Source organism: Virgibacillus sp. JSM 102003, assembly GCF_041949995.1.
Lineage (GTDB): Bacteria > Bacillota > Bacilli > Bacillales > Amphibacillaceae > Lentibacillus.
In genome coordinates, this window is sequence record NZ_JBHFQH010000010.1 from 1 (window position 1) to 176,027 (window position 176,027).

General features: G+C 38.1%; 171 protein-coding genes, 3 tRNA genes, 1 rRNA gene, 1 other RNA gene, 1 pseudogene and 1 other annotated feature. Of the genes and pseudogenes, 80 read left to right on the forward strand and 97 right to left on the reverse strand.

Annotated features, from left to right (window positions below):
• The 17 genes from ACE1TG_RS11925 to ACE1TG_RS12005 form a co-directional block, all read right to left on the reverse strand.
• Positions 1 to 227, reverse strand: a 16S ribosomal RNA gene (locus tag ACE1TG_RS11925); the annotation flags it as partial.
• Between the two features lie 794 nt (positions 228 to 1,021).
• Complete coding sequence (gene lysS, locus ACE1TG_RS11930; RefSeq protein ID WP_375052619.1) at positions 1,022 to 2,506, reverse strand: lysine--tRNA ligase; 1,485 nt, start codon at positions 2,504 to 2,506, stop codon at positions 1,022 to 1,024.
• 415 nt (positions 2,507 to 2,921) lie between these two features.
• Entirely contained in the window at positions 2,922 to 3,146 is a 225-nt protein-coding gene (locus ACE1TG_RS11935) for a helix-turn-helix domain-containing protein (RefSeq protein ID WP_375052620.1), read from the reverse strand.
• On the reverse strand, positions 3,116 to 3,628 hold the full coding sequence (gene folK, locus ACE1TG_RS11940) for a 2-amino-4-hydroxy-6-hydroxymethyldihydropteridine diphosphokinase (RefSeq protein WP_375052621.1): 513 nt from the start codon (positions 3,626 to 3,628) through the stop codon (positions 3,116 to 3,118). Before folK ends, ACE1TG_RS11935 begins: the two co-directional genes overlap by 31 nt.
• Positions 3,625 to 3,990, reverse strand: a complete 366-nt coding sequence (gene folB, locus ACE1TG_RS11945) for a dihydroneopterin aldolase (protein ID WP_375052622.1) — start codon at positions 3,988 to 3,990, stop codon at positions 3,625 to 3,627. The genes folK and folB overlap by 4 nt, the downstream gene beginning before the upstream one ends.
• The gene (folP, locus tag ACE1TG_RS11950) at positions 3,983 to 4,762 is read right to left on the reverse strand and encodes a dihydropteroate synthase (RefSeq protein ID WP_375052780.1); all 780 of its coding nucleotides are present in this window, start codon (positions 4,760 to 4,762) and stop codon (positions 3,983 to 3,985) included. The genes folB and folP overlap by 8 nt, the downstream gene beginning before the upstream one ends.
• Positions 4,763 to 5,029: 267 nt before the next feature.
• A complete protein-coding gene (gene cysK, locus ACE1TG_RS11955) occupies positions 5,030 to 5,962 on the reverse strand; it encodes a cysteine synthase A (protein ID WP_375052623.1) in 933 nt (310 codons plus the stop codon).
• Positions 5,963 to 6,077: 115 nt separating this feature from the next.
• Positions 6,078 to 6,977, reverse strand: coding sequence for a peptidylprolyl isomerase (locus ACE1TG_RS11960; RefSeq protein ID WP_375052624.1), 900 nt, complete (start codon positions 6,975 to 6,977; stop codon positions 6,078 to 6,080).
• 16 nt (positions 6,978 to 6,993) lie between these two features.
• Complete coding sequence (gene hslO, locus ACE1TG_RS11965) at positions 6,994 to 7,875, reverse strand: Hsp33 family molecular chaperone HslO (RefSeq protein ID WP_375052625.1); 882 nt, start codon at positions 7,873 to 7,875, stop codon at positions 6,994 to 6,996.
• Positions 7,876 to 7,893: 18 nt separating this feature from the next.
• Positions 7,894 to 8,676, reverse strand: coding sequence for a type III pantothenate kinase (locus tag ACE1TG_RS11970; protein ID WP_375052626.1), 783 nt, complete (start codon positions 8,674 to 8,676; stop codon positions 7,894 to 7,896).
• A gap of 679 nt (positions 8,677 to 9,355) precedes the next feature.
• Positions 9,356 to 11,416 carry an ATP-dependent zinc metalloprotease FtsH gene (gene ftsH / locus ACE1TG_RS11975; protein ID WP_375052627.1) on the reverse strand — a complete coding sequence of 687 codons (2,061 nt, stop codon included), beginning with the start codon at positions 11,414 to 11,416 and terminating at the stop codon, positions 9,356 to 9,358.
• Between the two features lie 189 nt (positions 11,417 to 11,605).
• Complete coding sequence (hpt, locus tag ACE1TG_RS11980; RefSeq protein WP_375052628.1) at positions 11,606 to 12,154, reverse strand: hypoxanthine phosphoribosyltransferase; 549 nt, start codon at positions 12,152 to 12,154, stop codon at positions 11,606 to 11,608.
• Positions 12,155 to 12,164: 10 nt separating this feature from the next.
• Entirely contained in the window at positions 12,165 to 13,565 is a 1,401-nt protein-coding gene (gene tilS, locus ACE1TG_RS11985) for a tRNA lysidine(34) synthetase TilS (protein WP_375052629.1), read from the reverse strand.
• A gap of 89 nt (positions 13,566 to 13,654) precedes the next feature.
• The gene (locus ACE1TG_RS11990) at positions 13,655 to 14,593 is read right to left on the reverse strand and encodes a protein kinase domain-containing protein (RefSeq protein WP_375052630.1); all 939 of its coding nucleotides are present in this window, start codon (positions 14,591 to 14,593) and stop codon (positions 13,655 to 13,657) included.
• Positions 14,562 to 15,296 (reverse strand): hypothetical protein, encoded by a 735-nt coding sequence (locus ACE1TG_RS11995; RefSeq protein WP_375052631.1) that lies wholly within the window; start codon positions 15,294 to 15,296, stop codon positions 14,562 to 14,564. Before ACE1TG_RS11995 ends, ACE1TG_RS11990 begins: the two co-directional genes overlap by 32 nt.
• A gap of 367 nt (positions 15,297 to 15,663) precedes the next feature.
• The gene (spoIIE, locus tag ACE1TG_RS12000) at positions 15,664 to 18,114 is read right to left on the reverse strand and encodes a stage II sporulation protein E (RefSeq protein WP_375052632.1); all 2,451 of its coding nucleotides are present in this window, start codon (positions 18,112 to 18,114) and stop codon (positions 15,664 to 15,666) included.
• 203 nt (positions 18,115 to 18,317) lie between these two features.
• Complete coding sequence (locus ACE1TG_RS12005; RefSeq protein WP_375052633.1) at positions 18,318 to 18,782, reverse strand: DinB family protein; 465 nt, start codon at positions 18,780 to 18,782, stop codon at positions 18,318 to 18,320.
• A 126-nt stretch (positions 18,783 to 18,908) separates the two neighbouring features.
• Between ACE1TG_RS12005 and ACE1TG_RS12010 the strand changes: the two genes are divergently transcribed.
• A tRNA-Met gene (locus tag ACE1TG_RS12010) sits at positions 18,909 to 18,982 on the forward strand.
• A 521-nt stretch (positions 18,983 to 19,503) separates the two neighbouring features.
• Here ACE1TG_RS12010 and ACE1TG_RS12015 read toward each other — a convergent pair.
• The 27 genes from ACE1TG_RS12015 to metG all read right to left on the reverse strand — a co-directional run bounded on the left by ACE1TG_RS12015 (position 19,504) and on the right by metG (position 45,731).
• Positions 19,504 to 19,887, reverse strand: coding sequence for a S1 domain-containing RNA-binding protein (locus ACE1TG_RS12015; protein WP_375052634.1), 384 nt, complete (start codon positions 19,885 to 19,887; stop codon positions 19,504 to 19,506).
• 73 nt (positions 19,888 to 19,960) lie between these two features.
• Positions 19,961 to 20,341, reverse strand: a complete 381-nt coding sequence (locus ACE1TG_RS12020; protein WP_375052635.1) for an FtsB family cell division protein — start codon at positions 20,339 to 20,341, stop codon at positions 19,961 to 19,963.
• A 6-nt stretch (positions 20,342 to 20,347) separates the two neighbouring features.
• Entirely contained in the window at positions 20,348 to 20,947 is a 600-nt protein-coding gene (yabQ, locus tag ACE1TG_RS12025; protein ID WP_375052636.1) for a spore cortex biosynthesis protein YabQ, read from the reverse strand.
• Positions 20,944 to 21,246 (reverse strand): sporulation protein YabP, encoded by a 303-nt coding sequence (gene yabP, locus ACE1TG_RS12030; RefSeq protein WP_375052637.1) that lies wholly within the window; start codon positions 21,244 to 21,246, stop codon positions 20,944 to 20,946. Before yabP ends, yabQ begins: the two co-directional genes overlap by 4 nt.
• Positions 21,247 to 21,305: 59 nt before the next feature.
• Positions 21,306 to 21,563, reverse strand: coding sequence for an RNA-binding S4 domain-containing protein (locus ACE1TG_RS12035; RefSeq protein WP_092490940.1), 258 nt, complete (start codon positions 21,561 to 21,563; stop codon positions 21,306 to 21,308).
• Positions 21,564 to 21,568: 5 nt separating this feature from the next.
• A complete protein-coding gene (gene yabN / locus ACE1TG_RS12040) occupies positions 21,569 to 23,017 on the reverse strand; it encodes a bifunctional methyltransferase/pyrophosphohydrolase YabN (protein WP_375052638.1) in 1,449 nt (482 codons plus the stop codon).
• Complete coding sequence (locus tag ACE1TG_RS12045; protein WP_375052639.1) at positions 23,017 to 24,597, reverse strand: putative polysaccharide biosynthesis protein; 1,581 nt, start codon at positions 24,595 to 24,597, stop codon at positions 23,017 to 23,019. The genes yabN and ACE1TG_RS12045 overlap by 1 nt, the downstream gene beginning before the upstream one ends.
• A gap of 512 nt (positions 24,598 to 25,109) precedes the next feature.
• On the reverse strand, positions 25,110 to 25,646 hold the full coding sequence (gene spoVT / locus ACE1TG_RS12050; RefSeq protein WP_375052640.1) for a stage V sporulation protein T: 537 nt from the start codon (positions 25,644 to 25,646) through the stop codon (positions 25,110 to 25,112).
• A 136-nt stretch (positions 25,647 to 25,782) separates the two neighbouring features.
• A complete protein-coding gene (gene mfd, locus ACE1TG_RS12055; RefSeq protein WP_375052641.1) occupies positions 25,783 to 29,307 on the reverse strand; it encodes a transcription-repair coupling factor in 3,525 nt (1,174 codons plus the stop codon).
• A gap of 133 nt (positions 29,308 to 29,440) precedes the next feature.
• Positions 29,441 to 29,671: an anti-sigma-F factor Fin gene (fin, locus tag ACE1TG_RS12060; protein WP_375052642.1), complete on the reverse strand. Its 231-nt coding sequence runs from the start codon at positions 29,669 to 29,671 to the stop codon at positions 29,441 to 29,443.
• Positions 29,672 to 29,747: 76 nt separating this feature from the next.
• Positions 29,748 to 30,308: an aminoacyl-tRNA hydrolase gene (gene pth, locus ACE1TG_RS12065; RefSeq protein ID WP_375052643.1), complete on the reverse strand. Its 561-nt coding sequence runs from the start codon at positions 30,306 to 30,308 to the stop codon at positions 29,748 to 29,750.
• A 126-nt stretch (positions 30,309 to 30,434) separates the two neighbouring features.
• Positions 30,435 to 31,067 (reverse strand): 50S ribosomal protein L25/general stress protein Ctc, encoded by a 633-nt coding sequence (locus tag ACE1TG_RS12070; RefSeq protein WP_375052644.1) that lies wholly within the window; start codon positions 31,065 to 31,067, stop codon positions 30,435 to 30,437.
• A 201-nt stretch (positions 31,068 to 31,268) separates the two neighbouring features.
• Positions 31,269 to 32,222 carry a ribose-phosphate diphosphokinase gene (locus ACE1TG_RS12075; RefSeq protein WP_375052645.1) on the reverse strand — a complete coding sequence of 318 codons (954 nt, stop codon included), beginning with the start codon at positions 32,220 to 32,222 and terminating at the stop codon, positions 31,269 to 31,271.
• 14 nt (positions 32,223 to 32,236) lie between these two features.
• Positions 32,237 to 33,616, reverse strand: a complete 1,380-nt coding sequence (glmU, locus tag ACE1TG_RS12080) for a bifunctional UDP-N-acetylglucosamine diphosphorylase/glucosamine-1-phosphate N-acetyltransferase GlmU (RefSeq protein WP_375052646.1) — start codon at positions 33,614 to 33,616, stop codon at positions 32,237 to 32,239.
• A gap of 155 nt (positions 33,617 to 33,771) precedes the next feature.
• Positions 33,772 to 34,128, reverse strand: a complete 357-nt coding sequence (locus ACE1TG_RS12085; protein WP_375052647.1) for a hypothetical protein — start codon at positions 34,126 to 34,128, stop codon at positions 33,772 to 33,774.
• A gap of 372 nt (positions 34,129 to 34,500) precedes the next feature.
• Positions 34,501 to 34,791, reverse strand: a complete 291-nt coding sequence (gene spoVG / locus ACE1TG_RS12090; RefSeq protein ID WP_092506310.1) for a septation regulator SpoVG — start codon at positions 34,789 to 34,791, stop codon at positions 34,501 to 34,503.
• Positions 34,792 to 34,942: 151 nt separating this feature from the next.
• Positions 34,943 to 35,755, reverse strand: a complete 813-nt coding sequence (gene purR, locus ACE1TG_RS12095) for a pur operon repressor (RefSeq protein ID WP_375052648.1) — start codon at positions 35,753 to 35,755, stop codon at positions 34,943 to 34,945.
• A 66-nt stretch (positions 35,756 to 35,821) separates the two neighbouring features.
• On the reverse strand, positions 35,822 to 36,679 hold the full coding sequence (ispE, locus tag ACE1TG_RS12100) for a 4-(cytidine 5'-diphospho)-2-C-methyl-D-erythritol kinase (protein ID WP_375052649.1): 858 nt from the start codon (positions 36,677 to 36,679) through the stop codon (positions 35,822 to 35,824).
• A gap of 696 nt (positions 36,680 to 37,375) precedes the next feature.
• Positions 37,376 to 37,558 (reverse strand): small, acid-soluble spore protein, alpha/beta type, encoded by a 183-nt coding sequence (locus tag ACE1TG_RS12105; protein WP_375052650.1) that lies wholly within the window; start codon positions 37,556 to 37,558, stop codon positions 37,376 to 37,378.
• Positions 37,559 to 37,663: 105 nt separating this feature from the next.
• Positions 37,664 to 38,023 carry an SCP2 sterol-binding domain-containing protein gene (locus ACE1TG_RS12110; protein WP_375052651.1) on the reverse strand — a complete coding sequence of 120 codons (360 nt, stop codon included), beginning with the start codon at positions 38,021 to 38,023 and terminating at the stop codon, positions 37,664 to 37,666.
• A gap of 262 nt (positions 38,024 to 38,285) precedes the next feature.
• On the reverse strand, positions 38,286 to 38,546 hold the full coding sequence (gene veg / locus ACE1TG_RS12115) for a biofilm formation stimulator Veg (protein ID WP_092490955.1): 261 nt from the start codon (positions 38,544 to 38,546) through the stop codon (positions 38,286 to 38,288).
• A 309-nt stretch (positions 38,547 to 38,855) separates the two neighbouring features.
• Entirely contained in the window at positions 38,856 to 39,728 is an 873-nt protein-coding gene (gene yabG, locus ACE1TG_RS12120) for a sporulation peptidase YabG (RefSeq protein ID WP_375052652.1), read from the reverse strand.
• Positions 39,729 to 39,916: 188 nt separating this feature from the next.
• On the reverse strand, positions 39,917 to 40,798 hold the full coding sequence (gene rsmA / locus ACE1TG_RS12125) for a 16S rRNA (adenine(1518)-N(6)/adenine(1519)-N(6))-dimethyltransferase RsmA (RefSeq protein ID WP_375052653.1): 882 nt from the start codon (positions 40,796 to 40,798) through the stop codon (positions 39,917 to 39,919).
• Complete coding sequence (gene rnmV, locus ACE1TG_RS12130) at positions 40,788 to 41,354, reverse strand: ribonuclease M5 (protein ID WP_375052654.1); 567 nt, start codon at positions 41,352 to 41,354, stop codon at positions 40,788 to 40,790. Before rnmV ends, rsmA begins: the two co-directional genes overlap by 11 nt.
• A 71-nt stretch (positions 41,355 to 41,425) precedes the next feature.
• Positions 41,426 to 42,631 carry a resuscitation-promoting factor gene (locus ACE1TG_RS12135; protein WP_375052655.1) on the reverse strand — a complete coding sequence of 402 codons (1,206 nt, stop codon included), beginning with the start codon at positions 42,629 to 42,631 and terminating at the stop codon, positions 41,426 to 41,428.
• Positions 42,632 to 42,869: 238 nt separating this feature from the next.
• Positions 42,870 to 43,646, reverse strand: a complete 777-nt coding sequence (locus tag ACE1TG_RS12140) for a TatD family hydrolase (RefSeq protein ID WP_375052656.1) — start codon at positions 43,644 to 43,646, stop codon at positions 42,870 to 42,872.
• A gap of 129 nt (positions 43,647 to 43,775) precedes the next feature.
• Positions 43,776 to 45,731, reverse strand: a complete 1,956-nt coding sequence (gene metG / locus ACE1TG_RS12145) for a methionine--tRNA ligase (protein WP_375052657.1) — start codon at positions 45,729 to 45,731, stop codon at positions 43,776 to 43,778.
• A 350-nt stretch (positions 45,732 to 46,081) separates the two neighbouring features.
• On the opposite strand from metG, the gene ACE1TG_RS12150 reads away from it, so the two are divergent.
• Positions 46,082 to 46,360 (forward strand): transition state genes transcriptional regulator AbrB, encoded by a 279-nt coding sequence (locus tag ACE1TG_RS12150; RefSeq protein ID WP_375052658.1) that lies wholly within the window; start codon positions 46,082 to 46,084, stop codon positions 46,358 to 46,360.
• A gap of 438 nt (positions 46,361 to 46,798) precedes the next feature.
• Here the strand turns inward: ACE1TG_RS12150 and rsmI are convergent, their stop codons facing one another.
• From rsmI to tadA, 18 genes and pseudogenes are all read right to left on the reverse strand, one after another.
• Positions 46,799 to 47,680, reverse strand: coding sequence for a 16S rRNA (cytidine(1402)-2'-O)-methyltransferase (rsmI, locus tag ACE1TG_RS12155; RefSeq protein ID WP_375052659.1), 882 nt, complete (start codon positions 47,678 to 47,680; stop codon positions 46,799 to 46,801).
• Positions 47,658 to 47,951 carry a GIY-YIG nuclease family protein gene (locus ACE1TG_RS12160; protein WP_375052660.1) on the reverse strand — a complete coding sequence of 98 codons (294 nt, stop codon included), beginning with the start codon at positions 47,949 to 47,951 and terminating at the stop codon, positions 47,658 to 47,660. Before ACE1TG_RS12160 ends, rsmI begins: the two co-directional genes overlap by 23 nt.
• Positions 47,941 to 48,684: a tRNA1(Val) (adenine(37)-N6)-methyltransferase gene (locus ACE1TG_RS12165; protein WP_375052661.1), complete on the reverse strand. Its 744-nt coding sequence runs from the start codon at positions 48,682 to 48,684 to the stop codon at positions 47,941 to 47,943. The genes ACE1TG_RS12160 and ACE1TG_RS12165 overlap by 11 nt, the downstream gene beginning before the upstream one ends.
• Positions 48,685 to 48,755: 71 nt before the next feature.
• On the reverse strand, positions 48,756 to 49,100 hold the full coding sequence (gene yabA, locus ACE1TG_RS12170) for a DNA replication initiation control protein YabA (protein WP_375052662.1): 345 nt from the start codon (positions 49,098 to 49,100) through the stop codon (positions 48,756 to 48,758).
• Between the two features lie 14 nt (positions 49,101 to 49,114).
• Positions 49,115 to 49,939 carry a PSP1 domain-containing protein gene (locus tag ACE1TG_RS12175; protein WP_375052663.1) on the reverse strand — a complete coding sequence of 275 codons (825 nt, stop codon included), beginning with the start codon at positions 49,937 to 49,939 and terminating at the stop codon, positions 49,115 to 49,117.
• Between the two features lie 4 nt (positions 49,940 to 49,943).
• Positions 49,944 to 50,933, reverse strand: coding sequence for a DNA polymerase III subunit delta' (gene holB, locus ACE1TG_RS12180; protein ID WP_375052664.1), 990 nt, complete (start codon positions 50,931 to 50,933; stop codon positions 49,944 to 49,946).
• A gap of 24 nt (positions 50,934 to 50,957) precedes the next feature.
• Positions 50,958 to 51,398, reverse strand: coding sequence for a YaaR family protein (locus ACE1TG_RS12185; RefSeq protein ID WP_375052665.1), 441 nt, complete (start codon positions 51,396 to 51,398; stop codon positions 50,958 to 50,960).
• A gap of 54 nt (positions 51,399 to 51,452) precedes the next feature.
• Positions 51,453 to 51,782 (reverse strand): cyclic-di-AMP receptor, encoded by a 330-nt coding sequence (locus tag ACE1TG_RS12190; protein ID WP_092490969.1) that lies wholly within the window; start codon positions 51,780 to 51,782, stop codon positions 51,453 to 51,455.
• Positions 51,751 to 52,433: pseudogene (gene tmk / locus ACE1TG_RS12195) on the reverse strand (dTMP kinase). The gene ACE1TG_RS12190 and the pseudogene tmk overlap by 32 nt, the downstream one beginning before the upstream one ends.
• A gap of 158 nt (positions 52,434 to 52,591) precedes the next feature.
• Positions 52,592 to 54,007 (reverse strand): aminotransferase class I/II-fold pyridoxal phosphate-dependent enzyme, encoded by a 1,416-nt coding sequence (locus tag ACE1TG_RS12200; RefSeq protein WP_375052666.1) that lies wholly within the window; start codon positions 54,005 to 54,007, stop codon positions 52,592 to 52,594.
• Positions 54,008 to 54,089: 82 nt separating this feature from the next.
• Positions 54,090 to 54,281 (reverse strand): sigma factor G inhibitor Gin, encoded by a 192-nt coding sequence (locus ACE1TG_RS12205; RefSeq protein WP_209481915.1) that lies wholly within the window; start codon positions 54,279 to 54,281, stop codon positions 54,090 to 54,092.
• 799 nt (positions 54,282 to 55,080) lie between these two features.
• The gene (locus ACE1TG_RS12210) at positions 55,081 to 55,344 is read right to left on the reverse strand and encodes a pro-sigmaK processing inhibitor BofA family protein (RefSeq protein ID WP_092490973.1); all 264 of its coding nucleotides are present in this window, start codon (positions 55,342 to 55,344) and stop codon (positions 55,081 to 55,083) included.
• Between the two features lie 70 nt (positions 55,345 to 55,414).
• Positions 55,415 to 55,639: a YaaL family protein gene (locus ACE1TG_RS12215; RefSeq protein WP_375052667.1), complete on the reverse strand. Its 225-nt coding sequence runs from the start codon at positions 55,637 to 55,639 to the stop codon at positions 55,415 to 55,417.
• Between the two features lie 87 nt (positions 55,640 to 55,726).
• On the reverse strand, positions 55,727 to 56,323 hold the full coding sequence (recR, locus tag ACE1TG_RS12220) for a recombination mediator RecR (RefSeq protein ID WP_375052668.1): 597 nt from the start codon (positions 56,321 to 56,323) through the stop codon (positions 55,727 to 55,729).
• 11 nt (positions 56,324 to 56,334) lie between these two features.
• The gene (locus ACE1TG_RS12225) at positions 56,335 to 56,652 is read right to left on the reverse strand and encodes a YbaB/EbfC family nucleoid-associated protein (protein ID WP_375052669.1); all 318 of its coding nucleotides are present in this window, start codon (positions 56,650 to 56,652) and stop codon (positions 56,335 to 56,337) included.
• Positions 56,653 to 56,691: 39 nt separating this feature from the next.
• Entirely contained in the window at positions 56,692 to 58,383 is a 1,692-nt protein-coding gene (dnaX, locus tag ACE1TG_RS12230; protein WP_375052670.1) for a DNA polymerase III subunit gamma/tau, read from the reverse strand.
• A gap of 194 nt (positions 58,384 to 58,577) precedes the next feature.
• An RNA gene (gene ffs, locus ACE1TG_RS12235) (signal recognition particle sRNA large type) lies at positions 58,578 to 58,843 on the reverse strand.
• A 37-nt stretch (positions 58,844 to 58,880) separates the two neighbouring features.
• Positions 58,881 to 59,375 carry a tRNA adenosine(34) deaminase TadA gene (tadA, locus tag ACE1TG_RS12240; protein ID WP_375052671.1) on the reverse strand — a complete coding sequence of 165 codons (495 nt, stop codon included), beginning with the start codon at positions 59,373 to 59,375 and terminating at the stop codon, positions 58,881 to 58,883.
• A gap of 38 nt (positions 59,376 to 59,413) precedes the next feature.
• Between tadA and ACE1TG_RS12245 the strand changes: the two genes are divergently transcribed.
• Together ACE1TG_RS12245 and ACE1TG_RS12250 are read left to right on the forward strand one after the other, a co-directional pair.
• Complete coding sequence (locus ACE1TG_RS12245) at positions 59,414 to 59,971, forward strand: cysteine hydrolase family protein (RefSeq protein ID WP_375052672.1); 558 nt, start codon at positions 59,414 to 59,416, stop codon at positions 59,969 to 59,971.
• 64 nt (positions 59,972 to 60,035) lie between these two features.
• Positions 60,036 to 61,325 carry a glycoside hydrolase family 18 protein gene (locus tag ACE1TG_RS12250; protein ID WP_375052673.1) on the forward strand — a complete coding sequence of 430 codons (1,290 nt, stop codon included), beginning with the start codon at positions 60,036 to 60,038 and terminating at the stop codon, positions 61,323 to 61,325.
• Between the two features lie 115 nt (positions 61,326 to 61,440).
• Here ACE1TG_RS12250 and ACE1TG_RS12255 read toward each other — a convergent pair whose 3' ends face one another.
• On the reverse strand, positions 61,441 to 61,959 hold the full coding sequence (locus ACE1TG_RS12255) for a type 1 glutamine amidotransferase domain-containing protein (protein WP_375052674.1): 519 nt from the start codon (positions 61,957 to 61,959) through the stop codon (positions 61,441 to 61,443).
• 477 nt (positions 61,960 to 62,436) lie between these two features.
• On the reverse strand, positions 62,437 to 62,874 hold the full coding sequence (locus ACE1TG_RS12260) for an RrF2 family transcriptional regulator (RefSeq protein WP_375052675.1): 438 nt from the start codon (positions 62,872 to 62,874) through the stop codon (positions 62,437 to 62,439).
• Positions 62,875 to 63,014: 140 nt separating this feature from the next.
• Here ACE1TG_RS12260 and hmpA point away from each other — a divergent pair, with 140 nt between their 5' ends.
• Positions 63,015 to 64,250: an NO-inducible flavohemoprotein gene (gene hmpA, locus ACE1TG_RS12265; protein WP_375052676.1), complete on the forward strand. Its 1,236-nt coding sequence runs from the start codon at positions 63,015 to 63,017 to the stop codon at positions 64,248 to 64,250.
• Between the two features lie 508 nt (positions 64,251 to 64,758).
• On the opposite strand, the gene ACE1TG_RS12270 is transcribed toward hmpA, so the two are convergent.
• Positions 64,759 to 65,673, reverse strand: coding sequence for a class I SAM-dependent methyltransferase (locus ACE1TG_RS12270; RefSeq protein WP_375052677.1), 915 nt, complete (start codon positions 65,671 to 65,673; stop codon positions 64,759 to 64,761).
• A 363-nt stretch (positions 65,674 to 66,036) separates the two neighbouring features.
• On the reverse strand, positions 66,037 to 67,752 hold the full coding sequence (gene acsA, locus ACE1TG_RS12275; RefSeq protein WP_375052678.1) for an acetate--CoA ligase: 1,716 nt from the start codon (positions 67,750 to 67,752) through the stop codon (positions 66,037 to 66,039).
• A gap of 437 nt (positions 67,753 to 68,189) precedes the next feature.
• On the opposite strand from acsA, the gene ACE1TG_RS12280 reads away from it, so the two are divergent.
• On the forward strand, positions 68,190 to 68,393 hold the full coding sequence (locus ACE1TG_RS12280; RefSeq protein ID WP_375052679.1) for a hypothetical protein: 204 nt from the start codon (positions 68,190 to 68,192) through the stop codon (positions 68,391 to 68,393).
• Between the two features lie 107 nt (positions 68,394 to 68,500).
• Here the strand turns inward: ACE1TG_RS12280 and ACE1TG_RS12285 are convergent.
• Positions 68,501 to 68,573: transfer RNA gene (locus ACE1TG_RS12285), tRNA-Arg, on the reverse strand.
• A gap of 284 nt (positions 68,574 to 68,857) precedes the next feature.
• On the opposite strand from ACE1TG_RS12285, the gene ACE1TG_RS12290 reads away from it, so the two are divergent.
• The 3 genes from ACE1TG_RS12290 (at position 68,858) to ACE1TG_RS12300 (ending at position 70,689) form a co-directional block, all read left to right on the forward strand.
• The gene (locus ACE1TG_RS12290; protein WP_375052680.1) at positions 68,858 to 69,505 is read left to right on the forward strand and encodes a deoxynucleoside kinase; all 648 of its coding nucleotides are present in this window, start codon (positions 68,858 to 68,860) and stop codon (positions 69,503 to 69,505) included.
• 14 nt (positions 69,506 to 69,519) lie between these two features.
• A complete protein-coding gene (locus ACE1TG_RS12295) occupies positions 69,520 to 70,203 on the forward strand; it encodes a deoxynucleoside kinase (protein ID WP_375052681.1) in 684 nt (227 codons plus the stop codon).
• Positions 70,204 to 70,350: 147 nt separating this feature from the next.
• Complete coding sequence (locus tag ACE1TG_RS12300; protein ID WP_375052682.1) at positions 70,351 to 70,689, forward strand: hypothetical protein; 339 nt, start codon at positions 70,351 to 70,353, stop codon at positions 70,687 to 70,689.
• A 16-nt stretch (positions 70,690 to 70,705) separates the two neighbouring features.
• Here ACE1TG_RS12300 and proC read toward each other — a convergent pair whose 3' ends face one another.
• The 9 genes from proC to guaB form a co-directional block, all read right to left on the reverse strand.
• The gene (gene proC, locus ACE1TG_RS12305) at positions 70,706 to 71,521 is read right to left on the reverse strand and encodes a pyrroline-5-carboxylate reductase (RefSeq protein WP_375052683.1); all 816 of its coding nucleotides are present in this window, start codon (positions 71,519 to 71,521) and stop codon (positions 70,706 to 70,708) included.
• A gap of 193 nt (positions 71,522 to 71,714) precedes the next feature.
• Positions 71,715 to 71,807: transfer RNA gene (locus ACE1TG_RS12310), tRNA-Ser, on the reverse strand.
• A gap of 562 nt (positions 71,808 to 72,369) precedes the next feature.
• On the reverse strand, positions 72,370 to 73,731 hold the full coding sequence (locus ACE1TG_RS12315) for an ammonium transporter (RefSeq protein ID WP_375052684.1): 1,362 nt from the start codon (positions 73,729 to 73,731) through the stop codon (positions 72,370 to 72,372).
• Positions 73,732 to 73,749: 18 nt separating this feature from the next.
• Complete coding sequence (locus ACE1TG_RS12320; RefSeq protein ID WP_375052685.1) at positions 73,750 to 74,091, reverse strand: P-II family nitrogen regulator; 342 nt, start codon at positions 74,089 to 74,091, stop codon at positions 73,750 to 73,752.
• Positions 74,092 to 74,286: 195 nt separating this feature from the next.
• A complete protein-coding gene (gene serS / locus ACE1TG_RS12325; protein WP_375052686.1) occupies positions 74,287 to 75,561 on the reverse strand; it encodes a serine--tRNA ligase in 1,275 nt (424 codons plus the stop codon).
• A 687-nt stretch (positions 75,562 to 76,248) separates the two neighbouring features.
• Positions 76,249 to 76,467: a binding site (T-box leader), on the reverse strand.
• Between the two features lie 31 nt (positions 76,468 to 76,498).
• Positions 76,499 to 77,089, reverse strand: coding sequence for a pyridoxal 5'-phosphate synthase glutaminase subunit PdxT (gene pdxT / locus ACE1TG_RS12330; protein ID WP_375052687.1), 591 nt, complete (start codon positions 77,087 to 77,089; stop codon positions 76,499 to 76,501).
• A 15-nt stretch (positions 77,090 to 77,104) separates the two neighbouring features.
• The gene (gene pdxS, locus ACE1TG_RS12335; protein WP_375052688.1) at positions 77,105 to 77,989 is read right to left on the reverse strand and encodes a pyridoxal 5'-phosphate synthase lyase subunit PdxS; all 885 of its coding nucleotides are present in this window, start codon (positions 77,987 to 77,989) and stop codon (positions 77,105 to 77,107) included.
• A gap of 58 nt (positions 77,990 to 78,047) precedes the next feature.
• Positions 78,048 to 79,391, reverse strand: a complete 1,344-nt coding sequence (locus ACE1TG_RS12340; protein ID WP_375052690.1) for a serine hydrolase — start codon at positions 79,389 to 79,391, stop codon at positions 78,048 to 78,050.
• A 297-nt stretch (positions 79,392 to 79,688) separates the two neighbouring features.
• Positions 79,689 to 81,161: an IMP dehydrogenase gene (guaB, locus tag ACE1TG_RS12345; RefSeq protein ID WP_375052691.1), complete on the reverse strand. Its 1,473-nt coding sequence runs from the start codon at positions 81,159 to 81,161 to the stop codon at positions 79,689 to 79,691.
• 192 nt (positions 81,162 to 81,353) lie between these two features.
• Here guaB and ACE1TG_RS12350 point away from each other — a divergent pair, with 192 nt between their 5' ends.
• Positions 81,354 to 82,316 (forward strand): YaaC family protein, encoded by a 963-nt coding sequence (locus ACE1TG_RS12350; protein WP_375052692.1) that lies wholly within the window; start codon positions 81,354 to 81,356, stop codon positions 82,314 to 82,316.
• Here ACE1TG_RS12350 and ACE1TG_RS12355 read toward each other — a convergent pair.
• The 8 genes from ACE1TG_RS12355 to dnaA form a co-directional block, all read right to left on the reverse strand.
• Entirely contained in the window at positions 82,313 to 83,410 is a 1,098-nt protein-coding gene (locus tag ACE1TG_RS12355; protein WP_375052693.1) for an HD-GYP domain-containing protein, read from the reverse strand. The genes ACE1TG_RS12350 and ACE1TG_RS12355 overlap by 4 nt on opposite strands.
• Before the next feature lie 102 nt (positions 83,411 to 83,512).
• A complete protein-coding gene (gyrA, locus tag ACE1TG_RS12360) occupies positions 83,513 to 86,017 on the reverse strand; it encodes a DNA gyrase subunit A (protein WP_375052694.1) in 2,505 nt (834 codons plus the stop codon).
• Positions 86,018 to 86,443: 426 nt separating this feature from the next.
• Positions 86,444 to 88,351 (reverse strand): DNA topoisomerase (ATP-hydrolyzing) subunit B, encoded by a 1,908-nt coding sequence (gene gyrB / locus ACE1TG_RS12365; RefSeq protein ID WP_375052781.1) that lies wholly within the window; start codon positions 88,349 to 88,351, stop codon positions 86,444 to 86,446.
• 71 nt (positions 88,352 to 88,422) lie between these two features.
• Complete coding sequence (gene remB, locus ACE1TG_RS12370; RefSeq protein ID WP_375052695.1) at positions 88,423 to 88,701, reverse strand: extracellular matrix regulator RemB; 279 nt, start codon at positions 88,699 to 88,701, stop codon at positions 88,423 to 88,425.
• 15 nt (positions 88,702 to 88,716) lie between these two features.
• Positions 88,717 to 89,829 (reverse strand): DNA replication/repair protein RecF, encoded by a 1,113-nt coding sequence (recF, locus tag ACE1TG_RS12375; protein ID WP_375052696.1) that lies wholly within the window; start codon positions 89,827 to 89,829, stop codon positions 88,717 to 88,719.
• A gap of 15 nt (positions 89,830 to 89,844) precedes the next feature.
• Positions 89,845 to 90,063: a S4 domain-containing protein YaaA gene (gene yaaA / locus ACE1TG_RS12380; protein ID WP_092491003.1), complete on the reverse strand. Its 219-nt coding sequence runs from the start codon at positions 90,061 to 90,063 to the stop codon at positions 89,845 to 89,847.
• Between the two features lie 776 nt (positions 90,064 to 90,839).
• Positions 90,840 to 91,976 carry a DNA polymerase III subunit beta gene (dnaN, locus tag ACE1TG_RS12385; RefSeq protein WP_375052697.1) on the reverse strand — a complete coding sequence of 379 codons (1,137 nt, stop codon included), beginning with the start codon at positions 91,974 to 91,976 and terminating at the stop codon, positions 90,840 to 90,842.
• A gap of 184 nt (positions 91,977 to 92,160) precedes the next feature.
• Positions 92,161 to 93,513, reverse strand: a complete 1,353-nt coding sequence (gene dnaA, locus ACE1TG_RS12390) for a chromosomal replication initiator protein DnaA (RefSeq protein ID WP_375052698.1) — start codon at positions 93,511 to 93,513, stop codon at positions 92,161 to 92,163.
• 587 nt (positions 93,514 to 94,100) lie between these two features.
• Between dnaA and rpmH the strand changes: the two genes are divergently transcribed.
• The 13 genes from rpmH (at position 94,101) to ACE1TG_RS12455 (ending at position 107,692) form a co-directional block, all read left to right on the forward strand.
• Positions 94,101 to 94,235, forward strand: coding sequence for a 50S ribosomal protein L34 (rpmH, locus tag ACE1TG_RS12395; protein WP_375052699.1), 135 nt, complete (start codon positions 94,101 to 94,103; stop codon positions 94,233 to 94,235).
• Between the two features lie 363 nt (positions 94,236 to 94,598).
• Positions 94,599 to 94,940, forward strand: a complete 342-nt coding sequence (rnpA, locus tag ACE1TG_RS12400; protein WP_375052700.1) for a ribonuclease P protein component — start codon at positions 94,599 to 94,601, stop codon at positions 94,938 to 94,940.
• Positions 94,941 to 95,082: 142 nt separating this feature from the next.
• On the forward strand, positions 95,083 to 95,853 hold the full coding sequence (gene spoIIIJ / locus ACE1TG_RS12405; protein ID WP_375052701.1) for a YidC family membrane integrase SpoIIIJ: 771 nt from the start codon (positions 95,083 to 95,085) through the stop codon (positions 95,851 to 95,853).
• Positions 95,850 to 96,464: an RNA-binding cell elongation regulator Jag/EloR gene (gene jag / locus ACE1TG_RS12410; RefSeq protein ID WP_375052702.1), complete on the forward strand. Its 615-nt coding sequence runs from the start codon at positions 95,850 to 95,852 to the stop codon at positions 96,462 to 96,464. Before spoIIIJ ends, jag begins: the two co-directional genes overlap by 4 nt.
• A gap of 801 nt (positions 96,465 to 97,265) precedes the next feature.
• Positions 97,266 to 98,285, forward strand: coding sequence for a M20/M25/M40 family metallo-hydrolase (locus tag ACE1TG_RS12415; protein ID WP_375052703.1), 1,020 nt, complete (start codon positions 97,266 to 97,268; stop codon positions 98,283 to 98,285).
• Between the two features lie 187 nt (positions 98,286 to 98,472).
• Positions 98,473 to 99,849 (forward strand): tRNA uridine-5-carboxymethylaminomethyl(34) synthesis GTPase MnmE, encoded by a 1,377-nt coding sequence (mnmE, locus tag ACE1TG_RS12420; protein WP_375052704.1) that lies wholly within the window; start codon positions 98,473 to 98,475, stop codon positions 99,847 to 99,849.
• A 118-nt stretch (positions 99,850 to 99,967) separates the two neighbouring features.
• The gene (mnmG, locus tag ACE1TG_RS12425) at positions 99,968 to 101,854 is read left to right on the forward strand and encodes a tRNA uridine-5-carboxymethylaminomethyl(34) synthesis enzyme MnmG (RefSeq protein WP_375052705.1); all 1,887 of its coding nucleotides are present in this window, start codon (positions 99,968 to 99,970) and stop codon (positions 101,852 to 101,854) included.
• Between the two features lie 23 nt (positions 101,855 to 101,877).
• Positions 101,878 to 102,594: a 16S rRNA (guanine(527)-N(7))-methyltransferase RsmG gene (gene rsmG, locus ACE1TG_RS12430; protein WP_375052706.1), complete on the forward strand. Its 717-nt coding sequence runs from the start codon at positions 101,878 to 101,880 to the stop codon at positions 102,592 to 102,594.
• 331 nt (positions 102,595 to 102,925) lie between these two features.
• Positions 102,926 to 103,786, forward strand: a complete 861-nt coding sequence (noc, locus tag ACE1TG_RS12435; RefSeq protein ID WP_375052707.1) for a nucleoid occlusion protein — start codon at positions 102,926 to 102,928, stop codon at positions 103,784 to 103,786.
• Between the two features lie 325 nt (positions 103,787 to 104,111).
• On the forward strand, positions 104,112 to 104,885 hold the full coding sequence (locus tag ACE1TG_RS12440) for a ParA family protein (protein ID WP_375052708.1): 774 nt from the start codon (positions 104,112 to 104,114) through the stop codon (positions 104,883 to 104,885).
• The gene (locus ACE1TG_RS12445) at positions 104,866 to 105,702 is read left to right on the forward strand and encodes a ParB/RepB/Spo0J family partition protein (protein ID WP_375052709.1); all 837 of its coding nucleotides are present in this window, start codon (positions 104,866 to 104,868) and stop codon (positions 105,700 to 105,702) included. Before ACE1TG_RS12440 ends, ACE1TG_RS12445 begins: the two co-directional genes overlap by 20 nt.
• 108 nt (positions 105,703 to 105,810) lie before the next feature.
• Positions 105,811 to 106,965, forward strand: a complete 1,155-nt coding sequence (locus ACE1TG_RS12450) for an aminotransferase class V-fold PLP-dependent enzyme (protein ID WP_375052710.1) — start codon at positions 105,811 to 105,813, stop codon at positions 106,963 to 106,965.
• A gap of 22 nt (positions 106,966 to 106,987) precedes the next feature.
• Entirely contained in the window at positions 106,988 to 107,692 is a 705-nt protein-coding gene (locus tag ACE1TG_RS12455; protein ID WP_375052711.1) for a DUF554 domain-containing protein, read from the forward strand.
• A 381-nt stretch (positions 107,693 to 108,073) separates the two neighbouring features.
• Here the strand turns inward: ACE1TG_RS12455 and yyaC are convergent, their stop codons facing one another.
• Complete coding sequence (gene yyaC, locus ACE1TG_RS12460) at positions 108,074 to 108,700, reverse strand: spore protease YyaC (protein WP_375052712.1); 627 nt, start codon at positions 108,698 to 108,700, stop codon at positions 108,074 to 108,076.
• A gap of 88 nt (positions 108,701 to 108,788) precedes the next feature.
• On the opposite strand from yyaC, the gene ACE1TG_RS12465 reads away from it, so the two are divergent.
• The 8 genes from ACE1TG_RS12465 to ACE1TG_RS12500 all read left to right on the forward strand — a co-directional run bounded on the left by ACE1TG_RS12465 (position 108,789) and on the right by ACE1TG_RS12500 (position 113,987).
• Positions 108,789 to 109,811, forward strand: coding sequence for a YkvI family membrane protein (locus ACE1TG_RS12465; protein ID WP_375052713.1), 1,023 nt, complete (start codon positions 108,789 to 108,791; stop codon positions 109,809 to 109,811).
• A 74-nt stretch (positions 109,812 to 109,885) separates the two neighbouring features.
• On the forward strand, positions 109,886 to 110,788 hold the full coding sequence (locus ACE1TG_RS12470) for a mechanosensitive ion channel family protein (RefSeq protein ID WP_375052714.1): 903 nt from the start codon (positions 109,886 to 109,888) through the stop codon (positions 110,786 to 110,788).
• Between the two features lie 15 nt (positions 110,789 to 110,803).
• Positions 110,804 to 111,001 carry a DUF951 domain-containing protein gene (locus ACE1TG_RS12475; protein WP_375052715.1) on the forward strand — a complete coding sequence of 66 codons (198 nt, stop codon included), beginning with the start codon at positions 110,804 to 110,806 and terminating at the stop codon, positions 110,999 to 111,001.
• A 212-nt stretch (positions 111,002 to 111,213) separates the two neighbouring features.
• Positions 111,214 to 112,314 (forward strand): redox-regulated ATPase YchF, encoded by a 1,101-nt coding sequence (gene ychF, locus ACE1TG_RS12480; protein ID WP_375052716.1) that lies wholly within the window; start codon positions 111,214 to 111,216, stop codon positions 112,312 to 112,314.
• Between the two features lie 141 nt (positions 112,315 to 112,455).
• Positions 112,456 to 112,746, forward strand: a complete 291-nt coding sequence (gene rpsF / locus ACE1TG_RS12485; protein ID WP_375052717.1) for a 30S ribosomal protein S6 — start codon at positions 112,456 to 112,458, stop codon at positions 112,744 to 112,746.
• Between the two features lie 15 nt (positions 112,747 to 112,761).
• Positions 112,762 to 113,232, forward strand: coding sequence for a single-stranded DNA-binding protein (ssb, locus tag ACE1TG_RS12490; protein ID WP_375052718.1), 471 nt, complete (start codon positions 112,762 to 112,764; stop codon positions 113,230 to 113,232).
• A gap of 33 nt (positions 113,233 to 113,265) precedes the next feature.
• Positions 113,266 to 113,496, forward strand: coding sequence for a 30S ribosomal protein S18 (rpsR, locus tag ACE1TG_RS12495; RefSeq protein ID WP_092491026.1), 231 nt, complete (start codon positions 113,266 to 113,268; stop codon positions 113,494 to 113,496).
• A 104-nt stretch (positions 113,497 to 113,600) separates the two neighbouring features.
• Positions 113,601 to 113,987 (forward strand): hypothetical protein, encoded by a 387-nt coding sequence (locus tag ACE1TG_RS12500; protein ID WP_375052719.1) that lies wholly within the window; start codon positions 113,601 to 113,603, stop codon positions 113,985 to 113,987.
• Positions 113,988 to 114,079: 92 nt separating this feature from the next.
• On the opposite strand, the gene ACE1TG_RS12505 is transcribed toward ACE1TG_RS12500, so the two are convergent.
• From ACE1TG_RS12505 to ACE1TG_RS12520, 4 genes are read right to left on the reverse strand one after another with little or no spacing between them, the layout of a single operon-like run.
• Positions 114,080 to 114,700: an ATP-binding cassette domain-containing protein gene (locus ACE1TG_RS12505; RefSeq protein ID WP_375052720.1), complete on the reverse strand. Its 621-nt coding sequence runs from the start codon at positions 114,698 to 114,700 to the stop codon at positions 114,080 to 114,082.
• 17 nt (positions 114,701 to 114,717) lie between these two features.
• Positions 114,718 to 115,395: a molybdate ABC transporter permease subunit gene (modB, locus tag ACE1TG_RS12510; RefSeq protein WP_375052721.1), complete on the reverse strand. Its 678-nt coding sequence runs from the start codon at positions 115,393 to 115,395 to the stop codon at positions 114,718 to 114,720.
• Positions 115,396 to 115,409: 14 nt separating this feature from the next.
• Positions 115,410 to 116,177: a molybdate ABC transporter substrate-binding protein gene (gene modA / locus ACE1TG_RS12515; protein WP_375052722.1), complete on the reverse strand. Its 768-nt coding sequence runs from the start codon at positions 116,175 to 116,177 to the stop codon at positions 115,410 to 115,412.
• A gap of 10 nt (positions 116,178 to 116,187) precedes the next feature.
• On the reverse strand, positions 116,188 to 116,676 hold the full coding sequence (locus tag ACE1TG_RS12520) for a hypothetical protein (RefSeq protein WP_375052723.1): 489 nt from the start codon (positions 116,674 to 116,676) through the stop codon (positions 116,188 to 116,190).
• 229 nt (positions 116,677 to 116,905) lie between these two features.
• Here ACE1TG_RS12520 and ACE1TG_RS12525 point away from each other — a divergent pair, with 229 nt between their 5' ends.
• The 17 genes from ACE1TG_RS12525 (at position 116,906) to ACE1TG_RS12605 (ending at position 136,885) form a co-directional block, all read left to right on the forward strand.
• Complete coding sequence (locus ACE1TG_RS12525; protein ID WP_375052724.1) at positions 116,906 to 117,841, forward strand: YybS family protein; 936 nt, start codon at positions 116,906 to 116,908, stop codon at positions 117,839 to 117,841.
• Positions 117,842 to 117,868: 27 nt separating this feature from the next.
• Positions 117,869 to 119,830, forward strand: a complete 1,962-nt coding sequence (locus ACE1TG_RS12530; RefSeq protein WP_375052725.1) for a DHH family phosphoesterase — start codon at positions 117,869 to 117,871, stop codon at positions 119,828 to 119,830.
• Between the two features lie 174 nt (positions 119,831 to 120,004).
• The gene (gene rplI / locus ACE1TG_RS12535) at positions 120,005 to 120,451 is read left to right on the forward strand and encodes a 50S ribosomal protein L9 (RefSeq protein WP_375052726.1); all 447 of its coding nucleotides are present in this window, start codon (positions 120,005 to 120,007) and stop codon (positions 120,449 to 120,451) included.
• A 48-nt stretch (positions 120,452 to 120,499) separates the two neighbouring features.
• On the forward strand, positions 120,500 to 121,873 hold the full coding sequence (dnaB, locus tag ACE1TG_RS12540) for a replicative DNA helicase (protein ID WP_375052727.1): 1,374 nt from the start codon (positions 120,500 to 120,502) through the stop codon (positions 121,871 to 121,873).
• Between the two features lie 355 nt (positions 121,874 to 122,228).
• On the forward strand, positions 122,229 to 122,630 hold the full coding sequence (locus tag ACE1TG_RS12545; RefSeq protein WP_375052728.1) for an SRPBCC family protein: 402 nt from the start codon (positions 122,229 to 122,231) through the stop codon (positions 122,628 to 122,630).
• A 1-nt stretch (position 122,631) separates the two neighbouring features.
• Positions 122,632 to 122,955, forward strand: a complete 324-nt coding sequence (locus tag ACE1TG_RS12550; RefSeq protein ID WP_375052729.1) for an ArsR/SmtB family transcription factor — start codon at positions 122,632 to 122,634, stop codon at positions 122,953 to 122,955.
• Between the two features lie 267 nt (positions 122,956 to 123,222).
• Positions 123,223 to 124,509 carry an adenylosuccinate synthase gene (locus ACE1TG_RS12555; protein ID WP_375052730.1) on the forward strand — a complete coding sequence of 429 codons (1,287 nt, stop codon included), beginning with the start codon at positions 123,223 to 123,225 and terminating at the stop codon, positions 124,507 to 124,509.
• 525 nt (positions 124,510 to 125,034) lie between these two features.
• On the forward strand, positions 125,035 to 126,513 hold the full coding sequence (locus ACE1TG_RS12560) for a peptidoglycan DD-metalloendopeptidase family protein (RefSeq protein ID WP_375052731.1): 1,479 nt from the start codon (positions 125,035 to 125,037) through the stop codon (positions 126,511 to 126,513).
• Between the two features lie 124 nt (positions 126,514 to 126,637).
• Positions 126,638 to 127,342 (forward strand): response regulator YycF, encoded by a 705-nt coding sequence (yycF, locus tag ACE1TG_RS12565; protein WP_375052732.1) that lies wholly within the window; start codon positions 126,638 to 126,640, stop codon positions 127,340 to 127,342.
• Positions 127,343 to 127,347: 5 nt separating this feature from the next.
• Positions 127,348 to 129,177, forward strand: coding sequence for a cell wall metabolism sensor histidine kinase WalK (gene walK / locus ACE1TG_RS12570; protein WP_375052733.1), 1,830 nt, complete (start codon positions 127,348 to 127,350; stop codon positions 129,175 to 129,177).
• Positions 129,174 to 130,475: a YycH family regulatory protein gene (locus ACE1TG_RS12575; protein WP_375052734.1), complete on the forward strand. Its 1,302-nt coding sequence runs from the start codon at positions 129,174 to 129,176 to the stop codon at positions 130,473 to 130,475. Before walK ends, ACE1TG_RS12575 begins: the two co-directional genes overlap by 4 nt.
• A 2-nt stretch (positions 130,476 to 130,477) precedes the next feature.
• Positions 130,478 to 131,407: a two-component system regulatory protein YycI gene (locus ACE1TG_RS12580; protein WP_375052735.1), complete on the forward strand. Its 930-nt coding sequence runs from the start codon at positions 130,478 to 130,480 to the stop codon at positions 131,405 to 131,407.
• Positions 131,404 to 132,189 (forward strand): MBL fold metallo-hydrolase, encoded by a 786-nt coding sequence (locus tag ACE1TG_RS12585; RefSeq protein WP_375052736.1) that lies wholly within the window; start codon positions 131,404 to 131,406, stop codon positions 132,187 to 132,189. The genes ACE1TG_RS12580 and ACE1TG_RS12585 overlap by 4 nt, the downstream gene beginning before the upstream one ends.
• Positions 132,190 to 132,573: 384 nt before the next feature.
• Positions 132,574 to 133,809: a S1C family serine protease gene (locus ACE1TG_RS12590; RefSeq protein ID WP_375052737.1), complete on the forward strand. Its 1,236-nt coding sequence runs from the start codon at positions 132,574 to 132,576 to the stop codon at positions 133,807 to 133,809.
• Between the two features lie 817 nt (positions 133,810 to 134,626).
• The gene (locus ACE1TG_RS12595) at positions 134,627 to 135,094 is read left to right on the forward strand and encodes a MarR family winged helix-turn-helix transcriptional regulator (protein WP_375052738.1); all 468 of its coding nucleotides are present in this window, start codon (positions 134,627 to 134,629) and stop codon (positions 135,092 to 135,094) included.
• Entirely contained in the window at positions 135,087 to 136,055 is a 969-nt protein-coding gene (locus tag ACE1TG_RS12600; protein ID WP_375052739.1) for an ATP-binding cassette domain-containing protein, read from the forward strand. Before ACE1TG_RS12595 ends, ACE1TG_RS12600 begins: the two co-directional genes overlap by 8 nt.
• Positions 136,055 to 136,885: an ABC transporter permease gene (locus ACE1TG_RS12605; RefSeq protein ID WP_375052740.1), complete on the forward strand. Its 831-nt coding sequence runs from the start codon at positions 136,055 to 136,057 to the stop codon at positions 136,883 to 136,885. Before ACE1TG_RS12600 ends, ACE1TG_RS12605 begins: the two co-directional genes overlap by 1 nt.
• A gap of 4 nt (positions 136,886 to 136,889) precedes the next feature.
• On the opposite strand, the gene ACE1TG_RS12610 is transcribed toward ACE1TG_RS12605, so the two are convergent.
• Entirely contained in the window at positions 136,890 to 137,270 is a 381-nt protein-coding gene (locus ACE1TG_RS12610) for a DoxX family protein (RefSeq protein WP_375052741.1), read from the reverse strand.
• Between the two features lie 153 nt (positions 137,271 to 137,423).
• Between ACE1TG_RS12610 and ACE1TG_RS12615 the strand changes: the two genes are divergently transcribed.
• Positions 137,424 to 139,139, forward strand: coding sequence for an ABC transporter ATP-binding protein (locus ACE1TG_RS12615; RefSeq protein WP_375052742.1), 1,716 nt, complete (start codon positions 137,424 to 137,426; stop codon positions 139,137 to 139,139).
• Between the two features lie 245 nt (positions 139,140 to 139,384).
• Here ACE1TG_RS12615 and ACE1TG_RS12620 read toward each other — a convergent pair whose 3' ends face one another.
• Together ACE1TG_RS12620 and ACE1TG_RS12625 are read right to left on the reverse strand one after the other, a co-directional pair.
• Positions 139,385 to 140,845: an aldehyde dehydrogenase family protein gene (locus ACE1TG_RS12620; protein WP_375052743.1), complete on the reverse strand. Its 1,461-nt coding sequence runs from the start codon at positions 140,843 to 140,845 to the stop codon at positions 139,385 to 139,387.
• A gap of 274 nt (positions 140,846 to 141,119) precedes the next feature.
• Positions 141,120 to 141,797 carry a type 1 glutamine amidotransferase domain-containing protein gene (locus ACE1TG_RS12625; protein ID WP_375052744.1) on the reverse strand — a complete coding sequence of 226 codons (678 nt, stop codon included), beginning with the start codon at positions 141,795 to 141,797 and terminating at the stop codon, positions 141,120 to 141,122.
• A gap of 508 nt (positions 141,798 to 142,305) precedes the next feature.
• Here ACE1TG_RS12625 and ACE1TG_RS12630 point away from each other — a divergent pair.
• The gene (locus ACE1TG_RS12630) at positions 142,306 to 142,602 is read left to right on the forward strand and encodes a 4a-hydroxytetrahydrobiopterin dehydratase (RefSeq protein ID WP_375052745.1); all 297 of its coding nucleotides are present in this window, start codon (positions 142,306 to 142,308) and stop codon (positions 142,600 to 142,602) included.
• A gap of 77 nt (positions 142,603 to 142,679) precedes the next feature.
• On the opposite strand, the gene ACE1TG_RS12635 is transcribed toward ACE1TG_RS12630, so the two are convergent.
• Both ACE1TG_RS12635 and ACE1TG_RS12640 read right to left on the reverse strand, forming a co-directional pair.
• A complete protein-coding gene (locus ACE1TG_RS12635) occupies positions 142,680 to 143,057 on the reverse strand; it encodes a nucleoside 2-deoxyribosyltransferase (protein WP_375052746.1) in 378 nt (125 codons plus the stop codon).
• Positions 143,057 to 143,605 (reverse strand): GNAT family N-acetyltransferase, encoded by a 549-nt coding sequence (locus ACE1TG_RS12640; RefSeq protein WP_375052747.1) that lies wholly within the window; start codon positions 143,603 to 143,605, stop codon positions 143,057 to 143,059. Before ACE1TG_RS12640 ends, ACE1TG_RS12635 begins: the two co-directional genes overlap by 1 nt.
• A 626-nt stretch (positions 143,606 to 144,231) precedes the next feature.
• Here ACE1TG_RS12640 and ACE1TG_RS12645 point away from each other — a divergent pair.
• The 3 genes from ACE1TG_RS12645 (at position 144,232) to ACE1TG_RS12655 (ending at position 145,891) form a co-directional block, all read left to right on the forward strand.
• Positions 144,232 to 144,900, forward strand: coding sequence for an HAD family hydrolase (locus ACE1TG_RS12645; protein ID WP_375052748.1), 669 nt, complete (start codon positions 144,232 to 144,234; stop codon positions 144,898 to 144,900).
• 138 nt (positions 144,901 to 145,038) lie between these two features.
• The gene (locus tag ACE1TG_RS12650) at positions 145,039 to 145,395 is read left to right on the forward strand and encodes a cupin (RefSeq protein ID WP_375052749.1); all 357 of its coding nucleotides are present in this window, start codon (positions 145,039 to 145,041) and stop codon (positions 145,393 to 145,395) included.
• Positions 145,396 to 145,549: 154 nt separating this feature from the next.
• The gene (locus tag ACE1TG_RS12655) at positions 145,550 to 145,891 is read left to right on the forward strand and encodes a VOC family protein (RefSeq protein WP_375052750.1); all 342 of its coding nucleotides are present in this window, start codon (positions 145,550 to 145,552) and stop codon (positions 145,889 to 145,891) included.
• Between the two features lie 290 nt (positions 145,892 to 146,181).
• Here ACE1TG_RS12655 and ACE1TG_RS12660 read toward each other — a convergent pair whose 3' ends face one another.
• Positions 146,182 to 147,150, reverse strand: coding sequence for a sugar phosphate isomerase/epimerase family protein (locus ACE1TG_RS12660; protein ID WP_375052751.1), 969 nt, complete (start codon positions 147,148 to 147,150; stop codon positions 146,182 to 146,184).
• A 208-nt stretch (positions 147,151 to 147,358) separates the two neighbouring features.
• Here ACE1TG_RS12660 and ACE1TG_RS12665 point away from each other — a divergent pair, with 208 nt between their 5' ends.
• The 6 genes from ACE1TG_RS12665 to dacB all read left to right on the forward strand — a co-directional run bounded on the left by ACE1TG_RS12665 (position 147,359) and on the right by dacB (position 155,375).
• On the forward strand, positions 147,359 to 148,348 hold the full coding sequence (locus tag ACE1TG_RS12665; RefSeq protein WP_375052782.1) for a LacI family DNA-binding transcriptional regulator: 990 nt from the start codon (positions 147,359 to 147,361) through the stop codon (positions 148,346 to 148,348).
• 126 nt (positions 148,349 to 148,474) lie between these two features.
• A complete protein-coding gene (locus ACE1TG_RS12670) occupies positions 148,475 to 149,434 on the forward strand; it encodes a substrate-binding domain-containing protein (RefSeq protein ID WP_375052752.1) in 960 nt (319 codons plus the stop codon).
• 78 nt (positions 149,435 to 149,512) lie between these two features.
• A complete protein-coding gene (locus ACE1TG_RS12675; protein ID WP_375052753.1) occupies positions 149,513 to 151,027 on the forward strand; it encodes a sugar ABC transporter ATP-binding protein in 1,515 nt (504 codons plus the stop codon).
• Positions 151,020 to 152,003, forward strand: coding sequence for an ABC transporter permease (locus ACE1TG_RS12680; protein WP_375052754.1), 984 nt, complete (start codon positions 151,020 to 151,022; stop codon positions 152,001 to 152,003). The genes ACE1TG_RS12675 and ACE1TG_RS12680 overlap by 8 nt, the downstream gene beginning before the upstream one ends.
• A gap of 11 nt (positions 152,004 to 152,014) precedes the next feature.
• The gene (locus tag ACE1TG_RS12685) at positions 152,015 to 153,049 is read left to right on the forward strand and encodes a Gfo/Idh/MocA family protein (RefSeq protein WP_375052755.1); all 1,035 of its coding nucleotides are present in this window, start codon (positions 152,015 to 152,017) and stop codon (positions 153,047 to 153,049) included.
• 823 nt (positions 153,050 to 153,872) lie between these two features.
• Positions 153,873 to 155,375 carry a D-alanyl-D-alanine carboxypeptidase/D-alanyl-D-alanine endopeptidase gene (dacB, locus tag ACE1TG_RS12690; protein ID WP_375052756.1) on the forward strand — a complete coding sequence of 501 codons (1,503 nt, stop codon included), beginning with the start codon at positions 153,873 to 153,875 and terminating at the stop codon, positions 155,373 to 155,375.
• Between the two features lie 592 nt (positions 155,376 to 155,967).
• Here the strand turns inward: dacB and ACE1TG_RS12695 are convergent.
• A complete protein-coding gene (locus tag ACE1TG_RS12695; protein WP_375052757.1) occupies positions 155,968 to 156,327 on the reverse strand; it encodes a Lin0512 family protein in 360 nt (119 codons plus the stop codon).
• Positions 156,328 to 156,551: 224 nt separating this feature from the next.
• Here ACE1TG_RS12695 and ACE1TG_RS12700 point away from each other — a divergent pair, with 224 nt between their 5' ends.
• From ACE1TG_RS12700 to ACE1TG_RS12800, 21 genes are all read left to right on the forward strand, one after another.
• The gene (locus tag ACE1TG_RS12700) at positions 156,552 to 157,022 is read left to right on the forward strand and encodes a DinB family protein (RefSeq protein WP_375052758.1); all 471 of its coding nucleotides are present in this window, start codon (positions 156,552 to 156,554) and stop codon (positions 157,020 to 157,022) included.
• Between the two features lie 300 nt (positions 157,023 to 157,322).
• Positions 157,323 to 157,865 carry a hypothetical protein gene (locus ACE1TG_RS12705; protein WP_375052759.1) on the forward strand — a complete coding sequence of 181 codons (543 nt, stop codon included), beginning with the start codon at positions 157,323 to 157,325 and terminating at the stop codon, positions 157,863 to 157,865.
• Positions 157,866 to 157,979: 114 nt separating this feature from the next.
• Complete coding sequence (gene cbpA, locus ACE1TG_RS12710; RefSeq protein WP_375052760.1) at positions 157,980 to 158,606, forward strand: cyclic di-AMP binding protein CbpA; 627 nt, start codon at positions 157,980 to 157,982, stop codon at positions 158,604 to 158,606.
• A gap of 119 nt (positions 158,607 to 158,725) precedes the next feature.
• Complete coding sequence (locus ACE1TG_RS12715) at positions 158,726 to 159,328, forward strand: YpjP family protein (RefSeq protein ID WP_375052761.1); 603 nt, start codon at positions 158,726 to 158,728, stop codon at positions 159,326 to 159,328.
• A 99-nt stretch (positions 159,329 to 159,427) separates the two neighbouring features.
• Complete coding sequence (locus tag ACE1TG_RS12720) at positions 159,428 to 160,594, forward strand: TraB/GumN family protein (protein ID WP_375052762.1); 1,167 nt, start codon at positions 159,428 to 159,430, stop codon at positions 160,592 to 160,594.
• 108 nt (positions 160,595 to 160,702) lie between these two features.
• A complete protein-coding gene (locus tag ACE1TG_RS12725) occupies positions 160,703 to 160,984 on the forward strand; it encodes a hypothetical protein (protein WP_375052763.1) in 282 nt (93 codons plus the stop codon).
• A 150-nt stretch (positions 160,985 to 161,134) separates the two neighbouring features.
• Positions 161,135 to 162,343: an acyl-CoA dehydrogenase gene (locus ACE1TG_RS12730; protein WP_375052764.1), complete on the forward strand. Its 1,209-nt coding sequence runs from the start codon at positions 161,135 to 161,137 to the stop codon at positions 162,341 to 162,343.
• An 18-nt stretch (positions 162,344 to 162,361) separates the two neighbouring features.
• Positions 162,362 to 163,135: an SDR family oxidoreductase gene (locus tag ACE1TG_RS12735; protein WP_375052765.1), complete on the forward strand. Its 774-nt coding sequence runs from the start codon at positions 162,362 to 162,364 to the stop codon at positions 163,133 to 163,135.
• A gap of 27 nt (positions 163,136 to 163,162) precedes the next feature.
• Positions 163,163 to 163,726, forward strand: a complete 564-nt coding sequence (locus tag ACE1TG_RS12740; protein WP_375052766.1) for a TetR/AcrR family transcriptional regulator — start codon at positions 163,163 to 163,165, stop codon at positions 163,724 to 163,726.
• Between the two features lie 22 nt (positions 163,727 to 163,748).
• Entirely contained in the window at positions 163,749 to 164,144 is a 396-nt protein-coding gene (locus ACE1TG_RS12745; protein ID WP_375052767.1) for an acyl-CoA thioesterase, read from the forward strand.
• Positions 164,137 to 165,213 (forward strand): phosphotransferase family protein, encoded by a 1,077-nt coding sequence (locus ACE1TG_RS12750; protein ID WP_375052768.1) that lies wholly within the window; start codon positions 164,137 to 164,139, stop codon positions 165,211 to 165,213. Before ACE1TG_RS12745 ends, ACE1TG_RS12750 begins: the two co-directional genes overlap by 8 nt.
• A 6-nt stretch (positions 165,214 to 165,219) precedes the next feature.
• On the forward strand, positions 165,220 to 165,954 hold the full coding sequence (locus tag ACE1TG_RS12755) for a 2-phosphosulfolactate phosphatase (protein WP_375052769.1): 735 nt from the start codon (positions 165,220 to 165,222) through the stop codon (positions 165,952 to 165,954).
• A 26-nt stretch (positions 165,955 to 165,980) separates the two neighbouring features.
• Positions 165,981 to 166,955 carry a quinone oxidoreductase family protein gene (locus ACE1TG_RS12760; protein ID WP_375052770.1) on the forward strand — a complete coding sequence of 325 codons (975 nt, stop codon included), beginning with the start codon at positions 165,981 to 165,983 and terminating at the stop codon, positions 166,953 to 166,955.
• A gap of 609 nt (positions 166,956 to 167,564) precedes the next feature.
• The gene (locus ACE1TG_RS12765; RefSeq protein WP_375052771.1) at positions 167,565 to 169,172 is read left to right on the forward strand and encodes a long-chain-fatty-acid--CoA ligase; all 1,608 of its coding nucleotides are present in this window, start codon (positions 167,565 to 167,567) and stop codon (positions 169,170 to 169,172) included.
• A gap of 69 nt (positions 169,173 to 169,241) precedes the next feature.
• On the forward strand, positions 169,242 to 170,120 hold the full coding sequence (locus tag ACE1TG_RS12770; protein WP_375052772.1) for a 3-hydroxyacyl-CoA dehydrogenase family protein: 879 nt from the start codon (positions 169,242 to 169,244) through the stop codon (positions 170,118 to 170,120).
• Between the two features lies 1 nt (position 170,121).
• Positions 170,122 to 170,901, forward strand: coding sequence for an enoyl-CoA hydratase (locus tag ACE1TG_RS12775; protein WP_375052773.1), 780 nt, complete (start codon positions 170,122 to 170,124; stop codon positions 170,899 to 170,901).
• Positions 170,902 to 170,915: 14 nt separating this feature from the next.
• Positions 170,916 to 172,664, forward strand: a complete 1,749-nt coding sequence (locus ACE1TG_RS12780) for an acyl-CoA dehydrogenase family protein (RefSeq protein ID WP_375052774.1) — start codon at positions 170,916 to 170,918, stop codon at positions 172,662 to 172,664.
• A 398-nt stretch (positions 172,665 to 173,062) separates the two neighbouring features.
• A complete protein-coding gene (locus ACE1TG_RS12785) occupies positions 173,063 to 173,599 on the forward strand; it encodes an RNA polymerase sigma factor (RefSeq protein WP_375052775.1) in 537 nt (178 codons plus the stop codon).
• A complete protein-coding gene (locus ACE1TG_RS12790; protein ID WP_375052776.1) occupies positions 173,575 to 174,897 on the forward strand; it encodes a DUF4179 domain-containing protein in 1,323 nt (440 codons plus the stop codon). Before ACE1TG_RS12785 ends, ACE1TG_RS12790 begins: the two co-directional genes overlap by 25 nt.
• 86 nt (positions 174,898 to 174,983) lie before the next feature.
• Positions 174,984 to 175,139 (forward strand): hypothetical protein, encoded by a 156-nt coding sequence (locus ACE1TG_RS12795; protein WP_375052777.1) that lies wholly within the window; start codon positions 174,984 to 174,986, stop codon positions 175,137 to 175,139.
• Positions 175,140 to 175,319: 180 nt separating this feature from the next.
• Entirely contained in the window at positions 175,320 to 175,634 is a 315-nt protein-coding gene (locus tag ACE1TG_RS12800; protein WP_375052778.1) for a hypothetical protein, read from the forward strand.
• A gap of 158 nt (positions 175,635 to 175,792) precedes the next feature.
• Here the strand turns inward: ACE1TG_RS12800 and ACE1TG_RS12805 are convergent.
• On the reverse strand, positions 175,793 to 176,027 hold a 235-nt coding region (locus ACE1TG_RS12805), incomplete at its 5' end, for a hypothetical protein (RefSeq protein WP_375052779.1).

Here is a 176,027-nt window from a genome sequence, read left to right on the forward strand (position 1 = left end):
CGCCTTTCAATTTCTCAACATGTGCTGAAAAATATTATCCGGTATTAGCCCCGGTTTCCCGGGGTTATCCCAGTCTTACAGGCAGGTTGCCCACGTGTTACTCACCCGTCCGCCGCTCGTTCCACAAGCTTCACCCCGGAGGGATCCGCCTGCTTCCCGCGCTCGACTTGCATGTATTAGGCACGCCGCCAGCGTTCGTCCTGAGCCAAGATCAAACTCTCCATAAAAGTTCGTTTGATTATGATTGACACCAATCAATCATCTGTTCTTAGCTTAAAAATTGAAATCAGGGTTTAAAAGTTTAACTTTTATCCTGTTTTCTTGACATACTGGTTGTTTTGTTCAGTTTTCAAGGAGCAAATTTCGTTGCCGCCTCTCAAAATGGCGACTTAATTAATATACCATCTTTCAATTACAAAGTCAATCATTTTTATCTCATTTTTTAAGAGAATGTGAGATTGTTTGCTGAAAAGAAGACTTGTTTTGGTTGGCAGATAAGAAAGTATAAATCCTTTCTTACTGCATAAGTGCAACTATATATAAAGGCTTGGCGACAAGCCAATTTTTCTAACTGTTATTTAAGCAACGTTTAATAATTTACCATGATTATTACCCTAAATCAATAGAAAATACATAAAAATTACTGGAGATTTTAACCAATTTTATCACAGCAGTTATTTTATAAGAACAAAAACGCAAGCGCCTGTTCAGCGCCGTATGGACTGCGCTCAGCGCTACGGGTGGGTCGACGTTGCCACAGGATGTGGTGGTTTTAGTCGAACATCCTTTATTTCTTATCGTAGACACGGGAAGGGAAGTCCACTAGGCTCTAGGCGCTGGCCGGTGATGCCACCTCCTGTGGCGTCACCGGCACTGGTACGTCCTGTACGTCGGAGCTGGACATCGCTGATTCTGATGTCCAGTTATCCTCAGCACTTAAATTTTATAATTTCCTATATAATAAAAGAAGAACAACTTGCACAGAAATGATGGCTGTGCCAAGTTGTCCAACTATATAAGCTTACTGTTTATTACGCATTTGCGGGAATAACAACACATCCCGAATTGATTGTGAATTGGTTAATAGCATAACAAGGCGATCGATACCAATACCCAGCCCGCCTGTAGGTGGCATACCATATTCCAATGCTTCCAGAAAATCTTCATCCATTAAGTGTGCTTCATCATTTCCTTCGTCTCTTTCTTTAACTTGTGATTCAAATCTTTCCCGTTGATCAATCGGGTCATTCAATTCACTAAAGGCATTTGCGTGCTCACGTCCGACGATAAATAATTCAAACCGATCAGTAAACCGTTCATCTTCCTCATTTCCTTTGGCAAGCGGGGAAATCTCAACCGGGTGCCCATAAATAAATGTCGGCTGGATTAACTCCTCTTCTACTTTTTGTTCAAAGAACTCATTAAGGATGTGTCCGAATGTCATGGTATCCTGAATTTGAATACCGTGTTCTTTAGCTAGCGCCCTTGCATCTTCATCGCTCATGTTTTTCCAGAAATCTACCCCTGTATGTTCTTTTACCGCATCCACCATATGGAGTCTTTTCCATTCAGGTTCAAGATTAATTTCATAATCCCCATACATTAGAGTTGTTTTACCTAGAACATCTTTTGTAATATGTGCGATTAAATTCTCTGTTAAGGACATGACATCATGAAAATCTGCATATGCTTCATAAAGTTCCATCATTGTAAATTCAGGGTTGTGACGTGTAGAAACTCCCTCGTTACGGAAAACTCGTCCAACTTCATATACCTTCTCCAACCCTCCAACGATCAACCGTTTTAAATGCAGTTCAATCGCAATACGCATGTATAGTGGGATGTCTAAAGCATTATGGTGTGTTTCAAAAGGGCGAGCAGAAGCACCACCTGGTATACCATGCATCATTGGCGTTTCCACTTCAAGAAACCCTTGTCCATCTAAATAATGACGCATAGATCGGATAATTTTACTGCGCAATACAAATGTTTCTTTGCTATCAGGATTTGTTATTAAATCAAGATAACGTTGACGATAACGTTGTTCAATATCTTTAAGTCCATGATATTTTTCAGGAAGCGGGCGTAGGGATTTCGTTAATAAGGTGAACTCAGATGCTTTTACTGAAATCTCCCCCACTTTTGTTTTGAACATAACGCCAGTTACTCCGACAATATCACCCATGTCGGTTGACTGAAACACGTCATATGCCTCTTCACCTATCATATCTTTTCGAACATAAATTTGGATTTGTCCACTCAAGTCCTGAAGGTGTGCGAAACCCGCTTTTCCTTTCCCGCGTTTTGTCATTATACGTCCCGCAATGGTAACGTTATCTGTCTTTTCTTCCAGCTCTTCTTTAGAAAATTGGTCGTACTTCGCGATTAAATCTTCTGCTGAATCAGTTCGTTCAAATTTTCCGCCAAAAGGATTAACACCTTGTTCTTTATAGGATTCTAATTTCTCACGGCGAACTTTCATATGATCATTTAATTCTTCTGACACAATTATCACTCCAATAGCTCTTTTTTTCGACTGAAAACCGACCTTAATATGACACATTATATACAAGTATATAGAAAAACTAAATTCGTTTCATCTATCCCGAGCTAAAATTAGAAAACTTGGCTTATCGCCAAGTTTTAATACAGCCTTAGTTGCACTTATGCAGTAAGAAGTACTTATACTGTATTAAATAACTCTCTAGCTTGATTACAAAGTAACTTCATCATAGAGCCCTTATTTTTCAAATATCATGGTTAATAGAGAGTATTTAAGGTCCCTTAACACCATCCTATTCCGCGCCAAATAAGGTCTCTAGTGCCCACAAAACACCAAAATGCTATATGAAAGCACCCTCTAATTTGTTGATAGGTGGTGGCTGCGCACTGCCAAGACAACGCAATTCGGAAGTGTTAAATCATTTCTCCTTTGATGCCTCGTCCGCTATAGTCAATTCTTTTTTCGTTATAGCTAATGTATTAGCTATTTGACCCAATAATTCCTCGGAAGGCTCTTGTTTACCTCGCTCGACACTGCCCAATGTAATGATAGGAAGACCTAACTTAGCAGCTAATTCTACTTGCGTATATCCCTTTAATTTACGAAATGCCTTTATTCTTCTGCCGAGTCTTTGTATGTCCATCGCGTTACATCCTTTATGTCGCTTTCCGAAAGTTCATTTAAATAATCCGACACTGTCTTATCACTCTTGTACAATAACAAATTAGGAGCTATCTCATGTAACGGGATAAGCACAAATGCACGTTCATGCATTCTTGGGTGCGGAATTGTTAAATTGTCTGTTTTTCTATTTTCTTGATTATAGACTAAAATGTCAAGGTCAATTGTTCGTGGCCCAAAACGAATCACCTTTTTTCTCCCCAATTGCAGTTCGATATTTTGACAAAAATCCAATAGATCGATTGGTAACAGGGATGTCTCTACTTCAATTACCATATTTAAAAAATCAGCTTGGTCTGTATAGCCAACTGGTGCCGTTTCATATATAGATGATTGTTGACTAATAAAAATTTTATTGTCTTCTTGCAGCATTTCTAGCGCTGATGTCAGATGTTCTTCTCTGGGTTCGATATTTGTCCCTAAAGCAAGGTATGCGGTTTTCATTCTGTTCGCTCCCGGGTGATTTCTACTGCTACCGAATGATAATGACCCGGGATAGGAGGGTCGGGCTTGATAACTTTTACAGTACATGCATTAAGTAAATCAAATGCTTGAAATAGCGCATCGGAAATATCTTCAGCAACAGCTTCAATCAAATTTTTAGGCTTACCTTCCACAATTCCTTTTATAAGTTCATATACGTCTCCATAATTGATGGAATCATTCATATCATCGGATTTACTTGAATTTTTCAAATCAAGCATTAGTTGTATATCCACATAAAAACGTTGACCGAGTTTGTTTTCCTCTGGAAAAAGGCCGTGATAGCCATAGAAAGCCATTTGATTTATTAGAATCTTATCCAAGAGTTTTCGCTCCTCTCTTTCCAAGCATTGCATCCATCATTTTAGCAAGTTCAACATGCAGTTTCACATTGTGAACCCGGATAATTTGAGTACCTTTGGTAATGCCAAGGCACGTTGTTGCTCCTGTACCATTATCACGTTCTTCTGGCGGTACATCCAAAATGTTTCCAATAAACGTCTTACGTGATGTTCCTAATAAAACCGGATATCCCAAATCAGCAAATTTCTCAAGATTGTTCATAACAACTAAATTATCTGCTGCAGTTTTAGCAAATCCGACTCCCGGATCAAGAATAATATTTTCTTTTGTAACGCCAGCTTCTAAAGCAGTATCAATGCTCTTTTGTAAATCCTTCTTCATATCATCAATAATTGATGTATAATCTTTGTTTGTTCTATTGTGCATCAGAATAATAGGAACATTGTACTCTGCTGCAACTTCAGCTATTTCAGGTTCTCGTTTAGCACCCCAGACATCGTTTATGATATCTGCACCTGCCTTAACAGCCTGTCTTGCTGTTTCTGCCTTATATGTGTCAATGGATAACGGAATACTTACCGCTTCCCTAACCTTGCGAATTATCGGCAGGACACGATCAAGTTCTTCATCGGCTGATACCGGTTCATGGTTCGGCCGTGTGGATTCACCGCCGATATCAATAATATCAGCACCTTGCTCCTCCATTGCAACTGCTTGTTTGACAGCCCGGTCAATGGATGTATAGCTCCCACCATCCGAGAAAGAATCCGGGGTTACATTTAGTATCCCCATAATATGTGTGCGATTAGTTAAATCATATGTTTTCAAGTTCGTTATTAAATTCAAAGTATAACCTTCTTTCACATGATTATTTCGGTTACTATCGTATCATAGCAGAACAAAAGCGCAAGTGTCCTTTTTTGCAGCTAAGTACTGGTTATGACTGAGCGAAATCTATCATTTCATACACTAAAAAAGGGTTAGCACCAGTTTACGGATGCTAGCCCTTTCTATTGGGATACTTAGCTTATCGCCAAGCCTTGTTATACTTATGCAGTATTATTCATCTTCAGTATCGTATTGATACAATGGTGTCGATAAGTAACGCTCACCGTTATCAGGGATTACCGCAAGTACTTTTTTGCCTTTGCCTAACTGTTTAGCAACTTTCTTCGCTGCTGCAACAGCAGCTCCTGCTGAAATTCCGCCTAAAATACCTTCACGTTTTGCGACTTCTCGTGATGTAGCAAACGCCTCATCGTTCGAAATGCGTATAACTTCATCATAAACTTCTGTGTTTAAAATCTTTGGTACAAAGCCAGCGCCAAGACCTTGAATTTTATGTGGTCCTGGAGATCCACCAGATAGTATCGCTGAATCTTCTGGTTCAACTGCATAAATCTTCACGTCATCAAAGTTCTCTTTCAATACTTTTCCGGCACCTGTTATCGTACCACCTGTGCCAATACCAGATACAAACGCATCCAGACCATCACTCATTTGGCTCACGATTTCTTTACCAGTTGTCCGTTCGTGGACCTCTGTATTTGCTTCATTGTTAAATTGTTGTGGCATGAAATAGCCATTTGCATCTTTTAATTCTTCAGCTTTTTTAATAGCACCTTTCATACCATCGGCTCCAGGTGTCAAAACGAGTTCAGCCCCATAAGCTCTTAAAAGATTACGACGCTCTTTACTCATTGTATCAGGCATTACAAGCACTGATTTATATCCTTTTGCAGCAGCAACCATCGCTAAACCAATTCCAGTGTTTCCACTTGTTGGTTCAATGATTGTGTCGCCTTCTTTTAAGACATTTTCTTTTTCTGCTGCTTCAATCATCGATAAGGCAATACGGTCTTTTACAGAGCTTCCAGGATTCATAAATTCCAATTTTAAATATACATCTGCACTATTATCATCTACGGTGCGATTTAATTTTACAATCGGGGTTTCCCCAATTAAACCAGTTATGTTGTTAGCCACTCTCATTACAATTCCTCCTAATTCCTAGTGTTTTTGTAGGATTTAATTATAATGTACGTTTAAATCATCAAAATGTCAACTGAAATACAATAAACTTGATAAATAAGGCATTTGTATTATCTTATTCCTCAAATACCCAATCAATGTCTAATTTATCCCAAAGCGGGTCTGCAGTAAGTGTTTGATTTGATTTACCTAAAGCAAGTTCGCGCTTTATGTATGGTTTTATTTCTTCATAACTAAATGTGATAGATGGCAACTTTTGATGCAAGTAAATAATAGCTACACCAGAATCACTCTGGAAAGGTTCACTATATGTCCGTTCATCCATTTGTGATGCAGTTTCTAAATAGCCCCCAGGCAAAAACTGGCTTTCATTTACAAAAAGACCTAAATAGCCCCCGCTTTTTTTGGTTTCTTCATCTGTTGAATACTCTTGGGCTAGCAAATCAAATGATGCCCCATTATCCAGTTCCTTTTTTACCTTTTCTGCTGTTTCAAAATCCGGCACTATAATGTGTGAAAGCTGCAGTGAAGCCTGAAAATTGTATTGATCGCCATATTCTTCAAAATGTGATCTTATTTTCTCTTCCGGTATAGATGTGTCAGCTGTTAAAAGTGCGCCTAGCCGATATCGATATAATATATCCTCACGCCACTCATCCACCTTCTTTTTTGTTTCTTTTTCAGACATTGGGCTTTGCATTGATGTTAGCATAGCTATTTCCCTGGCAATGACTTTATCATTTATTTCAATATTATTTTTATTCGCCAGCTGATTCACTACTGCTCGATCAATCATTCCCTTGAGCTGTTCTTTCCCATGGTTTTCCCGCAAGGATTTCATCCATTGCTTGTACGAAAATTCCTCCCCATCTACAGTAGCAACAGGTTTATTCAAGTCTATTTCTGTATCGTCATTGTCGAGAGCTACTTTCTCATCATCATTCCAAAGAAGCAATGTAGCAATATTTGTGATGAGCAGTACCACTATTACTCCCAGTAAAAATTTCTTCTTCATCGGTAACTCCTTTCAACTATATCTTAGTTGATTGTTTAAGTGTTTCTAACTCTTGCTCTGAAAAATGATAAATCTCATTACAGAAATGGCATGTCGCCTCTGCGCCTTTATCTTCTTCAATCATTTTTTGAATCTCTTCACTTCCTAAACCAATAATCGCCTGTTGTACACGATCCTTTGAACACTTACATTGAAAAGAAATTGGAAGCTGTTCGTAAATCTTAACTTTCTGATCACCAAATAGACGCTCCAAAATCTGCTCTGGAGAGTTTCCTTCCCGAATTAACTTTGATATTGCCGGAAATGACTGGATTTTTTCCTCAAGCCGTGTAATCATTTCTTCATCAGCTCCTGGCATAACCTGAATAATGAAACCACCAGAAGCCAATATGGTATGGTCCGGATTAACTAATACGCCTGCCCCCACAGCTGAAGGGACTTGCTCAGAGTTTGCAAAATAATAAGTGAAGTCTTCACTAATCTCACCAGAAGTAATCGGGACTTGACCGGTAAAGTTTTCCTTTAATCCTAAATCTTTTACGACACTCAAGTTTCCTTGTTTCCCAACAGCACGCGCAACATCCAGTTTACCTTGGGCATTTAGATCGAAGTCAACATGAGGATTTGTGACATATCCACGAACATCTCCATTCGCATTACCATCAGCAACCATTACCCCAAGCGGACCATCTCCTTCGACCTTTACTGTAATAGAATCTTCACCTTTGTGCATTGCTCCCATCATTGCAGTAACAGTAATAGTACGCCCTAGCGCCGCAGATGCAGTAGCCCATGTGTCTTGTCGTCTGCGCGCTTCTTCTACTGTGTTGGTTGAAATCGCTGCATACGCACGCACCATCCCATTATAAGTTGTTGCTTTCACCAAATAATCCTTCATGTTGTGTTCAATCTCCTTTTAGGAATTTTTCTTTTGAATATTTCGCTTATAAATTAAATACAATCCTTTTAATGTCAAATGCTTATCAACGTAGTCAATTGTCTCAGATGCATCCGAAATCAAGGCAGCCAACCCGCCGGTAGCAATCACCTTTGGATTTGTTCCATTCTCCTGCTTCATACGATTTACTATGCCATCAACCTGCGATACATATCCATAAAATACACCTGACTGCATAGCTTCAACAGTTGAGCTTCCGACCACATTATTCGGAGCCTGTATTTCGATCTTAGGCAGCTTCGACGCTTTGCTGTATAAAGCCTCCATGGATATATGTATACCTGGTGCAATCAGACCACCCTGATATGCTTTACTTTCATTGATATAACAATATGTTGTTGCTGTACCAAAATCAATAATTATTAATGGAGAACCATACTCTTCAATTGCGCCCACTGCATTAACAATTCGGTCTGCACCAATTTCTTTTGGATTTGGATAAGCCATATCTAAAAATGTGTGTACCGTTTCTTTTCCAATCACTAATGGCAAAAGCTCAAAATATTTTGTACACATTTTCTCCAGTGCGAACATAATTGGGGGTACGACAGAAGAAACGATAACGCCATCAATATCAGTTAATGAAATACTTTCGTGTTCCAGTAAAGATTTAATAAGCATACCAAACTCATCTTCCGTCTTATAACGATCTGTTTTGATACGCCATTCATGGATCAATTTATCATTCCGAAATACACCTAAAACAGTATTTGTGTTACCTACATCAAGCACAAAAAGCATCTCTGACCAAACCTTCCCGCCTTCAGTTATTTTCTATCTTCTTAATATACCATAATTCTGTAATGCATAAAAAAACGAGGCTGGGATATAACAGTAAACTTTTACTTTAAAGACAAATAATAAAAGGATAGGCTGTTTAGAACGTCCATTTTCAATGGCTTGATCTAATACGTAGTTATAGTAAATGCGAAGTAGACTTAAGGTTACGATTCGTAGTATTTAGTGTAGTTCTCTAACCACGCAGTTGGAATATACTCCCTTTCCGTGGGCTCACCACGAGCCTCCTCGCTCGCAAAGAACGCTCCCTGTGGGGTCTCTTAGGATCGCTGTCCCACAGGAGTCTCGCATATTCCAACTGCTAGTTTAGGGTATAAAATCTTTTTTTAAGTTCTAGTGAGCAAAATCCAGCGGAGGAAATACACGTAGACTCCTGTGGGAGCTGAGGCCTAGATGAGACTACGCAGCGACGTAGGAGCAAGGAGGCTCATCAGCCGCCCACGGAAAGCGAAGTGTATTTCCGGAGTGGGATCATAACACTCAGCAGTCAGTTCACAGTTTATATCTAATAAACAACAAAAAGAAATCCGAACTGATTCAAATTCTATTTCAAGAATTTGAACCATAGTTCGGATTTTACTTTGACTAAAACACTTTTGTCCCAGCCCTTATACTAGATAACTTATTCTTTTTTGTCTTCCGAAGAAGTATCTGCATCATTTACATCTTCTTGTTCGTCGCGCTCTTCTTCTCTTTTCTCTTCTGCTTTTTGTTTAGCTTCTTCATAGTTATCTGGTGATACATCGTCGTCTTTTTTGGATTGGATATTTACTTTCAGATCACTATCTTCTTCTGAAGCATTTGCTTGGTTAGCTTCTTTTACTTCCTCTGTCTTTGTTACTGTTTCATCATCTTCTGCAGGTTCAGGAAGTACACCATCTTCAAATAGTCCTTTGATTTGTTTTGCATCCAGGGTTTCTACATCAAGAAGTGTCTTAGCAACTAGCTCAAGCTTATCCTTGTTTTCAGTTAGAATTGTTTTTGCACGGTCATAGCAATAATTGATAAAGCTTTGCATTTCCTGGTCGATATCATGTGCGATAGCATCACTATAGTTCTGATCGTTCTGGATATCACGGCCAAGGAATACTTCACCACCGCCACTTGTAAATTGAAGTGGACCAATTTTATCACTCATACCATATTCAGTAATCATTTTACGAGCAATAGCTGTTGCACGCTGGAAGTCATTTGACGCACCAGTACTTACCTCACCAAAGATAATTTCTTCCGATACACGACCACCTAAGAGGCCGGTAATCTTATCAAATAACTCTGGCTTCGTCATAAAGTAACGATCTTCTTTTGGCAGCATTACGGCATATCCGCCAGCTTGCCCACGTGGTACAATCGTAACTTTGTGCACCAAGTCTGCATCATCTAACACCATACCGATAATTGTGTGTCCACTCTCATGGTATGCAACAATATTTCGTTCTTTAGGTGAAATAACTCTGCTTTTCTTAGCTGGACCGGCAATAACGCGGTCGATAGCTTCATCAACGGCTAACATGTCAATTTTAGTTTGATCATGACGTGCTGCTACCAATGCCGCCTCATTTAGTAGATTTTCCAAATCAGCACCAGAAAATCCTGGTGTGCGCATTGCGATTGTTTTAAGATCTACCGTGTTATCCAAAGGTTTATCTTTAGCGTGAACTTCTAATACTTGTTCACGGCCTTTAACATCTGGACGGTCTACCGTAATTTGACGGTCAAAACGTCCGGGACGAAGCAATGCCGGGTCAAGAATGTCTGGACGGTTTGTTGCAGCAATCATTATAATTCCTTCATTTGCTCCAAAACCATCCATTTCAACTAGTAACTGGTTCAAGGTTTGTTCACGTTCATCGTGTCCGCCACCAAGACCTGCACCACGTTGACGTCCAACTGCATCAATTTCATCAATAAATATAATACATGGCGCATTTTTCTTCGCATTTTCAAACAAGTCACGTACACGTGAAGCACCGACACCTACAAACATCTCAACGAAATCAGAACCACTTATTGAGAAGAATGGGGTCCCTGCTTCCCCTGCAACTGCACGAGCAAGTAATGTTTTACCTGTTCCTGGAGGCCCTACTAACAGTACCCCTTTAGGAATACGTGCACCGACTGCTGTAAATTTACGCGGATCCTTCAAAAAGTCAACAACTTCAACAAGTTCCTGCTTTTCTTCATCTGCACCGGCAACATCTTTAAAGCGAACTTTCTTCTTATCTTCTGTATACATTTTCGCTTTACTCTTACCAAAGTTCATGACACGGCCACCGCCGCCACCTTGAGCCTGGCTTAGAATAAAGAAGAAAAATAAACCTAATATAAGAAATGGAATCATCGTCGTCAGAAAGGTTACCCAACCACTTGGCTGTTCCTCTTCTTTTACATTAAGTACACTTTGTTCAGTGGCTTGCTTTGTAATAGTTGAGACAATTTCCGTATTATCTGGAATTTGTGCGACAAACTGTTCCCCTTCACTCAGTTCACCGGTAATACGCATTATTCCATTTGATGGCTGCATCGTCATTTCTTTGACTTCACCACTATTTAAAGCGTCTGTAAATTCTTGCACATTATATTCTTTTGCTTCATCGTTTTGTCCATTAAATACCCCTATTATACCTATAACAACCAGGAATATGAGTAAATAAAAGATTACATTACGAAATATCCGATTCATTACTTACCTCCTCCCAAGCGGGAAAAACTACAAACAATATTACCATAGGAAAAAGTGCTAATACAACTAATTCCACTTGCTATTTAATATTAAATTCAACCTGCTTGATCCTCATTCTATACAGTGTAGTCTATTCAAAATTTATTACTTTTTTGTGAAGAATATATCCCTATGTTTCCGGAAATATTTTTATGATTCTTCTCCTCCATATATTTTCGGTTTTAACACCCCTATATACGGTAAATTACGATATTTCTCTTCATAATCCAATCCATAGCCTACGACAAATTCATTGGGAACTTCAAATCCAATCATATCCGCCTTAATATGTGCAGTTCGACCAGAAGGTTTATCAAGTAAAGTGACAATCTTAATTGATTTAGCTTTACGATATTTAAATAAATCGACTAAATAACTTAGGGTGAGCCCGCTATCGATAATATCCTCTATAATTAATAAATCTCGGCCTTCAACCTTCGTATTCAGGTCTTTCTCAATTTTCACCTCACCGGATGAACGCATTTTGCCACCGTAACTTGATACATCCATAAAATCCATTTCCAGATGTGTTTCTGTCCGACGCAAAATATCAGACATAAATGGCATAGCACCTTTTAAAACACCAATAGCTAACGGAAACTTACCATCGTATTCTTCAGTAAGCTGTTTACCAAGTTCTGAACATTTCTCTGCAATCTCTTCTTCTGTAATCAATATTTTTTCAATATCGTTATGCATGTTGCCCCTCCTACACGTTACCTTCTTCGTATTTCAATTGAATATATGTGCATTCTTTTGTTTCGGTCTGTTGTCGTGGTTGTCCTTTTTTTAAGCCGATTAACCATAATATTTCCCCATTATCATCCGTTAACACTGGCCATGTATCTCTTTTACCCAGCGGGATTTTAGCATCAATAAAAACATCTTTAACCTTTTTACTTCCTTCTAACCCTCTCCAGCTCATTCGATCGCCATTTTGACGTGTCCTTATGTGTAAGGGCAACGCGACACTATCTTTATTACATATGTATTCTGTGTCACTATTCCAATCGGGGCAACCTGTATAATCAGCAGTAACCGTTATGCCATTTGGTAAAATCACCTCACCTGGAATAGTTACGGTTTTGTGATACGAAACAAGGTGGGATTGTTCAGCAGAGAAGCTAAAACAGACTTGTCGATAGGTTTTCCTAAGCTTTAAATTGCCAGGAAAATCAATCTGGACATTTCCACTATTACTTTCCAGCAATGTAAAAAACTGTTCTTCGTGCACATACGATAAACTTTTAGGCAATTCTTTATATAGATAGTTTAATATTAGATGAAAGGCTCGCCTTTGTAAAGAACGTGGGCTTGATTTGAATGAGTCAATCAGAAAGTATGCTTCTTTACCTGAATCTTTAAACACAACAATGTCATTGACCAGTTCTGTTGTTTTTTCTGTCAGAAATTGTTCATCCTCCTGAAGTGATTGACTTAGGTGCTGCGTTGTTTTATGTATATTACTATTTTTTTCTTTTAGTAGTGGTAGTAATTCTTTTCTGAAATAATTCCTGGTGTAGGTTGTTTGTTCGTTAGATGGATCTCTGCGTGGTTCAATTCCATTTTCAATACAGTAGTCTTCCACTTCATCTTTTGTCACACATAAGAAAGGACGAATAATCTTACCAGTCACAAACGACCGGTGCGATGGAATGCCTGCTAATGACTTTGCAGTGGCTGAACGTACTAAACCCATCAGCATCGTCTCAACCTGATCATCACCATGGTGCCCCAAAGCCAGGTAATCAGCATTGAATTCACTCATTTGTTTTGCAAAAAACGCATAGCGCATCTCTCGGGCGGCAACTTGAGTTCCAACCTGATACTCCTTTTTATACGAAGGAACATCCAATGAGGTTCCAATAAATTGTACGCCCCATTTTTCGCAAATATGTTTAACAAAATCAAGGTCATCCTTCGATTCATCGCCTCTTAACTGATGATCAACAGACAATACAATAAGCTTCAAATTCCATTTTTCCCGTATAGACCGAAAATAATGCAGAAGTGCCATCGAATCCGGGCCGCCAGAAACACCAAGCAGAACAGTTGAATTTTCTGTGAGCAATTGTTGCTTTCTAATAAATGCACTAACTTTACTAATCATTGCTTGCCCATCTCCATGTAAAAACTAATCTAACATCCCTTCTATCCTACCATAAAAATGCTTCCTGACAAAGAGCAAGAAAACGTATATCAGGGTAATAATAAGGATGAAAGGTAATAAAATAATGCTATTAGAAAAATGCCACCTGTTTCAACAAACGGCGCACCTTTGGGTACTGATTTACCCGTTCCTCTTCGTGACTTTCTGGATGCCCTGATAGCTTGCAGCGTTTTGGTTATTTCGCCCTTCATCTGTCCGCTAGTCTTGTATTTGCCAAGCAGCGCATCTTTTAGATTATTGCGATACATACGTAACTGCTTTACATCATCCAACCTTTTAAAAAGTGTTGCTTTTGGCTGTGAACCCCTATCAAACCTTTTGGGATAGTATATATTTAAAAATACCATAACAAAAGCAAATAAATCATAGCTTGGTTCCGCACGCCTTGAACCCAAACCCCAGTATCCCCGATCATAAAATTCAGTATATTCCTTAATCGCTCTGCCGATTTGTGTTGTGCCACCGACGTCAATCCAGCGAACCTTTGGAGGAGATGAAAGGACAATAAGATTCTCCGTTTTAAAATCACCAAACACCCACCCAGCCTGGTGCAGTCGCTCTAAATCATCCAGCAATTGCATCATAAACACACCGATCCATTCATCACCGTTACGACTAATAAAGCTTGACATGGTTTCTCCATGTAAGTATTCCATTACATAAAAAGAATACTTTGTATTTCGTGTGACTTCCCAATCATCCACATCCAATAAACAAGGCCCAAGATGGCTTCCTTGGACCTTCTTTAACGACTTTAACACATTTACTTCCATCGTCATTGATGTACTTTTATCACTTATTTTCAAAGCCACTTGCTTACCATTCAAATCACAAAGATATACAGATCCAACCGCACCGCGCCCAAGCCTCTTTTTAACTATATAACGGTACTTATGCCATTTTCCACTAATTATTGTTCCTGGTTTTATATCAACTTCATGCTTCTTCCATGCCTGGTTCATCTTCATTCCTCAAGCTCCTTAGCAAGCCTTTCTTTCCAAACTGATACATTGCTTCTCGTATAGCAGGGCCCGTTGGCGTAATCCCTCCGCTGCTTAGCTTTGGAAATACTGTTGATATAGAATCAAGCTTAGGCGACCAGTCGAATACCTTTTGAATATCTTTACGTTTGCCCGGAAAACTGAAAATACAGAATCGGTTTCTTCCAATTCGAGCATTTAAACTTATCGAAAGGTCTATAAGAGCCTCTTTTACAGTTGGAAGTTTATCATGCATACTTGCACTCGTATCAACTAAAACAAGAACCTCCAGATCACACGTTTCACCCATATCCTCCACAACTTCCATAATCTCCCCGCGTTTATCCGGTTCGATATCCTCTAGATTCTGATTAGGGCCTAAAATTTGCTTTAATTCCTGATTAACAAAGCCTTGAAGCGTTTGTGTCATTGCTTGCTTTGTAACCATTTGTACTGTCTGTGATAGCGACTGTTTATAAACAAGTTGACTGACACCGCCACCAGATAGTGCAATATCTTCCACTTCCTCTAGTCCTTCTGGCTGTTCTGTCTGATCATCATCTAAAATACCAATAACATTTACCGTCATACCTTGCTGATGTGCCAATGCTGCCGTTGCAGCAGGATCCTCACCCTTGTTGGAGCAACCATCCGTAATCAATAGAATTTGTTTTAATGTTCCTTTTTTCACTTAAGATACCTCCCAGCTTTTCCACTACCATCATCGCCAACATCATCTATAAATATACGTTTACTCCTTGAAATCGGGAAACTGCTGACAAGGCGGATCCTCGTTCCGTTATTCATTACAAAACTCCCATTTGGGGCATGTTATAGGATCCTCGTTCCGTTATTTGTCATTTTAACCTTATATTCCGTCGATTTTGTGCTATTAACGGAACGAGGATCCGTTTCATCCCTCTTGGAACACTAAATCTCCCGTTTAGCGGAATGAGGATTCATATTACTGATTCATCGAGTACATGCTGCAAACATGCTACCTTATTAACTGCTAAAAAAATGATACTCCTATAGAGTACCAGTTTTTTTAGCAACCGTTATTGCGCTTTTTCGCTGTACGTTGGTATTGAAGCCCACTGTGGTGTGTTTTTAACAATTTTGGCAGCAACCACTGTCATGTCATCTTCAATTGCTCCCGACCGTGTTCGAATAACCTCCTCCAGAAGTAAGTCTGCTATTTCCTGAGGATCATCTGTTTTCATTTCACGAATTTTCCGCTTCAGCCAAACATCCGTATTTTCAATATGTTTCGGCCCATCAAATATACCGTCGCTCATCATAATTAAAATATCTTCTGATTTCAATTGCTCGCCTACGATATCAACGTCAAATTCCTGTATAATTCCCATCGGCAAATTACTTGCTTCCACCTTGATCATTTCTTCCCCACGTTTGATAAAACTTGGAGTAGAACCTATTTTTAAAAAGCGAACAAATGCGTTATGCATATTAATAACAGCCAAATCTAATGTTGCAAACATCTCATCTGTCGTACGCAGTGCAAGTATAGAATTGATCGATTTGATCGCAACTCTTTCCGGAATTCCTGTTTGTAAAATCTGTTGAAGGAGCCGCAACGTTTCTTTACTTTCTTCACTTGCACGTTGACCATTACCCATACCATCGCTAATAGCCATTGCATATTTCCCTGCACCAAGTTCGATGGTTGTGTAGCTGTCTCCTGAAATAAGACCCCCACCTTTAGCTGCGTTGGCAATACCAGTATCAATTACGTATTCTTTGGCAGATCCAAATGCCAGATAACAATAGCCATTTGGAAATGGTGAAACCTCTTCCTGCTTAACAATAACCATTTCATTTAATATATCGGACAAAACGGGGGCAATTATTTTCGCGCCTTCACCATGATAATCATAAAAAGATAATGTCATTTCGATATCTATATTACCTTTATCCAATTGATATATATCCAGTTTCTCTAAATCAATACCCATATGTTTAAGTGTATGGATGATTTGCATTTCCTGTTTCTCATGGTGTTGGCGTTCTTTGAGGATCTCGTTTGCAAAATCCTCCATAACTTCCGAAACACCTTGTAGTTGGTCGGCAACAAAACGCTTGCTTTCAAATACTTGTTTTTTCAATTTTTTATTTGCTTCAAATGATGAAATCTCCTCTTTCATGACGTCAATAACTCTTTTTGACTTCACACAATGGTTCTCAAATTCACGAATTGATTTATTGCTCGGTTCTTTACCTTCTGCAAGATCATCCTTCAGATTTTCCATCAGGGAATACGTTTTATCAAACTGCTGCTCCCAGCAGCGATCTTTCATAAAGCAGGTCTGGCATGTTTTTTCGGTAACCTGGCTTAAAAAGTAATCTGTCTCACGTCTGTCCTGAATATCCTCTTCTTTAAATTCTTCAGATGAGATGAAACTTTTTGAAAGCGCTTCAAATACATCGGAAAATTGCTCTACTCTTTTGGCGGTAACATTTCGGACCTTTTGCAAGTATTGTTCCTGCTCATTGGTATGTTCTTCTGTACCCGGAATGTAACGTGATAATTTTTTAAACCAGCTTGCAGGTGTCAATATAAAGAATAAAATAGCAACTGATGTCTCAATAAGAGAAGGTACGATTGTTCCCACATCTACATAAATTCCAACCAGAAACGTTCCTACTAAGAGACCAATACTGACCCCTATCTTATTTCCTTCTTTTAATAAGCCCCCTAGCAACCCTGAAAAAGCAAGCAGACTCATTTGATAGAGGTTTGCAACATTTGCCAATGACAGGATAAGTCCAGCTACAACCCCTACTGTTGACCCAATTGCCGCACCACCAACAAATGCAAGTATCAATACAAAGTAGCGTGACAGTATTTGCTCAACGGATGCATCATAAAATTCCCAGCCGATTGTACCTGTCAGGATAGAGGCAAGCAAAATAATCATACAAACAATCTCTTCATTTTTTAATGTAGGTTTATATCTATTTGGTGATAATAATGGGATACTCTGCATAAAGATTAATACAAGGACAGTTCCAAGCACCCCCTCAACAACTAAAAGCATCCATTCATACGATGAAAGCTGACCTGTGACCGAGTAAATAAAAAGCCGCGGGGCTACTGTTGAGAAGAATACAAATAGCGGAATGTACAACTGCTGCTTTTTAGCATGTTTAAATATTCCAGCCAAAAAGACAAAAACAATCATGGCCAATGTTATAAAAACCCCATGAACAAGAGAAAAACTTAATGAGCCAGCCAGGACTGCAAGCATTACCTTCGCAGCCTTGTCCTTATGTATAAACCAAATGGTTGCCAAAAACGCAACAGCAAATGGTGAGACAACCGAAAGTATGATAGCTCGTCCCAATAAAAAGCCAACTATATAGAACAGCCAGCCTTTTTCGAACAATAATGATGTAGCCTGCGAAGACATCCACTTACGAAATCTTTGCAAAAGGTTTTTGTTTACGCCAATTGCTTCGGTTTCCAACCTTGGAATTGAATCCATCATAGAATACCACTCCCTCTTTCAAACATTAAATCACAGTATGCATTGTTTTTTTGTCAAAATAAGAGAGCTAGTTTAAAAAATCGTTCGACTGTATTCTATGTGGACAAGCGGTATTCTACATAACCTTCCGTATTCTGTTTACTATTGTCTAAAGATATATATGTCGTGCGATTAATCTTTGTACCGCACGACTAACTAAGCTGCTATTTTATAATGAATCTTTTCAGCAATTGTATATCCCTATAGTGAATTCCCTCATGAAAAATTATCCTCGGTAAAACCTGCTCCACTGTATGTATTCCCAAGTGTATTGCTGGAAATTCCACTTCCATTTTATCAGCATATAGTCTATGTATTGTATCCGGCTGATTCTCTAGCAATGTTTTCAATTCTGCTAAATTGGGTGGGGTTTCCTGCCAATCATATGGACTTGTACCATATCCAAACCACTCCCTGAAATTATCCGGAATATCCATTTTCTCTTTTGTAACCGCATGAATCCAATCATACTGATCCAAAAAAACATGACCAAGATTCCAGCGAATATTGTTATTAAAACCATTGGGAATTATGTCTGCCTGTTCTTCTGTGATATCCTCCATAAAATATAAGATCCCTTGTCTATATGTCTTCAGTTGGTTTAACAGTACCTCGTGTCGCTTCTCCATAAAATCACCTCATTACGTATTTACTTAATATTTTCTAGTAAATTACGACAAACTCCTCTATTTTTCCAAAATTACTCATTGACACATATAGCAGCCTGTTGTATGATATCACTTGTGATTATTTTTGGCGGCGTAGCTCAGCTGGCGAGAGCGTACGGTTCATACCCGTGAGGTCGTGGGTTCGATCCCCTCCGCCGCTATCCTTCATAAAAAAGACCTGCAGAAGTGTTAAAAACACTTAACTGCAGGTCTTTTTTTGTTAGCTCGTTTCGAAGTATTGTTGTATTTTCAGGCAACAGTATATTAGAAAACTTGGCTTATCGCCAAGCCTTAGTTGCACTTATGCAGTAAGAAAATATCTCTATAACTTGATTTTAGCGGACCCAGGAGACGCTATTTCTATATAAACGTAACTTTCTCGAAGTTATCCGGACACAGAAGCCCTTATTATACATATATCATGACTATTTGACTGTATTTGTGTGAAATAAGGTCCTTGGTGTCCTCAAACACCACCATTTTCGTGGATTTTTGCCAAATAAGGTCCCTGGTGTCCGCTAACCTCTAATTTATATGAAAAATAACTTTCATGATAGATGGTGGGGGGCTGCGCATTCAGCAACCATGGTGGTTATTATCTCCAAAAAAACAGGAACCGCTTCTACGAGCGATTCCTGTTCAGTTAATTTATATCATAGAGCATTATCATAGACAGCAGTTGCTATCCTCTTTTAGCACCTCGACCTCCACGTTTGGATTCTGTGTGCTTTTTCAAAGAGGCTAAACGGTCTTCTGAATCCTTAAGAAATTTATTCATTTTAGATTCAAAATTTTCACCGCGATCCCGATTATTTTTTGGGCGGGCTGGTTTATCCTTGGCTTTCTTAATGGATAAGCCAATCTTACCATCTTTTTCAACATTAATAACCTTTACTGTTACCTCATCACCAACAGTAAGGTGTTCATTAATGTCTTTAACATAGTTGTCGGCAACCTCACTAATGTGGACTAAGCCTGTTTTCCCTTCACCAAGTTCAACAAAGGCCCCAAAATTAGTAATACCAGTTACCTTTCCCTGCAGCTTGCTGCCTACTTCGATTGACATAAAAAAAATGCTCCTCCTTAAAAGTGTAGAAAATATAGTTCTTATATATTATAGCTAAGCTTGTAAAAGTGTGTCAATAAGAGGGCTCTTCATCAGGAATTTTAAATATTAATTCGCCTTCTTTTGATAGGAAATAGTTCGTCCGAGCTATCTCCAGTACATACTCTTCATTGTTCAGCAATTTAATTTCTTGTCGAAGATTTTCTTCCTCTTTTTTCAAAGTAGCTAATTTTTCTTCCATTTGATTATATTGTTCTTCTTTTTTCTCGTGAAGCGAAATTTGTTTAAAATGGTATGTCGCCATGCTTCCAATAACAACAACCACTACAGTAGCAAATAATACCAGACGGCGAATTAGACGCTGTTTCTTTCTTTTTTGTCTTTCTATGTAGGCATCATACTGATCAACATAGCTTGAATCTAACTTTGTTACTGTTTTTTTCTTTGCAGGCATAGGCAACTACCTCCTCTTTAACGTAATATACTTTATCCATTTTTTTAATATATTCTCCATTGTACTATAAAACCCTGCAATTTTGTGTAAATTATTTTGAATATTTTTTGGCAGCAATCGAAATAGATTCTGAAATACCCAGGATATTGGAACATAAATGAACCTGAAGGTATATCGAATAATGGTTAACAGAACATTTCCAATGAACAGCAGAAATACGATAAGTAAGTGAATAACAAACCTTATTGGTGTTATAAAAAGTACCTGTACCAATCTTACAATAAATTGATAAATCTTCAGCCCAATTCGAATTATATGCTCCAATAATTGCTTATACGCATTTGCAGTTGTCACCTGATAGACTGAAAAACCGAGTAAACAGGCGATAAACACATAAAAACGAAGCTCTCCACTATTTACTCGGAATAACAGGTAGTACAGTAACATTGTCTGTGTTAGCCAGAAACTAATTTCCATGAAATACGTGAAAATTTTATTTTGCTTCCAATGGATTGAGAACCTTCGATAGGTATCGTTTATTATACCCAAATAGAAGCCACCTAAAACCATGGAGGCCATTGTCAGGAATTGAACACTGAGTGTCATTTAAATAGCTTGCTAAAGAATCCTTTAGCTTTCTCCTGCTGGTGTTCATCCACATAGGAAAGCTCATATATTTTACCTTTGATTGTGACTAAACCTTCCCCAACATCCAGATTTTTCAATTGTAAATTCTGCCCTCGGACAATCAGGTATCCTAAAACTGTTTCTAATAAAAACTCTTCATTATCAAAACTATCAACTTCTTTAACACCAGTTATTTCCAGTTCTTTTCGGTTATTAATTTTTACAACATGATCCTGCTGTACACGTGTAATACTATCTTTTTCATAGTAATTATTCATACATTTCGCCCTCCTTATCATTACTACTGTATGATTAGAAGGACAAGTGTAGAACTATACTAGTTAACTTTCTCTTCCTTAATTACTTTATAAAGCATCTCTGCTTCGTCTTTTTTCACTGCTTCTTTTAAGGCGTTCACTTCAAGTGTTACCAACTTCTGTCCGAACTTAATGACCAGTTCATCTCCAACAGATACTATTGATGAAGCCTTTGCCTTGTTACCGTTAATGGTAATCCGCCCTTGATCAGCGACTTCTTTTGCCATTGTCCGACGTTTAATTAGTCTTGTAACCTTTAAAAATTTGTCTAAACGCAATTCTATCACTCTCTTCTTTTTGCTTGGTTCCAGTAATGATCCATTTCCTCCAAGGTTGTTTGATAAATGTCTTTTCCATGGCTCTCCAATTGTTCCTCAATATAGGAGAATCGGGAATGGAACTTCTGGTTCGTTTGGTTTAAAGCAATTTCCGGGTTTACCTTATAATACCTTGATATGTTTGCAAGTACAAATAGTACATCGCCAAGTTCTTTTTCTATTTCTGATTTTTCCTGCCTTAAAATAGCTTCATCAACCTCATCCAGCTCTTCCTGCAGCTTCTTCCATATATCCTTTATATCATCCCAATCAAACCCTGTTTTAGCTGCTTTTTTCTGAAGCTTGAATGCTTTTGCTAATGCTGGCAAACCAGCGGGAATACCATCTAGTACTGATTTACGATAATCTCCTTTTTCTTCCTGCTTTAGTGCATCCCATGTCTTGTAAACATCCTCAACAGATTCGACAGTCTTGTCAGCAAAAATATGTGGGTGTCGACGAATCATTTTATCCGTAATCGAACGAATAACGTCATCAACTGTAAAATACCCATCATCCTCGCCGATCTGACTATGAAGCAATACTTGCAATAGAAGATCACCTAGTTCTTCCACAATGCCCTCATCATCCAGATTATCAATTGCTTCAATTACTTCGTATACTTCCTCAATTGCATACTCCCGTAATGTTTCATGTGTTTGCTTTTTATCCCATGGACATCCATTAGGTCCACGCAATACAGCAATTACTTCCCTCAACCTCGAAAACGTATGGTTTAGCATATGCGCGGGCGCTGGAGGGATATAAACGGAAGTTAAATTATTAACTTCCAATGAATGATCAAGTTCTTCCAAAGGAATTGTTGTAATTTTCTCCTGGGAACTGCCAGCCGCTTCAACTATCGTTACTTGATAACTTGCAGGCAGATCCTCAAGCAATTCCAATTTTACATTTGAAGCGATAAACTGGTCATAAACCTGACAAAAAATGATATGCTGCCGATAATTTAAATGACTGCGGTTAAACCCTGTTCCATCAACAAACTGAAACCCGTCGATTGGATCAATTCGTAATGATGTAAACAAATCATCGAGATAACTCTGTCCTCCAATGACTTCCACCGGTACTGCATCCTGTTCCAGCAACAGTTGAACGGTTTTTTCAGCAAGCATCGGGTGACCGGGAACTGCGTAAATAACGGAATTACGGTATGACGCTTCCATTAGTGAATCCACAATACGACGGTATACTTCATCAAATTGCTCCGTTGTTTGATAGATTTCATCAAACGAGTAAAATTTTATCCCCTCATCCTGTAATGAGTCTATTACCGGGTGATTGATCGTTCGTGCATAAATGGAAGTGTTTGTGTTCGATAATTTTTTGTAAATCCCAAGCGAGAGCTGGTCAATATCTCCTGACCCAAGACCGATAATTTCAATTTTGTTCTCCACTACATTTCCCTCCCTCTATGGATTTTGGTCAATATCGGTGCTAATGGAAGCATCGATATTTCTTTTTTCGAAAAAGCCCTGAATCTTACTAGCAAAATAATATAGAGAAGCGCTCCAGTTATTACAACAAATAATACATATACTAGTAATCCAAAGCGAGTTGAACTGCCAGGTAAGAGGTAATCTATTAAAAATATATAGAATATCATTCCTGCTGCAGCTATGGTGAATGCACGCCAATTTATATGCTTCTCTACCTTCAGTTTTGGCAGCTTTCTTTTTAATGCAAGTAGCATGAGTACAGCAAGTATTGCCAGACTGAATACCGTAGCAATTGCACTGCCCATTATTCCAAACAATGGCACGAGAGCCTGATTGGTAATCCACTTTATAAAAAAGGCGACAAGTATAAATCCGGCTGTACGTTTAATATAGCCTAATCCTTGAAGAATAGACGCTGCCGTAATTGCAATCGAACTTAAGAAAATGGATATAACCAGAATCCGTAGACTTCCCGTACCATCCCCGTTCTGAAATAAAAGTGTATTTGCTTCTGGAAAAATTATTATTAACCCAAGCGTCGCACCAACAGCTAAGTAAAAACTAACAACTAGCGCACTTTCAATATATGTGTGAAATGCTTTAGGGTCATTTTTGAGCTTGTTCTGTGAAATTGTTGGGATCAACGCCAAAGCAAATGAAGAGCCTAAAACTGTTCCAAGCTGTATCAATGGCTGCCCTCGATCGAACACTCCTTTAGCCTTCCTTGCATCGATATCTGACAAACCATACTCCATGAGACCAGGAACAAGCGTAAACGTATCGGCAAATTGTATAATTATTAACAGCATGTGATTTAGTGCAGCAATCATGCCGAAGATTAATAATGTACTTATATAGTAATTCCATGGAATATCAAATTGAAGTTTTACTGTTGGTTTCATTTTCATAAAAAAGAAAATTAGTATCAGGATTGCGGCTAATGCACCAAACAACGAAGCTATTGCTGCAGCTTGTCCGATGCTATATATGTCACTTGAACTAGCATAAATAAATACTGCAGCCAGGATAATCAGGAGTACACGAATGAATTGTTCCCCTACTTGTGAAAGAGCAGTGGGCTTCATTTGTTTCATTCCCTGAAAAACACCTCGCAACAATGCTGAATAAGGAACAAGCAAGAACGTAAAAGCAGCTAATTCATAAGTTCTTTTTAAGTTGGCATCTCCTACCCACACTGCAATTTCCTGTGCATTAAAAAATAAGAATAAAAATATACCACTGCTAATGGAAAATAAAAGCAAAAATATGGGTACATAAAAACGGGTAAACGATGGCCCCATTCCCTGTGCTTTTAGATCCACGGTTAATTTTGATATGGCTGAAGGAAATCCGTATAATGACAGAACCAATGCAATACCAAGAAACGGATAAACTTGCTGATAGATGTAAAAACCCATATCCCCTGTCAGATTCTGCAATGGAATCCGGTAGCCGGCACTCAGCACCTTACTAATCAAACCCGCTAAAGTAAGAAGCAATGCACCTTTTACTAATTTATTGGTCTCATTCCCGTCCATGAAAAACGCCTTTCTATGGTAGTTAAGAAAGTATATATTTTTTCTTCCTGCATAAGTGCAACTTAGGCTTATCGATAAGCCCAGTTTTTCTAACCATTTTTTAACTATTATAGCATACCAGCTATACTACCATTCTTACTAGTACAATCGAAACTCGCTTGTGAAAAGTGGCACCTGCGAAAATATTTTTTCGCTAACAATGCCACTTTTGTTCATTCATAAACGATAGTAGGTGTAGTAGACCTAATATAGGATTGTTGTTTTCTCCAAGTAATAGTTCATAACCGAAGAAGACGGTTGAGCAAATGTCGCATTGGTATCCAGAACGAAAGTTAAATATCCCGCCGGAACAAAACAAAGCACTCAACCATCATTAGACAAAGGAAAGTAGCACAAAAGAAAATTTTCACTTTGATGCTGTTTTCGCAGTTATATCAATTGCAACAAAACAGACACGCAAAAAAGAACAAAAACCAGTAACGTTGCTAACTGGCTTTTGTTCTTAGCTACTACTATTCCATTTGCTTGGCCAAAAAGCTTGAAGCCGTTTCGGTACTTTTTTGTTCGATATTACTAAGTTTTTTGCCTTCCTTTGAAAACATCATGACACAGCCAATTGGGTCACCATTTGCAATAATAGGACTTATGCAATAAGAGTCAAGCTCTTCATCTTTTCCTTGGATGGTTTCCAGTTTAGCTGGTTCTGTCTCAAATACAGGCGAGCGATTTTCCATCGTCTTTTCCAGTTGTGTTCCAATACTCTTATTTAAATAATCTTTTTTTGATTCTCCAGCTATTGCTATTACTTCATCGCGGTCACAGATTAGTACAGGATAGTGCAATGAATCAAATAATGCTTCTGCGTATTCTTTTGCAAAACTCCCCAGTTCATTAATAGGTGAATACTTTTTTAAAATAACTTCGCCTTCACGATCGACAAATATTTCTAATGGATCCCCTTCTCGTATACGCAATGTGCGTCTGATTTCTTTTGGAATAACTACTCTACCTAAATCATCAATTCGACGTACGATTCCTGTTGCCTTCATTATGATGCCTCACTTTCCTAATGATGATTGTCTCTGGTGTTATGTAATTTCAATGTTTACCTCAATGTGAAAAAAACACCAGTTGTGTCTATAGTATAAAACATCTTTGAAGAACTATACATCCTGAAGGAATTTTCTAATCATCACGATTCACTTCAGACAAATGGGTAATAAAATTCTCGACTATATCATAACGTTTGTGTTGTGTGTCTTTTGTCCATTTGAATATCACCTTTAATTTATTCCCTTCTGTTCCAAGCTGGACTTCACGACCAAAATTATTGGCAAGTTCGAATAACTTTGACCCATCAACCTGTTGACTGCGGTCTCCATCTACAAGCAACTCGATTTTTTTATTCTTTTCACTTATTGTTTCAACCCGCTGTTGTTTTGCAGCCCTTTTTAACGATGACACAACGAACAAATGCCCTACTTCTTCAGGGTAATCGCCAAATCGGTCAATTAATTCCTCTCGTAAATCTTCAATGTCATCCGTTGATTCGATTGTTTGAAACTGTTTGTACTTTTCAATCTTTTGTTTTTCGTCCTTGATGTATGTGTCAGGAATATATGCATCAATATTTAGTGTTAACTCTGGTTCAAATACCTTAATGTCGTCGAGTTCTTTTCCGTATTTACGTGCATCAATTGCATCTTTCAGCATTTGGGAATACATATCAAATCCAACCGAATCAATAAATCCATGTTGTTGAGACCCTAATAGATTCCCTGCTCCACGAATGGACAAATCACGCATGGCGATTTTAAATCCAGAACCAAGCTCCGTAAATTCTTTAATCGCTTGTAAACGCTTTTCAGCAATTTCAGTAAGTACCTTGTCCTTCTGATATGTGAAATATGCATAAGCAACGCGGTTCGACCTGCCTACACGTCCTCTAAGCTGATACAACTGGCTCAGACCCATTCGATCAGCATCATTCACAATTAATGTATTAACATTTGGAATATCAACACCAGTCTCAATTATTGTAGTACTTACCAGAACATCGTATTCACCTTCCAAAAAGGCAAATATAATATTTTCAAGCTCTGTCTCATTCATTTGGCCATGAGCTACAGCTATTTTCGCATCATCAACAAGCATACCTAGCTCACGCGCTACACTATCAATATTTTCAACACGATTATAGAGGAAAAATACTTGTCCACCTCGGGACATTTCCCGCTCAATCGCCTCTCGTATAAAAATCGGGTTGTACTCCATTACATATGTCTGGATCGGAAAGCGATTTTCTGGAGGTGTTTCAATTACTGATAGGTCACGAACACCAAGCATTGACATGTGAAGCGTTCTTGGAATTGGTGTTGCTGTTAATGTAAGGACATCGACATTTGTTTTAAGCTCCTTAATTTTTTCTTTATGTTTTACACCAAAACGTTGCTCTTCATCAACAACGAGTAGTCCTAAATCACGAAATTGCACATCTTTTGATAATAGACGATGGGTTCCGATTACAATGTCAACTAACCCTTTTCGAAGCCCATCCATTGTTTCCTTTTGTTGTTTTTTCGTTCGAAATCTGCTTAAAATACCAATATTTACTGCATGGTCTAAGAACCGCTCACTAATTGTTTCAAAATGCTGTTGGGCTAATATTGTCGTTGGAACTAAAATAGCCACTTGTTTTCCATCAGCAATCGCTTTGAAGGCAGCACGTATGGCAACTTCTGTCTTCCCATAACCGACATCACCACAAAGCAGCCGATCCATTGGACGCTCTCTTTCCATATCATGTTTGATTTCTTCAATACACCGCAGCTGATCTTCCGTTTCCTGGTATGCAAACGATGCTTCGAATTCCCGCTGCATTTCTGTATCTTCACTGAATGAATAACCTTTTCGTGCCTCGCGTTCTGCGTATAGCTTAATTAGGTCATCAGCAATATCTTCAACGGACGATTGTACTTTACGCTTTACTTTCGTCCATTCACTTCCACCCAGTTTATATAGCTTTGGCTCCTTGCCTTCTGAGCCAACAAATTTCTGTACTAAATCTATCTGATCAATCGGGACGAAAAGTTTATCATCACCTGAGTATTTAATTAGCATATAATCCTTGTGCATGTCACTAACTTCAAGTGTTTCAATGCCTATATATTTGCCAATACCATGGTTAGCATGAACAACATAGTCGCCAACTTTTAACTCCTGATAGTCTTTAATACGTTCTGCGTTTGAGATCTTCTGCTTCTTACGTGTGCGCTTCATTTTCTTTTTAAAAAGCTCATTTTCCGTTATTAAGACCAATTTATGCATCGGCATTTCAATACCACTGCTAATATTGCCTACAGCTATTGTTGGCTTAGCTACAGGAAGCACAAGCTTATTTGTAACGACTGAATCAATATCATAGTCTAGAAAAATGGAATGGATTTTTTCTGCCCGTTTTTTGTTTGGTGCTAAAACGACAACTGAAAAATCGCCTTTTTCCCAGCGTTTTAATTCATTTTGAAATAAATTCATCTGGCCATGAAACTCCTGCATGGCTCTTGACGACAGATTAATAATATTTTGAGGTTGTGTATTCGGTATATGCCGTAAGAAAACGGACATATAGAGCCGTTGTTGGGTCATTTTTTCCCATACCGAATGCCAGTCAAACGAAAATTTACTGCCACGAACCATTTTATTCGACTCTAACAGGCTGCTGTACCACTCTGCTTCCTCTGAGTCCAAATGCGTTGCCGTTTCTTGGATTCTGCTCATTTCATCCATTATAACCATACCATTTGAAGGTAAATAATCTAACAAACTAGCAGGATTATTATAGAGAAAACCAATATATTTATACATTTCCTGAAAACGTTCCAGATTCTTTAGCCGTTCAATATCATGTTCCATTACCTCAATCAGTGTTTCTTTCGCTTCCGGTTTTTTTAATTTTGTCAGTGAATCAGATAAGGCGTTTTCCACACGCTGCGCTCCTGTTACCATGTCTTCCTCACTTAACAAAAGTTCAGTAGCGGGACCAATTATAATTTCCTTCTTTTTATCCAATGACCGTTGAGATTCCGCATCAAAAAAGCGTATAGAGTCTATTTCTTCGTCAAATAGCTCAATACGGACAGGGTTTAATTCTGTTACAGGATATATATCGATAATGCCGCCTCGTCGACTGAACTCTCCTGGTGCTGTTACCATTGCTGTCCGTTCATAACCCATATCTACTAAGGATGATAGGTAATCCTCGACGTCAATTTCCTCACCAAAGGTAAAACGTAACTGATAATCACGCCAATAACTTGCTGGTGGTAAAATACGCTTCAAAGCAGCGACTGGGGCAATTAAGATTCCTGACTCGCTTTGTGACCACTCAGTCAATGCATCTATGCGCTGGCTTCTTAATTCAGGACTTGCAACAGCAATCTCTGAAGCAATCAATTCGTTTACAGGATACAAGTGGATTTGTTTATCACCCATAAACTCTGCAAGGTCATCATACAATTGTTGCGCTTGTACAAGTTGATGTGTGATTAGTAAGACTGGTTTATGTAATGATTCATTAATAACAGACACAAGTAAACTTCTTGCGGAGCCTGACAGCCCCGCAACAAGCTGTTCCTTCATGCCGCCGGAAATTCCATTAATTATTGATTCAACATCTTCTTTTGATCGTAAATATTCATTAATCCCTTTCATTTTTCCCCACCTGCTTAAGTGCAAAAATGCCTTGGTTAGCGTTGAGCTCCATCGCTCAGCAATAAGTGTTTTTTTACTTACGTTGCTAACCGACATGCACGCTTTTGAAATAACCAAAGCTTCTTTACGTATGTTATTGTATAAAATAATCTAACTCATGATACTGTGGATGATTGCCAAGTGATTCTTCACAGTTTTCACAAATGGTTTTAATATGGACATCACCATTATTTTGATATTGAATCATTTCCTGTTTATCTTCAGCTGACAATTTGTTCCACCCCAGCATCGATGTATCTACTACTTGCTGATCTAATTTACCAATTTCTTGTCCACAATGTCTGCATTTGTAGACAATAGACATACAAAAACCTCCTCGAATAAACATGGGGTATAATAAAGTTTATCCGAAAAGCATCTTTTTATACTATATGTGATTTCTAATTATTAAATTCATTCATTACTTCGGGAAATGACTTTTCTAACCACGCTTCACATGCATCTGCTGCCTTTTGAATACCGGAATCAACTGCTTCCTGTTTTTCTTTTGGAAATGATCCAAGTACATAGTCAACTACTTGTATTGGCCCTGAAGGACGTCCTATCCCAATTCTAAGCCGTTTAAATTCTTTGGTGCCTAAATGTTCAATAGTGGAACGAATTCCATTATGACCGCCGTGACTGCCTTTTTGACGCAACCGAATTTTTCCCGTTGGCAGATCGAGATCATCATAAATTACAAGAATATCATCAACATCAATATTATAAAAATCCATTAACGGACGAATAGATCCACCAGAGAGGTTCATATATGTTTGAGGCTGCAGGAGAATAACTTTTTCATCTCCAAGAAACTCAACCGTTGATTTTCCATTAAACTTGTCCTTCTTTAGTTTCCAATTGTGGCGATCCACTAATTCATCAATTACCATAAACCCAATATTATGGCGTGTTTTTTTAAATTTTCTTCCTGGATTACCTAACCCAACGATACATTTCATTCTGCTACTTCCTTTATGGACGAGTTTATCTAACTTTTTATATTGTACTGTCTTTATGTCAGAAAATAAAGCAAAACCCTCCTATAAAGATATAGGAGGGTTCATATGCTTAAGTCCAAAACTTATTTACTCTTCTTCATCGTCGTCTTTCGCACCAACCAGTTCAGGTTCAGCATTTTCATCTACTTCCTCGTCGGTCTCATCCAATGTATCTGGTGGTACTACCGTTGCAACAGTGGTATCTGCATCTTCTAGAAATTCATATTTACTTGCTTTTGGTAAATCGGAAATTGCAATCGTATCACCGATTCCAAGTTCTGAAACATCAACAGAGATTTGCTCAGGAATATCTGCAGGTTTCGCTCTTACCTGTAATTCAAATAATGGCTGCTGCAGGACACCGCCTTCTTTAGCACCAATTGCCTCACCCTCGAGATTCAATGGTACTTCTACGTCCATTTCCTCAGCCATATTTACGATATAGAAATCAGCGTGAATTAATTCATCTTTAAGTGAATCCATTTGATATTCGTGCAACATTACATCTTCCGCTTTATCACCCTCAATTTCAAGTGATATTATCGCGTTTCTGCCTTCGTCACGAACCGTTTTCACTAAGTCAATGCTATTTACAGCAATCGCTTTAGAATCCTTATCTTTTCCATATACAACTGATGGTACATGTCCACTTTCACGGATTTGTTTTGTTGCAGATTTTGAATGATCTTCCCGTTTTGTTGCTTTTAGTTTTACTGCCATGTTTATCACCCTCCATTATTTAAAAACCTGGAACTTCACCAAGTTTATATGGCAAAAATCTTTCCTAGTAACTAAAGCTTTCGCCATCAAGTAGCGATAAGCAAAAGTTTGCTGATCATCTCTTACTATTAAAACATAATTTTAGTAATAGACAAAATTTCTACGCATTTTTTATTCCCGTATTTTTATCATTTCAAACGTTTAATCGAATAAAATACTTACCGATTGCAATTCATGTATACGAATAATTGCTTCACCAATTAATGGTGCAACCGATAATTCAGTAATTTTATCACTTTGTTTCTCTTCAGGAAGTGGAATTGAGTTCGTAATAATCAATTCTTTTATTTTCGAATTATCAATTCGTTCAATCGCTGGACCTGATAAAACAGGATGCGTACAGCAGGCATAAACTTCTTTAGCACCGTTTTCAATTAATGCATTCGCTGCCAGTGTAATTGTACCTGCAGTATCAATAATATCATCTATAAGAATTGCTGTCTTGCCTTCAATATTACCAACGATATTCATAACTTCTGCAACATTTGGACGTGGACGCCGTTTATCAATTATACCGATTGGTGCTTTAAGACGATCGGCCATTTTTCGTGCACGTGTTACACCACCATGATCAGGGGAAACGATAACTAAGTCCTCAAAATTCTTCGTTTCAAAGTAATTAGACAAAATTGGCACACCTTGCAAGTGATCTATCGGCACATCAAAGAAACCTTGAATTTGTGGCGCATGCAAATCCAGTGTAATTACACGACTAGCGCCAGCTGTCTCAAGCAAATCAGCTACAAGCTTAGCAGCAATTGGTTCTCTTGACTTTGCTTTACGGTCTTGTCTGGCATAACCGTAGTATGGCATAACAATATTGATTGATCTTGCTGAAGCTCGTTTTAGTGCATCAATCATAATTAATAGCTCCATAATGTGCGTGTTGACTGGAGCACAAGTTGATTGAACAACATACACGTCACAGCCGCGAATGCTTTCTTCAATATTAATTTGAATTTCACCATCACTAAAAGCAGAAACCGTACACTCACCTAATGTTGTGCCAATATGGCTTGCGATGTCCTCCGCTAATTTACGATTTGAATTCAATGAAAAGACTTTCAAAGACCGATCCTTGTAGCTAGATGCCATGAGATAACCCTCCGTTAGTTTTTATTTCTGTTTTTTATCCTTGATGCATAGCCTTCTTTATTCGTTTGTCTTGCACGCGCAACAGATAACGAATCTTCAGGGACATCCTTCGTAATCGTTGATCCTGCAGCAACATAAGAACCTTTCCCTACTGTAACAGGAGCAATAAGATTAGAATTGCAGCCAATAAACGAATCATCTTCAATTGTGGTTAAATATTTATTTTTTCCATCATAGTTAACCGTAATCGTTCCACAACCGATATTAACATTACTTCCAACTTCTGCATCACCAATGTAACTTAAGTGGGAGACTTTACTTTTATCTCCGATGACTGTCTTTTTCACTTCAACAAAGTTCCCGATTTTTGCTTCATCGCCGATTGATGCTTCTGGCCGGATATGAGCATATGGTCCAATCTGCACACGACTGCCTATTTTACTATCTTTGGCAACACTTTGTTTAACAGTACTTGCTTCACCAACTGAACAATTAATAATTTCACTATGCGGGCCTATTTCAGCATCAGTTTTTATAATTGATTCACCCTTTATAATTGACCCAGGATGTATCAGGACATCCTGTTCAATTATAACATCTGGGCTTATATATGTGTTATCTGGATCTAAAATTGTAACTCCATTTCGCATATGTTTTTCATTGATACGCTTTTTCATTGCTGCTTCCGCCTGAGCTAACGCCACACGGTCATTAACACCAAGGGTTTCTTCAGAATCTGGTGTGATTGAGGCACTAACCTTCTCGTCCTCACTTCGCAAGATTTCAATTACATCTGGTAAATAATATTCACCTTGCACGTTATCATTTGAAACTTTTTGCAGAGCCTCAAACAATGCTTTGTTGTCAAAACAGTATGTACCTGTATTAATTTCATTAACTAACAGTTCCTGGTCATCTGCATCTTTGTGTTCTACAATCCGCTCTACTTCATTGTTTTCATTACGAATAACCCTACCGTAACCTGTAGGGTTTGAAAGTTTTGTTGTTAAAATGGTCGCCTTAGCGCCTTCTCGTTCATGATGATCAAAAAGCGCTTGGTATGTTTCACTTGTAATTAGCGGCGTGTCTCCACACACTACAATTGTCGTTCCATTCTTATCTTTTAATAACTCCTCTGCCTGTATTACGGCATGTCCGGTTCCTAACTGTTCTTCCTGAATGACAAGCCTGCTTTGGTCTCCAATATGGTCAGACACTTTTTCAGCACCATGCCCCACAACAGTAACCATATCTTCCAGCTGCACAGTGTTTAATTGTCCTATCACATGCTGCAGCATTGGACGACCTAAAACAGGGTGTAGCACTTTATATAATTTTGACTTCATTCTTGTGCCCTGTCCGGCTGCAAGAATGATAGCATAACGGTTCGCCATGAAGAATCCTCCATTCTAATTATCCATTATGAATATATCTCAAAAAAGAGATGATTTCAACAGATACAAGAATATGGAGATTAATAATTTTTGGAAAAAGGTTGCATTTTAGTAGATTGTTGTTCCTGAAATAAAAATCGATATACTGTGAGGTATTACTTAATAATCAGCATACATTTCGCCCCTGTTGTTGCAGAACCCATTTTTAACGGAACGAGGATCCGGCTCACCCCTACGAGGGCACCTTTTCTGCTATTAGCGGAATGAGGATCCACTTCGATTGGCTGGCGGATCCTCGTTCCGTTATTTGTTTGAAAACTCTTGTTTTTAGCATCGGGATGAATCCTCATTCCGCTATTTGTCTTTTTTACCTCAATTTTGGCTGATTTTTTGCATTTAGCGGAATGAGGATCCGCTTCGATTGGTTGGCGGATCCTCGTTCCGTTATTTGCTTGAAAACTCTTGTTTTTAGCATCGGGATGAATCCTCATTCCGCTATTTGTCTTTTTCACCTCAAATTTGGCTGATTTTTTGCATTTAGCGGAATGAGGATCCGGCCCACCCCTACGAGAGCACCTTTTTTGCTATTTAACGGAACGAGGATTCACTTCGATTGGTTGGCGGATCCTCGTTCCGTTATTTGTTTGGCAGATAAGAAAGTATAAATACTTTTTTACTGCATAAGTGCAACTAAGGCTTATCTATATTAACTCTTGGCGATAAGCCGAGTTTTCTAAAAAACCCTCATTTGGGTTCGGAATTAGTGTACTATCTATGTATTTCCTTGTACCTAAACCCGTTAGGAAAAACGACTCTGATTTTATAGAATTACAAAAAAAGAAGGCTAACCTGGATGCAGATTAGACCTCTCGTTGATCATGTTTTTAGGAAGCGCCCGCTTCTTCATATCGCACTTCTTCTTCACCAGCACGACGGTATTCTTCAAGTACCGCGTCCTGTATTTTTGCACGAGTATTGGAATTAATGGGATGTGCAATATCCCTGAATTCACCGTCAGGAGTACGTTTGGATGGCATAGCTACAAACAATCCATTATTTCCATCGATGACACGGATATCATGGACAACAAACTCCTGATCCAAAGTAATCGATGCAATTGCTCGCATTCTTCCCTCTGTGTTAACGCGGCGTAATCTTACGTCAGTTACTTCCATGATGTTTCACCACCTTTTCCCTTTTGAACTTATTATCAATAATTCAACAAAACAATGAGAATTCCTGCCTATTTTAAAAAAAAATTTGAAAAAAACCAAAAAAAGGCAAAAAAATAAAAATCTTTCAATTTATGAAAGATTTTTATTTGATTCAGCTATGAAAATTACCTGGCAAAACCTCAATATTTTTCTGTTTTATATCCACATTGGTAATTTTAATTAACGAAGTATAATTATCGACAACGCGTTCGTCTTCCTCATCGTCTGCTTCTGCCAGAACACCGATAGCCTTTACGTTTGCATTAAATTCATCTAAAAGGCTAGTCATTCCCGTAATGGTGCCACCAGCTTTCATAAAGTCGTCAATAATACATACATTGGCATTGTCCTGTAAACTTCGCTTTGGCAAAACCATCGTCTGAATCTTCCTGGATGAACCTGAAACATAATTGATGCTTACAGACGACCCTTCTGTTACTTTTGGATCCCTTCTGACAATCACGACAGGAACATTAAGAAAAGATGCCACTGCATACGCAAGTGGAATTCCTTTCGTTGCAACTGTAACCACAACATTAATTCCCAAGTCAGAGAATGCAGAAGCCAGCACTCGTCCAATTTGCTTAACTGTGTTTGGGTTACCAAGAATATCACTCATATATAAATAGCCGCCAGGAAGAATTCTAGCAGGGTCCTCCAACGTATTACAGAGATCCTGTATAAACTGCTTGCTGTTTTCTCCTGAGAGGTTTGGAATATATCTGACACCACCTGCGGCACCAGGGAGTGTTTGCAAATGACCTATTCCTTCTTCCCGCATTACGCGATCAACAATATCCAAATCCTCACTTATAGATGATTTGGCAGCATTATACTTAGTGGAAAAAAACGGCAGTGACGTATGTTTTTTAGGATTTTCAAAAAAATAATTTGTTAAGGAGACTAATCGATCACTTCTTTTCATAAATACACCTCTAAAACCGAATGATTTTCATCAACTATATCATCATCATACGTATTTAAGCAAGTTTTAACGACGATCAAGTAGTTGAACGATAAAGACCTGGTTACAGAATCCCCTTAACCCGTTATAAATACGTTTTGCTTTGCTATAGTGTTCGACAAGCCCCGCAACGGTTGGACCACTTCCACTCATCAGTACACCGGTGGCTCCTGCTTCTACCATTTTTTCCTTAATATGCTGTACATCCGGACAAAAGGAAAATGTCACAGTTTCCAACGCATTACCGATATTTGCACATAAGTTCGAGAAACTTTTTTCTTCCAAAGCACGGATGATTTCATTTGTATTTGGGTGTGAAATTTCTTGTAGATTTACTTTTTGAAAAATACTCCGTGTGGAAATTCCAATATTCGGTTTTGCCAATATAACGAAACAAGGGGGCGGTGCAGGCAATTCACGAATTTTCTCGCCATGACCAGTGCCGAGTGCAGTAGTGCTATAAATACAAAATGGCACATCAGATCCAATGCTTTCCCCTAATTCAGCTAATTCCTTTAAAGATGCACCTACAGACCACATACGGTTAAGCCCACGCAATACAGCAGCAGCATCACTACTTCCACCACCAAGACCAGCTGACACGGGTATGTTTTTTTCTATTTCAATTCGAACGCCAAGATTTATCCGGTATTTATTTTTGAAAGCAAGTGCTGCTTTATATGCAAGATTCCGCTCATCATTTGGAACATACTGGTTATCAGCAGATACCTCTATTCTATCTCCATCAACCGAATATAGTTCAACACGATCAGCTAAATCTACAGATGTCATTATCATTTCTACCTCATGATATCCATCATCTCGTTTACCGAGGACGTCAAGCGACAAATTTATTTTGGCTGGCGCTCTTTCAAATAAAACCATCTCCGTCACCCACTTTTTAAAACTATACCAAATTGTATCATATAATTAAAAGTGAAGGCGACTGGTTTGTGGTGACCATATAAGCAAAAAAACTGTAGAACGAGTGGTTTTTCGTTCGAAGTGTCTGGTTGCTTATGTTGCGAACCCTAGAGAGCCTTAACTGGATTATAAGAAAAGCGGAGGCAACTGTATCGAGCCGCAGTAAATTTTTTATGCTATTTGTTTGATCTCCAAATGTTCTGCCTGATGTCTTTTCGTTTTTCCACTACCTAATTAGAAAATAAATCTATACTTAATTGCTTAGAAAACTTGGCATTCGCCAAGCCTTAATGGCGAGTGCCTTAGTTACACTTATGCAATAAGAAAGGATTTATACTTTTGTATGAAAATACCTCTCTGACTTGATTTTAACGGACACAGGAGACGCTATTTCTATATAAAAGTAACCTTCTCGAAGTTAACCGGACACAGAAGCCCTTATTTCACTTATATCATGGTTATTTGACTGTATTTATGTGAAATAAGGTCCCTGGTGTCCGCAAATACCACCATTTTCGTGGATTTCTGCTAAATAAGGTCTCTGGTGTCCGCAAAACCTTGAATCTGCTATATTCAAAATAATTTTCATAATAGGTGGTGGCTGCACATTTTAGCAGCCATGGTGGTTTCTTAACTGCGAAAAAATGGCAAACCCATTTAGGGTCTGCCATTCGGGTTCATATTTCGCTCGGCCATTTCAAGTGCGTGTTTCACCATGTTCCCAGCATCTCTCGACTTAATGCCGCCCCAGCCTTCTTGTTGTACTGTGTCGTAAAAGCCTAACTCTTTGGCAATTTCTTCTTTCAGTTGGTCTGACATTATTCCGCCACGTCTAGCCATGAAAGAACATCCCCTTTCGTATAAGAGTTTATTCCTACGACATGTATAGCTTATGTATTTATCCGCACCATACTCCAGTTATATGTATACAAAAAAGGAAATAATTTAACTTTCAAATTGATACTGCTTCAGCATATTTTCTAATTTTAGTGCTAAATTTATATTACCATCGATTTTAAGCTTCCCTGTCATAAATGCTGTCGTGCTATTTAAATTCCCAAGCAGAAACTTTTTAAAATGTTTTACTTTCATTTTCAAGATACAGTCCGATTCTTTCTCATTCGTATAATGAACTGTTGCCTCACCATCCGTAAACTCCAATTGGTACTTCACAACATCAACATCATTCATTAAATGGAACTCATAGACTGCATTCGTTTCTTTATACGGGGCTTTATTTGCTTGCAACTGCTGGTCAATCTGTTCCCATATCTCTTTGACCGAAAACCTCTCCAATGATTCCATCTCTGCTCCCCCTTTTCAGATTAGAAAACTTGGCTTATCGTTCGTCGAACTTATCCGGACACAGAAGCCCTTATTTTGCATATATCATGGTTAATAAAGGCAATATGTGCTAAATAAGGTCCCTGGTGTCCGCAAAACCTCATCTGCTATAAGGAAAATGTCTCTAATTCGATTAAATTCATATTCATGACTAGATGGGGACTGCGCATTTGGCAGCCATATTGGTTCTTAACTGCTAAAAATATAAGCAGTAAACTTAAGTTTACTGCTCTACCATCAATGCTCTCTCTTCGTTAAAGTTCAATTCTACAGTTTCTGTTAACACGTCTGCATAGCTATATGAAACACGTTCGAATGAATTCTCATCTTGGTCTAGTTCAACAATGAAAACAGAAGGATATGTTTCCGCCAATATGCCGCATCGTTCAATTGTTTTTCTTCTACCGCCATTGGCTTTAAGTTTTAATCGCTTTCCAATTTGGCATTCAAGACCTTGCTTAATTTCTATTAATGTTTTAGCCACTATACTCCACCTCACTATTAATATAATATCACAAGCTTGTATAATCGTCAAATAAAACATAACATTATAACAGTATATCTTTTTCTATGTCAACAAGTAAATTCAGCCTTTCTGCCTATTATTTCAAAATGTTAACAAATTATGTATTAATTTTTGTTAGAAATCTTGGCTTATCGCTAAAAAGACCCGAACGAAATTACATTTAGCCAGTTTAGAAATCTAAATTTTGTAGTGCAATCTTTTAATTAAAGCTCGTTAAACTCCTGCAGTAACTTTCAATAAGTAAAGCTGATGTCTAGTGCATCAGCTTTACTCTTCGGATTCTTCTTCCGCAATATATGGCATCCCCGTTCTGAGGAGACCTCTAGTTTCTACTCCACCCATACCTTTCTCGCCAGTTAATGTATTGCGCAACGCATCCCATACGCTAACCTTCTCCATAAATGGAGTGTAGGCAATTTTTGCTGCTATATAAACTGGGTCCAATGCATGAATATTTATCCGTGATGGGGAGCTTGCGAAATTTGCTCCTGCTCTAATCAGTGATTCAAAGTGAGATTGACAGGCGCCAGCAAATATTACAAGCTGATCTAAGTGTGGATCCTTTTGCCGTGCTGCACGGACGGTTTCTGCAAAATATTTGGAATGACGATAAGCACGAAGGTCATTTTTGAGACCTTTATTTTTTGAAAAGGCATCATGACCTGTTATGACTATAATATTTGGCTGGATTTTTTCAATTAATGTGCCAATTTCAAATGGCATCTCTTTCTCGTTAACGTAAACGCCATGAACCTGCAACCCCATTCGCTTATATAATTCAATACATTTTCTTAAATAGGTTCGATCCCCATCTATGTGCAGCACCTTTGCTGGCAATTGAAAAAAACTGGATGTGTTCTGATACCCGTCACTTGACTGATAATCACGTTTTTCTTTCATTAATTGATAGTCCTGACGAAATAGCCTGTAAGAGAATTCTTCCTGTTCTTTTTCTTTCTGTTTTCTTTTTTGTAAATCCCGTTCCTGTACATGTGTTAAATCGTCCAACGAAGCATCTGCAACGAGACGAATATCTTCGCCGTGAACTACTGCAGCATCCTCTGTCAACGATGCAATACGAAACAACAAATCATGTTTATGTGATATACGTGTTACTAATTCACCTATTGAAAAGCTCATAAAGCCACCTCACAGCCTTCACTCGGATGAAAGCATATCCTATCCATAGACTATGAAAAAAAGGGCTCTTCTGTGCCTTTAATTAAATAAGGCAAATAATTTAAACGCATGGATTGCTATCCATGCGTTTCTGTGGGCTAATTATATTGTCATTCACCTGCTCCTGATGAAAGAGCAGTAGCTTTTTATTAATTTTCTGCAGCTCGGAAAAATGCATTAGCCAATACTGCAAATTCATGCATACTTAATGACTCTCCACGCCTTGTTCCATCAATACTAATTCGTTCAAGTATCGCAGAAATCATTTCTTTGTCATATGCATCATTAAAATAACGAACCAGATTATTTCGCAATGTTTTTCTTCTTTGTGCAAAACACGCCTGCACAAGTGCAAAAAAGTAATCCTCATCATCCACTTGAACAGGTGGTTCATTCCTGGTTGTCAGCCTCAAAATACTTGAATCCACATTTGGTTGCGGCATGAAGACACTTTTAGGGACATTCATTAATACTTCAGCATTTGTATAATATTGAACAGCAATCGTTAATGAACCATAGCTCTTATTGTTTGGCTTGGCTGCCATTCGCTCAGCAACTTCTTTTTGAATCATTACAGTGTAACTTGTTACAGGTAGTTTATCACGTAACAATTTCGTTAAAATTGGAGTTGTAATATAATACGGCAAATTCGCCACAACATGAACCAATTGATCTGGTTTGAGGTGATTCTTAATCATTTCATCAACATTTGCATCCAATATATCCTGGTGAACAACCTGGACATTTTCATATTCTTTTAGTGTATCTTCCAAAATAGGCAGTAAACGCTGATCAATTTCATAGGCGATCACTTTATCAGCGTGAATTGCCAACTGCTCTGTTAATGCTCCAATACCTGGACCAATTTCAATCGCTGTGGTCGATTTATCGATTCCAACTTGCTTAATGATATTTTCCAGGATATTTACATCGATTAGAAAGTTTTGTCCCAAGCTTTTTTTAAAGGAAAATCCATATTTTTTCAGTATTTCCTGTGTCCGTTTAGGGGTAGCAATTTTTTTATTTGGCATTATTTTCCTCCCGCAGTACTTGGTTTATCGACTTTTCAAATTGGGCTTTTGATATCTGAAACATAGTAAGACGCTTAAGCAGCTGTTTCCCATTGGTATGTCCTATTTGAAGTAATTCACCAAGACGTTCTCTTCTGTAACTTGCTTTTGGACTTCCTATTAACCCATATGTGATCAGATCTTCCCTGGTAATTTCACTGTCTTCGTGATTTTTCAGTTCATAAACATCCTGTAATGACTTTCGGATTGCTGCGATTGATGCATGTTCAATCCCAAGACTTTTATTAGACTGCTTCGCGCGAGCATTATCACGTGTTAAAAAAGCATGTTTACAGCCAGGAACAGCATTATCAATAATTTGACGAATACGCTCACCTGGATAATCAGGATCGGTAAAAATAATAACGCCACGTTTAGCCTTAGCATGCTGTATTTGTTTTAGAATTATGTTATCAATAGCTGATCCATTTGTCTCGATTGTATCTGCCTCAACAGCTTGACGGATTTTAGCTGTATCATCACGACCCTCAACAACAATAATCTCTTTGATCATCAATGTATATCCTCTTTTCAATAATAAATAAATGCTCTTACCACTTTATCATGGTAAGAGCATTTTATCATGTATTAATCAAGCACTTTAACTTTTACATTATATCTGGTTCCAAAGGCTAATGCATCAGCCCTGGTTGGTAAATGGACATCAACATGGTTACCATTAACACCGCCACCAGTATCTCCAGCAATTGCAGTTCCGTACCCTTCTACCCATACGGTTGATCCTAATGGTATAACACTTGGGTCAACTGAAACGACTTTTTTATTCGGATTCGCATTTAAATTAATTCCTGTGGCAGTATAACCTGAACATCCAGCACAATCAGCGCTATATGCAGTTACCCGCATCGAAAATACTTTTCCGCCAGATTTATCAGAATCATTACTGCTGCTAGAAACTGTAACTAATTCTTTCTCTTCTTTCGTACCGAATGCAACCACACGGTTTTCACTTTCTTGCTTTACCTTTTCGCTGATAAGTTTGCGATTAACTTCCTTGCCATTTTCTTTGGTAACTTCAAATTTTTTAACTAAAAGTCCTTCATTACCTTCTTCTATAACGCGTTTTTTCCCTTTTTCAAGATTTTTATCTTCGCGTTTTTCTGTTTTATAATCAATTTTTTCCTCTACTTCAACAGTTTCTTTTTCAACACGGACTACCTTAATAGTGGTATTTTCGGTTACCTTTCCATCTGTGTTTGCTTTAATTTTATCTGATTTATCGTAGGAAATTTTACTTTCTTCTAATACCTGATCGACTGTTCCACCGTTAGTCCAAACTTTCTTATTCTTACCGCCATCATTGATCGTGATTTGAAATGCTTTATCGATGGAAAGCTCAAGTCCTTCACTAACCGCATCTGATTTATCATGTGAAACTTCATCATGCTTTGATAAGGTCATGTTGTTTTCCTTTAGGAATTCTCCAACTGTATCCATCGTTGTATGATAAGTTTGTTCTTTGCCATCTATTGTTACCGTTATTTTATTAGCTTCTTTGTATGTAATGTTCATTTCATCGTCTATTTGTGCATCCATATCATGTGAAAGTTTATCATGTTTACTAAAATTAATCCCTAATTCAGCCAGTAGTTCTTCTACTGTGTTTGCGTGTGTCTTTACTGTTTGTTCTTTACCATTTTCTGTTACTACCACTTCTGCTTTCGTTGCTTCAAAAAGTGTAACTCCAGAAAACACAACCAGTGCCAATACACCAATAACAGAAATAACCAGCTTCATTTTAGACGCCGGCAACAGCTTTGAAAAAATTTTCATGCTTTTTGCCTCCTTCTATTGCGACTTTGATTATAGTAATACTTGTATGCAATTTCAACGATAATCCGTTTACGGTTTGTTTACATTCAAGTTACAAATAATTACCCTTGTATAACAACCACCTCTCAGACCTTGGCATAACTTGTTTTTTTACATAAAAAAAGAGACTGACATTAGAGCCAGTCTCAAAAGAATACCCATAACTATGTGGATTATTACACTTATATTTCAGCAAATTTCATGTATTTTTTCCAATTTTAAATAAAGAAAAGGCGTTTTCTGTCGTAATCCGACTGAGTTCATCGAATGGGACATCCCTTAGTTCAGCAATTTTCTCTGCCACCAATTTAACATAGGAGGGCTCGTTGCGTTTTCCTCTGTTTGGATGTGGTGCAAGGAATGGTGCATCCGTTTCTACCAGTAATCGTTCTGAAGGTACTTCAACAGCTACCTCTTTTGGCATTGTCGCATTTTTAAATGTCACTGGTCCTCCAAGCGATATGTGGAAATTCATATCCAGGCATGCTTGTACATAATCAACTGAATCGTTATAGCAATGCATGATTCCGCCAATTTCTTTTGCATTCTCTTCCTGTAAAATTTCGATAATATCTTCTGTTGCCTCCCGGTTATGAATAATTATTGGCATATTAACTTTCTTAGCTAGTTGTATTTGCTTTCGAAAGACGTCCTTTTGAACTTCTTTCGGGGACTTATCCCAATGATAGTCTAAGCCCATCTCTCCTATAGCAACTACTTTTGGGTGTGCAGATAATTCTTCAATCCAGGCTAAGTCTTCATCTGTCATATCAACCGCATCTACTGGATGCCAGCCAACCGCTGCATAGATTGTTTCGTATTGTTCAGCTATTTCAAGCGCTGGCGGAATTGTTTCACGGTCAAATCCAACCACTACCATATATTTTACTCCAGCATCAAATGCCCGCTGGATCGTTTCATCACGGTCCTCTGAAAACTGTGCTGCATTCAAATGGACATGTGTGTCAAATAGCACATAAATCACTCCTTCATTAAAAAACTTGTCATGCCTTAGTTGCACTTATACAGTAAGAAAGTAGTTATACTTTTTGTATCTGCTAAATATAGAAAAGGCCATACTCATTGAGCTGACCTTTTCCTAAATTTACTTCACAACTGAACCATTTGGCAGCGTTTGTTCAACTGAAGCAAGAACTAACTTCCCTGTATTATCTTCACCACAGAGAATCATTCCTTCTGACATCTCTCCACGCAGTTTAACGGCTTTCAGGTTTGTTACACAGATTACCTTTTTCCCTACTAAATCTTCAGGTTTATAGTGCTCTGCAATACCCGATACGACCTGACGTTTTTCAGTCCCAATATCCAGCTGCAGCTTTAATAGTTTGTCAGCCTTTTTTATTGTATCTGCTTTAAGAACTTCAGCAACACGCATATCAAGCTTCATAAAGTCATCAAACGCAATTTCCTCTTTTGGCTCTGGTGCCTGTTCTTCGGCATTCTTCTCTTGGGCCGGTTTTTGCATCATTGCCTTAATTATTTCTACTTCTTTTTCTACTTCTAAACGAGGAAAGATAGGTTCTCCTTTATCAACAGGTGTTCCTGCTTTAATTTCCGCATTCAAATGAACACTATCCCATTCTTTCAACGAATCCTCTGTAACACCTAGCTGTTTGAAGATTTCTGCTGGTGCTTCAGTCAGGAATGGCTGAAGCATAATCGATACTTTACGTAATGACTCAACAAGGTGGGCCATTACATTACCTAAACGGTCTTTTTTCGTTTCATCTTTAGCTAATATCCATGGCTCCGTTTCATCAATATATTTATTCGTACGACTAATAAGCTGCCACAATGAGGCTAACGCAACAGAGAATTGCATATTTTCCATTGAGTCTTCCACTTTCGCAATGGTTTCTTTCTGTAACGTTTCAAGTGATTGTTCAATCTCTGTCTCAGAAGCCTTATATGCGGGGATTTCCCCATCAAAATACTTATCAATCATCGCAACCGTACGATTTAGTAAGTTTCCAAGGTCATTCGCAAGATCATAATTTGTCCGATCCACAAAGCCTTCAGGGGTAAACACACCATCAGATCCAAATGGAACTTCACGTAGTAAATAATAACGAAGTGCATCAAGACCATAACGATCCGTTAACTTAATCGGATCTACTACGTTTCCTTTTGACTTGGACATTTTACCGTCTTTCATTAAAATCCATCCATGTGAAAAGACTTTTGTCGGCAGCGGCAAATCCAACGCCATTAACATAATCGGCCAATAGATGGTATGGAATCGGACTATTTCCTTGCTCATCAAGTGAACATCAGCAGGCCAGAATTTCTGATATAAACCATCATCATCCGTTCCGTATCCGAGTGCCGTGATATAATTTGTGAGTGCATCGATCCATACATAAATAACGTGCTTCGGATCACCAGGAACCTTTACGCCCCAATCAAAAGTAGTCCTTGATACCGCCAAATCCTCTAATCCTGGTTTAATAAAGTTGTTCAGCATTTCATTCTTGCGGCTCTCCGGCTGAATGAACTGCGGATTCTCTTCATAAAATGCAAGAAGCCTGTCAACATACTTACTCATCTTGAAGAAGTATGATTCCTCTTTTACTTTTTCAACAGGACCACCACAATCCGGACAATGGCCGTCATCTAGCTGGCGCTCTGTAAAGAAGGATTCACATGATGTACAATACCACCCTTCATATTCATCCAGATAAATATCACCTTGTTTCAAAAGCTGGTCAAATATCTGTGCGACAACTTTTTTATGACGTTCCTCGGTTGTACGGATAAAATCATCATTTGTTATTTTTAATTTTTTCCAAAGATCCTGAATCCCACTTACAATTTCATCGACATATGCTTGTGGCTCCATATTTTTTTCTTTCGCTTTACGCTGGATTTTTTGGCCGTGTTCATCAGTTCCAGTAAGGTACATTACCTCATACCCGCGTAATCGCTTATACCGGGCAATTGCATCTCCTGCCACAGTCGAATAAGCATGTCCAATATGTAAATTGCCACTTGGATAATATATTGGTGTTGTTATATAAAATGTTTTTTGCTCTTTTGGCATTATTTCTTACCTCCTCAATCACTAATTCTTATTGTAGCGATTTTATCATAAGTTTTCCACTTACGTGACATTAAACATTCAATACTAAAAGATTATTACCTATTGCCCCTCTTTTGTTTCAAAATAACGATACTTAACGGAATAATTAACTAATTAAGTAGTTAACCAAATTTTCACAATTTAAGCTAAAAATTTGTTGACACTATTAGCAATGGTTGATAGTATATATTTAATGTACATGTCGAAACATGCCGAAAAAAATTTATTAAAGTAAGTAATAGAAAGGCTAACCATCACTTACATTTAGTGATATGTCACGTTTTTCTATCCGTTAGAGGGGAGAATGGAATTTGAAATCTACAGGAATTGTACGAAAGGTTGACGAACTGGGTCGAGTAGTTATTCCAATCGAATTACGCCGTACACTTGATATTCATGTAAAAGACGCTTTGGAAATTTATGTTGATAATGATAAAATTGTGCTACAAAAATACAAGCCAAATATGACTTGTCAGATAACTGGGGATACTTCTGATGAGAACTTATCATTAGCAAATGGCAAAATTGTTCTTAGTCCTGAAGGAGCACAGGAACTCATTAATGAAGTCCAAGCACGATTAAACAAATAGTATGTGATAAAAGTGGCTGACGCGATTCAAATCGTCAGCCACTTTTTTAATGCTGTTTTGTTGCTGGCAATCATCTATTGACTACGGCACAGTGCGGAAAAATACTTGCCTGCTATAACGCGTTCCTTAGGGTAACACTTCAGCCTCATAGGCATAAAACGGAAAAGTTTGCGGCTTAATCTAGCAGGATTATACTATCAATAAGAGGCTGATGTGTTGCCACTCAAAATGAGGATCCGCCAAACAATCGAAGTGAATCCTCATTCCGCTAAATAGCAGAAAAGATGCTCTCGGAAGGGTGAGACGGATCCTCGTTCCGTTAAAAAATCGATTCTCCAACAGCAGGGGCGAAATGTATGCTGATCATTATGTGATTTCTAATGGTAGTCGCATTTTTCTCTGGCAAAAACTGAACTCGTTAATTCTAGAAAGCAGCCTTTAATTAGTATCATCAACATGAAAAGCCTGATATACAGCACGTTTTGCCATGTTTCTGTCAGTTGCAGCACGTTTAATTGCATCCTTACTTGATAGGCCATCTTCGTCTATGTAATGTGTTACATGATCAGTAATGGAAAGGTGACTCCACCAGAGCTCATTTTCAATAACTGATGCCTCACTCGTCCCCTCTACAACCAAACAGAACTCACCTTTAAGCTCATTTTCTTCAGCCCACAATAGAAGTTCCTCAACTGTTCCACGTGCATATTCTTCAAATTTCTTGGTAAGCTCCCGTGCTGCAACTATTTGCCTGTTACCAAGCTGTTCATGCATTACTTTCAGCGTATCCTTTAATCGATACGGAGATTCATAAAAAAGTATCGTTGCCTGCAGGGTTTTTATCCGCTCCAGCTCAGCCACTTTATCTTTCTTTTTTCGTGGTAAAAATCCGTAAAAGTGAAATTCAGAAGCGGGTAACCCTGACCCAACCAGCGCACATAATGCTGCATTTGCTCCGGGTAAAACTATTACAGAGTGACCAGCTTCAATCGCCGCTTGAACCAATTCATACCCAGGGTCAGAAATAGCTGGCATACCCGCGTCACTTACAATTGCAACCAACTCATCATTATTTACACGATCAAGCAGCTGTTTTTCACGGCTCTCTTTATTATGTTCATGATAGCTGACAAGCGGAGTTGATATTTCAAAATGACTGAGCAGTTTTCTCGTGTTTCTTGTATCTTCTGCAGCAATGACAGAAGCACTTTTCAATATTTTTAATGCCCGGAAGGTAATGTCCTCCAAATTTCCAATTGGAGTTGGAACAACATAAACAGCACCTTGAACCTGTTTATCAAAGCTTTTCTGTATGTTCATATTGGATCACTTCTTTCAGCTTGTCCCGAATTAGTTGAAATTTTCCCTTACGTGTAAGCTGTTTGATTTGATATTCCTTTTGTAATGCTTCCTCTTTTGTCGAAAACCTCTCCACAAATACGACTTGAAAAGGGCCGCGACCACGTGTGTATTTAGCACCTTTACCCTGTTCATGCATCGCTACCCTATGCTCAAGATCATTTGTGTAACCAGTATATAGTGAATTATCTTTACATTTTAAAATATAAACAGTATGTTCATTAACGTCCATAAATAATATCCTCTGCTTCCTTCGTATACGTATTATCATCGTTATAAATATATAATGGAGAAAGCGTAGTTAAATCCGCTTTTCCATCTCGGGTCGCCTCAATTAAAAGCATATTCGCTTCCCGTCCCTTTTTAGGGTAAACAAATTGTATGCGTTTTGGCTCAAGCCTGTATTTACGGAATAACGCTATAATATCTACCAGCCTTCCTGGCCGATGTACCATTGCAACCTTCCCGCCAGGACGTACATGCAACTTGCAAGCCTTAACGACATCTTCCAATGTACAGTAAACTTCATGCCGGGCAATCGTTAGGAAGTCATTTTTATTATGCTCGGTTTTTTCTGGTGTTCGAAAATATGGCGGATTACATGTTACTAAATCAAATTTACTGTGACCCAATTCAGCTTGCATTTCTTTTAAGTCACCTTGAATCATCGTAAGTTGATCACCTAAATCATTCAGCTTAACATTCCGCATTGCCATATCAATTATTCTTTCCTGAATTTCGACTCCAACTATCGATGCGTTTGTCCGCCGGGAAAGCAAAAGTGGAATAACTCCATTCCCTGTACAAAGATCCAATATATTCCCTTTCTTAATCGGCACGTATGTAAAATGTGCAAGCAGCACAGCATCAAGTGAAAAAGAAAACACAGTAGGACTCTGGATGATATGCATATTCTCTTTCGCTAATAAATAATCAAGTCGTTCATCATCATATAATGGCATCATTCTCAACTTCCATCCTTACTATGTTAGAAAAGCTGTCCCTAATGCTAGAGACAGCTATTCCAAACTATTTCCTATTTCGTTTTGTTCAGAAATAACAGACAGAACAAACAGTCTTCATCCTGACGCGGACTTCCAAAATGAACATTACAAATATGAAATCCTTCTTCATACAGTCTCGCCAGATTGTCATAGCCCTCACCAGGAATATCTTTTGAATGATCCACAATCTCATCTTCCTTAAAATCCTCATCGGTACTTTCTAAACGATTACGTAAATGATGATTCTCCATGGAAAGACGATGATTTTCCTCCAAAAGATCACTCAGCCTGCCTTTTAAATCTCCAAGCTGTTCGTATAACTCACCTATCTGTTTTTCCATATCAGATACCTGATCAAAAATTTCTCGTTTCTTCACGCCTTTTCACCCCACTATTCTGTGGCTTGCGCAATTATTCCTTCATCAATTAGTTCATCTAATGTATATTCAATGACACGTTCCGCTTCAGGCATTTCTATGTGAACGACGCGTTCCAGGATGTTTAGACCAACTACTTTACCAGTACCATATGGTGTGGTAATAGCCTGCCCAATATCAGGTAAATCACGCTTAGCTGTTTCATAATCATCATTTTCATATTTCAAACAGCACATGAGACGGCCACATAAGCCAGAAATTTTTGCAGGGTTTAATGAAAGGTTTTGGTCTTTAGCCATTTTAATAGAAACTGGTTCGAAGTCCCCTAAAAATGTGGAGCAACAGAGCATTCTGCCACAGGGTCCAATTCCACCTAACATTTTTGCCTCGTCACGCACACCAATCTGTCTAAGTTCAATTCGGGTTTTGAACTGCGCAGCAAGATCTTTTACTAAGTTACGGAAGTCAACACGACCGTCTGCCGTAAAATAGAAAATTATCTTATTACGATCAAATGTGAATTCTACTTCCACTAGATTCATATCAAGATCATGCTCGATAATTTTTTCCGTACCAGTTTTAAAAGCTTTATCAGCAAGCTCCTGGTTCTCAACAACGGTACGTTTATCTTTCTCATCAGCTATACGAATAACTTTCTTTAATGGGAGAACAACATCCTCCTCATCGACTTGTTTGTTCGTGATAACAACTTTTCCAAATTCAATTCCACGAACCGTTTCCACAACAACATAACTATCAACTTCTATGTTGTTATCTCCAGGATCAAAATAATATATTTTACCCGCTTTTTTAAAACGGACTCCTATAACTTCAATCATTACATCACCTCTGTATTTGAACGGTAAGTTGCTCCATTACCAGTGTTGGATTGACATTCTGCTTCAATTTGCGTTTAGCATCAAGAAGCTTATTTAGAATGGTCAGCAATTCTTCCTGTGAAAAAAACATCACAAGCCCTTCTACTTTTTCGTCATCCTTTGCAAAGACTACCATTGCTTCTTCTCTGCCTATATGAAAATAAAGAATATCTTTAAAAGCTAGCATTAATAAATCCAGCCCTTGTTCCTGCTGTTTTCTTTCCTTAAAGTGTGGCATCCAGTGATTATGAATAAATAAAAAAACTTCATCTGGATTTTTAGAAAACATTTCTATTAATTGTACCATTAGTTTTCGCGACTGCGCAAACCACTCATCTTCATTCAGGGCGATTGCATCATCTAAATTATTCGTCAAAGCGCTCATTAAAATGGCACTTCTCTCAGACATTCCTGAATCGAGCAATTGCCTCTGAAAAGCCTGTGGATTCAACGGCTGCAAATCAATCACCTGACAGCGTGAGCGAATAGTGGAAATAATCGACTGACTGTTATCAGTCATCATAATTGCTGTAGTCTTTCTACTGGGCTCTTCCAAAAACTTCAGAATGCGGTTTGCTGCGTTTAAGGTTAACGTATCAGCACCTTTAACTACATATACTTTCTGACTGGATTCAACCCCTGAATACGTAAATTCTTTTTGCAGATGTTCAATTTGTTCTTTTTTTATCGATTGTCCCTCAGGTTCAATCCAGTGCAGATCTGGATGATTCCCGGAATCTATACGTTTACATTCATTACATTCCTGGCAAGGTTCAACGTCTGATTTATTTGTGCAAAAAAGACTTTTTGCGAGTAACAAACCAATTGCTTCCTTCCCTGTACCCCGTTCGCCTTGAACGAGGTAGGCGTGTGATATGCGGTCTTTTTTTATGCTATTGGTAATAATTTTACTTGCTAATGGCTGGATTTCAGCTGCTTCAGACCACGTTTTCATAATTCCCCGCCCTTACATCAATCTTTACGTATATAAGTTAACCAGTAAACCCTTTATCTCTCCAATAAGTCCAAGCAGATCTACTGTCTTTTTTTCCTGATTCATAATATCTTCGGTAAGTTCAATTAATTTTTCGTCAACTTTCTTGACGATTGCCAGTTTACTGTTGTTCCCATCCATACTAAAGCTATGTGACTTCTTTAAATCGAGTCCATTATAGACTGTTTCCTGTAAAAAACCCTTAACCATCCGTTTAAATTTAACTAAATCCTGAAATGAACGAAAGCGAGCAAGCCTGTCTCCCTGAAGCGTAATATTTTTCATTAATTGCTGCACTTCTTGCTGTTTTAATTTATGTGTTTGGGACTGAACCATTCCATCAAAGGATGGGCGACCATCTGCACTTACTTTCTGGTTTTTAGTTGTCGTGTCCATTTGTGAAGGAATTTCCTGATTAATTTTCACAGAATCAGCCCCTTTCTTGTTTTGTTTATCTCCCAGCAGTTGCTGGCCTTTACCTTAAAACTGCATAAATGATTCAATTGGCAGGATAAATACTGTGGCGCCACCAACTTCGACTTTGACAGGCTTTGGAATGTACGAATCTGCATTTCCACCCATTGGTGAAATAGGGGCTACCATCTGTTCGCGTTGAGAGCAATTATCCCGGATTATGTTTAAGGCTTCGTCGACATATTCATCCTCACAGCCAATCATTAAAGTGGTATTGCCTTCTTTCAAAAAACCACCAGTTGTTGCAAGTTTTGTTGTCTTGAAGTTCTCCCCGCCCAAAGCATCAGTGAGACGGTTCGTATCTTTATCCTGAATAACAGCAATAATTAACTTCATGATCCTTACCTCCCTTACGCTTTATTTGTTAAAACGGGAAACTATAAGATTCATTGCATCTGCTTCAACTTGTTCGAAAGGCTGATTAGCATCTATGACTTGAATTCGCTCAGGGAACTTTCGCACAAGTTTTTGATATGCGTGATAGACTTGTTCATGGAACTGGATATTTTCCAAATCTAAACGGTTCCTCTCTCTATCTTTATTCGCCGAAATGCGCTCTAAACCTTTTTTTGGTTCAATATCAAAAAATAATGTCATATCAGGCATGCAATCCTGAATGGCAAATTGATTAATCATAAAGACTTCATCCATCCCAAGACCTCTTGCGTAACCTTGATAGGCTAAGCTGCTGTCAATAAATCGGTCACATAATACAATTCTCCCACTATCTAAGGCTGGTAATACCTTTTCAGCTAAATGTTGCCGGCGCGCGGCAGCATAGAGTAGAGCTTCTGTTCTTCCGTCCATGCTTGTATGTGTTGGGTCAAGAATTAATTTTCGTATCTTTTCGGCTATTTCGATTCCACCAGGTTCACGTGTGGTTAAAACGTCATAGCCCATCGCTGTTAGTTTGTTTCCAAGAGATTGGAGAATAGATGATTTGCCTGCACCTTCGCCACCCTCAACTGTTATAAAATATCCGCTCACGTAATTCTGCTCCTTTATATTAGAAAACTTGGCATTCGTTAAAGGGATTCTTATGAAAGCGTAATTTGCTTTCTTAGACCCCCTTATACTGTGGAGTCCAAGCCTTTAGGCGAGTTGCCTTAGTTGCACTTATGCAGTAAGAAAGTAGTTATACTTTCTTATCTGCTAAAAACGCTAATTTCATTCGTTATATCACGATGCTGTATCGTTACTCCTTGTTCTATTAAATGTCCAATGATAATAACATGTTCATCTGTGACCAGCTCACCTTTTAAAATAAGCGGTATACCAGGTGGATATGGGATAATTGCTTCTGCTGCAACATATCCTGAAGATTCATTAAGTGGAACTTGTTTGGTTTCTAGTTGTTGCATTGTTTGATAAGAAACAGCAAGTTCCTGAATACTTCCTCTAAAAAGATTGCTCACCTCTATTGTAGCATGATTTGGGTTAATTTTTAATTGTTCCTTTATTCGTTTTACTGCTTTTTTCAGATAATCGGTATTTTCAAAAGGAGCAAGACCATGAATAAATAATACCTGATTATGCGTAACAAGTTCCGGAAATACTTTCTGATCTTCAAAAAGACTTGCGGCATCTTTCGCGGAAACCCCCTGATTCATATGCAGTGTTAATTTTAGTGGATCGTTTGCCGGGAGTATATCCCAAAAATCCGGAGCCTTTAGAATTTCCTTGACCATTGCAGCACTTTCCAAAATGTTATTTATCTCTTCTCTATGCATTGTTGCTAAGAACAAACGGGCAATATCCAATGATGCCATTAGCGGATAGGATGGACTGCTCGATTGAATCAGCTGTAAATAATGCATAATTTTTGCTTTAGATACAAGCTTTGAACGCAGATGTAAAAAAGAACCCATCGTCATTGCTGGAGCCATTTTATGCGCGGAGTGGACTACTACATCTGCTCCAAGATCAAGTGCTGACTGCGGAAATGCTTTATCTAGTGAAAAATGTACACCATGAGCCTCATCAACAAGCACTGGTATATTATATTCATGTGCAAGTTCAATCGATTCTTTAATCGGAAATAATTTGCCGAAATAATCCGGATAGGTCAGTACAACAGCTTTTGCATCGGGATGCTGTTTTAGTGCATCCTTAAGCGTAGTGCTACTTGGGGCTGTGTAGCGACCTTCTGAGTCATCGAATTCCGGTGTAATAAAAACAGGCCTCGCCCCACTTAATTCCAATCCGTTGAAAATTGATTTATGACTATTGCGCTGCACAATTATTTTTTCATCAGTTGAACATGTTGCTAAAATCATTGCAAGATTTCCTGCAGTACTTCCACCTACAAGAAAATAAGTATTATCTGCACCGAAATATTCAGCAGCCAGATTCTGCGCCTCCGCTATTGCACCTTGTGGAGCATGTAAGTCATCGAGACCTGGCAGTTCAGTCATGTCCAGCTTTAAAACAGAATTGAAATAGGCTTGGGCATTTTCCGGGAAGATTCCTCCGTTCTTATGACCTGGCACATGGAAGGAAATAGGGCTCATTTCAGAAAACTGTTGAAGTGCATCAAATAACGGTGTTGCTTTTTGTTTCATATAACAATCCATCCTCTTTATTCATCTTCTTTTATCTTAACAAAAAAGGCCTCTGCACGTATAACTGCAAAGACCTTACTATTTATGAATATAATGTTGGTTGATTCATATTTTTTAATTTTTGTAGATAATAATGATATTTTTCTTCTCTTGGCTCCGTATGAATCATATTTCGTTCACATTCACAACAGATAAATAGTTTGTATAAATGAATTCCTTTTTCTTTTTCCTCTTCACAAATGCCACAGCGCTCGTTTAAAATTACTTGTTTCATCTCCCCACCTCCGTTAGCTTAGTATCTCCTAATCTAACGAAATATATACATAAAAATCTTTGAAACATCGAAACTTCTTATTGATAACTATATGTATTGTTAGCCTGTATGTTTCCACATTTTCAGAAAATATTTCTTACACCTTTTCCGTAATTCATCAGACAATTGTCCAAATCCCGTAATCTGGTCTTATTATGGAAGTTTTAAGGTCGCAGTTGATATAAAATGCGAACTAGTATGGAAAAATAGTTGAGTGCTATGGCACCGCTTCGGAAATACATTCCGCTTTCCGCGGGCAACGCTTCAGCTTCCTCGGAAGCAAAAATCGCTTCCTGCGGGATCTTCAGCTGTTGCTTTTCCCGCAGGAGTCTCCATATATTTCCTACGCTAGGTTTTGCTCACCTTATTCTGTAAATTAACCAAGGCTTATTGTAACAGGGCTTCTTATTCATAGGGAACACTCCATTCTCTAATCAGGAAATTTCTATCAGTGGAGGCAGAATACGTAGACTCCTATGGGAACAGCACGTTCCGAAGACCCCGGAAGAAGCGTTCTGTGCTTCTGAGGAGGCTGAGGTCGTGCCCATGGAAAGCGAAGTATTCTGCCGAAACGAATGTAAGCACTCAACCATCATTAGAATAATAGAAAATCTTCACTAATTCGCATTTTATACCTTTTAGCCGTTATGAAATGATAAAAGATCTCATAATGCAATAATCAATCCTTTAGAAAAACACTACAAATTAAAAACGCATGTGTATCCATAATAGATTCCACATGCATTTCATACTTATTTGGTTATATCACAAATAGATGAATAGCTGCGAGAGAGGTTACTCCAAACAATCCTAAAAACCCAGAGATAACTACGGTAAATAGATTGATAGGAATATGCAACCCGATAGCCCCTCCGAATACATTAAAGAAAAATAAAAACAAAATGCCAATTCCCAATTTAATGGTACTGCTTCCAATAAAGCGCATTGGTTTCACAGGAGCACCTACAAATAATAGGATTACTATTAAAGCAACCATAATCGATATAACTATTGTTGAACCCACGTCAAATCACTCCTTTTACTTGTCCCTTACTACTTACATATGAAAAGGAATCAAGAAAAAGAACTTTAAACTATTTATTATACCGAATTGCACTAATTTTTCTTCGCCGTGCTTCACGCAGTAAAAACAAGTACTTTGCCTCGGAAATGTTCTGTCTGAAAAAACCAGCCTCTGTTGGGTCGATACTTTTTTCAACAATCGATTGTATCTGTTTCCATTCCCGCTCTATTGTAAAGATAGAATCTAATAATTGCTCATCTATTGATCGTTTCAGCTTCTTGTTTTTTTTAGCCATGTTGTCACCTAACTTTTATAAAACTTGGCCTATCGCCAAGTTTGGCGAAAGTCACGTTTTCCTTTTTCGTTGTACTACTTGGGAGTGCTACAAATCTCTCCTGCCTTCTAGTGCTTTTGATAAAGTTACCTCATCAGCATATTCTAAGTCTCCGCCGACAGGTAAGCCATGCGCTATTCGGCTTGTCTTGATTCCCGATGGTTTAACAAGCCTTGAAATATACATCGCTGTTGCTTCCCCTTCGATGTTCGGATTTGTTGCAAGAATTAATTCTTCCACTTCTTCATCCTTTAACCTATTAATCAAATCAGGTACATTTATATCTTCTGGTCCAATTCCATCCATTGGGGATATAGCACCATGCAGCACATGATATTTGCCATGAAATTCCTTCATTTTTTCCATTGCAATAACATCTTTTGGATCTTGAACAACACAAATAATAGTCTGGTCTCTTGAAGTATCCTGGCAAATCGAACATGGATCCTGATCCGTTATATGGCCACAAGTCGAACAATGTGTGAGTTCACGCTTTGCATTTACGAGTGACTTGGCGAAATCTAATACGTCATCATCTTTCATATTTAACACAAAAAACGCCAGACGAACAGCTGTTTTAGGTCCGATACCTGGCAATTTTGTAAAACTGTCAATCAGTTTAGAAATCGGTTCTGGATAATACATCAAAGCGCCCCCTAGAACATTCCAGGCATATTCATTCCTTTTGTGAATTCTCCCATAGTGTCATTTGTTTTGTCATCAATTTGTTTTATAACGTCATTTGTTGCTGTAAGAATTAAGTCCTGCAGCATTTCTACATCATCTGGGTCAACTACATCTTCCTTGATCTGAACATCCGTAATTTCTTTTTTGCCGTTTGCAACTACGGTAACCATACCGCCGCCTGCAGATGACTCAAAGCTCATTTCATGTAATTCTTCCTGTGCTGCCATCATTTTCTTTTGCATTTTTTGCATTTGCTTCATCATGTTACCCATATTTCCACCTTTCATGGAAATCGCCTCCTCAAAATTTATTATTCACATCGCTAATTAATCGTGAACTTCCAACAAGTCATCACCAACAAGTTTCCTTGCTTCTTCAACTAGCGGGTCCTCTTCTTGGTCATCCTCAGTAGTTGCTGCTTGTTCTTGCTTACTTATATATTCATTACGTAATTCCTGCCAATTATTCGCTGGAATAGGAATAATAGTTAATTTTTTACCCGTGGTACTGGTCAGCACCGATTCAATTGTTTCACGATTATCCATAAATAAAGAACAATGAATTTCGTATTTAAATTGAACCACAAGTGCCTGATCTGATGCCGCTGCAGGCTTGCTATCCTGAATAGTAGCATGTGCAGGAGCGCTAGTCGTCTTCAATTTATTTAAAAATGAAGCCCATTGTGACTGTACTTCTTTTAATGCTGGTTTTTGTGCTTCCTGCAGCACATGTCGGATTTTTTCATATGGAACCTTAAAGCTGTTCTTTGTTGTCCTTTGCTGTGACCGCCTTCGCTCATTGGACGGAGCTTGGCGACCTGGATTTGCAGGAGCTTCTTTTAATGTCGTCAGTTCTTTTTCTAAATGCTCCAGCCTGCTTACAAGTCTTGTAACCGCTTCGGAATCAGCAGCATTATTTGCTTCATTTTCTCTATTATCTTTATTCGTAATCGTAAGTAAAGCTATTTCGATAAATACTTTTGGGCTGTTTGTCCATTTTATTTCCTGCTGACAGTGATTAAGCTGCATAATGGCATCCTGAATCCAATCGATTGAAACATTATCGGCCAATTGTTTAAAACTATCATCGATAATCGCCCGCTCCAGAATACCTTCTAAAGATGGCGCACTTTTGTAAAGCAATAAATCGCGTGAAAAATATATAAGATCATATACAAATCGTGCCGAATCTTTCCCGTGTTGAATTAGTTCATCCAGCAATGATAGAGCATCCTGTACATCTTTTTCATGCATTGCTTTAACAATATCTGTGAGAATCTCTTGGGACACGCCACCAGTTACGGCAAGGACGTCTTCCAGTTCAACCCCTTCATCACTGTAAGAGATTGCTTGATCGAGAATGCTTAAAGCATCACGCATACCGCCCTCAGCTGCTAACGCAATCGTCTCCAAAGCTTCTGGCGATACTGTTATTCCTTCTGCTTCAATAATGGACTTCATTCGTTCGACAATCGACTGACTGGAGATTGGTTTAAAATCAAAGCGCTGGCACCTCGAAACAATCGTCAGTGGTATTTTATGTGGTTCGGTTGTCGCTAAAATAAACACAACATGCTTTGGGGGCTCCTCTAATGTCTTCAGCAATGCATTAAATGCATTCGTCGAGATCATATGAACCTCATCAATAATGTAAACCTTATAAGGCACAGAACTTGATGCATACTTAACTTTATCACGGATATCACGAATATCTTCAACACTTGTATGTGAAGCAGCATCCATCTCAATAATATCAGAAATGGAGCCATCCTGGATTCCAAGGCATGAAGCACACTCATTGCATGGTTCTTTCACAGGGGCATTTTCACAGTTTATCGTTTTCGCGAAAATCTTCGCAGCACTTGTCTTCCCCGTTCCACGTGGTCCGGAAAAAATGTACGCGTGTGAGAACTTCTCCTGTACTATAGCATTTTGCAAAGTTCTAGTAATATGTGATTGTCCCACAACATCCTGGAAGTTTCTCGGACGCCATACACGATATAAAGCCTGATAGCTCATAATGAATGTTCCCCTTTGTGAATTCTATCTAAATTATACTCGATTATGGGGGTGAATGTGAACCTTAACGAATAATTCATTTGATTTTGTATGAATCACGTGCTCGATCATCTGTTTTCATTAATAATATGTTATGAATAAAAAGGCTGTATCAAACATCACATTGGATATTGATACAGCCTTTAATTATGTAACCGTGCACCCATTTTCGATAAGGCGTCCCTAAGCGTTACTTAAGTTCATGGCTCGGCCTAGGCTTCCCCGCGGCACACAGAGATAACCACTTACTGCTGCTTCCTTCCGGACCTGACAGAATTCATGGGTCTCTATTGCGCAGGACCTCGGCGTCAACACCACTCCCTTAAGGCAGACCCTAAAGTCGTCTTACCTCGAATGGGAATTCAGCCTCGCTATAGCGGATTGCGAGTACAGGGCACCGCTACCTCCCCACTTAGCACGGCAATAACCATTATAACGACTTTGCAGTAATAATGCAATTAGAAATCAATGAGATTATTTGGAAGTTGCTGCTTTTTCTTTTTTCGCAGTTCCTTAAAAAAATCAGTCAATAAACTTCCGCATTCTTCCTCCAAAACGCCACTTGATAGTTCAACCTGATGATTGAAACGTTCGTCATCCAATAAATTCATCAGTGTTCCTGCACAGCCTGCTTTTTGATCAACCGCACCATATACGACACGCTTGATTCGTGATTGTACGATTGCACCGGCACACATAGGACATGGCTCAAGCGTTACATATAACGTACAATCCTCAAGCCTCCAGCTGCCTATACTCTCATTTGCTCTTCTTATAGCGATTAGCTCAGCATGGGATAAAGTTTCCTGTGATGTTTCACGTACATTGTATCCAGCCGCAATAATTTCACCTTTAAAAACGATTACAGCTCCTATTGGAACTTCACCAATTTCTTTTGCTTTCATCGCTTGTTTGATTGCATCACGCATATATATTACATCATCCAAATCCATACACCTCGCAAAGTTTGAATTCATTCAGTTAGGTAATAATGAAAAATAGAAAGGAGCTTGATATGAACGCTCATCTTGATAGTAGTGCGGTTATATTTATAGATATTATTAACGATTTTAATTTCGATGGTAGTGAAAAACTTCTTAAGAATACGGATGAAATTTTACCACATTTGAAAAACTTGAGGGATTTTGCAAAAAAAAGAAAGATACCAATTATCTATGTAAATGATCATTATGGCTTGTGGCAGGCAGACTTTCGTAAAATTATTAAGCATTGTGAAAATAAATTCAGCCAACATATTATTCACAATCTAAAGCCAGATGATGATGACTATTTTCTAATTAAACCACAACATTCAGCTTTTTTCCAAACTCCACTTCATGCTTTACTAACTGATCTTGGCAAAACCAATTTAATTATGGCAGGGATTGCTGGGGACATCTGTATTTTGTTTACCGCTAAAGACGCCTATATGTACCAATACACGATGCATATCCCTGAAAATTGTATGGCATCTGAAGAAAAAGAGGGAAATGATTATGCGCTATATTTAATGCAATCCGTTATGAAAGCAAACACTAAACCAATCTGAAGGTATATCTGTCCCCTCCTCCTCATAAAGTGTAAGTAGGATGAAATCGGAGGAGGGATTTTTTTTGCAAATTTATGTTGTTCAACAAGGGGATACACTAAATGCAATTGCGAATACATATGGAGCTAATCCTAGTGACATCATCGATGCTAATGAACTGGACACACCAAATAACCTTGTTGTAGGTCAAGCGCTGGTAATTCCTATTGTTGGTGAGTTTTATGTTGTTCAACCTGGTGATAGTTTGTATTCCATTGCTCAAAAATTTAATATGTCCTATCAGCAATTAGCTCAAATAAACAACATACAGGTTGGAAGCATTTTATCAGTTGGCCAACGCCTGTATATACCCGCCAGACCACAGCGTGAAATCACTGTGAATGCTTATATTGAGCCAACTGGTGATGAAGTCTCAGAAACGTTAGTTAATTCTGCACAAAAAACAGCACCATATCTTACGTATCTTGCCCCTTTTAGCTATCAGGTGAGTCGTGATGGAACCCTAACAGCACCACCACTTGATAACTTTAAGCAAATTGCAGATGCTGAGAATGTCTCACTAATGCTCGTAGTAACTACCTTAGAGGAAGGATCTTTCAGCAAAGATCTAGGTCACATTATCGTAACCGTTCAGGCCGTACAAAATACGCTACTGGACAACATCGTCAATGTAGCAAATGAGGTTGGATTTAGTGATGTTCACTTCGACTTTGAATTCTTGCCGCCAGATGATAGGGAAGCGTATAATAATTTTTTACGTAAAGCAAAGCAGCGGCTTTCAGAAGCCGGTTTATTAATGTCGACTGCACTAGCACCTAAAACCAGTGCAGAACAAGAGGGCGCATGGTATGAAGCACACGACTATGCGGTACATGGTGAATTAGCGGATTTTGTAGTGTTAATGACTTATGAATGGGGATATAGCGGTGGTCCACCAAGGGCTGTATCACCAATAAATGAAGTCCGTAAAGTCGTTGACTATGCCTTAAGTGTAATGCCTGCGAATAAAATTTTATTAGGGCAAAATCTATATGGCTATGACTGGACACTACCTTATGAAGAAGGTGGCGAACCTGCTGAAGCACTCAGCCCACAACAAGCAATTGCCAGAGCCCGCGAGCAGAATGTAGCTATTGAGTACGATACAGAAGCACAGGCTCCATTTTATACGTATACAGATGACCAGGGGAATCAGCATGAGGTATGGTTTGAGGATGCTAGGTCTATTCAGGCGAAATTTGATTTGATAAAACAATTAGGCTTACGTGGAATAAGCTATTGGAAACTCGGGCTGGCGTTTCCACAAAACTGGCTCCTGCTAGAGGATAACTTTACAATTGAGAAGTTGGAATGAAGATATAAAGAAAAATAAATCCGAACTAATTCGAATTCTATTTCAAGAATTCGAAACACAGTTCGGATTTCACTTTGACTAAAACTCTTTTGGCCTAGCCCTCTTGTTCGTTTTATTACTTATCCAAAAGCTTTAATGACTCCCGATTAAATGCAGGAATGTCATCTGGCTGCCTGCTTGTAACCAGTTGGTTGTCACAAACCACAACTTCTTCATCTTTTACATTTGCACCGGCATAATCCATATCCACTTGAATAGATTTAAAACCTGTAGCTTTACGTCCTTCTAATGTTTTAGCTGTAATTAATAGCTGAGGACCGTGGCAAATTGCTAATACCGGTTTTTTTACATCCATAAAATGCTTGGCGAAGGTCACGAACCGTTCATCCGCACGTAATTGATCAGGTGAAAATCCACCCGGTATAAATAATGCATCAAATTCTTCAGGTTTCACATCATCAATCGATTCATCAATGATGACGGTTGCCTCGTTATTTTTACCGGTTACTTGTTTTCCTTTTTCCTTCTCTATAGTTACCACTTCATGTCCAGCATCCTTAAATTCTTTTGCTGGACTTGTATATTCTACATCCTCAAACATATTTGTTAATACTGCTGCTATTTTTTTACCCATTTGTGATCCGCTCCTTTTAAGAAGATGATTCATAAATGAGTATTCCCATTTTATCCAAATTAAAACAACCCCGACTCATACTAATGTGGTTCACTTTTGTGGTGCAACATCACAAGTGGAATCTCACCTATAATCACAGAATTGGATAATTTTTTCTAACATCTCTTAGCAAGTGAGTTAAAGTCTATTTATTCACTAAACAGGCTGGCCACCACTGATTTGGCGGATCCTCATTCCTCTATTTCCTTAAAAACGCCTATTTTGACCGTGTTATGAATCCTCATTCCGCTATTTGCCATTTTCAGTCACATTTTTCATTGTTATTAGCTAAATAACGGAACCAGGAACCGTTTCAACCTTCTAGGACGGCTTTTTTACCCATTTAGCGGAACCACGATTCATTTCATTGGTTTGTGGTTTCACATTCCACTGAATTCACACCATAAATTATGGTGCAACCTCTAAAAGTGAACCCGTTTACCTCATACCCATCAGTTCACGTAGCCGTTTATCATTGACTATCATGTCCTTTAAAGTATATTGATCAAGTACTTGAAAAAAGGCATTTAGTGCTTCACTGAAAACATGTTTTAAATTACAGGCTGGTGAGATAACACATTGATTAGTTCCTTTATCAAAGCACTCGACGACCACTGCATCATTTTCCAGATTTCGAACCGTATGACCAATATTGATTTCCTCTGGAGGCACTGCCAATTGGATTCCTCCATTTCGTCCTCGTACAGTATCGACAAGGCCAAGTTTACTTAACTCATAAACAATTTTGCCCAGATGATGCTTTGAGATTGTAAAAGTTTCCGAGATTTCTTTGATACTCGCCAACTCATTATTCGGTTTCATCCCTGTATATATTAATACACGAATTCCATAATCGGTATATTTTTTGAGATTCATTTTTAGTCTCCTTATCACTAACTTCACAAATTTGTCATCTAATGAAGGACTTTTCCCCTATTGAGACAGTGTAAACAGTATCTTACAATTAAAGATGTATTTTAAATACATCTTTAATTCAATAAAGGGAGTGCTTTGTGTTGGTAACAAGTATAGCAACAGGGTTAGATAGACAAACCAAGGATATTGTAAAATCTACTGTACCACTTTTGCAAGAGAGAGGGGAAGACATTACTAAACGTTTCTATCAGCTATTATTTAAAAATAACCCCGAGCTGAAAAACATCTTCAATCAGACCAATCAGCGAAAAGGTAACCAGTCAAAAGCACTGGCAAATGCTGTGTATTCTGCAGCATTCTATATTGATGAACTTGAAAGAATAATGCCGCAAGTGAAACAGATTGCGCACAAACATAAAAGTCTAAATATCCAGCCTGAACATTATCCGATAGTTGGTGAAAATCTATTGGCAGCTATTCAGGAGGTTTTGGGCGATTCAGCTGATGAAGAAGTTCTTGTTGCTTGGGAAAAAGCTTACTCGGTAATTGCTGACGTATTTATCTCTACTGAAAAAGAGATGTATCAGAAAGCAGAGAAAACTATAGGTGGTTGGTCCGGTTTCCGTAACTTCATTGTTGTGGACAAGGTGGTGGAGAGTGATGTAATTACCTCACTTTATCTTGAGGCTGCAGATGGAGAACCGTTTGCTATCCATCAACCGGGACAATATATCACTGTTAAAGCGGAAATTGAAGGAGCACCATATAACTATTTACGACAGTATAGCCTATCTTGCGCACCTGGTGGTGGAGCTTACCGCATTAGTGTTAAACGGGAAGATGGTCTTAATGGGAATCCGCCAGGCATCGTTTCTAACTATTTGCATTCAGATATCAATAAAGGGAGTATCTTACCAATCACAGCCCCATCAGGGGATTTTACGCTTGATTCCCAAGATACAAGGCCTTTAATGCTAATAAGTGGAGGGGTTGGATTAACACCACTCTTAAGCATGCTGGAAAGTACGATTAAAAATCAGCCAGAACGTGAAATCCATTATATCCATGCAACGCAGAATGGCAAAGTACACGCAATGAGAGAAGCTATACAAAATATAGATAAAAAGCATGATCAGGTGCATACATACACCGTTTATAACAACCCGACCGATAATGACAGTGATTTTTATGATAAAGTGGGTTATATTGATTATAGCTATTTATCCACCATACTGCCCACCAATAACGCTGCATTCTACTTTTGTGGTCCAAAGGGATTTATGCAATCAATCTATAAATGTTTAGCTCAATTCGGGGTAGAAGACAAAGATATTAACTATGAATTCTTTGGCCCTTCGGAAGAAATAAAAGATTAAGTAGAAAATGCCTTATGGATTGTGAAAAAATAAATAATTTCCCACATGCTAAAAAAGGGCGCCAAATAGTAACGGGTTCCGTTTCCTATCACAAACATTAAAAATGTAATGTAAAATGACTATCTAATTGTATGCTAAATTTGATGGTCATTTTTTGTTGGTTTAATAGCATTTTCGGCTTAATACCTATTAAAATTGCAGTGTAATTTGTACCCCAATTTGTTAGGTAACAATAGCTAGTGTAAGTCCACATTTTAACCTACAAATTCGTATGCAAATTGACATACATAAAATTACCAATAAATTGGAAGCTATTTTATTTTCGCTTGATTTTACAAGGTATTCAGAATATTTATGTTAAAATAAATGTAGACTTTGTGAAGAAATGTACTTAAACTAACGCAGCAGAATAGTTTAATAAAAATATAAATTGATCAGTCTTATTTGAAAAAAAAGAGCCGCTAAATCTTCATAATTATGAAGATTTAGCGGCTCTTAAATTAGAAAGTTATTTCTTCACTGCATGAATAAAATGAATTGTCTCGAATGCAGACAAATAATCTGTTCTATCTCTAAAGAAAAACTCATTTATCGTTGTTGGTGATAAATGTTCATAAATTAATAAACCTGATTTTTGTAACATGCTCTCTATTTCATTATAAGTGAAACTTGATTTCATTGGTTCTCCACTTGCCGAAGCCATTTTCACCATATTTTCCACTCTATTAGATATTCCTTTTTCTACGAATAGTTTTTCGTCTGCATAATCAAAAACAAAAGAACTACCTGATGGGGTATTTGTAAATAAATGATAAATCAAATTCGCATTTTCCTCTTTAGTTAAATAATACGAAACACCCAAAAGGCTAAATAAAGTTTTTTTGTTATTAAATCCTTTATCTATTAAATCTTGCATAGAAAACTTATTAGTAAAGTCCATAGAAACAAAATGAAGATTATTCGGGATATTAAGTTGAGCATCTGCTAACTTTTTCTTTTTAAACTCTTGTGTAACTGGATGATCAATTTCAAATATCTTTAGGCTGTTGTTTAACTCTGGGTATCGGTAACCGAAAGTATCTAAACCTGCTCCAAGTATGACATACTGTTCTACTCCTAACTTAACTTCATTAAGTAATACTTTTTCACAATAGGCAGAACGTGCTAAAGATATTGGAGAAAGTTGAACTTGTGTAATCCATTTTAAAGTTTCTTCTGGACTATCTTTGTACCTCAAAGCAATATCTTTGTTAAAAAACTGTATTCCATCAATCATATTCCTGCTGATAGCTGAAAACTCTTCTTCGGAAATTAAATCTTTTGCAATAAAGTCATCAAATATTTTTGGTGTGTCATATTTACTGTGAAATGCTCGACTAAAAGCTGATACTAAGGAAGTTAAACTGGACTCATTTTGTTTCATACCATGTTCCTCCCATATAAAAGAATAAGATTCCCCTGGCCAGGAGAATCTTATTATACATCATAAAAATTTAATTGTAAATTATAGCATAAATAAATTATTTTGTCAACATATACACTAAAAATATAAAGAAATGTTTTTAAAAGAATTTAATTCAACTAACGGGAGCTTTAGTTGAATAAGCAATTGAAAATAAATATAAGAAAAATCTCAGTTTATTTGAACTGAGATTTTTTATTTTTAATTACAAACATCACTACAAATAGGATGCAAATAGTTATACAAATTTAGCTACATTTTAAAGTGTGATTCTAACTTTTGTGATAGGAAACGGAACCCGTTAGCCAAATAGGCACCCTTTTTCTATTCTTCCAACGTCGATGTATCTCCTGTCGGCAATCCCAACTCCCATGATTTCAGAAGACGGCGCATGATTTTACCACTGCGCGTTTTTGGAATGGTATCCTTCACTTCTAGCTCACGGGGTGCAGCATGTGCACTTAAGCCAGTTTTAATAAATTGACGTATTTCTTCCAGTAATTCTGGTGAATCTTTATAGCCATCATTTAAAGTAATGAATGCTTTAATGATTTCTCCGCGTTCAGGATCAGGCTTGCCAATCACACCAGCCTCAGCTACAGCAGGGTGCTCTATCAGTTTACTTTCAACTTCAAATGGCCCAACACGCTCACCAGATGTATTAATAACATCATCCAAGCGGCCCTGGAACCAGAAATAGCCATCTTCATCTTTATAAGCACTATCTCCAGATACATACCATCCATTTACAAAGTAACTCTCAAATTTTTCCGGCCGTTTCCAAATTTTACGCATCATAGCTGGCCACCCTTCTTTAATAGCAAGGTTACCCATTTGGTTTGGTGGCAGCTCATTTCCTTCGTTATCAACGATCGATGCTTCAACACCTGGTATTGGTTTACCCATTGATCCAGGACGAACTTCCTCTGTTGGAATATTAACAATAAGCTGAGCGCCTGTTTCTGTCATCCACCATGTATCATGAATTCGTAAATTAAATGCTTTCATTCCCCAGGTTATAACTTCTGGATTTAATGGTTCACCAACACTCATAATATGACGCAATGATGATAAGTCGTGTTTTTTCACAGCATCTTCCCCTGAACTGACAAGCTTGCGCAATGCTGTCGGAGCTGTATACCAAACAGTTACGTTAAATTTATCCAAGGTTCCGTACCAATTTTCTGGTGAAAAACGCCCACCACGAATAACATTTGTAACACCTTTTAGCCATGGAGCAAAAATCCCATAACTTGTACCTGTAACCCAACCCGGATCAGCTGTACACCAATACACATCATCTTCCTTTAAATCAAGAACCCACTCAGCAGTTGCAAAGTGCTGTATCATTGCATTGTGTACATGATAAACACCTTTAGGCTTACCTGTAGATCCAGACGTATAATGAATCAACATACCGTCCTCTAAACTGACCCATTCAATATCAAACTCAGTCGATGCATCTTTCATTTCCTTTTGATAATCAACATATTTATCAGATGACTCATTATGGTCACCAACCAATACAATTTTCTCAAGATCAGGTAAATCCTCTTGCGGAACGCGCCCTAGTAAATCTGGTGTCGTGATCAGCATTTTTGCTTCACTATCCTGCAAACGATCGCGTACAGCTTGCTCCATAAACGCTTCAAATAACGGACCAGCAATTGCACCCGTTTTTAATATCCCAAAAAACGCTGCGTAAAATTCAGGACTTCTTGGAAGGAATAAAAACACACGATCTCCTTTTTCAATTTCATGTTTTTTTAATACATTTGCAAACTGGTTACTTCTCTTACTCAGTTCATCAAATGTCAGCTCCTCTTCACGATCTGGTGAAGAGTACAGCAAGGCAACCTTATCTTTTTTGGCAGGATCTTCTGCATGGCGATCGATAGCCTCATACGCCATATTCACTTTACCAGTATCATTCCAGCTAAAGTTCTTATTTACATCTTCCCATGAAAACGTTTCGCGCGTTTTTGCATAATCCTGTAGATTGTAATCCCCGTCTTGTGCAGGTATACGCTGCATGTCCATATAATCACCTCATCATAAAATTTTGGAATCGTTTTCAAACCCTCTTACTAAAGGAATACGATTAAATTGCATCAAATATGCAATTCTGTAAATAGTTTAAACATTTTGGTAACTTAATTCTATTTTAGAACATTCTGTGACAATTTAAAAGTGATTTACCTGAAATAATATTAAACGCAATTATAGGAAAGAGAAAATTTTTTTTATGTTATTATTTTAACTGTCACAATTTCGTCACAAAAGTCACTGGAAAAATATTGATACATTAATGTGTAAAATGTAATAATTAAAAACTGTAACAACCATACCTCAACTTAAGTTGTTGTTACTCTTAAACAATTAAGCCATAGTTTTATACTATGGCTTTTCTTATGACCTTAACTTTTGATAAAATTTTTTTATCCAATATAATCCAACAAGGAAGGGTGATTAATAATATGAAAAACATATTAGAAGTGGCCCAGGAAAATAATCTTAACCTAATCGAAGTCAGCATCCTGGTTGAACTTGATAAAAATTATCCCCAAACAACAAAAATTGAAGAAGTGACTAATGATGGACTAGTTAGAGAAAATATAAATAATTTAATACAAATAGGGTTTGTCGAGGAAAGATTTCAAAAATATAGGATTAAGAAGTGAATACAATACAAACAAAAAAAATGCAGGAAAGCTGTTGCTGAATCATTAGCATTACAAAAAGAAAGAATATAAACGTTCATTCGATTTAGATTAATCCTCAAAAGTAGTGCCCCCGGCAGGATTCGAACCTGCGACACATGGTTTAGGAAACCAATGCTCTATCCCCTGAGCTACGGGGGCAAATAATAATTAAAAGCTGCTCTCCAAAAGTTTGCTGTTTCTGACAATTCCGAGGAAGCTGGAGCATTGCCATAGCACTAAACGTAATTTCCACATAATTTATATCTGCTCGATGGCTACAAAATTTGCTGAAAGAGCCTAATTAAAAACCAACAATAACTATAATACAATACAGATAACATATTGAAAAGCATGAATACTTTTCACACATGGAACTGATCTTTTTATTATGCTAAAATGAGAAATATATGTCGAATATTGTTATGTAGATTGGAGGGAAAGTTATGGCAGAGGTTCCGTTCATTGCAATAGAGGGACCAATTGGAATTGGAAAGACATCACTTGCAAAAAAGCTTTCTGTCCATTTTGATTTTCATTTATTAAAGGAAATTGTTGAAGAGAATCCGTTTCTAGGTAAATTTTATGATGATATTGATGAGTGGAGCTTTCAGACAGAAATGTTTTTTCTATGCAATCGTTTCAAGCAATTGGAAGATATCGAAAAAAAATACTTAAACCAAAATAAGGCAGTTATTGCCGATTATCATATATCCAAAAACATGATTTTTGCCAAAAGAACGTTGCAACAAGATAAATTTGAAAAATATGAACAGATTTATCACATTCTAACAAAGGATATGCCTGTTCCAAATATGATGATTTATTTACATGCAAGTCTTGACACGATTTTAAAACGTATTCGCCTGCGTGGGAGGGATATTGAACAGAATATTAAACCTTCATACCTTGCGCAGCTAGCACAGGACTACGAGGACTATATGAACGAATTCGAAGTGCTTCATCCGGAAATTCCCGTCATTCGGATAAATGGTGATGAGATTGATTTTGTTAAGCAGCAGGATGATTTAAATATGATTATCAGACAAGTGGAAAACCAGCTTGATAACCATAAAGTTACTTCCAAACGATAAAGGGGATCAAAGAAATGAATTTACGAGATAAATACCAGATACCGCATGATAGCATCATTACAATTGCCGGTACAGTCGGAGTGGGAAAATCAACAATGACTAAGGCGTTAGCGAATGCCTTAAAATTTAAAACCTCCCTTGAAAAAGTTGAAACGAACCCATACTTAGGAAAGTTTTATGATGATTTTGAACGCTGGAGCTTCCACCTGCAAATATACTTTTTAGCTGAGCGTTTTAAGGAGCAAAAGAAAATATTTGAATATGGCGGTGGCTTTATCCAAGATCGTTCCATTTATGAAGATACTGGTATTTTTGCGAAAATGCATTACGATAATGGAACAATGTCAAAGACTGATTATGAAACATATACAAATCTTTTTGAAGCAATGGTCATGACACCGTATTTCCCGCATCCTGATCTATTGATTTATTTGGAAGGAACTTTTGACGAGGTATTGGAACGAATTCAATCGCGCGGACGAGAAATGGAAAAGAATACACCAATTTCCTATTGGGAAGAAATGTATAATCGCTATGAAAACTGGATAAACAATTTTAACTCATGTCCAATTCTGCGGATAAACATTTCAGACTATGACTTAATCGAACAAGAAGAATCGATTGAACCGATTTTGGAAAAGATTGGCCACTTTATTCAACAATCACGAAAATGGAAAACAAGAGAACTTATAAAATAATAAATTTAATTTAGGTGTTCCAGAATGGGGCGCCTTTTTCTTTGGTTTAGTATTTTTTTGGTAAACAGTGATATGAATCACCGATTTTGTAAGGTAATTTATATATAGTAGAAGATGGGAGAGAACTAAATAGAAGGGATGAGTAAAATGGCTAACATCCGTATGGAAAATGAAAAAGACCTGGTTGTTGAAGCAGATTTATCCGATTTGCAAACGTTTGTCGATGAAGCTGTAAACAACTTCGACGTCTACAGGGACGAGATTGCGGTTATTTATGAAAAGATGCCCAGATTTGATTATAAATACTTCTGCTTTTATGCCTATTCAACATATCGTTTGCTAGAGGCGGCAATGGAGTTTGATACACGTGAAGTTGGACATATAAGGGTAGTTGCACCTGATGAATTCTTCTATGCATTTTATGGAATGATTGCAACACTGCATACACAAGGATTAACAGAAGCAAGAAAGGAACTTGGCGCATAAGCCAAGTTCCTTTCAATCATATCTTATCCCCTAATTCAATTGAGCGTTTACGTGCACTTTTTACACATTCTATAACAGCCTCCTGAAAGTCATTAAATGCTAATGCTTCAAGACCTGATTGAGTTGTTCCCCCTGGGCTTGTTATATTTTCCCTTAATTCTCCAGCTGTCTGTCCAGAATGTTTCAGCATTTCACCAGCACCAACAACTGTTTGCGTTATTAAGTCCTTAGCAACTTCTTTATCCAACCCAGCATCGACTGCAGCCTTTTCCATTGCTTCTACAAAATAATAGATATATGCTGGGCCGCTTCCGGAAATACCTGTTACTGTATGCATATCCGCTTCGTTTACAACCGTAACTGTACCAATCGTATTGAATAGTTCAATAACTGCATTGATATGTTCTTCTGTTGCGTGCTTCCCTTTCGAAACTGCAGTTGCTGATGCCCCAATCGCAACCGATGTATTTGGCATAGCCCGAATAACAGGTACTTCTTTACCGAATAAATCAGATATATCATCCGACGATACACCAGCAACAACAGATACAATTAATTGATTGGGCTGAATATGTTGTTTTATTGACTCAATAGCTGCTTCCATATCATGAGGCTTCATTGACAGCATAACGATATCCGCGTCAGTAATTACCTCTTGTTTATCCTTTATTACCTGTATATGATAGCTTTGCTGGAGATTATCCAAACGTTCCTGATTATTTCTATTCGTTACAAAAATTTGTTCCTTCGTTAAAAAGTCTTTATTTAGAATGCCAGCAATAATTGATTCAGCCATCGATCCTGCACCCATAAAAGAAATCTTCTTTATCATTTCTTTACCTCCTATTAAGTTAAAACAACTATTCATGGTATAAGGACAAACACACATTTTTTCACGGTTTCATTATTAAGAATTTCTATATTCAATAATATGTACTATAATTCAAACTTTACCACATAAATAAAACCGCTACACTAGTAACGGCTTCATGTTATTATCTTTAGTTAATTAGCTTTTATTAAAATGGAGGAGGTAGAGGGATTCGAACCCCCGCGCGGTTTGACCCGCCTGTTGGTTTTCAAGACCAATCCCTTCAGCCAGACTTGGGTATACCTCCATGCGACAAAATATAATATATCATGCATGAAATAGGTTGTCAAACCGAAAATAAAATTTTTTTCTGTTACAAGTAAACTTGGCATTCAACGTGCCTTTTGGCGAATTGCCTTAAGTGCACTTTGCAGAAAGAACGAATCCTTACTTTCTTATCTGTCTAACAAGATAACTCCAAGACGAACGATAACCTTCACCCGCCAATCACGACGTTCTTACTATGAACAAATTTCTGCATCACCCAATGGTCGGGGGCTGCTCTCTCCCGATTGGGGGCTGCTCTCTCCCGATTGGGTGCTGCTCTCTCCCGATTGGGGGCTGCTCTCTCCCGGTTAGGGCCTGCTCTCTCCCGGTTAGGGCCTGCTCTCTCCCGGTTAGGGCCTGCTCTCTCCCGGTTAGGGCCTGCTCTCTCCCGTTTTGGGGCTGCTCTCCTTCTGGAGTCCAGTTATCCTCAGCACTCAAATTTTATAATTTCCTAAACAAAAATAAAACCATGCGTAAATCCCTGGATTTACACATGGCTCCTGATTCTCTATATTAAGGAAAAGGTATGCTTGAAGACAAATTTATCCTTTTTCTTCTGCACTGGATAAATTGTTTAAACGATCCGCAAAGGCAAGTCTACCACTGATAGGTTCAGAATCGTCTGTTAAAATAACTTCTTTTAGTTCATAAGCATTTGAACCGTGTTCCGCAAAATCAAGGCCAGCAATTTCCTCTTCTTCAGAAACACGAATAGAAGAGAAGCGTGTAACGATAAATAAGAATGTTCCCATTGCTCCCATTGTCCATGTTATCACGGCAAGTACCCCAATCAGTTGGATCATTAATTGAGAAATGCCTCCACCATAGAAGAGACCATTTGAAGTAGAGAATAACCCTACTGCAAGCGTCCCCCAAATACCACAAATTCCATGAACAGTAATTGCACCAACCGGATCATCAATTCTCAATTTCGTATCAAGTAAACGAATTCCTTCGACCAGCACAATACCCGAAACTAATCCTACTAGTATGGCACCCCCAAGTGATATTTCAGCACAGCCAGCTGTAATTCCTACCAGTCCAGCCAATACGCCATTAAGTGATAAGGAAGCATCTACTCTTTTAAATCGAAGCTTCGTATAAAGAGCTGAGGACACTAATGTCGCTGATGTTGATAAAAGAGTTGTGCCAATTACCATCGGAACAAGTTGAGGGTCTGCAGCCAATGTACTCCCTCCATTAAACCCAAACCACCCTAACCATAGAATAAATATCCCAAGTGCTCCAATCGGAACGTTATGTCCTGGTATTACATTAACTTTCTTGCCTGTATATTTTCCGAGTCGGGGGCCTAAGAATAAAACAGCTGTTAGTGCCCCCACAGCACCAGTTAAGTGAACAACAGTAGACCCAGCAAAATCACTAAACCCTAAAGCTGTCAGCCAGCCATCCCCCTGCCAAATCCAGTGCCCAACTACGGGGTAAATCACAGCTGTCATCGCGACAACAATCAATACATAACTGCTTAGTTTCATTCGCTCAGCAACTGCTCCAGAAATTATTGTGGCACAAGTTGCAACGAACATTGACTGGAAGACGAAGAAACTGATATCTTCTACACCACTTAACAAAAACCCGTCAATCCCAATAATTGTTCCCAATGAGGTACCAAACATTAATGCGTACCCTAATATATAAAACAGAATTGCAGCAACACTAATTGTTATAAAGTTTTTCATTAAAATATTCAATGAATTTTTAGCTCTTGTAAACCCTGTCTCAACCATCGCAAATCCTGCATGCATAAAGAACACTAAAAACGCAGCTACCATTACCCAAACAAGATTTACGGATAATTGCAGGGATTCCGAAGTCGGTGCAGCATAAGCTGTTGAAGATATCGAAAGAAAAATAATAAATAAAAGTATACTTCTTTTGAACATGTATTTACCTCCTAAATATTAGATAACTGCATTTTCTCCACGTTCGCCTGTTCGAATTCGAATCGTTTGCTCAATTGGTGAGATAAATATTTTACCGTCACCAATATCCCCTGTACTGCAGCTTTCAATAATCAAATCAATAATTTCATCTACTTGATGTTCATCAGCTACTATTTCCACCTTAACTTTTGGTAATAACTGTACCTGGAAAGTAGTTCCGCGAAAAACTCCAGTTTGCCCCTTTTGTTTTCCAGTCCCAGCAGCCTCCGTGACAGTTAATCCCCCAAGTCCAATCGCAGATAGTTTATCACGAAGTACTTGAAACTTTCCTGGGCGAATAATCGCTTCTATCTTTTTCATATGTCAATCTCCTTTCCTTTTAATGTTAGTTTTCCTTACATAAAAAGTTATGTTAATTATCATAAGTTAATAAAACAAAAAAATCAAGCGATTTTATAAAATTATTTTGAAAATTTAAACGAAAGCGTTTACAAAGAATTGCATGAAAAAGAACTTGGAAAAACATCCAAGTTCTCAATAAATTTCTTCTTTTATTTATTTAATAACTTCTTTTCCGCCCATATATGGACGCAATACCTCAGGTACTGCAACAGATCCATCCTCCTGCTGGTAATTTTCTAAGATGGCAGCAACAGTACGACCTAATGCCAATCCTGAACCATTTAATGTATGAACAAATTCAGGTTTACCTTTTTCTTCACGACGGAAGCGAATTCCTGCACGTCTTGCCTGGAAATCTTCAAAATTAGAGCAAGAAGAAATTTCCCGGTACGTTTCCTGACTTGGAATCCATACTTCTATATCATATTTCTTGGCAGCGGTAAAACCTAAATCACCTGTACACATGCTCATAACTCGGTATGGCAGATTTAACAGCTGAAGCACTTTCTCCGCATTTCCTGTTAACGTCTCTAATGTCTCATAAGAATCTTCTGGTTTAGCAAAATGAACAAGCTCAACTTTATTGAACTGATGCTGACGAATTAAACCACGTGTATCTCTTCCCGCAGATCCAGCCTCAGAACGGAAACATGCACTAAAAGCTACATATTTTTTAGGCAAATCCTCATTTTTTAAAATATCATCACGATAATAATTTGTTACAGGTACTTCTGCTGTCGGCACAAGAAAGTAGTCCCAATCAGCAATTTTAAACGCATCTTCTTCAAACTTTGGAAGCTGGCCTGTTCCAGTCATACTTGTCCGGTTAACCATGTATGGTGGGAGCATTTCCTCATAGCCATGTTCATCAGCATGCAAATCCATCATGAAGTTTAACAGTGCACGCTCAAGTCTTGCACCAAGCCCTCTATAAAATACAAAGCGGCTTCCTGTTACCTTTGCAGCACGTTCAAAATCAAGAATATCCATGTCAGTTGCTATATCCCAATGGGCTTTCGCTTCAAAATCAAATGTTGGCATGTCTCCCCATTTCCGTGCTTCCACATTATCCTCTTCATCTTCACCAATTGGAACACTCTCATGTGGAATGTTTGGAATAGATAACATCATATAATTTAGCTTTTCCTCTATTTCTTTTAATTCATTATCAAGCGTTGAAATTTGTTCGCCAACCTCACGCATTTCTTTAATCGCAGGTTCTGCATCCTTCTTCTCCTTTTTCAAGACAGATATCTGTTTAGACGCTTCATTACGCTTAGCTTTCATCGTCTCAGTTTCAGCAATCAGCTTCCTGCGTCTTTCATCTAGCTCACCAAACTTATCCAGTTCTGACAAATTCTCACCACGATGAGCCAACTTTTCTTTCACTTCCTGAAAATTATTACGCAAAAATTTCATATCAAGCATGTTAAATCCTCCTTGTTATAATTATTGTCTAATACCAGCCTGTTTTTTTGAGAATAAAGGCTGTTTCTTAACAGTTTGTTGCTATTGATATAAAATACGAACTTAAATGGAATAATTGTTGAGTGCTATGACACCGCTTCGGAAATACACTTCGCGCACCTAGGGCGGCTGATGAGCCTTCTTGCTCCTACGTCGCTGCGTAGTCTCATCTAGGCCTCAGCTCCCACAGGAGTCTACGTGTATTTCCTCCGCTGGATTTTGCTCACTTTATGTTGTAAATTAGTCAATTCCTACTGTGACATTGCTTCTTATCCACAGGGAATACTTCAGCCTCTAATCAAGAACCCTCTATCAGTGGAGGCAGAATACGTAGACTCCTATGGGAACAGCACGTTCCGAAGACCCCGGAAGAAGCAACTAAATGACGGCCGACTAAAACCGTCCTTTGCGGACAACGTCGGCATACCCCTTGCCGGGGCAAGGAGGCTGAGGTCGTGCCCATGGAAAGCGAAGTATTCTGCCGGAACGAATCTAAGCACTCAACAATCATTAGAAATTAGAACTAAAGATAAGGCTAAAAATTTTTTCATTACTTCGCAGTCTATATCAACTCGTCTAAGGTTCTTTGCTTGGATAAGGCCATTCTTTAAGAACACTGCCTAAATAAAAAACTCCCGTCCCTAATATAATAGGGACGAGAGTATTATTCCCGCGATGCCACCCTTGTTGAAGAGATAGAATCTCTTCCGGCTCAAATAAAATAACGGTTTTTAACCGGGTTTACCTACTTAAAAATTCAGCAAACCAGTTCGAGGATGGATTCACAGAATGCCTCATATCGGTTCTCACCTGCCACCGACTCTCTGAAAAAGAACTTCTGTTACTAATTCCTCTCATTACTGATTACATATTATGATATATCATAGCCAACTTCAGACTAAGATGCAAGTGTTTTCTTAGATTGTTCCACCATTCGGGCAAAATATTCAATGAAACGATTATCATCCGTTAATTCAGGATGAAATGCTGTACATAAATATTGTCCCTGTTTAGCTGCCACAGCTCGTTCCTGATAGGTAGCAAGAACTTCTACTTCAGGTCCTGCTTTTAAAATATATGGTGCACGAATGAATACTGCATTAAAATCATCGCCTACATGTGCAACTTTTAAATCTGCTTCAAAGCTTGCCACTTGTCGGCCAAATGCATTGCGTGCTACCTTCATATTCATTAACCCTAAATGAGCGTCATCCTGACCTTCAATTTCATTTGCCATTAGAATAAGCCCCGCACATGTTCCAAATACTGGCTTGCCTTGTTTACCAAATGCTTGAATAGCATCGAAAAAGTCATAGCTGTTAATCAGCCGGCGCATTGTGGTACTTTCTCCTCCAGGGAGGATTAAACCATCAATAGCCTTAAGCTGTTCTATACGTTTAATTTCAATTGCTTTTGCACCTGTTGCCTCGATTGAACGAATATGTTCACGAACAGCACCCTGTAATGCAAGCACACCTATTGTATTCATGTGTATTCCTTCTTTCTATTCACTGCGATCTTGCATACGATCTTGTGCTTCCAATGTGCTCATTTCAATACCTTTCATTGCGGTACCAAGACCCTTGGAAAGCTCGCCAATCAGCTTATAGTCTGTGTAATGTGTTGTTGCTTCAACAATTGCTTTTGCAAATTTTTGAGGGTTGTTTGATTTGAAAATACCTGATCCAACAAATACACCATCTGCGCCTAATTGCATCATTAACGCTGCATCGGCTGGTGTAGCAATGCCGCCTGCCGCAAAGTTAACAACCGGTAAACGTCCTTCTTCTTTAATTTCTAATAATAAGTTATATGGTGCACCAATTTCTTTTGCAAAAGTCATTACTTCATCTTCTGACATTGACGTTAGCATTCTGATTTCAGACTGTACCTGACGCATGTGGCGAACTGCTTCTACAATGTTCCCTGTACCAGGCTCACCTTTTGTACGAAGCATTGAAGCACCCTCACCAATTCGACGTGCAGCTTCACCTAAATTACGGCATCCACAAACAAATGGTACAGTGTAATCCGATTTCTTTAGATGAAATTCTTCATCTGCTGGTGTTAATACTTCACTCTCATCAATATAGTCAACGCCCATCGCTTCAAGCACACGAGCTTCAACAATATGTCCAATTCGTCCTTTTGCCATGACTGGGATTGAGACAGCATTCATTACTTCTTCCGTAATTTCAGGACTTGCCATACGAGCTACGCCACCGGCTGCACGGATGTCAGAAGGAACACGTTCAAGCGCCATTACAGCAACTGCGCCAGCTTCTTCTGCAATTTTTGCTTGTTCTGCATTAACGACGTCCATGATGACGCCACCTTTTTGCATTTCTGCCATACCACGTTTAACACGTTCTGTACCTGTATTCGTCATAGTTATTCCTCCTATTTTGCAAATCTCTCTATTAAGACTATTTTACTACTTATTCGTCTTAGAACCAACCTTTAACAGTATCGACAACTGTACTGAACAAGCCTGTAAAGAAGTCACCAATTGCACCAATTGTTAGCATAAACCAATTATCTTTTTCAACAGAGTCCTGTGCCACAAGATCTACCGTAGTCTTATCGTTTCCTGTCGAAATATAGCCGTAGTCTGTTTCACCATTAAAAACAAGTTCAGCAGTACCTACTTTTTCGCCTTTTTTAATTGGTGCTGTCAGCTCACCATCTTTATTGAGCTTATCTTTATCCAAATGATATTTGAGGTTGTATTTTTTAGCCTGTTCACCTTTAACCGGTACAACAAACGAATTATTTGTTGCAATCTGTACGGTATCTTCTTTTCCTTTTGCAATAGGAAGTGTTGATTTATCTTCTAATTGATATCCTTTAGCAAATAACTCCTTTTGATCAAAATTGTTAAATCCATAATCCATTAATTTTGCTGTTTGCTGGAAACGTGCTTCTACACTTTCTGTTTTCATTACTACAGAAATAAACCGTTGTCCATTTCGCTCAGCAGTCCCTGCAAAACAATAACCAGCTAGATCTGTATGCCCGGTTTTTAAACCATCAATACCTTTATAATAGAACTGTTGTAAGGAGCTTGCTGTTTCTGGGTCATGAGGCAGCATCCAATTCCAGTTTCGTATCGTTTGCCCATCAAATTCTGCTGAAGGGACACTTGAAATTGTCAGTGCCTTAGGGTAATCATTTACTAAGTTATAGGCAAGCAATGCTGTGCTCCTAGCTGATAACCTGTTACTCGCATTAGGATCAGTTCCCTCTGGATAGTTTTCACCTAAATCTGAGTTAGCAAGACCTGTGGAATTAACGAATTTATAATCAGGAAGTCCCATTTCTTTTGCTTTAGCATTCATCATTTTGACAAATTCACCTTCGGAACCGGCAATTAGTTCAGCAAGTGCGATTGATGTAGCATTATCTGAGTTGATTGCCATTGCTTCATACAATTGTTTAACTGTATAATCCTTGCTTTGAGTTAATCCTACACCAGAAAAAGAAGTATTTGCAGATATTTTATAAGCATAGTCACTAATCTGTGTTGTCGTATCCCAGCTGATTTTTCCTTTCTCGATGGCTTCCCAAACAAGATATTCTGTCATCATTTTAGTCATACTTGCTGGAGGTAATGCGATGTCAGGGTTTTTTGAGAATAATATCTTCCCAGTTTCTGCATCAACTAAAATAGCTGATTCCGCTTCTACTTTAGGCCCTGCTGCTTTTGCAGAAAGCGGTTGTCCGATTATTGTTGTCATCATTACGATAGCAATTAGTAAAAATGACAAACCTTTTGTTAATTTATGTTTCACTTTATTTTCTACCTCCACCTGAAAATGATATATATTTAACTTTCGAGTCAATTTCATAATTACTTACTTCTATTAAGTCCAAAAAATCTTACGAAATAAGGTTTTACCACTCTTGAATTCAACGAGTCTAGCACATTTACAAATACTGCTTTATTTTTAAAATATGAAATTGATTCGTTCTATGAAAAATTGAATTTACCTTTGATATTTTACCATAAATATGGCCAAAAAAATAGACAGAGAATAGTCCCTATCTATTTCTTTGCTTGAATAGGAAATACTTACTAATTTAACTAATTAAACAGAGTAATTTGGTGCTTCTCTTGTAATTTGTACATCATGTGGATGGCTCTCTCTCAAGCCTGCATTGGTTATCCGGATAAAGCGAGAATCATTACGTAATGATTCAATCGAATCCGTTCCACAATACCCCATCCCCGCACGTAATCCTCCAGCTAACTGGTGAATCGTATCGGCAAGTGGCCCTTTATAGGCAATTCTCCCTTCAATGCCTTCCGGTACAAGCTTTTTAGTATCTTCTTCTGCACCCTGGAAATAGCGATCCTTCGAGCCTGCTTTCATTGCACTTACTGATCCCATTCCACGATAAACTTTATATTGTCTTCCTTGGAAGATTTCAGTTTCACCAGGACTTTCCAGTACACCAGCAAACAAACTGCCAAGCATAACTGCACTTGCACCAGATGCCAGTGCTTTTACGATATCACCAGAATACTTAATTCCGCCATCAGCAATAACGGAAACACCGTATTTATCGGCTGCTGCTGCACAATCATGTACGGCTGTAATTTGCGGTACACCTACACCAGCAACTACCCTAGTTGTGCATATTGATCCCGGACCTATACCAACTTTAACAATGGTTGCACCTGCTTCTATTAATTCAACTGTTGCACTTGCTGTCGCAACATTTCCAGCAATGATATCCAAGTCAGGGTATGTTTCCCGTACAAGGCGAACTTGCTCTAAAACACCAGCTGAATGGCCATGTGCTGTATCAATAACAATTACATCAACACCAGCATCTACAAGTTTTTCAATACGTTTTAATGAATCCCCTGTAACACCCACAGCTGCACCTACAAGTAACCTGCCTTGTTCATCTTTTGCTGAATTTGGAAATTCAATCACTTTTTCAATATCTTTAATGGTAATTAACCCTTTTAGCATATCTGTTTCGTCAACAAGAGGAAGCTTTTCAATCTTATGTTTTTGAAGAAGTTTCTCTGCTTCATTCAATGTTGTCCCAACAGGTGCGGTTACCAGGTTTTCACTTGTCATAACTTCTTTGATAGAGATGGAGTAATCCTGGATGAATCGTAAATCTCGATTTGTTAAGATACCTACCAATATCTGTTCGTCTATGTTATTTACAATTGGAACCCCCGATATACGGAACTTGCCCATCAGATGTTCAGCATCATATACCTGATGCTCTGGTGTCAGAGAAAATGGGTTAGTAATAACACCACTTTCAGAACGTTTTACGCGATCCACTTGTTCTGCTTGATCTTCAATTGACATGTTTTTATGAATAACACCAAGTCCTCCTTGACGTGCCATTGCAATAGCCATTCCTGATTCGGTGACGGTATCCATGCCAGCACTCATGAATGGTGACTTAAGTTTTATCTTATTGGATAATGCTGTACTGACATCAACATCTTTTGGCAAAACCTCTGATTTAGCTGGTAGTAATAGAACATCATCAAACGTTAATCCTTCTTTGGCGAACTTGTCTTCACGCATAATTTCTCCTCCTATCCAAATTAGTGAACATCCTGATAAAGTGACTAAATTCTATTCTATTGGTCAAACTATACTAGCAATTCTATTGTTATTTACAATACGTCAACTCTCGCGCTTTTTCAACAAGAGAATTGGCTGATTCAAATAGAAAGTAGATTCTAAATTTTTTAAAATTTAGGAGGGAATATATTTATGAAAGAAATAGATATTAATGTACTTTATACCTACCTCCAATCGCAGCAAACAGCACAACAATTTTTATATGATTGTTATCAAAACCTGGATGGAGTCGAAGCATCAGCAAAGAGCTACGAAAACTGCAATTCGTTCATGTATTATCTGGATCATGGAATTCAGTTTTATGAAAATGGAAAAAATCTCGATATACTGTTCCAGCCTATTATGTTCTTTTATGGTATGGTCCACTTGCTCAAAGCGAATTTATTAACAATCCGTCCGCATTATCCGGAATCAACAACAATCCTTGCACATGGTGTTTCAAGTCGAAAACGTAAGAAAAAAGACTATTCATTTATGGAAGATGAGGTAAAAACGCAACAGAATGGATTATTTCCTTATTTCTCGAAACATTTGTTTTCTGTAAGTCAAACACCTTTTGAAAAGTTTAAAATGGAAGACCTATTAGGATTAATCCCTGAAGTATCTTCTATGTTTACGTTTCAAAGTCAAAAAAAAATGATTACTGTTGGAGAAGTTGGAAGGTCAGAACTATATTTTCCCAACGAAATATTGGATAACTATCATTTAACAGCGAAATCATTCATCCAACGAATAAGTGCTCATTTACCTGTAATGGAACAAACGGAAATAAATAAAAATTCCTTCTGCATAAAACTTTCAGTACCGTTACACAAACCCAACGGTCCATTTTTTACACATATAAGTAATAATTTAATATATTTTCCGCTTCACCGGAGAAATTACTTACTAAATTCAGAAGTGATGGTTCATTATTTACTTTTATACAATTTAAGCATGCTGTGTCGATATGAACCAGAATGGTGGGGAGATCTCCTGTCTGCCAAATCCGAAATAGACTTTCCATTTATTACATACTTTTTACAAAATACAGCTGATAAAATACCATTATTACTAGGAGAAAAATTACTGGAGAGAACTAGCCTTAACAACTAGTTCCCAATGATTTCACTAATAAATAGTGAGGATTCATTTTTTAATGTAACAATTTCGTTTGATTCCTCCACTCGTACCATTGGCCTGGTGGGATACCTTTCTTCAACAAAAACTATTTCACCTAATTGATTCGTTGACAGTCTAACCCTTGTTCCGATTGAAAAATTGGCTAAGCTATTAATAAATGATTGCACTACTTGATGGTCGAGTTTTGTGAATTGATCACGCTGCAATTTTTCAATAACGTTGAAAGGCGACTGCTTCTCTTTGTATAAGCGCTCACAAGTCATTGCATGGTATATGTCACAAACTGCAATAATCCGTGCATAAATATGAATATTTTCTTTTGATAAACCAATTGGATAACCTGACCCGTCCATTCGTTCATGGTGCTGTAGCACTGCTAACTTAACTTCTTTCGTAATAGTTGGGATTTTTTCAATATAACGATATGAATAGGTTGGATGTTTCTTTATTTCCTGGTAGTCAGAAAAGGTTAAGGATCCGGTTTTAGTAACAATGGTACTATCAAGTCGGGCCATCCCACTGTCACTTAAAGATCCAGCTAACCCAATTTGCAGCCATTCTCCTTTTTCAAACCCCATCTTCCTCGCCAGATATGCCGAGAGAATACCAACCGCTATACTGTGATGAAAAATATAATCCTTTTTGTCAGCATAGTGATGTAACGTGTATACTGCCGTGCTAATATCATCCATTCGTTCAAACAGCGGAATTAGTATATTACGAACTTCCGGCATATCAACAGCTAAGTTATTTTGCCATTTATTAAATAGCTTTTTATAGTTACTTACAGCATTCCTGTAATGATCTTCGAATAATTCTGCGTATTGTTTCTTATTGGATTGTTCTTTTTTCTTTATTTCTTCTTTGTGTACAAATTTAGGTTTAAACACTTGTCCATCTTCAAGCTTTGCAGATACATCGACCGTTTCAACCAGAAACTTTTCAAGCAGGGTAATATGCTCCTCGGTTAAAACAGTGTGCTGTGGAATAATCGGTTTGTTAGACTTACCTGTAACATTTTTTAACAACACACAGCCTGGAACTAGTTGTGATGGTTCAACACGCATTAATTTCCCCCCTTTTATGTAATACAAAAAGGTGACTCCAGAAAATGAATTGACTATTTTCCTTGTAGAGTCACCTTGCCAAATTACATCATCATCCTGTTGTTAATCTTCCTGATCATTTGTATCTTCAGTAGTTTCATCTGTACTTTCCTCTAGTGATTCACTTTCTTCTTCCTCTTCTTCACGTTCAATTTTAGCAACGGTAGCAACTTCTTCTTCATCCTGCAAGCGAATCAGCCGAACGCCTCGTGTATTACGGCCTGTTTGTGAAATACTTTCAACAGGAATACGAATCAAAACACCTGCTACTGTTATAAGCATAATATCTTCTTCACCTGTTACAGCTTTTACTGCAACAACATGATTCGTGTCATCAAGTTTACATGTGAATATACCTTTACCACCACGCTTAGTGGTTCGATACTGCTCTTCAGGTGTACGCTTCCCGACACCTTTATTTGTCACATGCATTATTTGTACGCCCTCATCGAGAATCTCCATGGAAATAACTTCATCATCACCACGCAAGGAAATACCACGAACCCCTGCTGCCGTTCTTCCCATTGAACGTACTTGGTCCTCAGGAAAACGAATCAGATAACCATTTTTGGTACCAATCATAATATCTTTTGTACCGTCAGTTAAGCGTACGGAGATTAATTCATCTTCTTCCCGGAGTCCTACAGCAATTAGTCCACCTTTTCGGATATTAGCAAAATTTGATAACTGTGTACGTTTTGAAATACCATGCCTTGTCGTAAAGAACAGGTACCAGTCACTGCTGAATTCATTTACCGAAATAACAGCGTTAATCCATTCATCCTTCTCAATTTGCAGCAGGTTAATAATCGGAATACCTTTTGCGGTGCGATTAAATTCAGGAACTTCATATCCTTTAGATCGGTAAACTTTTCCTTTATTTGTAAAGAACAGCACCGTATCATGTGTGGAAGTAGATACCAAATGTTCAACAAAGTCATCTTCATTAGTTCCCATTCCCTGAATCCCTCGACCACCACGCTTTTGTGTACGATAAGTAGATGCAGGAAGACGTTTGATATAACCCTGATGTGTGAGTGTTATAACAATATTTTCTTCTGGAATTAAATCTTCGTCTTCAAAAAAGTCGGCTCCGCCAATAACAATCTCAGTACGGCGCTGGTCATTGTATTTCTCTTTAATTTCTCTAAGTTCTTCCCTGATTATTTCTAATACTTTCTCTTCATCTGCGAGAATAGCCTTTAATTCATTAATAAGCTGAATAAGCTCACTATATTCATTTTCTATTTTTTCACGTTCCAGCCCAGTCAAGCGCTGCAGACGCATATCCAGGATAGCCTGCGATTGTTTTTCGGTAAGTCCGAATCGCTCGATTAATTCCTCACGGGCGATATCCGCAGTTTTAGAATTACGAATTAGTGAAATAACTTCATCCAGATGATCCAACGCAATACGAAGGCCTTCCAGAATATGCGCACGTGCTTCAGCCTTACGTAATTCAAAGGCAGTACGACGCTTAATAATTACCTTTTGGTGCTCTAAATAGTGTTCCAGACATTGTTTAATGTTTAACACTTTTGGCTGGCCGTCAACAAGTGCAAGCGTATTTATACCAAAGGTAGTCTGCAATGCCGTGTATTTATATAAGTTATTTAAAACAACATTTGCATTTACATCACGACGTAACTCCATAACTACACGAAGGCCATTACGGTCTGATTCATCACGTAAATCGGTTATACCATCAATTCGCTTATCTCGAACAAGTTCGGCAATCTTCTCAATTAGTTTCGCTTTATTTACCTGATAAGGTAGTTCAGTAGCGATAATTTTAGGCTTACCATTTGATTGTTCTTCGATATGTACTTTGGCACGAATTATGACAGAACCTTTTCCTGTTTCAAATGCTTTACGAATTCCACTACGTCCAAGGATTTCTCCGGCAGTAGGGAAGTCTGGGCCATAAATATGATTTTCCATTAATTCATCTATTGTAATCTCCGGGTCTTCACTGACAGCTAAAACAGCGTCAATCGTTTCACCAAGATTATGTGGTGGAATATTAGTTGCCATCCCAACCGCGATACCTGAAGTCCCGTTAACAAGCAAATTAGGAAAACGTGCTGGAAATACAACCGGTTCACGTTCTGTTCCATCATAGTTATCCGCATAATCAATTGTGTCTTTATTAATATCGCGTAAAAGTTCCATCGATATTTTCGACATTCTTGCTTCTGTATAACGCATTGCTGCTGCTGAATCGCCATCTACAGAACCAAAGTTACCATGTCCATCCACTAGCATGTTCCGATAACTGAAATCCTGAGCCATACGAACCATTGCTTCATAAACAGCAGAATCACCATGTGGGTGATACTTACCAATTACTTCACCAACAATACGTGCCGATTTTTTATAAGCTTTATCAGCGTGCATACCAAGATCGTTCATTGCATACAATATTCTACGGTGAACAGGCTTCATTCCATCACGTACATCTGGCAGTGCACGTGATACGATGACACTCATTGCATAATCAAGAAACGACGTACGCATCTCCTGACCAATATTAATTTCTTGAACGTTTGGACGTTGTTGGTCCACCATTAAATTACCTCCAAATCTTTAGAAAACTTGGCTTGTCGTTAAAGGGATTCTTATGAAAGTGTATGTTGCTTTCTTAGAACCCCTTATACTCTGGAGTGCAAGCCTTAATATAGATAAGCCTTAGTTGCACTTATGCAGTAAGAAAGGATTTATACTTTCTTAACTGCAAACAAAGTGCTGACGCCTTAATTACGACTTGCACTAAACAGATATCATCAAATTTTCTTATCTCATTAGTAAACTGGACATACCCCACCAACCATTAATGGCGAGGTGTCTTGTAGTTATGCTTTTTCTTAAAGCTATTTGGTAAAGTGATTGTTGTTTTTGACACAAAAATCTTAATACTGCGTTGCACTTATGCAGTAAGAAAGGAGTTATACTTTCTTATCTGCTAACAAAAAGCAGCATTTACAACAGCTTTACTTAAACATCCAAATTCTGAACATATTGGGCATTTTCCTCGATAAAGTTTCTGCGTGGTTCTACTTTATCACCCATTAGCATATCGAAAATCTGGTCAGCATCTATTGCATCCGTTAAATCGACTTGAAGCAATGTCCGTGTATCCGGATCCATTGTTGTTTCCCATAGCTGTGTTGCATTCATCTCACCAAGACCTTTGTAACGCTGCAGTCCTGGTTTAGGAGATTTAGGGATTTCTGCCATAATCCGATCTAATTCCTTATCGTTATACGCATAGTGTGCTGCCTTACCTTGTTGAACTTTATACAGAGGTGGCTGAGCAATATAAATATAGCCATGTTCAATTAATGGCCGCATATAACGATAGAAAAATGTTAATAGTAAGGTACGAATGTGAGCACCATCAACATCAGCATCTGTCATAATAACAATTTTATGGTAACGTGCTTTTGTTATATCAAAGTCCTCCGCAATTCCGCTGCCAAGTGCAGTGATCATGGAACGAACTTCGTTATTGGAGAGAATTTTGTCCAAGCGCGCTTTTTCAACGTTTAGGATTTTACCACGTAATGGCAGAATAGCTTGGAAATGACGGTCACGTCCCTGTTTTGCTGAACCACCGGCAGAGTCACCCTCAACAATATATAACTCACTAATATTGGCATCTCTTGAAGAACAATCAGCGAGTTTACCAGGGAGATTTGAGATTTCAAGAGCACTTTTACGTCGTGTTAGTTCACGCGCCTTTTTTGCTGCCATTCTGGCACGTGATGCCATTAATCCTTTTTCCACCACTATTTTGGCAACATCAGGATTTTCAAACAGGAATTTAGAAAATGTTTCACTAAATGCTGAGTCCGTAACAGTTCTAACTAAACTATTTCCCAGCTTTGTTTTGGTTTGCCCTTCAAACTGCGGATCAGGGTGCTTAATCGAAATGATTGCTGTCAATCCTTCACGTACATCATCACCTGTCAGATTCGGGTCATTTTCTTTAAACATATTGTTCTTACGTGCATAATCATTGATTACACGAGTTAATCCCGTTTTAAACCCTGACTCGTGAGTTCCACCCTCTATTGTGTGGATATTGTTTGCATAGGAATAAATATTACTTGCAAATCCATCATTATATTGAATGGCAACCTCTACTGCTATACCTTGTTCTTCACTTTCAGCATAAAATGGTTCATGTAATACTTCACGCGTCCGGTTAATGTATTCTACGTATGATCTGATACCACCCTCGTAAAAATAATTAACAGGCTCTTCATCTGTTCGCTTATCTTCAATTGTGATTGATAACCCTTTATTCAGAAAGGCAAGTTCACGTATACGTTGTTCTAGTTTTTCAAATTCATATGTTATTGTTTCCGTAAATATCTCAGGGTCTGGCTTAAAATGAGTGACTGTACCCGTAATATCTGTTTTGCCAACCACTGTAATATCACCCTGTGGTACTCCTTTTTCGAAACCTAAAAAATAAACTTTTTCATCACGATGAACATAGACTTCCAAGTTACTTGAGAGAGCATTAACAACAGAGGCACCAACACCATGCAAACCGCCTGAAACCTTATAACCGCCACCACCGAATTTACCACCGGCATGAAGTACAGTCATAATAACTTCAAGAGCTGGTTTCCCGGTTTTTTTCTGAATATCAACTGGGATTCCACGTCCATTATCTTTTACCGTGATACTATTATCCTTCTCAATTATCACCTGAATATGGTCACAATGGCCTGCTAATGCTTCATCAATACTGTTATCTACGATTTCCCAAACAAGGTGATGAAGTCCTCTTTCACTTGTTGATCCAATATACATGCCAGGTCTTTTTCGTACTGCTTCTAATCCTTCAAGTACCTGTATCTGATCTGCACCATATGCTTCTTCGTTTCTCATTTTTTCGTCTGACATTTTTTCACCTACGTTTCTTTAGAGGTTAAACATTTCGATTTATAGATTCATGGTCTTTAATCAAGCTCGTCTGAAAAATCATCTAATTTACTAATTGTCGAGATCATACTGGCTCGTTTTTTTAAAGTTGAAACCGATAATGTACTAAAATAAACTTGCTCATTTGTAATGACAACTGACTTTGCTTCATCAGTTGGACCAAAAACTCTTTCTTCACTTTTCACATTATTCATCATCTCTTCCATAATGATCGATGATGATATGACATTCCGATCAATTATCGAAATAACGTCCTTTGATTGGATAACATTGTCATTTCCAATATGTATAAACATTGTATCCCTCCACGATTATGTATCTACAGTCCCATTATTTACGTGAAACAACTCAGCTTCTCTTAATGTTTCGTGATTTATACCATCTACACTAGTGGTGGATACAAAGGTTTGAACCTTCCCTTGAATTGTATTTAATAAATGGGATTGTCTGTGATCATCAAGTTCACTTAACACATCATCAAGCAGCAAAATGGGGTATTCACCAACCTCATTATAAATTAATTCTATCTCAGCAAGTTTTACAGACAATGCTGTTGTTCTTTGCTGTCCCTGTGAACCAAATGTCTGAACATCTTTATTATTTACATGAAACACTAGATCGTCTCGATGTGGTCCTATTAAAGTTGTCCCACGCTCAATCTCTTTTTCTTCGATCTCTTGAAATTTATTTGTATATATAGAATCTATTTTCTCCTTATTTGCCGCTTCTGATACTTCGATTGTCGAGGTATAACTGATCTCAAGCTGTTCCAGCTCACGACTTATTCCATAATGGATTGGGGTTGCCCATTTTCGAAGCAATTCCAAAAAGATAAATCTGCGTTCTAAAAGGGTGGCAGCATGTTCAATTAGTTGTTCTGTTAAAACATGCAACATGGTTCGATCTTGTTTTTCTCTGCGTTGCATTTGTTTTAGTAAATGGTTTCGCTGTTTGAGGATTTTTTGGTATTGTCCTAAATGATAAATATACCTAGGCTGAATCTGTCCAAGCTCCATATCGATAAAACGCCTTCTGATTTGCGGTGGTCCCTTTACTAACGTTAAATCCTCTGGTGCAAACATGACGACATTCAAGGCACCAATGTAATCACTTAACTTTTTTTGTTCAATTCGATTTAACTTTGCCCTTTTCCCTTTTGTCGATAGAATAATTTCAAGCGGAAACGACTGTTTTCGTTTTGTAACCCTACCCTCTATTCTAGCATATTCCTGCTCCCATTGGATAAGTTCTTTTTCCCTGGGGGTTCGGTGTGACTTTGTAAATGCTAGAACGTAAATAGCCTCCATCAGATTTGTTTTCCCCTGGGCATTTTCACCGATAATAACATTAATTTTATCATCAAATGAAATTTCCAAATGGTCATAGTTCCGGTAATTTTTTAATTGTAGCTGTTCAATATGCATGGGAATTCCTCACGATTAGTCTTTAGTAACAATGTAAGAGCCAATACTTTCTATCTCTACCACATCATCAGGGTAAAGTTTTCTGCCCCTGCGATGATCCAATTCGCCATTAACTAATGCACCTTGGTCCTGTAAAAATGCCTTTACCATACCACCTGATTCCAGAATGTTTATCAATTTTATAAACTGACCCAGCGTAATATAGTCTGTATTTATTTCAATTTTTTCGTGCATTTTTATCACCAAATCTTTTTAAAGTATTGTAAATAGCGTTTCAAATGTGCCTTCTTTCTATTTTACTAAAGTTTTGGTGTTTAGGGAAGGCAAGACCCTTAAATGCCTTAAAAAGGCTTTAAAAAGTGTCAGGAACATAACATTAAAGACAAATAATAACAGGAACGGGAGTTAAGAAACGTTCATTTTCAATGATTTGATCAAATACATAGTTGATATGAATGTGACGTAGTTAAAATATTTTTTGCTGCGTTCCCTATTTTTAATGAAGGCTGAGTGCTTCTATTCGTTCCGGCAGAATACTTCGCTTTCCATGGGCACGACCTCAGCCTCCTCAGAAGCAAAGAACGCTTCTTCCGGGGTCTTCGGAACGTGCTGTTCCCATAGGAGTCTGCGTATTCTGCCTCCACTGGAAGAGGCTTTCTTGATGAGTGGCTGAAGTGTTCCCTATGGATAAGAAAATTAAGGATAAACAATCCCAGCGGAGGAAATACACGGAGACTCCTGTGGGAGCTGAGGCCTAGATGAGACTACGCAGCGACGTAGGAGCAAGGAGGCTCATCAGCCGCCCACGGAAAGCGAAGTGTATTTCCGGAGCGGCATAATAGCACTCATACCTGTTAAAAAAGTACGTCGCAGTTTTTATCTAAATTAGTAAAAAAAATAAATCCGAACTAATTCGAATTCCATTATAAGAAATTTGAATCATAGTTCGGATTTTACTTTGGCCCAAACACTGTTGTCTCAGGACTTTTTTAAGACGTAATATTGGTTGATTAATACGTTCGAACAGGCAGGATTAATTGTAATATCGGATCATTATTTGCTGGTTTTATAATAAATGGCCGCATTGCCCCTGTGAATTCAACCTTAACTTCTTCATTTTCAATAGCTTTTAAGGCATCAAGCATATATTTGGAGCTGAATGAGATTTTTAATTCCTCACCTTCAATGGATTGTACAGCGATTTCTTCTGCAACACGTCCAACTTCAGGTGAGTTACTGGTGATCTCCAGTAAATTATCACCTTTTGTTGTTAATTTAACAACATTATTTCGTTCCTCTTTTGCAAGAAGAGATGCACGATCAATCGTATTTATAAGTTCTTTTGTTTTTACATGTAATACTGTTTTACTTTGCTCCGGAATCAAGCGTGATGTTTCTGGATAATTCCCATCCAATAATCTGGATAAGAAATTTAAGTGTTTTGTACGAAATAGTATTTGATTGTTGGTAACACTTATTTCAACGTTTTCTTCCGTATCATCTAATATTTTATTTAGTTCAGTTAAACTTTTTCCTGGAACAACAATACTTGGAAGATCTCCATTGTTTTCTTTAACAGGAATTTCACGTGACGCTAATCGATGACTGTCTGTTGCAGTAAATATTAAAGTTTCATTTTCCAGTTTCATATTTACACCTGTCAGGATAGGGCGCGTTTCCATTGTTGAAACAGCAAAGACAGTCTGTTTAATTAAACTTTTAAATAAATCAGTAGGTATTTCAAAGCTATTATCTGTTTGTAACTTTGGTAGTTGTGGATATTCTTCTGCATCTTGTCCATTTAGATTAAACTCTGCTTTTCCTGATCGGATGGTAACTTTTAAATTAGAATCTGCTTCAATTTCAACCGTTTTTTCTGGTAGTTTACGAACAATATCGGGAAAATAACGTGCTTGTAATACGATACTACCTTCTTCAATTTGTTCTACATGAACAATTCCATTCTCTTCTGCTGGAATATGCGACTCAATAGAAATATCTGAATCACTTCCTGTTAATGTTATTCCATTTGATTTCGCTTCAATTTTCATTCCCGTCAGGATTGGAATTGCAGTTCTGGAAGAGATTGCCTTCATTACGTCTTGTACACCATTAATTAATTGTTCACGCTGAATAATAAATTTCATTGAATTTATTCTCCTTTTTGGACATATATTATTTCTTTTATTTATAAAAATATAGTAATAACAGTAATAGGGCTTGTGATTATGTGGACAACCGATTCAAATTCAACTGAGATAAAGTTATCCCCATGTGGACAGAATGTTTATAAGTATGATCCTACATTCACATTATTAACATGTTGATAGGTTAAAAAGATTTCAACTGTTCTTTTAACTCTTCAATATCTTTGTGCATTAGTGTATCATTTTCCATCATTTTGCTTATTTTTTCATGTGCGTGTATAACAGTTGTATGATCACGGCCGCCAAACTCTTCTCCTATTTTCGGTAATGAAAAATCAGTCAGCTCCCTTGAAAGATACATTGCAATTTGTCTCGGGAAAGCAATGGATTTTGTGCGTTTTTTGGCCATAAAGTCTTCCAGCTTAATATTGTATTTTTCTCCTACGGCTTCCTGTATCCCGTGGATTGTAATAGTACGAGGTTTATTGCTTGGAATAATATCCTTTAGTGCATCAGCTGCAAGTGATGCGTCAATATCCTGGTTTACTAAAGAGGAATAAGCCACAACACGAATTAAAGCTCCTTCCAGTTCACGAATATTTGTATCAATTTGATTTGCAATGTAAAGCATTACCTCACTTGGAATATCAAGTCCTTCTGCTTTAGCTTTTTTACTTAAAATAGCAATCCTCGTTTCGAGATCTGGAGGGGTAATGTCTGTAATTAAGCCCCATTCAAATCGTGAGCGTAATCGATCTTCCAGTGTTGGTATTTCCTTTGGAGGACGATCACTCGAAATGATAATTTGCTTATTTTCTTCATGTAATGTATTAAATGTGTGGAAAAACTCTTCCTGGGTTTGTTCTTTACCAGCAAGGAATTGAATATCATCAATTAATAATACATCAATATTTCGGTATTTGTTCCTGAAACTGGTAGCTTTATTGTCCATAATGGCGTTAATAAATTCATTTGTAAATTTTTCAGATGATAAATAAACTACTTTCGCCTCAGGATTGTGGTCTTGTACATAATGACCGATGGCATGCATTAAATGTGTTTTACCAAGTCCAACTCCACCATAAATAAATAATGGGTTATATGCTTTAGCTGGAGCTTCCGCAACTGCCAATGATGCTGCATGGGCAAAGCGGTTACCAGACCCAATAACGAATGTATCAAATGTATATTTTGAATTAAGCATTGTTTTTGGTGCATCAAAACTACCATTATTTTTCATTGCAGGTACTTTTTTAGGAGCAGCATCGATTTCATCTACCTGTTCTTGAGATTCTGGAATAATAAATTGCGTAGACAGGTTTGCACCAGTTATGTCTACTAAAATATCATTAATAAGCTGCGTGTATCTGCCTTCTAACCAGTCCCGTGCAAATTCATTTGGTGCTGACACAATTAATGTATCTTCTTCAAGTTTTTCGGCTTTTGTATTTTTTAACCAAGTGTCAAAACTAGGTTTGCTGATCTTCTCTTCAATTTTTTCTAATGTTGCTGTCCATAATTCATCAATGTTTTCCAACCTGGTTCACCCCTTTCAATAACTGTAATTGACAGAAAAAACCTCTCTCAATCTTCATTATTAATAACAACGGAAGACGGAAAGGCATTATGTATAGAATAAGAATAAAAACATATTAATTTTTTAAATTGTGGATAGTAAAAGACAGTAATAGTAACGGTTTCGTCAGGTTATATACGATATCCACATTTTTGTTGATAAGATGATGAACAGAGGTGTGAACAAATGTCCACAGTTTTTCCACAGATTGTGGATAAGCAAAAACCTGAAGATAGATTTACACATATTAAAACACAAATATAATACCAAAAAAATAGAGAAGTTGCAACGGCTATTCGACAGTTATCCACAAAAATCAGCACTTGTAGACAGGAATTATCCACACTAACATATTATGTGGTTATCTTGTCGATAATTGTTGTGGATAATAAATTTACGAAAAAAGAAGTTTAACATTGATATGTGGATAAAAAATTCTCTCATGAAGTTGACATATGTCCGATGTTTTAAGTATAATGACTTAGACTGTCTACTTGATAAGTTATTTGTAATTTGGAGTTTTAATTCCTCAGGGAGGTGCAAGATAAATGAAAAGAACATTTCAACCAAATAATCGTAAACGTAAAAAAGTACACGGCTTTCGTAATCGTATGAGTTCGAAAAATGGACGTCATGTTTTGGCTCGTCGCCGTCGTAAAGGAAGAAAAGTATTGTCTGCATAGGCCACTGAAAAAGATCTCAGTGGTCTTTTTTCCACCTAGGATCGTTATTAGGGTGTATGAAAAACAGATTTGCAGTTAGCGGACTATTAGAAAACTTGGCTTATCGCCAAGCTTTAATATAGATAAGCCTTAGTTGCACTTATGCAGTAAGAAAGTATTTATACATTCTTAACTGCTTAAATAGAGCAGTGGTTCTTATAAGTAGGACCGCTGCTTATTAAACGTAAAGCTTTATTCTTTAATACGGTAGAGAGTTGACAAAGGACACTCCTATACAGCATTGTTACTCACCTGCTATATGCGGGTGCTGTCTTTAAGTAGTTATACAGGCGCTTGCGCTTTTGTTTGATAAAGGTGATAATCATGAAAAAGATATTTCGAATAAAAGATAATGATGAGTTTCAACATGTATTTAAGCATGGAAAGTCTTTTGCTAATCGTCAGCTTGTCATATATTATATAAAAAAGTCAGAGCAGCAGCATTTCCGTATTGGGATTTCAGTTGGAAAAAAGATTGGAAATGCAGTTATGCGAAATCGGATTAAACGGTGTTTGAGGCAGGCGTTTCATGAGTTGGATAAAAATGTACTTCCTACATATGACATAGTAATTATTGCGCGTCAGCCAACCAGAAAGATGAACTTTCATGAAATAAAAAAGAGTTTAATACATTTATTGTCGAGAGAACGTCTAATAAAAAAATAGTAGTCAATTATGAATTTATATAGAATCTTATAATCATTTAATGATAAAATATCAACTAGAATAGTTAATGTAGGGGTTTTGTTGTTTAGCACCATTACTTGGACAAGTGTCTGTGGTGTTTGAATAGTTAGGAGGAAACAAATTGCGTAAAAAGTTTTTATTGCTTGTTACCATGATCGGGTTACTGGCAATTCTTTCAGGTTGTATGGATGTTAACCAACCGATTGATGAAAATACAGAAGGCTTCTGGGCAGAATGGTTTGTATTTCCAATGTCCTGGTTAATTACATACTTTGCCGAGTTGTTTAATGGGAACTACGGGTTAGCAATTGTAATTGTTACCATAATTGTTCGTTTAGTACTATTACCATTAAACGTGAAGCAATTAAAAAGTTCGAAAGCAATGCAGGATATTCAGCCCGAACTTAAAGAAATTCAAAAGAAATATAGTTCAAAAGATGCAAAGACACAGCAGCAATTGCAACAGGAAACAATGGCTCTATTTCAGAAACACGGGGTAAACCCACTTGCGGGTTGTTTGCCGATTTTTGTGCAAATGCCGATATTGATTGCAATATACCATGCTATTATGCGTACTGAAGCAATTCAGACACATACTTTTCTATGGTTCCAATTAGGTGAAGCTGATCCATTCTTTATTTTACCAATTGTTGCCGGTGGAGCTACATTTTTACAGCAAAAATTAATGATGGCAGGTAGTCCTGCGTCACAAAATCCACAAATGATGGTTATGCTTTATGTGATGCCAATTATGATTACCGTGTTTGCTATGTTCTTCCCATCAGCGTTAGCGTTGTACTGGGTAGTTGGTAATATCTTCATGGTGGCACAAACGTTATTCATCCGTAAACCAATGATGAAAGACGCAAGTAATGGAGGAGACAAAAAGTGAGAGAAATAACTGCTAGCGGACAAACTGTTGAAGAGGCGGTCCAATCAGCATTAGAGCAGTTAAACACAACAAGGGACCACGTTGAAGTCGATGTTATTGATGAAGGTAAAAAAGGACTTTTGGGTGTATTTGGTTCAAAACGGGCATTTGTAAAAGTTACAATTGCTCAAAACCAAATCGAACAAGCTGAAAAGTTTTTGCAGGAAGTAACCGAAAATATGAATGTTTCGACTGAAATTACAACTACTGTTAAAGAAAATCATGTAACGTTTGAATTATCTGGTGAAAAGATAGCATTATTGATAGGGAAACGCGGTCAAACCCTAAATGCAATTCAGTATTTAGTACATCTTGTATTAAATAAGGATGGTAAATCGTATTATACGGTCACGGTTGATGCAGAGGGGTATCGGGGTCGCAGAAAAGAAACACTTGAATCTCTTGCGTATAAAATGGCTGATAAAGCGACACGATTAAACAAGAAAGTTGCGCTTGAACCAATGCCAGCGTTTGAACGTAAACTAATCCATAGTGCGTTGCAGGGGAATAAAGATATCTCTACCTATTCAGATGGTGTCGAACCGCATCGCCATATTGTTATAAAACCATAAAAGCTACTAAAATCCCTAGGTAATGTCCTAGGGATTTTTTAATGTACTGTTAATGACTGGAACTTTCACTTTAACGACGACTAATAACAGGATAGGATGTTAAGAATGTTCATTTTGAAAGGTTGGATCTAATACGTAGTTGATAGAAACTACGAAACAACAGCTGAGTGCTTGACATCGCTTCGGAAATACATTCTGCGCACCTAGGGCAACGCTTCAGCTTCCTCCTCGGAAGCAAAAACCGCTTCCTGCGGGATCTTCAGCTGTTGCTTTTCCCGCAGGAGTCTCCATGTATTTCCTCCGCTGGTTTTTGCTCACTTATTAAATAAAAATAAATGCTTATTGTGATGATGTAAACAAGATCTTAGACCTTCTAAACCAGCAGTTGGAATATGCGAGACTCCTGTGGGACAGCGATCCTAAGAGACCCCACAGGGAGCGTTCTTTGCGAGCAAGGCAGACTAAGTACGCCACGTCCTGTGGCAACGTCTGCACTAGCACGTCCTATGCGTCGGAGGCTCGTGGTGAGCCTTTGGTGCGCGAGTATATTCCAACTGCGCGGTCAGGGATCCACACTAAAATACTACAACTTGGTACCTTTAATTTATGTCGCAATATATATCTAATCAGCAACATAGAAAATTCGAATTTTATTTCAAGAATTTTCCCATTTAAATCCTGCCGATAAATCAAGTTTACTAATTAGTACTAAAGGATGAATTAACCAATTATAGCCTGTTTCAACTCAAACTATTTTACTGTTTTTCTGTTGAATAAAGGAATCCACACCAAGATGATCGAATGATAAAGTTAAATCGAAAAAGGAGTGGATTCTATGAAGCACGGAAAAATTCCATTCTTATACTGGCAATGTTACTAATGATAGCTACACCGGTATATGCAGCCCCAGAAGACGCATCAAGCGGCCAATCTAATCAAGCTTTCGATAATAAAATTGTAAAGCGGGTGAATGTTGATAATATATATAACCATGTTGCTTATTTATCAGAAGAAATAGGCTCTCGAGGTGCTGGTACTGAAGGTGAATTAGAGACGGTTGAGTACCTTGTTAACCAATTTGAAAGTTATGGTTATGAAAATGTTTCTGTACAGGAATTTACCTTTCCTTCGGGTGGAGAAGAAATTACTTCCTATAATGTAGAAGCCACGAAAGAGCCAATGAAGAATCATGACACAGGACAGGAAATTATTGTAGGGTCCCACCATGACTCAGTACCATGGGGGCAAGGTGCAAATGATGATGCATCAGGCACTGCCGCTCTACTTGAATTAGCAAGAGTGTACGCAAAGACACCAACAGATTCGACCATTAAATTTGTCGCGTTTGGGGCTGAAGAATATGGTCTTTGGGGATCAAGAAAATATGCTGAGGCAATGTCAGCTGAAGATGCTGAAAATACAGTAGCGATGTTCCAAATGGATATGGTTGGCAGTGCCGATGCAGGGGATCTAGTAATGTTTACTGCTAATGGAGAAAAAAATACAGTAACAGATCTGGGCGCTGCTGCAGGATCTAGAGTAAGTGAACTTGTTCCATATAGTGAACTTGGCAGAAGTGATCATGTTGCCTTTCACAATTTAGGAATTCCGGCTGCATTATTTATTCATACACCACTGGAGCCATGGTACCATTCGGAAGATGATGTAATAGAACACATTAGTAAAGAAAAATTAAAGAATGTAGCAGATATCGTTGGTTCAGCTATCTATCAGGCCGCTCGTAAGGACACCCCAGCTCTAGAAAAATCAAATGTAGCACCAGTGCCTGTGGATTATTATTATGAAGAACCAAATCTGTAGTTGTTAATAATTTTATTAAAACCTTTTATTCACATGTGGATAAAAGGTTTTTTATGTATGATTTTTTCAGTTGTGGATAAGTTTATTTTTGGTCGAAAATGTGATATTCTATTAAGTTAGTGACGATAAAAATAAAAAGATGTATATATATAATAAATTATGTTTGTAAATGATGGAGGTGAGTGAAGTGGAAACAGATACAATAACTGCGATTTCGACACCGATTGGTGAGGGTGCAATTGCAATAGTACGGTTAAGTGGTCCAAAGGCAATCCCTGTTACGGCTAAGTTATTCAGCGGGAAAAATTTGCTTGAGGCTGAGTCGCATACCATTCATTATGGAAAAATAATTGATCCTGTGACAAATGATGTTGCTGAGGAAGTGATGGTTTCGGTAATGCGTGCCCCGAAAACTTTCACACGTGAAGATATTGTTGAAATCAATTGTCACGGTGGAATGGTTGCTGTAAACCGAGTATTGGAGATAATACTTGGAGAAGGAGTTCGGATTGCTGAACCTGGAGAATTTACAAAACGTGCATTTTTGCATGGCCGAATCGACTTGTCACAGGCTGAGGCTGTAATGGATCTAATTCGATCTAAAACGGACAAAGCTATGTCGGTAGCTTTAAAGCAAATGGATGGACGATTATCCGAATTGATTGGACGCCTTCGACAGGATTTACTTGAAACAGTTGCCCATGTAGAAGTGAATATTGATTACCCGGAGTATGATGATGTCGAAGAAATGTCGAACGAAATGATGCGTAGTAAGTCAAAAGAAGTTCATGCTGAAATTGAAGAACTGTTACAGGTTGCAAAGCAAGGGAAAATTTTGCGTGAAGGGTTAGGGACAGCAATTGTTGGACGGCCAAATGTTGGTAAATCTTCATTAATGAATACACTTGTTCAGGAAAATAAAGCTATTGTAACGGAAGTACCTGGGACAACACGAGATACGATTGAAGAATACGTTAATGTTCGAGGCGTCCCACTTCGACTTGTAGATACTGCTGGTATTCGAGAAACGGAAGATATTGTTGAGAAAATTGGTGTTGAACGGTCAAGAAAAGTGTTAAAAGAGTCAGATCTTATATTATTTGTTTTAAATTATAATGAAGAACTAACAATTGAAGACGAAAAGCTTTTTGAGGCTGTTCAAGGATTAGATTATATTGTGATTATTAATAAATCTGATTTGGAACAAAAACTTGATATGAATAAAGTCAACGAACTAGCTGAAGGTAAACCAGTCATTACAACCTCATTAATTAAAGAAGAGGGTGTTGATGAAATGGAATCCGCAATTGCTAAGACTTTCTTTGCTGGGGAAATTGATGCAGGTGATTTGACGTATGTTTCAAATATAAGACATATTCAATTATTAAAGCAGGCTAAACAGGCTTTGGAAGATGCAATGGGAAGTCTTGATATGAATATGCCGCTTGATATTGTACAAATCGATGTAACACGAACATGGGAGTTTTTAGGTGAAATAATTGGAGATACTGCTAGTGATAGCTTAATTGATCAGTTATTTTCACAATTTTGTTTAGGAAAGTAGTATTATTAGAAAACTGGGCTTATCGCCATGCCTTATTATAGATAAGCCCTAGTTGCACTTATGCAGTAATAAAGTATTTATACTTTTTTAACTTCTAAATAAGAAAGGATGACAAAGTATGGTATACGATGCAGGACATTATGATGTAATCGTTGTTGGCGCAGGTCATGCAGGTGTAGAAGCAGGTATTGCTGCATCCAAAATGGGTGCGAAAACACTTATGCTGACATTGAATTTGGATATGATTGCTTTTATGCCGTGTAACCCATCATTAGGCGGTCCTGCTAAAGGAATTGTCGTACGTGAGATAGATGCATTAGGTGGGGCAATGGCAAAAGTAATTGATAAAACTCATATTCAAATGCGCATGTTGAATACTGGAAAAGGTCCAGCAGTACAGGCATTACGTGCCCAAGCTGATAAACCTTTATATATAAAAGAAATGAAAAATGTCATTGAGAATGAAGAAAATCTGACATTAAGACAGGGTATGGTAAATGAACTAATACTGGAAAACGGTGTATGTAAAGGGGTTATTACCGAATCAAAAGCTGCTTATCATGCAGAGACTGTAATTGTTACAACAGGTACGTTTATGCGTGGTAAAGTGCTAATGGGTGACCTTGAATATGAAAGTGGTCCAAACAACCAGCGTGTATCGGTAAAACTATCGGAACATCTGGAAAAACTAGGAATTGAAATCACTCGATTTAAAACTGGTACACCACCACGTGTGAATAGCCATACAATTGACTATTCCAAAACGGAAATCCAGCCTGGTGAGAGTAAACCACAAGCATTCTCATATGAAACAACTGAATTTATTCTGGATCAGATTCCTTGCTGGTTAACGTACACGAATGAAGTTACCCATCAACTGATTAATGATAATTTGTCATTATCTGCAATGTATTCTGGAATGAAACGTGGTACTGGTCCGCGTTATTGTCCATCAATTGAAGATAAAATTGTTCGATTTAATGATAAACCGCGACACCAAATTTTCCTTGAGCCAGAAGGAAGAGATACGGAAGAGGTCTATGTGCAAGGGTTATCAACGTCACTTCCAGAATCTATTCAGCATGATATGGTTCGTTCAGTTCCAGGTCTGGAAAATGCTGAAATTATGCGTGCAGGCTATGCAATTGAGTATGATGCAGTTGTTCCTACGCAATTATGGCCAACACTGGAATTGAAAAAAATCCCGGGACTTTTTACTGCAGGTCAAATAAACGGGACTTCCGGCTATGAAGAAGCAGGCGCACAAGGAATAATGGCAGGAATTAACGCTGCTGCTAAGGTGCTTGGAAAAGACCCATTAATTTTGGATCGTTCCCAGGCATATATCGGCGTATTAATCGATGACCTTGTAACAAAAGGAACAAACGAACCGTATCGTCTATTAACATCACGTGCGGAATACCGTTTGTTACTGCGTCATGATAACGCTGATTTGCGTCTGACTGAAACAGGTTATAAACTAGGTCTAATAACGGAAGAACGTTATAATAAATTTGTTGAAAAGAAACAGCTGGTAGAAGAAGAAAAGAAAAGATTGTCAAAAATTGTCATTAAACCAGCAGAGCATGTACAACAAATGATGGCTGAAGCAAATGGAACCCCGTTAAAAGAAGCGGTTAAAGCTTATGATTTATTAAAACGCCCTGAAATTACGTATGACATGCTCGAAAAAGTAATCGAACCAAATAAATCACTTCCAAACGATGTTCTGGAACAAGTCGAAATACAAATTAAATATGAAGGTTATATTAAAAAGTCAAACGAACAAGTGGAACGGATGCTTAAAATGGAAGACAAGAAAGTTCCAGACAATCTTGATTATGATGATATTGACGGTATTGCATCTGAGGCCAAAGAAAAACTGAAAGAAGTACGTCCGCTTTCAGTTGGTCAGGCATCTCGAATTTCAGGTGTAAATCCAGCTGATGTTTCCATTTTACTTGTTTATATTGAACAGGGGAAAATTGCTCGAGTTGCTAATTAATTACGTGTGAGGTGCTCTATTTCATGAATCCAAAACAATTTGTAGAAGCATTACGTCAGAAAGGTATCGAACTCTCAGACAAACAGATCGAGCAATTTGATATTTATTTTCAAACGTTAGTGGAATGGAATGAGAAAATAAATTTGACTGCTTTAACGGATGAGGAAGATGTTTATTTAAAACATTTTTATGATTCTATTTCCGCAGCCTTTTATCATGACTTTACGAAAGAACTGCATATTTGTGATGTGGGTGCTGGGGCAGGATTCCCTAGCATCCCCCTCAAAATATGTTTCCCTGATTTACAAGTTACCATTGTCGATTCATTAAAGAAGCGGATTAATTTTTTAAACGAATTAGCTGTAAAATTAGAGATAAGTGAAGTGGCTTTTTACCATGATCGCGCAGAAAATTTTGGAAAAAACAAGAAATTCAGAGAATCATTCGATATCGTCACAGCTAGAGCTGTTGCGCGAATGACAGTTTTGAGTGAGTTATGCTTGCCACTAGCAAAAAAGAATGGTGTATTTATTGCAATGAAAGGTTCACAAAGTAAACAGGAAGTAATGGATTCAAGTACAGTAATTAAATTACTGGGTGGAGAGCTTGACACTATACACACATTCACATTACCAAATGAAAATAGTGAAAGGTCTATAATATTAATAGACAAGAAACGAATTACTCCAAATAAATATCCGAGAAAGCCTGGTGTTCCAGGTAAAAAACCAATTGTTTAAACTTTACATAGCTGACTGATTGATGAAATTATATTTTGCTATTTGATACTATTCCAAGTATATATATGGTAAAATAGGATTATAAACTGAGAGATAAACCGTTCGAACGCAGCAATGTTTATACTGCGCTTTTTTCTTGTTGATAGTTTTAGCAGTAAGAAAGTATTTATACTTTCTTAACGGCATAAGGGCAACTAATGCTTATCTATATTAAAGCTTGGCGATAAGTACAAGTTTTCTATAATTTTCAGTAATGTTCCACGTGAAACATTCTGCTATTTTTAAGATAGTAATAGTTGTTATATAGTATAATTAAAGGTGGTGTTTGGTAATGGTAAGCCCTTTTAACCGAATTTTCGGTACGGGAGATAAATCTGATCCTGAGTCAGAAGAAGAAAAGTACCATCCAGATGAAGTAATCCAACTTTCTGTTCAGAAAATAGAACCGAATAGATTTCAGCCCAGGTCGGTGTTCGATGAAGAAAAGATTCAGGAATTAGCTCAAACTATACATACACATGGGATGATTCAGCCGATAGTGGTTCGCAAGATTGATGATGGTGAAAAGTATGAACTTATAGCTGGTGAGCGAAGGTGGCGTGCCGTACAACTATTGGAGTGGCAAAACATACCGACTATTATTCGAGGTATGTCTGATGCTGAAACAGCTTCAGTTGCGCTGATAGAGAATTTACAGCGTGAAGAGCTAACTGTGATAGAAGAGGCAAGTGCATATGCCAGTCTATTAGAAATGCACTCTTTGACACAAGAAGCCTTGGCACAGCGATTAGGTAAAAATCAATCAACTATTGCCAACAAATTGCGGTTACTAAAGCTTCCTGAGGAAGTTAGGCAAGCAATATTAAAGAAGGATATTACAGAACGTCATGCTAGAGCTTTGATAAAGCTGGGAGACACAGATGAACAGTCGAAAGTTTTACATGCAATTTTAGAAAAAGACTTAAATGTTAAACAAACAGAAGAATATATAGCCAAGTTAAATCAGCCGAAAGACAAACCTGCTAAAAAACAAGCTAAACTTAAAGGTGTTAATAAGGATATTCGGATTGCAATGAATACCATTCGTCAGTCTTTAAATATGGTTTCAGATACTGGAATTGATGTGGAGACAGATGAGGAAGACCTTGATGAATTTTATCAGATTACAATTAAAATACCAAAAAAAAAATAATAGATTCTTCATATATTTGAGATGCTTTTAAACTATAATTTATAATTAACCATTCATCTTTTTACAACTAAGATGAGTGGTTTTTAACTCTATTTTAGCAGTTAAAAAAGTATAACTAGTATCGTAATGTATGAGTGATCTCCATCTGGCAAAGTATAAAAGGCTCTTAGAAATACGCTCTCACAAGAATACCTTTAATAATGACAAGTATTCTAAAGTAATTAATAGATTTTTAAATATTTTTTTAAACAATATACTATATTAATAGGTCTTTTGTTGAAAAAAGTGATAGAATAATAAGTATAGATTTTAGGTAGGTGACAGCATGGGTAAAATTATAGCCATAGCAAATCAAAAAGGTGGCGTAGGAAAAACAACATCATCGGTAAACTTAAGTGCAGGTCTTGCACACTTGAAGAATAAAGTTTTGATTGTGGACATCGATCCGCAGGGTAATGCCACAAGTGGAGTTGGCATTAACAAAGCTGATATGAACCAATGCATTTATAACGTCCTGGTAGAGGACCTGCCTGCGGAAAAAGTATGTGTTCCTACAAAAGTCGAAAATTTGGACATTATACCTGCAACCATTCAACTTTCAGGAGCTGAGATAGAATTAGTTCCTACTATTTCTCGTGAGATCCGATTAAAAAAATCGTTGGAAGACTTAAAAGAAGAGTATGATTATATCATTATTGATTGTCCACCTTCTTTAGGATTGCTTACTATTAATGCACTTACATCCTCAGACACCGTATTAATACCTGTTCAATGTGAATATTATGCATTGGAAGGTCTAAGTCAATTATTAAACACCATCCGTCTGGTACAAAAGCATTTAAATAAATCATTAATGATCGAAGGTGTTTTATTAACAATGCTTGATGCAAGAACGAACCTTGGTATTCAAGTTATTGAAGAAGTAAAAAAATACTTTCAGGACAAAGTATACAAATCAGTCATCCCTAGAAATGTCCGCTTAGGTGAAGCACCAAGTCATGGGGAACCTATTATTACGTATGATCCAAAATCAAAAGGTTCTGAAGTATATCTTGAATTAGCGAAGGAAGTGATGAGTAATGGCGAGAGGGTTAGGTAAAGGAATAAATGCTTTTTTTCCTGAAATAGAAGAGAAGGATGATGACGTTATTCATGAAGTTCCTATTAATGAATGCCGACCAAATCCCTATCAACCAAGGAAGACTTTTCACGCAGACGCAATAGAAGAATTAAAGGAATCAATACTCGAGTATGGAATAATTCAGCCGTTAATATTACGTAAAAGTATTAAAGGCTATGAAGTTGTAGTGGGAGAGAGACGGCTCCGGGCTGCAAAAGAGGCAGGACTTGAAAATATTCCTGCTGTTGTAAAAGAACTGACTGACGGAAAGATGATGGAAGTCGCTTTATTGGAAAACCTTCAACGTGAGGACTTAACTCCAATTGAAGAAGCGCACGCATATCAGAATCTGATGAACGAACTTGAAATTACACAGGATGATCTTTCAAGACGTTTGGGCAAAAGCAGATCCCATATAGCTAATATTGTTCGATTGCTTTCACTTCCCGATCAGGTGGTTGCTTATATAAACAACGGTGAACTAACAATGGGGCATGGACGGGCTTTATTAGGTATTAAAGATAAGCAGAAGGTATTGCCTTTCGTTGATAAAATACGTAAAGAAAAGATGAATGTACGGCAAGTGGAACAATATATTCTTGAAATGAATGAGAAACCCGGCAAAAAGAAAAAGGAAAAACCAAAGAAAGATATATTTTTACAGGAAAGAGAGTCAATTTTGCGTGACCGTTTAGGTACTGCTGTAACAATAAATCAGGGAAAGCGTAAAGGCAAAATTGAAATAGAATTCTATTCTAATGATGATTTAGAACGTATATTGGGAACATTGGATTAGTAATAAATAGGAAGGCTGACTTTTTAAAAACGCTTCATTAAACTGTCAGTCTTTTTTTACATTTAAATATCTTTTAGAAGCAAATTTCAAAAATGAGGTGTTTCCGTTATGATATACTTCGATCAGGCTGCATCATCCTTTCCAAAACCAGTAGAGGTAGGGGAGGCTATGGTTTATGCGCTTAACGAAATAGGTGCAAATCCAGGGAGAGGTGGTCATGAATTGGCAAGGAAAGCATCCGGTATAATTCAGGATACTCGAGAAAGAGCAGCCCGTATATTTGGGTGCAGTGATCCTAAAAAAGCAATTTTTTCTCCCAATGCAACTGCTGCGTTAAACCAGGCGCTGAAGGGTTTATCTTGGGAAGACGGGGATCATATCATTGCCACTACATTTGAACATAATTCAATACGGAGGCCCTTAGAGAACCTAAAGCAAACCTATGGTGTCGATATCTCATATATAACTTGGGATGAAAGTGATGAAATATTTATAGAACGTATGAATAAGACAATGAATTCTAAGACAAGATTAATAGTTACGACACATGCATCAAATGTTACCGGATCACTCTTACCATTAGAAGAAACAACCAAATTAGCATCAAAATATGATGTGTTAACACTTGTTGATGCATCACAAACTGCTGGTCACATGCGATTACATATGAAACAGATGGGTATCGATATGATGGCTTTTCCTGGACATAAAGGATTAATGGGACCTCAGGGGACAGGTATGCTGCTAATTGAAGGAGATATCGAGCTTCAGCCAATTTTTCAGGGAGGGACAGGTAATTTCTCAGAAGAGCCTAATCAACCTGATCAAATGCCTGATAAACTCGAAAGCGGGACATTAAATACTCCTGGAATAGCTGGCTTAAATGCCGCTCTGAAAGCATTTGAAGAAAGGCAGAATGAAAATGTTCCACGTGAAACAATTTTAACTGAAACACTTTTAAATGGTTTAGAAAAGATTGAAGGGGTTACTTGTTATGGACCAAGCAAGTATGCACACAAAATGCCTATTGTGGCATTTAATATCCTTGATATACCCTCACAGGAGATAGCCATGATTCTTGATTCACATTATAAAATCGCTGTTCGACCAGGGCTTCATTGCAGCCCGCTTACACATGAAACATTAAACACAACTGAACAAGGTGTGGTTAGAGCTAGTCTGAGTATATATAATACGGAAGAAGAAGTCGTTGCATTTATTAAAGCAATAGAGGAAATAGCATCTTCATATAATCTGATTTAATACTAGCAAACGGAGTGACACTATGGTTTTATTTGGAACATTGGTAAATGGAGCATGTATAATAGCAGGGAGTTTAATAGGGTTATTCTTTACAAAAATACCAGAAAGATATAAAGAAACTGTTATTCATGGAATTGGCCTTGCTGTTATATTAATAGGTATGCAAATGGCTTTTACTACTGAAGTTATTGTTGTTGTGCTATTAAGTCTATTGACTGGTGCAATAATTGGCGAGATGATACATGTCGAAGAAGGTTTAAATCGGTTAGGAGCATGGATAGGTGGTCGATTTACCTCGACTAATGACAATTTTAGTGTTGCGCAGGGGTTTATAACAGCTTCGTTAATATTTGTGATAGGAGCTATGTCTGTGATTGGCGCCTTAGATGGAGGCCTGCGAGGAGACCATGAAGTTCTCATTACAAAAGGTGTAATAGATGGATTTGTTGCACTTGTATTAACGACAACTTTGGGGTTTGGTGTCATATTTTCAGTGATTCCTGTTATCCTTTATCAGGGCTCTATTGCACTTTTAGCTACCCAAATTGATAATTGGCTTCCTGAATCGTTTTTGAATGGGCTAATAGTAGAGTTAACTGCAGTGGGTGGGCTGCTTATAGTAGCGATTGGGTTGAATCTATTAAAAATTACCCAAATACGAGTTGGGAATTTGCTGCCCTCGCTTTTAACAGTAGGATTTGTCTATTATATCTATTTATTATTCTAGAACTCTACTATATAGTAGGGTTCTTTTTTAGGTACAAGCCCTTTTTAGAAGTTTTGTTGCTATTTAACCTTACTGCGGCACAGCTGGAAATTACTCGCTTATCATGGAGTAATCATGTGCCTCCGACTTGCCACAGGACGTGGCGCCACTTAATCTGTCCCGATCACATAAAACGCTCATTGTGGGTTATCTTAGACGGACTATCCAACAGAAGTATCGCATATACCAGCTGCCTTTTATAATAATTTCAAAATCTTGCTTATATCGGTCACAATATATCTTTTATCAAGATAAAGTAAGCAGTGTAATATCACTCAGTTATTTTTCCACATGACATCATATATTAATAGCAATAACCGTTTAAACTTCATATAAGAGATGTTAAACCTCTACACCACTTTTACGCTTTTGATTCGAAGCAACTATTGCTGGAAAAGGTTTGCTGTATGCTAATTGCAGGTCTACCTTTTCTAATGTAGAAGCAATAGATTTTGCCATTTCGACAACAAGTGATAGCCTCGTATTTTGTAATATAGAATATTCCATAAAACCACTTATATTAACCACACCTGTAATATGAATATCCCCGACTGAAGGAAGATCCTTATTTAATGCTGCCCCTGGCCTTAATGAACCAACATCTGAAATGATACTGCCCACCGATGTTGATTTACCAAGTGATGCATCAACAGCAATAATAAATGCATCCTTGTGATGGCCATTTATTAACTTAATATGATCCTTCAAATTTATGGCATGAACAGGATCTGCTAATGTCCCATAAATAGTTATATGCTTTGGTTTCTTTTCGGAAAGAAAAGTACCTGCCAAGGGACCAAGTGCATCTCCGGTAGAACGGTCGGTTCCAATACAAACAACTACATATTCTCGCGGAATCTTTGGAAACCAGGAAGTCAACCTCTCACTCATTGCATCCGTTAGTGTTGGGTCATTATGTAACAACTGTAATTTATCATTTTTAGGAACAAATCGATTTATTAGATTCATAGCTTATCCTCCATAAACATATTGGTATAAGTATACGGAAAAAATTATCGATCTATACGTAGATACGAAAAATAATGGAGGAAATGTGATGTGGAGAGCTGGTCTTAAGTGGATGTTTTTAATAATTGGTACAACTATTGGGGCTGGATATGCTTCTGGCAGGGAATTATGGCAATTTTTTGGTCATGAAAGTGGACTTGCTATTCTGTTGTTTACGTTATTTTTTTCGATATGCTGTAATGTAATAATGAAAGTAAGCTATGAAAAACAATCTACTGATTACTTACCAGTACTTGGTGATATTGTTGGGGTTAAGTTAACAAAATTATATGACGTTATGATATTTTTATATTTATTTACGACAACAGTTGTAATGATTGCTGGAAGTGGTGCTACTGGACAGGCATTTAATTTTTCGTATTGGTGGGGAGTACTTGTTATTGCAGTTGGTTTAATTATTTTGTTTTTGAAAGATATTAGTGGTTTGTTGGCAATGAATCAGGTTATATTACCATTATTACTTGGTGGCCTTCTATATATTTTATTAGTATTTACAATGGACCAGGAGCTTTCAATGTTTTCTCATTGGGCTGAACAGCGAAATTGGACTGCAGCATTTCCTTTTACAGCTTTGAATATTTTACCTTTAATAGCGGTGTTGGGGGCGATAGGGAATAAAGTTCAGTCCAAACAGGAAATATGGATTGCTTCACTTGGTAGCGGCTTAATTCTGGGCACGATATCATTCATATATAATAATAGTTTAATACAGATAGCTGACGAATTACTTTTATATGAAATACCATTATTCGCAATACTAAAGCACTACCCATTTGGAATGCTTATACTTATGTCTATCCTTCTATGGTTTGCTATCTTTACAACGGCGGCTGCAGGAGTGTTAGGTATCGTTTCCAGGCTGCAAAGCATAATTAATATGCCAATTTGGTTATTAGTAATTCTCATACTTGTAGCTATGATTCCATTAACGACATTAGGTTTCTCTACATTAATAAGCTATATTTATCCGATATATGGTATTCTTAACTTATATGTTCTAACAAGATTATTGCTCTATCCATTTTGGAAAAAAATGGAAGAAAATAGTTAGGTTTCGCTTTTCTTTTAATGATAGCAGCATTAATGTAAAATCTAGCTATAGAGTTGAACGTCGGAGGTTTTATTTTGGAATTTATCAAAAATAAATTTGAGCAGTTGTGGGACTATATTGCAGGTCCTGAATTATGGATAGATATTGGTCAGGGATTATTTCAGATTATGTTAATCATTTTCCTGTCGATCATTATTATACGTGTTGGAAATAATGTTATAGGCAGGGTTTTCCAAAATAAATCACGTGGCCCTTTCCGGATTACCGAAAGAAGGGAGAACACCCTTAAAAAACTGATCCAAAATGTTTTAAAGTATACCGTATATTTTACAGCAATTATTATGATATTGGATAATGTACTAGGTGCAAAAGTAGGACCTTTGTTGGCCGGAGCCGGTGTTGCAGGTCTGGCCATAGGGTTTGGAGCACAAAACCTTGTCCGTGATATTATTTCCGGTTTTTTCATTATTTTTGAGGATCAATTCTCTGTAGGGGATTATATACTTACTTCAGGTGTTGAAGGAACTGTAGAAGAAATTGGATTGCGTACAACTAAAATTCAAAGCTGGACTGGCGAACAGCATGTAATTCCAAATGGAAATGTAACGCAGGTTACCAACTATTCCATTCACAATGGTCTTGCTGTTGTGGATGTGAATGTACCATATGAAAGTGATGTTGGCAATGCCGAGAAAATAATCGATGGTGTCAGCAAGACATTGCCTGATAAATATGAAGAAATTGTCCGGGTTCCAGAAATAATAGGTGTACAAACCCTGGAAAGCTCCCATTATGTAATTCGCATTATTGCAGAAACATTGCCATCGTATCAATGGGCAGGTGCACGAATAGTCCGAAAAGAAGTTCAAGAGGTATTATATAAAGAAGGTATTGAAATTCCTGCACCACGTCTTGTGATGTATTCAAGGAATCAGGAGCCGTCTTCGTTAGAGTTAGAACGTGACAAAGAAGTATAAAAAGGGGGTTGCGACATGGCGGATAAACAATTTGAATTAAATGATATCGTTCAGATGAAGAAACAGCATCCTTGTGGCGAAAATCGCTGGAAAATTGTTCGAATGGGTATGGACATTCGGATTAAGTGTATGGGATGTGATCACAGCGTCATGATTCCACGGAAAGAATTTACTAAAAAGATGAAAAAAATACTTGTGAAGGCAGAAGAATAATTTGGCTAAAATTCTTTTTGGTGGCCAGAAAATTCAGTTATAGTTGTGGTATGATTAATGAAAAGTGAAAATTGAGCTAACGTACTTGGAAAATAGGCAATTATAATTGCTTATTTTTGCTTTTTCATTGCTTGTCAATTTAACATCTTGTATCTATAATTGATATGACTAACGCGTTCATATGAATGAAATCCTTAAGGAGTGAAAGTTGAATGGCTTTAACAGCAGGAATTGTCGGGCTTCCCAATGTTGGTAAATCAACATTGTTCAATGCAATTACACAAGCTGGTGCAGAGGCTGCGAACTATCCGTTCGCAACTATTGATCCCAATGTAGGCATTGTAGAGGTACCAGATAATCGCTTAAATAAATTAACGGAACTAGTAAAACCGAAGAAAACTATACCAACAGCATTCGAATTCACTGATATTGCTGGTATTGTGAAAGGTGCAAGTAAAGGAGAAGGATTGGGAAACCAATTTTTATCCCATATTCGCCAGGTTGATGCAATTTGCCAAGTTGTTCGCTGTTTTGAAGATAATAATATTACACACGTGTCAGGGAAAATCGATCCAATAGATGATATTGAGATCATTAGTCTTGAGCTTATTTTAGCTGACTTAGAATCTGTTAATAAACGGATACAGCGGGTGGAGAAGCTTGTACGACAAAAGGATAAGGAAGCTATTGCAGAACATGATATTCTCCTTAAGCTTAAAGAAGGTCTTGAAGAAGAAAAACCTGTACGTGCTTTGGAGTTTTCAGAAGAACATTGGAAAATAGTAAAAGGGCTTCATTTATTAACCAGTAAGCCTACACTGTATGTAGCAAATGTAAGTGAGGAAGAAATTACCGAGCCTGATGCAAATGAAAATGTGCAAAGGGTAAGAGAGTATGCAGCAAAAGAAGGTGCAGAGGTAATTGTTGTTTGTGCAAAAATTGAAGAAGAAATAGCTGAACTTGATCAGGAGGAAAAGGAAGAGTTTCTTGATGATTTAGGTATCGCTGAATCAGGTTTGGATAAGCTTATTAAGGCTTCGTATAATCTATTGGGCTTGGCAACCTATTTTACAGCTGGTGAACAGGAAGTGCGCGCTTGGACTTTCCGCAAAGGAATAAAAGCACCACAGGCTGCGGGAATTATTCACACTGATTTTGAAAAAGGCTTTATTCGTGCTGAAACCGTATCCTATGATCATCTTATGGATGCAGGAGCTATGGCGCAAGCACGTGAAAAAGGAAATGTTCGGTTAGAAGGTAAAGAATATATCGTGAAAGATGGCGATGTAATCCATTTTCGTTTTAATGTCTAGTAAATAACGTAGCAGGATCCCTCGAATGGTTGTTTTTTATAATAAGATTTGGTATAATACGATGTTGTGAGTAATGAAACAAGATTACTCCTTGCTTCATTGCATAAATGAAGCCGCTAAGACCAAAAGGAGGTGTACCGGATGAGAAAATACGAAATCATGTATATCATCCGTCCAGATATTGAAGATGAAGCTCAAACAGCTTTAGTTGAGCGCTTTAATAAAGTTCTAACGGATAATGGGGCGGAGATTGAAAAAGTTGATGAAAAAGGCAAGAAACGTCTTGCATATGAAATCAATGACTATCGTGATGGATATTATGTACTGATTAACTTCAGCAGCGATGTAAATGCTATTAATGAATTTGATCGCTTAGCTAAGTTCTCTGATGACATTATTCGTCATATGGTAATTCGAGAAGATGATCAATAATAAGGGGTGGTTCTGATGTTAAATCGTGTCGTACTTGTCGGCAGGTTAACGAAGGATCCTGATCTACGTTATACACCAAATGGAGTGGCGGTAGCCAACTTTACCATAGCAGTTAATCGACCTTTTTCAAATCAGCAAGGGAACCGTGATGCTGACTTTATCAACTGTGTTGTTTGGCGCAGACAGGCAGAAAATCTGGCAAATTACATGAAAAAGGGTAGTATGATTGGTGTCGATGGACGTTTACAAACACGTACATTCGAAGGAAAGGATGGCAAGACTGTTTTTGTAACGGAAGTTGTCGGAGACAGTGTTCAATTCCTTGAAACGAAAGGTTCTTCACAAAGCAGTGGACAACAAGCATCAGGATACCAGCAAAATCAAAATCAGAACCAGACAAATCAAAATCCAATTCAAAACGAAGAGGACCCGTTCAAAAATAACGGTGAGCCGGTCGATATATCAGACGATGATCTACCATTCTAGGTGGATGTAATTTAAATAAAAGGAGGGGTATTAATGGCAGCTCGTCGCGGACGTGCAAAGCGTCGTAAAGTGTGTTATTTCACAGCTAACGGAATTACGCACATCGATTATAAAGATGTTGATTTACTAAGACGTTTCATTTCAGAGCGTGGGAAGATTCTTCCTCGTCGTGTAACTGGAACTTCTGCAAAGTATCAACGTAAACTTACAAAAGCGATTAAACGCTCTCGTACAATGGCATTATTGCCATATGTAACAGAGTAAATTCAGATATAAAAAGCCTTTTGACAGTGCCAACACTGTCAAAAGGCTTTTTTATTGTATACGAAATTATAAAATTTAAGTGCTGAGGATAACTAGAGTCCAGAATGAGAGCAGTACCCAAACGGGAGAGAGCAGTCCTCAATCGGGAGAGAGCAGCACGCAAACGGGAGAGAGCAGCACACAAACGGGAGAGAGCAGCACGCAAACGGGAGAGAGCAACCCGCAAACGGGAGAGAGCAACCCCAAAACGGGAGAGAGCAGCACGCAAACGGGAGAGCGCAACACTCATTCGGGAGAGAGCAGCACGCAAACGGGAGAGAGCAGCATGCAAACGGGAGAGAGCAACCGCCAATCGGGAGAGAGCAACACCCAAACAGGAGAGACCAACCCCCCCCCGACCATTAGGTGATGCAGAAGTTTGTTCTTGTACAGGAAATTATAAATCAGTTGATGTTAAACTGCGACATAGACTAGGGGGAATCGGTTTGTAGTATAGCTCTCTGACCAGGCAGCTGGTATATACTCTCGCACCTAAGGTTGTGTCGCAGTTTCTATCAACAGCAACAATCTCTTAAAACGGCATTCAACTATCGATTATCTTTCCTTGTTCTATTCTCAGAATACGATCGCCTAGCTTCTCTGCTTCCTTAACATCATGTGTAACCATAATAATTGGTATTTTCCACATGGCATGCAAACGCAACAATTCATTCTGGCATTCTAATTTTGTCTTATCATCTAAAGAGGAGAAAGGCTCGTCCAGAAGCAGTGCCTCGGGTTTGGTAGCTATTGCACGCACAAGGGCAACGCGTTGCTTCTCACCTCCTGAAATTTCAGCAGGGTAGCTATCAAGTATATGTTCGATTCCAACAACATGAACTAATGAACTGACAAGCCTGTTATCCTTCATTCCATATTTAATGTTACGTCTGATAGTCATATGAGGGAACAAGGCATAATCCTGAAATACATATCCTATATTTCGTTTTTGTACAGGCAGTGATTTTCCGTTTTTCTGAAAAAGCAGCCGGTCATTTAATATGATCTCGCCAGAATCAGGGTGATCAAGTCCAGAAATACAGTTTAATGTTGTGGTTTTGCCAGCGCCAGAGGGTCCGGTTAATACAATAATCTCTTCACCAATACTTAACGCAGCATGAAGCGTAAATGCTTTAAGTATTTTCTTTATCTCTAATGAAAGCATTATTCATCTCACCTATATCATTTGTCATTTGTAAATCGTAAAATATTTCTTCCGCTCCACCAATTCAGCCAGAGTATGGCGCTAAACCCAACAGCAATAATTCCGATAACCCAAAACACCGCTTCTTCCATATTTCCTGAGTCAACAGCAAAATAAATGGCAAGTGGGATTGTTTCTGTTTGATTTGGAATGTAGCCCGCAATCATAAGTGTTGCACCAAATTCACCAAGAGCTCGAGCAAAGGTTAATACTAAGCCTGCTAATAATCCAGGCCATGCCAATGGAAAAGTGACTGTCCAAAACACTCTCCACTTTGATGCGCCCATCGTCAACGCAGCATTTTCAATGTTGGGATCGTAATTTTGAAATGAAGCTGCTGCGCTTTGATACATTAATGGGAAAGAGACGACAATTGCCGCTATAACTGCCCCAACCCACGTGAATACAATCTGAAAATCAAATAATTGCAGTAATAAACTACCGATTGGTCCATTTTTTCCAAACAAATAAAGCAAACCGAATCCAACAACAGTTGGTGGAAGAACTAATGGAAGCATTAACAATGATTCTAGTATTCTCTTTCCCGGGAATTGATTACGGGATATAATTCTGGCAATAAGTATGCCAAAGAAAACAACTACAGCCGTTGCAATACTGGCTATTTTCAAAGACAGAAATAATGGTGTATAGTCCATTTCCAGTTCCACCTTTAAGAGCCAAATCCATATTCGGCCAATATAGACTGTGCTTCATCTGATTGCAGAAATTTAATAAACGCCTTTGCTTTCTCTTTGGTGTCACTTGATGCCATTACAGCTGCAGGATAATTTATTGGCCCATACAACGATTCATCTATTTTGGTAACCTCCGTGACCAATTTGGATCGCTTCAGATCACTGGCATAAACAAATCCAATGTCAGTGTTACCGGATTCAACGTATGTAAGTACTTGTCGCACATCTTTGGCATAAACAAGTTTATTTTTAATATCATTCCAAATTCCACTTGCGGTCAAAACTTCTTTAGCATAACTTCCAGCAGGTACACTTTCAGGATTTCCTAGTGCAATTTGATCCAGTCCGCTAGTCGATAGTTCTGTTAAATTATTAATAGGTGTGTTGGCATTATCTGTTGAAACGAGCACAAGTTTATTTTGTGTAAAATTTGCTCTTGTGTTTCTGAGAATCATCTTCTGTTCTGATAGGTTGTCCATCCATTTTTGGTCTGCTGAAAGAAATAAATCAACAGGCGCACCTTGTTGTATTTGTTGTGCAAGTTTCCCGGATGCTCCATAGTTTAATGTCAGTGTTGTATTTGGGTGCTCCGATTCAAATGCATCACCAAGCTTGGACAGAACATCGGATAAGCTCGATGCAGCAGATATGAACAATTCATGTTCCTCTGTACTTTCCTGATTATTGCAGCCTGCATTAATCAAAAGTGATAATGCAAGAAGAATGTATACGAGATATTTCATAATAAAACTCCTATTTTCGAGATTTTCGCTTCGGGTAAACGGTGATTATTTTAATTATAAAAAACAGTGAAGAAATTAAGAAGAGCCATAAATACATAACATCTACCTTAAAACTAAGAGCAATGACTGTGTATAGCAAGAAAGGGATTGTTGTTGTATAAGCACTCATTTTCCAAAGTATAGGAAATCTTATTTTTCGCTTCATTAACCGGGACATGCCAGTTCCTATGTAAGCAACCAAAGAAAGCAGCAGAAAAACCACAGTAATTAATGGTAAGTAATAAAAAATAACAAAATACACGAGCAGTAGAATTAACGGCATGTCAGCACTTGCTCCACCAGTTGCTGTTAGACGGTCAGTCAGCGACGGAATAGAAACAAGCAATACCAGAATAGACATATATAATACAGTAATATCCATTCCGATTCGATTTAATTTAAAGATTGCCTGTTTAGTTGGCAATTTAACACTGTTTAAGAAAGCTTGCAATAAAATCATTCGTTTCATCCTTCATTATAGAATCTTCCATTAGTTTCATTATAATCAAAATCAGCAATAAAATCGCTCCCTGACCTTAAAATTCGTTAACTTTTATTCTTTGTCTACAAAATTCTACAAGTTATTACCCGGGAAATATTAGAATCTGCTATTCTGAATACCAATTCATGCTAAAATCGTGTTATCATATTGTAACGAGATAAATTAATTAGATATGTAGGTGCAATAAATGAATCAATCGAAAATCTTAACAGAAGGTGCCATGCTTACAGCTATATATATTATATTGCTGTTAATCGCAGCGTTTGTTCCAGTAATAACAATAGTTACTACCTTTTTATTGCCAGTACCTTTTATCATATTTGCTTCTAGACATAATTGGAAGCCTTCACTTTTAATGTTCGGGGTTGCAATTGTATTATCAATTTTATTCGCAACAATTGTAAGCCTTCCTATGACTGTGTTGATGGGTCTTGGTGGTATAATGATTGGTAGCTCTATTTATAAAAAGTTACCTGCCTATGAAACGTGGGGAAGAGGAACTATAGGGTTTGTAGTCGGGCTTGTATTTACTTTTGTGTTCAGTCAATTCGTTTTACAAGTAAATTTAATGAGTGAAATTGACCAACTGATTAATCAGTATATACTAATGTTTACAGATTTAATGGAACAATTTGGTCTAGCGGATCAAACTGAATTGTTGGAGCAACAGATGGGCATGATATCGAGCCTGGTTCCAGCTGGAATAGCTTTAATTGCAATCTTGATGGCCTTTATCAGCCAATGGGTAAGTTATAAAGTAATCAATCGTTTAGAAGGTATGAACCTGGGATTTCCTCCTTTCCGTATGTTGCGTTTCCCGGTTTCATTAGTTTGGATTTATTTCTTCGCATTGATATCCACATTTTTTGAACTCGACCCATCGAGTACGTTATATTTGGCGGTAAATAATGTGATGATGCTTACAGGTATATTAATGACGTTGCAAGGCCTATCATTTATATTTTTTTATGCTCATAAGAAAAACAAGTCAAAAGCACTACCAGTAGTAAGTGTTATATTGACAATACTTTTCCCATTTTTCTTCCTTTATTTTGTACGTCTGTTAGGTATAATTGATATAGGATTCTCACTAAGAGACCGTATATCGAAGGATGAGAAATAAGTGGGGTAAGTAGTAGGAGCTGATTATATGAACGATTTAAAAAATAAACCAATACTTAGCAGCCACTTATGGGTTATTTACCTATTATCCATAATTCTGCTTGGATTTATTTGGTATTTCCAATGGATGCTAGGATTATTGATGACTTTACTATTAGCAGCGTCGATTTATTATAGTATAAGAACGGAAAGAACATTGCAGAATGAAACCGAAGAATATATAGCTACACTTTCCCATCGGATTAAACGTGTTGGAGAAGAGGCTTTATTGGAAATGCCAATAGGGATCATTCTGTATAATGATGATTATTTTATTGAATGGGCAAATCCTTATATGAACCGTTTTGCTGATGAAGATACATTAGTAGGTAAATCCATTAATACCCTCTCTGATGATTTAACTTCAAGAATTAAAGAGAGTAAAGATGAATTATGGTTCAATGTGGAAGGGTACGAATTTCAAACAACAATAAAAAAGGAAGAACGGTTACTATATCTGTTTGACCGAACGGCGCAATCAGAAATACAAACGCTATACCAAAATGAGCAAACTGTTCTGTTAATAATATTCCTTGATAACTATGAGGAAATTACTCAAAACATGGATGATACGTTAAAGAGTCAATTAAATTCAAAGGTTACCTCTGTGTTAAATAATTGGGCACATGATTATGGAATATATATGAAACGAACCTCTCAGGATCGCTTTCTGGCTGTTTCGACAAAAGAAATTCTTGATCAGCTGGAGAAATCAAAATTTGATATTCTGGATGAAGTACGTGAACTAAATGCCGAACAAAATATTCCGATTACATTGAGTATTGGGATTGGTCTAGGAAGTGTGGAACTTCCGACACTCGGTGAATTAGCCCAATCGAGCCTTGATCTGGCACTAGGTCGGGGTGGCGATCAGGTAGCAATTAAAGATGAAGGTGGTAAAGTTCGCTTTTATGGTGGGCGTACCAACCCAATGGAAAAACGGACCCGCGTAAGAGCACGAGTTATCTCCCATGCACTAAAAGAACTCATTAAAGAAAGTGATAATGTGATTATCATGGGCCATAAATCACCGGATATGGATTCTGTTGGTGCAGCTATTGGTATATTAAATATAGCTAAGACCAATGGTGTTGAAGGATATATTGTATTGGATCCAGATGACGTAGATACAGGTGTTTACCGACTTGTTGAGGGAATAAAAGAGGACGAAGAGCTATGGGAACATTTCATAGACCCGGAAGAATCGGAAGCAGTAATAACGAGCAGAAGCCTTATTGTAGTTGTTGATACACACAAACCATCGATGGTCTCCAATCAGCGCTTGTTAAGTAAAAGCGAATATAAAGTTGTAATAGACCACCATCGGCGCGCAGAGGAGTTTATTGATAACCCAACGCTTGTTTATATGGAACCATATGCATCTTCTACAGCGGAATTGGTTACTGAGTTACTGGAATATCAGCCAAAAAGCCTTAAGTTAAAAATGCTTGAAGCGACAGCACTATTGGCAGGGATTATTGTCGATACGAAAAGTTTCACTTTGAGAACTGGTTCGCGTACGTTTGATGCAGCTTCTTATTTACGATCCAAAGGTGCTGATACCGTACTGGTACAGCAATTCATGAAGGAAGATTTGGATATTTATATTAAGCGAAGTAAACTGATTGAACGTGCTGAAGTTTATCGGGATTCAATCGCTATTTCAAAGGGTGAACCAGAAGAGGTATATGGGGGTGTATTGATTGCTCAGGCAGCAGACACACTCCTAACGATGAGCGGTATCAACGCATCATTTGTAATATCAGAGCGGAATGATGGACGAATTGGTATCAGTGCCCGTTCACTTGGAGAAGTAAATGTTCAGGTTATCATGGAGAAAATGAACGGAGGCGGACATTTAACAAATGCTGCCACCCAAATTGAGGATACGACAATTGAAGATGCAGAAGCATTACTAAAAGATATAATAGAGGAATATTTTGCACGTTAACAAACGCTATAAATGCAATTACAATAAAGTTAGAGCATTTTAGGTTAGTAAAGAAAGTATAAGTGCAACTATGGCTTGAACTCCAAAGTATAGGGGGTTCTAAGAAAGTAAAAAAACTTTCATAGGAACCCCATTAAAGAATGCCAAGTTTTCTAACTAAGGAGGAGACAAAAAATGAAAGTAATTTTTGTAAAAGATGTAAAAGGAAAAGGCAAAAAAGGTGAAGTGAAAAACGTCTCTGACGGCTATGCACGTAATTATTTACTAAAATATAACCTGGCAAAAGAAGCTACTTCAGGTAATATGAAAGAACTGGAAGCTAAGAAGAATAAACAAAAGGAAGAAGCGCAGAAAGAAGTAGAAGAGGCTGAGCAACTTAAAGCTAAGTTAGCTGAAATTGATGTTGAAGTGAAAGCAAAATCTGGGGATAACGGACGTTTATTCGGTTCCATCACGAGTAAACAAATTGCTGAAGTCCTTAAAGAAACTTATGGCCATAAAATTGACAAACGAAAAATCGAACTTGATAGCCCAATCCGAACATTAGGATATACGAATGTACCTGTTAAGTTACACCAGGAAGTAACTGGTACAATTAGAGTTCATGTAGTAGAAGCTTGAGAAAAGCAATTATTAACTTTTGAATCCTCTCCAGAAGGGGGAAAATGAATGAGTGAAATTTGGAATGATCGTACACCACCACATAATATAGAAGCGGAACAAGCTGTTATAGGTGCTGTTTTTCTAGAACCTGACGCATTATCTGCAGCGTCAGAACTGTTAATGCCTGATGATTTTTATCGTGCAAGCCACCAGAGAATATTTGAAGCGATGTTGAAACTATTGGATAGAGGAGAACCAATTGATCTTGTAACGGTAACGACCTCCTTATCGAATGAGAAAAAACTGGACGAGGTTGGTGGTGTTGCATACCTGTCTGATTTAGCAGGCAGTGTTCCAACAGCAGCGAATATACTTTATTACAGTAAAATAGTTGAAGAAAAAGCGTTACTTCGCAGATTAATTCGAACTGCAACAGATATTGTTTCATCCGGTTTTGCAACTGAAGATGAAGTGGAAGATATCTTAAATGAAGCCGAAAAGAACATTCTTGAAGTATCTGGCAAGAAAAATACTGGAGCATTTAAGGCTATAAAAGATGTCCTTATCGAAGTATATGACAATATTGAACAACTACAACACCAAGATGCTGATGTTACAGGTATTCCAACTGGATATAGGGACCTGGATCGAATCACTTCAGGCTTTCAAAGAAATGATTTAATCATTATTGCTGCACGACCATCTGTTGGTAAAACAGCGTTTGCGTTAAATATTGCACAAAACGTTGCTATAAATACTGATGAGAATGTAGCTATATTTAGTCTTGAGATGGGTGCTGATCAACTTGTTTCCCGTATGCTTTGCGCCGAAGGAAATATCGATTCCCAGCGTTTGCGTAATGGTAATTTGGAGGCAGATGACTGGAGTAAACTAACGATGGCGATGGGAAGTTTATCCAATGCTGGAGTTTATATCGATGATTCTCCTGGAATCCGTGTTAGTGAGATTAGATCTAAATGTCGACGTTTAAAACAAGAAAATGGACTTAGTATGATTCTGATAGATTACCTGCAGCTTATTCAAGGGAATGCCAATTCAAAGGAAAACAGGCAACAGGAAGTTTCCGATATTTCCCGGTCTTTAAAAGCCTTGGCACGTGAATTGAATGTACCATTAATTGCATTATCACAGCTATCACGTGGCGTTGAATCACGTCAAGATAAGCGGCCGATGATGTCTGACTTGCGTGAATCTGGGAGTATTGAGCAGGATGCTGACATTGTTGGATTCTTATATCGTGATGACTATTATGATCAAGAATCTGAGAAACAAAATATTATTGAAATCATTATTTCCAAACAACGTAATGGTCCTGTTGGTAACGTGGAACTTGCGTTTGTGAAAGAATATAATAAGTTCGTAGATTTGGATCACCGCTATTCCGATAGTGATGTCCCTCCAGTTTCCGCACCAGTATAAGACTTAGCCCTTTAAATATAACGGGTTCCGTCTCCTATCGCATAACTCTAATTTTCGTATTAAAAAGTAAGTAAATATGTATATTAAATTGCGCTGTATTTTGCAGCGCTTTTTGTTTGCAAAAAAATAACCCAGTTCAGTGAACTGATTTATAATTAATATATTATTTTATTTTTTTCAATTTGAAGTAACAATGAACTTTTGTGAACTAAGATTCTAAAATAGAAGCGTTGTCGATAATTTAATAATATGTAAATGGAAAAAATATTTTAATATACTATTGAAATAACACCTAATAGTGTTATAATTAATGTAACACTATTAGGTGTTATTTATATGTAGGAGGTATAAAGCGATGAAAGCACAGGAAAGATTACCAGAAATCCGCAAAACCGTTATACTTAATGCGCCAATTGAAAAAGTCTGGAAAGCTGTTTCAACATCGGAAGGGATTACTGCATGGTGGATGTCAAATACCTTTGAACCTATTTTGGGAAAGGAGTTTATTCTTCATGCAGGACCATACGGTGACTCTCCTTGTAAAGTTACTGAACTTGATCCCCCTCACCGTGTAGGCTTCGATTGGGATGAGGAGTGGCATCTTACTTTTGAATTAAGGAAATTAAAAGATGGAAAAACTGAGTTTACACTTATTCATTCTGGTTGGAATGCAGAAAAGTCAAAAGTTCGTGAAACTATGGACGGCGGTTGGGAAAAAATCGTAAAAGAGAAGCTCCCAGCATATCTGGAGGTCTAGTGTGTCTGACCAATCTAAGCATGATGTTTTTCAAGTAATTTCCGATCCTACCCGACGTACCCTTTTGAAACTACTTGCTGATAAAGAATTGTCGATAGCTGAAATTACGAAATACTTCCCATTAAGCCGTACTGCTGTTAATAAGCATCTTCATATTCTGTCCGATGCTGGTGTTGTTAGAAGTCGAAAGGCGGGCCGTGAAACTCGTTATATACTCCAACCAGAACCACTTGTTGAAATTCGAAATTGGCTTATGTTTTTTGATCGGTATTGGGATGATAGGTTATCTGTTCTCAAAAAGTATGTAGAAGAAGATGGCGATTAAGTAAGAAGAACCAATTGTGATGTTTAACACTCTTGGTTCATTTTTACTGTTTAGCGTACTAAAATTTAATGGCTGTGGATACCTGGACTCCCGAATTAGCCGCGTCCAGCTCCGGCGAACAGGACGTAACAGTGTTTATAATTATAACGAACAATTTAATAAATTTTTAACTTATCGTTCGTGTTTAAGTTGACATAGTTAATTATTATTGTTAGAATTACGCTGTTACTTAATAAAAAACAAATGATTATATAGTGGAGGTGCACCATGTCCTCAGTAGTAGTAGTTGGAACGCAGTGGGGCGATGAAGGAAAGGGTAAAATTACTGACTTTTTATCGCAAAATGCCGAGCTTGTTGCTCGCTATCAGGGTGGTAACAATGCAGGGCATACAATAAAATTTGATGATGTCACGTACAAATTGCATTTAATCCCATCTGGTATTTTTTTCAATGAAAAGACGTGTGTATTAGGAAATGGAATGGTTATCGATCCAAAAGCATTCGTAGAGGAAATTGCTTACTTACATGAACGGAACGTATCGACTGATAACCTCCGTATTAGCAACCGTGCGCATGTTATTTTACCTTACCATTTAAAAATGGATATTCTTCAGGAAGAAGATAAAGGTGCTGATAAAATTGGTACAACGAAAAAAGGAATCGGCCCGGCATATATGGATAAAGCTGCGCGAATCGGTATACGTATTGCTGATTTATTGGATAAAGAAACCTTCCGGACGAAACTTGAGCAAAATTTAAAAGAAAAAAACCGTTTATTTAATAAAATTTATGAAGTTGATCCAATACAGGTTGAAGATATTCTGGACGAGTACTATGAGTATGGACAACAATTGGCCAAATATGTTTGTGATACCTCTGTCGTTCTAAATGAAGCTCTTGACGCTGGTCGTCGTGTGTTGTTTGAAGGTGCACAAGGGGTCATGCTGGATATTGACCAGGGAACATACCCGTTTGTTACATCATCAAACCCAGTTGCAGGAGGTGTGACGATTGGATCTGGTGTTGGCCCAACGAAAATCGATCACGTCGTAGGAGTTTCAAAGGCCTACACAACCCGTGTTGGTGATGGTCCGTTTCCTACAGAATTAAATGATGAAATTGGTGAAAAAATCCGTGAAGTTGGCCGTGAGTACGGAACAACAACAGGAAGACCGCGTCGTGTTGGCTGGTTTGATAGTGTTGTTGTTGGTCACGCACGTCGCGTGAGTGGTATTACGGATATATCATTAAACTCACTTGACGTTTTAACTGGTATTGAAACGTTAAAAATATGTGTAGCTTACAAGTATAAAGGTGAAGTAATTAACGAATTTCCGGCAAGCTTGAAAGTATTAGCTGAATGTGAGCCAGTATACGAAGAGATGCCAGGATGGACTGAAGATATTACAAACGTCAAAAGTATTCATGAGCTTCCAGTTAAAGCAAGGCACTATCTGGAGCGAATATCACAATTGACTGCAATACCATTGTCCATATTTTCTGTCGGACCAGATCGTTCGCAGACGAATATTGTAAGAAGTGTCTACAGTTAAAAAATAGTCCAAAAGAAGCAAAACCTCTATCGAATTTGATAGAGGTTTTTCTGGTAGTAATCGAGTGTAGGTATTTTCTACTTAGACTGAAAAATTAAAATTTTCATCTTATCAGGAAAGTTGGTTAATAAAATCTATTAAAATCAGGTCAAAATTTGAACTACTTTCCAAGATTTTGAGCTAAAATTTACATTAATATCCATTTATTTGGTGAATTTGAGCCATAGTTGTCATTATTTCTGTAATATAACTGTAAAATTAAGGAGAAAAAAAGATATAAAATACATTAAAAGTAACGTTTTACACCTAAATAGAGGCAATTTAAGGCGATTTATGTAAATTAATGGAAGTTATTATACATTTACTTTACATTTGCCTAGACTCTCTTTCATTATCTACTATAACTATGGTAGATTAGACAATGACATTGGGAAGTCTTTTGGACTAGAAACTATTAGAAAACTCTGGCAGTTACTTTTTAACTGCTAAACAGATATATATATATGGCAAGGGGGAAATACCACAGTGTTTAAAAGGAAAGAAAAATCTGTAAGAAACATTCCTAAAAGGCGAAGCAAATTCAGTATGCTGAAAAAAGTCGCCATTACAACATGTATCGGTCTTTCTTTTACGTTTACGACAGCATATGCAGATGATAATAGTGACTCGTTAGAAACTATTTTCCACGTTTATGTAGATGGTAAACATATTGGAAAAGTTAGTGACAAAGAAACTGTTCAGGATATTATAGATGCAAAAGTTAGCAAAAAGAGTGATGAGTTTGCGAACTTGTCCATAACTGTTGGTGAAGAAGTGTCACTTGTATCTGAACGTGTGTTTGACCCTACATATAATAAGGATAATGTAGAAAAGCAGCTTAAAAAAGATCTTTCAGCTAAAGCAGAAGCAGTTCAATTAAAAATTGCAGATGAAACGGTTGGCTTTTTTAAGGACAAAAAAACAGCTGATAAAGTATTAAAATCCTACAAAGCAAAATATGTCGATAAAAAAGTACTTGAAAAACTGACAGATAGACAAAGTGATTCTAACAGTAAAGATAAGCCAAACAAAAAGACGGATCTTGCTATTGGTGACTCTATCATTACAGACGTAACACTATCAGAAAAAGTTTCATTTTCTGATAAAAAAGTTAAACCGGAAAAAGTACTGAACGTAAAACAAGGGCTGAAAATGCTTGAAAAAGGAACTTTAGAAGATAAAGTTCACAAGGTCGAAAAAGGCGACGCTCTTAGTAGTATTGCAGACGAATATGATTTGTCGGTTGAAAAACTAATAGAACTAAATGATAACTTAAACAAAGATGCTGTCCTGAAAATTGATCAAAAAATTCATGTGACAGATTATCAGCCGTTTGTCGACGTTATCGTCAATAAAGAAAAAGTAGTAGAAGAAACAATCGATTATGAGACGGAAGTTAAAGAATCCGATGAAATGTATAAAGGTGATAAAAAAGTAAAACAAGAAGGACAAAAAGGAAAGAAAAGAGTCCATTATGCGCTAGAAATGAAAAATGGAAATATAGTTAATAAAGAAACAGTGACTGAAAAAACAACAAAGGATCCTGTAAAAGAAGTCATTATTAAAGGAACTAAAGTTGTACCATCACGCGGAACAGGTGAACTTCACTGGCCAGCAGTCGGTGGGAATGTCACAAGTAATGTTGGCATGCGTTGGGGGTCAATGCATAAGGGAATGGACATTGCACAGCCAAGCAATCGTTCTATTTTGGCTGCTGATAACGGAACAGTTGTATCAGCTGGCTGGGATAGTGGCGGTTATGGCAATAAAATAGTCATTAATCATAATAACGGGATGAAAACCATTTATGCACATCTTTCATCCATTAGTGTGAGTCCAGGCCAAACGGTAGAAAAAGGCAGTAAGATTGGGGTAATGGGAACAACAGGAAATTCAACAGGGGTACACCTGCATTTTGAAGTTTACAAGAACGGTTCCCTAGAAAACCCACAGAAACATTTGTAGTAAACAAAAAATAGAATTGAGACTGACTCCAGAGATTAAGGAGTCAGTCTTTTTCATATGCAAGACATTTGAGCCAAAGTACGATAAAATAGAGCAAAGGAATGCTAAAAAGGATGTGACTACAATGAGTCAAAAGATTTTAGTAGTAGATGATGAACAACCAATTGCAGACATTTTAAAATTCAACCTAGAAAAAGAAGGATATCAGGTAGTTGTCGCCTATGATGGTGATGAGGCAATTGATCTTGCAGAGACAGAAAAGCCTGATTTAGTACTATTGGATATAATGTTACCAAATAAAGATGGAAATGAAGTTTGCCGTGAAATAAGAAAGACGCAATCAATGCCAATTATTATGCTGACGGCAAAGGATGCTGAGATTGACAAAGTGTTAGGCTTGGAGCTTGGAGCAGATGATTATGTGACAAAACCCTTTAGTAATCGTGAGATAATCGCAAGAGTTAAGGCAAATCTGCGCAGACAGCAGCAATTACCTGAAGACGCGGTTAAAACCACTAAGAATATAGAAATTGGAAGACTTGTTATACACCCGGATGCATATGCAGTTACACGTGACGGAGAACAGATGGAATTGACGCATCGTGAATTTGAGTTACTGCATTACTTAGCTCGACATACCGGACAAGTCATGACACGTGAACATTTACTTGAAACGGTATGGGGCTATGATTATTTTGGGGATGTACGTACAGTAGATGTCACTGTAAGACGACTTCGTGAAAAAATTGAGGAGAATCCAAGTAACCCAATGTGGATTGTTACGCGGCGTGGTGTGGGATATTATTTACGTAAGCCCGAACAGGAGTAGGTTTTATGCATAAAGTAGGCTTTTTCCGTTCGATACAGTTAAAATTTATTGTTATCTTTATATTGCTGCTGCTTGTGGCAATTCAGGTTATCGGGTCTTATTTTGCAAAAGAATTGGAAGATGAGCTGGTTAAAAACTTTGAAGAATCTATTGAATCGACGGTTGATATCTTACAGGTAAACATGAAACAAGCATTCAGCAAAGATAGACCTGAAGACGGAAGTGGTCCGACACTTCAGCAAGAAATTCAGGATATTGTCCGGGTAAACAACACCGATAAGATTATTAATATTCAAGTAGTTAATATGCAAAGCAGAATTATCGCTTCAAGTGATAGTTCAGGCAGCAGTAATATTGAAAAGAAAACCACAAGTGACTTTATAAAGAATACAATACGTTTCGGTGTTCCTGATTCTGACAAGGTATATAATGCGGAAAGAAATCTAATCTATCGAAGAACTGTCCCCATCACAGATGATGAAGAGAAGCAGGTTGGTGCTCTTTATATAGAGTCCTCGATCAATGGTGTTTATAATCAAATGGAGGATATCAATAACATCTTTTTGCGGGGTTCCATATTAGCAATCACGGTATCAGCCTTTTTGGGAATTCTGGTTGCCAGAACTATTACAAAGCCAATTATGGAAATGAGAAGACAGACACAAATAATGGCTAGAGAAGACTTTTCTCAAAAAGTAAATGTTTATGGGTCGGATGAGATTGGTCAGCTTGCTGTATCATTTAATGATTTAAATGCAAAGTTGAAACACTCGAGAGCTTTAACGGAAGAGGAACGGCGAAAGCTAAGCTCCGTGTTATCCAATATGTCTGATGGTGTCATAGCAACCGATAAGTCAGGGGCAGTCACATTAATGAATGATGCAGCTGCAAGACTTATTGGCCGTAGTCCTGAAGAAGCACAAGGGGAATTTTTACTTGATGTACTTGAATTAGATGAAAAAACTGTAGATATTTCCGATTTACCTGACAGTGGTTCAATGATTATTGACTTCAGTGACCAGGATAATTTCTTTTTAATTCGTGCGAACTTCTCTACTATTGCGGATGATGAAGCGGATATTACCGGGTTTATAACAGTGATCAGTGATGTTACCGAACAGCAGAAAGTTGAGCAGGAGCGCCGTGAGTTCGTCTCAAACGTTTCACATGAGTTACGGACGCCACTTACAACGATGCGCAGTTACATTGAGGCATTGACAGAAGGTGCGTGGGAAGACAAGGAAATTGCACCTAAATTCTTAAGTGTTACCCAAAATGAGACAGAACGCATGATTCGAATGGTAAATGACTTGCTACAACTGTCTAGAATGGACGATAAAGATTATTCACTACAGAAGGAAAAAACTGATTTTATCACATTCTTCCATGATGTAATAGACCGATTTGATATGAACGTCTCAGAAAAAATAACCTTACAGCGTGAATTGCCGAATAGCCAGTTCTACGTATGGATGGATAAAGACAAAATGACCCAAGTACTTGATAACATTATTTCAAATGCTATTAAATATTCACCAGAGGGTGGAACAATTCGTTTTAGTGTGGTAAAGCAGAAGAATCAAATGCTGGCAAGTATTGAGGATCAAGGTATGGGTATTGCGTATGAAAAGCTTGATAAAATATTTGAACGCTTTTACCGTGCAGATAAGGCCAGAACACGTAAGCTTGGCGGGACAGGTCTTGGTCTTGCCATAGCGAAAGAAATGGTTGAAGCACATCATGGTAAAGTATGGGCCAAAAGCAAAGAAGGTAAAGGGACAACCATTCTCTTTACACTTCCGCTAATGAATAAGAAGCGGAGGGGTAAAAAATGAAGCTCGAGACGATAAAGTCATATATATTAACAGTTTTAGTAGGGGTAAGTCTTCTGCTTACATTTGCTTTATGGAGTTATCAGCCTCAATACCCGATAGTAAAAAAAGAAGAATTTGTAGACAGTGTAGACCTTGGGGGCGAAAAGGAGACAAAGCAGGAACTGATTGAACCAAAATCAATTATTTTCGAGAATTCGAATAACTATTACAGTTTTACGAAAGAAACGGACCGTCAAAAACTCTATCAGGATATGCATGATTGGGTTCTCTATGAGTTTCAAACAAATAACGTCAATGAAAGGCCATCAGAGAAAAATCAGTTGGAAATTATTTTTCCGGAACCCTTAGCGATGGAATTAGCGGGAGATCTATTCACTTTTAATGAAGATGTAACGCTGCCAGACTGGAAATTTGACCGGCTATTTATTACATTTAATACGAATTCTTCTTCGCTGAACATTATTTTCAGGTCAGCAGAAGGTCAGCATCAAGCAACAGCAGTAGTAAACAATCCAGATAAATATGAGCAATTATGGGGTTACCTTACAACATTTGAAGGATTAAGTGAATATTTGCGGGTTGATTTAGCTGGCTCGCCAATTTATATCCCAAAAAATAATGTAGTTGTACCCAGCAGATCGATTGCCGTTAGTGATATTGATCAGAATTTAATGATAGATGCATTATTTAATAACACCGATATTGTAAGAGGAACTCAGGTAAATGAAAATGAGCTTTACTATACCGATAGTACACGTGGAATTATGCATGTCTATCAGAATGGAAGAACAATGAAATTTCAAAATCCAATTCAGTCGCCGTACGAGCAAATGAGTCAGTACGATCTAATTGAACGGAGTCGAACAAACATTAATGAGAACAATGGATGGACAGATGAGTTTAATTTGATGAATATTAATACAGTATCAAATACGATCAGCTATCAAATGTATTATCAAGGTTTTCCAGTATACAGCAATACCGACTCATCTATTATTAAACAGCAATTTAGAGGATCGGAACTAAATCAATACAGCCGACCATTATTCACAATGAACAACCTGCTTGGCGGTGATGACACTGTTGAATTACGTTCAGGCAGTGACGTGGTCTTTTATTTAGAAAATACCACAAGATACAGTATGGAAAATATTACCGATATAAAAGTCGGCTATCTTTTGACATATCGAAAAAGCGATGATGCGGTTACATTAGAACCAGGTTGGTTTATTCATTATAATGGCAGCTGGCAGGAAATAAATTTTGAAGAGATAACACAGCAAAAAGGAGGGGGTTGAGGATGCAATGGAGACAAATCAAAACGTTATTTATCCTCTGCTTCCTCGTTTTAAATGCTTATTTGCTATTTATGTTCTTTGATAAACTGGAAGAACTGGATTATGGATTAGCCGAAAACAATGAAGCATCCACATTCAAGGAGCAGCTTGAAAATGAAGATATAGAAATTAGTGCTGATTTACCTGAAGAGGAGTTAAACGAGTCCTATATATCGGTAAACCAAAAATCGTTTACTGACAAAGAAGTGGAAACGTTGAATGGACTTGGTAATCAGCAGTCAGAGGTTATTGAAGGAAACTTTATCGTCTCCCAATTTGAAGAACCTGTTACAATACCTGAAGGAGCAGATAATAATTTAATAAGTGAAATTGTTAAAAGTAATATTCTGTTACCGGAAAACTATACGTATGGTACGTGGAACAAGGAAATGAATGTCCTTGTTTTCTTCCAGGAAAAAAGGGGGCTTCCAATATACTATAATCAAAACGGAATAGTTGTTGTATATCTTAATAGTAATAATGAAATGATTTTCTATACGCAGACAATGCTGGGAGAGGCTGAAACGCCCACTGAGGAAAAATCTCTCATTAAACCAATTGACGCAATACAGGTTTTATTTGATGGAGACAGGCTATGGCCTGAAGATGAAATAACGGATGTTAATATGGGATTCCATCAACGAATACCGTTGCCTAGTGGTCAACAAGTTTTCGCGCCGACATGGACAATAACCGTTAATGGGGAAGAAAAATTTTACGTGAATGCTATGGAAAATCTGGTGTTTTCCAGTGATGAGATGACATTTCTAACGGATTATATATCATATACAAAAGAAAGACTTCAATCACTTAAAGATGATAATGAAGTAAAAGAATATGTATTAAACCATTTAGAAACAATGCCAACAGATAATCGGAGTGATACAGAATGACGTTACGGTTTAGTGTGCTCGCTTCAGGAAGTACGGGAAACGCCTTTTATATAGAATCAGACCAGGAAAAGCTGCTAGTTGATGCAGGATTAAGTGGAAAGCAAATGGATCGGTTGCTTGGAGAAATTGAGGTTAATCCCTCAAGCCTATCAGGAATTCTTGTAACGCATGAGCACAGCGATCACATTAAAGGTCTTGGAATAATAGCCAGAAAATATAATTTGCCTATTTATGCAAATGCTAAAACCTGGAAGGCAATGGAGAACTCTATTGGCTCCATATCAGTGGATCAGAAGTTTCATTTTAATATGGAAGAAGTAAAAACATTTGGTGATATTGATGTAGAATCATTCGGGGTTTCTCATGATGCTGCAGAACCAATGTTTTTTACATTCCATCAAAACGACAAGAAAGTAGCGCTGGTAACAGATTTGGGCTATGTATCAGAGCGTATTAAGAAAACAGTTGAAGGTGCGGATGCCTATATATTTGAAGCTAACCATGATGTAGGTATGCTCCGGATGGGTCGGTACCCGTGGAATGTAAAACGACGTATACTCGGTGATAATGGCCATGTTTCCAATGAAGATTGTGGAATTGCTTTAAGCGACATAATTAGTAACCGGACAAAACGTATTTATTTGGCCCATCTGAGCCAAGATAACAATATGAAAGATTTGGCTCGCATGTCAGTTGATAGCATGCTGCAGGAGCGTGGCATTAAGCTGGATTTATATGATACAGATCCAAAAACACCAACCAAATTATATGATGTTGGTTAATAAATCTGCAGTTTTGGTAATACTATAGAAATAGCTAGCGATAGAGATCTTTGTTCGTAGTAGATATAAACTGCCACGTAACATGGAAAAATAACTGAGTGCTATGACAACGCTCCGGAAATACACTTCGCGCACCTAGAGCGGCTGTTGAGCCTCCTTGCTCCTACGTCGCTGCGTAGTCTCAACTAGGCACAAGCTCCCACAGGAGTCTCCATGTATTTCCTCCGCTGTAGACTGGAGTGGGAATCGCTTTAGAATAGATGAGTGACCCCGGACTGCGGTGGGGACGAGAGTTTATAGATTTTATTCCTGCATTTACTTCGCATTTTATATCAATTACCAAGTTTAAAAGAACAGAGCCTTTAAGAAAAAGGGGATGGTTCAATGGGTTACTTTGATGATGATTATCAGCCTCCGGACCGAAATAATAAACGAAGCCGATGGTTGGTTCCTGCTCTAGCAGGAATAATTATTGGTATGATTATTATTTTGGTTGCTTTACCCACCTTATTGAAATCGGATGTATTACCAAAAGCGTGGACTGCTCCTATTGAAACTGCCAGTGACAAGACACAAAGCAGTCCCGAATCAAGTGGATATGTTTCCGTTGATATTTCAACTCAAGTTACTGATGTAGTGGAAAATGTATCTCCTGCCGTAGTAGGTGTAGTCAATATTCAGCATAAGGGTAATTTCTGGGAACAACAGGGCGGAAAAAATGGTCAGAATGGCCAGAATCAAACAGGTACAGGCTCGGGAGTTATTTATAAAAAGGCAGATGGTTATGCTTACGTTATAACGAATCATCATGTAATCGATGGTGCGGACACGGTTGAAGTAGTTTTATCCAATGATAAACATGTTGAAGCAGAGATACTTGGCAGCGATTTGTTCTCCGACTTGGCTGTATTGCGAATGAATGGGAAGCAAGTTCAAAAACCCATTGAAATGGGAACATCCGAAAACGTTAAAGTAGGTGAACCGGCAATCGCAATAGGTAATCCATTAGGTATGATGTTTTCAGGTTCCGTTACACAAGGGGTCATAAGTGGAAAGCAACGAACAATACCACAGGATTTTAACCAGGATGGCCGTGCTGACTGGCAAGCTGAAGTTATCCAAACAGACGCTGCAATAAACCCGGGTAACAGCGGGGGAGCTCTAATTAATATGAACGGAAATTTAATTGGAATTAACTCGATGAAAATCAATCAGGAAGCAGTAGAAGGAATTGGCTTTGCAATCCCGATAGATTCTGCCAGACCTATTATAAAAGAGCTTGAAAAGACGGGTAAAGTTACCAGACCGTACTTAGGTGTTGAAATTTATTCACTTGAAGAAGTACCACAGACAGAATGGGATGACACCTTAAATCTTCCTGAAGGTGTAAATGGTGGTGTATATGTTTGGAGTGTTGAATCATTATCACCAGCAGATAAAGCAGGAATTGAACGGCTTGACGTAATTGTCGCAGTTGGTGGCAAGGAAGTAATGAATATCATTGATTTGAGAAAAGTTTTATACCAGGAGAAAGAAGTCGGTGATTCATTAAAGGTTACCTATTACCGAGATGGAGAAAAGAAAGAAACAACAATTAAACTAGGCGAACAACGAAACTAAAGGCTAACTTCCAAGTTAGTCTTTTTTTATGGCTGTTTTCTACAATTTTGTTGTTTTTGAACAAAAGATATAAAGTGCGACGTAGTGAAGATTTTCTTTTGTTCTAATGATGGCTGAGTGCTTGAATTCGTTCCGGCAGAATACTTCGCTTTCCATGGGCACGACCTCAGCCTCCTTGCCCCGGCAAGGGGTATGCCGACGTTGTCCGCAAAGGACGGTTTTAGTCGGCCTTCATTTAGTCGCTTCTTCCGGGGTCTTCGGAACGTGCTGTTCCCATAGGAGTCTGCGTATTCTGCCTCCACTGGAAGAGGCTTTGCGATTAGAGTCTAAAGTGTTCCCTATGGCTAAGAAGCAATATCACAAGAAGTATTGATTAATCTACAGGTTAAAGCGAGCAAAACCTAGCGGAGGAAATACATGGAGACTCCAGCGGGAAAATCAACAGCTGAAGATCCCGCAGGAAGCGGTTTTTGCTTTCGAGGAAGCTGAAGCGTTGTCCGCGGAAAGCGAAGTGTATTTCCGGAGCGGCATCATAGCACTCAAATTTTATAAAAAGTACGTCGCATTTTAAAATAACTGCGATGGTAATGAGCAATAAAGTTTGCTAAAAGAGCCTTATTTATCCACAAACTGTGAATAGAATGTTTATAACATCAATATATTGTACGGAACATTTATTCTATAACTAAATAAATGCGAACATTTGTGCATATGTGGATAAAAATGTGGATAACTATTTGTTTTACTTAGGAATCTCTGTGTGTTAAATTATTTAGTATACGAAATATTAGAATACGAAATAAAGAAGGGGTAAATCATGGAGATGGACGAATTTCCGCAATCAGGTTCACAAATTGCACAACTGTTTCGCGAAATTAATGCAATAATGAATCAGCAGCTGCGTAAAGCGTTTTTTGGTCTGGGGATAACCCCGCCACAAATGATGGTATTACATTATTTATATAAGCATAATGATCGTAAGGTTAGTGATATTAGCAAGCATTTAAATTTAGCAGCAAGTACTGTATCAAGTATTCTGGACCGATTGGAACGAAGTGAACTTATTACACGCGAAAGGAACAAGGATGATAAACGAGTCGTGGAAATATCCTTATCGAATAAAGCAATTGAAATTAAAAAATCCATTAATACTGGAGTGTCGGAATTTATGGAAGATATGACACAGACTGCCAGTGAAGAAGAAGTTGAAAAAATTTTGAACGGCTTAATTTTAATGAAGGATGTACTAAAACGAAATGGCCTGGGGGAAGAGTCACATGACTAATATTGTGGAAGTAAATGACTTAAAAAAACATTATAAAGATTTCGAAGCCGTTAAAGGTGTCAACTTTACTGTGGAAGAGGGTGAGATATTTGGATTTCTGGGACCAAATGGTGCTGGAAAAAGTACGACTATCAATATGTTATCCACAATCAACAAACCCTCAAGTGGTGAAGCGATAATTAACGGATTCAATATTGTAACTGATAAGAATAAGGTACGTGAAAGCATTGGACTTATTTTTCAGGAGTCCACCCTTGATGAAAAACTGACAGCGAATGAAAATTTAATGCTCCACTGTCGTTTTTATAAAGTTCCTAAAGAGAAACGGGAAGACCGTATTCAGGAAGTGCTGGAGATAGTAGATCTGACAGAAAAGCGTAAGCAGGTTGTTGAAACATACTCAGGTGGGATGAAGCGCAGACTGGAAATAGCCCGAGGGTTACTGCATTATCCAAGGGTGTTATTTCTCGACGAACCAACTGTGGGACTTGATCCGCAAACCAGAAATCATATATGGGAGTATATTTTACGATTAAAGAAAAAGGCCGGCATCACCATATTTTTAACAACGCATTATATGGACGAGGCGGAAATCTGTGATCGAGTTGCCGTGATGGACCATGGTGAAATGATCGCGCTAGATACCCCTGAAAAGTTAAAAACAAATGTCGGCGGTGACATTATCGAAATCAGAACGGTTGATCACGAACAAGCAAAAGCTGAGATAGTAAAAAGCTATAACCTCGAGGTTAAGGAAGCGGATGATGCGTTAACGTTTCAGGTGGATAAAGGAAATGAATTTCTCGTTCAATTCATAAAGGAATTTTCAATCGGGATTTTAACCGTGAATTTACGCAGGCCAACATTAAATGATGTCTTCTTACACTTAACAGGTCGTGAAATCCGTGAAGAAACAGTATCGAAAAAAGATATTAAACATGCAATGAGGAGGGGTCACTAATGGAAGCAGTTTTCGCCGTATGGCAGCGGGATGTCATAAAGTTCTTCCGAGATAAAGGACGTTTAATTGGTTCATTTGCTATGCCATTTATGTTTTTGATTTTATTTGGCAGCGGAATGAGCGGTGCTATGCAAGCAATGCTTGGTGGCGATTCAAGTGGCGGTCCATTAGCTGACTTTGATTTTGTTGAGTTTATGTTCCCTGGGATTATTGGGATGACAGTTTTTAATACGGCAATCTTCTCTGCACTATCAGTTGTACAGGATAAGGAATTTGGCTATATGCGTGAAATACTTGTTTCACCAATGTCTCGTGTGTCAATCGCTATTGGAAAAGTTCTCGGTGGAACAACCGTTGCTGTTATACAAGGGTTGATGATGCTGATTTTTGTTCCATTTATCGGAGTCTCGATAACCTTTATGATGATCCTGCAGTTGATACCAATAATGTTTCTTGTAGCCTTCACTATATCTGCAATTGGATTATTAATCGCCAGTATATTGAAAACAGCACAAGGATTTCAAATGGTTATTCAAATTCTGTTATTCCCTATGCTATTTTTATCAGGTGCGATGTTCCCCTTAAACGGATTACCGTTATGGATGGATATCATTGTGAAAATAAATCCACTGACATACTCTGTTGATATGTTTAAGGAAATAATTCTGCAGCCCGAAACAATGAGTGCCCCACTGCGGCAGGCAATGGGACTGGATTTAATGATATTTGATCACATTATTACGTTTACAGAAGAGGTCGTTGTTGTAGGAGTTATTGGTGCTATTTTTGTAGTGTTTGCTACCATGAAGTTTTCCAACGCTGAATCGTAAAATACTAGGCAAGTGTTTTGCCGGGTGCATTCTGCCAAAGCAGTACGAGCAAGATTAGCATGACAATATCAAGCCTTGCTTCAAATGCAAAGGAAAGAAAGCCTTGGTTTGTTGTTAAAATAGGGAGTTTTGTCAGAAAAATAGCTGCTAAGATAATAAATATAAGTGCTGCAGTAGCGCGTTTAAGATACAGTCTGCTAACAATCAGTGCGCCGCACACTATTTCTGTGATGGCAACAAGGAAAAGAACTGATTCTGGATATGGTAATCCCAAATTGCTGAAAACTATTTTAAAGTCGTCAACAAGCAGCTTAAGAATTCCAGTCGTTATAAATACATAGCCTACTGCATAACAGATCCAATTTATCACAGGTAATTTCTTCATAAGTAGTACACCTCCAATTAGTATATATGTAATACATATGCAAGAACATAGACAACCTTGACAACCTTTTTCTGTGGCAAGTCTTGTGTATTGCCAAGCTTATTAATTAGACTTATAATTCCTGTAGATTAACTTAAAAAGGAAGTGCAACTCTTGATTCGACGTTTTTTTGCTTACTACAAGCCGCATCGACGTTTATTTATTATAGATTTCACAGCAGCAGTATTCGTAGCGTTATTGGAACTTGCTTTTCCGATTGCTGTGCAGGAATTTATTGATAGACTATTGCCAAAAGACAATTGGAATTTAATTATCGTAGTCAGCATTGGCTTATTATTGATTTATTTGCTAAGTACATTTTTGCAATATGTTGTGACGTATCTTGGCCATAAACTTGGAGTCAATATTGAAACAGATATGCGACAGGACTTGTTCCATCATGTTCAACGGCAGTCGTTTCGTTTTTTTGATAATACAAAAACAGGACATATAATGAGTCGGATCACTAACGATTTATTTGATATTGGAGAGCTGGCACACCATGGACCAGAGGACTTTTTCATTGCGATCATGACGTTCGTCGGCGCATTTTGGTATATGTTTTATCAGAATGCACAGCTGGCATGGATAATTTTAATTGCCGTACCGTTTTTAATCTTTCTGATTGCTTACAGTAACATTAAAATGAATAAGGCCTGGCGGGCAATGTACCATGATATTGCAGAGGTGAACGCAAGGGTTGAAGATGCTGTTTCGGGGGTCAGAGTTGTACAATCATTTACAAATGAAAAATTTGAAATGGACCGTTTTACAAAAGATAATTACAGTTTTCGTAAAGCAAAAGTCGGAGCCTACAAAGTAATGGCATTTGTCCATTCGAACATATACATGATGATGCGCCTGATCGTTATAATCGTGTTAGTAGTTGGTGCATGGCTTAGCTTTAACGATGAAATTACAACGGGAGAACTAGTCGGTTTTGTGCTGCTTGTCAATGTGTTGTTCAAGCCAATTGAGAAAATTAGCGCCTTGCTCGAGTTATACCCAAAAGGAATGGCAGGCTTTAAGCGCTTTATCGATTTATTGGACATAGAACCAGATGTCGTAAACCGTGACGGCGCAAACTCAGTCAATTCGTTAAAAGGAAACATCTCATTCGACGACGTTACGTTTGGTTATGAAAAGACGCAAGCACCTGTCCTCAAATCTCTTAGCCTTAATATTCATTCAGGCGAAACAGTTGCGTTTGTCGGACCGTCCGGAGCTGGTAAAACAACAATTTGTTCGCTTATTCCAAGGTTTTATGATGTTGATGATGGGAGCATTAAGATTGATGGACTGGATCTTAGAGACATGACGAAAGAATCGTTACGGAATCAAATAGGTGTTGTGCAGCAGGATGTATTTTTATTTACCGGTACATTAAGAGATAATATTGCCTATGGAAAGCTTGATGCAACTAACGAGGAAATTGAGCATGCTGCAAAACAAGCACATATGGAGGAATTTATACAAGAACTGCCGGATGGCTATGAGACGCAAGTTGGTGAACGCGGCTTGAAGTTATCAGGAGGTCAGAAGCAACGTATTGCGATTGCACGCATGTTCTTAAAGAACCCACCGATCCTAATTTTAGATGAAGCAACTTCAGCCCTGGATACAGAAACGGAAACGATAATCCAAAAAGCATTAACAGAACTTACGAAAGACAGAACTACACTGATAATTGCCCACCGATTAGCAACCATTAAAAATGCCGATAGGATCATGGTTGTAACCAAGGATGGTATTGAAGAAGAAGGAAGTCATGAGGAATTATTGAAGCGTGATGGGATATTTGCTCATCTGCATAAGGTGCAGATGCGATAAGATAAATTCATTCTCACTAATCATCCCTTTGGAAAAAGGGTTAGATGATCAAGCATTTTTGAAGGCACTTCTTTCGTAAATGTAGTGTGAAAAATAACAATTTGTTTAAAAACAGCCTTGTAGAAAGATGTATATGCACTCTAATTTATATACTCCTGTCAATTAAATTAAATGACAAAATAAGACCACATTCTTTACTTGGAATGTGGTCTTTAGCATGTTTTCGATTTTTCAAAATCTAGCCATCAATCAAAATAAGAGCTGTAATCACGTCTTTCGTGCTGGACAGATACCCATTGCACAGTCGTGAATTCCTCAAGAACCCAATCCCCATTAAATCGACCAAGGCCAGACTCTTTTTCCCCGCCAAATGGGACGTGGGACTCGTCATTAATCGATTGATCATTGACATGAACCATACCCGTATGGAGCCTTCTAGCGATGTTTACCCCGTGTTCTAATGAACCAGAATGTACGGCACCGCTTAAGCCATAAGGTGAATCGTTGGCGATGTCAACGGCCTCATCTACATCTTTATATGAAATAATCGGAGCGACCGGGCCAAATATTTCATTTTTAGCGATTGGCATATCATTCGTTACATTCACGAGAACCGTGGGCTCAAGAATATTTCCATTGACTTCTCCGCCTAACACTTTATGGGCCCCTTGATTGATGCTTAATTCGAGGTCCTCTAGAATGCCATTCAGTTGATCGCTATTAATCACCGGCCCGACATTGGTCTTAGTATCATCTGGATCGCCGACTTTAAGATTACTTACTTTATTTTTGAAGGCCTCAAGAAACTCATCATACCTTGATTCGGGAACTAGAATGCGGTTGGCGGCGATACACACCTGCCCTTGATGCAAAAACTTGCCGAAAACGGCTGATTCCACCGCTTCTTCAATATTCGCATCTTCAAGCATGATGAAGACATTGTTTCCACCAAGTTCCAGGGCAGTTTTCTTTAAGGTTCGGCCAGCTAATTCTCCAATATGACGACCGACTTCAGTTGAACCAGTAAATGAAATAAACGATGGAATCGGATGCGTTACCATATGGTCGCCAATTTCAGACCCTCGCCCAACGACAACATTAAGCAAACCGCCGGGTAGTCCTGCCTCTTCAAACAATTTAGCAATTAATAACCCGCCGGTGACAGGAGTTTCAGTCGCTGGTTTGATCACAACTCCATTACCCGTTGCTATAGCCGCCGCGACAGATCGCATGGTCAAATGCAACGGGAAATTCCACGGGCTAATGACACCAATAACCCCAAGGGGCCCACGATACACCCGGTTTTCTTTCCCAGCTGTTTTAGAGGGGGCAATCAATCCTGTCATACGCAATGGATAACCGGCCGCTTCTCTAATGTCGCTATAAGCTGCTTGAAATTCGACCATCGATTTAATCCTTGTACTGCCAGACTCTTTAACTAACCAGTTAATAATCTCTTCCTGGTTTTCGAGCATCAGATTTGCCGCTTTCTCGAGAATCTTTTGCCTAGCCTGTGGCAATGCTTGTGTCCATTCTTTTTGAACTTTTTGTGCGGATTCATAAGCTTCATTTAAATCTTCAGCTGTTCCCCCTTGAATCTCAACAATCGTCTCTTGTGTATAGGGATTGATATCCGTAACGGTTCTATCACTCTTTCCTTCTCGCCACTCGCCGGAAATATATAGGGTGCTAAAGTCTGAAAACATATTATTTCGCTCCTTTGTCCTGCTGTGTTTCACTTAAGTTGTGCTTCTTGAATACTCTTTAGTTTTACCACTGTCCCCACCTGTTCCTGCGTGAATCAACATCCAATCGCCTTCCTTGATATTAGAGAAGTCAACGAGACATTGCTACGATGTAAATCTTGCAAGAGGGATTGTTATATAAGTTGAGTGATGAAATCATATTGTGTGATATCAAATCGTAAAGCCTAATTTAATAGTGCCGTTCTTTCTTCAAAAAGTCACTTATTGAAAACAATTATCTCTTTTCAAGTGCTTTAACTAATTCTTCTCCCATGAGTTCAGAAGAGAATGGGTCCCGGCTTGTTACAATTTGATTGTCTGCCCATACAGCATGAGCTTTTTGGTTAAGGTCACCTTTATCATAGTTTGCGATTTCTGCCATTTCTTGTTCAAGGCTGAATGGAAGAATATCCAATAACCCTTCTGGTTCGATTTCATCCGGGTACCCCGTTACTTTCTTACCTGCAATAATACTTTCTCCATCAGGGCGTGTTGTCCAAATCAGTGGGGCTGGTCCATGACATTCCGCAGCGACTATTCCTTCATTATCATAAATCGTATTGATGATACGATGTAAATCCTCATTTTTTGCAAGGTCATACATGGCACCATGACCGCCAATAACTAAAACTACATCATAATCTGTTGGGTTTACCTCTGAAAGCTTTTGCGTTTCATCTGCTTTCCCTGATTCATACAGCTCCTTATACGTTCCTTCGGGGTCATATTCCTCACTAATACTTACTTGATCAATGTCAGGTTTTCCCCCAAGCGGTGAAGCTAAATCAACTAGATGACCGGACTTTTCCAGAATTTCCATCGGTGCAAATAATTCTTCGCCCCACCAACCTGTATGGTAATTATTTTCTTCATCTTTATATCCACTTGATAATACTGCTAACACTTTTGCCATTTTGTATTCCTCCTAAGCTGTTGAACTATCGTCTATCCCTAAGGTCTCAAAATTACATCAGGACTTATTATTTTTTTCTGGTTCAAATTATTATTTGAATGGAATTAGTTGAAGTTATACGAATAACCTCCTTTTATAAACATTGCTTATTATGCACTAATGAAATTAAGATAATTCATAATAACCTTGTTATAAGGTTATTTCGCATTATATACCCCTAACAGTAATTCCGTCTAAAAAAGTGCTTACACTATCAAACAACTACTTAGATTTGTAACACTTTTGTAAATCATTTTATTTTGGGCATACCACTTTATGGTTATGTTCGAGGAAAAAGTTGATTTGACCTATTTGAAAGTAAGTGATGGGCAAGTGATAAGCCAAATTATCTAAGTTATCCCCAAAATCCTGTGGATAGCCTGTGCATAAGTTGTTGATTTTAGGTGATTAGAATAATTTTTTGTTAAACTGAGGATAATCATTAAATTATTTATAAGGAGGAGAGATAATGGAACGGTTAAGTGAAGAGCAAATTACAAAGGAACTTGAAAATTTGCCTGATTGGAAACGACTTGATGAAAAGTGGATTGAACGCAAATATCGTTTCAAAAACTTTTTAAATGGTGTAAGGGTTGTTGATCAAATAGCAGCATACGCAGAACAAAAACAGCATCACCCTTTTATTTCGATTGATTATAAAGTTGTCACTGTAAAAATTTCATCGTGGCAAATGAAGGGATTAACGGATTTGGATTTCGAGATGGTTAATCACTTTGACGAACTTTATGATCAGGCAGAAAAATGACCACAACACTTTGTCGATATTTCCCGGGAAATGACGAATCCCCTCCGGCTTTGGCTAGAGGGGTTTTATAATAGAATCTAGGTTAAGCCAATCATTTCAATAAAATCATCAATTTCTCCATAAAAACGCTCGACACCATGGACATAGTAAAATGTTGAAGCAGTTGTTTTGTCTATAATGTCAGTGGAATAAATATAAACACGTTTTTCTAATGCAAGCGCCATTCCTAGTTCTGTGTGACTGCTTTTACCACCAGGCAGCAAAAGAATGAAGAAGTCACAGTTAAGAACTGCTTCTTTTTCAAGTTTGCCAATTCTACTGAGTTCTTTCTCAGTTGTTGCTCGCTGGTTCCGTGTCCAGTCATATGTAAGGTTATAACCCCTGGACTGGAGTTTTTGTGTAACATATTGTACTTGCGCCTTATTTGCAAATCCTGAAGCGACGTAAAAATTCATCAGTTACGGCTCTCCCATTCAATCGCGAGCATTCCATAAATAACATGATCCACATAGTGATCGTATAGCCACTCTGCCTGACGTATTTGTCCTTCTTTTACAAAACCTAGCCGTTCAGGAATTGCTCTGCTCCGCTTATTGTCATAAGCAGCACGGATTTCCACACGGTTCATTTCGAGCGTATGGAATGCATAATCGATCAAGCCGCTTGTAGCACGTGTCATGATCCCATGGCCTTGGTAATTCGCCCCCAGCCAATATCCAATAGAAGCAATGCGGTTTCTCCAATTGAAATTATTAAACCCAGCCACACCAGCAAGTGACCCCTTGTAATAAATTCCTGTCGTCATACCCTTTTTCTCATCATAGTTTGTCAAAGTAGAATCAATGAATTCTTTTGAATCAGCAACTGTTGTTGTGTTATCTACCCATGCGAGCCATTCACGCAATGTATCTCGAGAAGTATCGGTTAATTGGAATAAGGACTCAGCATCATTGCTATCCAGGAATTTCAAGGTAATATCTTCATCTACTTCATAAAAGAACATTTGGATCACTCCTCCTGTAACGGTTTAAAAGTTATTCTATCATAAACATAAGTGCTTTTCTTTAAAAATTAAAAGAATGATATAGAAAAAATCCGAACTAAGATTCAAAATTCTTGAAGTAGAATTCGAATCAGTTTGGATTTATCTTATGAGTGCTATGACGCCTCTTCGGAAATACACTTCGCGCACATAGGGCAACGCTTCAGCTTCCTCGGAAGTCCTGTGGTATCTTCAGCTGTTTGCTTCGACGAACAGGACGTTCTAGTACCGGCGTTGGTCACAGGACGTGACCGGTTTTAGCCGGTGACCCGTAGGATTCTTCGTGAATTTCCTCCGCGGTGTTTTGCTCACTAGAACTTAAAAAACAAGATTTTATTAACGGGTTCCGTTTCCTATCACAAACATTAAGAATGTAATGTAAAATGACTATCAAATTCGTATGCAAATAGACATACATAAAATTACCAATAAATTGGGAGTTGTTTTATTTTCGCTTGATTTCACAAGGTATTCAGAATATTTATGTTAAAATAAATGCAACGATGGTGAACCATTACACTTAAACGTAGCAGGTTAGTAAAACAAGGAGATACGATAGAAACAATATAGGGGGGAGGAAAAATACAATGATTAAGGCGGCTATTTTTGATTTAGATAAAACCTTACTTAATAGGGGTGAGGCAATAGAGCAGATGTTTTTTAAGATTTTAGATAAGTGTTATGAGGATGTTAAACATTCAATAAAAAATGAAATGTTGAAGAAATTCAAAGGATATGATAACAAAAGCTATGGTCATAATGATAAAACAAAAGTTTTTGCATCATTTTTTGATGAATTCCCACCAAAATATAGATTGCCACACAATGACATTCAAGATTTTTGGAATAATAATTTTCCTAATTGTTTTACAATAAACCCAAATACTATACATATAGTAAATATACTAAAGATGCAAGTTAAAGTTGCAATTATAACAAATGGCTCAACTCAGAGACAAAAAGCTAAAATAAATAATACTAATTTAAATAGTTGTTTTGAAATAATAATTGTTTCCGAAGAAGTGGGATATAGTAAACCTGACAAACGCATATTTGAATTAGCACTAAATAAGCTTAATATAAAACCCGAAGACGCATTATTCGTTGGAGATGACCTAGAAAAAGATATTGGTGGTTGTCAAAATGCAAATATAAAGGGCATATGGTTCAATCCTCATAAGTACAAGAATGATACCGACATAAAACCATATGCCGAGGTCAATACTTTTGATGAATTATTAAGTTATTTTTCATAATGACTATTGAACTAACTGGTGCAAGAGTTAAACAAGGAGTTTGTACGAAGGCACCTTGTTCTTATTGTATTAACGTGACAGGGAAAGGGTTGAATTTGGCGAAATTAGTATAGTATCTAATGTTTTAGGAGGCACATAATGGAGTTTTATAAATTCAATAAAGACAGTGGGAAAGCGATTTCGAAATTCAATTCAGATTTTATTATGTCTCGAATTATCCAAACTGAAATGGTTACTCATATAGGTTGTATGCACTTAGAAGAAAATGGTGTTATAGGCTACCACCAAGCAGTAACACCTCAACTTCTCTTGATTATGAATGGTGAAGGATATGTTCGAGGTGAACCAGAAGAATATTTCAAAGTTCAGTCGGGAGATGCTGTATTTTGGAAGAAGGATCAATGGCATGAAACTAAAACAGATAAAGGGTTAACTGCTATAGTGATTGAAAGTGAAGAATTAAATCCATCATCTTTCATGCCTATGAAGAAATAGACGTTGTTCAACTATAGGGTGCTTTCCGTGAATAAGGGATTGCACTCCTTGTTCAACTATAGACCCAGTTTTATTGAATAAGAACGCAAAAAAAGGTATTAATTTCCTAATAGTAGAAATTAGCTATTAAATTCTTTAAAGGGAGTGTACTTATATGTTTGAAAGGATAGACACTGTATGTATAACGGTTAGTAGTGTGGAGCAATCAAGTATTTGGTACCAGGAATTAGGTTTTAAAGTAGCTTTCAAAGGAGAAGGTTATCAAGTATTCACGATTGGAAATAGTGGCGTTCCATTAACTATCGAAGAAGGAAGTGTATCTTTGCAAGAGAACTCAACTTATCCGATTTTTTTCACTACTGATATTAAAAATACATATTCAAAGATAAAAGAAAAAGGTGTAGAAGTAACTGAATTAAAAGATGATGGTGACAATAAGTTTTTTGATTTTTTCGACTTAGATAATAATAAATTGCAGGTTTGTTTTTGGGAATAAAGCAGAAAATCCCTATATTCTAATTTCAACTATCGGTGTTAGTTCAAGAAGCAGTTGAAAATAAATAGAAGAAAAATCTCAGTTCACTGAACTGAGATTTTTAATTATAAATATCACTACAAGTGCGATGCAAATAGTTATACAAATTTAGTAACATCCATAGTTTACAGCTCAGTTTATATCAACTACGGATTAGATACAACTAGCCTAACCTATCCTATTATTATTCGTCCTTAAAGTGAAAAGTTTTAGTTATGTGCCAGCCTCATTCATTTAATCCATGAAGCTGTCTAAGCCCACCACATCTCTCCAACAGACTCTTTTACCATAACGGGTTTCAGGTTCTCAACAGCTTTGGTGAACCCTTCATCAATGGACATTAATCCATCCTCATGTTCAATGCTAACGACATAATCATAGTCCATAAGACGTAATGTGCTGACAATGTCTGCCCAGGTTTTCACGTCATGGCCAAAGCCAACCGTTCTGAAATACCAAGCACGATCACGCATTTCTGAGTAGTCGGTCATATCAGTGAGCCCATTTCGATTCATGTTTTGCTGGTCGATTATGGTATCTTTTGCATGGAAGTGATGGATCGCATTTTCACGCCCCAGAATTTTAATTGCCTCTACAGGATCAATCCCTTGCCACCACATGTGACTCGGGTCAAGGTTGGCACCAATTGCTGGACCGCATGCTTCACGTAAACGCAGCATGTTACCTGGTGTATGTACCGAAAAACCACCATGAAGTTCTAAACCGATTTTTACATTATGAGCCACTGCCAGATCATTTTTATCCTTCCAATATGGAATCAATTTTTGTTCCCATTGCCATTTCAACACTTCCTGAAAGTCATGTGGCCATGGTGTTACAGGCCAGTTTGGATACAGTGCTCCTTCATGATCGCCAGGACAGCCTGAGAACGTATTTACAACTGGAACATCAAGCTTGGAAGCGAGTCGTATTGTCTTGTTCAATAATTCATCTGCAGGTTCGGCAATTTTCTTTTGAGGATGAAGTGCATTGCCATGACAGCTTAGAGCACTTATTTCTAGCCCATATTCCGTGATCTTCTGTTTAAATTGCTGCAGCTTGGTCTCATCATTTAATAGTTCATCAACCTTACAATGTGCATCCCCTGGGAATCCACCGGTACCTAACTCAATTGCTTCAAGTCCTTTTGAGGAAACATAACGTAACATATCATCAAAAGTCTTATCGGAGAATAATACTGTAAAAACACCTAATTTCAATGAAATGACCTCCTATAATATAATTATCAGAATATACTGCCTTGTAATCCATTACATTACTAACATATATAATTTATCCTATTAAATCAATAGTTTTATATAAATTAAATATTTGTATTGACAGATAAATTGATATCGATTACTATAAAAATTGTAAACGATTTCAGTGAAATAGTAAATTGATATGATGGAAAGTAGGACATACAAGATGGCAAACATCCAGCAGGTTGCTAAACAAGCAGGAGTTTCCGTAGCAACAGTGTCCAGGGTATTAAATGGGCAAAGTACGGTAACCGCGAGAACAAGAATTAAAGTAGAAGATGCAATTAAAAAATTAAATTATGAACCTAGTTTGCTGGGGAGAAACCTACGAAACTCGGAAAGCCGAATTCTTTTAATTCTAATACCGAAGATTGCAAATCCATTTTATTTGGACATAATTAATGGAATTGAAACTGCAGCATTAAGTCAGAATTACAATATCCTTTTATGTGAGACGGATTCTAATCCTGAGCGGGAAAATATTTACTTTGATCTTGTGAGGAAAAAAATGGCTGATGGGATAATTTCGATGGATCCGGCTGTAAATATTGACACGTTAAATGAACTGGCCGAGCGTCATGCAATTATCCAATGCAGCGAATACTCAGAAGGTAGCGGAATACCATATGTGACAATTGATAATGAGGAAGCCGCATACCGAGCTGTAAAACATTTAATAAAAATTGGGCATGAAAATATTGCTTTAATAAATACAGATGAAAAATACTTATATGCACGGCAACGTAAAGCAGGATACAGGAAGGCATTGGAAGAACACAACATACCGGTTAATGAAGACCACATTTATTACACGCAGCAATTAGGATTTGAGTATGGTCAGCAGGCAATGAAGAAAATATTAGGCTCAAAAAACCGTCCGACAGCACTTTTCGCAGTATCAGACTTATTAGCAATTGGGGCATTAAAGGAAATAAACAGCTATGGCCTGAGTGTACCTGATGATATTGCAGTTGTAGGGTTTGATAAGATCGATTTTTCCAATATGACAAATCCCACACTAACGACAATCGCACAGCCAATGCACAGGATGGGTACGATAGCCGCAGAGATGCTGATTGACAAGATAAAAGGTGCAGATGTTGAAAGTATAATTTTAGACCATGAACTCGTTATTCGCGAATCTACATCAGGATAACACAGCTAAGAGTAGCGCTCTGTTATTGAATAGTATTTTGATAATAGAGCGCTGGCCTTAGATGTTGATGTAATCGATTACATTATAAGGGGAGCGTTTTAATAAAAAACTAAGGGGTGAAATTTGTTGAAAAAATTACTAGTTTTGTGTTTGGCATTAGCAGCGGTAATTAGTTTGGCAGCATGTGGTGAAGAAGGAAAAAGTAAAAGCGGGGATGATAGTCTTACAATCGGAATTTCATTACCATCAGCAACACATGGATGGATGGGAGCATTAATTGAAAATGCGGAAAATCAGGCAAAAGAAATTAAAGAAAGTGAAGGCATTGATTATGTAATGACCAATGCAACAGATCCAAATAAGCAGGCAAATGATGTTGACGATTTAATTTCACAAGGCGTTGATGTTATTGTAATGCTTCCAATCGAATCAGCAGCACTTTCACCAGTAGGACAGAAAGTAAAGGATGCTGGAATTCCTTTGGTAATTGTCGACCGTGAACTTGAAAATGATGCTGCGACGGTTGTTGTTAAAGGTGACAACGAAGGAATCGGTGTAAATGCCGGTAAATATTTCATTGAAAAATTAGACGGTGAAGGTAAGGTAGTTGAAATAACAGGTCCTCCAAGCTCCGTAACAGAGCAGCGTGGTGCAGGATTTAAGGAAGCAATGGAAGGCGCTGAAGGGATCGAAGTAGTCGCTTCACAAAGTGGAGAATTTTCAACTGAAAAATCATTAGAAGTTATGTCAAATATTCTCCAGGCCCAGCCGGAAATTGATGCTGTATTCACGCAGGATGATGGAATGGCACTTGGTGTAGTTCAGGCAATTAAAGAAGCAGGACGTGAAGATATACAGTTCGTTACTGGTGCAGGTGGAGCTAAAGGAGTCTTCGAAAGTATTAAAGAAGACGGTTTAATTTCAGCAACATTTTTGTATTCACCAACAATGGTTAGAGATGGTGTGAAAATTGCAGCAGACCTAGCACAAGGTGAAGAACCAGAAGAAACAATGGTGGTAAAAGAAGCAACGAAGGTTACAAAAGAAAATGTTGATGAGTATTACAACCCTGATTCTAAATTCTAAATAAAGTTAAAGGAAATACAATATGCGGAATTCCCGCTGTTGTATTTCCTCTTTTCCTATAAAAGGAGAGAATTATACATGTCTGAAAATCCTTTCATGACTATGAAGAACATCAAAAAATCATTTAACAACGTACCTGTATTAAAAGACGTATCCTTACAAGTGGAGCGTGGAGAGATACATGCATTGCTTGGTGAAAATGGCGCTGGTAAATCTACCTTAATGAACATTTTGGGAGGGGTTCATCAGCCTGACAATGGCACGATACAGATGAATGGAAATGCCGTTAAAATGACGAACCCTATCGTTTCGCAGCACCATGGGATTAGTTTTATTCATCAGGAACTTAACGTGGTCTCGGATCTAAGAGTTTATGAAAATATGTTTCTGGGTTCAGAACTTCGCAATAAGATGGGTTTTGTTAAAGTAGAAGAAATGTGCAATCAAACAAGGGATGTACTTGCCCAGCTGGGTGTTGACATTAATCCGAAAGAGTATGTACGAAATCTGGATACCTCGTATAAACAATTAATTGAAATTTCAAAGGCGCTACTACATAATTCCACACTTATTATTATGGATGAACCAACATCCGCATTAGCAGAACATGAAGTAGATCGGTTGTTTGAACTAATGAAAAATCTTAAAAAGTCAGGTGTTTCGATAATTTATATTTCCCACAAACTGAAAGAAATAAAAGAAGTTTGTGATCGCTATACAGTACTTCGTGACGGGGAATTGGTGGGCAATGGAAGTATGGAAAATGAAAACCTGGATACAATCACCAACCTGATGGTAGGAAAATCAGTATCTGAGGACCGGTTTGTACAAGATCATGATTTTGGGCCGGAAGCATTAGAAGTGAACAACTTAACAGATAAAGATTTCTTTAAGAATATTAGTTTTACTGTTCAAAAAGGTGAGATTGCTGGTTTCACTGGGTTAGCTGGCGACGGCAGAACAGAGTTGTTTGAAAGTCTGTTTGGTTATCGCAAAAAATACACCGGTGAAATAAAGATAAACGGCCAGGTAGTAAATATAAGTCATCCAAAAGATGCATTAAAGGCAGGATTGGGCCTTGTCCCAAAAGATCGGAAGGAAAATGCAATTATTAAAGATTTAAGTGTGGTTCATAATATGAGCTTATCCTCTATGGCACATTTTGAAAAGACAGGCTTTATCCAGGAAAAAGTGGAGAAAAGTAAATTTCAGTATTATAAAGACAAATTAAACATTAAAGTAGCTAATCCAGGAGTAACAATTGACAAGCTAAGCGGTGGTAACCAGCAAAAGGTTATTATTGCAAAATGGCTTGAGGTAAATACTGATATTATTATTTTCGACAACCCTACACAAGGTATCGATGTAGGGGCTAAACGGGAGATTTATCAGCATATTATAGATTTAGCTGAACAAGGAAAAGGCGTTATTATTTTATCCTCGGAGGCACCTGAACTATTAAAGATTTGCCACAAAATACATGTCATGTATCAAGGTGAAATCACTGCGGAATTTAGAGGAAAAGAAGCAACAGAAGATGAAATCATGAGTTATGCAACTGGCTCGAAAAGGGAGGTCGTAACAATTGGCTAATACAGAACGAAAAGAAGAAACTAATCATCAAACAACTCCATCGAATACACCAAGTCGGCTTTCCTGGTTATGGTCGGAATATAGTGTGATAATTGCATTCCTGATTATATTTATAGCTGCATCGATTATGAGCCCAAGGTTTCTGGACATCAATAACCAGCTGAATATATTAATGCATGTTTCGATAATTGGGATTATTGCTTTAGGGATGACTGTTGTTATGCTGTCAGGGGGTATTGACTTATCAGTTGGCTCTGTCCTGGCATTAGTTGGTGTGATTACGGTAATAGCACTAAATACTTCAGGCAGTATTTTTGTAGCTATTTTGACTGCTTTTATAGTTGGATCATTCGCAGGACTACTCAATGGGTTAATGGTCGCTAAGGGTAAAATAGCCTCATTTATCGCCACACTGGGAATGATGGCGGCAGCCCGTTCTATTGCATTATATATTGCCGACGGTGGAAGTATGTCTGGGGAAGTATCCGGATTTACAGCTATCGCGAATTCCAGTTTAGGGATGATTGACTATCCGATAATTATATTCCTTATTATGACGGCACTTATATATATTTTAATGCATAAAACACGGTTCGGACGTTATGTGTATGCCATTGGCAGTAATGAGAAGGCAGCTGTTTTATCAGCAATCCGTGTTGATCGTGTGAAGCTTGGCGTCTATAGTTTAGCAGGATTGCTTGTCAGCGTGGCAGCAATAATTGAAACATCACGACTGAATTCAATTTCTTCCTCAAGCTCCGGTATGCTCTATGAATTAGATGCTATCGCAGCAGTTATTATTGGTGGGACTCGAATGACCGGAGGCAAGGGGAAAATCATTGGGACATTTTTTGGTGTCCTGATTCTCGGGATTCTCAATAATACGATGAACTTAATGAATGTTTCTCCACACCTTCAAGGATTGGTAAAAGGTTTAATTATAATTATAGCAGTAGTATTTCAAAAGAGAGAATAGGAGGCGGTCATTTGAATATAAAAGCAGGTATTATCGGATGTGGTTCAATCGCTAAGTTTCGTCATGCACCAGAGTATAAGGCAAATCCGTATGTGAGTGAAATTATTTTCTATGACAGGAACCCGGAGCGGTCAGCGGAATTAGCGGAGCTGTTTGACGGAAGCGTTGCAGCAACCGTTGATGAATTGTTAGCAGACCCCTCCGTACAGGTTATTAGTGACTGTTCATCAAATGAAAATCATCACGTTTTTTCAACCAAAGCACTGCTTAGTGGAAAGCATGTCCTATGTGAGAAGCCTATCTCTCTTACAGTCGAACATGCAAATGAAGTGGTCGAGGCGCAAAGGAAATCCGGGAGAAAGTTAATGGTGGACCATAATCAGCGATTTACCCGCGCCCACCAAAAAGCCAAGGAAATACTCAACAACGGTGAACTTGGTAAAGTTCTTACATTTAGAACTACTTTTGGGCATCAGGGGCCAGAGCATTGGGGTGTAAACAAAACAAACTCAACATGGTTCTTCAAAAAAGACCGCTCAGGCTTCGGTGTTGCAGGTGACTTAGGTATTCACAAGCTGGACCTGATCCATTACTTATTGGACGATGAAATTGAAGAAGTCAGCGCTTTTCAAGGTGCGCTAGATAAGGTTGATGAACACGGTAAACCAATTGAAGTTTGTGACAACATCGTTTCCAGCTTGAAGACAAAACAAGGCCGGCTTGGTACAGCAGCCTTTTCCTGGACATATTACGGTGAGGAAGACAATAGCACAATCATCTATTGTGAAAAAGGAATTGTGAAAATTTATCATAATCCAGCCTATCAAATTGAAGTAATTACCAAAGATGGTGAAAAGGTAAACTATCAGCTTGAAACCATCCAAACAAATGATAACCAAACAAATACTGGTGTCATCGACGCATTTATCGATTGTGTTCGTCTTGATGAGGATCCACTTGTAACTGGCCAGGATGCACTGTCATCACTCAAAGTGGTCCTTGGTATACTGGAGGCCGCAGAGACGAATAGTGTTGTAAAGGTTTAAGCGTACCGTTTAATATTTAATAGTCTAGTTAACTTAGTAACTGGGACAAAAGTAATTTAGTCAAAATATAATCCGAACTATGATTCAAATTCTTTAAAATGAATTCGAATTAGTTCGGATTTTTTTGTTGCAGATTAGATATAAAATGTGAAGTAACTAGGGGAGTCCTATTGAAAGCATTTTGTAAGGCTTCCTAACGACGCAGCTGGAATATACTCGCTTTCCGTGGGCTCACCACGAGCCTCCTCAGTCGCAAAGAACGCTCCCTGTGGGGTCTCTTAGGATCACTGTCCCACAGGAGTCTCGCATATTCCAACTGCTAGTTAAGTGGTATAAATTCTTGTTTTTTTAAGTTTTAGTGAGCAATACCCAGCGGAGGAAATACACGTAGACTCCTGTGGGAGCTGAGGCCTAGATGAGACTACGAAGCGACGTAGGAGCAAGGAGGCTCATCAGCCGCCCACGGAAAGCGAAGTGTATTTCCGTAGCGAAGTTACTGAACCCAACCATTAGTTCGCATTTTATATCAATTACGTACTAGATAAACCATTGATAATGAAAATTCCAAATAACTTATCCTATTATTTCGTCTTTAAAGTAGAGATGTTTAGTTATGTCCCAGCCTCTTTTTTGGTACCTCAGAATTCTACCATTGAAATAGTTAATTAAAACCGGATAGTATGGACTATATTTTTGCTGGGCATAGGTGAAAGGAATGATTTTAGCCGAAACGGGGTTAAATTAAGATGATATTTTAGTATAATTGAAAATATTCAAATAAATGCAAAAGGATGTGAACAAGTTTATGATCACAAAGGGGTATATGAAGCAATTATTCTTGTTTTTCCTTCTGGCAATGGTTGTTGTTATGCTGTTTGCCAGTCAGGAGAAACCCTTTGTAACAGCATCTGAAGACACGGCAGAAACTGTAAATGAGAATGATCAGTTAGCGGACAAGCTTGACGAAATTCTCCGTCACGAAAGCCTGGAAGGAGCGAGTACAAGCGTCAGTGTTCGGGAAGCTAGTACTGGTGAACAGCTCTATGCACGGTCTGGTGATGAACGCCTTCATCCAGCGTCTAACATGAAGCTGCTGACAGGTGCAGCAGCTATGGAGACTTTGGGACCGGACTATCAATTTACCACTGAGGTACTGACGGACGGTAATATCAGGGGAAATGCCCTTCACGGGGATTTATATCTGAAGGGAAAAGGAGATCCGACGCTAATGGAAGGTGATCTGGATCAATTTGCAAAAGAATTAAAAGGTCAAGGTATCAATGTCATTCAGGGCGATTTAATTGGCGACGATAGCTGGTATGATGATGTCCGTCTGTCACAGGATCTAAACTGGTCTGACGAGCCTTATTACACGGGGGCGCAAGTTTCAGCATTATCCTTATCACCAAATGAAGATTATGATGCGGGAACGGTTATTGTTAAGGTTTATCCAGCTGATGACGCTGGTAGTAAGCCTGACGTAAGCGTTACACCTGCTACCGACTATGTCACAATTGTCAATGAGGCCAAAACGGTCCCAGCTGGTGAAAACAGGGATATTTCAATTGAACGGCAGCACGGAACAAATAATATTTTAATTGAAGGAACCATTCCTGTTGATGGGACACGCTCCAGATCCTGGGTTTCTGTTTGGGAGCCGACAGGGTATGCACTTGATGTATTTAAAAAATCGTTAGAGGAAAATGGCATTAAACTGACAGGCAATTCGGATGTGACAAGAGGTGTAGCACCTGAGGATGCAACTTTACTTGCTTCAAGGAAATCGATGACTCTGGAAGAGCTCTTTATTCCGTTCATGAAATTGAGCAACAACGGTCACGGTGAAATTCTAGCAAAAGAAATGGGAAAAGTGGTACATGGTGAAGGAAGTTGGGATAAAGGACTCGATGTCATTGAAGATGTTGCGACTGATCTTGGCGTAGACCGTGATACAATCCTTTTGCGAGACGGGTCAGGTATGTCTCACAAAAACATGATTCCGTCCAATGAGCTTACCCAATTTTTAACTGGAATTCAAGACAAAAGCTGGTTTCCGGCATTTGAAAACTCCTTGCCAGTTGCTGGTGCACCAGAACGTCTTGTTGGCGGTACGCTCAGGTATCGTATGACATCGCCACCGGCCCAGGATAATGTTGTAGCCAAAACCGGCTCATTAACTGGTGTCTCAACACTTTCTGGCTATGTCACGTCACAGGATGGAACAGACTTGGTATTTTCCATTATGCTAAATAATTATCTAGGCAATTCGGATACCTCCATTGAGGATACAATTGCAACAACATTAGCAAAGCATGAATTTAAGTAATAAACAGGGGTCCCGGTATTAGGGACCCCTCTATTTTTAGGATAGACTGCCATATTTTTAAATTTCCACAAAATTGTCGATATTTTGTTGCCACTTATTTGTCCTGAGAATCGAATATTGTTACACAAAGTATTATTTTTGAAAAAAATAATACAAACAATATTAAATGTCGTATGACCATAAGATAAGACTATATCGGTTAGCCGTCTTATAGTAGATAAATTGCTTGGTAACCTATTGGTAAACGAAAGCAATAGATACCGAGAAATGCCTGCAACAACAATAGCGGACAAGGGAGCTCTTATTTTATCGAAAACAAGCAATATTAACGTTTAAGCGGACACCAGACACCTTATTTGCAGTAATTACCCCTATTTCACTTGAATTTATGTGAAATAAGTGCACCTGTGTCCGCGTATTCCTCAAAGAACGCTTTTTTATCGAAATAGCAGCACCTGTGTCCGCTAAATATCTGGATGCAATGGCGTTTTATTTATCAATAGCTGTTAGAAAGAAAAGCCTTTTAAACAGTGCATTTTAATCGTGAAGTTTATGGTAAGGAATAACTTGCGATGATCAAGTATCTCCTAATTTAATAGCCTACCTCAACGGCAGCGTTCACGATATACATTAAATCATTGTCATCCTGTTTATCTTCCAGAATAATTCCACTTGAAGTTGCCATTCCACCATCTGTAACATCGACGGTCACTGTACCATAGGGAATGGTATCTTTTACTTTTTCAACGTCCAAGTGATCACGGTCAAGTGGTACAGCCAGGCGAACATTTACGTTCATATTTTCAATCCGCTGATCAGGAAGGCTCTTCGCAATCCCTGGCATTGAGTTTCCATATATCGCATCTTCCACTGCGCGGATTGAGGCCTTTGTAACATTTTGACCATGCACATCTATTCCAGTACCAGTTTGAATAAAGAGAATTTGTTCCATGCTGAATCTCTCCTTATCGAGTTGTTTTATAGATAGAATTCCCGATTAAAAAATTACATAAACACAAAGTCATCGTATTGAGTTGTGGAAAGTAGTGGGAGGAGTCTTTAACTTTGATAGATGGGAATATTTTTGGGTGATTATCAAATTGCTTTTTATTTGATATTCTATGAATTAATTGTAGCATAGAAGGTGTGATAATAACGTATATAGGAGGATTATAGATGAGTACAATGGATGAAGTTGTTGATGGCTGGCTGAAACATAGACTAGTAGTGCAAGAGTTGCTGGAACTAGTGGACGATGAACATGTTCAGTTCAAACCTTGGGATAACGCGAAATCATTAGGCGATTTGGCGGTTCATATAGCTACATCGATGGACATGTTTGTTAAAACGGTGAAGAACGGAAAGTTCACTCCTCCACAAGAGGAATCAAATTATGAGACAATGCGTGATGTACGCGAAATTCTCAAGAAATATACGGAAACAACCAAGCAAGATCTAAAATCTCTTTCCAAATCTCAACTAACAGATGAAGTTGAGTTCAACAAAGATATTGCACCAGGAAGTTTCTGGCTTTCTAATGCAATTGATCACGAGATACACCATAAAGGTCAATTATTTACATACGTTCGCATGGCGGGGGTTAAAGCAGTACCATTTTTCATGAAGCATCCTTCAGAATTGAAATAGGTGGTCTGTAAAATTAGAAGGAGGCTGACTTTAATGTCAGCCTCCTTCTTAGTTGATATTTATTTGGTAAGCACCATAGCATCAGCCACTTAAAGAAATCCAGCAATTTTTGCACCTGCCACCAGAATGCCAGGTGTTCCAAACTCCTCTGCAGCTTGCATACTTTTCCGCTATTTTGTGCGATTTTTAAAGAATGCAAAAATTTGTAATGCATAATAATTACCCTTATCTTAAACATTTATCTTAGCTACAATTTCATCTATACTTAAGTAAAGGATTGCTTATTGAAGGAGAGATCAAATGGATAGTACGATAAAAACTTATTTTGAGAATTTACAGTCTGATGATAAGAACTTACAATATGAGGCCTTCAGCAATATTATTGATGCTACAAAAGTTGAAGTGGATTGGGCATACGAGGTTTGGGATCAATTGGTGGATGATTTAACGCATCCTAATAATCATCAAAGAGCAAGAGCTGCACAGTTTTTATGCAGCTTGGCTAAAAGTGACCCTGAAAAAAGGATGTTACATGATTTTGCTGCAGTATGGGAAGTGACAAAAGATAAGAAATTTGTGACAGCCAGACATAGCCTGCAATCAATTTGGAAGATAGGTCTTGCTGGTACAGAGCAAAAAGAGATGGTCATCAAGCACCTTGTTAATCGTTTTGATAATTGTACTTCCGAAAAAAACTATACATTAATTCGCTTCGATATTATTAAAAACCTTAGCAATTTGTATGACGAACTGAAAGAAGAAGAAATAAAGAATACAGCATTGAATATAATTGAAAAAGAAGAAGACAAAAAGTACAGGAAAAAGTACTCCACAGTATTTTAGGCCACTAATGAATAATTGAATTTTCTAACTATTGATATTATAATGAAAATATAGGAAAATAGTAAAAATATATTATTTTATTTATAGTATAAGAGAAATTAGGAGGTAGACAAGATGCTTATAAAAAATGATTATGTAGCTAAGCATGATGTTGAATTTGTGAAAGAAAATGACAGTATGAAGTACGCGTTAGATAAACTCGAGGAGACTGGTTATCGCTGTATACCGGTGCTGGATGAATCAGGGTCTACCTACGTCGGTAATATTTACAAAGTTGATTTACTTGAATATGAAAGAGAACATTCCCTCGAGGGACCCTTGAAGGAGCTTGTTTCTGATCAGGATGGCTTTGTAAAAGAAGATGATCCATTCTTCAAGGTATTTTCATCGATCAAGCGTCTTCCTTTTCTTGCAATTATTGATGATTCAGGAGAATTTATTGGGATATTAACAAACGGAAATGTTATTCAAGTACTGGAAAATGCCTGGGGAGCAAATATTGGAAGCTATTCCCTAACGATTGGAACGCTTGAATACTCCGGGGTCTTAAGAAAGATGCTTAAAATTGTTAACAAATACTGCAATGTGCAAAGTGTTATTTCGCTGAATAACGGTTCCAAATACGTTAGAAGAGTTTGTATTGTACTCCCAGAAGAAGCCGACGAACAAATGGTAAACAGCATTAAAAAAGATATGGACAAAAATAACTTCACAGTAACAGACGTAGAGAAATTGAATTAATCTACTTGCAGTTCACACTTTTTTGTCAACAAACGTTCAAAAAAAAATAAGAGAATAATGTAGACATTTCTCTTTAACATGGTAAAATTTAATAGAGTACATTTAAGGGGATATTTTCTATGAAACTATGGTTCAGAAAAATTTCAGTTATCCTTATCGCAATTATGACCTTAGGGATCTATGTCCCGCAAATTTCTCTGGAAACCGAAGCAGAGGAAAGCAGTGAGGCTATTTCACCGAAGTCGGATATTGATGAAGTCGTTTCCGTAGCCTTACCCGAGGTCAGTGATGAAACGGAACCTGATCAAATTTCTGACGAAGAAATCCTCATTAATGAAATAACCAAAAAAGCAAAAGAACAAACGTATACTAAAATGGGACCTAGAATTGTGACACATGTGGAAGACGATTTCATGACAGCTATTTTGCCTAAAATTGAGGAATCCCTTAATATGATTTTGGCAGAAGCAGGAGAAGATGAAGTCCCTTATTACAACATTACGGAGCGGCCATCACAGGGACATGGAGAAAAGATTTTTAATATATATGATAATCGAACAAAAAAAGATATTGCACGATTCCATGTTAGGCGTGATAACCGACCTTTAGAAGGATACTGGTTTAATTTCCATTATCATTTAAGCAGTGATGGTTTTGAAAACCACCATGAAATTGGTGAGATTTACTGGGATAAAAACAGTCCGCCTAAATGGATGACATAATGATAAAAAGCCTGGTTTTCACACCAGGCTTTTGTTTGTCTAAGGTATCATTATATAATGGGTATAGTGATTAATGAAGCTGTAAAAGGAAGGTAGTTTATGTCTGAAGAGAACATTACCAGGATAAATATAGATGATAAAGAATTAATACTTATTGGAACTGCGCACGTATCAAAGCATAGTGCACAACAGGTAAAAGAAGTTATTGAAGCGGAAAAGCCTGATTCTGTTTGTGTTGAACTGGATGAACAACGATATAAGTCAATTGTCGATGGTAACAAATGGAAGGATATGGATATATTTAAAGTTATTAAAGAAAAGAAAGCAACCCTGCTTTTAATGAACCTTGCTATCTCATCCTTTCAAAAACGCATGGCAAAGCAGTTTGGTATAAATGCAGGACAGGAAATGATTCAAGGGATTGAATCAGCGAAGGAGAATGATGCCGGCCTCGTACTAGCTGATCGGAATATCCAAACTACCTTTTCCCGTATTTGGAGTGGTATCGGACTAAAGGGTAAAGCTATGCTGCTCATGCAAGTTATTGGCAGTATTTTTACGAAAGAAACAATTTCTGAAGAAGAATTGGAAAAAATGAAGTCACAGGATATGTTAAATTCAATGCTGCAGGAGTTTACCGATAGCTTTCCAAAGCTGAAAAAGCCATTAATCGATGAGCGTGACCAGTATTTATCCCAGAAAATTAAAGAGGCACCAGGCACGAAGATTGTTGCTGTATTAGGAGCAGCACATGTTCCTGGGATTAAACAGGAAATAAATAAAGAACATGATTTGGAACGGTTGGATGAGGTACCTCCTAAATCAAAGATCCCTAAAATTATCGGCTGGTCAATTCCAATCCTCATTCTGGCAATTATTGCATATACATTTTATGCAAACCCATCTGCAGGTGTCCAGCAAACGATAAGCTGGGTGTTGTGGAACGGATCTGTTTCAGCGATCGGGGCAGCGGTTGCCTTGGCACATCCACTTGCAATTCTAACTGCTTTTGTAGTGGCCCCAATAACTTCACTAAATCCATTAATCGCTGCTGGCTGGTTTGCGGGGATTGTTCAAGCTTATATTCGCAGACCAAATGTAGCGGACTTTGAAACAATTTCTGAGGATGTATTTAGTGTGAAGGGTTTTTGGCATAATAAGGTGAGTCGTATTCTGCTTGTCGTTGTGTTGGCAAACTTGGGGAGTTCTTTAGGGACATTTATTGGTGGAGCCGATGTCATCCGATTATTCATAGAAAACTTGTAGCGTAGGAACAAAAGCGCTGGAGCTGGACGTCGCTGATTCGGAAGTCCAGTTATCCACAGCGCTTAAATTTTATAAATTCCTAACCCACAAGATATCTGGAGGTTATCCATGTATTTAATTGCCAAACAGCCGTATGTTAAAGTTCAACGGGAAGTAAGCAGTATCGAACAAAGAGATGTTGAGTATGAACGTATCATCTATATGTATGATGAGAAAATAGTAACACAGCATCGCGAGTTTTCGATTGAAAATGTACTTGATATGTCATATCGGGTTGTAGGTAAAACAGGCGGCCTCTTGTATCTACACACAATTAAGGGTGTCTATTCCTATACGGTAAAATCATCCCCACAACAATTTATTGATGCTTTTAAAGAGCATTTGAAATAGTCGTAACTAACAACGTCAGGACAATTACTAATTCCAATTGTGTCTGGCGTTTTTATATTGCATTTTTTTTGACAATCATTTATAATTAATTATAATATTCTGAACATACTATCCGGTTAGTTAGTTAATAAATAAGCAGGAGATGAAGAGATGGATTTTTCGTACGCTGAAAAAGTTATCGATATGCAAAAGAAACTGACGGACTTCATGGAGGAGCATATTTATCCAAACGAAAAAGTCTACGATGAGCAGTTGAATCACCAGGAAAATCGCTGGGCTGTTGTTCCGCCAATTATGGAAACATTAAAGGAAAAGGCTAAGGCACAAGGGCTTTGGAATTTATTTTTGCCAGATAGTGAATATGGAGGCGGATTAACAAATCAGGAATATGCACCGCTTTGTGAAATTATGGGACGCTCGATGATTGGCCCGGAGGTGTTTAATTGTAATGCTCCGGATACAGGCAATATGGAAGTATTGCATCGCTACGGGACCGAGGACCAAAAGCAAAAGTGGCTGTTCCCGCTTCTGAATGGTGAGATTCGGTCATGTTTTTCGATGACAGAGCCTGATGTTGCTTCAAGTGATGCAACGAATATTGAATCAAGCGTTGTTAGAGACGGTGACGCGTATGTAATTAATGGTCGCAAGTGGTGGTCGTCCGGTGCTGGTGATCCGCGATGCAGGATTGCGATTGTCATGGGAAAAAGCGACCCTGAAGCTGCCCGGCATGCGCAACAGTCGATGATTTTAGTGCCACTTGATACACCAGGGGTAAAAGTGGAGCGAATGCTTCCTGTGTTTGGTTATGATCATGCACCACATGGGCATGCAGAAATTACATATGACAATGTTAGAGTTCCTGCTGAAAATATGATCTGGGGTGAAGGAAAAGGTTTTGCGATTGCACAAGGGAGACTTGGTCCAGGACGCATTCATCACTGTATGCGGCTAATTGGGGCTGCAGAACGAGCGCTTGAAGATTTATGTAAGCGTGTACAAGATCGCGTGGCTTTTGGCAAAAAATTAGCAGACCAGGGTGTTGTTCAGGAATGGATTGCTGAATCACGAATAGATATTGAACAAGCCCGGTTATTAACGTTAAAAGCAGCTTACATGATGGACACGGTTGGCAACAAGGAAGCCAAAACAGAAATAGCAATGATCAAAGTTGTTGCGCCAAGTATGGCATTACGGGTAATAGACCGAGCAATTCAGGCGTTTGGTGGTGCAGGAGTGAGCGATGATGTCACGCTGGCTGCACATTGGGCGAATGCGCGGACACTCCGGTTAGCCGATGGTCCGGATGAAGTGCATCGCAGACAAATAGCCAAATTAGAGCTTCGAAAATATTCATAATTATGGAGGGGATATAACATGAATGTACTAGAACTTTTTAAGCTGGAAGGAAAGACGGCAATTGTTACAGGTGGAGGACGTGGACTAGGGGCGCAAATTGCCCAAGGGTTAGCAGAAGCAGGCGCTAATGTTGTCGTGTGCTCCCGTAAACTTGAGGCATGCCTGGAAATGAGTGAGGAGCTGAAGAAATTCGGTGTTGATTCATTGGCATTCAGCTGTGATGTTACAAATCAGGACGATGTTAAAAAAGTAGTTGATGAAACAAAGGCACACTTTGGATCGATTGATATTCTGGTGAACAATAGTGGTGCTACATGGGGCGCACCTGTTGTCGATATGCCGATTGAAGCTTGGCAAAAGGTCATGAACGTAAATGTGACGGGGACGTTTTTAATGAGTCAGGAAGTCGGCAAAGTAATGATTGAGCAGGAAGGCGGTAAAATCATCAACATCGCTTCGGTTGCTGGCTTTGGTGGAACAGATCCACGATTCATGGACACAATCGGCTACAATACGAGTAAAGGGGCAATTATGACGTTCACAAAGGATTTGGCAACAAAATGGGGACAGCATAATATTAACGTAAATGCCATTGCACCAGGGTTTTTCCCAACAAAAATGTCAAAAGGGTTAATTCATACGGGAAAAGATAAAATTTTAGAAGGAACACCGTTGAACCGGTTGGGAAGTGATGCTGATTTGAAAGGAGCGGCATTATTCCTAGCATCAAAGGCATCGGATTATGTCAGCGGTGATATTCTATCAGTTGATGGCGGTGCACATGCTTTATAAATATATCAAACTAGCGAGGAATATAATATGAAAGAGAAGATAACAACGCAGAGTATTATACTTTTTGAGAAAAAAGGATTCAGTCAGACGTCAATCCAGGATATTGTCGATGTACTGGAGGTAACTAAAGGGACATTTTATTATTATTTTTCAAGTAAAGAGCAGCTGTTAATGGACATTCACTCTGATTACATTACCAATCTATTAGAACGACAGCAGCTTATTTTGGACAATCAAGATCTATCACAAAAAGAGAAATTAAGCAGGACAATCCGATTGCTGGTAACAGATATTGCTGATAAAGGGCCAAGTGCACGGGTGTTTTTCCGTGAGGTGAGGCATTTGGGTAATGAAAACATTGAAAATATTAAAAAGAAGCGGGATCAGTTTCGCCTGAATATCGAAAAGACGGTTAATGAAGGTGTTCAGCAAGGTGAATTCCGTGAAGGTTTGCGGACGGATATGATTACGTTTGGGATCTTAGGAATTACAAATTGGAGTTACCAGTGGTATAAGCCAGATGGAGAAGTGTCCATTGATGACCTGGTGGAAATCTATGTAGATATGATCCTGAAAGGGATTGAGCAATAGGAGGTGAGCTAGGCTGGATATTTTGGATATAAAAGTTCGAGTCAGTGAAACAGACCTGTTAGGACACATTAACAATGCGAGTTATTTTATTTATATGGAAGAGGCAAGAATTGAGTTTTTGAAAAAGCTTGGAATTGATATTGAGAATGGTGATTTTGCTTTTATGCTGGTCTCAGCAAAGTGTGACTTTATTAGGCAGGGTTATTTTGGAAAGACACTCCAAGTTGCCACAGAGGTATTAAAGATTGGAACCAAGAGTATAACACTGACAAGTACGATGACGGAGAGTGAATCAGGGGATTTGATTGCAAGAGGTGAGGTAGTCCTTGTTTATGTTGACGTACACGCACAGCAAACAATAGCAATTCCGGATTCATTCAAGGATAAGCTGCAGGTGCATATGAAGGGAGATGACTGAGATGAAATCCGGTTTTAAAGATACAATCCGTGTCCGGAATGGTGAAGAACTCGATAAAGGTCCACTATTGCAATTTATCCGAGAAAATATCGCAGGAGTTCCGGACGGACCGCTTGAAGTTGAACAATTCGGTGCTGGCCACTCTAATCTGACATATTTATTACGAGTTGAAGACTGGGAAGCAGTTTTGCGCAGGCCACCGTTAGGTCCAGTTGCCCCAAAGGCACATGATATGGAGCGGGAGTATACGGTGTTGTCGGGATTACATCCATCATACCCAACAGCGCCAAAGCCTCATGTGTTTTCGGATAATACAGATATTGTTGGAAGCCCCTTTTTTATCATGGAACGAAGAAAGGGGATTGTACTGGATACCGAATTTCCTGAGGGGGTGGCATATGATAATGCACTGGGACGCAAAGTTTCGGAGCTAATGGTCGACAAATTGGTAGAACTGCACCAAATTGATTACACGAAAACCAGCCTCGTCAATATTGCTAAGCCGGATGGATTTATGGAGCGTCAGGTGAAGGGATGGATTAAGCGGTATGATCGTTCAAAGACTGATGATGTACCAGGGGTAACCGCGTTAACAAACTGGCTAACGGATAATATTCCGGTATCGCCTGATCCAACGATTATCCATTACGATTACAAGCTGAACAATGCTATGTTTTCCGATGATTTTAGTGAAATGACTGGATTGTTTGACTGGGAAATGACAACAGTAGGCGATCCATTGGCAGATCTTGGGGCAGCCATGAGCTATTGGATAGAAGCAGGTGATCCGGAATTATTGAAAAAAGGACTTGGAAAGCCTCCTGTGACCGTAATTGATGGATTCTTCACCCGTGCGGAGTTTGTCGAGGATTACGCAAAGAAAAGTGGTCGCGATGTCTCAAGTATTCACTTTTACCAAACATTCGCTTACTTTAAACTTGCAGTAATTTGTCAGCAGATATATTTCCGGTACAAACAAGGCCAGACAAATGATACTAGATTTTCTCATTTTGATAAATTTGTATCCAACCTAATCCAATATGCGTTGCATACCTCAAAGGGTGTGTGACAGATTGTGAAGGTGCATCTTCTCTGGAAAAAAGAAGAAATCGATGATCTCCAAATGAAAGAGGATAAAATTGCGGTCGTGTTTGACGTGCTGCTTGCCACGTCGACGATTACAACGTGTCTGGCATATGGGGCAAAACAGGTAACGCCAGTATTGGATGAAAAGGAGGCGTTAAAAGAAGCAGAAGCAATAAAAAATGATGATGTTTGTCTTGTTGGAGAGCGTGATGGTATAACGAATAAGGGGTTTTTGGACCCTGTTCCATTATATCTTAAGAACCATATAGCCGGAAAAAAGGTGGTGTTGTCAACAACGAATGGAACCGTAGCTATTCGTAAAGCAGCGTCTGCCAAAAAAGTATATATGGCATCCTTGTTAAATGGCGAGGCGGTCGCTCGTCGCTTAATTGAGAGATATGACAATGAATCGATTGTTGTTGTCTGTTCCGGATCAAACAATTCATTTTGCATAGAGGATTTTTATGGAGCGGGATATTTTATTGATCAGCTTGTAAATACCTACAACAAAGAACCGGTTGATCTAACGGACAGTGCCATGGCAGCAAAGTTGTTTTATGAAAATTTAAGTGATCAGGCGGAAAATGTGCTTCGTAATTCACATGTAGGAAAGATGATGGCTGCATATGGTGTTGAAAATGAAGTGGAATTTGTTAGCAGAAAGGGCATATTATCCGTTGTGCCAAGGTTATTCGACGGGAAAACAATTGTTGCAGAAGACTAAATTTTATATGGAGGATTGCTATAGTTATGAAAGCAGTACAATTTAACGAATATGGTGGACCAGATGTGCTGGAGGTTATTGATACAAAAGCGCCAGCATACAGCGAAGATGACGTATTAATTGAAGTGAAAGCAGTTGGTGTTAATTATGCAGACACTGCCAGGCGTGAAGGTCAATATGTAGTACCAACCAATCTGCCATTTATCCCAGGTGCAGAGGTCGCCGGGGTGGTAAGCGAAGTAGGTTCCAATGTAAAAGGTATACAAAAAGGTGCAAGGGTTGTCGCTTTAATTGAATCTGGAGGCTATGCAGAATATGCAGTTGTACCGGCAAAAGCAGTTATTCCTGTGCCAGATGGTGTAGATTATGAAAATGCAGTCGCACTTCCATTACAAGGGTTGAGTGCCTATCACATCTTAAAAACGATGGGCCGATTAGAAGAAGGTGAAACCGTTCTTGTCCATGCAGCTGCTGGTGGGGTTGGTTCGTTGGCTGTCCAGCTTGCAAAGTTATTTGGAGCAGGAAAAGTAATCGCCACTGCCAGTAACGAGGAGAAATTGACGTTTGCTAAGCAGATGGGTGCAGATCATGCTGTTGATTATACCAAAGAAGATTGGGAAGAAAAAGTTCGTGAATTAACAGATGGAGAAGGTGTTGATGTTGCGCTGGAAATGGTAGGAGGTGAAGTTTTTCATAAAACAGTTGAATGCTTAGCGCCATTTGGCCGTCTGGTGATTTATGGTGCAGCAAGTGGTGAACAGGCAAAATTTTATCCAGGTGCACTAATGAAACGAAATCAATCTGTTGTAGGATTTTTCCTGCCGCAAATCATGCGAAAGCCAAAGCTTTTTCAAGATAGTTTAAGCGAACTTTTAGCGTATGTACAAAAAGGAGAGCTAAAACTAACGGTCGGCGGAACATACCCATTAGCAGATGCCGCAAACGTTCATGCTTTAATGCAGGGAAGAAAAACAAAAGGAAAACTTGTTTTAATTCCGTAGTATTATCGTAAGGTACTTTTCTGGAAGAATTTGTTGTTAATCTTCGTAGTTAATTTAAAGTGCGATTTTATGTGGAAAATACATGAGTGCTATGACACCGCTCCGGAAATACACTTCGCGCACCTAGGGCAACGCTTCAGCTTCCTCGGAAGCAAAAACCGCTTCCTGCGGGATCTTCAGCTGTTGCTATTCCCACAGGAGTATTCGTGTATTTCCTGCGCTATGGATTGCTCAACTAATCGTTAATCTTATGGAATATAACTACTTATTAATCGGGAAATCTCTATCAGTGGAGGCAGAATACGTAGACTCCTGCGGGAACAGCACGTTCCGAAGACCCCGGAAGAAGCAACTAAATGAAGGCCGACTAAAACCGTCCTTTGCGGACAACGTCGGCATACCCCTTGCCGGGGCAAGGAGGCTGAGGTCGTGCCCGCGGAAAGCGAAGTATTATGACGGAACGAATCTAAACACTCAACCATCATTAGACAAGAGAAAGCAGCATTATCACTGTGATGCAAGAATCTATTAGATAGAACCTATCGTAAAATGTCCAAATAATGAATAACGTTAAATGTAAGCGTTATCAAATTAAGGGGAGGAAGACTAATGAATAGAACATGGTTAAAGCACTACCCGGAGCATATTAAGAAGGAGCTTGAAATACCCAATGACTCCGTCCCAGATATGCTAAAGAATGCAATTGCCAATTATGGGGATCATCAGGCACTTTATTTTTATGGAAAAGAAATCACGTATAAGGAGCTTGGTACACAAACAGGAGCATTTGCTTCATCTCTTCAGCAAGATGGCCTAAGTCAAGGAGATCGTGTGGCTCTCATGCTTCCAAACTGCCCGCAATACGTCATAAGTTATTATGGAACGCTACAAGCCGGTGGAACAGTTACACAAGTTAATCCAATGCTCGTTGGAAAAGAACTTGAGCATATATTAACCGACTCAGGGGCAGAAACAATCGTTATCTATGAACCATTACTTCCCGTGTTGAACCAAATTATCGATAACACATCTGTTAAGCGCGTGATTAAAGTAAACCTGGAAGGACGAGACACAGAAGATAGCTTGGCAATAGGATTCACAGCTTTTCTGAAACAAGCACAACGACCACCGGAGCCAGTAGAAATCGATCCGAAAGAAGATTTAGCAGTTCTGCAATACACTGGTGGAACGACAGGACGATCGAAGGGAGTTATGCTTACCCATCGAAATATTTTAACGAATACGATGCAAGTCTATGAATATTTTAAAGATGAAATCCAGCCCGGGAAAGATCGCTATCTCACGGTAATACCTCTATTTCATGTGTTTGGGATGACATCCTGTATGAATCTGTCCATCTACACAGGGTCATTGAGTATCATGCTGCCAAGATTTGAGTTGGAGGAAGTGCTGCAAACGATCAAGGACTTAAAGCCAACCTCATTCCCTGGTGTTCCGACGATGTATGTAGCATTAACAAGTCATCCAAAGGCAGAACAATATGGAATTGACAGTATACGTATTTGTAACAGTGGCAGTGCTCCAATGCCAGGTGAATTACTGCGTTCTTTTGAAGAAAAAACCGGCGCTAAAATCCTGGAAGGTTACGGCCTTTCTGAGAGTGCCCCAGTTACACACTGTAATCCGTTTTTTGCCGAAAGAAAACCAGGCAGCATCGGCATTGGAATCCCGTCTACTGACTACAAGATTGTTGATTTAGCAGAGGGAACCGAGGAAGTTCCTGTCGGTGAAACGGGCGAGATAGTCATTCGAGGTCCACAGGTAATGAAAGGATACTGGAATATGCCGGAAGAAACGGCTAACACGCTTCGTGATGGCTGGCTATACACAGGAGATATTGCCCGTATGGACGAAGATGGTTATGCCTATATTGTTGATCGAAAAAAGGACCTGATTATTGCAAGTGGGTTTAATATTTATCCTCGTGATGTGGAAGAGGTTATTTATGAGCATCCTGCCGTCCAGGAAGCGGTTGTTGTTGGGATTCCTGATGCATATCGCGGAGAAACCGTTAAAGCGGTTGTTGTTTTAAAAGACGGCAAGCAATGTGATGAAGAAGAGCTTATCGCATATTGCAAAGAAAATATGGCGTCCTATAAAGTACCGCGAGTAGTCGAATTCCGGGATGAACTTCCGAAAACAAATGTAGGAAAGATCTTACGTCGGGCAATTAGAGATGAAAGTTTACAGAAATAAGGTAATGGAGTTAATAGGGCGGAATGAGTGGCTCTATTAGCTCTCTCTTAACGAAGGAGGAGAAAGGCTATGACGAACAAAACGATACATAAGGTTGCAGTTATTGGATCAGGTTCCATGGGTCATCAAATTGCTATGCTTAGTGCACTCGGAGGGTTTGAAACACATCTGCAGGATATTCAGGAAAGCGCCTTGGACAAAGCGAAAGAGCAGTTGGAAGGACACATGGCAAAGTGGGTCACTAAAGATAAAATTACCGAAGAAAAGAAAAATGCTGCTTTTGCCAGTCTTCATACGACTACAAGCCTGGAAGCGGCTGTAAAGGATGCTGACTTAGTAATTGAAGCAGTCGTTGAAAAACTGGACGTAAAACGAGAAGTATTTTCCGAACTGGAAAAGCTTGCACCGCAGAAAGCTATACTGGCAACAAATAGCTCAACAATAGTCAATTCCAAGCTTGCTGAGGTTACAACAAGGCCTGATAAAGTATTGAATATGCATTTCTTCTTCCCGCCACTTGTAATGGATTGTGTGGAAGTGGTTAAAAGTGATCAAACGTCTGACGAAACTGCACAAACAGCAATGAATTTTTGCGAGCAGATTGGCCGGACCGGAGTGCTATTGGAAAAAGAAATCTATGGTTTTATCGCAAATCGTCTGCTATTTGCCATATCTAAAGAAGCACTTTACTTGTACGAGGAAGGCTATGCGGACTTTGAAGCAATTGATTTAATAACCAAAAAGGCTTTAAAACATCCGATTGGGCCTTTCGAATTGATGGATCTGTCTGGAATTGATGTTGGATATTACGCAAACCTCCAGCTTTATCAGGAAACAGGAGATCCAAAAGACAAACCGGCAAAATCAGTAGAGGAAAAAGTGAAAGCAGGTAACCTTGGCAGGAAAACAGGTAAGGGCTGGTATGACTATACGAAAGGGGAGAAATAAAATGGGACAACTCGTTTCCTTTAAAAAAGAAAATGGTATCGCGGTCATAACGATTGATAATCCGCCATTAAATGTAATGGGACAACAGGTACAACAAGAATTAAAAGAGATTACAGAAAAGGTGGAGGCTGATCCGGAAGTGGTATGTGTTGTGCTCACTACTGCTGGAACGAAAGCATTCATGGCTGGAGCGGATATAAAGGAATTTCCAAACATGATCGGAAATCCTGATATGCGTTCAGGTGTGATGGAAATGCATAACATGTTAAATAATCTGGACAACTTGCCAAAGCCAACAATTGCGGTACTTGACGGACTTACCTTTGGCGGTGGCTGTGAACTTGCCTTAACGTTTGATATTCGTATTGCCGAGGAGCATACGACAATAGGTCTTCCGGAAGTAAAGCTTGGCTTATTCCCGGGTGGCGGTGGAACCCAAAGACTGCCCCGACTTGTTGGAGAAGCAAAAGCCAAAGAGCTTATGTTTACAGGCGAACCGATTACGGCAGACGCTGCAGAGAAAATAGGATTAGTGAATCATGTTGTTCCAACTGGTGATGGGTTGAATAAGGCTATGAAACTAGCTAATCAAATTGCTGATAAGTCACTCCAGTCACTATCAAGGATTAAACAAGCTGTCGACGAAGGTTTAGACATGACCTTAGAGGATGGCATTGAACGGGAGGCAACTCTCTTTACGGATGTCTTTCAAACCGATGATGTTAAAGAAGGTGTACAGGCATTTATTGAAAAAAGAAAAGCGAACTTTAAGCATCAATAGGGAGGGTGAATAATTTGGCAACTATTAAAACCGGAAATTATGGTGGTTCTTATTTAGTTAATCAGATAGAAGCGAATGAAGCGTTTTTCCCGGAAGATTTAACAGACGAACATAAGATGATTGAAAAGACAGCACAGCAATTTGCCATGAAAGAAGTTGAACCGCGTCACCAAGAGATTGAAGCACAGCAGTTTAATGTTGTCGTTGACTTGATGAAGAAGGCGGGGGATCTTGGACTGCTTGCCCACAGCATCCCAGAAGAATTTGGCGGCTTAGGACTAGATAAGATTAGCAAAGGTATTGTCGGGGAGCAGATTGGACGGACTGGAAGCTATGGCGTAGCACACTCCAATCATACCTGTATTGCAACATTGCCAATCACCTATTACGGGACAACCGAGCAGAAAGAAAAGTATCTTCCTAAACTGGCAAGTGGAGAATATATTGGTGCTTACTGTCTAACAGAGCCTGAAGCAGGGTCTGATGCGATGTCAGGGAAGACAACTGCAGTCCTGAACGAAGCAAAAACACATTATCTCTTAAATGGCACGAAAATATATATTACCAACTCCTCTTTTTCGGATACATTTATTGTTTATGCAAAAGTGGATGGGGAAAAGTTCACTACTTTTATCGTGGAAAAAGACTTTCCGGGATTAAAGCTTGGGCCCGAGGAGAAAAAGATGGGAATTAAAGGCTCATCAACAAGGTCCGTAATTTTAGAGGATTGTGAAGTACCTGTTGAAAACCTGCTTGGAGAAATTGGCAGGGGACACATCATTGCGTTTACTGTCTTAAATCTTGGACGGTTTAATCTTGGATCAGCCTGTGTCGGCGCTTCAAAGTATGCATTAAAAGAAACGGTAACCCATATTAAGGAGCGGAAGCAATTCAAGCAAGCACTTGCTGACTTTGGAGCTTCTAAGGAAAAAATAGCAAAAATGGCAGCGCGAATTTATGCGTCCGAATCAATGCAATACAGAACGTCTGCATTATTGGAGCAAGCAATGAAAGGACTTGACCAGGAAGCGGATAAACGAGTTGTCGCGGCTGGTTTATCAGAATATGCGCTGGAATGTGCAGTGTGTAAAGTATATGGCTCGGAGACCTTGGATTACCTGGCTGATGAAGGCCTTCAGCTACACGGCGGAGCAGGGTTTATCAATGAATACCGGATTGAACAGATATACAGGGATTCCAGAATCAATCGTATATTTGAAGGAACGAATGAAGTAAATCGCTTACTCTTAACCGGACAGTTTTTGAAAAAATCACTGAAAGGAGAACTTCCTTACGAGCAAGCGGTAACGAAGGCATTTCAACGGTTAAAAGAGGAGCACACTGACCAGGATAAACAAGGAAAGCTAATTGAGGATTTACGAGCGATGTATCTTGTACTAGTAGAGCTTGCCCGTAAGAAGTTTGGCGAACAGCTGGAAACACAGCAAGAAGTCCTCATGAAGCTATCAGACGTGGCTATCCACTTGTATGCATCCGAGTCCGCAGTGCTGCGTACCAAGAAAGAGATCGCTTCAAAAGGAGAAGCGCCGCTAAAGGAAATGCTGATGGAAACATCACTTGAAGAGGCATTTAATCAGGTGCTAGTCATCGTAAGACAGCTTGATCAGGAGCTTTTCGAAAATAATGATGCAATCAGAAAGCAGGTTTATTCCATGCTCATGAGTCATTCTTTCTCAGGCTCAATCGATCGAAACAGAAGTATTGCAGCGAAGATATATGAGAACGACGGGTATAGCCTTTGATCTTTTGATAAATAAGTGGTTCAGTCAGGGGAGACAAACCCTTGATTGAACTGCTTTTTTAATCGTTGTTTCGGGGTTGGTTGATATCTCATATTTTGAGTTGATATCCTGATTTGTCGGTTGATATATTGCATTTTGAGTTGATATCTAGTATTTCGAGTTGATATCGCGTGTTTACGGTTGATTTCCTGTATTTCAAGTCGATATACCTCAATTGCGGTTGATAAACAGAAGGAGCATTTTCCAAATAGGAATCTGCTCTTTTTTATTTATCAAATTTACCTTTTGTAAGCAATTGGTAGTAACATGGAAATAGAATTTATTATTTCAGAAATCTTACCTGAAACTATTTCACCACTTTTTGTATCTAATGATTAGATCCAGGAAAGGAGGCTACAATGAACGTTGTCAGCGAATTTAAAAAGGCTAAAAAAGGAAATAATCGAGCGTTTGAACGATTGATCGTTGAACATAAGACTCTGATGTTTCGCGCAGCAATGTCGGTTTTACATAATGAAGAAGATAGTGCCGATGCGATTCAGGAAGCAATTTTAAAGGCGTATCGTTCACTTCATTCCTTACGAGAACCAGGTTTCTTTAAAACGTGGCTGTTACGAATTGTGATGAATGAGTCATATCAAATCATACGTAAAAACAAAAAAGTTACAACACTAAAGGACTGGAACCAACCGCCCATCACCGAACAAGGCTATCTACAAGTGGAAATCGACCAAATGCTTCGTCTATTACCAGAAGATCAAGCACAGCTGTTAACGATGTTTTATATTGAGGGAATGACAAGTAATGATTTAGCACAGATTCTTAAAATTCCCGAAAATACTGTGAAGACAAGGATTAAGCGCGCGAAGGAAAAAATCAGAAACCTTTATGAGGAGAAGGAGGCTACCAAATGGAAAAATGGGAAAAATCTATGAAGGAATTTAGTAACCCTGAGACTCCACAGTCAGTAGAAGATAGATTGATGACAACATTTGAGAAATTACCAAAGAAGCGAAAGCGTCCAAAAATGGTCTATGGATTGATTGCGGCAGTATTGGGCTTTTCACTCATATCAGGGGCTACTTTTATATCGCCTGCACTAGCCAGCACATTAAAGTCGATGCCGTTTATGGATTCATTGTTTGAACTGTTTGGGGACGAAGGTGTTCAACATGCTGATAAAGAAGGATTGGGTACGGAAATTTATGAGGTATTTGAATATGACGATAAAAGGGCTACCTTTACCAATTACATCTATGATGGCAATCGCTTTGCACTTGAATTTAAATTGGATCCTTATGACAGTATTTTACCCGAAGAAAAACGGCCATATAACGCCTTCCCTCATGCCTTTTATATTAATGATACCTTTCTAAATGTCCCAAGTATGAAAATACGTTCAGTCAAAATGGCGGATGGAAGCTATACTGGTGTTATGACGTTTTCGCCTAGTATTGACTTACCTGAGGAGTTCACTTTTGGTATGAAGGGTTTTCCAAAGAGTGATGATTGGTTTGGGCAAATAAATATTAAGCATAATACCAAAAATAGGGAAACTGTTCTTGATAAAGTGAAAAAATATGGGGACATTGAAATTACTTACCAAGCGTTATCTTTGACTCCTTTGTCAACTGCACTGATGCTGGATTTTGAAAATAAATCAAAGATGGACGATAAGTTGTTTGATCACAATAAAAACATTAAATTTTTTGTCTTAGATGATGAAGGTAATATTATAGATCAATTAGATATCAGCAGCCATGGTGCTGATAACGCTGAAATGAATTTTGACTATAAAGGAATTTTGGAGCCATTGGATAAAACGCCTAGTTCAATTACGATTAAACCATATTTAACAAGAATGAATGATACTGATTTTGAGGCTAAGGAGTATCAAACAAATTGGAAGGATGCCCCTGCAACTATTGTGACGACTGATGACTGGAAATTGGAGGTCAGTAATGTTCAAAGAAATAAAAACGATTTACAATTGACGTTTAAAGCACTGGGGGATGTTCCCTACCGTAATCTTGCGGTGAAATTTGTAGACGATAAAGGTAAAGACTACTGGAGTGAACCGGTCTATGAAAGGATTACAAATAATAAATATGAGTTTCAGTTAGTGTTTAAAGATGTTCCCCAAGATAAGAATTTGGATATTTTCACGAAAATTTATGGAAAACCGCAATTTGTAGAAGAGCTGGAAATTGAGATTCCTGTGAAAGAACAGTAAAAGGCTCCTGTAAAAAAGGTAACGGATTCAGTTTTTAAGATGAAAATACAAAATGCATAAAGTAAGTTAGGAGGGAGGTGGAAACCTTGATTTGGATATACTTTTTAGTAGCACCAGTAGCCCTCATCGTACTAATCGCCTTTATATTCGACAAAAAAAATAACGTTAAAGAGGTACGAAAAGTAGACGAAAGAAGAATGGACAGAATTTGGGCAATTGCGGATAAAAGCAACCTTTCTTAGTTTGTATAATCGGGCGCGTTAATCGCTTAGGACGCATCCTCCAGAAACGGGCTAATTAGGAATTGCGCTAATATTGCTTATAAGGACGTATAGCTGAACCAACTTTTCCCGACTAAAATTTAATCATTTCTTCTTAACCTAACCGTGTTATAATATAGAAAAGAAATCGGGGTGATTTTAATGGAAGAAACTTTAAAGCAAATACTCAGCGAAATTCAAACGGTCAATCAAAGAATGGATGGTTTTGAAAAACGCTTTGATAACTTAGATAAAGATATGAATGATCTTAAAGATGGACAAGAACAGCTGAAAGACAGCACAATTAATCGTGTTGGTCCATATATCGAAGAAGTTGCTAAACACATCGATGAAAGATTTGATGAAGTAAAAGAAATTTCAGAAGACCAACAAAGAGTCATTGATACTTTAGCAGTTCGTTCCGTTAAAAATGAGAGTGAAATAAAAGACTTTAGACGCATACTAAAAAACCAATAAGGAGTGATTATACTCCTTTTTTCTTCGTCTCCAAATAATCTTCCTCATAGATCCCTCCAAAAAATGACAAATTATAATTACACAGTACAATCAACTGTTCATTATTATAAACTTTTATTCAATTATCGGAATCGATTGTGGAATAAGTAGTAATAATTTTAACATTGAAAAAGAGGCTGGGACATAACTAGAATTTCTACCTTAAAGACGAATAATAACAGGATAAGTTGTTTGGAACGTTCATTTTCAATGGCTAAATCTAATACGTAATTGATATAAACCTCGACATAGTGAAGATATTTTATTATTCTAATGATAGTTGAGTGCTTAAATTCGTTCCGGCAGAATACTTCGCTTTCCATGGGCACGACCTCAGCCTCCTTGCCCCGGCAA

Coding starts and splice junctions, on each gene's coding strand:
- ACE1TG_RS11935 (WP_375052620.1), bottom strand. CDS start 3,146: ATGGACATACAAAGACTCGGCAGAAGAATAAAGGCATTTCGTAAATTA.
- folK (WP_375052621.1), bottom strand. CDS start 3,628: ATGAAAACCGCATACCTTGCTTTAGGGACAAATATCGAACCCAGAGAA.
- folP (WP_375052780.1), bottom strand. CDS start 4,762: ATGGGGATACTAAATGTAACCCCGGATTCTTTCTCGGATGGTGGGAGC.
- cysK (WP_375052623.1), bottom strand. CDS start 5,962: ATGAGAGTGGCTAACAACATAACTGGTTTAATTGGGGAAACCCCGATT.
- ACE1TG_RS11960 (WP_375052624.1), bottom strand. CDS start 6,977: ATGAAGAAGAAATTTTTACTGGGAGTAATAGTGGTACTGCTCATCACA.
- hslO (WP_375052625.1), bottom strand. CDS start 7,875: ATGAAGGATTATTTGGTGAAAGCAACAACTTATAATGGGATGGTGCGT.
- ACE1TG_RS11970 (WP_375052626.1), bottom strand. CDS start 8,676: ATGCTTTTTGTGCTTGATGTAGGTAACACAAATACTGTTTTAGGTGTA.
- ftsH (WP_375052627.1), bottom strand. CDS start 11,416: ATGAATCGGATATTTCGTAATGTAATCTTTTATTTACTCATATTCCTG.
- hpt (WP_375052628.1), bottom strand. CDS start 12,154: ATGCATAACGATATTGAAAAAATATTGATTACAGAAGAAGAGATTGCA.
- tilS (WP_375052629.1), bottom strand. CDS start 13,565: ATGATTAGTAAAGTTAGTGCATTTATTAGAAAGCAACAATTGCTCACA.
- ACE1TG_RS11990 (WP_375052630.1), bottom strand. CDS start 14,593: ATGAAGATGAACCAGGCATGGAAGAAGCATGAAGTTGATATAAAACCA.
- spoIIE (WP_375052632.1), bottom strand. CDS start 18,114: ATGATGGATTCAATTCCAAGGTTGGAAACCGAAGCAATTGGCGTAAAC.
- ACE1TG_RS12005 (WP_375052633.1), bottom strand. CDS start 18,782: ATGGAGAAGCGACACGAGGTACTGTTAAACCAACTGAAGACATATAGA.
- ACE1TG_RS12015 (WP_375052634.1), bottom strand. CDS start 19,887: ATGTCAATCGAAGTAGGCAGCAAGCTGCAGGGAAAGGTAACTGGTATT.
- ACE1TG_RS12020 (WP_375052635.1), bottom strand. CDS start 20,341: ATGCCTGCAAAGAAAAAAACAGTAACAAAGTTAGATTCAAGCTATGTT.
- yabQ (WP_375052636.1), bottom strand. CDS start 20,947: ATGACACTCAGTGTTCAATTCCTGACAATGGCCTCCATGGTTTTAGGT.
- yabP (WP_375052637.1), bottom strand. CDS start 21,246: ATGAATAATTACTATGAAAAAGATAGTATTACACGTGTACAGCAGGAT.
- ACE1TG_RS12045 (WP_375052639.1), bottom strand. CDS start 24,597: ATGGACGGGAATGAGACCAATAAATTAGTAAAAGGTGCATTGCTTCTT.
- spoVT (WP_375052640.1), bottom strand. CDS start 25,646: ATGAAGGCAACAGGAATCGTACGTCGAATTGATGATTTAGGTAGAGTA.
- mfd (WP_375052641.1), bottom strand. CDS start 29,307: ATGAAAGGGATTAATGAATATTTACGATCAAAAGAAGATGTTGAATCA.
- fin (WP_375052642.1), bottom strand. CDS start 29,671: ATGTCTATTGTCTACAAATGCAGACATTGTGGACAAGAAATTGGTAAA.
- pth (WP_375052643.1), bottom strand. CDS start 30,308: ATGAAATGTATCGTTGGGTTAGGTAATCCAGGAAGAAAATTTAAAAAA.
- ACE1TG_RS12070 (WP_375052644.1), bottom strand. CDS start 31,067: ATGGCAGTAAAACTAAAAGCAACAAAACGGGAAGATCATTCAAAATCT.
- ACE1TG_RS12075 (WP_375052645.1), bottom strand. CDS start 32,222: ATGGCATCTAGCTACAAGGATCGGTCTTTGAAAGTCTTTTCATTGAAT.
- glmU (WP_375052646.1), bottom strand. CDS start 33,616: ATGGCGAACCGTTATGCTATCATTCTTGCAGCCGGACAGGGCACAAGA.
- spoVG (WP_092506310.1), bottom strand. CDS start 34,791: ATGGAAGTAACTGACGTAAGATTACGCCGCGTTAACACAGAGGGAAGA.
- purR (WP_375052648.1), bottom strand. CDS start 35,755: ATGAAAAGAAGTGATCGATTAGTCTCCTTAACAAATTATTTTTTTGAA.
- ispE (WP_375052649.1), bottom strand. CDS start 36,679: ATGGTTTTATTTGAAAGAGCGCCAGCCAAAATAAATTTGTCGCTTGAC.
- ACE1TG_RS12105 (WP_375052650.1), bottom strand. CDS start 37,558: ATGGCTAGACGTGGCGGAATAATGTCAGACCAACTGAAAGAAGAAATT.
- ACE1TG_RS12110 (WP_375052651.1), bottom strand. CDS start 38,023: ATGGAATCATTGGAGAGGTTTTCGGTCAAAGAGATATGGGAACAGATT.
- yabG (WP_375052652.1), bottom strand. CDS start 39,728: ATGAGCTTTTCAATAGGTGAATTAGTAACACGTATATCACATAAACAT.
- rsmA (WP_375052653.1), bottom strand. CDS start 40,798: ATGCCAAATAAAAAAATTGCTACCCCTAAACGGACACAGGAAATACTG.
- ACE1TG_RS12135 (WP_375052655.1), bottom strand. CDS start 42,631: ATGAAAATTTTTTCAAAGCTGTTGCCGGCGTCTAAAATGAAGCTGGTT.
- metG (WP_375052657.1), bottom strand. CDS start 45,731: ATGCCAAAAGAGCAAAAAACATTTTATATAACAACACCAATATATTAT.
- rsmI (WP_375052659.1), bottom strand. CDS start 47,680: ATGAACATACAGAAAAGCTTTGATAAACAGGTTCAAGGTGCTGTTTAT.
- ACE1TG_RS12160 (WP_375052660.1), bottom strand. CDS start 47,951: ATGGACGTTAATGAACATACTGTTTATATTTTAAAATGTAAAGATAAT.
- ACE1TG_RS12165 (WP_375052661.1), bottom strand. CDS start 48,684: ATGATGCCATTATATGATGATGAACGACTTGATTATTTATTAGCGAAA.
- ACE1TG_RS12175 (WP_375052663.1), bottom strand. CDS start 49,939: ATGATTGAAGTTATAGGAGTCCGTTTTAAAAAAGCGGGTAAAATATAT.
- holB (WP_375052664.1), bottom strand. CDS start 50,933: ATGAAAACGTGGTCTGAAGCAGCTGAAATCCAGCCATTAGCAAGTAAA.
- ACE1TG_RS12190 (WP_092490969.1), bottom strand. CDS start 51,782: ATGAAGTTAATTATTGCTGTTATTCAGGATAAAGATACGAACCGTCTC.
- ACE1TG_RS12200 (WP_375052666.1), bottom strand. CDS start 54,007: ATGAAACAAAAAGCAACACCGTTATTTGATGCACTTCAACAGTTTTCT.
- ACE1TG_RS12205 (WP_209481915.1), bottom strand. CDS start 54,281: ATGAAACAAGTAATTTTAAACGAGCGCTGTGGCATTTGTGAAGAGGAA.
- ACE1TG_RS12215 (WP_375052667.1), bottom strand. CDS start 55,639: ATGGCTAAAAAAAACAAGAAGCTGAAACGATCAATAGATGAGCAATTA.
- recR (WP_375052668.1), bottom strand. CDS start 56,323: ATGTATTATCCAGAACCGATTTCTAAACTGATTGACAGTTTTACAAAA.
- ACE1TG_RS12225 (WP_375052669.1), bottom strand. CDS start 56,652: ATGAAAGGTGGAAATATGGGTAACATGATGAAGCAAATGCAAAAAATG.
- dnaX (WP_375052670.1), bottom strand. CDS start 58,383: ATGAGCTATCAGGCTTTATATCGTGTATGGCGTCCGAGAAACTTCCAG.
- tadA (WP_375052671.1), bottom strand. CDS start 59,375: ATGGATTTGGATGATGTAATATATATGCGTGATGCAATCAAACAAGCG.
- ACE1TG_RS12245 (WP_375052672.1), top strand. CDS start 59,414: ATGAAAAATAGAAAGGAGCTTGATATGAACGCTCATCTTGATAGTAGT.
- ACE1TG_RS12255 (WP_375052674.1), bottom strand. CDS start 61,959: ATGGGTAAAAAAATAGCAGCAGTATTAACAAATATGTTTGAGGATGTA.
- ACE1TG_RS12260 (WP_375052675.1), bottom strand. CDS start 62,874: ATGAATCTCAAAAAATATACCGATTATGGAATTCGTGTATTAATATAT.
- ACE1TG_RS12270 (WP_375052677.1), bottom strand. CDS start 65,673: ATGAAACAAAATGAGTCCAGTTTAACTTCCTTAGTATCAGCTTTTAGT.
- acsA (WP_375052678.1), bottom strand. CDS start 67,752: ATGGACATGCAGCGTATACCTGCACAAGACGGGGATTACAATCTACAG.
- ACE1TG_RS12280 (WP_375052679.1), top strand. CDS start 68,190: ATGAAAAACATATTAGAAGTGGCCCAGGAAAATAATCTTAACCTAATC.
- ACE1TG_RS12290 (WP_375052680.1), top strand. CDS start 68,858: ATGGCAGAGGTTCCGTTCATTGCAATAGAGGGACCAATTGGAATTGGA.
- ACE1TG_RS12295 (WP_375052681.1), top strand. CDS start 69,520: ATGAATTTACGAGATAAATACCAGATACCGCATGATAGCATCATTACA.
- ACE1TG_RS12300 (WP_375052682.1), top strand. CDS start 70,351: ATGGCTAACATCCGTATGGAAAATGAAAAAGACCTGGTTGTTGAAGCA.
- proC (WP_375052683.1), bottom strand. CDS start 71,521: ATGATAAAGAAGATTTCTTTTATGGGTGCAGGATCGATGGCTGAATCA.
- ACE1TG_RS12315 (WP_375052684.1), bottom strand. CDS start 73,731: ATGTTCAAAAGAAGTATACTTTTATTTATTATTTTTCTTTCGATATCT.
- ACE1TG_RS12320 (WP_375052685.1), bottom strand. CDS start 74,091: ATGAAAAAGATAGAAGCGATTATTCGCCCAGGAAAGTTTCAAGTACTT.
- serS (WP_375052686.1), bottom strand. CDS start 75,561: ATGCTTGATATGAAATTTTTGCGTAATAATTTTCAGGAAGTGAAAGAA.
- pdxT (WP_375052687.1), bottom strand. CDS start 77,089: ATGAATACAATAGGTGTGCTTGCATTACAGGGTGCTGTTCGTGAACAT.
- pdxS (WP_375052688.1), bottom strand. CDS start 77,989: ATGACGAATACAGGTACAGAACGTGTTAAACGTGGTATGGCAGAAATG.
- guaB (WP_375052691.1), bottom strand. CDS start 81,161: ATGCGTGAAGACAAGTTCGCCAAAGAAGGATTAACGTTTGATGATGTT.
- ACE1TG_RS12350 (WP_375052692.1), top strand. CDS start 81,354: ATGAAAGAAATAGATATTAATGTACTTTATACCTACCTCCAATCGCAG.
- ACE1TG_RS12355 (WP_375052693.1), bottom strand. CDS start 83,410: ATGCGTGTTGAACCATCACAACTAGTTCCAGGCTGTGTGTTGTTAAAA.
- gyrA (WP_375052694.1), bottom strand. CDS start 86,017: ATGGTGGACCAACAACGTCCAAACGTTCAAGAAATTAATATTGGTCAG.
- gyrB (WP_375052781.1), bottom strand. CDS start 88,351: ATGAGAAACGAAGAAGCATATGGTGCAGATCAGATACAGGTACTTGAA.
- remB (WP_375052695.1), bottom strand. CDS start 88,701: ATGTTTATACATATTGGAAATGACAATGTTATCCAATCAAAGGACGTT.
- recF (WP_375052696.1), bottom strand. CDS start 89,829: ATGCATATTGAACAGCTACAATTAAAAAATTACCGGAACTATGACCAT.
- yaaA (WP_092491003.1), bottom strand. CDS start 90,063: ATGCACGAAAAAATTGAAATAAATACAGACTATATTACGCTGGGTCAG.
- dnaN (WP_375052697.1), bottom strand. CDS start 91,976: ATGAAATTTATTATTCAGCGTGAACAATTAATTAATGGTGTACAAGAC.
- rpmH (WP_375052699.1), top strand. CDS start 94,101: ATGAAAAGAACATTTCAACCAAATAATCGTAAACGTAAAAAAGTACAC.
- rnpA (WP_375052700.1), top strand. CDS start 94,599: ATGAAAAAGATATTTCGAATAAAAGATAATGATGAGTTTCAACATGTA.
- ACE1TG_RS12415 (WP_375052703.1), top strand. CDS start 97,266: ATGATAAAGTTAAATCGAAAAAGGAGTGGATTCTATGAAGCACGGAAA.
- mnmG (WP_375052705.1), top strand. CDS start 99,968: ATGGTATACGATGCAGGACATTATGATGTAATCGTTGTTGGCGCAGGT.
- rsmG (WP_375052706.1), top strand. CDS start 101,878: ATGAATCCAAAACAATTTGTAGAAGCATTACGTCAGAAAGGTATCGAA.
- noc (WP_375052707.1), top strand. CDS start 102,926: ATGGTAAGCCCTTTTAACCGAATTTTCGGTACGGGAGATAAATCTGAT.
- ACE1TG_RS12440 (WP_375052708.1), top strand. CDS start 104,112: ATGGGTAAAATTATAGCCATAGCAAATCAAAAAGGTGGCGTAGGAAAA.
- ACE1TG_RS12445 (WP_375052709.1), top strand. CDS start 104,866: ATGGCGAGAGGGTTAGGTAAAGGAATAAATGCTTTTTTTCCTGAAATA.
- ACE1TG_RS12450 (WP_375052710.1), top strand. CDS start 105,811: ATGATATACTTCGATCAGGCTGCATCATCCTTTCCAAAACCAGTAGAG.
- ACE1TG_RS12455 (WP_375052711.1), top strand. CDS start 106,988: ATGGTTTTATTTGGAACATTGGTAAATGGAGCATGTATAATAGCAGGG.
- yyaC (WP_375052712.1), bottom strand. CDS start 108,700: ATGAATCTAATAAATCGATTTGTTCCTAAAAATGATAAATTACAGTTG.
- ACE1TG_RS12465 (WP_375052713.1), top strand. CDS start 108,789: ATGTGGAGAGCTGGTCTTAAGTGGATGTTTTTAATAATTGGTACAACT.
- ACE1TG_RS12475 (WP_375052715.1), top strand. CDS start 110,804: ATGGCGGATAAACAATTTGAATTAAATGATATCGTTCAGATGAAGAAA.
- ychF (WP_375052716.1), top strand. CDS start 111,214: ATGGCTTTAACAGCAGGAATTGTCGGGCTTCCCAATGTTGGTAAATCA.
- rpsF (WP_375052717.1), top strand. CDS start 112,456: ATGAGAAAATACGAAATCATGTATATCATCCGTCCAGATATTGAAGAT.
- ssb (WP_375052718.1), top strand. CDS start 112,762: ATGTTAAATCGTGTCGTACTTGTCGGCAGGTTAACGAAGGATCCTGAT.
- rpsR (WP_092491026.1), top strand. CDS start 113,266: ATGGCAGCTCGTCGCGGACGTGCAAAGCGTCGTAAAGTGTGTTATTTC.
- ACE1TG_RS12500 (WP_375052719.1), top strand. CDS start 113,601: ATGAGAGCAGTACCCAAACGGGAGAGAGCAGTCCTCAATCGGGAGAGA.
- ACE1TG_RS12505 (WP_375052720.1), bottom strand. CDS start 114,700: ATGCTTTCATTAGAGATAAAGAAAATACTTAAAGCATTTACGCTTCAT.
- modB (WP_375052721.1), bottom strand. CDS start 115,395: ATGGACTATACACCATTATTTCTGTCTTTGAAAATAGCCAGTATTGCA.
- modA (WP_375052722.1), bottom strand. CDS start 116,177: ATGAAATATCTCGTATACATTCTTCTTGCATTATCACTTTTGATTAAT.
- ACE1TG_RS12520 (WP_375052723.1), bottom strand. CDS start 116,676: ATGATTTTATTGCAAGCTTTCTTAAACAGTGTTAAATTGCCAACTAAA.
- ACE1TG_RS12525 (WP_375052724.1), top strand. CDS start 116,906: ATGAATCAATCGAAAATCTTAACAGAAGGTGCCATGCTTACAGCTATA.
- ACE1TG_RS12530 (WP_375052725.1), top strand. CDS start 117,869: ATGAACGATTTAAAAAATAAACCAATACTTAGCAGCCACTTATGGGTT.
- rplI (WP_375052726.1), top strand. CDS start 120,005: ATGAAAGTAATTTTTGTAAAAGATGTAAAAGGAAAAGGCAAAAAAGGT.
- dnaB (WP_375052727.1), top strand. CDS start 120,500: ATGAGTGAAATTTGGAATGATCGTACACCACCACATAATATAGAAGCG.
- ACE1TG_RS12545 (WP_375052728.1), top strand. CDS start 122,229: ATGAAAGCACAGGAAAGATTACCAGAAATCCGCAAAACCGTTATACTT.
- ACE1TG_RS12555 (WP_375052730.1), top strand. CDS start 123,223: ATGTCCTCAGTAGTAGTAGTTGGAACGCAGTGGGGCGATGAAGGAAAG.
- yycF (WP_375052732.1), top strand. CDS start 126,638: ATGAGTCAAAAGATTTTAGTAGTAGATGATGAACAACCAATTGCAGAC.
- walK (WP_375052733.1), top strand. CDS start 127,348: ATGCATAAAGTAGGCTTTTTCCGTTCGATACAGTTAAAATTTATTGTT.
- ACE1TG_RS12575 (WP_375052734.1), top strand. CDS start 129,174: ATGAAGCTCGAGACGATAAAGTCATATATATTAACAGTTTTAGTAGGG.
- ACE1TG_RS12580 (WP_375052735.1), top strand. CDS start 130,478: ATGCAATGGAGACAAATCAAAACGTTATTTATCCTCTGCTTCCTCGTT.
- ACE1TG_RS12585 (WP_375052736.1), top strand. CDS start 131,404: ATGACGTTACGGTTTAGTGTGCTCGCTTCAGGAAGTACGGGAAACGCC.
- ACE1TG_RS12590 (WP_375052737.1), top strand. CDS start 132,574: ATGGGTTACTTTGATGATGATTATCAGCCTCCGGACCGAAATAATAAA.
- ACE1TG_RS12595 (WP_375052738.1), top strand. CDS start 134,627: ATGGAGATGGACGAATTTCCGCAATCAGGTTCACAAATTGCACAACTG.
- ACE1TG_RS12600 (WP_375052739.1), top strand. CDS start 135,087: ATGACTAATATTGTGGAAGTAAATGACTTAAAAAAACATTATAAAGAT.
- ACE1TG_RS12605 (WP_375052740.1), top strand. CDS start 136,055: ATGGAAGCAGTTTTCGCCGTATGGCAGCGGGATGTCATAAAGTTCTTC.
- ACE1TG_RS12610 (WP_375052741.1), bottom strand. CDS start 137,270: ATGAAGAAATTACCTGTGATAAATTGGATCTGTTATGCAGTAGGCTAT.
- ACE1TG_RS12620 (WP_375052743.1), bottom strand. CDS start 140,845: ATGTTTTCAGACTTTAGCACCCTATATATTTCCGGCGAGTGGCGAGAA.
- ACE1TG_RS12625 (WP_375052744.1), bottom strand. CDS start 141,797: ATGGCAAAAGTGTTAGCAGTATTATCAAGTGGATATAAAGATGAAGAA.
- ACE1TG_RS12630 (WP_375052745.1), top strand. CDS start 142,306: ATGGAACGGTTAAGTGAAGAGCAAATTACAAAGGAACTTGAAAATTTG.
- ACE1TG_RS12635 (WP_375052746.1), bottom strand. CDS start 143,057: ATGAATTTTTACGTCGCTTCAGGATTTGCAAATAAGGCGCAAGTACAA.
- ACE1TG_RS12640 (WP_375052747.1), bottom strand. CDS start 143,605: ATGTTCTTTTATGAAGTAGATGAAGATATTACCTTGAAATTCCTGGAT.
- ACE1TG_RS12645 (WP_375052748.1), top strand. CDS start 144,232: ATGATTAAGGCGGCTATTTTTGATTTAGATAAAACCTTACTTAATAGG.
- ACE1TG_RS12650 (WP_375052749.1), top strand. CDS start 145,039: ATGGAGTTTTATAAATTCAATAAAGACAGTGGGAAAGCGATTTCGAAA.
- ACE1TG_RS12655 (WP_375052750.1), top strand. CDS start 145,550: ATGTTTGAAAGGATAGACACTGTATGTATAACGGTTAGTAGTGTGGAG.
- ACE1TG_RS12665 (WP_375052782.1), top strand. CDS start 147,359: ATGGCAAACATCCAGCAGGTTGCTAAACAAGCAGGAGTTTCCGTAGCA.
- ACE1TG_RS12675 (WP_375052753.1), top strand. CDS start 149,513: ATGTCTGAAAATCCTTTCATGACTATGAAGAACATCAAAAAATCATTT.
- dacB (WP_375052756.1), top strand. CDS start 153,873: ATGAAGCAATTATTCTTGTTTTTCCTTCTGGCAATGGTTGTTGTTATG.
- ACE1TG_RS12695 (WP_375052757.1), bottom strand. CDS start 156,327: ATGGAACAAATTCTCTTTATTCAAACTGGTACTGGAATAGATGTGCAT.
- ACE1TG_RS12700 (WP_375052758.1), top strand. CDS start 156,552: ATGAGTACAATGGATGAAGTTGTTGATGGCTGGCTGAAACATAGACTA.
- ACE1TG_RS12705 (WP_375052759.1), top strand. CDS start 157,323: ATGGATAGTACGATAAAAACTTATTTTGAGAATTTACAGTCTGATGAT.
- cbpA (WP_375052760.1), top strand. CDS start 157,980: ATGCTTATAAAAAATGATTATGTAGCTAAGCATGATGTTGAATTTGTG.
- ACE1TG_RS12715 (WP_375052761.1), top strand. CDS start 158,726: ATGAAACTATGGTTCAGAAAAATTTCAGTTATCCTTATCGCAATTATG.
- ACE1TG_RS12720 (WP_375052762.1), top strand. CDS start 159,428: ATGTCTGAAGAGAACATTACCAGGATAAATATAGATGATAAAGAATTA.
- ACE1TG_RS12725 (WP_375052763.1), top strand. CDS start 160,703: ATGTATTTAATTGCCAAACAGCCGTATGTTAAAGTTCAACGGGAAGTA.
- ACE1TG_RS12730 (WP_375052764.1), top strand. CDS start 161,135: ATGGATTTTTCGTACGCTGAAAAAGTTATCGATATGCAAAAGAAACTG.
- ACE1TG_RS12735 (WP_375052765.1), top strand. CDS start 162,362: ATGAATGTACTAGAACTTTTTAAGCTGGAAGGAAAGACGGCAATTGTT.
- ACE1TG_RS12740 (WP_375052766.1), top strand. CDS start 163,163: ATGAAAGAGAAGATAACAACGCAGAGTATTATACTTTTTGAGAAAAAA.
- ACE1TG_RS12750 (WP_375052768.1), top strand. CDS start 164,137: ATGACTGAGATGAAATCCGGTTTTAAAGATACAATCCGTGTCCGGAAT.
- ACE1TG_RS12760 (WP_375052770.1), top strand. CDS start 165,981: ATGAAAGCAGTACAATTTAACGAATATGGTGGACCAGATGTGCTGGAG.
- ACE1TG_RS12765 (WP_375052771.1), top strand. CDS start 167,565: ATGAATAGAACATGGTTAAAGCACTACCCGGAGCATATTAAGAAGGAG.
- ACE1TG_RS12770 (WP_375052772.1), top strand. CDS start 169,242: ATGACGAACAAAACGATACATAAGGTTGCAGTTATTGGATCAGGTTCC.
- ACE1TG_RS12775 (WP_375052773.1), top strand. CDS start 170,122: ATGGGACAACTCGTTTCCTTTAAAAAAGAAAATGGTATCGCGGTCATA.
- ACE1TG_RS12785 (WP_375052775.1), top strand. CDS start 173,063: ATGAACGTTGTCAGCGAATTTAAAAAGGCTAAAAAAGGAAATAATCGA.
- ACE1TG_RS12790 (WP_375052776.1), top strand. CDS start 173,575: ATGGAAAAATGGGAAAAATCTATGAAGGAATTTAGTAACCCTGAGACT.
- ACE1TG_RS12800 (WP_375052778.1), top strand. CDS start 175,320: ATGGAAGAAACTTTAAAGCAAATACTCAGCGAAATTCAAACGGTCAAT.